Origin of the sequence: Haloferula luteola (genome assembly GCF_014201715.1) — a bacterium.
GTDB classification, from domain to species: Bacteria; Verrucomicrobiota; Verrucomicrobiia; order Verrucomicrobiales; family Akkermansiaceae; genus Haloferula; species Haloferula luteola.
Map to the genome: position 1 here is coordinate 1 of NZ_JACHFD010000001.1, position 230,686 is coordinate 230,686.

194 protein-coding genes, 2 tRNA genes and 1 pseudogene (1 of these 197 cut by a window edge) are annotated in these 230,686 nt (G+C 58.8%); 106 read left to right on the forward strand and 91 right to left on the reverse strand.

The annotated features are described in order from the left end of the window. From HNR46_RS00005 to HNR46_RS00015, 3 genes are all read left to right on the forward strand, one after another. Positions 1-389 (forward strand): hypothetical protein (locus HNR46_RS00005; RefSeq protein WP_221284937.1); only part of this gene is annotated, 389 nt, incomplete at its 5' end. 246 nt (positions 390-635) lie between these two features. Next, the gene (locus HNR46_RS00010) at positions 636-878 is read left to right on the forward strand and encodes a hypothetical protein (RefSeq protein WP_184014600.1); all 243 of its coding nucleotides are present in this window, start codon (positions 636-638) and stop codon (positions 876-878) included. Positions 879-1,256: 378 nt separating this feature from the next. Beyond that, a complete protein-coding gene (locus HNR46_RS00015) occupies positions 1,257-1,532 on the forward strand; it encodes a hypothetical protein (protein WP_184014602.1) in 276 nt (91 codons plus the stop codon). Between the two features lie 62 nt (positions 1,533-1,594). Here HNR46_RS00015 and HNR46_RS00020 read toward each other — a convergent pair. Continuing rightward, positions 1,595-1,670: transfer RNA gene (locus HNR46_RS00020), tRNA-Lys, on the reverse strand. A gap of 170 nt (positions 1,671-1,840) precedes the next feature. Here HNR46_RS00020 and gpmI point away from each other — a divergent pair. Beyond that, positions 1,841-3,385: a 2,3-bisphosphoglycerate-independent phosphoglycerate mutase gene (gpmI, locus tag HNR46_RS00025; protein WP_184014604.1), complete on the forward strand. Its 1,545-nt coding sequence runs from the start codon at positions 1,841-1,843 to the stop codon at positions 3,383-3,385. A gap of 87 nt (positions 3,386-3,472) precedes the next feature. Here gpmI and HNR46_RS00030 read toward each other — a convergent pair whose 3' ends face one another. Continuing rightward, positions 3,473-4,255, reverse strand: coding sequence for a ParA family protein (locus HNR46_RS00030; RefSeq protein WP_184014606.1), 783 nt, complete (start codon positions 4,253-4,255; stop codon positions 3,473-3,475). 134 nt (positions 4,256-4,389) lie between these two features. On the opposite strand from HNR46_RS00030, the gene HNR46_RS00035 reads away from it, so the two are divergent. After that, entirely contained in the window at positions 4,390-7,296 is a 2,907-nt protein-coding gene (locus HNR46_RS00035) for an SNF2-related protein (protein ID WP_184014608.1), read from the forward strand. A gap of 821 nt (positions 7,297-8,117) precedes the next feature. On the opposite strand, the gene HNR46_RS00040 is transcribed toward HNR46_RS00035, so the two are convergent. Beyond that, positions 8,118-8,486 (reverse strand): hypothetical protein, encoded by a 369-nt coding sequence (locus HNR46_RS00040; RefSeq protein WP_184014610.1) that lies wholly within the window; start codon positions 8,484-8,486, stop codon positions 8,118-8,120. A 204-nt stretch (positions 8,487-8,690) separates the two neighbouring features. Between HNR46_RS00040 and HNR46_RS00045 the strand changes: the two genes are divergently transcribed. Next, a complete protein-coding gene (locus HNR46_RS00045) occupies positions 8,691-9,983 on the forward strand; it encodes a dihydroorotase (RefSeq protein ID WP_246417836.1) in 1,293 nt (430 codons plus the stop codon). 57 nt (positions 9,984-10,040) lie between these two features. On the opposite strand, the gene HNR46_RS00050 is transcribed toward HNR46_RS00045, so the two are convergent. From HNR46_RS00050 to HNR46_RS00115, 14 genes are all read right to left on the reverse strand, one after another. Then, positions 10,041-10,298: a hypothetical protein gene (locus HNR46_RS00050; protein ID WP_184014612.1), complete on the reverse strand. Its 258-nt coding sequence runs from the start codon at positions 10,296-10,298 to the stop codon at positions 10,041-10,043. Between the two features lie 66 nt (positions 10,299-10,364). Further along, positions 10,365-11,000 carry a peptidylprolyl isomerase gene (locus HNR46_RS00055; RefSeq protein ID WP_184014614.1) on the reverse strand — a complete coding sequence of 212 codons (636 nt, stop codon included), beginning with the start codon at positions 10,998-11,000 and terminating at the stop codon, positions 10,365-10,367. A gap of 24 nt (positions 11,001-11,024) precedes the next feature. After that, complete coding sequence (locus HNR46_RS00060) at positions 11,025-13,463, reverse strand: BatD family protein (protein WP_184014616.1); 2,439 nt, start codon at positions 13,461-13,463, stop codon at positions 11,025-11,027. A gap of 15 nt (positions 13,464-13,478) precedes the next feature. Then, complete coding sequence (locus HNR46_RS00065) at positions 13,479-15,536, reverse strand: vWA domain-containing protein (protein ID WP_184014618.1); 2,058 nt, start codon at positions 15,534-15,536, stop codon at positions 13,479-13,481. After that, positions 15,536-16,534 (reverse strand): VWA domain-containing protein, encoded by a 999-nt coding sequence (locus HNR46_RS00070; protein WP_184014620.1) that lies wholly within the window; start codon positions 16,532-16,534, stop codon positions 15,536-15,538. The genes HNR46_RS00065 and HNR46_RS00070 overlap by 1 nt, the downstream gene beginning before the upstream one ends. Further along, the gene (locus tag HNR46_RS00075; RefSeq protein WP_184014622.1) at positions 16,531-17,031 is read right to left on the reverse strand and encodes a cytochrome c-type biogenesis protein; all 501 of its coding nucleotides are present in this window, start codon (positions 17,029-17,031) and stop codon (positions 16,531-16,533) included. The genes HNR46_RS00070 and HNR46_RS00075 overlap by 4 nt, the downstream gene beginning before the upstream one ends. A gap of 7 nt (positions 17,032-17,038) precedes the next feature. After that, on the reverse strand, positions 17,039-17,938 hold the full coding sequence (locus HNR46_RS00080; RefSeq protein WP_343076003.1) for a DUF58 domain-containing protein: 900 nt from the start codon (positions 17,936-17,938) through the stop codon (positions 17,039-17,041). A 50-nt stretch (positions 17,939-17,988) separates the two neighbouring features. Continuing rightward, entirely contained in the window at positions 17,989-18,972 is a 984-nt protein-coding gene (locus tag HNR46_RS00085; protein ID WP_184014624.1) for an AAA family ATPase, read from the reverse strand. A gap of 262 nt (positions 18,973-19,234) precedes the next feature. Next, positions 19,235-19,750, reverse strand: a complete 516-nt coding sequence (locus HNR46_RS00090) for a DUF5069 domain-containing protein (protein WP_184014626.1) — start codon at positions 19,748-19,750, stop codon at positions 19,235-19,237. 22 nt (positions 19,751-19,772) lie between these two features. Next, the gene (locus HNR46_RS00095) at positions 19,773-20,480 is read right to left on the reverse strand and encodes a carboxylesterase family protein (protein WP_184014628.1); all 708 of its coding nucleotides are present in this window, start codon (positions 20,478-20,480) and stop codon (positions 19,773-19,775) included. A gap of 10 nt (positions 20,481-20,490) precedes the next feature. Beyond that, complete coding sequence (locus HNR46_RS00100; protein ID WP_184014630.1) at positions 20,491-21,678, reverse strand: KamA family radical SAM protein; 1,188 nt, start codon at positions 21,676-21,678, stop codon at positions 20,491-20,493. 61 nt (positions 21,679-21,739) lie between these two features. Then, a complete protein-coding gene (locus tag HNR46_RS00105) occupies positions 21,740-22,969 on the reverse strand; it encodes a type II toxin-antitoxin system HipA family toxin (protein ID WP_184014631.1) in 1,230 nt (409 codons plus the stop codon). Then, positions 22,966-23,274: a helix-turn-helix domain-containing protein gene (locus HNR46_RS21305; protein ID WP_184014632.1), complete on the reverse strand. Its 309-nt coding sequence runs from the start codon at positions 23,272-23,274 to the stop codon at positions 22,966-22,968. The genes HNR46_RS00105 and HNR46_RS21305 overlap by 4 nt, the downstream gene beginning before the upstream one ends. Positions 23,275-23,419: 145 nt before the next feature. Next, positions 23,420-23,668 (reverse strand): hypothetical protein, encoded by a 249-nt coding sequence (locus HNR46_RS00115; protein WP_184014633.1) that lies wholly within the window; start codon positions 23,666-23,668, stop codon positions 23,420-23,422. 113 nt (positions 23,669-23,781) lie between these two features. Between HNR46_RS00115 and HNR46_RS00120 the strand changes: the two genes are divergently transcribed. Continuing rightward, positions 23,782-24,741, forward strand: coding sequence for a ThuA domain-containing protein (locus HNR46_RS00120; protein WP_184014634.1), 960 nt, complete (start codon positions 23,782-23,784; stop codon positions 24,739-24,741). After that, positions 24,738-25,397, forward strand: coding sequence for a spermidine synthase family protein (locus tag HNR46_RS00125; protein WP_184014635.1), 660 nt, complete (start codon positions 24,738-24,740; stop codon positions 25,395-25,397). The genes HNR46_RS00120 and HNR46_RS00125 overlap by 4 nt, the downstream gene beginning before the upstream one ends. Before the next feature lie 6 nt (positions 25,398-25,403). Here the strand turns inward: HNR46_RS00125 and HNR46_RS00130 are convergent, their stop codons facing one another. Next, positions 25,404-25,742 carry a hypothetical protein gene (locus HNR46_RS00130; RefSeq protein ID WP_184014636.1) on the reverse strand — a complete coding sequence of 113 codons (339 nt, stop codon included), beginning with the start codon at positions 25,740-25,742 and terminating at the stop codon, positions 25,404-25,406. Between the two features lie 243 nt (positions 25,743-25,985). On the opposite strand from HNR46_RS00130, the gene rlmN reads away from it, so the two are divergent. Beyond that, entirely contained in the window at positions 25,986-27,011 is a 1,026-nt protein-coding gene (gene rlmN, locus HNR46_RS00135) for a 23S rRNA (adenine(2503)-C(2))-methyltransferase RlmN (RefSeq protein ID WP_184014637.1), read from the forward strand. Positions 27,012-27,043: 32 nt separating this feature from the next. Here rlmN and HNR46_RS00140 read toward each other — a convergent pair whose 3' ends face one another. Next, positions 27,044-28,165 carry an aminotransferase class I/II-fold pyridoxal phosphate-dependent enzyme gene (locus HNR46_RS00140; RefSeq protein WP_184014638.1) on the reverse strand — a complete coding sequence of 374 codons (1,122 nt, stop codon included), beginning with the start codon at positions 28,163-28,165 and terminating at the stop codon, positions 27,044-27,046. Between the two features lie 30 nt (positions 28,166-28,195). Further along, positions 28,196-29,086: a D-alanyl-D-alanine carboxypeptidase family protein gene (locus HNR46_RS00145; RefSeq protein ID WP_246417837.1), complete on the reverse strand. Its 891-nt coding sequence runs from the start codon at positions 29,084-29,086 to the stop codon at positions 28,196-28,198. Positions 29,087-29,294: 208 nt separating this feature from the next. On the opposite strand from HNR46_RS00145, the gene clpB reads away from it, so the two are divergent. Next, entirely contained in the window at positions 29,295-31,871 is a 2,577-nt protein-coding gene (gene clpB, locus HNR46_RS00150; RefSeq protein WP_184014640.1) for an ATP-dependent chaperone ClpB, read from the forward strand. Between the two features lie 39 nt (positions 31,872-31,910). Here the strand turns inward: clpB and HNR46_RS00155 are convergent, their stop codons facing one another. From HNR46_RS00155 to HNR46_RS00170, 4 genes are read right to left on the reverse strand one after another with little or no spacing between them, the layout of a single operon-like run. Continuing rightward, the gene (locus HNR46_RS00155; protein ID WP_184014641.1) at positions 31,911-32,051 is read right to left on the reverse strand and encodes a FeoB-associated Cys-rich membrane protein; all 141 of its coding nucleotides are present in this window, start codon (positions 32,049-32,051) and stop codon (positions 31,911-31,913) included. Between the two features lie 4 nt (positions 32,052-32,055). Next, entirely contained in the window at positions 32,056-33,945 is a 1,890-nt protein-coding gene (gene feoB, locus HNR46_RS00160) for a FeoB small GTPase domain-containing protein (protein ID WP_184014642.1), read from the reverse strand. A gap of 5 nt (positions 33,946-33,950) precedes the next feature. After that, positions 33,951-34,202 (reverse strand): FeoA family protein, encoded by a 252-nt coding sequence (locus HNR46_RS00165; RefSeq protein WP_184014643.1) that lies wholly within the window; start codon positions 34,200-34,202, stop codon positions 33,951-33,953. A 57-nt stretch (positions 34,203-34,259) separates the two neighbouring features. Beyond that, positions 34,260-34,742 (reverse strand): low molecular weight protein-tyrosine-phosphatase, encoded by a 483-nt coding sequence (locus tag HNR46_RS00170; protein WP_184014644.1) that lies wholly within the window; start codon positions 34,740-34,742, stop codon positions 34,260-34,262. Positions 34,743-34,833: 91 nt separating this feature from the next. Here HNR46_RS00170 and HNR46_RS00175 point away from each other — a divergent pair, with 91 nt between their 5' ends. Further along, positions 34,834-36,192 carry a hypothetical protein gene (locus HNR46_RS00175; protein WP_184014645.1) on the forward strand — a complete coding sequence of 453 codons (1,359 nt, stop codon included), beginning with the start codon at positions 34,834-34,836 and terminating at the stop codon, positions 36,190-36,192. Between the two features lie 17 nt (positions 36,193-36,209). Here HNR46_RS00175 and HNR46_RS00180 read toward each other — a convergent pair whose 3' ends face one another. Beyond that, positions 36,210-36,863: an FHA domain-containing protein gene (locus HNR46_RS00180; RefSeq protein WP_184014647.1), complete on the reverse strand. Its 654-nt coding sequence runs from the start codon at positions 36,861-36,863 to the stop codon at positions 36,210-36,212. 132 nt (positions 36,864-36,995) lie between these two features. Here HNR46_RS00180 and HNR46_RS00185 point away from each other — a divergent pair, with 132 nt between their 5' ends. Further along, complete coding sequence (locus HNR46_RS00185; protein WP_184014649.1) at positions 36,996-37,316, forward strand: bactofilin family protein; 321 nt, start codon at positions 36,996-36,998, stop codon at positions 37,314-37,316. A 138-nt stretch (positions 37,317-37,454) separates the two neighbouring features. Here the strand turns inward: HNR46_RS00185 and HNR46_RS00190 are convergent, their stop codons facing one another. Then, on the reverse strand, positions 37,455-38,060 hold the full coding sequence (locus HNR46_RS00190; RefSeq protein WP_184014651.1) for an LON peptidase substrate-binding domain-containing protein: 606 nt from the start codon (positions 38,058-38,060) through the stop codon (positions 37,455-37,457). A 50-nt stretch (positions 38,061-38,110) separates the two neighbouring features. Next, the gene (locus HNR46_RS00195) at positions 38,111-38,503 is read right to left on the reverse strand and encodes a hypothetical protein (protein WP_184014653.1); all 393 of its coding nucleotides are present in this window, start codon (positions 38,501-38,503) and stop codon (positions 38,111-38,113) included. A 188-nt stretch (positions 38,504-38,691) separates the two neighbouring features. Between HNR46_RS00195 and HNR46_RS00200 the strand changes: the two genes are divergently transcribed. Next, complete coding sequence (locus HNR46_RS00200) at positions 38,692-39,699, forward strand: COX15/CtaA family protein (protein ID WP_184014655.1); 1,008 nt, start codon at positions 38,692-38,694, stop codon at positions 39,697-39,699. A 172-nt stretch (positions 39,700-39,871) separates the two neighbouring features. Continuing rightward, positions 39,872-40,918: a type I glyceraldehyde-3-phosphate dehydrogenase gene (gene gap, locus HNR46_RS00205; RefSeq protein WP_184014662.1), complete on the forward strand. Its 1,047-nt coding sequence runs from the start codon at positions 39,872-39,874 to the stop codon at positions 40,916-40,918. 184 nt (positions 40,919-41,102) lie between these two features. On the opposite strand, the gene HNR46_RS00210 is transcribed toward gap, so the two are convergent. The 3 genes from HNR46_RS00210 to HNR46_RS00220 all read right to left on the reverse strand — a co-directional run bounded on the left by HNR46_RS00210 (position 41,103) and on the right by HNR46_RS00220 (position 45,609). Then, entirely contained in the window at positions 41,103-43,244 is a 2,142-nt protein-coding gene (locus HNR46_RS00210) for an AMP-binding protein (protein WP_184014664.1), read from the reverse strand. Positions 43,245-43,362: 118 nt separating this feature from the next. Beyond that, a complete protein-coding gene (locus HNR46_RS00215) occupies positions 43,363-44,835 on the reverse strand; it encodes a rhamnulokinase (protein WP_184014666.1) in 1,473 nt (490 codons plus the stop codon). 21 nt (positions 44,836-44,856) lie between these two features. Further along, the gene (locus HNR46_RS00220; RefSeq protein ID WP_184014668.1) at positions 44,857-45,609 is read right to left on the reverse strand and encodes a DeoR/GlpR family DNA-binding transcription regulator; all 753 of its coding nucleotides are present in this window, start codon (positions 45,607-45,609) and stop codon (positions 44,857-44,859) included. A gap of 110 nt (positions 45,610-45,719) precedes the next feature. Between HNR46_RS00220 and HNR46_RS00225 the strand changes: the two genes are divergently transcribed. Beyond that, on the forward strand, positions 45,720-47,912 hold the full coding sequence (locus HNR46_RS00225) for a bifunctional rhamnulose-1-phosphate aldolase/short-chain dehydrogenase (RefSeq protein WP_184014669.1): 2,193 nt from the start codon (positions 45,720-45,722) through the stop codon (positions 47,910-47,912). A gap of 77 nt (positions 47,913-47,989) precedes the next feature. Here HNR46_RS00225 and HNR46_RS00230 read toward each other — a convergent pair whose 3' ends face one another. The 4 genes from HNR46_RS00230 to HNR46_RS00245 all read right to left on the reverse strand — a co-directional run bounded on the left by HNR46_RS00230 (position 47,990) and on the right by HNR46_RS00245 (position 54,299). Beyond that, complete coding sequence (locus tag HNR46_RS00230; protein WP_184014670.1) at positions 47,990-49,309, reverse strand: MFS transporter; 1,320 nt, start codon at positions 49,307-49,309, stop codon at positions 47,990-47,992. 83 nt (positions 49,310-49,392) lie between these two features. After that, the gene (locus HNR46_RS00235) at positions 49,393-50,079 is read right to left on the reverse strand and encodes a hypothetical protein (protein ID WP_184014671.1); all 687 of its coding nucleotides are present in this window, start codon (positions 50,077-50,079) and stop codon (positions 49,393-49,395) included. 77 nt (positions 50,080-50,156) lie between these two features. After that, entirely contained in the window at positions 50,157-51,455 is a 1,299-nt protein-coding gene (locus tag HNR46_RS00240; RefSeq protein ID WP_184014672.1) for an SGNH/GDSL hydrolase family protein, read from the reverse strand. An 87-nt stretch (positions 51,456-51,542) separates the two neighbouring features. Then, positions 51,543-54,299, reverse strand: coding sequence for a M12 family metallo-peptidase (locus HNR46_RS00245; RefSeq protein WP_221284938.1), 2,757 nt, complete (start codon positions 54,297-54,299; stop codon positions 51,543-51,545). Positions 54,300-54,705: 406 nt separating this feature from the next. Here HNR46_RS00245 and HNR46_RS00250 point away from each other — a divergent pair, with 406 nt between their 5' ends. Beyond that, positions 54,706-55,005, forward strand: a complete 300-nt coding sequence (locus tag HNR46_RS00250; RefSeq protein WP_184014674.1) for a hypothetical protein — start codon at positions 54,706-54,708, stop codon at positions 55,003-55,005. 11 nt (positions 55,006-55,016) lie between these two features. On the opposite strand, the gene HNR46_RS00255 is transcribed toward HNR46_RS00250, so the two are convergent. Then, the gene (locus HNR46_RS00255; RefSeq protein ID WP_343076004.1) at positions 55,017-56,555 is read right to left on the reverse strand and encodes a glycogen synthase; all 1,539 of its coding nucleotides are present in this window, start codon (positions 56,553-56,555) and stop codon (positions 55,017-55,019) included. A gap of 127 nt (positions 56,556-56,682) precedes the next feature. Between HNR46_RS00255 and HNR46_RS00260 the strand changes: the two genes are divergently transcribed. Continuing rightward, positions 56,683-58,053 (forward strand): dipeptidase, encoded by a 1,371-nt coding sequence (locus HNR46_RS00260; RefSeq protein ID WP_246417838.1) that lies wholly within the window; start codon positions 56,683-56,685, stop codon positions 58,051-58,053. A gap of 194 nt (positions 58,054-58,247) precedes the next feature. Next, a complete protein-coding gene (locus tag HNR46_RS00265; protein ID WP_184014678.1) occupies positions 58,248-59,927 on the forward strand; it encodes a glutamine--tRNA ligase/YqeY domain fusion protein in 1,680 nt (559 codons plus the stop codon). A 75-nt stretch (positions 59,928-60,002) separates the two neighbouring features. Here the strand turns inward: HNR46_RS00265 and HNR46_RS00270 are convergent, their stop codons facing one another. Both HNR46_RS00270 and HNR46_RS00275 read right to left on the reverse strand, forming a co-directional pair. Beyond that, entirely contained in the window at positions 60,003-63,707 is a 3,705-nt protein-coding gene (locus HNR46_RS00270) for a phosphoribosylformylglycinamidine synthase (protein WP_184014680.1), read from the reverse strand. Positions 63,708-63,820: 113 nt separating this feature from the next. Further along, positions 63,821-64,810 carry a hypothetical protein gene (locus HNR46_RS00275; RefSeq protein ID WP_184014682.1) on the reverse strand — a complete coding sequence of 330 codons (990 nt, stop codon included), beginning with the start codon at positions 64,808-64,810 and terminating at the stop codon, positions 63,821-63,823. A gap of 180 nt (positions 64,811-64,990) precedes the next feature. Between HNR46_RS00275 and HNR46_RS00280 the strand changes: the two genes are divergently transcribed. The 3 genes from HNR46_RS00280 to HNR46_RS00290 are packed head-to-tail and all read left to right on the forward strand — an operon-like array spanning position 64,991 to position 67,604. Continuing rightward, complete coding sequence (locus tag HNR46_RS00280; protein WP_184014684.1) at positions 64,991-65,602, forward strand: methyltransferase domain-containing protein; 612 nt, start codon at positions 64,991-64,993, stop codon at positions 65,600-65,602. 18 nt (positions 65,603-65,620) lie between these two features. Continuing rightward, a complete protein-coding gene (locus HNR46_RS00285; protein ID WP_184014686.1) occupies positions 65,621-66,601 on the forward strand; it encodes a S1C family serine protease in 981 nt (326 codons plus the stop codon). After that, entirely contained in the window at positions 66,552-67,604 is a 1,053-nt protein-coding gene (locus tag HNR46_RS00290) for a S1C family serine protease (RefSeq protein WP_184014688.1), read from the forward strand. Before HNR46_RS00285 ends, HNR46_RS00290 begins: the two co-directional genes overlap by 50 nt. Here HNR46_RS00290 and moeB read toward each other — a convergent pair. Next, the gene (gene moeB / locus HNR46_RS00295) at positions 67,573-68,703 is read right to left on the reverse strand and encodes a molybdopterin-synthase adenylyltransferase MoeB (RefSeq protein ID WP_184014690.1); all 1,131 of its coding nucleotides are present in this window, start codon (positions 68,701-68,703) and stop codon (positions 67,573-67,575) included. The two genes, HNR46_RS00290 and moeB, sit on opposite strands and share 32 nt — an antisense overlap. A 95-nt stretch (positions 68,704-68,798) precedes the next feature. On the opposite strand from moeB, the gene HNR46_RS00300 reads away from it, so the two are divergent. Together HNR46_RS00300 and trpD are read left to right on the forward strand one after the other, a co-directional pair. Beyond that, positions 68,799-69,380, forward strand: coding sequence for a thioredoxin family protein (locus tag HNR46_RS00300; RefSeq protein WP_184014692.1), 582 nt, complete (start codon positions 68,799-68,801; stop codon positions 69,378-69,380). 60 nt (positions 69,381-69,440) lie between these two features. Beyond that, positions 69,441-70,484, forward strand: coding sequence for an anthranilate phosphoribosyltransferase (gene trpD, locus HNR46_RS00305; RefSeq protein ID WP_184014694.1), 1,044 nt, complete (start codon positions 69,441-69,443; stop codon positions 70,482-70,484). 18 nt (positions 70,485-70,502) lie between these two features. Here the strand turns inward: trpD and HNR46_RS00310 are convergent, their stop codons facing one another. The 10 genes from HNR46_RS00310 to HNR46_RS00355 form a co-directional block, all read right to left on the reverse strand. Beyond that, complete coding sequence (locus tag HNR46_RS00310; RefSeq protein ID WP_184014695.1) at positions 70,503-71,570, reverse strand: C39 family peptidase; 1,068 nt, start codon at positions 71,568-71,570, stop codon at positions 70,503-70,505. A 243-nt stretch (positions 71,571-71,813) separates the two neighbouring features. Next, positions 71,814-73,295, reverse strand: coding sequence for an NADH-quinone oxidoreductase subunit N (locus HNR46_RS00315; RefSeq protein WP_184014697.1), 1,482 nt, complete (start codon positions 73,293-73,295; stop codon positions 71,814-71,816). A gap of 33 nt (positions 73,296-73,328) precedes the next feature. After that, entirely contained in the window at positions 73,329-74,759 is a 1,431-nt protein-coding gene (locus HNR46_RS00320; protein ID WP_184014699.1) for a complex I subunit 4 family protein, read from the reverse strand. Between the two features lie 15 nt (positions 74,760-74,774). Continuing rightward, the gene (nuoL, locus tag HNR46_RS00325) at positions 74,775-76,607 is read right to left on the reverse strand and encodes an NADH-quinone oxidoreductase subunit L (RefSeq protein WP_184014701.1); all 1,833 of its coding nucleotides are present in this window, start codon (positions 76,605-76,607) and stop codon (positions 74,775-74,777) included. 55 nt (positions 76,608-76,662) lie between these two features. Continuing rightward, on the reverse strand, positions 76,663-76,980 hold the full coding sequence (nuoK, locus tag HNR46_RS00330) for an NADH-quinone oxidoreductase subunit NuoK (RefSeq protein ID WP_184014703.1): 318 nt from the start codon (positions 76,978-76,980) through the stop codon (positions 76,663-76,665). Positions 76,981-76,983: 3 nt separating this feature from the next. Continuing rightward, positions 76,984-77,541 (reverse strand): NADH-quinone oxidoreductase subunit J family protein, encoded by a 558-nt coding sequence (locus HNR46_RS00335; RefSeq protein WP_184014705.1) that lies wholly within the window; start codon positions 77,539-77,541, stop codon positions 76,984-76,986. A 36-nt stretch (positions 77,542-77,577) separates the two neighbouring features. Further along, a complete protein-coding gene (locus tag HNR46_RS00340) occupies positions 77,578-78,144 on the reverse strand; it encodes a NuoI/complex I 23 kDa subunit family protein (RefSeq protein WP_184014707.1) in 567 nt (188 codons plus the stop codon). 15 nt (positions 78,145-78,159) lie between these two features. After that, positions 78,160-79,428 carry a complex I subunit 1/NuoH family protein gene (locus HNR46_RS00345; RefSeq protein WP_184014709.1) on the reverse strand — a complete coding sequence of 423 codons (1,269 nt, stop codon included), beginning with the start codon at positions 79,426-79,428 and terminating at the stop codon, positions 78,160-78,162. A 24-nt stretch (positions 79,429-79,452) separates the two neighbouring features. Then, positions 79,453-81,192 (reverse strand): NADH-quinone oxidoreductase subunit G, encoded by a 1,740-nt coding sequence (locus HNR46_RS00350; RefSeq protein WP_184014711.1) that lies wholly within the window; start codon positions 81,190-81,192, stop codon positions 79,453-79,455. Positions 81,193-81,370: 178 nt separating this feature from the next. Next, the gene (locus HNR46_RS00355; protein ID WP_184014713.1) at positions 81,371-81,934 is read right to left on the reverse strand and encodes an elongation factor P; all 564 of its coding nucleotides are present in this window, start codon (positions 81,932-81,934) and stop codon (positions 81,371-81,373) included. Between the two features lie 347 nt (positions 81,935-82,281). Between HNR46_RS00355 and HNR46_RS00360 the strand changes: the two genes are divergently transcribed. The 7 genes from HNR46_RS00360 to phoU all read left to right on the forward strand — a co-directional run bounded on the left by HNR46_RS00360 (position 82,282) and on the right by phoU (position 91,043). Beyond that, positions 82,282-83,586: a hypothetical protein gene (locus HNR46_RS00360; RefSeq protein ID WP_184014715.1), complete on the forward strand. Its 1,305-nt coding sequence runs from the start codon at positions 82,282-82,284 to the stop codon at positions 83,584-83,586. Between the two features lie 207 nt (positions 83,587-83,793). Then, positions 83,794-84,747, forward strand: a complete 954-nt coding sequence (locus HNR46_RS00365) for a PstS family phosphate ABC transporter substrate-binding protein (protein ID WP_184014716.1) — start codon at positions 83,794-83,796, stop codon at positions 84,745-84,747. Between the two features lie 110 nt (positions 84,748-84,857). Beyond that, positions 84,858-87,119: an ABC transporter permease subunit gene (locus tag HNR46_RS00370; protein WP_184014718.1), complete on the forward strand. Its 2,262-nt coding sequence runs from the start codon at positions 84,858-84,860 to the stop codon at positions 87,117-87,119. Between the two features lie 10 nt (positions 87,120-87,129). After that, positions 87,130-88,752 carry a phosphate ABC transporter permease PstA gene (pstA, locus tag HNR46_RS00375; protein WP_184014720.1) on the forward strand — a complete coding sequence of 541 codons (1,623 nt, stop codon included), beginning with the start codon at positions 87,130-87,132 and terminating at the stop codon, positions 88,750-88,752. Continuing rightward, positions 88,752-89,513, forward strand: coding sequence for a phosphate ABC transporter ATP-binding protein PstB (pstB, locus tag HNR46_RS00380; RefSeq protein WP_184014722.1), 762 nt, complete (start codon positions 88,752-88,754; stop codon positions 89,511-89,513). The genes pstA and pstB (HNR46_RS00380) overlap by 1 nt, the downstream gene beginning before the upstream one ends. Further along, complete coding sequence (gene pstB, locus HNR46_RS00385) at positions 89,513-90,304, forward strand: phosphate ABC transporter ATP-binding protein PstB (RefSeq protein WP_184014724.1); 792 nt, start codon at positions 89,513-89,515, stop codon at positions 90,302-90,304. Before pstB (HNR46_RS00380) ends, pstB (HNR46_RS00385) begins: the two co-directional genes overlap by 1 nt. A gap of 16 nt (positions 90,305-90,320) precedes the next feature. Further along, the gene (gene phoU / locus HNR46_RS00390; RefSeq protein WP_184014726.1) at positions 90,321-91,043 is read left to right on the forward strand and encodes a phosphate signaling complex protein PhoU; all 723 of its coding nucleotides are present in this window, start codon (positions 90,321-90,323) and stop codon (positions 91,041-91,043) included. A gap of 148 nt (positions 91,044-91,191) precedes the next feature. Here the strand turns inward: phoU and HNR46_RS00395 are convergent, their stop codons facing one another. Continuing rightward, positions 91,192-94,395 carry a hypothetical protein gene (locus HNR46_RS00395; protein WP_184014728.1) on the reverse strand — a complete coding sequence of 1,068 codons (3,204 nt, stop codon included), beginning with the start codon at positions 94,393-94,395 and terminating at the stop codon, positions 91,192-91,194. A gap of 184 nt (positions 94,396-94,579) precedes the next feature. After that, positions 94,580-95,128, reverse strand: a complete 549-nt coding sequence (locus tag HNR46_RS00400) for a rhodanese-like domain-containing protein (protein ID WP_184014730.1) — start codon at positions 95,126-95,128, stop codon at positions 94,580-94,582. 72 nt (positions 95,129-95,200) lie between these two features. Here HNR46_RS00400 and pssA point away from each other — a divergent pair, with 72 nt between their 5' ends. From pssA to HNR46_RS00415, 3 genes are all read left to right on the forward strand, one after another. Continuing rightward, positions 95,201-96,046, forward strand: coding sequence for a CDP-diacylglycerol--serine O-phosphatidyltransferase (gene pssA / locus HNR46_RS00405; protein ID WP_184014732.1), 846 nt, complete (start codon positions 95,201-95,203; stop codon positions 96,044-96,046). A 49-nt stretch (positions 96,047-96,095) separates the two neighbouring features. Then, the gene (locus HNR46_RS00410) at positions 96,096-96,701 is read left to right on the forward strand and encodes an N-acetylmuramoyl-L-alanine amidase (protein ID WP_184014734.1); all 606 of its coding nucleotides are present in this window, start codon (positions 96,096-96,098) and stop codon (positions 96,699-96,701) included. Between the two features lie 126 nt (positions 96,702-96,827). Next, positions 96,828-97,637 (forward strand): hypothetical protein, encoded by an 810-nt coding sequence (locus HNR46_RS00415; RefSeq protein WP_184014736.1) that lies wholly within the window; start codon positions 96,828-96,830, stop codon positions 97,635-97,637. A gap of 97 nt (positions 97,638-97,734) precedes the next feature. Here HNR46_RS00415 and gltB read toward each other — a convergent pair whose 3' ends face one another. Next, complete coding sequence (gene gltB / locus HNR46_RS00420; RefSeq protein ID WP_184014738.1) at positions 97,735-102,411, reverse strand: glutamate synthase large subunit; 4,677 nt, start codon at positions 102,409-102,411, stop codon at positions 97,735-97,737. Between the two features lie 164 nt (positions 102,412-102,575). Then, positions 102,576-103,421 carry an alpha/beta hydrolase gene (locus HNR46_RS00425; protein WP_184014740.1) on the reverse strand — a complete coding sequence of 282 codons (846 nt, stop codon included), beginning with the start codon at positions 103,419-103,421 and terminating at the stop codon, positions 102,576-102,578. A 58-nt stretch (positions 103,422-103,479) separates the two neighbouring features. Between HNR46_RS00425 and HNR46_RS00430 the strand changes: the two genes are divergently transcribed. From HNR46_RS00430 to HNR46_RS00490, 13 genes are all read left to right on the forward strand, one after another. Then, on the forward strand, positions 103,480-104,376 hold the full coding sequence (locus HNR46_RS00430; protein ID WP_184014742.1) for a hypothetical protein: 897 nt from the start codon (positions 103,480-103,482) through the stop codon (positions 104,374-104,376). Between the two features lie 254 nt (positions 104,377-104,630). After that, positions 104,631-105,140: a DUF2726 domain-containing protein gene (locus tag HNR46_RS00435; RefSeq protein WP_184014744.1), complete on the forward strand. Its 510-nt coding sequence runs from the start codon at positions 104,631-104,633 to the stop codon at positions 105,138-105,140. Positions 105,141-105,445: 305 nt separating this feature from the next. Next, positions 105,446-105,673, forward strand: a complete 228-nt coding sequence (locus tag HNR46_RS00440) for a hypothetical protein (protein WP_184014746.1) — start codon at positions 105,446-105,448, stop codon at positions 105,671-105,673. Then, a complete protein-coding gene (locus tag HNR46_RS00445; protein WP_221284939.1) occupies positions 105,670-105,984 on the forward strand; it encodes a hypothetical protein in 315 nt (104 codons plus the stop codon). The genes HNR46_RS00440 and HNR46_RS00445 overlap by 4 nt, the downstream gene beginning before the upstream one ends. Beyond that, a complete protein-coding gene (locus tag HNR46_RS00450; RefSeq protein ID WP_184014749.1) occupies positions 105,974-107,299 on the forward strand; it encodes a rolling circle replication-associated protein in 1,326 nt (441 codons plus the stop codon). Before HNR46_RS00445 ends, HNR46_RS00450 begins: the two co-directional genes overlap by 11 nt. Next, a complete protein-coding gene (locus HNR46_RS00455) occupies positions 107,293-107,574 on the forward strand; it encodes a hypothetical protein (protein WP_184014750.1) in 282 nt (93 codons plus the stop codon). The genes HNR46_RS00450 and HNR46_RS00455 overlap by 7 nt, the downstream gene beginning before the upstream one ends. Continuing rightward, positions 107,574-107,810, forward strand: coding sequence for a hypothetical protein (locus HNR46_RS00460; RefSeq protein WP_184014751.1), 237 nt, complete (start codon positions 107,574-107,576; stop codon positions 107,808-107,810). Before HNR46_RS00455 ends, HNR46_RS00460 begins: the two co-directional genes overlap by 1 nt. 83 nt (positions 107,811-107,893) lie before the next feature. Continuing rightward, positions 107,894-108,163, forward strand: coding sequence for a hypothetical protein (locus tag HNR46_RS00465; protein ID WP_184014752.1), 270 nt, complete (start codon positions 107,894-107,896; stop codon positions 108,161-108,163). Between the two features lie 102 nt (positions 108,164-108,265). Next, positions 108,266-108,508, forward strand: coding sequence for a major capsid protein (locus HNR46_RS00470; protein ID WP_184014753.1), 243 nt, complete (start codon positions 108,266-108,268; stop codon positions 108,506-108,508). Between the two features lie 56 nt (positions 108,509-108,564). Next, on the forward strand, positions 108,565-110,079 hold the full coding sequence (locus HNR46_RS00475; protein WP_184014754.1) for a hypothetical protein: 1,515 nt from the start codon (positions 108,565-108,567) through the stop codon (positions 110,077-110,079). A 14-nt stretch (positions 110,080-110,093) separates the two neighbouring features. Beyond that, positions 110,094-110,432 (forward strand): hypothetical protein, encoded by a 339-nt coding sequence (locus HNR46_RS00480; RefSeq protein ID WP_221284940.1) that lies wholly within the window; start codon positions 110,094-110,096, stop codon positions 110,430-110,432. Then, on the forward strand, positions 110,433-111,170 hold the full coding sequence (locus HNR46_RS00485) for a zonular occludens toxin domain-containing protein (RefSeq protein ID WP_184014757.1): 738 nt from the start codon (positions 110,433-110,435) through the stop codon (positions 111,168-111,170). Further along, positions 111,167-112,369: a type II secretion system protein GspD gene (locus HNR46_RS00490; RefSeq protein ID WP_184014759.1), complete on the forward strand. Its 1,203-nt coding sequence runs from the start codon at positions 111,167-111,169 to the stop codon at positions 112,367-112,369. Before HNR46_RS00485 ends, HNR46_RS00490 begins: the two co-directional genes overlap by 4 nt. A gap of 2,236 nt (positions 112,370-114,605) precedes the next feature. Here HNR46_RS00490 and HNR46_RS00495 read toward each other — a convergent pair. Further along, entirely contained in the window at positions 114,606-114,839 is a 234-nt protein-coding gene (locus tag HNR46_RS00495; protein ID WP_184014761.1) for a hypothetical protein, read from the reverse strand. A gap of 879 nt (positions 114,840-115,718) precedes the next feature. Between HNR46_RS00495 and HNR46_RS00500 the strand changes: the two genes are divergently transcribed. Both HNR46_RS00500 and HNR46_RS00505 read left to right on the forward strand, forming a co-directional pair. Further along, entirely contained in the window at positions 115,719-116,210 is a 492-nt protein-coding gene (locus tag HNR46_RS00500; protein WP_184014763.1) for a hypothetical protein, read from the forward strand. Positions 116,211-116,583: 373 nt separating this feature from the next. Beyond that, on the forward strand, positions 116,584-117,141 hold the full coding sequence (locus HNR46_RS00505; protein ID WP_184014765.1) for a helix-turn-helix domain-containing protein: 558 nt from the start codon (positions 116,584-116,586) through the stop codon (positions 117,139-117,141). A gap of 935 nt (positions 117,142-118,076) precedes the next feature. Here HNR46_RS00505 and HNR46_RS00510 read toward each other — a convergent pair. Then, positions 118,077-118,226: a hypothetical protein gene (locus HNR46_RS00510; protein ID WP_184014767.1), complete on the reverse strand. Its 150-nt coding sequence runs from the start codon at positions 118,224-118,226 to the stop codon at positions 118,077-118,079. Positions 118,227-118,368: 142 nt separating this feature from the next. Between HNR46_RS00510 and HNR46_RS20765 the strand changes: the two genes are divergently transcribed. From HNR46_RS20765 to HNR46_RS00545, 7 genes are all read left to right on the forward strand, one after another. Next, a complete protein-coding gene (locus tag HNR46_RS20765) occupies positions 118,369-118,848 on the forward strand; it encodes a hypothetical protein (RefSeq protein WP_246417839.1) in 480 nt (159 codons plus the stop codon). 445 nt (positions 118,849-119,293) lie between these two features. Then, the gene (locus tag HNR46_RS00520) at positions 119,294-120,679 is read left to right on the forward strand and encodes a MotA/TolQ/ExbB proton channel family protein (protein ID WP_184014770.1); all 1,386 of its coding nucleotides are present in this window, start codon (positions 119,294-119,296) and stop codon (positions 120,677-120,679) included. Between the two features lie 8 nt (positions 120,680-120,687). Then, positions 120,688-121,158 (forward strand): ExbD/TolR family protein, encoded by a 471-nt coding sequence (locus tag HNR46_RS00525; protein ID WP_184014772.1) that lies wholly within the window; start codon positions 120,688-120,690, stop codon positions 121,156-121,158. Next, positions 121,155-121,577 (forward strand): biopolymer transporter ExbD, encoded by a 423-nt coding sequence (locus HNR46_RS00530; RefSeq protein WP_184014774.1) that lies wholly within the window; start codon positions 121,155-121,157, stop codon positions 121,575-121,577. The genes HNR46_RS00525 and HNR46_RS00530 overlap by 4 nt, the downstream gene beginning before the upstream one ends. Beyond that, a complete protein-coding gene (locus tag HNR46_RS00535) occupies positions 121,555-123,060 on the forward strand; it encodes an OmpH family outer membrane protein (protein ID WP_184014776.1) in 1,506 nt (501 codons plus the stop codon). Before HNR46_RS00530 ends, HNR46_RS00535 begins: the two co-directional genes overlap by 23 nt. Before the next feature lie 75 nt (positions 123,061-123,135). Beyond that, positions 123,136-123,687 carry a hypothetical protein gene (locus HNR46_RS00540; protein WP_184014778.1) on the forward strand — a complete coding sequence of 184 codons (552 nt, stop codon included), beginning with the start codon at positions 123,136-123,138 and terminating at the stop codon, positions 123,685-123,687. Between the two features lie 26 nt (positions 123,688-123,713). Further along, positions 123,714-125,831: a 3-keto-alpha-glucoside-1,2-lyase-like domain-containing protein gene (locus HNR46_RS00545; RefSeq protein ID WP_184014780.1), complete on the forward strand. Its 2,118-nt coding sequence runs from the start codon at positions 123,714-123,716 to the stop codon at positions 125,829-125,831. 245 nt (positions 125,832-126,076) lie between these two features. Here HNR46_RS00545 and HNR46_RS00550 read toward each other — a convergent pair whose 3' ends face one another. Continuing rightward, entirely contained in the window at positions 126,077-126,409 is a 333-nt protein-coding gene (locus HNR46_RS00550; protein WP_184014782.1) for a DMT family transporter, read from the reverse strand. Between the two features lie 465 nt (positions 126,410-126,874). Between HNR46_RS00550 and HNR46_RS00555 the strand changes: the two genes are divergently transcribed. The 3 genes from HNR46_RS00555 (at position 126,875) to HNR46_RS00565 (ending at position 130,791) form a co-directional block, all read left to right on the forward strand. Continuing rightward, the gene (locus HNR46_RS00555) at positions 126,875-128,413 is read left to right on the forward strand and encodes an arylsulfatase (RefSeq protein WP_184014784.1); all 1,539 of its coding nucleotides are present in this window, start codon (positions 126,875-126,877) and stop codon (positions 128,411-128,413) included. A 728-nt stretch (positions 128,414-129,141) separates the two neighbouring features. After that, positions 129,142-129,468: a hypothetical protein gene (locus HNR46_RS00560; RefSeq protein WP_184014786.1), complete on the forward strand. Its 327-nt coding sequence runs from the start codon at positions 129,142-129,144 to the stop codon at positions 129,466-129,468. Between the two features lie 222 nt (positions 129,469-129,690). Then, positions 129,691-130,791, forward strand: coding sequence for a HupE/UreJ family protein (locus HNR46_RS00565; protein ID WP_246417858.1), 1,101 nt, complete (start codon positions 129,691-129,693; stop codon positions 130,789-130,791). Here the strand turns inward: HNR46_RS00565 and HNR46_RS00570 are convergent. From HNR46_RS00570 to HNR46_RS00595, 6 genes are all read right to left on the reverse strand, one after another. After that, positions 130,788-132,149 carry a phospholipase D-like domain-containing protein gene (locus HNR46_RS00570; RefSeq protein ID WP_184014789.1) on the reverse strand — a complete coding sequence of 454 codons (1,362 nt, stop codon included), beginning with the start codon at positions 132,147-132,149 and terminating at the stop codon, positions 130,788-130,790. The two genes, HNR46_RS00565 and HNR46_RS00570, sit on opposite strands and share 4 nt — an antisense overlap. 176 nt (positions 132,150-132,325) lie before the next feature. Next, positions 132,326-133,009 (reverse strand): DUF4397 domain-containing protein, encoded by a 684-nt coding sequence (locus HNR46_RS00575; protein WP_184014791.1) that lies wholly within the window; start codon positions 133,007-133,009, stop codon positions 132,326-132,328. After that, a complete protein-coding gene (locus HNR46_RS00580; protein WP_184014793.1) occupies positions 132,993-135,947 on the reverse strand; it encodes a hypothetical protein in 2,955 nt (984 codons plus the stop codon). Before HNR46_RS00580 ends, HNR46_RS00575 begins: the two co-directional genes overlap by 17 nt. Beyond that, entirely contained in the window at positions 135,913-136,653 is a 741-nt protein-coding gene (locus HNR46_RS00585; RefSeq protein ID WP_184014794.1) for a prepilin-type N-terminal cleavage/methylation domain-containing protein, read from the reverse strand. The genes HNR46_RS00580 and HNR46_RS00585 overlap by 35 nt, the downstream gene beginning before the upstream one ends. Continuing rightward, positions 136,650-137,144, reverse strand: coding sequence for a hypothetical protein (locus HNR46_RS00590; RefSeq protein ID WP_184014795.1), 495 nt, complete (start codon positions 137,142-137,144; stop codon positions 136,650-136,652). Before HNR46_RS00590 ends, HNR46_RS00585 begins: the two co-directional genes overlap by 4 nt. Continuing rightward, positions 137,141-137,785, reverse strand: a complete 645-nt coding sequence (locus tag HNR46_RS00595) for a GspH/FimT family pseudopilin (RefSeq protein WP_184014796.1) — start codon at positions 137,783-137,785, stop codon at positions 137,141-137,143. Before HNR46_RS00595 ends, HNR46_RS00590 begins: the two co-directional genes overlap by 4 nt. A gap of 135 nt (positions 137,786-137,920) precedes the next feature. On the opposite strand from HNR46_RS00595, the gene HNR46_RS00600 reads away from it, so the two are divergent. Continuing rightward, positions 137,921-139,645 (forward strand): hypothetical protein, encoded by a 1,725-nt coding sequence (locus tag HNR46_RS00600; RefSeq protein ID WP_184014797.1) that lies wholly within the window; start codon positions 137,921-137,923, stop codon positions 139,643-139,645. Between the two features lie 84 nt (positions 139,646-139,729). Here the strand turns inward: HNR46_RS00600 and HNR46_RS00605 are convergent, their stop codons facing one another. After that, a complete protein-coding gene (locus HNR46_RS00605; RefSeq protein ID WP_246417840.1) occupies positions 139,730-140,320 on the reverse strand; it encodes a type II secretion system protein in 591 nt (196 codons plus the stop codon). Positions 140,321-140,485: 165 nt separating this feature from the next. Between HNR46_RS00605 and HNR46_RS00610 the strand changes: the two genes are divergently transcribed. From HNR46_RS00610 to HNR46_RS00620, 3 genes are read left to right on the forward strand one after another with little or no spacing between them, the layout of a single operon-like run. Beyond that, entirely contained in the window at positions 140,486-141,001 is a 516-nt protein-coding gene (locus HNR46_RS00610; protein ID WP_184014799.1) for a YbjN domain-containing protein, read from the forward strand. Positions 141,002-141,053: 52 nt separating this feature from the next. Continuing rightward, positions 141,054-141,620, forward strand: coding sequence for an acyloxyacyl hydrolase (locus HNR46_RS00615; RefSeq protein WP_184014801.1), 567 nt, complete (start codon positions 141,054-141,056; stop codon positions 141,618-141,620). Between the two features lie 34 nt (positions 141,621-141,654). Beyond that, a complete protein-coding gene (locus tag HNR46_RS00620) occupies positions 141,655-142,731 on the forward strand; it encodes a peptidase M42 (RefSeq protein ID WP_184014803.1) in 1,077 nt (358 codons plus the stop codon). 23 nt (positions 142,732-142,754) lie between these two features. Here HNR46_RS00620 and HNR46_RS00625 read toward each other — a convergent pair whose 3' ends face one another. Continuing rightward, positions 142,755-143,702: an arabinan endo-1,5-alpha-L-arabinosidase gene (locus tag HNR46_RS00625; RefSeq protein ID WP_221284942.1), complete on the reverse strand. Its 948-nt coding sequence runs from the start codon at positions 143,700-143,702 to the stop codon at positions 142,755-142,757. 127 nt (positions 143,703-143,829) lie between these two features. Between HNR46_RS00625 and HNR46_RS00630 the strand changes: the two genes are divergently transcribed. Then, complete coding sequence (locus HNR46_RS00630; RefSeq protein WP_184014807.1) at positions 143,830-145,716, forward strand: ABC-F family ATP-binding cassette domain-containing protein; 1,887 nt, start codon at positions 143,830-143,832, stop codon at positions 145,714-145,716. Between the two features lie 4 nt (positions 145,717-145,720). On the opposite strand, the gene HNR46_RS00635 is transcribed toward HNR46_RS00630, so the two are convergent. Next, positions 145,721-146,125 carry a hypothetical protein gene (locus tag HNR46_RS00635; RefSeq protein ID WP_184014809.1) on the reverse strand — a complete coding sequence of 135 codons (405 nt, stop codon included), beginning with the start codon at positions 146,123-146,125 and terminating at the stop codon, positions 145,721-145,723. Between the two features lie 415 nt (positions 146,126-146,540). Between HNR46_RS00635 and HNR46_RS00640 the strand changes: the two genes are divergently transcribed. From HNR46_RS00640 to HNR46_RS00680, 9 genes are all read left to right on the forward strand, one after another. Next, positions 146,541-148,034 (forward strand): prenyltransferase/squalene oxidase repeat-containing protein, encoded by a 1,494-nt coding sequence (locus HNR46_RS00640; RefSeq protein ID WP_184014811.1) that lies wholly within the window; start codon positions 146,541-146,543, stop codon positions 148,032-148,034. 162 nt (positions 148,035-148,196) lie between these two features. Then, entirely contained in the window at positions 148,197-149,156 is a 960-nt protein-coding gene (gene tal, locus HNR46_RS00645; RefSeq protein WP_184015289.1) for a transaldolase, read from the forward strand. A 92-nt stretch (positions 149,157-149,248) separates the two neighbouring features. After that, a complete protein-coding gene (locus tag HNR46_RS00650) occupies positions 149,249-149,725 on the forward strand; it encodes a ubiquitin family protein (protein WP_184014812.1) in 477 nt (158 codons plus the stop codon). 10 nt (positions 149,726-149,735) lie between these two features. Next, positions 149,736-150,761 carry a M23 family metallopeptidase gene (locus HNR46_RS00655; RefSeq protein WP_184014814.1) on the forward strand — a complete coding sequence of 342 codons (1,026 nt, stop codon included), beginning with the start codon at positions 149,736-149,738 and terminating at the stop codon, positions 150,759-150,761. 72 nt (positions 150,762-150,833) lie between these two features. Beyond that, entirely contained in the window at positions 150,834-151,292 is a 459-nt protein-coding gene (locus tag HNR46_RS00660; protein WP_184014816.1) for a RidA family protein, read from the forward strand. Positions 151,293-151,320: 28 nt separating this feature from the next. After that, on the forward strand, positions 151,321-152,100 hold the full coding sequence (locus HNR46_RS00665) for a TatD family hydrolase (protein WP_184014818.1): 780 nt from the start codon (positions 151,321-151,323) through the stop codon (positions 152,098-152,100). 167 nt (positions 152,101-152,267) lie between these two features. Then, a complete protein-coding gene (locus HNR46_RS00670) occupies positions 152,268-153,467 on the forward strand; it encodes a RimK family alpha-L-glutamate ligase (protein WP_184014820.1) in 1,200 nt (399 codons plus the stop codon). After that, positions 153,464-154,564: a succinylglutamate desuccinylase/aspartoacylase family protein gene (locus HNR46_RS00675; protein WP_184014822.1), complete on the forward strand. Its 1,101-nt coding sequence runs from the start codon at positions 153,464-153,466 to the stop codon at positions 154,562-154,564. Before HNR46_RS00670 ends, HNR46_RS00675 begins: the two co-directional genes overlap by 4 nt. Next, complete coding sequence (locus HNR46_RS00680; protein ID WP_184014824.1) at positions 154,561-154,995, forward strand: ATP-dependent zinc protease family protein; 435 nt, start codon at positions 154,561-154,563, stop codon at positions 154,993-154,995. Before HNR46_RS00675 ends, HNR46_RS00680 begins: the two co-directional genes overlap by 4 nt. A 21-nt stretch (positions 154,996-155,016) precedes the next feature. Here the strand turns inward: HNR46_RS00680 and HNR46_RS00685 are convergent, their stop codons facing one another. Next, positions 155,017-156,078, reverse strand: a complete 1,062-nt coding sequence (locus tag HNR46_RS00685; protein ID WP_184014826.1) for a peroxiredoxin family protein — start codon at positions 156,076-156,078, stop codon at positions 155,017-155,019. A 99-nt stretch (positions 156,079-156,177) separates the two neighbouring features. On the opposite strand from HNR46_RS00685, the gene gatC reads away from it, so the two are divergent. Genes gatC through HNR46_RS00700 form a run of 3 tightly spaced genes read left to right on the forward strand, consistent with a single transcriptional unit; the run spans position 156,178 to position 158,821 of the window. Beyond that, on the forward strand, positions 156,178-156,471 hold the full coding sequence (gene gatC, locus HNR46_RS00690) for an Asp-tRNA(Asn)/Glu-tRNA(Gln) amidotransferase subunit GatC (RefSeq protein WP_184014828.1): 294 nt from the start codon (positions 156,178-156,180) through the stop codon (positions 156,469-156,471). A 29-nt stretch (positions 156,472-156,500) separates the two neighbouring features. Continuing rightward, entirely contained in the window at positions 156,501-157,919 is a 1,419-nt protein-coding gene (gatA, locus tag HNR46_RS00695; protein ID WP_184014830.1) for an Asp-tRNA(Asn)/Glu-tRNA(Gln) amidotransferase subunit GatA, read from the forward strand. A 14-nt stretch (positions 157,920-157,933) separates the two neighbouring features. Continuing rightward, a complete protein-coding gene (locus HNR46_RS00700; protein ID WP_184014832.1) occupies positions 157,934-158,821 on the forward strand; it encodes a helix-turn-helix transcriptional regulator in 888 nt (295 codons plus the stop codon). Here the strand turns inward: HNR46_RS00700 and HNR46_RS00705 are convergent. From HNR46_RS00705 to HNR46_RS00715, 3 genes are read right to left on the reverse strand one after another with little or no spacing between them, the layout of a single operon-like run. Next, a complete protein-coding gene (locus tag HNR46_RS00705) occupies positions 158,811-160,508 on the reverse strand; it encodes an ABC transporter permease (RefSeq protein WP_246417843.1) in 1,698 nt (565 codons plus the stop codon). The two genes, HNR46_RS00700 and HNR46_RS00705, sit on opposite strands and share 11 nt — an antisense overlap. Continuing rightward, positions 160,505-161,965: an ABC transporter substrate-binding protein gene (locus HNR46_RS00710; RefSeq protein WP_184014835.1), complete on the reverse strand. Its 1,461-nt coding sequence runs from the start codon at positions 161,963-161,965 to the stop codon at positions 160,505-160,507. Before HNR46_RS00710 ends, HNR46_RS00705 begins: the two co-directional genes overlap by 4 nt. Next, on the reverse strand, positions 161,962-163,035 hold the full coding sequence (locus HNR46_RS00715; protein ID WP_184014836.1) for an ABC transporter ATP-binding protein: 1,074 nt from the start codon (positions 163,033-163,035) through the stop codon (positions 161,962-161,964). Before HNR46_RS00715 ends, HNR46_RS00710 begins: the two co-directional genes overlap by 4 nt. Positions 163,036-163,173: 138 nt before the next feature. Between HNR46_RS00715 and HNR46_RS00720 the strand changes: the two genes are divergently transcribed. Further along, a tRNA-Leu gene (locus HNR46_RS00720) sits at positions 163,174-163,258 on the forward strand. Between the two features lie 406 nt (positions 163,259-163,664). Here the strand turns inward: HNR46_RS00720 and HNR46_RS00725 are convergent. Further along, the gene (locus HNR46_RS00725; RefSeq protein ID WP_184014837.1) at positions 163,665-164,528 is read right to left on the reverse strand and encodes an AraC family transcriptional regulator; all 864 of its coding nucleotides are present in this window, start codon (positions 164,526-164,528) and stop codon (positions 163,665-163,667) included. Between the two features lie 137 nt (positions 164,529-164,665). Between HNR46_RS00725 and HNR46_RS00730 the strand changes: the two genes are divergently transcribed. From HNR46_RS00730 to HNR46_RS00765, 8 genes are all read left to right on the forward strand, one after another. Next, positions 164,666-165,595 carry an aldo/keto reductase gene (locus HNR46_RS00730; protein ID WP_221284943.1) on the forward strand — a complete coding sequence of 310 codons (930 nt, stop codon included), beginning with the start codon at positions 164,666-164,668 and terminating at the stop codon, positions 165,593-165,595. A gap of 13 nt (positions 165,596-165,608) precedes the next feature. Further along, positions 165,609-166,259: a cyclase family protein gene (locus HNR46_RS00735; protein WP_184014839.1), complete on the forward strand. Its 651-nt coding sequence runs from the start codon at positions 165,609-165,611 to the stop codon at positions 166,257-166,259. Between the two features lie 10 nt (positions 166,260-166,269). After that, complete coding sequence (locus HNR46_RS00740) at positions 166,270-167,289, forward strand: zinc-binding alcohol dehydrogenase family protein (RefSeq protein WP_184014840.1); 1,020 nt, start codon at positions 166,270-166,272, stop codon at positions 167,287-167,289. Between the two features lie 20 nt (positions 167,290-167,309). Beyond that, the gene (gene fucP, locus HNR46_RS00745; protein ID WP_184014841.1) at positions 167,310-168,707 is read left to right on the forward strand and encodes an L-fucose:H+ symporter permease; all 1,398 of its coding nucleotides are present in this window, start codon (positions 167,310-167,312) and stop codon (positions 168,705-168,707) included. Positions 168,708-168,723: 16 nt separating this feature from the next. Beyond that, positions 168,724-169,161: an L-fucose mutarotase gene (fucU, locus tag HNR46_RS00750; RefSeq protein WP_184014843.1), complete on the forward strand. Its 438-nt coding sequence runs from the start codon at positions 168,724-168,726 to the stop codon at positions 169,159-169,161. Positions 169,162-169,167: 6 nt separating this feature from the next. Next, positions 169,168-170,955: an L-fucose isomerase gene (locus tag HNR46_RS00755; protein WP_184014845.1), complete on the forward strand. Its 1,788-nt coding sequence runs from the start codon at positions 169,168-169,170 to the stop codon at positions 170,953-170,955. A gap of 5 nt (positions 170,956-170,960) precedes the next feature. Then, a complete protein-coding gene (locus tag HNR46_RS00760; protein WP_221284944.1) occupies positions 170,961-171,713 on the forward strand; it encodes a class II aldolase/adducin family protein in 753 nt (250 codons plus the stop codon). Positions 171,714-171,790: 77 nt separating this feature from the next. Beyond that, positions 171,791-173,038, forward strand: a complete 1,248-nt coding sequence (locus HNR46_RS00765) for a tagaturonate epimerase family protein (protein WP_184014847.1) — start codon at positions 171,791-171,793, stop codon at positions 173,036-173,038. 132 nt (positions 173,039-173,170) lie between these two features. Here HNR46_RS00765 and HNR46_RS00770 read toward each other — a convergent pair whose 3' ends face one another. Further along, entirely contained in the window at positions 173,171-173,500 is a 330-nt protein-coding gene (locus tag HNR46_RS00770) for a beta-xylosidase family glycoside hydrolase (protein WP_184014849.1), read from the reverse strand. Positions 173,501-173,863: 363 nt separating this feature from the next. Here HNR46_RS00770 and HNR46_RS00775 point away from each other — a divergent pair, with 363 nt between their 5' ends. The 8 genes from HNR46_RS00775 to HNR46_RS00810 all read left to right on the forward strand — a co-directional run bounded on the left by HNR46_RS00775 (position 173,864) and on the right by HNR46_RS00810 (position 188,414). Then, positions 173,864-174,451 carry an ECF-type sigma factor gene (locus HNR46_RS00775; protein WP_184014851.1) on the forward strand — a complete coding sequence of 196 codons (588 nt, stop codon included), beginning with the start codon at positions 173,864-173,866 and terminating at the stop codon, positions 174,449-174,451. A gap of 6 nt (positions 174,452-174,457) precedes the next feature. Continuing rightward, on the forward strand, positions 174,458-176,695 hold the full coding sequence (locus HNR46_RS00780) for a protein kinase domain-containing protein (protein ID WP_184014853.1): 2,238 nt from the start codon (positions 174,458-174,460) through the stop codon (positions 176,693-176,695). A 271-nt stretch (positions 176,696-176,966) separates the two neighbouring features. Continuing rightward, on the forward strand, positions 176,967-177,752 hold the full coding sequence (locus tag HNR46_RS00785) for a PEP-CTERM sorting domain-containing protein (RefSeq protein ID WP_184014855.1): 786 nt from the start codon (positions 176,967-176,969) through the stop codon (positions 177,750-177,752). A gap of 87 nt (positions 177,753-177,839) precedes the next feature. After that, the gene (locus HNR46_RS00790) at positions 177,840-181,388 is read left to right on the forward strand and encodes an alpha-L-fucosidase (protein ID WP_184014857.1); all 3,549 of its coding nucleotides are present in this window, start codon (positions 177,840-177,842) and stop codon (positions 181,386-181,388) included. Beyond that, positions 181,385-183,145 (forward strand): alpha-L-fucosidase, encoded by a 1,761-nt coding sequence (locus tag HNR46_RS00795; protein ID WP_184014858.1) that lies wholly within the window; start codon positions 181,385-181,387, stop codon positions 183,143-183,145. The genes HNR46_RS00790 and HNR46_RS00795 overlap by 4 nt, the downstream gene beginning before the upstream one ends. A gap of 45 nt (positions 183,146-183,190) precedes the next feature. Then, positions 183,191-184,840: an alpha-L-fucosidase gene (locus tag HNR46_RS00800; RefSeq protein ID WP_184014859.1), complete on the forward strand. Its 1,650-nt coding sequence runs from the start codon at positions 183,191-183,193 to the stop codon at positions 184,838-184,840. A 95-nt stretch (positions 184,841-184,935) separates the two neighbouring features. After that, positions 184,936-186,333, forward strand: a complete 1,398-nt coding sequence (locus HNR46_RS00805; protein ID WP_184014860.1) for a family 43 glycosylhydrolase — start codon at positions 184,936-184,938, stop codon at positions 186,331-186,333. Positions 186,334-186,344: 11 nt separating this feature from the next. After that, the gene (locus HNR46_RS00810) at positions 186,345-188,414 is read left to right on the forward strand and encodes a glycoside hydrolase family 97 protein (protein ID WP_184014861.1); all 2,070 of its coding nucleotides are present in this window, start codon (positions 186,345-186,347) and stop codon (positions 188,412-188,414) included. Between the two features lie 120 nt (positions 188,415-188,534). Here the strand turns inward: HNR46_RS00810 and HNR46_RS00815 are convergent, their stop codons facing one another. The 5 genes from HNR46_RS00815 to HNR46_RS00835 form a co-directional block, all read right to left on the reverse strand. Continuing rightward, the gene (locus tag HNR46_RS00815) at positions 188,535-189,362 is read right to left on the reverse strand and encodes a PEP-CTERM sorting domain-containing protein (protein WP_184014862.1); all 828 of its coding nucleotides are present in this window, start codon (positions 189,360-189,362) and stop codon (positions 188,535-188,537) included. Positions 189,363-189,914: 552 nt separating this feature from the next. Next, positions 189,915-191,534, reverse strand: a complete 1,620-nt coding sequence (locus HNR46_RS00820) for a tetratricopeptide repeat protein (protein ID WP_184014863.1) — start codon at positions 191,532-191,534, stop codon at positions 189,915-189,917. After that, positions 191,531-192,388: a hypothetical protein gene (locus tag HNR46_RS00825; RefSeq protein ID WP_184014865.1), complete on the reverse strand. Its 858-nt coding sequence runs from the start codon at positions 192,386-192,388 to the stop codon at positions 191,531-191,533. The genes HNR46_RS00820 and HNR46_RS00825 overlap by 4 nt, the downstream gene beginning before the upstream one ends. A 16-nt stretch (positions 192,389-192,404) precedes the next feature. Further along, positions 192,405-193,166 carry a PEP-CTERM sorting domain-containing protein gene (locus tag HNR46_RS00830; protein ID WP_221284945.1) on the reverse strand — a complete coding sequence of 254 codons (762 nt, stop codon included), beginning with the start codon at positions 193,164-193,166 and terminating at the stop codon, positions 192,405-192,407. Between the two features lie 287 nt (positions 193,167-193,453). Then, positions 193,454-194,329, reverse strand: a complete 876-nt coding sequence (locus HNR46_RS00835) for a helix-turn-helix transcriptional regulator (RefSeq protein WP_184014869.1) — start codon at positions 194,327-194,329, stop codon at positions 193,454-193,456. 227 nt (positions 194,330-194,556) lie between these two features. Here HNR46_RS00835 and HNR46_RS00840 point away from each other — a divergent pair, with 227 nt between their 5' ends. Together HNR46_RS00840 and HNR46_RS00845 are read left to right on the forward strand one after the other, a co-directional pair. Further along, the gene (locus tag HNR46_RS00840) at positions 194,557-195,216 is read left to right on the forward strand and encodes a hypothetical protein (protein ID WP_184014871.1); all 660 of its coding nucleotides are present in this window, start codon (positions 194,557-194,559) and stop codon (positions 195,214-195,216) included. After that, positions 195,213-196,427: a CobW family GTP-binding protein gene (locus HNR46_RS00845; protein WP_184014873.1), complete on the forward strand. Its 1,215-nt coding sequence runs from the start codon at positions 195,213-195,215 to the stop codon at positions 196,425-196,427. The genes HNR46_RS00840 and HNR46_RS00845 overlap by 4 nt, the downstream gene beginning before the upstream one ends. A 92-nt stretch (positions 196,428-196,519) precedes the next feature. Here the strand turns inward: HNR46_RS00845 and HNR46_RS00850 are convergent, their stop codons facing one another. The 11 genes and pseudogenes from HNR46_RS00850 to HNR46_RS00895 all read right to left on the reverse strand — a co-directional run bounded on the left by HNR46_RS00850 (position 196,520) and on the right by HNR46_RS00895 (position 209,042). Beyond that, positions 196,520-197,344 (reverse strand): hypothetical protein, encoded by an 825-nt coding sequence (locus HNR46_RS00850; RefSeq protein ID WP_184014875.1) that lies wholly within the window; start codon positions 197,342-197,344, stop codon positions 196,520-196,522. After that, entirely contained in the window at positions 197,341-199,320 is a 1,980-nt protein-coding gene (locus tag HNR46_RS00855) for an RNA polymerase sigma factor (RefSeq protein ID WP_184014877.1), read from the reverse strand. The genes HNR46_RS00850 and HNR46_RS00855 overlap by 4 nt, the downstream gene beginning before the upstream one ends. Before the next feature lie 248 nt (positions 199,321-199,568). Next, positions 199,569-201,857 (reverse strand): HsdR family type I site-specific deoxyribonuclease, encoded by a 2,289-nt coding sequence (locus HNR46_RS21470; RefSeq protein WP_425491670.1) that lies wholly within the window; start codon positions 201,855-201,857, stop codon positions 199,569-199,571. A 75-nt stretch (positions 201,858-201,932) separates the two neighbouring features. After that, positions 201,933-203,276 (reverse strand): annotated as a pseudogene (locus HNR46_RS21475) (type I restriction endonuclease subunit R); the annotation flags it as partial. A 96-nt stretch (positions 203,277-203,372) separates the two neighbouring features. Then, positions 203,373-204,782 (reverse strand): ATP-binding protein, encoded by a 1,410-nt coding sequence (locus tag HNR46_RS00865; protein ID WP_184014881.1) that lies wholly within the window; start codon positions 204,780-204,782, stop codon positions 203,373-203,375. 3 nt (positions 204,783-204,785) lie between these two features. After that, a complete protein-coding gene (locus HNR46_RS00870) occupies positions 204,786-205,097 on the reverse strand; it encodes a type I restriction endonuclease (RefSeq protein WP_184014883.1) in 312 nt (103 codons plus the stop codon). Between the two features lie 32 nt (positions 205,098-205,129). Continuing rightward, entirely contained in the window at positions 205,130-205,681 is a 552-nt protein-coding gene (locus HNR46_RS00875; protein ID WP_184014885.1) for a TIR domain-containing protein, read from the reverse strand. A 1-nt stretch (position 205,682) separates the two neighbouring features. Next, positions 205,683-206,540, reverse strand: coding sequence for a macro domain-containing protein (locus tag HNR46_RS00880; protein WP_221284946.1), 858 nt, complete (start codon positions 206,538-206,540; stop codon positions 205,683-205,685). A gap of 20 nt (positions 206,541-206,560) precedes the next feature. Next, the gene (locus HNR46_RS00885) at positions 206,561-206,881 is read right to left on the reverse strand and encodes a hypothetical protein (protein WP_184014887.1); all 321 of its coding nucleotides are present in this window, start codon (positions 206,879-206,881) and stop codon (positions 206,561-206,563) included. Continuing rightward, positions 206,878-207,834 carry a hypothetical protein gene (locus HNR46_RS00890; RefSeq protein WP_184014889.1) on the reverse strand — a complete coding sequence of 319 codons (957 nt, stop codon included), beginning with the start codon at positions 207,832-207,834 and terminating at the stop codon, positions 206,878-206,880. The genes HNR46_RS00885 and HNR46_RS00890 overlap by 4 nt, the downstream gene beginning before the upstream one ends. Continuing rightward, positions 207,831-209,042: a restriction endonuclease subunit S gene (locus HNR46_RS00895; RefSeq protein ID WP_184014891.1), complete on the reverse strand. Its 1,212-nt coding sequence runs from the start codon at positions 209,040-209,042 to the stop codon at positions 207,831-207,833. The genes HNR46_RS00890 and HNR46_RS00895 overlap by 4 nt, the downstream gene beginning before the upstream one ends. Positions 209,043-209,253: 211 nt before the next feature. Here HNR46_RS00895 and HNR46_RS00900 point away from each other — a divergent pair, with 211 nt between their 5' ends. Beyond that, the gene (locus HNR46_RS00900) at positions 209,254-209,496 is read left to right on the forward strand and encodes a hypothetical protein (RefSeq protein WP_184014893.1); all 243 of its coding nucleotides are present in this window, start codon (positions 209,254-209,256) and stop codon (positions 209,494-209,496) included. Here the strand turns inward: HNR46_RS00900 and HNR46_RS00905 are convergent. Continuing rightward, positions 209,472-210,158 (reverse strand): Abi family protein, encoded by a 687-nt coding sequence (locus HNR46_RS00905; protein WP_184014895.1) that lies wholly within the window; start codon positions 210,156-210,158, stop codon positions 209,472-209,474. The genes HNR46_RS00900 and HNR46_RS00905 overlap by 25 nt on opposite strands. Before the next feature lie 150 nt (positions 210,159-210,308). After that, positions 210,309-212,087, reverse strand: coding sequence for an HsdM family class I SAM-dependent methyltransferase (locus tag HNR46_RS20585; RefSeq protein WP_221284947.1), 1,779 nt, complete (start codon positions 212,085-212,087; stop codon positions 210,309-210,311). Between the two features lie 649 nt (positions 212,088-212,736). On the opposite strand from HNR46_RS20585, the gene HNR46_RS00920 reads away from it, so the two are divergent. From HNR46_RS00920 to HNR46_RS00970, 11 genes are all read left to right on the forward strand, one after another. Beyond that, positions 212,737-213,426: a hypothetical protein gene (locus HNR46_RS00920; protein ID WP_184014897.1), complete on the forward strand. Its 690-nt coding sequence runs from the start codon at positions 212,737-212,739 to the stop codon at positions 213,424-213,426. Between the two features lie 616 nt (positions 213,427-214,042). Further along, positions 214,043-215,866 (forward strand): family 43 glycosylhydrolase, encoded by a 1,824-nt coding sequence (locus HNR46_RS00925; RefSeq protein WP_184014899.1) that lies wholly within the window; start codon positions 214,043-214,045, stop codon positions 215,864-215,866. 13 nt (positions 215,867-215,879) lie between these two features. Continuing rightward, positions 215,880-217,424: a hypothetical protein gene (locus tag HNR46_RS00930; RefSeq protein ID WP_184014901.1), complete on the forward strand. Its 1,545-nt coding sequence runs from the start codon at positions 215,880-215,882 to the stop codon at positions 217,422-217,424. Positions 217,425-217,508: 84 nt separating this feature from the next. Continuing rightward, positions 217,509-220,577, forward strand: coding sequence for a beta-L-arabinofuranosidase domain-containing protein (locus tag HNR46_RS00935; protein WP_184014903.1), 3,069 nt, complete (start codon positions 217,509-217,511; stop codon positions 220,575-220,577). 308 nt (positions 220,578-220,885) lie between these two features. After that, positions 220,886-221,167: a hypothetical protein gene (locus tag HNR46_RS00940; RefSeq protein ID WP_184014904.1), complete on the forward strand. Its 282-nt coding sequence runs from the start codon at positions 220,886-220,888 to the stop codon at positions 221,165-221,167. 93 nt (positions 221,168-221,260) lie between these two features. Then, complete coding sequence (locus tag HNR46_RS00945; protein ID WP_184014906.1) at positions 221,261-222,652, forward strand: efflux RND transporter periplasmic adaptor subunit; 1,392 nt, start codon at positions 221,261-221,263, stop codon at positions 222,650-222,652. Then, positions 222,649-223,344 carry an ABC transporter ATP-binding protein gene (locus HNR46_RS00950; RefSeq protein WP_184014908.1) on the forward strand — a complete coding sequence of 232 codons (696 nt, stop codon included), beginning with the start codon at positions 222,649-222,651 and terminating at the stop codon, positions 223,342-223,344. The genes HNR46_RS00945 and HNR46_RS00950 overlap by 4 nt, the downstream gene beginning before the upstream one ends. Beyond that, positions 223,329-224,477, forward strand: coding sequence for an ABC transporter permease (locus HNR46_RS00955; protein WP_184014910.1), 1,149 nt, complete (start codon positions 223,329-223,331; stop codon positions 224,475-224,477). The genes HNR46_RS00950 and HNR46_RS00955 overlap by 16 nt, the downstream gene beginning before the upstream one ends. A 3-nt stretch (positions 224,478-224,480) precedes the next feature. Next, on the forward strand, positions 224,481-225,632 hold the full coding sequence (locus HNR46_RS00960; RefSeq protein ID WP_184014912.1) for an ABC transporter permease: 1,152 nt from the start codon (positions 224,481-224,483) through the stop codon (positions 225,630-225,632). A gap of 24 nt (positions 225,633-225,656) precedes the next feature. After that, positions 225,657-226,202 carry a hypothetical protein gene (locus HNR46_RS00965; protein ID WP_184014914.1) on the forward strand — a complete coding sequence of 182 codons (546 nt, stop codon included), beginning with the start codon at positions 225,657-225,659 and terminating at the stop codon, positions 226,200-226,202. Positions 226,203-226,359: 157 nt separating this feature from the next. Continuing rightward, complete coding sequence (locus HNR46_RS00970) at positions 226,360-227,331, forward strand: alpha/beta hydrolase family protein (protein WP_184014916.1); 972 nt, start codon at positions 226,360-226,362, stop codon at positions 227,329-227,331. Between the two features lie 171 nt (positions 227,332-227,502). Here HNR46_RS00970 and HNR46_RS00975 read toward each other — a convergent pair whose 3' ends face one another. From HNR46_RS00975 to HNR46_RS00985, 3 genes are all read right to left on the reverse strand, one after another. After that, positions 227,503-229,644 carry a polyribonucleotide nucleotidyltransferase gene (locus HNR46_RS00975; RefSeq protein ID WP_184014918.1) on the reverse strand — a complete coding sequence of 714 codons (2,142 nt, stop codon included), beginning with the start codon at positions 229,642-229,644 and terminating at the stop codon, positions 227,503-227,505. 230 nt (positions 229,645-229,874) lie between these two features. Further along, positions 229,875-230,132, reverse strand: coding sequence for a 30S ribosomal protein S15 (rpsO, locus tag HNR46_RS00980; protein ID WP_184014920.1), 258 nt, complete (start codon positions 230,130-230,132; stop codon positions 229,875-229,877). Positions 230,133-230,273: 141 nt separating this feature from the next. Then, a protein-coding gene (locus HNR46_RS00985) for a lysophospholipid acyltransferase family protein (protein ID WP_184014922.1) crosses the window boundary here: on the reverse strand, positions 230,274-230,686 show its final stretch. Its footprint extends 814 nt past the window's final position; 413 of the gene's 1,227 nt are visible here — the last part of the coding sequence; its start codon lies off the right edge, out of view — the gene reads right to left on this strand; it ends in the stop codon at positions 230,274-230,276.

The window sequence follows — 230,686 nt, forward strand, 5'->3', positions numbered from 1 at the left end:
ATAGCCCACGATTTGAACCAGACACGACACCACTTTCCCAACCCTCAACCTACTCCAACGGTGCCCGACTGCTTCAAGTCGCAGCCATAGGGTCTCGCAATAAAATGATGCCCGATTGCACTGCCTTCATTGAATCCTCACTTCTCGGTGCACTGGTGGCACTCAAGCCAATGAGCTATGTGATCCGGCTCGGGTTCGCTGTGTTAGCGTTTGGCGCAGCGATGAACGTCGATAAGACTGTGGCGCGCGTGATCGGCTTCGTCTGGCTGCTTCTCACAGGAGCGGGCTTGCTGTTGGTAGGCATCCAGAATGGAACCATCGTAGACATCGTGCTTGGGGTAGCCGCACTCGGTGCGGCCGGCTACTCTTGGTGGTATACCCGCTCGTAGAGAACACCACCGATGAGCGACGACGACCAGATCGACACCGAGAGAGTCAAGCAGCGGTTCCGTGACGCCGGGTGACGTGTCACTGATTTCAGCGACGGATACTTCGAGGTGATTCGGCAGCCATTCCCGGCAGCTTCCTTGGTTCGTGCCAATCCCTATTTCGTCGAGTTCAACACACTGGTGTGGGCGAGGCCCTCCGGGTTTCTCGGAAGGACAATATCACGGAGAGACCGCCTCTTGAACCGGATGAACCATGTAACTAAGATTGCGAAAGTCACTTGCGATCAATCGACCATCGACGCCGAAGAAGGCGGGTGGAGGGTTCAGGCGATGGCGAGATTTGTCACGGGTCGTATCGAATCGGAATACGAGACCGAGGCCATCGACCACTGGGTGAATCTCTGGCTCCAGGACATTGCCAACTTGATTCTCGAGGATACAGGGTTTGAGATCGTCGCGATGCTGAAGGACCAGCCCGAAGAACAATAAGAATCGCAGCATCAAGGGTGAAGTGCAACCTCATGGGTATTCAGGATGAATCGGTTGCGTTCATCGAGAGGGATTCCGTTTCGACACGAAACCCTAGATGCTAACGCCTTGGGGATTGCGTCGAGGCGGAATCCCTCGTTGGCCTAATGCTCCCGCGGTGTTGCACTTGCCTCCTGAATCCAAGGAAGCCGAACAAGAATCGATGAGAAGGCCGCAGGGCCGTGACTGGCCCAGGTGGGGCAATCTCCTTGCTGCGATGAAAATCAACTCATCGACCCCAACCGTCGGACTTGCCTCGGCGACCGGAAGCTTGCTGTCTGCGTGCGCGGAGCCGGCGGGGAGATCAGCAAAGAAAGAAGCCTCCCCAACATCCGCCCCTTGCTCGACAAGCTCAGCGAACCATACCCCGGCGCGTTGATCGTGTTCGAGGTGGGCATGCACCGCCCGTGGACAAGCCACCACTTCGAGGCGCTCGGCCACCGGGTGCTGGTCGCCAACCCGCGCAAGGTCCGCGCCATCTGGCAGAACGACCGCAAGTGCGACGGCCGCGGTTCGGTTGCTCCAACCCGAATCCTCTCATTTCCCGCGGCCTCAGAAGAGGGGAAGTCTCCAGTCGGATTTGTTCCCACTTTCGCTCCCGATTCGGGGATTTGACGCCTGTGGGTTGCCCCTGAAAAAGGCGAAGGCCATTGAGCGTTCCTGCTCAATGGCCTCCATGGTACCCCGTCTAGGACTCGAACCTAGGACCAAAAGATTAAGAGTCTTCTGCTCTACCAACTGAGCTAACGAGGCATTTCCACCACCGCTGTTGCGGGTCGGGGCGCGGAAGAAACCTCGATCTGCGCCTCGCGTCAATCATGAAATGGATCTTTCTTCATTCCTGGAGTGCGGAAGGCGATGCCACGGTTTCCTCACGGATGCGGCTGGACTGAAACCTTCGCCAGCGTTAAACGCGCGCCGTCATGGCCAAGCAACCAGTGGTTCTTATCATTCGCGACGGCTGGGGTGAAAACCCCGGAGGGCAAAAGACGGCAAAGAAGGACGGAAACGCGACCTTGCTCGCGGAGACGCCCTTTCATGACGAGGTGCTCTCCGGTTGCCCGAAAGCGTTCTTGAGCGCTTCCGGCATGGATGTGGGCCTCCCTGAGGGGCAAATGGGAAATTCCGAGGTGGGCCACCTCAATCTGGGTGCGGGGCGCATCGTCTATCAGGACCTGACTCGCATCAACAAGGCGATTGCCGATGGTGAGATGGAAGAGAACGCGACCTTCAAAGAGGCGATTCAAGCCGCCTCGGGGAAGGGGAAGCGACTTCATTTCGTGGGTTTGGTCTCTGACGGGGGCGTGCACAGTCATTTGGATCACCTGTGCTCCATGGTCGCCATGGCGAAAAAGGGAGGAGCCCACGAGATCATGGTGCATGCCATCACGGATGGCCGCGACACCTCTCCAACGGCAGGTGCTGGATATCTCTCGACCGTCGAAGATCGCATCGCGGAGCAGGGTGCCCGAATCGCGACGGTGGTGGGTCGCTATTACGCGATGGACCGCGATAAGCGATGGGAGCGGGTCAAGCTTGCATGGGATGCGATTGTCCACGGCAAGGGTGCGGAAAAAGACATTCTGGCATCGGAGGCAGTGGCCGAGATGTATCAGAACGAGAAGACTGACGAATTCCTGCTGCCGATGGTGTTTTGCGAGGCCAACAAGCAGCGCATTCGCAGTGGCGATGTGGTGATTTTCTTTAATTTCCGGGCAGATCGTGCTCGTCAGTTGTCCGAAGTTTTTCTTCACGAGGGCACCTGGAAGCCGTTCAAGGCAGGACGTCGTCCAAAGGTCCACTATGTGACGCTGACCGAATACGATGCGGACTACGACTGTGATGTGATTTTCCCGCCGGAGCGATTGGAAATGGTGCTGGGTGAGGTGGTTGCCAATGCCGGCAGAAACCAACTCAGGATCGCGGAGACGGAGAAGTATCCGCACGTGACCTATTTCTTCAATGGTGGGGAGGAAAAGTGCTTCAACGGTGAGGATCGGAAGATCATCCCTTCGCCTAAGGATGTGGCGACCTATGATCTGAAGCCTGAAATGAGTTCTGCTGAAGTGACGGACACGGTCGTTTCGAAGCTGAAGGACTACGATCTCGTGATCATCAATTTTGCCAATCCCGACATGGTGGGACACACCGGAGTGGTGGAGGCGGCAATCAAGGCATGTGAGCGGATCGATGCATCGGTGAAAGAGGTCGTCGAAGAGACGTTGAGGTTGGGAGGTCAGTTGTTGATCACTGCCGACCACGGGAACTGTGAGTTTATGATCAATGCCGACGGTTCGCCTCACACCGCGCACACCACCAACCTGGTTCGTCTCTTTTATGTCGCGAACGAAACGGCTGGGGTGCAGCTCGCGGATGGGATTCTTGCGGACGTGGCTCCTACGTTGTTGGCAATGTTGGGCCTTCCGCAGCCGAGCCAGATGACGGGCAAGTCGTTGCTGTCGAAGTGACGCATTGTGCGTCAAACGTTTTGATAGAAATCAACAGAACGGGAAGAAGGTGCGCTTCTTCCCGTTTTTGGTGAGCTCGGACGGCGCTCAAACGGGCATTGCCATTCCATGCCGGGCGAGAAATTCTTCGGCGAGGGCAAGGTAGCTGTTGGCTCCGATTCCCGTGGGATCATGCTCCAAGATCGTTTTGGCGTGGCTCGGGGCCTCGCTGATTCGAACGGTCCGAGGAATGACCGTCTTGTAGAGTTCGTCAGGGAAGTAGTTTTTCACCTCATCGATCACTTGCCGGGAGAGGTTGGTCCGATTGTCGAACATGGTCATGACAATGCCCTCGATTCGGAGATCGGGGCTGGCTCCGCTGGCACGAATTTCGTCGATGACGCGCACGATTTTAGCGAGACCTTCGAGGCCGTACCACTCGCATTGCAAAGGCACCATCACTTCATCGGCTGCCGCCAGCGCAGAGGTCATCAAGACTCCCAGGGACGGGGGCGTATCGAGGATGCAAAGATCGAAGAGATCGTTGGGTTTCAGGCCCTGGAGGATACCACGAAGCCGTGTGAGGTGATCATCGCTGCGGGCAAGTTCGATTTCGACGCCCGCCAGATCCATGTGGGCAGGGATCAGGGAGAGGCGTTCGCGACCGGTTTCGCGGATGTTGTTGCGAACGTCGTGATCGGAAATCAGTGATGGATACACCGTATCTTCTCCTTCGCATTCGACTCCCAGGCCACTGGTGGTGTTGGCTTGGGGATCGAGGTCGATAAGAAGCACCCGTTGTCCGCGGGCGGCGAGCGCGGCGGAAAGGTTGAGGGCGGTGGTGGTCTTGCCGACTCCGCCTTTCTGGTTTCCTACTGCAACAACCTTCATTTTTTGAGTGGCACGAAGCATTCCGGTCTGGGGCCGGGGTGGCAAACAAAACCGGGGAGGAATTGAAATTGAGTGAAGATCCTCTTCTGAGGTTTTGCTGGCCAGCCCATCCCCTCCAAGGCGAAACAGCGGCCGTGCAGGAATGGACGAAAGAGCGGATCCGCAAGGAAACGAGTTGGGAAGCATTCAAGCGAGGGGAAGCTCTCGTCGCCGCCGGAAAGATCCCCGAGATGACTGAACGCCAGGGGATTTTGGTGGGGCTCTTCATCGAGGGTCGGACCAAGATTCGGACCACGGTGAAAACCCGCGGTGTTCTGGAAGTGGTCTGTTCTTGCAGGGAGAATCGCACCACAGGAGGCGTCTGTGCCCATGCGGTGGCGATGTTGCTCTCACGGCTCGCAGAGAAATCGCCCGCAGCCCGAGTTCAACCCAAGACCGAGCCTCGTCGCGCGCCGGCCAAGCTCCGTGCGGTAGCCGTGCAGTTTTTGCCGCGCTGGCAACGAGCGCTCACGGCAGGGGCCCTTTCAGTTCAAATCCAATGGGACGAGGCCATGCCCGAGGAGGGGGAATCGGCCCTGACCCGATGGTGGGACCAATGGGGTTCGGGGGCTCCCAGTGCCCACCCTCTGCATCTCAAAGGGGAAGTCCTGGGCGCGTTTCTGCGAGCTTTGCGGACCCATCCTCGAGTTCTCTCTGCGGAGGGACCCTTGGAATCAGGAGGAGTGGAGCCTCTGCATTTGTTGGACTCCCAGTGGACGGACCAGGGCTTGCAATTGCGGGGCGAACCCGTGGCGAGACATCTGGTCCAAGTCCCGGGATGGATGGGCTGGATTGAGGGGCTGTCATGGGGAGGACTCGATGAGGAAAACTTTGATGCGTCGACGGTGGATCGTCTTCGTGGACTTTTGGAATCGGGCAGGGCTCTGGTTCCGAGGGCTCGCATCCAACAAGAATTGCAAGCTTGGTTGGACCTGAGTTCGGAGCCCCGTCCGGGATGGTTGGGAAGTCTCCGTTTGGAGACCGCTCCTCCCCGTGTCGAAATCCACATCGAAGGTTCTTTGAATGCACTCGATGCGCGGATTCTGGTCGAGCCACCCGAGGCCTCTTCTCCGGAGTCGGGGCGCTGGATCACCGAGGAACCAGGGCATCGCGAGAATCTCTTGGAGGCGTTGAGGGGCCAAGGATTTGCTCCGAGGGAATCGGACCTCTGGGTGATCCGGGAGCCTGAGGAAGCGGTTTCGTTTTTAGCCAATGAGCTGGACCGGTGGAAATCTCGCTGGGATTTGCGGATCGGCTCGAAGTTGAGCCACGTTCTGCAATCGCTGCATGTCATTCGACCCGTAGTGGCTCCGGTGGAGGGTGGTCGCCTTTCGGTAGACATTTCATTCCAAACGGGCGGAGGCAAAACGATTCCTCGCGCCAAGGTACTTGAGCTGATTCGATCGGGGCGAGTTTCCAATCGAACTTCATCGGGAGCGCAAGTCGTGGTCGCACGCGAGGTCTTTGAGGATTTCGAGCCTTTGGCTGCAGAGTTGGGAATTGCCGGGCCGGAAGGGCGGGTGGCGCTCAGTCCTGCCCAATTCATCGGACTTCAAAGTCGCCAAGGAACTTCATCTGGCCAGCCCTGGAGGGCGCCTCAGTATCCGGCGCTCCATGAACTCAACGGGGTGAGCTTGCGGGACTACCAAACGGAAGGCGTGGCATGGTTGGCGGATCGGCTTGAGGCTTTAGGTGGGGCTTTGCTTGGAGATGAAATGGGCCTCGGAAAGACTCTCCAGACTATCGGGGTCATGAAGTTGCTAAGGAGTAAGAAGGCTGGCTGGAAGGCTCTCGTTGTCGTTCCGAGTTCCCTGCTGGCCAACTGGGAGGAGGAGGTGGCGCGCTTCGCACCGGGATTGAGAGTGGTGCGTCTCCATGGTGCGGATCGGGACGAACGGCGGAATCAACCCGCGGATGTGTTTCTCACCAGTTATGCCACGTTGGTCCGAGATCTCGCATTCCATCGCCAAGCCGACTACGATCTGATGGTCCTCGATGAGGCTGGAGCGATTCGCAATCCGACCAGCGAGACGGCCAAAACGGTGGTGAAGATTCCCGCCCACTATCGATTGGCTTTGAGCGGAACGCCTGTCGAGAACCGGCTTCTGGATTTGTGGTCGATCTTCCGATTTGTATCGCCCGGCTATCTTGGTTCACGGGAGGATTTCAGTGGGCGTTACGATGGTCAGGGTGGGTCGTCGAAGCGACTCGCTTCTCGCATTGCTCCGTTTTTCCTCCGGCGCACGAAGGCTCAAGTTGCCGCCGATCTTCCTGGAAAGAGTTTCGCGGACGTCGTTCTCGAACTGGCACCCAAGGACCGCGCAATCTATCAGGAAATCGCTCAGGCGGGACTCTCCAAGATGGAGGAGATGAAGGAAGAAGGCGCTGCGAGGATGCATCTTCTGACGGTGCTCCTCCGCCTCCGGCAGTTTTGCCTTTCACCGGAGTTGCTCCAACCTGATTGGGCGGTGGGGGAAAAGGTCCATTGGTTGAAGGAGTTTTTGGAGGCCCGAGCGGATCAGGGAAAAAAGACACTCGTGTTCAGCCAGTTCTCACAATTTCTAAAAAAGATCCAACCTCGATTGTCAGAGGACTCCGGGCGTATTTTTCATTTGGATGGGAGCACGACTCAACGCGGGGAGGTGGTCAAAGCCTTCCAAAATCACGGTGGGCCGGCGGTTTTCCTGATCAGCCTCAAGGCGGGGGGCTATGGTCTGAATCTCACCGCGGCGGATGCGGTGGTTCATATGGATCCCTGGTGGAACCCTGCGGCCGAAAGCCAAGCCAATGACCGAGCCCATCGGATCGGCCAAACGCTACCCGTTTCGATCTATCGGCTCCTGATGCGCGACTCTGTTGAAGAACGAGTCCGGCGGTTGCAGAACTCCAAACAAAGTTTGATAGAGGGTGTGAATGGCGGCGAACAAGGCACCGGTTGGTCTGCAGAGGACCTGCGTGGGCTGCTTCTGGGGAGCGACACCATGGGGCCTGGGCGAGGTTGAAACCTTCGGTCTTTGGCTCGAGACGGCATTCGAGCCTAGAGGGTGGGTTCGTCAAGCGATCGAACGGGCTTGGAGGCCAGTTTATGAGACTTGAGGCTTTTCGAGAATCAAGCGAGACTGGCGCAAGATGACCCGTGGGGTGGATGATAACCGGCGATCACGGCGGGGAGCCCGTTTTCAATGGATGCGGATGCCCATCACTTGGCTGGTGCTGGTGTTCGTCGTTTTTTTCGGTTGGGCTTGGTGGGATAGCTCGGTTCACCAGTCGGTTCTCTTCTTTCGTGGCTTCCCTGCAGGATCCTCTCATCGGTCATCCTACGGAATTGTCATTTCCGGCATGGGCCGAGTCGGGATGGGAATCCAAGAAGGCAGCCGTAAGGGCAAGGTGGTTGATGTTATTCGATGGGAAGATGAGAGGGCACACGCTTACCGGTCAGTGCGTCAAAATCTGCGTAACACCTCATCTTCCTACCTGGAAATCCCGATTTCGTGCTTGTTTGGTGGATCAGTTTTCTTCGGTGGCTGGGTCGTTCTGTGGAGGTGCCGGGCGCTCCGGCGATGGCAGAATCAAAGCAGATCCGCGTTTCCTTCGAGTTGAAAGGGAACGGAGCTGGGGAGCTCTTGGGTCGCTAAATCTGTGTCGATCCCGCTGAAAAGAGAACGGCGGGGCGATCTCCCCAAAGCGTCGTCGAAGGGGCCCAAGGCTTTCGCCAGTTCGGGCGATCGGTTGGATCCTCAAGGCTCGAACCGGCTTCTCGATATGCCGAGGCCGAAGCCGGAAGGGCCTGCGCAGTGAAAAGATTGGGTCTTGGTGGACTGGTTCAGGAGAAGTCCTCCTGCAGACGGTCCGAGATGGGACCCTCCACTCGCATGAGGGCAAGAGAATCCAATACGGCAAATAGGAGCCCTGCCCAAAGCACCGAAATCCCCAGCAATTTGCCTCCATCTCGGATACCAAAGGCGAATGCGGCGAAGAGGAGAATGGGACCCGCAAAAGCCCGGATCGCTTTGATCCTCAATCGGTCCAGTTGGCATGCAAGGAAGGTGGATACGGCAGAGGATACGAGGACGGCGGCGATCCCAGGTCCCCAAGTCCCAAGACGAGAAGCCATGGGGTGCAGGAGGAAGGCGATTCCACTACCGGAGAGAGCACTGGCGGTGAAGATAAGGAATCCGAAGTGCAGTTTCATAGGCAATGGGCAGGGTGGCGTCTTTGAGTCGGGGCCTCAAGTTCAATCGGGAGGCGATGGCTGGGTTACGGTGGGAGGCCTCTGAGATGGCGTGCACGGCCCAGAGGGTGTTTGCAGATTTCGGCGGGCTCTTGCCCGGGCGTGACCTGGATACGGGCGGAATCGATGCTTTTCCAGGCCGGGTTCGGCTGGCATGGAAGGCGCATGCCCGAGACGCCGATGTTGTTTTTCAAGAACGTAAGGATGGTGGATGAAGACTGCGGTGACGCGGTGGATGTCGACGTACTGGTGGCCGATGGGCATTATCGGAAGATCGCTCCCGGACAGCAGGCCCCTGCAGAGGCCCGAGTGATCGAGGGAAAGGGCCGTTTGCTGATGCCTGCCATGTTTGATGCCCATGTGCACTTTCGGGAGCCGGGAGGAGAGGCCAAGGAGGATATCGAGAGTGGGAGTGCGGCGGCTGTGAACGGCGGGGTGACGGGAGTGGTGATGATGCCCAACACGACCCCGTCCATCGATTGCGGAGCGGTCGTCAAAACGGTTCTCGATAAAGCCGCCGCGGTGTCGCCGATCCAGGTGCTGACCTCAGGCTGCGTGACTTTAGGGCGGCATGGGAAGGAGCTGGCTGCCTTTGATGCCATGCGAAACTTGGGAGTGAAGATGCTGACCGACGACGGCGATTCGACGGGGGATCCGGCGGTTTTGTATCGAGCGATGCTCTACGCGAAGGAGTTCGGGATGTTTTTTGCCAGTCACTGTGAAGTCCCGGAATTGGCGGGGCCTCGAGCATTGACGGAAGGAGCCATGGCCTATCGACTCGGGATCAAAGGGAGCCCGCCCTGCGCCGAAGAAATCATCATCGACCGTGACATTCGACTGGCTCACGCGGCAGGTGCGCCTATTCACATTCAGCACGTTTCGACCCAGCTCGGGATGGAGACGATCCAATGGTGGAAGGATCGCGGTGACGTGAAGGTGACGGCGGAAGTGGCCCCTCATCACCTGATGTTCATTGACGAAGACATCGGCGACTTCGATACCCACTACAAAATGAATCCGCCCCTGCGGACGAGGAATGACAACGAGGCCCTGCTGGAAGGTTTGAAGACTGGGGTTTTCGATTTGCTGGCAACGGACCACGCCCCCCATACCCCATTTGAAAAGGCTCAGGACTTCACCTCTGCTCCGAATGGTATCACCGGATTGGAAACGGCGGTGGTTTCGATGTTTGACCGCTTCATTTCACGTGGAGAGCTGACTTGGAGCGATCTGGTGAAACGCTACTCGGCGGAGCCTCGCCGGATGATGGGGCTTGATCCGGTTCCGGTTGTCGAAGGCGGGGTGGCGGAGTTGATCCTGTTCGATGAAGGCGCTGAAACCACTTTCAGCACCGAGTTCATGAGGTCGAAGGCCCGCAACACTCCTTTTCTCAATCAGACGCTCAAGGGGCGCATCGACTTTGTGATGCGAGCCGGCGTGGTGTTGCTGGAGCGTTGAGGTGGGGGAGAACCGAGCCCTTCTGCACCGGGAGGGGCTCGGATGGAGATGAGGTTTTCAGAAGTCCGATCGGGCATCGATGCCTGAAGTGACTCGCAGTTCTGGATCCGGATCGACCACCTGAAGACCGCCGAGGTCGTAGCGTTCCATCCGTTCGTCGGAGGCGCGGCGTTGATCGAGGCCATCGATCGAAGTGGAAATGGGCATGGCTTCCGCCGCCAATTCGCCGCTATCGAGGGGATCGACGCCGTTGAGAGGCTGACAGGAAGTCCAGCTAAGGGCGGCCACCGGCAGGAAGAGGTAAAGGGATCTCATGTTGAGAGAGGTTAGAAAATAAAAGCCCTCCGGTCGAAAGACCGAAGGGCGGGGAAGATGGAGCGCTCAGGGCTTCTTCGCATCCAGAACGGCGTCCCACTTTTTCAGGTTGTCTTTTTGAGCCTCAAAGAGGGCATCCGTGGAATCGAGAATTTCGATTTTCACGATTTTGTCGCCCTTGCCGTCATATTTGACGCCCGGCTCTCCGGTATTCACTTTGCCGACGATCTTGTCCACCACGTCCTGTCCTTTCGTGACTTCGCCAAAAACGGAATGACGACCATCGAGGAAAGGGGTGGGTGCCATGGTGATGAAGAACTGGGATCCATTGGTTCCCGGACCGGCGTTTGCCATGGAAAAAATGCCAGGCTTCGAGTGCTTGAGTTTGGGGTCGAATTCGTCGGCAAATTGGTAACCGGGGCCGCCGCGACCGCTTTCTGTGGGGTCGCCACCTTGGACCATGAAGTCCTTGATGACACGGTGGAAAGCCACGCCGTCATAGTAGCCGCGTTTGGCAAGGTTCAGAAAGTTGGCGACGGTCATCGGCACCTTGGAAGCAAACATGGTCGCTTCGATCGGGCCTTGGGTCGTTTCGATTTTGACGTGGATGTCTTCGACCTTGGTGGGAGTTTCATCGGCTGCAGAGCTGAGTCCGGTGAATCCTGCCAAGCAGGCGAGAGCAATCAGGGTTCTTCTTTTCATGGGATGAGAGAATGGGGGAGGCGTTTAGGCGTTCTTGTCGCCAGGAGCTTGGAGAGACGGGCGAGAGGGGGCTTCAGGACGTTCGTCGACAACGACGGGCGAAACTTGACCTGAAGGGACCCATCCTCGGGTTTCGTTGGTAAAGGCCACGTAGCTCCAGTCACCGGTGGTATGAAGCAAGCGGCAGAGGGAGCCTGCGGGTGCTTCAATGACGAGGGGGGCATTGCGTGCAGCATCCGTTCGGACCTCGGCGCGATCGGCGATGATCACGCCTTGCTGGCGAGCTTCGGCGAAGAGGGCGTCGTCGGGATAATAGTGATTTCCGAGCCACCCCACGGTGGCCAAGAGAGGGGCGGATGCGAGGGCGATGACGCCGGCAATGCGGAGTTTGGACCCGGTTCGCGTGGCAGGGAAGATCAAGCAGCCAAGGACTCCCAACCATGCCCCGACGAAAATGGTATTTTTCCAGGCCGCTTGAGAGAGCTTGGAGAGAGAATACTGATAATCGGGGCGACGGAGGGTGATGGAGCCAAATTTCCGTTCTAGAAATCGCAGGTTTTGGCGGGCTTCGGCATGCCGATCGTCCTTGAGAAGGGCGCGTCGCCAGTAGAGTGCGGCCTCACCCGGAGATCCAAGGCGATAGGAGGCATCCCCGATGTTGTAGAGGGTGTCCGCAGAGAGTTGATCCCACGGTGCGGAGTTCAACCAGAGATCGGCAGCTTCACTGAACCGCGAATCTTGGAAAGCCTGCTCGGCGGTGGGTGAAGGGGGGGGGCTGGAAGTTTCCTCAGCACGCACATCCGATGCGGTACCCCACAGAACTCCCGCCATCAGAAGCGGCAATGCGAGTTTCCGGAGTCCGCGGAGAATCCGTTGGCGATCGCGACTGGGCAGGGACGAAGACGGCACTTCTTTGGTAAAGCAGATTTCGTCCCGCGTGACGAGCACTTCACGGGGAAGTGGATCGGGAGAATCCCCGAGCCATTTCTCCACAAAGGCTCCGGCGCGACGGTAAAACTCCCGGGGATCGCCTGGAGAAGCAGAGACTTGTCTCAAATCCTTCTGCCGGGCCTGGCGATCCGGATCGGGTTTCACTCGGGGCATCAGGTGGAGTTGGAAGATGCGGATCACGAGCCCCAGAACGAGTGCGAGGGGAATCCACTGCCAGGCCGAAGAAAGTGACTTTGGCCAGGCGGCGGGCGAAGTGCCCGTGGTTGGGAGGATACCCAGGATATCGGTCATTTCCTCCAAAGGCATGGGTTGAGCTGGAGGGACGGCCGAGCCGAGTGCAGGTGCTTGCGTCGAGGGAAACACTTCCAGCGGGATGGACTCACTGATCAAGGTTCGGAATTCCTCGGCTTCGGGGTCGAAGTAAACAAAGCGAAATGGCGGAACGCGTTCACTCATGCGCTCGGGGCGCAAGAATTGGCGGAAGATCGTGGTCCCGCTCCGTTCCCGGCGTTCGGGGGATTGAACACGGGAGGGTGGATAGACTTTCCAGCCATCGGGCTCTTGGAGAGTCGGTGGATCCAGAGAGTCGAGGTTGCCCCATCCGGAGAGGGAAAGCGACAAGGTGACGGGGTCTCCCTCCCGCACCTCGGTTTCCATGGCGGAGACATCCATCGCAAACTGCCCGACAGCATTCGTGAAACCCTCGGGAGCATCCTTCGGCAACGGCCGGGCGTTCAACTCGATCGGCGGGATGGACAAGTTGACCGGCTGATAGCGAGCTTCCGAAAAGCGATTGAGAGAGGTCTGAACGGTGATCAGCCGCAGTGTCGACGGCCCGAGGGAGACTTGTCCACCGCGGAGAGGCGAAAGCGTGCTGGGGTAGCTGATCGCGAAAAATCGCCCACCGGGGAGTTCGACCCGACTGACCTCGGGGCGGGGTTCGAAGCGCCACGCGGCAACGCCGTTGCGTTCGAATTCGGGGACCCCCCAGTCTTCGATTTGCTCCGTATCGGGGAGGTAAATCTTCAATTCCACCGGGATGACCTCATTCACATAGGGGGAGTCCTCGGTGGTGTGGAAGGCCGCCGAGTAGCGGAAGGTTCCTTGGCCGGTGTCCGCCGAATCCCAACTCAAGTCGGTTTCACGGATGACTTGGAAGGAAATTTCTTCGGTTTCAACGATGCCCTGACCGGTGTCGATGCGGGCGGGGGGGATGGTGTAATTGCCCGGTTGATAGCTGACGATCTGAAAGCGGAAGGCGTATTCGTTGGTGCGTCGGAATTCCCGATTCGGCAGGGCTGTGTAGCCGACCTGGCGAATGGTGACGCCGTCAACCGTAGGGGGTTCGATGGCAGACCGAGGATCGACTCCACGCGGGAGGGGATACTGAAGGACGGCTTGCTCCCCGCGCACCAGGAACTGGCTGCTGAGGGTGGCACGGATTGGCTCACCGAGCGCGGCAGCGAACGGGAGCATCCAAAGGAGCCAAAGGTAGGTGAGGGATCTCATCATACTCAATAAATGAAGTTACCAGTCCTTTTCCGGAGGGCGGAAGCGGGCGCGGCCGGGAGACAAGGCCCCTTTTTGGAGATCGGCGTTTTCCCGAAGAATGCGTTCGGCGGCTTGTTTGTCCGTCTCGCCCGGTTTGGGTTGATTTTTTCCGTCCTGCCCCTGGTCCGATTCGTCCTCTTGGTCGCCGCCGGGGCCTTCTTGTTCTTCGCCATCTGGCTGATCCCCTCCTTCGGCCTCCTGAGAGTCCCCGTGGCCTTCCGAATCGCCTGCCTTGCCCTTGCCTTCACCATCTTCCGAGGGCTCTCCGTCACCTTCTCCTTCCTGGCCTTCTTGGGGCTCACCCTCGCCTGGCATGGGCAGTGCCTGGATCTGCTGGGCATTGTCTTCGACTTGCTTGAGGATCTCCTCCAGTTTTTCGAGATAGGTCAGGGTGAGGTCGCGATTGTGCTCCGAATCGTCGAGTCCCGATGCGCCGTGGTGCTTCATCGAGTCGATCCAATCTGACAGCAATTCGTGGAAGAGGAGAGACCCTGCCGAAGTCTCGCCGGGTTCTGTTTCTTCTGACATCCATTCGGAGAGGCGCTCCTTGGCCATCTTTTCGAAGCCGATGAGGTCTCCCTTGGCATCGTCTTTGGGCGGGTCGATGATGGCATCTGAAAGTTTTTTGAACCCATTGGATGCTCCCGATGGATCTTCAGTATCCGATTCTTGGGGAAGTTCCGGGTAGGGGAGTCCGCCGGAAAGTCGGGCCCAGCCGATTTCAAAAAGGGTATTGCCCAAGCCGTGGTGGGCCGCGGCCCGAATTTGCGAGTCGTCGGAGCGCAGAGCCTCGCTGAAAGCGTGGCGGGCGGTGGACCAATCTCCTGAGCGATAGGCGGCGGTACCTTGGGCGAGACGGAACGAAAATGACTGGTGGGCATCCGGGTTTTCGTCGGCCAGGAGGCCAAAGGCGTCTTTCGCTTCTTCCAACCGTCCCTCTTGGAGAGCGGAGCGGGCCTGTTGGTAGCTGATGGGGGTGATCGCCTCCACTCGATGGGGTGTCCAGACAAGTGCCAAGGTCAAGAGGGCGGTCGCGTGCCCGAGCCCGCGCCAGCGAGTGCCTGAGAAAACCGCCACCATCAGGCAAAGGATGGACGGAAGAAGCGCCCATTGAAAGTAGTCAATCATCAAGCGGGTTCTCCGGCTCTTGAGTTCAACTTGGTCAAGATCCTTCACTGCCTGGGTGACCATGGAGGGAATGTCCGAGCCCGAGGTGGCCACGGCAAAGCGGCCACCCGTCACGCTGGCGACTCGCTTTAGAGGTCCGGGCTCGAGGTGACTGATGACCCGTTCGCCTTGGCGATCGCGGAACAGTCCATCGGAATGGCTATCATCGGGGACGTAGTCGCCTGCCGCGGTGCCAAAGCCAATGGTGATGATTTGAATCCCGGCAGCCTTCGCATCGGCTGCGAGGTCTCCGATGCGGCCAATGTGCTCTTCTCCGTCGGTGAGGAGAATCAACGCATTCTGTCGCGTGCCGGTCTTCTTGAGAGTGTCGATCGCCATTTCCAGTCCGCCAGCCAGATTCGATCCGCCGGTAGGGATCCAGTCGATGTCGACCTGACTGATCATTTCCCGAACCGCCGAGTGATCGACGGTAAGGGGGGCAAAAAGATAGGGGGATCCGGCGAAGCCCACGAGTCCGATGCGATCGTCGGGGAGAGCATCCAACAACTCATAGCTCAAGGCTTTCGCCTGAGTGAGTCGGTCGGGCTTGAGGTCGGGAGTTTTCATGCTCCGCGAAAGGTCGAGGGCGATCAGGATGTTGCGCCCCAACACGGCCTCGGATTGGATGCCCGCATCCGATTGGGGACGAGCGAGAGTGACGGCAAGCCCGATCAGGGAGAGCTGGGCAAAGGCCAGGCTGACCCAACGGGGCACGGGATTGCCACGCAGCAACAAACGGGATCGCAGACGGGGTGCAACGAATGCGGTCCATTGTTTCCTGCGCACCCGCGGGATCACCACTGCCAAGGTGACCAGAGCGGGCACCAGCAAGATAAGAAGCAGCCAGTAGGGTTGCGCGAAGTGCATCAGGGTGTGGGAGGTGGCTGGAGGGCCATGGAGAGAAGACCCAGTACCGTCAGGAGTGTGGCGAGCCCGACGAACCCGCCGAACAACTCGGTATCCTCGACGATGGTATGCGATTGCGCCTTTGATTTTTCAAGGCGGTCGATGGTGCGAAAGGTGTCCGTCAGCTCCGCCAAGTTTTGAGCCCAATAGAATTCTCCCCCGGTCTTGGCAGCAATTTCCTTCAAAGTGGGGAGATCGAATTCCTGGCGAGGGAAATTTTGGATCCGGCGAGAAACGCGGCCATCCTCGGTGCCAATCGCCACGGTATAAATCTTGATGCCAAGAGTCTTGGCGTGATCCGCCGCTTCGAGGGGGGAGAGCTTGCCCGAATTCGATGCTCCATCGGTAATGAGAACGATGATCTTCGACTTGGAGTCACGGGCGTCTAGCTTGGAGGCAGACGCGGCAATCGCCGATCCGATGGCGGTGCCCTGTTCTTCGAGAATGTCCAGACGGACGTCTTCGAGTTTTTGCAGAAGCCAATCGTGATCGAGAGTGATCGGCCCGGAGATATAGGGCTGTCCCGAATAGAGGACGAGACCGATGCGGTCATCGGGTCGTCCCTGAATGAAATCTTTGACGACTCCCTTGGCCGCGTCCATGCGCATCAGAGGTTGGTTCTGATACACGAAATCATCGATACTCATCGAAAGCGAAACGTCGAAGGCGACGACGATATCGATCCCGCTAGCGGATTTGGCCTGAAGGGAATTTCGCCACACGGGTCGCGCCATGCCCAACAAAGCGGGAATGAGGGCGACGAGAAACCAAGGGAGACCTGCGGAAAGAGCGGTGCGCCGGACCTTGGTGCCAAGGCTGATAAGGACTCCAAGATAGGAGAATTTCACGGCGCTGTCGGCACCGCGCCCACGCCGCAGAATGACCAACAATGCACAGGGGAGGGCGAGCCACAGCCATTGGGGCTGGGCGAAGCGAAAGTGCTGGAGAAATTCGTTCATGCCGGGCGTGCCTTGTGGATTTCGTCGAGCATGTGGCGTGCGCGGGTGGCGACCTCTGGCCCTGAGCCTTCACGTGGCCGATCATACTTCCACTGCGAAAGCTCATTCAGAAAGTCGGCGGCCCGGGTGCGCAATTCCGGTGGCAGGTCTTGGAGGGCGGTTTCTCGTGCCGAGAACTCCTCGTGAGTTTCATACCAGGCGGGATCTCCAGATGCTTCAACGAGATAAGCTCGAAGGATGGAGGAGGCGGCGATCACGGCTTCGTGAAAGTCATCCGGCAGTGCCTTGAGATCCGCCACGGCGCGTCGATAGGCGGCGTGGGACAGAGCCGCCAAGCTAGGCGGCTTGCGTGATCGGCGAACGATAGCGATTGCCAGCAAAACGAGCCCGATAAGAATCAGAGCGGCGGCCAACCATAGCCACCATGGGATGATCCATTCCGGCAGCAGCGGATCGATGGGTGCGAGGTCGCGGAGTTGGAGGGCGTCGTCTTCCATCGGGCGATCAGCGCGTGCGTTTGCGGGCGCGTTTTTTCAAAAGCTGGTGGAGGTCGCGGAGACGATCGCGATCCGTGGTCAGCACCGCGTGGTCGATGCCGTGTTTCCGACACAGTCGAGCGAGACCCTCGCGATGCCGTCGCATGAGTTTCTCGTATCCCATGCGCAGGTTGGCGTTGTTGGTGTTGATCTGGACCTGGCCGCCGGTTTCGGGGTCGTAGAGGAGAACTTTTCCGGCATGGGGAAGGGATTCCTCAAGAGGATCGAGAATCTGCAGGGCCAAGGTCTCGTGTTTGCGAGAGAGCTTTCCGAGGGGCTTGTCGAGATTGTCGGAAAAGAAGTCGGACATCAAGAAGACGACGGCCCGGCGGCGCAAGGTGCTGAGCAGGAAATCACAAGCGGAGGAGAGTGAGGTGCCTGGCCGTTCGGGATGGGCCACAAGGATTTCGCGGACCATCCGGAGTAAGTGGCGGTTGCCTTTGGCGGGGGGAATGAAGGTGAGGGGTTGGTCGGCGAAGATCAAGAGGCCGACTTTGTCGCCATTGCCAAGAGCGCTGAACCCAAGGATGGCGGCTGTTTCTGCGGCGGCTTCGCGTTTGCTGAAGTGGACGCTGCCGTAATCCGATGAGCCGGAGACGTCGACGGCCAGGACGACGGAAAGTTCCCGTTCCTCCCTGAACTTCCGAATGAAGGGCTGGTTCATCCGGGCGGTGACGTTCCAATCGATAAAGCGGATTTCGTCGCCGTGCTGGTATTCGCGAAAATCGTCGAAATCGAGTCCCTGACCTCGGAATGAGGATTGGTATTCTCCAGCGAAGGATTCTCGAACCAGGCGTCGCGCCTTGAGTTCGAGCTTTCTTACGCGCTCGAGAACTTCTTCGATTTCCTTTTCGGTGGGTGGAATCACAGGGTTTTGAATCGATGCGGTGGTGGTGTGAGTCCCGTGAAGCGGAATCTTTAGGGCACCGGGACTTTGCTCAGGATACGATCGATCAAGTGATCGGTGGTGATCTCCTCGGCTTCGGCCTCATAGCTGAGGAGAATCCGGTGCCGGAGAACATCATGGGCCATGTCCTTCACATCTTGGGGGGTGACGAAGGCCCGGCCCGCGATGAAGGCCCGGGCGCGTGAGGTCAGGGCGAGGTTGATGGTGCCCCGGGGTGAAGCTCCGGCGCGGATGAGATGTTTCAAGCCCGGATCGATTTTGCCGGGTTGGCGGGTCGCACGGATCAGATCGACGATGTATTCCCGCACTGCCGGATCCACGTAAACTTCGTTCACCAACCTTCGCGACACTGCGACCTGCTCGGGAGTGGCGACGGTTTGAGTCTGGTAGGTCGGAGCGGAGGTGGCCATGCGGTCGAGAACCGTCAATTCTTCCTCTTTGGTGGGGTAGCCGACGCTGACTTTCAGGAGGAAGCGGTCGAGCTGGGCTTCTGGAAGTTGGTAGGTGCCTTCTTGGTCGATCGGGTTTTGCGTCGCCAGCACCAAAAACGGCTGGGGCAGCCGGTGGGTGGTGTCGCCCAAAGTCACCTGCCGCTCTTGCATGGCTTCCAGCAAGGCCGACTGCACTTTGGCAGGGGCGCGGTTGATTTCATCGGCAAGGATCAGATTGTTGAAAATCGGGCCGAGCTTGGCGGAGAAGGAGACCGACTGTGGATTGTAAACCATGGTGCCGATGAGGTCGGCGGGCAGCAGGTCAGGAGTGAATTGAAAGCGTGCGAAGGAGGCGTGCAGCGATCCGGAAAGGGCTTTGACGGCCAGGGTTTTGGCAAGACCAGGAACCCCTTCGAGGAGGATGTGTCCGTTGCATAGGAGTCCGACGACCAGGCGATCGACGAGGCTTTCTTGACCGACGAGCACCTTGCCCATTTCGGTTTTCACATCCTTGATCCAGCCGCTGCTGGCGGCGATCTGCTCCTGAAGTTCTTCGGTCGTCATGATCGTTGGTTGCGGGTCAGCATGGCACGGGTTTCTGTTAGCGCCAGTGGGAATCGGGCCCGACTCGTCTTGTAGCGGCACCGCCACAGCGGACCGTCTGTCGGAATGTCATTTCTTTACTACGACGGCACGGTGCATCTTCAGTGCCGGTTTGAAAAAAACCAAGCCACCGGCCCGGTGGGTGGGTGGCTTGGGAAAGGAAAAGACGGAACTCGGCGAAAGGGAGTGCCTTGGATCTTTTTCGAGGGGGGCTCTCAGCGGCTCAGAATTTCAAGCAGCCGATCCAGTCGACGATCTTGGCATCATCATCGCCGGCCGCCCAGACGCGCCGGAGAAAATCGGCAGGGTGAATGTCGCCGTGCTCGCGGAGGAATTTGCGGTCGCCGCCACAACCATACATCAGATCAGGATCGAGTTCACCCCGGAGCTTGGCCCGGGCTTTGGCGAGGATGCGTGGCAAATACACCATGCCCGCCAATTCATCTCCAAAGGTGGGAATGTTGTCGCGGGTCACCGTGGGTTCTGCCGCCTTGCCTTCCATCACCACGTGGAAGTAATCGCGTCGCACGGCGGCAACGAGCAGAGCCGTGGTCGGGGAGGGGGTGTCTTCGTCGCAGAAATCCTCGACGAAATCGAAGAACTCGCGCGGCCGACAGCCAATGGCATCGAGGAAGGCGGAGTCTTCATCGTTGTAGTAGCCGGTAAAGTCGCGATCCCCGATGCGATAACGAGAGACGCAGCGGGAGTAGAGGTCGAGGAATTGGTCGTTCCAGTGCATGATGGATGTTTGAAGAGAGGAATCAGCGTTTTTGAGCGAACAGCCACTCCCAGAACTGAGGGTCTTCGTAGGTGCGAGTCCAGGAGTCGTGGGCGGTCTTGGGGTAAACGGTTAATTTGACGGGAGCGCCAAGGCGTTGGAGGGCCTCGAAAGCGCTGCGACTGAACTCCACATTGACGACCGGGTCGTCTTCGCCGTGGAAAATCCAGCAGGGCGTTTTGGCGATCCGTGGCAGGAGCAGAAAGCGAATGCCTGCGCCGCCGCAGATGGGGGCAATGGCGGCATAGGTTTCGGGAAATTCAGTGGCAGTGTCCCAGGTTCCAAACCCTCCCATGCTTAAACCCGTCAGGTAGATCCTGGCAGAGTCGACGGATTCTTCGGCGGCGATTTTGTCGGTGAGGGCTTTGACGAGGTGCGGGTTCCAGACGGTGCTGGGCGAGCATTGGGGGGCGACCACGATGGCGGGGATCGATTTGCCTTCAGCAAGCAACTTGGGGGGGCCGTGTCTTTCGACATCGTGGACATGGGTGCCCCGTTCTCCGGCACCATGGAGGAACATGATGAGCGGCCAGCCCGCCTCGGGTGCTTCGCCGTCAGGAATGGAAAGCAGGTATTGGCATTCCAACGGAGTGGCTTCGGAGGTGAAGGATTTCTCCTGCAATTCGGCCGCGTGGAGTTGGCAGGCGCTTCCCATGAGAGCGGCGGTTGCGAGGGAGCTGAGACGTTTCATGATCTTGATGTTAGTGGCAGCAGGATGACTTCTCTCGGAGCGATGCCAGCGCCTCAGCAGGCGCCGGAGTTGGCTCGGGATATTCGAAGGTTTCGCCCTCGTAGTTGCGGAGCAAGGTTCGACCTTCATTGCGTTCGAGAACGTAATCCGGGTTGAGAGGGATCTTTCCGCCCCCGCCTGGGCCGTCGATCACGAACTGAGGAACGGCGTAGCCGGTGGTATGCCCCCGAAGACCTTCAATGATTTCCAGACCTTTCGATACGGAGGTTCGCAGGTGGGAGGAACCGTTGATGAGGTCGCATTGGTAGAGGTAGTAGGGTCTCACCCGGCAGCGGAGAAGCTTATGGACTAAGGTCCGCTGAACCTCCACCGAGTCGTTCACGCCCTTGAGCAAAACACTTTGGTTGCCCATCGGGATTCCGGCATCCGCGAGTCGGCCGAGAGCATCATGGACCTCCGTGGTGAGCTCTTTCGGGTGATTGCAATGGATCGAAATGAACAGCGGATGGAATTTGCGCAGCATGGCGCACAGTTCCGGGGTGATGCGTTGCGGGAGGAAAATAGGAATTCTCGAGCCGATCCGCACGAATTCGATGTGCGGGATGGCGCGCAGTCGCGTGAGAATGCGCTCAAGTTTGGCATCGGAGAACAGGAGGGGATCTCCACCTGAGAGCAGCACATCGCGTACTTGAGGGGTGCGCTCAAGATACTGAAAAGCAGCCTCCCATTGGGTTTCGAGCTGCTGTTCGCCCACCCCGGAAACGACTCGCGAGCGAGTACAGTAGCGGCAGTAGGAAGCGCAGCGATCCGTCACCAGGAACAAAACCCGGTCTGGATAGCGGTGGACGAGACCCGGCACGGGCATGTGCGAGTCCTCTCCGCAAGGGTCGGCCATCTCTTCAGGAGCCGTCCAGCCTTCTTCCAATCGTGGGATCACCTGCCGACGAACCGGGCAATTCGGGTCGTTGGGGTCGATGAGATTGAAGAAGTGAGGAGTGATCGACATGGCGAGCTTTGAGCCCGCGAGAAGAACTCCTGCCCGCTCCACGTCGGTGAGCGAGATCCGGGCTTCGAGCTCGGCGAGGGTGTTGATACGATTTTTCAACTGCCACTTGGCATCATCCCAGTGTTCCATAGCGGAATCCGGCCAGTGCCCTGGCGCGTGGGATACGAAGTCGGAGTAAGGCGAGGCTGACATGAATGGTGGAGACGTTAGGGGCAGACGGGTGACTGTCAAATAGGGGGGGGCGGTGAAGGTTTTACCAGCGGCTGGCAGGCATTTCGGATCCAAGCATGGCAGCGCGATGTTCGGGTAAACCACTGGCCTCAGCGAATTCTGGCCAGCGACGGAGCGTGTCGAGGAGGTGCCCCAGCTTTTCTTCCATGCGGCGGACACCCTGATCCTTTCCGAGCTTGCGGATCTCTTTGAGGGTGAGTTGAGAGAATCGACCATCGATGCCGGCTGCGCGAAATCCGGAACCCAAGGGGTAGGAAGTGCGAGTGAGGTCGTAGGCGGGGCTCAGTCGCCAGCCATCGTCGGGATTCCAGAGGTAGGCGTGGTTCCGGGCATGGTCATCATCATTGGCGATCGCGATGTTGAAGGCGGCCCGGAGAAATCCTTCCTCGACCTCACTTTCCCGCCCGGTGAGCTCACGGGTCAGGCCGAGGAGGTCCTGATAGTCGAGTCCCTCTCGAACAGGGGTGTGGGTCAGTCCGGCAAAGGTGTGAAGGTGGCGGGGTAGGTGATGGGGCTGACGATCGAAGCGCCGGGTGAGAAAATGCACCCGACCATCTGGAGTCGGAAACAGTCGAGTTTCTGGGGTGCGAATGCCTACGGCCTCGGCCAATTGGGTGACGGCGTGCTCCTCGGCTCCCACCGGATCATCCCGATCCAGCTGGAACTTCACCAACCAAGGCACAAATCCTTCAGGGATGGGACCACCTCCCGCCACCGCCCGGCTCAGGGTGGCGTCAAAAGCGACCAAAGCTTTGGGTTGAGCGCCGCCAGGTGAGAGGCCTCCACGCACCAAGGCAGGAAGCAGTTCTGCGGGGTCGTCTTCCAACAGCTGCCGAGCCGCTGCCACCAATTCGGTCACTTCAGTGGTCAGAGTATCCCGAAAGGATGCAGGGGAGAGGTCCGGTTCGTAAGCGATGGCGCCGAGACTGTAGGCTCCTTGGCAGGCCAGCTTCTCCAGAGGGCGCACTTGATCCCAAGGCAGGTTCATGGCGGCAAAATGTCGCCGCATGATGCGCTGCCCCCACCAATCGGGCATGGAATCCTCGAAGAGCCCAAAGAGGGGGCCGAAACCCGGCGTGGGACTGCTGATCGGTCCCGGTTGGCTGAGGGGAAGGTGAAGAGGAGACAATTCGATGCCTCGAGTCCTCCATTCCGGGGCGTATTGGAAGTAGATGCGTCCGCGTGCGTCATCGGCCAAGGAGCCAATCCGGGGCGAGTCCTCGCATCCGAGGAAACGGACATCGAGCCTCATGCGTGTTTCGAGGACGGACGATGAGTGGCTTCAACCTCCTCAAGGCTCGCATACTCCGGGGTTTGAGAGAAGAGTTCACGGAGGCTACCATCGAGATCCAGAGCGACGGCGATCTTGGCGAGACGCTGAAGGGAGCCTTTGCCCTCGCGTTCGAGCAATTTCAGGGTCGAGAGCGATACCCCGGCACGCTCAGACAACTCCGCTTGAGTCCAGCCACGAGCTTTGCGATGGGCTCGAATTCGCTGGCCTACTTGGCGAATCAGCTGGTGAGGATTGCGCCACTGGAAGGGTGGTATTTTGTCCACAAGGGATATTTGAGCCTCATTTGGACAAAATACAAGCGATTCTTTAGGGGGCGAGAGGGGGCTGTGAGTCGACAAAAAACGGAAGCACCGAATCCGCCCAATGCTGGATTCGGTGCTCGAGTGGGAGGGACAGGAAAAGGGGTCTTTAGCGCACCCAGTGGCGATGGCCTTGGACGTAGTAAACCGGCCGGCCTTGATAGATGTAGACATCATGACCGCGGTGCTGGCGGCCAGCAGCAACTCCAAGGGCAGCAGCACCCACGGCAATCGCCGTGGCGGCACCGGGGTCGACGCTTTGCACCGGTCGGCCGTATGCGTCGTAGGTGGTCATGCAGGAAGCTGCGGTGAGGGACAGAAGGGCGATGCCGGTCAATTTCAAGAGGGTGGTTTTCATGATTGCTCGGATGAGATGGATTCGATTCGGGAATATTCACTCAGAATCGCGAAATGGCTAGAGGGGAAAGCGGAACTGGAAGGAATCCTGCGGGGAGGCGTATTCTCCCGCGCATGAATCGAATCGTGAGAAGCATGATGATGGCGGGAACGCTCACATTGGGAGCCATGGCTGCGGACAAGCAAATCGTTTTCATCGCCGGTGATCGGAGTCACGGCTCAGGCGAACACGAATTCAACGCGGGTTGTCTCCTTTTGGCGAAGGCGCTCAATGAGCAAAGCGGACTCGGGGTCCATGCAACGGTCGTACGCTCGGATTGGCCCACGAAAGACCGGAGCGTGCTGGAAAAGGCCGATGGAGTGGTGATCTATTGTGATGCGTCCTCTGCGATTTCGGGTGAATGGGAGTACCTTGATGGTTTGGCCCAGCAGGGCAAAGGACTGATGTTCATGCACTATGCCGTTCACCCGGCGAAGCCCGACGCCGATCGTTGGCAGCGCCATTGGGTGGGGGCGACGATGGAGGACAACTACTCCGTGAATCCGCATTGGGTGGCAAAATTGCAGGTAGATGAAGATCATCCCATCGCGCGTGGATTGCCGAAGGATTTCGAAGCCTTCGACGAGTTTTACTACAACATGCGTTTCCAGGAAGACCGTGAGAAAGTGATGGATCTCGTCACGGCGGTTCCTTCACGGGAGCGGATGCGGCGTTACATCAACATGTGGGACTGGCACGGGGCTGAGGGCATGGGAAAGGAACAGACCTTGATGTGGGGGGTGCAGCGTGATGATGGGGGCCGTGGAGTCGGATTCGTGGGTGGCCACTATCATAAGAATTGGGCTCTCGATCGCTTTCGGACCGTCGTGCTCAATGCGATCGTTTGGGTTTCCGGCATGGATGTTCCCGAGGGAGGGGTGAAATCATTGCCGGTGAGCGAGGATCAGCTGAATGAGAACCTCGACATTTATCCCGGTCAGGAGAACCCTCGCCTTTCGCTTCCGGATGTGGCGGAGGTCCTTGCTCAGGATCCCGCGCCAATTCCCACCGACCGGGAGAAGAAACCGGAATGAAAGCCACCACCGTCGTCGCCCGCTGCACCACTCCCGATGGTTTCCCCATGCTGCTTCAGGAGCATGATGGGGATTTCTTCCTCAAAGTGGATGGGGTGACGCTGATGAGCACGACGGCGACGGCGTCGGAAGCAACGCTGGCAGAGCTCGGGTGTGCTCGTGGAGCTGGCAGGGTATTGATTGGGGGCTTAGGATTCGGATTCACCCTGAAAAGAGTGCTGGAGTTGGTTCCGTCCCATGCCGAGATCGTGGTTGCGGAGCTCTTGCCGGAGATCCCGGCGTGGAATCGACAGCACCTTTCCGAAGTCAATGGCCGCTACCTCGACGATCCGCGCGTCCAATTGGTGATCGGCGACGTCGCGGATCGAATTGCTCAAGCCTCTGGGGGAGGATTTGATGCCATCCTGCTCGACGTGGACAATGGAGTCGACGCGCTGGTCGCCGGTGGCAACCAGCGGCTTTATGGTCGAGGAGGCCTGCGCCGCATCAAATCGGCCCTATCTCCCCGTGGGCGTGTCGTTTTCTGGTCAGCGCATCGCGACAAGGCATTTGAGGCGCTTCTCGAAAAGGAGTTTCGCCAGGTGGAGACGGTGGGAGCCAAGGCGTATCCTCAGGCCAAAAGGTTTTCTCATACCTTGTTCGTGGCCGACCGTTGAGGTGCGCTATTCGGGTAATGGCAGGTCCTCGACCGGCGGCGAGGCAGGATATTCTCCGGCTCCCGAGTCGGCAGCAGGTGGGGCGGGCGGAGGGACGGGGAGAGTGTCGTGGGTGAGCGGAGTTCCTTGTTGGGCAGCCGCTTCGGCGGCTTCCTTCTTCTGCTGCTCAGCGGCCTTCTTGGCTTTGCGCTTCTTCAAGGCATTTCCGGGAACATCGACGGCGGCTTTGGTGGCACGGGCGGTGCCTTCAACGACTCCTCCGACCACGTGGATGGGCATGCGAATCAATCCGCATGAGGGGAGAAGCAGGCAGAGTGTGGCGAGCGCCAACGGGAAAAGTCGCATGGAGCGAAGGCTCCCAAGTGAGAAAGGATCCGTCAATCGCACGAGTCGTTTCCAGCGAAGAGACCGAAGAAGGCCCACGGCACCGATATTTCTTTTAAGAAATCCGGGAAAAAGAACGAAAAGAACACAAGGAAAGAGAACGAAAGGAATTCTAACGGGGTCACCGATGGACGCCATTTCGCAGTTTCTTCCGATCCGGAAATCCTCCAGAGTTCAGGCATTCCTGTGATTCGCACTTCTGTCATGTCGGATGCTCTTGATGGCTTGAGACTCGAAGATCTTCGCACGCACCTCGTGGCGGAGGGGGTCAATGCAGTGCATGCAGCGCCCTTGTTTCGATGGTTGCAGACGGGGCATCGTGGGGGCTTCGAGCCTCCCTTGGAGCGCTGGCTGGAGCGCCAAGAGGACACGTTGATCACGCCTTTACGGCGAGTGCTTGAGACAACCAGTGAAGACGGCTGGACGACGAAGTTTCTCTTTGAGTTGGCCGATGGTGCCCAGATTGAGTCGGTGCTCATGGGCTTTCCGGGTCGCTTCACGGCTTGCCTGAGTACCCAAGTCGGCTGTGCGATGGGCTGCGTGTTTTGTGCGACGGGGCAGATGGGATTTCGTCGCCACCTCAAGGCTGGTGAAATCGTGGCCCAAGCGCGCGAAGTGTCACGCCTAGTGGCAGATCGATACGGTGAAAGGGTGCGCAACGTGGTGATGATGGGCATGGGCGAGCCTCTGCATAATTACGATGCCACGCTGCAAGCGTTGGCGGCGATCACCGATACTCACGGCATGGGAGTGGGCCCCAGCAGGGTGACGCTCAGCACTGTGGGGCATGTTCCCGGGATCCTGAAATTAGCAAAAGAGCCTGCGCCGTATACCTTGGCGGTGAGTCTCCACGGTGCCGACGACGAAGAACGAGGTCGTCTGATTCCAGTCAACCGGCGCTGGCCGTTGGCGGAGTTGATCGACGCGATGAGAGTCTATCAGGCCCAAAAGGGGCGCATTCTGGTGGCTTGGACGATCATTGATGGCGTCAATGATTCTCCCGAGCATGCGCGGAAGATCGTGAACCTGCTCAAAGGCTTGGATATCCATGTGAACGTGATTCCCCTGAATGCCACGGAAGGTTTTGAAGGGAGCCAACCAGAAAGCCGACGAGTGATCGATTTTCAACGAATTCTCAAAGAGGCCGGATTGCCTGCGACCGTCCGGCAACGTCGCGGGCTTGATGTTGCCGCGGGATGTGGGCAATTGGTGGTGAAATCCGAGGTCTGAGGGGTTGCGCAAGGAGCCTTAGCAGGAAGCCATCAAAGTGCCGCAGCGAGAGCCTCCAAGGCTTCAGCCGGATGGGCCGCTGAAAGGGAAATGCGCAGTCGAGCGGTGCCTCGAGGAACCGTTGGATAGCGAATTGCTGGGACTAAAAACCCGGCATCTTCCAGGGCGGCAGAGGTCGCCAAGGCAGCGGCATTTTCCCCAATGATGCGGGGCAGAATGGGGGTCCGAGAGGTGGGGGATATTCTCCGGATGTTGTCCTGGAGCCTCTGCCTCAGTTGGGCTCCTTCGGCAGATCGAATGAGCTCCAGCGCTGCCGTAGCGGCATGGGCAAGCGCCGGTGGTGGGGCTGTGGAATAGATGAACGATCGAGCCCGGTTGATCAGCCAATCGCGCCAAATCGGACGGCATACCAGATAGGCGCCAGCGAGTCCCGCAGATTTGCCTAGAGTGCCCATCTGAAAATCGACTCGATCCTGCACCCCGAGTTCCTCGGCCCACCCCATGCCTCGAGGTCCCAACACCCCGAGCCCGTGGGCTTCGTCGAGAAACAAATGGGCTCCCCAATGGTCTTTCAGTTCGAGAATCTCCGCGAGGGGACACAAGTCCCCATCCATCGAGAAAACGGACTCAGTGACGATGAGGATGCGGCCATGAGGGTCCTTGGACCGAATTCCACTTAGGAGGCGGGCAAGCTTCTCGAGATCATTGTGCGGAAAGACTCGAAGGGTGGCTCCGGAGAGACGCGCGCCGTCGATCAAGCTGGCGTGGGCCAGTTTATCGAGCAGCACATGGTCGTTCTTTCCGACCAATGCGGGAATGATGCCGACTGCGGCGGCGAATCCTGAGGAGAAGCTCAGGGCGGCACCTTGACCTTTGGCTAGGGCCAGGGATTCCTCGAGAATCGAATGGGAAGGAAGGCTGCCAGTAATCAGACGAGACGCGGCGGCACCGTGCCCCCAACGTTCCAGGCCTTCATGAAAAGCTGCACGAATCGCGGGATGTTCAGCCAGTCCCAGATAGTCGTTGGAGGCAAAATTCCAGAGCGAGCGACCTTCTCGGTGGAGACGAACTCCCGTGGGCCCATCCAATGGACGTAGATTTCGGAAAAGGCCCGCCTCCCGAAGAACTTCAAGTTCATGCTCAGGCTCATGCATGGTGGCAAACCGAGGGTCTTCGGAGGATTCTCAAGCCGTGGGCGATTCCAGGGCCCAGCGCAGAAGTTGCTCAGAATCGTCCCAGATGTGAGCGGTGTTGCTCTTGAGAACGACGACAATGGCCGCACGACCATTGAACTCCCCGGTGGCGACGAGACAGCGCCCGGCCGCGTTGGTGGTGCCGGTTTTCATGCCGTTGCAGTAAGGGACCCGTTTGAGGAGCTTGTTGGTGTTCTCCAAATATTTCGTGCGCCCGTTGGGAAACTGAAAGGTGTAGGCTTGGGTATTGACCCACGAACGGATCGTCGGACTGCGGTAGGCATGCCGGGCGGCAATCGCGATGTCTCGCGCGGTGGAATACTGGCCGACTGCGGGCAATCCGTTGGGATTGACGAAATGGGAATTCCGCATGCCTAGCGAAGCCGCTTTGCGGTTCATCATGGCCGCAAAACCTTCCTGAGAACCGCCGATGTCGCGCGCCAACGCTCGGGCCACATCATTGGCGCTTTTCACCATCAGAACCTTGAGAAGATTTCCTCGGGAAAAGGTCTGCCCGGTTTGCAAGTAGAGCTTGGTCGGTTCGCAACGGGTGTCTTCCGCCGCAATGGTGACCGGATCCTCAAGCGTGCCTTGGTCGAGCGCCACCAATGCGGTGATGATCTTTTGCGTCGATGCGACCGGACGCGGGGAGTCCGCGTTTTTTGCATAGAGAACCTTGCCGGAATGGGCATCGATCACGATGGCGCTCTCGCCGTAAACCTTCGGCGGTGCAATTCCTGGAATCGTGGTGGGAATGGCCGGAGCCACCGCCATCGCGGCCTGGGGATTCGAAAGTGCCGTCGGTTCACCTCCGCCACAGGCGCTAAGTGCTACCGAACTGGCGAGGGCGAGGAGGAATCCAAAGGTGCGTTGCCTGAGCATCGGCGCGGATGAAAACGTGAACCCGGCCAAGTGGAAAGGCCATAATCCTCTCAGGACGCGACACAGGCACTTCTTTCCTAGATGCAAAATGCGACAAATCATTTGAATAAACTCGTTGCTATGACATCGAAAGATCAGCCACGCGCGAGGACGACAGGAAAGGTCCTTGCGAGAGCCATTTCACCACACACATTCAGAATAAACTCTTATGGGACTCGATAAAATCACCACCAAGCTTCAGGAAGCGCTGCAAGCGGGCCAACGGCTCGCCTCAAAGTCGGCGAATCCCGAGCTGAAAAGCGGCCATGTGCTGCTGGCACTTCTGCAGCAAGAGGGCGGCATTGTCGTTCCTTTGCTTCAGAATGCGGGAGCGGACGTCACCCGGCTCAAGGCTGCGGTGATTTCGGCGCTCGACAAGGAACCGAAGATTCAGGGCGCGGGATCGCAGCCTCAGTTGAGCTACGAACTCCGCCAATCGCTCGATGCGGCGGACGAAGTTCGCGAGGGGATGGGCGATGAGTTTGTCTCCGTCGAACACTTCATCCTCGGGGCCATGAAAGCGGGAGCGACGGCCGGCCAATTGCTTCAAGAGGCAGGGCTGGATGACACCAAGGCGCGGGAAGCCATCGAGGGCATCCGGGGATCCCAGAAAGTCACCGACGAGAATCCGGAGGGTAAGTATCAAACCTTGGAGAAATATGGGACGGACCTCACGGCTCGGGCTCGTGAAGGCAAAATTGATCCGGTGATCGGGCGTGATACCGAAATTCGGCGTGTCCTGCAGGTGCTGTCCAGGCGAACCAAGAACAATCCGGTTCTCATCGGTGAACCAGGGGTCGGGAAAACGGCCATCGTCGAGGGCCTTGCCCGGCGAATTGTCTCGGGAGATGTGCCGGATACCATGAAGAACAAGCGGATCATTTCGATGGACCTCGGCGGGATGCTAGCAGGCGCCAAATACCGGGGTGAGTTTGAGGATCGCCTCAAAGCTTTTCTCAAAGAGGTCACGGCGTCGGATGGCGAAATCATCCTCTTCATCGACGAGTTGCACACCATTGTGGGAGCAGGGGCGAGCGAAGGGGCAGTCGATGCCTCCAACTTGCTCAAACCGCAACTGGCCCGGGGCGAACTGCGGACCGTCGGAGCCACGACGCTCGACGAGTATCGAAAGCACATCGAAAAGGATGCCGCTCTGGAGCGGCGTTTCCAACCCGTGATGGTCGGAGAGCCGTCTGTGGAAGATACCATCGCAATCCTGCGCGGCCTGAAAGAGCGCTACGAAGTGCACCACGGTGTGCGCATTCAAGACGGTGCCTTGGTGGCCGCGGCGATGCTCTCGGATCGCTACATTTCGGATCGATTCCTTCCGGATAAAGCCGTCGATTTGGTCGATGAAGCGGCTTCCCGATTGAAAATCGAACTCGATTCGATGCCTTCCGAAATCGACCAGCTCGAACGGCAGATCATGCAGCTTGAGATGGAGAAAAAGGCTATCGAGAAAGAGTCCGACAAAGCCTCAGCAGCTCGCCTCGAAAAGGTCACCGAAGAGCAGGAAAACCTGCGGGAAGAATCGGCAGCACTGGTGGCGCGTTGGCGCAACGAGAAGGAAGTCATTGAAAGAGTTCGGGAACAGCAGGCGAAGATCGAGACCCTGAAAACCGAGGCAGAACAAGCGCAACGGATTGGAGATCTATCGCGCGCCTCAGAGATCACCTATGGCACGCTCCCCGAAGCTCAACGGGCCTTGGCCGCGGCACAGACGGAATTAGAAGCCATGCAAAAAGGGGGGGCGATCCTAACCGAAGAGGTGACCGAGGAAGACATCGCCGGGGTGGTCTCCTCCTGGACCGGGATTCCTGTATCTCGCCTTCAAGAGGGCGAGAAAGAGAAATTGGTGCAGATGGAACAACGGCTGGGTGATCGGGTGATCGGCCAGAAGGAGGCGATTCGCGCTGTTTCGAATGCTGTGCGACGCGCTCGGGCCGGCTTGCAGGATGAGAATCGGCCGATTGGTTCATTCCTGTTTTTAGGACCTACTGGAGTCGGCAAAACCGAACTATCCAAAGCCTTGGCGGAGTTTCTCTTCGACGATGAAGGTGCCATGGTGCGCATCGACATGTCGGAATACATGGAGAAACACAGTGTCGCTCGCCTGATCGGTGCCCCTCCTGGCTATGTCGGATATGACGAAGGAGGGCAGCTATCCGAGCACGTACGGCGCAAACCGTATTCCGTGGTGCTGTTCGATGAAATCGAGAAGGCCCATCCGGATGTCTTCAACGTGCTTCTGCAAGTGCTCGATGACGGGCGAATCACCGATGGGCAGGGCCGCACCGTCGACTTCCGGAATACGGTCCTGATCATGACGTCCAACATTGGATCGCAATTCATTTTGAATGAAGAGAATGCTGAGCAGCGGGAAACCAAGGTGATGGAAGCATTGCGTGGGCACTTCCGCCCCGAATTCCTCAATCGGATTGATGAGACCATCTTGTTCGACCGTTTGCAGCGGGACGAACTGTCGACGATTGTGGATCTTCAGTTGGAGCGGGTTCGGCAGCGACTCGCCAAACAAGGACTCGGATTGGCACTCAGCGAAGCGGCGAAGGAGTATTTGGGCAACCAAGGATACGATCCCGTCTACGGTGCCCGGCCGTTGAAGCGGGCGATCCAGCGCCACTTGCTCGACGAATTGTCGCTGGAGATCCTCGATGGTCGCTTTGTCGAAGGCGACGTGATCCGAGGGGATGTTCAGGAAGGCAGGATCGTCTTCGAGAAAGTCTGAACTCTCGAAAGTCAGCCGGCGGAGGAAGCTTGCGAAAGCTTACTTCGCCGGTTTCTTGCCACACCCACAGTCGTTCCCGCAACCGCCTTGAGGCTTCTTGGGAGCGAAAAATCGGCGCACGAGGATCGCAAGGGTGATGCCGACAATGGCGGCCGCCGCATAGCTTTGCCAATCGTTCATGGTACTAGAATCCGAGGAGAAGCCCGATTTGGTAGACGCCTAGTGAGGCGAGACAGGCGAAGGCAGACATGAAGACAAATTGGCCAACGGCCCATTTCCACGAGCCTGCCTCACGGGCTACCACGGCGGAAGTGGGCAGGCATTGAAGGGCGTAAATATAGAAGACGAGTAGCGAGATCACACTCAACGGCGTGAACATGGGTCGCCCGTCGGGCCAAGCGGCGGCGGCCATGCGTTCGCGCAGCCGACTTTGGGTCTCAGCTTCATCGTCGCTTTCCTCGACCTGAAACAACTGGGCCATGGATCCGACGAATACTTCTCGAGCGGCAAAGGAAGTCAGGATGGCGGTGCCAGTTCGACCGTCGAAACCCATCGGTCGCACCACTGGCTCTAACACGTGGCTAAGCCGCCCCACGAGGGAATGGGAAAGCTGCTCGGACGGATCGTCGCTATCACTTTTGGGATAGGTTTCGGCGGCCCAGAGGAGAATCATCAGCCCCAGAATCACCGTGCCGGCTTTGCGCACGAAGGCCCATCCACGATCAAGGAGATGACGGAAAATGTAGGGCCATTGCGGGGCCCGATAGGGAGGGAGTTCGAGGATGAAATGGTGTTCTTGATCATCGGGTCCCAGTTTCTTGCGAAGCAACTTGGCGACAAGAAAGGCAGAGAGAGTCCCGAGAACATAGAGACCCACAAGCACGAGCGCCTGTTTCCACCCCCCTTCCCGATCTCCGAGAAGGAGGGGAATCAGCAGAAGGTAGACGGGCAAACGCGCCGTGCAGCTCATCCAAGGTGCCACAAATAGGGTGGTGAGCCGCTCCTTGGCAGAATCGATGGTGCGGGTCGCCATCACCCCAGGAATCGCGCAGGCGTAGGAGCTGAGCAAAGGAAGGAAGGCCTTTCCGCTGAGTCCGACTCGAGACATCAGGCCGTCCATCAGATAGGCCGCGCGGGCCATGTAGCCGGAGCTCTCAAGCAAACCGATGAAGAAGAACAGCATCAGAATCTGCGGCAGGAAAATGATGACCGAGCCCACTCCGCCAATCACGCCGCTGACTAACAGGTCGCGCAGATCTCCCTCTGGCATGGCTTGGGTGACGAGACCTTCGACCCAGCCTTGGAAGGACTCCACCCAGCCCATGGGGATGCCCGCCAACGAGAAAATCGCCCAAAACACCGCGAACATGATGGCCACAAAGGCGATCCAACCACCCACCGGGTGCAGCAGCACCGTGTCAAGGCGATCGGAAACAGTCAGCGTATGGGCGTCATTGCGCCGGGCCGCGGTTTCACACAGTGAAAAAAGAAACCGCCGCCGCGCTTCATCGTCCGCGAAGGCACCTCGCCAAGACTTCGCTTCAGGTGCGGCCGGGAAGGGGAGACGCAGCGCTTGTTTGAGTTCGACGAGGCCCTTCCCTGAGCGGGCTTGCATGGGCACCACCGGCACGCCGAGTTCTTCCGAAAGCTTTACGGGATCCAGCCGAACCCCTTGGTTCTCGGCGACATCCACCATATTGAGGGCGAGGACGACGGGAAGACCCTTTTCGATCACGTCGAGCGCGAGGATCAAATGGCGTTCCAAGGCAGAAGCGTCGACGACACACACGACGAGGTCGGGGTCGCCGAGTTCTGCGATTTCTCCTCCGAGGGCGCGTCGCGCAATTTCCTGATCGGGCGAACTCCCCCGAAGATCGTAGCAACCCGGAAGGTCAACCACCTGCAACTTGCGTCCGTGAGGAGTGCGGGTGTGTCCGGTTTTCACCTCGACCGTGACCCCGGCAAAGTTCCCTACCTTGGCATTCTGGCCGGTGAGGGCATTGAACAGCGTCGTTTTTCCGACATTGGGGTTGCCCACCAGCAACACCGTTTCCACTCGCTCCACTTCACTCACTTAACTCAGACGGGACAAACTTTCACTTGGTCCGCCAAATCGCGACTGAGCGCCATCCGAGTGCCGCATATCGAGCAAATCAGGTTGCGCCCATTGGCCAATTTCCGAACCTGAATGGATTCGCAAAAACCCAGCCGACGAAGTTGATCGCAGGCGGGTCCTGCCAGAAACCGAATGCGGAAATCACAGCCCACACTGGCCTGAGTCAGGCTCTGGAGGGTGTCAGTTTCAAGATCTTGCGCTTCCGCGTGCGGCATGACAGGAGGAATTTCGATCAATTGAGACGTAGTTGCAATAGGAAAAATGCGTTCACCTCAGAGTTCCTTCTCAATTTCCTCAAGCAATCCCTGGCAAGCATCTTCCACGAGATCGGCGACTCGCTCGAAACCATCTTGCCCGCCATAATAAGGATCGGGAACATGATCCGCATCGATCGACTGACAGTGATCGGTGAGGAGTCGAATTTTCGAATGATGGGTGCCGTGTCGATCCATGCGGCGGAGATCCGCAAGGTTTTCCCGGTCGGCGGCGAGAATGTGGTCGAAGATTTCCAGATCCTGGGGCGTCACTTGCCGAGCGCTTCCGAGAATCGAGTAACCTCGCGCCTTAAGAGTCGCGGCCATGCGTCGGTCGGGTGCGTGGCCTGAATGGTAGCCGATGGTGCCGGCGGAATCGATTTTGATGCGCTCCTTCCAGCCGGCCTTTTCCACCAGATCGCGGAACACGATCTCCGCAGCAGGGGAGCGGCAAATGTTTCCCATGCAGACGAAAAGAACGCGAACCGGTGGCTTGGACATGATGGAGTGGGGACGGAAGGCTGAAAAAGCAAAGAGAGGGAGACGAAGCAGCGCAACTTCGATCTTCGCCTCGGGTTTTCGCGCCATGGCCATGAATTCATCAGTCACCGTAGGTGTCGCCGCCCTCCTTTTGGGAGGGGTTGGCGGCTTCATGGCGGGAAAGTCCGGCGGCTCGGATGCCGCGGAATCGACCGCCTCGTTGGAACGTGATGCCAAGATCCGGCGTGAGACGGGATCTTCTGCATCGGAAGATCCCTCTGGTCCCCGGGCCCACAGCATTCAGGAGGCTCTTCGCGAACCGGGGCAATTGTCCCGTCTGCAGGCCTTGGCGGACCTCTATGAAAACATGAGCGTCGATGAACTCTCGGCCGCGGCCGACACTCTCGACAACCTCCCCATGGGAGATCGCATTCTTGCTTCCATCTTGCTCTTCAGCCGCTGGGGTGAACTCGACCCCCAAGGCGCTTTGGCCTACAGCCAAACCATGGGCTTCGGCGGGATGTTTGCACGGCCGACGATTCTTCGCAGCTGGGCCAGTGTGGATCCGGTGAATGCCGCACAGTATTACCTCGATAATCCCAATGAGTTCCGCCAGATGGGTGGACGCGGTGGTCCAGGCGGCGAAAGCGGTGCGGATACGATTGCTCGTGAGTGGGCCAAATTGGACCCGGAAGCAGCAATGGCTTGGGCCAATGGTCTGGAGGGCGACGAAAAGGGAAGCGCCATGGTTTCGGTGATCAGCGAGGTTGCCGCCAGCGATCCGGCCAAAGCGGCCGCGATGGCAGCCAACCTGACGGGAGATGACCAGACCCGTGCCTATGGCGAAATCGCGAAAAACTGGGCCACGACGGACATGGCTGCCGCGGAAAGCTGGGCGAATTCTTTGACCGGAGACGCCAAAGACCGGGCGATGTCGGAAGTTTTGGAAGTGCTGGCTCGCACCGATGTCGATGCCGCTGCCGCCAAACTTTCATCGGTGAGCGAAGGCGAATATCGGGACCGCCTGGTGGCCACTCTGGCTGGGAAAATGGCTCAGACCGATCCTGCCGCCGCCGCCGCATGGCTCGGAAGTCAGGACAGCGCGGACTACGGCAATGCCATGCGCGAAATCATGAACAACTGGGTCTCTCAAGACAGCGAAGGGGCCTTGTCATTCATCGAGGCTCAGCCTGTAGGTGAGGTCCGCGATTCGGCGACTCAGACGTATCTCTGGCGCAGCCAGGACACGATTGAGCCCACGGCCGCCGTCGCTTTGGCGGAAGCCATCAGTGATGAGCGCAGCCGTAGCATGACCATTGGCATGACGGTGCGCCGTTGGATGGAAACGGACGAGGACGCAGCGCGCTCCTATGTGGAATCGAGCACGACCTTGAGCGACCGAGCCAAAGAGCGCATTCTCAGCGGCCGCGGTGGTGGCCCGGGTTGGGGCCGCGGTCCGGGCGGACGCTGAGATCGTCAGGTCTTCGCTTACTCCGACTCTTCTTGCGGGGCGGGTTCGATGCTTGGAGCGTCGGCCCGCCCTTCTTCTTGAGCTGGGAGGGTTGAAACGGCTGCTTGCCCCTTGAGCAAATCCTGAGTCAGGGAGTGGCCGGGATGTTCCTTGGAGTAACGGATCCCAAGTCCGAGGTAGAGCGCGACGAGAGCCAATAGGGCGAAGAGCGGCATCGGCATCGGACGAGCAAAGGCCCCCAGTTCCTGGCGCAGGCTTTCTTTCTCAGCTTCGGAGACCAAGCCACGCTTGGGCGCGAATTCCGCCTCATCGGAGGTGTCTTCCCGGATGATCGCAGGGGTGCTTGCATCTTCTTCGGCCAAGGTCACCTGTTCTTCTTCGGTGAGGTGGAAAAGAAATTCCACGTCTCCCAGAAGAACTCGGCGGCCATCGATCAATGGGGTGATGTCGCGCGACATGCCGCTGAGCTTCGTGCCATTGGTGGAGCCCAAATCGCGGATTTGGAACCCTCCGGGGATGCGCTCCATCACGGCGTGCTTCACAGATACGGAGGTGCAGTCGATGACGATGTCATTCTCACTCCCGCGGCCCATCATGACAGACTGGCGGTCCGTGTTGAAGCGATAGGGTTGGGAGGGTTTCCCGGGAGGCGTGATCGTGACTCGTGGCATGATAAGTGAAACGGAAGAAGTTGGCGATTTCTAGCGATCGGCTTGGGGATTCGCACGGAAATTCCGGGGAAGATCCACCATTCGGGAAATCCCGGTTGCCAAGGGGCGGGTGCTTTGCTCGATTATCCGGCTATGGCGAGCGCAACGAACGTTTTGTCGAGCGGGATCGAAATCATTGGATCGATCCGGTTTTCGAACGACATGATCATCGATGGTCAAATCGAAGGGGAAATCGTGTCCGAAAAGGGCAAGGTGACGATTGGAGAAAATGCCAAGGTCAAAGGCGACATCACGGCCGGAGAGGTGAAAGTCTTCGGCAAGGTCGAAGGCAAGATCACCTCCGAGCGCTGCGAGTTGAAATCAAAGAGCCGCCTCGACGGCGACATCAAAACCAAGAATCTCTCGATGGAGGAAGGAGCTTCCCTTTCCGGTCGCACGGAGATCGGAGGGTGATTTCGCATGGCCGACCTTAAGAGTCGGCTCGATTCACGATCGGCGCTTCGATGGTTTTCGAAGCGCCTTTTTGTGTTCTGAAAGGCGAAGCTCGCACGGGGGCACAGGCGTGAGTCCCGTGAACTTTCCCGCCCCACCTCAGGGCTCAAATCGTCGACAGATCCAGGCGACGCGAGCAGGAACGGATTCCATCTCCAGCAAGGTCTGGCGGTCATCCGCGTCGTGAATGAATTGCTGGGCCATCACATCGCAGAGGATGGCCGGATCATCGAGAGGATCGCACATGGCGCGAAACGCCACCTGCACCTCGGGTGCAAAATTCGAGAGGGCCACTTCAGCCGCTTCCTTCAGAGCTTCGACCGCTGCCGGAGCCTGGGATTCCGGTTCAAAGACCGAGGGCAATGGTTCGATGCGTGCGGTTGGATACTCCGCACCCAGGATCCATTCCTTGAATCGCACACGGATCACGCCGTGCAGCAAGAGGTTCGAGGTACCATCGTCCATTTCTCGCGATGCCCGAATCAACCCAATGGTGCCGATCTCAGGGACACAATCCGTGGGGTCGGGGGATTCGTCGCCGATCAAGCGAGCGATCGCGAAGAAACAATCGCCAGCCAAGGTGTCGGCCAACATTTGTTGGTAGCGGGGTTCGAAGATGCGCAAAGGCAGGCCGCCGTGGGGGAAGACCACGCAATCGGGCAGCAGCATGGCCCCACAAATTTCAGGGATTTCCAAGGTCGGCATGTCCAGAGCACAAGACCGGGTCGCCGGCGATGGCAACCGCTTTCTGACCTTCACGGACGACGAGCCCGGGAAGTTTGGCACGGTTCGCCACAATAGGGGCAGCGATAGTGCTTGGTGAAGGTGACCCGAGTGGCAATGTAGAGCCGAGGGCTCCCTAGCAGGGTTTTGCGGTGGCGCGAGTTCATGGTCGCGCCCGTCCGGCGGAAGACTTTCACGTGGCAAAGGGGGCACCGAATATTGCCCGAGAGGCCCAGAGTAAGAAGGAACAACAAGACCAGCGCCGCGATGATGGCGAGGGAGGCCAAGAGGCTTTCCCGGTGATCAAACATGAGCCCCCTGACTAGAGTGGCGACGAGGGCGATCCAAAGAATGGGAAACAGAAGATAGAGCCCGGAAGCAGTTCGAAGAAGCTGGAGTGAACGGGCATTGGAAAAGCGATGCACGAGCGGGAATTACGAAGCTCTCCACGCAAGTTCCAGCAGGGAAGTGCAAGAAATGCATTTTCACAAAAAGGCCATGATTTTTGAAAGATGATCGAAGCCGAAATGAAGACGAGGTCGACGGGTGAATCCCTCGGAGACCGGATTTTGCGCTGGCTCATCCTCAAGATCTGCCGCTTTTTCGCCGCGCGATGAATCGGTTTCAGAAGCTCGCCTTGGCGTCCCTCGTTTCGGTCCTGGTGTTGATTTTCGTGGGGGCGGTGGTTCGCGTCACCGGTGCCGGTTTGGGCTGTCCGGACTGGCCCACATGTTGGGGGTGCTTGGTGCCTCCGTGGAAGGTCGAGCAGGTCGATTTGTCGAAAATCGACTTCGAAAAGTTCCGCGCGAAGGCGGAGCGCTTGGGGCGCGACCCGGATACGGTCACGCCCGAGCACATTCTGGAGTCTTTCAATCCCAGACATGTCTGGACCGAGTTCGTCAATCGCCTGACATCCCTTCCTGTGGGGATTTTCGCAGTGGCGACACTGGTGGCTTCGTGGGGCCGATCGCGAGCCCAGAAAGCCGTGAAATGGACGGCCATGGCGGCATTGATCGTGGTCTTGATCAACGCGGTCATGGGCGCCAAGGTGGTATATAGCGGCCTCAAACCCGGGATTCTGACGGCGCACATGGCCTTGGCGATGCTGTTGATCGTGCTTCAAGTGTTCACCTTGTGGCGTGGCACGGATCAGCCCATGCGTCTCCACACCTCGCAGCAGGGAGCTCAGCGAGGATGGATTGGGGTGGGGATTCTGTTGGGGGCAATCGTGATCGAAGGCATCATGGGTAGCCAGATTCGGGAGTTGACCGATCAGATGGCCAAAAGTCATCAGGGGCAGGACCGGGTGGAATGGATTTCTGAGTTGGAGCAGTCGTGGATCTATTTGGTCCACCGCAGTTTCTCGTGGGTCATCGTGGTCGTGACGGCCATTTCCTGGGCATGGACGCGCAAGAATGTGGTCGGCCCCATAGGCAAGGCACCCCGATGGGTCGTGGGGCTGGTGGCTTTGCAGATGCTGCTGGGCTTGGTGATGGCCCAAGTCGAGGTTCACGAAGTGGCACAGGTTCTTCACGTTGGGTTGGCGGGAATCCTGCTTGCAGCAACGGTTCATTGGTTTCTCACCTTGCTCCCTTCAAAAGCTGAAACAGCCGGACATTGACGCCTCCCGGCGTCAGTGGATAATTCCGCCGCCCCGGCGGCTGCGGGGAGTCCGGAATCTCCGGGTTCCCGACGACCTCCGGTGGCCTTGGAGGAGGTTCTTCCGGCACACGGGGGACTCTCTTTCATGACCTAACCGCCGCCGCGGGGCGGCCATCCCACAACCACATCTCATGACCAACATCGCCATTAACGGATTCGGCCGCATCGGCCGCCTGGTGTTTCGTGCCCTTGTTGAACAGGGCCACCTCGGCTCGACCTTCAACGTGGTCGCCGTCGGTGACATCGTTCCTGCCGACAACCTCGCCTACTTGCTGAAGTTCGACTCCACGCAAGGTAAGTTCAACGGCACCGTCGAATCCAAGAAGTCCTCACCGGACCTCGAAGAGGATGACGTGCTGGTGGTCAACGGCCACGAAATCAAGGTGGTCAGCGCCCGCACTCCGGACGGCCTGCCGTGGAAGGAACTCGGTGTCGAAGTCGTTATCGAATCCACCGGTCTCTTCACCGAAGCGGAGAAGGCCAAGGGTCACCTCACCGCAGGTGCCAAGAAGGTGATCATTTCCGCTCCTGCCAAGGGCGAGGACGGCACGTTCGTTCAAGGCGTGAACGACGAACTTTACGATCCTGCAGCTCACCACATCATTTCGAATGCCTCCTGCACCACGAACTGCCTTGCGCCGGTCGTCCACGTGCTTCTCAAGGAAGGTTTCGGCATCGAAGAGGGTCTGATGACCACGGTGCACTCCTACACCGCGACCCAAAAGACCGTGGACGGTCCGTCGAAGAAGGACTGGAAGGGTGGCCGCTCCGCTGCCATCAACATCATTCCGTCGACGACGGGTGCTGCCAAGGCGGTTGCCCTGGTCTGCCCGGAAGTGAAGGGCAAGTTGACCGGCATGGCTTTCCGCGTCCCGACTCCGACGGTTTCGGTGGTCGACCTCACCGTCAAGACCACGAAGGAAACTTCACTCGCCGAAATCAAGGCTGCCATGAAGACCGCTTCCGAAACCTACCTCAAGGGCATCCTCGCCTACACCGACGAGGAAGTGGTTTCGACCGACTTCATCCACGACTCGCACTCGTCGATCTTCGACGCGGGCTCGTCGATCGAACTCAATTCGACCTTCTTCAAGCTCGTTTCTTGGTATGACAACGAGTGGGGCTACTCCAACCGCGTGATCGACCTGCTGTTCGACGTGGTGAAGAAGGGCATTTGACCTTCCTGTCGCTTCATTTGGAAGCGACTGACTTCTGCCCGCTCCGGTGCTTCCGGGGCGGGCATTTTTGTGCCGCGCGCCGGGGGGCGTGATCAGCCTTGAGGTTCAGCTCTTGAGGCGATCTTTGAGAGAAAGCTTCCCTCAAAGATCGCGTGATTGAATCTCCGCAATCTGCTTCGGCTCCTCAACGCTCTGCAAGGAGTTGGCACCCCTTGAGATCGAGCTTGCCTGAGGCGAGGACGGGGATTTCGGTGACGGGAACGATCGCCCGTGGGCACCAGAGGGAGGGCACCCCAGCATCCATCAGCTTGTAGCGCAGGTCGATGCATTCTTGTTCCAAAGCCGGGCCGGCAAGAGTGGAGAGCAGGATGATGGCTTCGCCCTTCTGCTCGTCGGGAACTCCCACGATGGCGATTTTCCGCTCGGCTTCCGAATCGAGGCCCAAGGCCTTGTTGATGGCAGCCTCGACCGTTTCGTGCGGCACCATCTCTCCAGCGATTTTGGAGAATCGGGAGATGCGCCCTTCGATGCGAAGGAAGCCGTCTTCATCGACTCGTCCCACGTCGCCCGTGCGGAACCAGCCGTCCGGGTGGATCACTTCGGCCGATTTCTTGGGATTGTCCAGATAGCCTGGAAAAATGTTCACGCCCCGGAACCAGATGATCCCCTGACGGTCGATCGGGCAGGGGAGATCGGTAGCGGGATCCGTCAGTCGCACGGCGATTCCGGGCAGCATTTGCCCGACCGTGCCCTGCCGGGAAGAAGGAAGGACCACGGCATTCCCTGCGGTGGAAGGCTCGGGCAAATTGACGTTGGTGACCGGAGACGTTTCGGTGAGTCCGTAGCCTTCCAATGGGCGAATTTGGAAACGCTGATGGAAAGCATCCGCGAGGTTTTCCGGTAGTTTCTCAGCACCCGTCACAACCAACTTCACCGATTGCAATTGCTCCGGCTTCACCCGTTTCATGTAGCCGCGAAGGAAGGTGGGGGTTGCCAGCAATAGCGAAACCTTTCGCGCTTCAATGAGTTCTCCCAACCGTTTCGTCTCGAGTGGGTTCGGGTAGGTCACGAGATCAAGACCTTCAATGCACGGGAACCACAGGGTGACGGTGCTACCAAAGGAATGGAAGAGAGGGAGGCATCCAAGAATGCGGTCACCAGGGCCGACTTCCAATCGACTCCCGAACTGGCAGACATTGCCCAGCACGTTGCGATGGGACAGCACCACGCCTTTGGGATCCCCCGAGGAGCCTGAGGTGAAAAGGAGAACCGCTTCGTCATCACCCTTCCGTTTGCCCACCCCAAAAAGGGCGGCGAGAGTTGAGGCAGGAAGCAGTTTGGCCAGAATCGTCCACGCCACGATCTTCTTCTTCAGCAATGGAAGAACTCGTTCGATGTGGATGAGGTCGCGGTTGGGTGGCCACGGGAACGAGGCGACCTTGCGAACGAAGGGATCGGCCGTGATGTAACGGTCGACTCCCGATTGTTTCATGGCCGAGCGGACGGCCTCGTGACTAGCGGTGAAATTGAAGTTCACCGGGACTTTTCCAGCAAAGACAACGGCAAGATTGGCCACCATGCCGGCTTTCCCCGGCGGCAGAACGATTCCGATCCGGGGAGCATCGGTGGCTTCGCGGAGGTATTTTGAGAAAACCAGAGCGGCCGCGAGTAGCTTATCAAACGTTAGCACCGAATCGTCTGCTCCGTCGAACAGCGTGGTTTTCGAATGCTTCTTCAATCCTTGCAGGACGGCCATTGCCAACGAGCCCTTGAACAGATTGCGGGCCGAGTAGGCCTCTTGAGAGGCAACCAGCATCCCTTCGCGAATCGTGGCACCGGAGACCTTCGACTCAGAGATCAACTCTCCCAAAGCAAAAACCACCCGAGGCAAGTTCGATGACTTGTCGACGGAGAGCGTGGTATCGCGAGGCGAGTCCATGCCGACGGGCAGAGTAGGGAGACGGAATTTGCCAAGCGTCGTCAGTGTTTTTCCCGGGATATGGCAAGGGGTGTTGGCCCGCGCCACCCCAGGTCCCGGAACGAACACCAACACGCCGTTGTCTTTGAGCGCCCCCTTGAGTTGATCTCCGACAGCAGCCGGATCTTCGTCATCATCAGAAAACACGGCACCGGACCCCGACTTCCCGAGAAAGTCCCGAACTTCGGGATCCATGGGGGCATTTTCTTCGATGAGCCAGGTGATCGGCCGCCCGTGAAAAAGCTGCTGAAATGTGGCAAGGTCCGGAGCATCAAGCTTTCCCGGAACTACGAGGCAACCGGAGGCAGGGAGACGTTCGCGATGAAGAAACTGGACGGCGGAACTCATTGAAGGCGTGCTGGGCGATTAGGGCTTCTGCACGACAATGGACGCGAAAACCGGGGCGTGGCACGGATTTTTTGCCGGGAATTGCAGGAGTTTTCCTCAGGGCGAGCCGAATCTCGGCCTAAGAAGCCAAATGCTTTCGAAACCTTTCCAGTGGACCCTCCCACAGTTCCGGTCGATGAGGCTGGTAGATGGGGAAATCGAAAGACCTGCGAAGCAGCGCTCTTCCTTCTGCAAGCGATTTCAGATGCCCCGTGGCGACCATTTGAACGATCAGGTTCCCGCAAGATGTCGCTTCGACAGGGCCTGCGATGATCTCTAGCTGGCAAGCGTCGGCCGTGGCTTGCATGAGCGTTTCATTCTGGATCCCACCGCCCCCAGCATGGAGTCGGGTGAAGGATTTTCCAGTGAGTTGACGAAACCGATCGAGAACCACCCGGTATTTCAATGCCAACGACTCGGAGGCAATGCGCAATATCTGCCCTTTGTCTTCAGGAACCGGCTGTTGGCGACGTCGGCAATATTCGCGAATGCGCTCCGGCATGTTTCCGGGCGACGCGAAAATCGGATCGTCGGGGTCGATGAACGCCTGAAAGGGCTCAGCCGCATCCGCAAGCTTGGCGAGCTCAGCGTAGCTCAGCGACTCTCCTTCAAGCGCCCATTGTCGACGGCATTCCTGGATCAGCCAAAGTCCGGCGATGTTCTTCAGAAAGCGCACGGACTGGTCGACCCCTAGTTCGTTGCAACAACGCGCATCGAATGCTTCTCTCGACCGAATGGGCGCGTCCGTTTCGATGCCCATGATCGACCATGTCCCGGAGGAAAGCCACAGTCGCTCATCGTTCTCCATCGGGATGCCGGCCACGGCCGCAGCAGTGTCATGTGAGGCGGATGCCACGACCCTCACAGGCCCCAGGCCAGTGACGCGCTGCACGTCATCGCGAAGCACACCAAGGGGAGTTCCCGGGTCGACCAGATGACCAAAGATGGCCTTGGGCAAACCCATGGCATCGATCACCTCCCAAGCCCAATCGCCCGTGGCGGGATCGAGCAACTGGGAAGTCGATGCCACGGTGCGCTCGATGGCAGCACTTCCGCAGAGCCAGTAGGAAAGCAAGTCCGGTACAAATAGGAGCGCCGAAGCGCCGACAAGAGCGGGCGAAGGCTTCTGGTTTTCTGCCAGCAAATGCAAGGAGCTGTTGTAAAACTGAGTCGTGATCCCCGTGTGCTGATAGACGATCGCTTCGGGCATTCGGGCATGCATCACCTCCGCCATGCCCTCGTGGCGAGGATCACGGTATTGATGGGGCAGCCCCAGCAATCGACCTGCCTCATCAAGCAAAGCAAAGTCACAGCCCCAGGTGTCGATTCCGATCGCCACGATCTCGTCTCCATAGCGTCCAGCCGCGATTCGAAGTCCTTCCTGAATCTCTCGAAACAATCCCACCACGTTCCAAAAGGAACCTCCCGGCAGGTCAGTCCCGGGGTTTTCAAAGCGGTGCACCTCTTCCAGAGAGAGTCGTTCTTCTCGGAAAACTCCTGCAATCAGGCGTCCGGATCCGGCACCGAGGTCAATGGCAATAAAGATGGGCATGAGAGCAGGTGAGGTGGCCGACTAGAGATACAGTTGAAAGGGGAGCGCCCGGAGTTTTCCTTTGAAGAACGACTTTGCAGAAGGATCGGTGACGACCGCATCAAGGTCTTCGGGACGGGCGAAAAAGTAGTCGCTGCGCAATCCCAGCTTGGTGTGATCGAGCAGGGCACAGCACCAAGCCGCGTGGCGGAGCATCAACGACTTCAGCCTCGCTTGGTCTGGATTGGGTTCACTGACGCCGCGTTCGAGATCCATCCCACGTCCAGAAAAGAAGAAGCGATCAACCTTGATCGAAAGCACGGCACTTTCCGTAAGGATTCCCGAAAAGCGACGACCTTTGGGTTCATAGACGCCACCCAATTGAATCAGCTCAAGATCGGACCGCGGGGCGAGGCGCTCGATGACCGGCAGAGAGTAGCTGATCACACGCACACCCGCGGGCAAATGAGCGGCGAGTTCCAGTGCGGTGGAACTGGCATCCAAGAGTAGCGTTTCCCCTGCTTTGACCAGAGAGGCGGCGAGCAACGAAAGATGCCGCTTTTCCTGAAATTGGAGCGCTTCCCGTTCGTTTTGCGAGAGCTCGGGAAGTCCGGCCGAGGGGTCCAGGGCACCTCCGTGGGCCCGATGGAGGAGTCCTCGTTTGGCGAGAAGATCGAGATCGCGCCGAATGGTTTCCTCGGCCACCCCAAAATCCCTTGCAAGTTCCGTCGTGCGCACTGTGCCGGTTTCCTTGGCGCGGCTTAGGATGGCGTGATGACGTTCGGCAGGAAGCATGGTGAAGGAGAACAGGAAGGAAGTCGGGCGATGTGGGTTTTTGTGGGAAATTGCTTGCTTGAGTGGGTTTTGTCCGGCACGCAGAGCAGCGTCAATCTCAATTCGAATCCATGCCCGACTTCAAGCACGTCAATTACTCCTGGGACGAGGAACACGCCGCCAAGCTCGATGCGGTTGAGCGACTGGTTTATCGTTCGAACCTCTTGGGCGGTGATCAGCGGGTCACCAATACCGGTGGCGGCAACACGTCTTCGAAACTTACTGAAGCCGATCCGTTGACAGGGGAAGAGGTGGAGGTTCTCTGGGTCAAAGGCTCCGGTGGGGATTTGCGCACAGCCAAGCGGGAGAATTTCTCGTCCCTCTATCAGGAAAAGTTGATAGCCCTGCAGGGGGTTTATGCGGCCCGTGCTGAAACAGGACTCAAGTCACCTGCCGAAGATGAAATGGTGGGGATGTACACCCACACCACCTTCAATTTGAACCCGCGGGCATCGTCGATTGATACCCCCTTGCACAGCTTTTTGCCTGGCAAGCATGTCGATCACATGCATCCGAATGCGATCATCGCGATTGCGGCCTCAAAGCGTTGTGAGGCGCTCACGCAGGAGATCTTTGGGGGCGAAATGGCGTATGTGCCGTGGATGCGCCCGGGCTTCGAATTGGGTCTAGCGATGCAGGAGATCGCAAAACTTCATCCAGGAGTTCAGGCGATCATGATGGGGCAGCATGGGTTCATTTCCTGGGATGACGACGATCAAGTTTGCTATCGGAAAACTCTCGAGTGGATTGAAAAGGCCGCCGCCTACATCGAAGATAAGTATCAAGCTAAAGGTGGGGACGCCACGGTCTTTGGCGGGAGCAAATACCAGACACTTCCCGAAACCGAGCGGCATGCCATTCTGTCTGCGGTATTGCCATGGCTGCGAGGTCAAGTTTCCCAACAGAAGCGCTTCATTGGCACGGTCCAGGACGATGAGAAGATTCTTCGCTTCGTCAATTCTCAGGATGCCCCTCGTCTTTCCGAGTTAGGCACGAGCTGTCCGGATCACTTTTTGCGGACGAAGATCAAGCCGCTTTACGTCGATTGGAATCCACAAGCAGAGGATTTGGCGAGCCTGAAAGCCAAGCTAGCCACCGGATTGGAGCAGTATCGTGCCGACTACGCGGACTACTACCACTCCTGCAAACACCACAATTCTCCTGCCATGCGGGATCCGAATCCCACGGTGGTTCTGATTCCGGGCCTCGGAATGATTGCTTGGGGGAAAGACAAGTCGGAGTCCCGAGTGACCGCCGAATTCTACAACTGTGCGGTCGAGGTGATGCGCGGAGCAGAGGCCATTGACGAATACATTTCCTTGCCGCAGCAAGAGGCATTCGACATCGAATACTGGTTGCTGGAGGAAGCAAAACTGCAACGCATGCCCGCAGAGAAAGAATTGGCGCGTCAGGTGGTGGTGGTCATTGGAGCGGGTTCGGGAATTGGTAAGGAAACCGCTCATCGCCTGGTCAAGGATGGTGCCCATCTGGTGTGTGTCGACCTGAATGCAGAAGCAGCCCAAGCGACCGCATCGGAGATTTCCCAGCGATATGGTGTCGGAATTGGGGTCGCAGGAACGGGGGTGTCGAACTGCGGACCGGCGACGTCTTTCGCTGCGAATATCACCGACCGTGCCAGCATTCGTGCCATGCTCGATCAAGTCGCTCTCGCCTATGGAGGGTTCGATCACATCTGTGTCACGGCGGGAATCTTCGTGCCGAGCGATACGACCGGTCACATCCCAGATGAGAAATGGGCGCTGACTTTTGCGATCAACGTTACGGGAAGCTATCTCGTTGGCGACGAAGCAGGGAAGACCTGGCGAGATCAAGGCCTGCGAGGCAACCTCGTGCTCACCACTTCAGCCAATGCGGCTGTGGCAAAGAAGGGCAGCCTCGCTTACGATACCTCCAAGGCAGCCGCCAATCATTTGGTTCGCGAATTGGCCATGGAGCTATCACCCTTGGTGAGGGTCAATGGGGTGGCACCTGCCACTGTGGTCCAAGGTTCAGCAATGTTCCCTCGTGATCGCGTGATCGGCTCATTGGCGAAGTATGGGATTCCTTATCAGGATGACGAAGCCACTGAATCCCTCGTTTCCAAGCTGGCCCAGTTCTACGCAGATCGGACGTTGACCAAAAACCCGATCACGCCAGCGGATCAGGCCGAAGCCTACTTTTTGCTCGTCACCGAGCGTTTGAGTAAGACGACCGGGCAAGTGATCACAGTGGACGGTGGACTCCACGAAGCCTTCTTGCGGTGAGGGGCGAATAGAAATTTCCAGGTACGCATCTGGGCGTCGATGGCGAGAGCTGTCGGCGCCCTTTGCTTGCGGCTCTTTTAGGCCGGTTCTCCGACCGGAGCTTCCCGTTCTTCCACCGATCGAATCAGTCCGAGGTAGGCCACTGTGCCGGCAAAATACAAGGCGGCGGTGGTGAGGAAAACCATCCAGTAGGGGAAATCATGGGCTCGTAGTATTTGGAACGTTCGGGCCGCCAGCCACCATGCACCACTCCAGATGGCCCCGCTGCACGCACTGACCAATTCGCGGTTGCGTTCTCCGACGTAGCTCATCGTCAGTTCACTGATCGCCGGGCCAGCCATGCTCATCAATGGCTGTCGAAGAATGAAGCAAGCCACGGCGACAGGCAGGGCCCAGCTGGCGGCTTTCACTGTCTCCGTCAATCCCATCACCACAAGCAGCAGCACGGCGACACCTTGGACCCCGAGAATGGCACCCCGCCATCCGAGCCGACGTTTCACCTCTGGAACCATCAAGCCGGCAATCAGAACCAAGACCGAGTTGGCGGAGCCATACCATGCATAGTCTTTCGAGCCGACCCCATGGACATGGTTGAAAAAGAGATTGAGGAACTGGATGCTCAGGCCCGCTCCGGTAGCGATGCACAACGTCGGAACCAAAGCCCGGGTGAGGAGGGGCCATTCCGCTCGATCGACGTGGAACCACTGGTGACTGCGCGGCTTCTCAGGGACGGGGTCAGGCAGGAGAAACTGAAACACGGGGGCCAGAAAGGCGACCAAGGTCAGGACCAGCAAAGTGGCGTGTTCGTCGAGGGGCCAGACTGTCCCTCCGACGGTGATGGACCCGACAGCTTGCAGTCCTCCAGAAAGTAGCCCGCCGCACACACTCGCCGCCGCCCAGGTGGCGAAGAGTAAACTGAGGGCTTCGCTCGACTGATCCTCCGGGGTCAGGCGGAGTGCCATGGGGAGACTCGCCACGCTGAGCAGGAGGCTGGCAAAGCCCATGAACAAAAAACACCCGGAAGCCACCGTGAGATGACCCAGTCTGACAGCCTCCAAGGCGGCCAAAGCCGAGCAGGGAAATAAAATCGAACCAATGAACAGAGGTTTTCTCAGAGGCTTTCCTCGTAGCCAAAGACCTGCAGGAAGCGCGAGAAGAAGCGTCGCAACAAAGCGCTGAGATCCCAGAGCGGCAATGGCGGGATCTTCCAGCCCCTGGCTTTTGAGGAATAGGTTCAAAAGCAGAAACTGAGCACTGGTGATCAGATTGATGAGAAACTGTCCAGCCGCGAGATGATAGAGAGGTCGCGGTAAGGAACCATACCGAGCGAGCCAACCGGGGATTCTGCGGCGGGGCAGGCGCGGAGGTTCGGGGGCATGGGGCGTCGCGCGCGTCATCGCGGGCGACGCCTAGCGAGCGGCTGCTAGGACGGCGATCAAAATCCCACGAACGGGGGAGGGACGAGAGATTTTCACGGAAATCAGCACACTCTTCTTCGCTGCCATGCGAGAGATCCAAACGTGAGGACGCTCACCCAAGCCCAGGACGGCTCAGGTACCGTGGTGATGGAGTCGAGCTGGAACGAGGCTCCAGGTGTGATCCGATAGCCATCCAAGTCCAGCGATGAAACCTGAGAGAGATCGATCCATGAGGTGAAGAAGGAGAAGGGGATCTCAACGGAAAAGGCTCCTTCGGATTCCCAAAAGAGGGGCACCACGGAAAGCGAGCGCTGGGCCGTTCTTCCCCGTTGGTCTCCCACTTCGATCGTGAAAGGAAACGCGATCCCAGTGTTGGCGGTGACGGTGCCTGATGCAAATTGCAGCATGAAAGCGGTGGCACCATCTGCCAGAAGATCCACGGCGGTGTCGAATTGATAGCTGACGTTGAAATAGCCACGGGTATTCCCGCTGACCTCTGGGTCGGGATGGTCGATTCGATACTCCAGCAAACCTTCACTGGTGGTCTCCAAGGTCTGCGTGCGTCCATAGGTGAGCATGAATCGCCGCTCCGCCTCGAAGTCACCCGTGGGAGAGCCGAAATTCAACCACCGCCCGGGCAGGGAGCTATCCAGCGCCTGTCCCGCGAGATCAAAGGAATCAATGACCGCTGCGGGCGCGGTCAAGGTGAGGGTCGGGACAAGGATCAAAGGGTGAAGATTGGGTTTCATCAGGGAATGCCCTAATGAAACCCAAAAAGATTTACAATGTATTTCTATTGTAAATCCATCGATCGATCATCGTCCTCTCAGGGCAGAGCCTTGAGAGTGATTTGGTGTTCGACCGGCTGCATGGAGTCGGCCAGTTCGGCGACGAGCTTTTGATGAACTCGTTCGGTTAGATTCGCGACGGCCTCCATGTCGGCGTTGGCTTCTGGGCCATGAAACATGTCTTTGATCTGACGAGTCTCGTAGTTTTGTTTGCGCTCAGCCGCTGCCCAAACTTTACGGAAGGGCTCCAAAAGAGGGTGCTCCACAAACTCCGCTGCCAGGTTGATCCCCTGTTCCAGTTGTTCTGCGGAGAATTCGTGGGTTTCTTGACCCCAGGTGACGGCATAGCGCTCGGCGGTTGGGCGCTCGACTTTCAGGGTGAAGCGATTCAGTTCGGAATCGAAGGGCACCAGAGCTAGCCCGGCGCGCAGGCTATCATCGTTCCCTGGATCGCCGGGTCCTGCCGAGAAGGGAAAGCGTGAGCTGACCAGAGAGAGGGTTCCTTGGGTCATGCCTTTGACCTCGTGGCCGCCTTTAGCGGTGGCGCGATCGCCGACGACGGTGATTTCCCCAAGATTCCCGTCGAGACCGAGTCCCTTGAGGAAAGCATAAGCCATTGGAAGGTGGCCCGCCCATCCAGGATGCACGCCGTCTTTGCCGGCCACTTTGAATTCGGGTCCATGTTCTTTTTTGGCCTTCCAATCGGCAATCAACATGGGCTCGAAGACGTCGGCGAAACCGGTCTTCTCTTTGGCAGCGAGAGCGATGTCGAGGTTGCGGAATTCCGCCAGAGATTGGCTGAGATTGAGCGGGGTCGCGGCCGGATTCTGTTGCCACCCTGGAACGCCATCAATGATTCCGGGCGAGCCTACTACGACTTTTGTTCCGGCATCCTTGAAGGCCCGGACGACAGCCGTCTGATTTTTCACATACTCGTCGGCAATCCCTTGCTCGAATGGCACGTAGCGAAAGTCATTCATGCCGTAGCAGGTGGTTGCCACATCCGGCTTGAACCGGAGCACATCGTTCTCCATCCGCTGGAAGAACCCTCCCGCCGTTTCGCCACCCCAACCGAACTGGCGGCAGGTGACCTGCAATTCGGGCGTGCAGGCGGTCAGATACACTTCCATGATCAGTGAATAGCGCTTCTGCTCCGTGATCGAATCTCCGCAGATGGCCAAGCGGTCTCCCTTTTCGAGCACCAACCCCGAAGGCTCAGGCGCTGGGGCCAATTGGTAGGGTTCGAAATGCGGATCATCCGGCAGGCCGGCTTCAACGAGCGGCATCCAGCAGGCAGTCGAGATCAGTGAGGAAATCGCAAGGGTCCGTAGGGTCATGGGCGATCGATACGCACCAAAACCTCACGGCATTTCCCATGCGTGAGAAGGATGACAGAAATTTGTCGGCGATTGGCCCAGCGCCCTTCAAGGGACCCGTTCCATGCGCAGTCGGAAATAACCCGATGTGGCGGGTGGGAGAGAGAAAACAAGCACGTTGAGATCCGAGTCGGTCTCCGGAAGGATTCCCGTCCAGCCGTCACTCAGGGTTCCTTCTGAGAAGGAAAGCCATGCACCGGACAAATCGGATGATTGCTCCAACTGGTAGCGAACGTCACTCGGGAGGGGCGAGGGCAAACGAAGTCGCAAGGTGCCAGAGGAATCGGCGAGGAGCACAGGCTCGGGGAAATCCGCGACTGAGGGATCGGAACCGACCGCATGCTCATAAAGATTGTTTCTGCCGTCGCCATCGGGGTCATCGTCGTCTCCTCGTTGGTTGGGATCGGATATCGTGGCAACACTTTGCTCGAACGGAGTCGTTTCGATTCCGATGGTGGGGGCGACGACCGCCTCAAGGAGGGGAGAAATCAGGAACCGACGATCGCTGTTCCCGGTGGCGTAATTCAGGCCATGGATCGCCAGCACGTTGGTGCCGGCGACGAGCGCCCCTTCCGGAACGACGATTTCGAAGGTCGCATAGGAGAGGGCGTCCTCGTCGTTGCGATTGGTCAGCGCATGGCTGTTCCAACTCGGGGTGCCACTGGCAATGTTGTCTCGGGCGATTTCTGTGCCATTGAGGTAGGCAACAAAGCCATCGTCATACTTCATTCTCAGGGTGAGCGATAGAATCTGTGGGGAGCCTTCGATTTCGAAGGGGACGCGGAGATAGCAACTTCCCGAGCTTCCACTCATGGAGTTGGCCACATTGAAGCCGTCGCCGATTTCGGAGAGATAGATACGCCGTCGGCTCGGGTTCTCCACATCGTAGCCGACTCCTGGAAAGCCTTGGATCCAGGCACCATCGTCAAATCCGGGGAATTGCCATCCCTCAAGGGGCTCTTGGGTGCCTACCCAAGCGGTTGCCGAACTCTCGCGAGAGGCGAGTTGGAGCTCTTGGTAGCGAGCCGTGAGAGTCACTTCGTCAAAACCCACCTGCTCCCCATCGCTCACCTCAAGTCGGATCACGACGGGAGTATCCGCGGCACTGAAAGCCAGCACGGGCTCTTCAGCAGTCGGTGAGGACAGTTGCCCGGGGCCCGACACCACACTCCATTGGTAGGAAAGGGATGGGGTGTCGTCCATAACGATCGCCTCCATCGTCAGCTCAGAAGCCGACACATCAAGATCACTCCCTAACTCAACTTGGGGAACCTGATCCGCATAGGTGCCCACCGTGCTCTCGACTTCGACGAGCAATTCATCGCTGCGAACCTCCTCTGACAAGTGGGCACTGAACCGCAAACGGTACGCTCCCGGCCCCGAAAAGACCGCATCGGTCGAGGCTGCCAGCGGAGAGGAAAGCACGACATCCTGGCCAACGGGAGATTCGACGACTTCCCAGGAGACCTCTCCTGCCGTGGCGACGGCGTCGAGGTGCAAACCGGTTCCGGTGGGCAGGCTGACCTTTTCGGCCTGCGGAGAGAGAATGGTGGCAGTCCATTCCGTCGATGTCGGCACGGTTCCCGCGACGCCATATTGGCCAAGGCTTCCATAGGCGGTGAGACCTGTCGATCCTGTGCCGAGGGCGGTTCCCGTGACACGCAGATAGTAGGTCCCAGCCCCGAGATCGGACTGAAGTGAAACCGCAAGGGGAAGGGCCGAATCGTCGGTCGCAACTTCGCCGCCCGATGCATTGAGGATCGACGCCTGGAGGTGAAGGTCAGGATCGGTACTCGGACTGGTGATGTCGAAGCTCACTTGTCCCCCCGTGGTTTGGAAAACGAACAAATCGGTATCGGAGGATCTTTCGATGATTCCGGAGGCGGTGAGGAGATCGACCCCGCTGATTTCCATCGGGCTCGCGCTGGCAAAGGAGTCGGAGTGGTCGTCGGTTCGATAACCGAAGCCATTGCGGGAACTGGAGATGATCGCGAGGTCGTCCTCCGTGTTGTTGGCGTCGCTGTACTCGCCGCGGCTCCATTGACTCACCGTCGAGGAATACGCGGCTCCCATGATGGGGCCCCAAGTGGAATTGCCGCTGTAATAGCTGGCCGAGGAAGTGCCGTCGTGATGCAGGCCCATGATATGACCTGCCTCGTGAGCAGCGGCTTCTGCGGCGTAGCTTGCACTGTTGGAGAGTTGATCGGTGAAGACCCAGGCAGGGGGATCGGTGAAATTGCTCGAAAAGACGTCCACATAGGCGACGCCACCATAGTTGCCGTACCAATCAGAATCTGGAGTGAAGATCACCATGGTGCGACGTTGGATGGGGGTCGCATCGAAGACCGCTCGATCGGTGGTCACGTTGATCTGGAAAGGGGAGTAGTCTTCAGCCACTCCGCTCCAAATCGAGGTGATTTGCGCGGACGAAAAGTTCGGGCCACTGACAACGAGGTCATCGCCGCCATTGTAGGAAGTATTCCATTGGGTGCCACTGACGGTTTCCCCATCGAAGTCGAGGTAGATCACCGCCTGGGCCGTGGGAAGACTATTGAGGATCGGGGCTGCTTCCGCCAATTCAGGCAATGGGGCCGCGGCCATCTCAGAAGTCGGAGGCAGGCCTGCGGACTCCGGACCGGAGCAGATCAGCTCCGAGACGGCGACTTGCTGGAGAGTCGTGTGGCGCGCGTCTCCTGCAAGCAACCACCCAGATTGGGTGTGTCGGGGAACCAGTCGAGCTTCCCAAGCATCTCCAAGGGCGGCGAGGAATAGATTTTCGCCGTCCTCCAAAAGCAAGTTCGCCAACAGGCGACCGTCCGGAAGATTTTGCAAAAAGGTCACCACACCTTCACTGACGTTCCCAAGTGCAAAGGGAAGGTGAATCCGGTCTCCTTTTGCCCAATTTTCCCGAGTCGTTTTCTCCCAGGGAGGAGCCTCAAGAAGCGGGTGGGGCTTCGGACGGAGGGTGGGGGATTTCGAAGCGCCCCCCGTCGCTTTTGGAGCCGAACTGGGGCGTTCGCTCGCGAAAAACGCAACCAGGCAAAAAATGGCCACCCCTGTGGCCAGGACGGAAAGAGGATGGAGCAAACGACCCATGGAAACGCGATCGCCGGTTTCCCGCAAAAGGTCCTCGGAATCAAACTTCAAGTTTCCTTACCTTCCTGACAGATCTACGTAAGGAAGATGAGACTTCTGACTCGCGAAAGCATCCGTGGCACGCTATGCGGAGGCCCGGATGGCGAAGGAACCGAGTGCTTGGGAGATGGACAAAGCGGTGGCCGCGGGAATTCTCGTGGATCGGCGTCGGCGACGGAAATGGCTGGGAGGATTTGCCGCCGGAATGATCGCCATGGTGCTGTTGGGGCTCCTCGGAATTGACGATTGGCTCGAGAAATCCTTGGTGCGCTTCGCCACCTACTGGGTCGTCTGCGGAGGGTGGAGCTTGTGGGTGATGCTATTCGCCGTCTTCGACGCGCTGTCCGTGATCAAGGAAGAACGAGAGAAGTTCTAACGACGGCGCACTCAGGCTTTCCCTGCCGGGACTGCGGGGCCTGTCACTGGGCGCCCGAGCATGCGCTCATAGGTGCGGATGTATTCGGCGGCGGTGGCCATGTGATTGAAGCGGTTTTTCGCGTCCCGCATGATCCGCTGGAGTTGCGCTTCCTTCACATCGTAGGGGAGTCGATAGAAATGCATCGCCTGATCGATGGCCCATCGCAAACCATCGGCGTTGAAGACGTTGAAGAGGAATCCGTTCCCTCGGTCCTGATCGACTTGAAGAGTTTCGACAGTGTCGTGAAGGCCACCCGTGTCGTGAGCAATGGTCAGCGAACCATATTTGGGCGCGATCATCTGTGGGAGACCGCAGGGCTCGAACGATGACGGCATCAGGATGAAGTCGGAGGCGGCGAAGCCCATGCGCGACTGGCGCTCGTTGAAATCGACGACGGCCACGCGGTTGCGGATGCCGTGCATGTCGACGATGCGTTGGAAATGCGGTTGGAAGGTGCCGCTGGCGATCACCGCGATCTGCAAGCCGAGATCCTCATAATCGCAGATGGTCCGATAGAGGATATCGGTGACGAGTTGGCAGCCTTTTTGCACGGGATCAAGCCGCGACGGCCAAAGGATCAATGGGGCATCCGGATTCGGATCAAGGCCGAGCTCCTGTTGCAGCCGGATCTTATTGGTGCGCTTCCCATTCATCACCGTGTCGACCGAGTAGTGATCGTCGATGTAAGCATCCTTGAGTGGGTTGTAGGATGGGTCGGGAGCATTCAAAATTCCGGATGCACAGCCTGCGTGGCACTTTGCCCACAGCTCGTGGCGGATGTGGCCGGGAATGTGTTGGTGGAGACCGTCCACCACTTCGCTCAGGAACTTCGGACTCACGGTATTGACGTGGTCCGAGGAAAAGATGCCGGTTGTGAGCAGATCGACAATATTGCCGACGCGGCTTTCCTCGTAACTGTGGGGGGGGCGGGCAAAGAACAGATATTGCCAGAACTCGGCGGCGTCGATGCCTCGATCCTCAATGGCTTCCACTGTCGTACGCTCCGTGTGAATGTTGTGCAGAGTGAACAAGGAACGGATGCCGAATCGTTTCGCGACCGCGGGGATCAACCCGGTCATCCAATCGTTGCAGTGGATGAGGTCCGGGCGAACCTGGGGGATGATGTGGTTGATCACCTCCCGCTGGAATGCGAGGGCCAAAGTGTGGTTCTCCGTCGCGCTATAAACTCGGGAGCGGTGGTAAAAGACGCGATCTTCGGCGAGGTGGATGCGTTGTTCGGGAAGAGCACGGCTCACCTTGCCGAACTCGTAATCATGCACGCTGGCGATGTCCAAGTGGAACATCCGGCGATAGTTAGGCAGGGCGACGTGAACGTCGGCACCTTGGTCGTAAAGAGCTTTCACCAACGAAGCCGAAACGTCGGCCATTCCACCCGCTTTGGCCGACAGTCGTTGCGCCAAGTTTCCCATGCCCTCCGGCAAATAGGTGATCTCCGGGGTAACAACGAGAATCCGGGGTCGGCTGGGGTCGGAGGGGAGCGTACTCACAGGGATTGAGGAGGTTCCGAAAGTCGGTTGCCCTGAAACTAGAGGTCCTTATGGAGAGGGGCAAAGCCTAATCGTCGACATCGCGGAATTTGCAAGACATCGACTCGCCCTGACCACTGCTTTCGCCTTGTCGGACCCCCAAAGACCGGGAGAAGTGTCCTTCATGACTTCCGAGGTGGCGCAGTTGTTGGAGTTTCTCCGTTTTCCCAGTATTTCGACGGATACCCGTTTCGCCGGCGATGTCCGGGCATGTGGTGAATGGCTGGTCGAAAAGTCCCGAGAGATTGGCCTGAGTGCGGAGCTTCACGAAACGCCGCGGCATCCGGTCGTGATCGCCCGCAATGAACACCGCCCCGGTCGCAAGCATGTTCTGATCTATGGGCACTACGATGTCCAACCCGTCGACCCTCTCAACCTGTGGACCAGTGATCCTTTCCAGCCGGAGATTCGCGATGGCCGGATCTGGGCTCGTGGAGCGACCGATAACAAAGGCCAGATGTTTGCCCACTTGATGGGCGTCGCCCAAACCATGGCGACCCATGGCGACCTGCCGGTGAACCTCACGTTTTTGTTTGAGGGTGAGGAGGAAATCGGCAGCCCTCATCTAGCGGCTTTTCTGGAAAACCACCGTGAGTGGCTGGCATGTGATGTGATTGCGGTCTCCGACACCGGAATGGTGGCCCCCGGCGTGCCGACCATGGGCTATGGGCTGCGTGGCATCACCTGTGGCGAACTGGTGGTGCGAGGACCGGCGCGGGACCTTCACTCTGGGCTCTTTGGGGGAGCGGTGATGAATCCAGCAACGGCCCTGGGCCGTTTGATTGCCTCTTTGCATGACGCCGAAGGAAAGGTGCTGATTGATGGATTTTACGACGATGTTCGTCCACTCGAAGCTTGGGAGCGGGAAATGTGGGCCCAAGTGCCCGGCGTTGGTGAAGCGGATTTCCTTCAGGTCACGGGAGCTCCTGCCTTGTTTGGGGAAGCGGGCTACTCGCCGGCCGAGCAGACCTGGGCACGTCCGACCGCCGAGGTGAATGGCATGGGCGGTGGCTATCAGGGAGAAGGATCCAAAACGGTGCTGCCAGCGGAAGCGATGGCGAAGTTCTCATTCCGCCTGGTCCCCGATCAAGATCCTGCGGACATCATTGAGAAGGTTCGTCGCCATTTCGAGAAGCACTGCCCTCCGGGTGTGACGATTGAGTTTGTTCCCGGCCACGACGGCAAAGCCTATCACGCCGATCCGCATGGCGTGTTTGGCAAGGCGGCCCAACGAGCCCTTCAAAAGGCGTTTGGCAAAGAGCCGGTGCTGATCCGTGAGGGGGGGAGCATTCCGATCATCCAAAGCTTCCGCGAGATCCTCGGTGCGGATACTTTGTTGCTTGGCCTCGCCTTGGCCGATGCGCAAATCCACTCTCCGAACGAGAACTTCCCGGTCGAGAACTTCGAAGCCGGGATTCGTCTGAACCAGGCTCTGCTTGAAGAGTTGGCGGCGAGTTGAAGCGAACCGACGCATGGAGCGCATGGCCTCCCCTCGTGGGGAGGTAGGCGAGGACTCCGACCAAGGTGAGGGGTGGCGCAGCCGAGAGGGTCACCTCGCGCACCATGCGTCTCCCTGAGCCTTTGCTAGAGGTCCGGCATTGCTTTCCGGTTGCCTCCTAGGCCGACAGGCGGCATGAAAGCCCCGTTCCGAAGATGTCTGAATCCTCCAGCTCGAAATCCAATTTCATCCGTGAAATCATCGCCGCCGATTTGGCGAATGGGAAGCACGCGACCACGATCACCCGCTTTCCTCCGGAACCCAATGGATACCTGCACATCGGCCATGCCAAGGCGATCTGTCTGAATTTTGGGATCGCGCTGGAGAATGCGAGCAGCGGTGCGGAGTGTCACTTGCGTTTCGATGATACCAACCCTTCGAAGGAAGAGGTGGAGTATGTCGAAAGCATTCAATCTGACGTTTCTTGGCTCGGCTTTGACTGGGGCCAACACCTCTACTACGCCTCCAACTACTTTGAGTATTTCCACGACTGCGCGGTTGCCCTGATTGAGAAAGGCCTCGCCTACGTCGACCAACAGACGGCTGACGAAATCAAAGCCACTCGTGGCAACCTGACCGAGCCAGGAACGCCGTCTCCCTGGCGGGATCGTCCGGTAGCGGAAAACCTCGACGTGTTTGCGCGGATGCGCGCGGGTGATTTCAAAGAAGGGGAAGCCGTGCTGCGGGCAAAGATCGACATGGCAGCGCCCAATGTCGTGATGCGCGACCCGGTGATCTACCGTGTGATGCATGCGCATCACCACAACACGGGTGACGCCTGGTGCATCTATCCGATGTATGACTTCGCCCATCCTCTGGAAGATGCGAAGGAGCACATCACGCACTCGCTTTGCACGCTCGAGTTCGAGATCCACCGCCCATTTTACGACTGGGTGATTGAGCATTGCCCCGTGCCGTCGCAACCTCGTCAGATCGAGTTTGCTCGCCTGAACCTAAGCTACACGGTGATGAGCAAGCGCAAGCTACTCCAACTGGTGAAGGAAGGTCACGTCGGTGGGTGGGACGATCCGCGCATGCCCACGATCAGCGGCCTCCGTCGACGGGGCGTTCCGCCTCAGGCGATTCGGAATTTTTGCGAGCGAATCGGAATCACCAAATTCAACGGCGTCACGGATGTGGCTCTGCTTGAATTCGAGATCCGAGATTTCCTGAACAAGGAAGCCCCTCGCCGGATGGCGGTGCTCGATCCGGTCAAGCTGGTGATTACCAATTACGAGGAAGGCCGGAGTGAGGAAGTCGATGTCCCGAACAATCCCGAGAAGCCCGAGGAGGGATGTCGTCGCGTGAAACTCACCCGTGAGGTGTGGATCGAAAGGGACGATTTCATGGAGGATCCTCCGAAGAAGTTCTTCCGGTTGTTCCCTGGAGGCTATGTTCGTTTGCGCGGGGGTTACATTCTCCACTGCACCGGGTTCACCAAGGGCCCGGACGGGTTGGTGACGGAAATTCACTGCGAATATCTTCACGACACGATTGGAAAAGATGCTCCAGAAGGCGTGAAATGCAAAGCGGCGATCCACTGGGTCTCCGTGGAAGCCGGGATAAGCGCTGAAGTGCGTCTCTACGATCGCCTTTTTACCGTGCCCAATCCCGATGGAGCCGAAGGCGGATTCGTCTCGGTCCTCAATCCCGATTCACTCCACACTCTGCGAGCTTGGGTCGAACCGGCCCTGGCGGAAACCGCTCCGGAGGGAATCGTGCAGTTCGAGCGAATTGGCTACTTTGTTGCGGATCGCAAGGATCACGTGCCGGGTGCCAAGCCGGTGTTCAATCGCACCGTTGCGCTGCGGGATTCCTGGGGCAAAAAGGCCTGAGGATTTCCAGTTTCAGGCAGGCAGCCCCGGATCGGTGGTCGACCCGGGGCCAAGCTTACCTTTCATGAGTCGCCATCAGGCAAACCAGCGGACGCCTGCCTCGAAGATCGGCTGGAACTTTTCACCGGGAATGTTCTTCGCGACGTGAGTTCCTCGGCGTTCAGAGTGGCCCATTTTTCCTAGGACCCGGCCGCATGGGCTGGTGATGCCCTCGATGGCCGCCATGGATCCATTCGGGTTCACCGTGATGTCCATGGAAGGTTGACCCGAAGCATCGCAATATTGAGTGGCGATCTGGCCCTGAGCGATGAGGGAGGCGAGAACCTCGTTCGTCGCGACGAATTTACCCTCCCCGTGAGAGAGCGGAATGCGATGCAATTCACCGGGCTTGCTCAGCGCAAACCAGGGAGAGCGATGATCAACGACGCGAGTCCAAGCGTAGCAGGAAAGGTGGCGACCGATATCGTTGTGGAAGAGGGTGGGGCTTTCGACATCCGGTTCGCGGATTTCGCCATAGGGAACGAGCCCTGTTTTGATCAATGCCTGGAAGCCATTGCAAATCCCAAGGATCAACCCGTCCCGATTGCGGAGGAGGTCCATGATGGCATCGGCCACGCGGGGGCTCCGCAAGACGGTGGCGATGAACTTGGCAGAGCCATCGGGCTCATCCCCGGCACTGAAACCACCAGGGATGAACAGGATTTCACTGCTGCGGATCTGCTTGGCAAGTTCCTCGATGGATTCGTCGATGTGGCGTGCACTGAGGTTACGGAAGACTTCGATGTGCGTGGCGGCGCCTGCTTCAGCAAATGCCTTGGCCGAGTCATATTCCGAATTTGTGCCAGGAAACGCCGGGATGACGACCCGTGGCTGCGGCACAGCGTCGCTGGTGCGCTGAGGACGTGACAGCCCACTGGGGGTCAAAGGATCGACAATGCCGGTCGATGGCTCATCGGGAAGCGTAGGATAGACCGATTCCAGCTTTCCGGTCCAAGCTGCGAGCAGATCGGAAAGGGAGTGTTTTTCCGAACCAAAATCGACGATGGGTTCTTCCGTGACGACGCCGAGGGTCTGCGCTCCGAGCGAGGCATGAAGCGGATCCGCGTGTTCGAGAATGAAGGCTGCGGGGCGGCGAGTTGCGAGCTCGGTCGCTGACCACGACGAGGCACTCTTGAAGCCAAGATGATGCCCGAAACAGCAGATGGCGATTGCATGGCCGAGACCCGCTGTGCCCACGTGTTTCATCGAAAGGATGCCCCCCGACTGATGGAGACCGTGCAATTGGGTCGCCAGGCTACGAATGGCATCGTAGTCGGGAAGACCGTCGTCGGTCGGAGGAATTTCGATGAGGCTGACGGTTGTCCCGGGTTCCTTGAACTCCGGGGAAAGCGCCAGAGATGCGCCACCGGGTGCCAGGGCAAATGAAACCAGAGTTGGGGGAACATCCAGCTCGTTGAAGGAACCGGACATCGAGTCCTTTCCGCCAATCGCGGCGAGGCGCAGACCGTGTTGGGCATCGAATGCCCCCAACAGAGCAGCAAATGGCAGGCCCCATCGAGCAGGATCGCTGCCCAGTTTCGGAAAGTACTCTTGCAGGGTGAGTCGCGCATCCTGCAGGCGAGCGCCCGCCGATACCAACTTGAGCACGGATTCCGTGACCGCCCAAGCTGCACCATGAAATGGGGAGGCAGAACTCAGGCATGGATCGTAGGCCCAGCTCATGAACGAGGCCAGGTCGGTATCCCCCTCAAGCAAGGGGATTTTCGCAACCATGGCATCAGGTGGCGTCAATTGGTGCTCTCCTCCAAATGGCCACAGCACGGTAGAGGCCCCCACAGAGCCATCGAACATCTCTCCGAGACCCTTCTGGGATGCTAGAGGAAGCTCTGCCAATCGCTTCACCAAGCTCTGCTCAACAGGCTTCGGCGGGGCTGAGGGGGAAGGGACGTGGACGATCGCCGATTGCTGGACGCCATTGGTGTCCAAAAATGCTCGCGACAGATCGACGATGGTCTTGTCACGCCAAGTCATTCGCAAGCGACCGTGGTCAGCCACCTTGGCAACGAGAACGCACTCGAGGTTTTCCGCGTCCGAAGCCGCGATGAAGAAATCGACATCTGCAGGATCGACGCAGACGGCCATGCGTTCCTGTGACTCTGAGATCGCGAGTTCTGTGCCGTCGAGGCCGTCGTATTTCTTGGGAACGGCATCGAGATCGATGTCGAGAGAAGGGGCGATTTCCCCGATGGCAACCGAGACGCCGCCGGCGCCGAAGTCGTTGCAGATTTTGATGCGACGGGAGAGGTCCGGGTTTCGGAACAGGCGCTGGATTTTGCGTTCGGTGGGGGCATCGCCCTTTTGCACCTCAGCGGAGTTTTCCAAGGCGGTGTCGGTGTGCTCCTTCGATGATCCTGTGGCGCCTCCAACGCCATCGCGACCGGTGCGGCCGCCGATCAACAGAATCACATCGCCCGGCACAGGAGTTCCGCGGAAAACATTGGAGCGAGGAGCGGCCGCGACCACCGCGCCAATTTCAAGCCGTTTGGCCACGTAACCAGGGTGATACACTTCAGCGACTTGGCCTGTGGCGAGGCCAATTTGATTGCCATATGAGGAATATCCACGCGCGGCGACCTGGCAGATTTTTCGCTGAGGAAGTTTGCCCGGCAGGGTTTCGGAGATGGGCACGGTAGGATCCGCCGCGCCGGTGACTCGCATGGCCTGATAAACGTATGAGCGGCCCGAAAGGGGGTCGCGAATGCATCCGCCAAGACAGGTTGCAGCCCCCCCGAAAGGTTCGATCTCCGTGGGGTGATTGTGAGTTTCGTTTTTGAACTGGATCAGCCACTCTTCCGGTTGGACCGAGCCATCGGGTTTGGAGATCTCCGCGGTGACGATGATCGAAGCGGCGTTGACCTCCTCCGACTCCTCAAGATTGTCGAGCTCGCCTGAGGCGCGAAGTTCGCGCATTCCGATCAGAGCGATGTCCATTAGGGTGACATCGCGATCCTGGCGGCCGAGTTTTTCTCGAACGGCTAGATAATTCTCCCAGGCTCTCCTCACGGGATCCGTGCCCTCACCAAATGTGGCTTCGGCAATCCGGGTCAGGAAAGTCGTGTGGCGGCAGTGATCGGACCAGTAGGTGTCGAGCATCCGAATTTCAGTGATGCTCGGTGCTCGGCCTTCTTCGTCACGGAAGTAGTTTTGGCAGAATGCCACATCCTCCGAAGACATGGCGAGACCCAGTTCCCTGCGAAGCGCCACGGGATCGGCCTGGCAAAACCCATCAAGCACCACCACGTCACCAGGGACGCTGGGCATAGCCTGGAAAGAGGGGGCGTCGAGAGAGACCTCGTGGGAATCGACGGTGTTGATCAGGAAATTCTTGATCCGGGAGATTTCGTCGGGCTCAAGAGCTCCTCCGGGCAAAATGACCCGTGCTGAAGCGACCCGAGGGCGCTCCAATCCGGTAAGAATCTGAATGCACTGGGCTGCGGAATCGGCGCGTTGATCGAATTGCCCAGGAAGATACTCGATGACAAAAGGATGCTCGTTCTCCGCCACTCGGAGTTCGCGACTGGCGAGGTCGATTTGAGGCTCGCTGAGGATTCCACCGATGGCGTCCTCAAACTGTGCATCGTTCAGTCCATCCACATCGTATCGCTGGACCAAGCGCAGGGTTTCGAGGTGGGGAACGTCGAGGGATTCCTGGAGTTCGTGGAGGAGGTGGCGCGCTTCGTTGGAGAATGCCGGCGTTCTTTCGACGAAAAGACGGTGCATGAGTGAGTGGTTCGCGGTGCGAAACCGCGGAGGGTAGCGATGGAAGCCCCGAGGGCAAGACGGGGTTTCGACCGCAGGGTCAAAAGGCGCAGGGATCGGCTGGATCGGATCGGTCAGGCGCCGGGGAATGGCCGGGCTTTGCCTTCATCGATGCACTCGCAAAGCCAATCGATGAGGCTGGCGGTTTCTTCACTTTCCCTCCTCAGCGCTTCCATGGCGCCCCATTCGATGTGCTGACGGTGGCGGGGCGCGGCAATGCGCTCGAACTGAAGTCGTTCCAGCAAAGCCTCAGTTTCCTTCGGGTGCGCATTGAGGATATTCGCCGCCCGGGGAAGATCATCGAGAGCTTCGACATCGAGTCCGAAGGAGCTGACGCCGACACCAAAGGCGGCGTTGAGGGCGCGCAGGCCATCCGCCAAGGCCTCATCAAGAATCGGGGCGGCATAGATGAGTTCCGCACCTTGGGTCCAAGTCGAGGCGGAGAGCGCTTGGAAGAAGTCTTCGCGGAACCCATGAAGGGAGGCCTGAATGCGCAACCGTGCGCCGGTCAGGCGGAAAGGCGGGAGCCCCAGCCGCTGTTTGAGGGATAGCATGCGTGACTCCAGCACCATGGCTTCGTCGTTCTCCTCTCCGGTCTGCCAGTCGACGAGGATCATTTCCGGATACTTCCAAAGATTGCCGAGGGGTGAGCCCGCGGTGAAGACATTCCGGAATTCAAAGGGAAAGCGAGAGTTTAGCTCATTGAACCGGCGAACAATGGCGCGAAATTTTTTGACACGCTCGAGTGCATGGTCGATCGCCTTGCTGTCGCCGCCGAGGTCATCGAGGCGACCTTGGCTTAGGGAAACCAGTTCTTGAGCCCCGGAAAGGGCAGGAACCGGTGCGGTGCGTCGGTAATACCCCTGGCCTTTTTCCACCTTGGCGATCGGCGAGGCCGGATCGCAGGACATGATGGAGAAGTGATAGCGCAGGGAGGCATCCGAATAATTTCCGGTCAGCTGCAGGCGCACGAGCCGAATGAGCTCGGTGCCCTTGATCGCATCGGCGGGGTTGCTGGGGAGAAGGGTAGGAAGGAGATCCGATAGCTGATTGCGGAGGCTCATGGTCAGGAAAGGGCGCCGAGGGGGAGGCCGGGCGATATCCAAGGGGAGCGCCAGCCAGCCCGACAAGCTCCAATGGTGCCTTTTTTGCATTTTTGAAAGCAAGCCTTGGGAGATCGTGGCGAGATTTTTGAATGGGGGAATCCTGCTTGCTGTCCGGGGTCATCCAGACGAGAGGGAGGCATGAACCATTGGGAAGCTTGCTGGAGCGAGGGAAACACGCCTTGGGACCGTGGAGCAGCGGCCCCGCCCCTGATAGAATTGCTCGATTCTGAGTGGGCGGGGTTTTTGAAAGATGCCCGGGTCTTGGTTCCGGGGTGTGGGTCTGGACATGATGTTCGCGCATTGGCGGAGTTCGGAGCTTTTCCCGTCGGCTTGGATTTGGTGCCGCGAGCCCTCGAAGTTGCTCGCGAAATCCCGTCGCCCGGCAGGGTTCAATACGAGGCGGGTGATTTCCTCGACGCATCCCGCGTGGGCTTCGATGGGCTTTGGGAGCATACTTGCTTCTGCGCCATCTCCCCGGATCGCCGCGAAGACTATGTCAGGGCCGCCGCCCGGGCGGTTCGGCCGGGCGGTTACCTCTACGCGGTGTTTTTTCTGAATCCGGATCACGAAGAAGAGGGACCTCCTTTTCGATCGACTCGAGAAGAGATCCACCAATCCTTTTCTCCCCACTTTGAATTCTTAGCGAGTTGGATTCCTGAGCGCGCCTATGCGGGCCGAGAAGGTCGGGAATGGTTGGTCGTGGCACAGCGCCGGGCCGAAGAAGTTGCGTCCGAGCCCTCCGGGGGTTAAGGGATCCTCTAGGCGAGCATGTTGGCACTGCGCATTACTCTTCTTCTTTCCCTCACCACGCTGGCGTCGGTGGCGGAGCCGTTGTCGATCAATCAGAAGCGCGTTCCTGAATCCCGGGACGATTTGAAGCAGATCCAGCGGTTGATGCAGTCAGCCCTACCTGCTGCGCGTGCTGCCACCGTCTGCATCCAGTTGGGGCAGGGTTCCGGAAGCGGGGTGGTGGTCAGCGAGGATGGACTCATCATGACGGCGGCGCACGTGACGGGAGGTGTCGGCCAGGAGTTCACCGTGGTATTTGAGGATGGGCGGGAGGTGAAAGCGGAGTCGTTGGGGTTGGATTCGGAGGTCGATGCCGCGCTGGCGCGGATTGTTGAACCTGGAAAGTATCCTTTCGTCGAAATCGCGAGGGATCATCCGGCGCAGCTAGGTGATTGGGTTTTTGCCCTAGGCCACTCCGGAGGATTTGATCTGAAGCGCGGCGTGGTCTTTCGTCCCGGTCGGATCGTACGCACCACCGATACCACTCTGCAGTCGGACTGCAGCTTGATTGGTGGGGATTCGGGTGGGCCTCTTTTCGATCTTATGGGGCGGCTGATTGGGATTCATTCGCGAGTCGGCGCCAAATTGCCGGAAAACATGCACGTGCCCGTGTCGGCCTTCCTCCGGGATTGGCAGGGCCTGATGGATGCTCAATTCATCGGGGATGGGCCTTTCGCGGAGCGTCCAGAGGTAGGCAAAGCCTTTCTAGGTTTGTTGGTTGAGGCACGGAGCGAAGGCGGGGTGGTTGTCAAGCGAGTGGGCCGTGAATCTCCAGCCGAAAAAGCCGGATTGAAGGAGGGTGATATCCTTCTGAGTGTTGATGGAAAGCCACTGAATGATCGGGATGGCCTGCAGGAATGGTTGGCGTCGAAGGCTCCTTCCGATCAGGTGGCTTTCGAACTGCTTCGCGATGGAGAGTCTGAAACCCTCACTCTTCGATTGGGAGACCGTGATGCATAAGGGCACGATTCCATTTTTGGCGCTGATCCTCGCGCTGCCATCTCCGGCGGCGCGTTCTCTGGAGTCTGCCTATCGAATGGGAGGTAAGGAAATGCATCGAGCTTTCGAGCCGGTGCAAGCCTTCCTCCAGCAGGGAAGTGCGGTGATCAAGCGAGGTTTCCACGAAGTGATTTTTGGCGTGGTGGTTTCCTCAGACGGCTATCTTTTGACCAAAGCGAGCGAACTGGGGGAGGTTGGAGATTTGACCATCACCGTCGACGATCAGCGCTACGAAAAGCCGGTTCTGGCCGCGGTGGATACCGAGTGGGATGTCGCCCTATTGAAAGTTTCGGCGACGGGCTGGCATCCGGTGGATTTGTCCCGCACTGAGGATCTCGAGCGAGGCGAATGGATCGTGGCCAACGGCGCAACCACTCGCAAATATCGACGGGTTCAAATCGGAATGGTGGCCGCAAATACCCGCGAGATTCCTCCCAGTGGCGGAGCCGTTCTCGGGGTGATGCTTGAAGAGGAGGAAGAAGGGCTGAACTTGTCCTCCATCACGGAAGGCAGCGGGGCGGAAAAAGCCGGGCTGCAGAAGGGAGATCGATTGTTGGCGATCGACGGAACGGAGGTCAATCTGCGCGAAGAAGTCCTGAGTTGCTTGGATACCCGTCGAGTGGGTGAGTCCGTGAGATTGACCATTCTCCGTGGGGATGAAAAAATCGAAGTGGAAGTCGAACTCGCGGGACGTACCGATATTTTCGGTGAGTCCATGACGCGGAACGACCAGATGAGTGGCGATTTTTCAACCCGACGCACGGGATTTCCACGGATCATGCAACATGACATCATCGGCAACCGTCATTTTATGGGCGGCCCTGTTCTCGATCTCGAAGGCCGCTGCGTCGGAATGAATATCGCTCGCTTTAGCCGTTGCGAAACCTATGCCATCCCGGCTCGGGACCTCGCTGAGTTGGTCGATTCTCTGATCAAACGTTCGACGATGATTTCTGCCGATTGAGCCAGGCATCGATGCCACCCTCGATGTTGATGGCATTCCGACCTGTGGTGCGCAACATCGCGACCGCCTTGGCAGAACGCATTCCCGATTTGCAGTGAACGTAGAGAGGGGACCCATGAGGCACCTCATCGAGCCGATGTTCCAACTCGTGAAGTGGAATAAGGACACTGCCTGGAATCGAAGCGACGGCGAATTCTTCAGGTCGACGAACATCGAGTAGCGCGACGGGCCCGCCTGCCAGCAAGTTTGCCAAATTCTCCACCGACAAGCTCGGCAAGGATGGGTCTTCGACGGCGCAATGGGCCGAGGCAAGTGTTTCAGGATTGTGCAACGAAGTGACGGTAGGAGTGGTGCCGCATAGCGCGCACTGGGGATCGGCCGCCAGTCGAAGGGTGCGAAATGAGGTACGCAAAGCGTCGTAGCAAATCAGCTTCCCCAGCGGAAGCTGGCCAACTCCGAGGAGAAATTTGATCGCCTCCATGGCCTGGAGGCTGCCAACGATTCCCGGCAAAACACCAAGGACTCCGGCTTCTTCGCAACTCGGTGCCGCGCCCGACGGCGGCACACTCGGCAACATGCATCGATAGCACGGACCACCAAGATGGGGGGCGAAAACCGTCACTTGCCCTTCAAAGCGAAATATCGACCCGTAGACGCAGGGCTTCTTTTGTTGGAAACACACGTCGTTGGTCAAAAAACGCGTGGGAAAGTTGTCGGATCCATCGAGAACCAGATCATATTGGGAAACTAGGTCCGCGGCGTTGTCAGGCGTCAGCCGGCAGGCATGAGGTTCAACTTGAACGTGCGGGTTCACTTCCGCCAGGCGCTGCACTGCACTCTCGAGCTTGGGCTTTCCCACCCAGGATTCGCCGTGAAGAATCTGCCGCTGGAGGTTCGACCGAGAAACGACGTCGTCGTCCACCAACCCCATCCGACCCACCCCCGCCGCTGCCAGATAGAGGGCAGCAGGGGAGCCGAGGCCTCCCGTTCCGACCAACAGCACGGACGATTCCTTGAGGCGGGATTGGCCCTCAAGCCCGATGCCGGGGACCGTGAGGTGGCGGGCGTAACGATCGAGTTCGGCGGAGCTGAGTTCCATGGACGCCGCAACTTGGAACGGATCCCGAGGCTTGGCAACCGCGGCTGGGAGAATCGTCGCTTGACGACCCGCGACGCGCGAAGGAGGGAATGGTCATGGCCGAAACTCCCTCCACCTTTCTTCTCAAGTCCGGCGAGCCCGCACCCTGCTTTGCGCTTCCCGATGCGACGGGACGAGAGCATCGCCTGGACGAGGTGTCAGGACCTCGCGGGACGCTGGTGGTGTTTGTCTGCAACCATTGTCCCTACGTCGTTATGCTGGCGAGTGCCTTAGGATCATTGGCGGACGAATGGAAAACTCGGGGCATCGGAGTGGTGGCCATCACGTCCAATGACGTGGAGAACTACCCTCAGGACGGCCCGGAATACATGGGCGATTTCGCCAGCAAACACGGCTGGAATTTCCCCTACCTCTACGACGCCACACAAGAAGTCGCTCATGCTTACGGAGCTGCCTGCACTCCAGACTTCTTCCTATTTGACGGAGAAGGCGCGCTTTTCTACGCAGGTCAGTTCGACGACTCTCGGCCGAAGAACGAAATTCCCCCTTCCGGAAATGATCTTTCGGCGGCCGTCGATGCCCTGCTTTCCGGCGCAGAGCCACCCTCCCCGGCTCGGCCAAGCACAGGATGCAATATCAAATGGAAAAAGGGGATGGAGCCGGAATCGTTCGGCTGATTTTAGCTTCTTTCTTCTCCACGGTTGCACGTCGGGGGGGGCGGGCGCTAGTTTCTCGAAATGGACGCGATCATTCACCACCTCGAATCCGGCCAGGAGTTGAGCCGCCGCGAGATTGATGTCGCAGCACGCCTGCTGCTCGATCCGGATGGCGACGAAGGCAAGAAGCTTCAATTGCTGGAAGCTCTCTCCAAAAAAGGAGAGAGCGCAGCGGAAATCGCGGGATTCGTGGAAGAGTTTCTCGAACATGCCGTCAATCCTCATGTAGGGCTGGCCGATATAGAGGGCCCGACAATCGATGTTTGCGGAACAGGCGGGGACAAGCTCAACCTCTTCAATGTATCGACGACAACGATGTTTGTCGTGGCCGCGGCCGGAGGGGTGGTGGTAAAGCACGGCAATCGCGGAATCACTTCCAAGAGTGGTGGTGCGGATGTACTGGAAGCTCTGGGAATTCGTATCGATCTCGATCCCGAGGGTTTCCGCAGATGTTTGGAAAAGGCCGGGATCGGTTTCCTGTTCGCACCTTCCTATCACCCCGCTTTCAAGGCGGTGGTCGGAGTTCGCAAAAAACTCGCCGAAAGGGGAGTGCGGACGATTTTCAATTTGATCGGTCCGCTCCTTAATCCGGCCCGGCCGGATTGTCAGCTCGTCGGCGTGTTTGAGCGGGCTTGGTGCCCGGTTTTCGCGGAAATCCTCCAACGCTTGGGTCGCGAGAGTGCTTGGGCGGTGCATGGAACCACGGCCGATGGACGGTCCGTTGATGAAGTTAGCCTACTCGGTTCGACCCGCATTTGTAAGGCAGGGGCCTATCAGGACATGGAAGACGAGGAGGTTCGTCCACGAGATTTCGGGCTCGTGCATGCAGAGCTGGCGGACCTGCAAGGTGGAGATGCTCCGGTTAATGCCGCGATTCTTGAATCCATCCTCGCAGGCAAAGATACGGGATCGAAGGCCGATATGGTGCTTTTGAATGCAGGAACGGCCCTCGCATGCTGTGGGCTGGCCGATGATATTGGCGGCGGAATCGAACTCGCACGTGCCGTCATTCAAGATGGCAGCGCTCTGGATCGGTTGCGGGCGCTCCAGTCGGTCGCCCGCTAAGGAGTTGTCGGGGGTTGGTCAGTTCACCGTTGGAGTGATGGTGAATACTCCCGTCGTCGCACGGAATGCATCGCGAATTTTCATTTTCTTCTTCTCATGCCCAGCTCCCCAGGAGTCGGAGAAGATGACCTTTCGCTGATCGAGATTGTATCCGATGATCATACGCATGTGTCCGCCACGTGCCTGTGGGGAAATGGCTGGCTCTTCAGGAAACATCCCGAGTTGCAGACTCCACAACAAGGGAATCCCGGCATCTACATGCCTCACGATCTGCTTTTCGAAGTCTCGTTCGTCGAATTCGGTGCCGGCATCGAAACGGTCGCCCGACCGCACTTTGACGCTATAGAGTTGGCCATTGGTGAATTCGACACCCAGAACGTCAAAGCGGGTTTTGAAGCGGTAGTCGATCTTCCCAAGCAGTCCCATGATGGCGATCGATGAGGTGCCCGAATCGGCATCCGAATCGGCCATTTCTGCGATTTGATGCTGATCGCAGGGAATGCCATAGTATTCGAAGAGCCTCTGAACGGAGGCCACGACGCAATAACCCTTCGGTCCTTGGTCGACCATGGGAATCGGGTCGATCCACACATCACCGTCCTGACTGTGGACGAAGGTCGGCAGGTCTGACTTGCGAACACGGCTGCTGTTTCCAGGACGTACCGAATTGGCGATCGGTCCTGACGCCTTGGTCGGGGCGATCCGAAGGCGCAAAAATTCAAGATGGCCTTGAGAGGCTTCGGGATTGCGCTCAAGCACCGCCATGCTGTCGCGATCCGTCCAACTCCATCCTTCGGTCAGAAGGCCTTGGCTTGGATTCGGTTTGCGTGCCATCACCCGTCCGCCGATTTTCTCTCCCATCTTCTTCCCCGTGGCCTTAAAGCGCCGTTCGAACTCAGACGAGTCGACTCCTTCGCTGTCCGCTCGATTGTAGATACTAAGGCTGATTCCACTGATTCCCTCGTCGGAGAAGTCGATGGTGACCTCTTCGCAGGGAACTTCTCCCCCGAAGAGAGAGAATTCAACCTTTCTGCCCTTTTCCCAGGCGGACTTCATGAACACGGCTCGGTCGCGATCTTGCGTCATCCATGCAAACGCCTTGGTTTCTTCAGCCGCGGGCGTTTGATACAGTTTCTCAAAAGCATCTTGAGAGATCGCGAACGATTGAGGGAGCTCAAGAAGAGGGTCGAAGTTAACTTTTATTCCTTGATCATTGATCTCCACCTGAGACCAGGCCAAGGAGCTTAACCCTCCTAATATCAAAAAACTCCGTATCACGGGGAAAACGTGACACGGAGTGATGATATCTCCAAGAGCGGAGTTGTCGGTTTAACCGATCAACCAAAGAATAGGCGCCGGGAATACCCCTAGAATGAGGATGGCAAGTGTCAGAGTGATCACAACCACTCGGCTGATCCCTGGAAGTTGAACCACGGGAGCATCGGCCGAAGCTTCCACCCACCACATGGCGCGGATCAACTTGAAGTAGTAGTAAAAGCCTGCAGCAGCGCCGATGGTCGCCAGGGCAACGCACCACCAGAGTCCCTGATTCACGGCCAGGGAGAAGACGAACCATTTGCCCCAGAATCCGGCCGTCAGTGGAACACCGGCCATGGCCGCCATGATCACGGTGAGCGCGTGGGCAAGCATCGGCGAACGCTTGCCGAGACCATTGAAAGCATCAATCTCCTCCGAACCACTCTGCAGCCGCACTTGAGCAAGGATGAAGAAGGCGGCCAGGGTCATGAGCAGATAGGTCGCCAAATAGAAGCTGACGGTGGTGACCGAACCCATGGCCGTGGCGGATGAAGTCTGCCAGGAGGCCAGTGCCAGAGTGAGGAACCCCGCGTGGGAAATCGAGGAATAGGCCAGCAAGCGCTTGAAGTTGGTTTGGGCGATCGCCGCAAGGTTTCCAACCAAGAGGGTCGCACCTGCAAGGATGGCGAGCATCACCATGACGTGCTTGGCCACGGGGGAGCCCACTTGAAGCAAGGGATCAAGGAAGCGCAACAGCAGCACAAAACCTGCAGCCTTCGAACCCACGGAGAGGAAAGCAGTGGTGGGCGTCGGTGCGCCTTGATACACATCGGGGATCCAGACGTGCATCGGAACCGCGCCAATCTTGAAGGCCAGGGAAACCAGCACCAAACCTACGCCAAGCAACAAGGCGGGCGAGGCCTCCGTCGCGGTGGCCAACTTCAGACCAAGGGCCTGCAAATTCATGGTCCCGGTGCTGCCGTAAATCCAGGCGATGCCATAGACGAGGAAGCCCGTGCTCAAAGCACCGAGAATGAGGTATTTCACACCGGCCTCAAGCGATCCGAGATTGCGGCGGAGGAAGGCGACAAGAATGTAGAAGGTGATGGTAACAAGCTCCAGCGCAACAAAGGCGGAGGCCAAATCCTTAGCAGAAGCCATCCACATCATGCCTGCACAGGCGAAGACGGGCAGCGCATAGTACTCGCCTGTCGCCGCCTCGCTACCGGGATGGTCGGTGAACCTAGCGAGAATCGGGCGGTAATCCAGCGCCATGAGAATCACCAGTGCGGTGCAGGCGAGGGCAAATCCTTTGTAAAAGCGGGCGATCCCGTCGTAGCCATACAAATTCCAGAGTGGCCACCCGGCCCAAGCCGAATCGGGTCGCGCCTGATCTGGGCCGATCGCGAAAAGGTTGAAGATGAAAATCAGCCCGAGTCCGCAGGCAGCAATCAAGCCGATATGGCGCTTGGAGTGCGCAGGACCAAAGGCCTCAAGCATCAAGAGAACGATGCCGAGAGTGACCGTAAGGGCTTCGAGGTAATAGGCGGGCATGGTGGAAAAGAAAAGGGTGGGACCCGGCGGGAATTACTGGAGAAGAGAAAGAAGGAGGTTCGGGAATATGCCGACAGCCAACAACACGCCAGCCAGCAACAGCGATGGGGCTCGTTCACAGAGCGACAAGTCGGTCGCCGTTTCCGTAGACGGGCGGGTCGGGCCGTGAAAGGTCCGTCGGAACGCACGCAGGCCATAGACGGCACTGATCACGACACCCCAAATCGCGAGGACGCAGGTGATTTGGACCGGACCCATGCCTTCGGCTGGGAGGTAATTGCGGAAGGAGGAGACGAAGACCATCACTTCTCCTGCGAAGTTGGCCAAACCTGGCAAGCCGATGCTGGCCATGGTTGCCAGGCCAAAGAGAAATGCCAGACCCGGTGCTGGCTTGGCCAGGCCCCCGAGATCGGCGAAGTCGAGGGATCCGGTCTTGCGCTCGATGCGGTCGGCGAGCCCGAAGCCAAGTGCGATCGAAATGCCGTGGGCAAACATCAGAAGCACGGCAGCAGGCAGAGCGAGATCGTTCATCGGCGAAGCCGCGAGAGCCGCGATGGCCAGAAAGATGTAGCCCATGTGCATCACAGACGAGTGACCCAACACGCCATCAAGACGCCGCTGGTTCAGAGTGACAAAGCCCACCCATAGAATGTTGCCCAGCAGCAATACACACAATGGAGTCAGCCACGCGTGCATTCCGGAAGGCAGCAGCGGAATCGCAAGGCGAAGCAGCCCATAAAGACCAAATTTCTTGAGCACCCCGGCGTGAAGCATGGCGGTCGGGGCCGGTGCGCTGGCATAGGCAGGAGCCGCCCAGGAGTGGAACGGGAAGAGCGAGACCAGGATGCCAAAACCCACGATGAGGAGCGCTGCGATCCCTTTCTGAGAAGCGGCATCCACTGGGCCGCGAGCCAGCATTTCTGGGATGCTGAAAGTTCCTGCGACATGGGCGAGCCACAGCAGCCCGGCCAGCAATATCAAGGAACCGAAGCCCAGATAGAGGGTGATCTTCCAGGCAATGGCCCGGCGATCACCACGGCCAAGAATCCCAATCATCAGGAATGTCGGAATCAGGGCCAGTTCGTGGAAGGCGTAGAAGAAGAAAAGGTCCGTGGCGACGAAAGCCCCGATCGCTCCGGCTGAAATCAGCAGAGAGGAGGCATAGTAGAGCTTTTCACGACCTTCCGGAGCTTTCCCGGAAAGCACAGCCGCCAGGGTCACGATCACGGCAAGAAGCAGCATCACCACGCTCATGCCATCGTAGAGACCCAAGGCAAGGTGGATGTCGGGCCGACTCAGGACGCTGCAAGAGATCGACCAAAATGGAGCGGCCGGTTGCAACGCGGCAGCGATGCCAAGCGCGAGGTTAAGACCCGCAGCCACCAAGGCAGCCATGCGAGCTTGGGCACCGCCAAGGATGGCGAGAGCGGCGAGAATAGGGATCAGGACAAGGGCGAGGAGCATGAGAAAACCGGGCGCTTAGTTCCAGAAAGTGGTGAAGTAGATGACCAGCACGACGCCAATCCCGAGAAGGAAGGCGTAGCCCTGAAGGTTGCCCGCCTGAGCTCGGCGGAAGAGGTTGCCAAACGATTGGGAGAGGCGCGCAGAACCACCAACAAGGAGTCCATTGATCACCCAGACATCGAGGAAGTGAATCAGCGCGGCGAGACCGTCCTGAAGGAGTTTCACGACACCCTTTTCATACACCACATCGATGTAAAAACGGTTTTGGAGAAGGGGCAGATCGATGGGGTCTTTGTCCTTCCCTCGATACAGGAGAAATCCGGCAAGCAATCCGAGCACCAGTGCAGCAGCTGACAACCCGAGGATGAGAAGATGCCCTTCTGCGTGTTCCTCGGCATGATGAATCAGCCGCGGATCCACGGCACTGAGGGGTTTGGTGAGCCAGGATGAGCCGATCGCCATCAGTGCCAGCAAGCAGAGCGGAGCCAGCATCAGGGGGCCCACTTCATGGGCATGATCGGAACCGTGATCCCGCGGCTTGCCAAGGAAGGCGACCACAAATGCTCGGGTCATGTAGAAGGTCGTGAGGAAAGCCACGAAGACAGCGATTCCAAACAGAATCTTGTTCTTCGCATAAGCCGTCGCGAGGATTTCTTCCTTGGAATAGAAACCGGAAGTGACGAAAGGAACCGCGATCAGGGCAGCGGTGCCGATGGCGAAGGTCAGGGTAGTGATCGGCATCTTCTTGATCAGGCCGCCCATCTTCCAGATGTCCTGCTCGTGATGGCAGGCGTAAATCACTGCGCCAGAGCCCAAGAAGAGGAGGGCCTTGAACCAAGCGTGGGTGAAAAGGTGGAACATGCCGGCTTCCGCTCCGCCCAGACCCACAGCCATCACCATGTAGCCCAGTTGCGAGAGAGTGGAGTAAGCCAGCACGCGTTTGATGTCGTTCTGCTGAGTGGCCATCAGGGCGGCGCACAGCGACGTGAAGCCACCTACCCAGGCAATGGCGTTTCCGGCAACTCCTTCGAAGGCCTCGGCACCGAGAGAAAGTTGCACGCGGAAGAGCATGTAGACACCTGCCGCCACCATGGTCGCGGCGTGGATCAGAGCTGAAACCGGGGTTGGTCCTTCCATGGCATCGGGCAACCAAACGTGGAGGGGCATCTGAGCGGATTTGCCCACAGCACCGCAGAACACACAAAGAATGGCCGCGGCAAGGAGCCCACCGACGAGGTCGGGATGCAGGGCAGCAAAGTTGTTCAAGCCGACCTTCATGTCGTCGAACACAAAGGTTCCTGTGAGGCCAAAGGTGAGGAGAATGCCAATCAGAAATCCGAAGTCACCGACGCGATTGACCATGAAAGCCTTGTTGGCGGCGTCTGCTGCCGAGTCCTTTTCATACCAGTGACCGATCAGCAAATAGGAACTCAAACCCACCAGCTCCCAAAAAATGAAAGTCATGATGAAGTTCCCCGCCAAAACGATGCCGGTCATGGAGAACATGAAAAGCGAGAGGCAGGTAAAGAAGCGCGCCTTGGCGCCATCCTCCGCCATGTAGGCGAGGGAGAAAATATGCACCAGGGCGCCGATCCCGGTGACCACGATCATCATGCCCGTCGACAGAGCGTCGAGCTTCAGTTGAATCGGCAATTGGAAATCCCCGATCGAGATCCAGGAATAGCTGGGGCCGCCGTCTGTCTTTCCGAGGAGAAGGAAGGAAACGATCAGCGTCACCACCACCGATGCCACGGAGAGCATCGAAGCAAGAAACGCGTTCCGCTTCAGATAGAGCTGATTCACCGCTGCAGAGCAGAGGGGAAGGAGGAGAAGGAGCCAGGGCAGCATGGAAGGCGGATGTTAGGTCGAGGAAAAAGTCTCTTGGGGAAGTGGGTTCCGAGCGTCAGTCTTTCAGCGCAGTCAATTCGTCGGTGTGGATCGTCTGGCGGGCTCGATAGAGGGCGACGATGATGGCCAACCCGACGGCGACCTCGGCCGCTGCTACCGTGATCACGAAGAAGACCAGCATCTGGGCGCTGTAGTCAGGCAGCCCTCCGGTGCCGTTGAATCGCGAAAAGGCGACCAGGGTGAGGTTGGCGGCACTCAGCATCAGCTCGAGGCACATGAACACCACGATGATGTTCCGGCGCATGACCACGCCGGAAAGGCCGATGATGAACAGGAGGCCGGAAACAAAGAGGTAGGAATTCAGAGAGGCCATGGCTCAGGTCGTCTGGCGTTTGGAAAGCACCACCACTCCAACGGTGGCAACGAGGAGAAGCACGCCGACAATTTGAAGCGGCAAATTGTAGCTGGTGAAAGCGACCTGACCGACGAGGTTGACGTCTGGCAAATGCCCAGCGGCGAGTTTGGCGGAAATGCCGGGGCTGGTCTCTGCCATGGCGACTGAAGCGGCAGTGAGGTCAAGCGGTTCCGCCGCTTTGTCAGGAGTGCTTCCCAGCACACCCAGCAGCTGAATGGTGAACGCCAGCACGATCCCTAGTCCGCCGATCACAGGAACAAGCTTGGGCGTGCGCTTCTCTTCGGTCTTCAAATCAAGAAGCATAATGATGAAGAGAAACAGCACCATGATGGCACCGGCATAGACGAGGATTTGCATCACCCCGACGAAGAAGGCATTGAGGCCGACGAACAGTCCGGCGAGTCCGACAAAGGACACCACCATCGACAACGCTGAGGCCACCGGATTGGGCAGCACCACCACGGCAAGGCCGCCGAGCAACATCAGGATGGCGAAAATCCAGAACAGAAGGAGAGGCATGGCTAAAGAATGGGAAAGGAGGTCAGGGCGATACGGTCACTTCAGCTCGTTCCACTTGTTGACGAGGCCGACGCGGACTCCGCCGATTTCGTAGAGCTTCTTCTTGTCATGCACCATCTCGGCACGGCTGCCGCCGGTGATGAGGTAGTCCTTTCGCAGGAAGATGGCCTGCTCGGGGCAGACTTCCTCGCACATGCCGCAGTAGATGCAGCGGGTCATGTCGATATCGAACTCCTTGGGACGCTTTTCCACCTTGGCCCAAGCATCATCATTAGGGATTTCACCGGGCTCGATGCGAATCGCCTTGGGCGGGCAGATGAACTCACAAAGTTGGCAGGAAACGCAGCGTTCGCGACCTTGTTCGTCGGTCACCAGCGTGGGGGCTCCGCGATAGTATTCGGGCATCTGGTCGTCCCACCGCTGTTCAGGGAACTGCATCGTGGCCCCGAGTCCTGACGACTTGAGGGTATCCGCTCCACGGGTTTTCCCGCGCAGCGAATCGAAGGCGTGCTTCATCGTGATGAAGAAGCCTTTGACGATGGCTCCGAGGTAGACCTTTTCGCCGGCGGCGAGTTCGGGGCGTTTGACTTTGACGACTGGCATCGATGAGGAAGGGGTTCAGTTGGAGCCTAGCAGACCGTAATTCGGAGCGGCTTTCGGTTCGGAGGCGCGAAGCACCCACAACAGTGCGGCGGAAACGATCACGAGCAGGACAGCGCCCACGACAGTGATGACCGTGCCAAGTTGGGGAGCCGCGATGACCAGAGCGGCCAGGAAGACATTGATCAGCGCCGCTTCGAAGAAGATCACCCAACCCAAGCGCATGAGTTGGTCGTAACGGAACCGAGGCACCGTCCAACGCACCAGAATGAAGAACAGGATGAAGGCTACTAGCTTCGCCATAAAGATGGCGAGATGGATCAGTCCACCAATTTTGAATCCGCCAATCGCCAGTCCGGAGATAAAAGCATCGCTCCCGAAGCCCAGCGACCAGCCGCCGAGAAATAGCGTAATGATCATGGCAGACCCAATGACCATGGCCGCGTATTCGCCCATGAAGAACATGGCGAATTTCATGGAGGAATACTCGGTGTGGTAACCTCCGACGAGTTCGGTTTCGCACTCGGGAAGGTCAAAGGGCATCCGGTTCGTCTCCGCAAAGATCGAAACCGTGAAGATCAGGAAAGCGATGAACGCCGGAATCCAAAATAGCAGCTTCGACACCAAGGTGTGGTCGGCATCATGACCCCACAGCGGCAGCAACAGCCACCCGTGCTTGGCCTGGTGCTCGACGATGTTCGAGAGATTCAGGTCTCCATAGTAGAGGAGCACTGGAATGATCGAAAGTCCGAGGGCAATTTCGTAGGAAATCATCTGCGCCGTCGAACGCACGCCGCCCACGAAGGGGTATTTGGAATTCGAAGACCAGCCGGCCAAGGTGATGCCATACACCGACAGCGATGCGATGGCGAAAACGAAGAGTGGGCCCACGTCGAGGTCAGCGATGACCAGTTTGACCTCCTCGCCCGTGAATCCGATCGAGGAACCAAACGGCACGACACAAACGGTGATCAAAGACGGCACAATCACCAGCGCCGGAGCCAACCAGAAATAGGCCTTACGGACGTGAACCGGGGTGAAGTCCTCCTTGAGAAACAACTTGAGGCCGTCCGCCATCGGTTGGACCAAACCAAAGAAGGAGATGTCCTTCTTTCCCCCTAGGAGGGTGAGTGGAATGCCGACTCGGTTCGGACCGACCCGGTCTTGGATGATCGCTGAAAATCGGCGTTCAAAATACACCGAGATCGGCACCAGTGGCAACACGATCAGGAACGTGAGGCCGATGACCTTGGCTGCAATGATCGCGAGTTGGATGAGAAGCTCCATGGATTCAGGAAGGGAAGGGAAGGGTCAGCCGACGATCTCACCCGAAGCCTTGCGGGCGCGCTCGTTTTCAAGAAGGGGAATGGTCACGCCAGTTTCGGTCACCACGACTCCGAGGTCGCCGATTTTCGAGAGGGAGAGGTCGGCAAACTCCGAGACGGATCCGGCCATGTCTTTGAAGACATCTTCGATCAGATAGGGGCCTACAGAACCAGCCAGATCACGGAGGATTTCCCAATCGTCACGAGCCTCTTCAGGGGGCTCCACGGCTCGATTGAGGCGTTGCAAGCGCCCGGTGACATTGACCATCGAACCTCGCTTTTCAGCGAAGGCGGCACCCGGGAGAACCACATGGCTGGCTTCGGCGGTGGGCCCGGCAAGCAGTTGAACCGAAGCCATGAACTCGGGCTTGCTGAGGTCTTCTTGAGTGAAGCCCGCCTCGGCGGTAAGATCCTCTCCGAATACGAGCAGCGCCTTGATTTCACCGCTACGAACGCCATCGAGAATGGCCGAAAGTCGGAATGCGGGATCTTCTCGTTTCCAAACCAAGCGAGTTCCCGTGGTGTTCGGATTGCGGTCGGCAGAGATCAGTTTCCCGTCGCTCTCGCCGATGCGCGGCACGGTCGAAATCTGATCAATGCCGTGGCCTTCAGCAAGTTTGCGCACCATGTGAAGCTCCTCATTGGTCATTCGTGAGGAGGCGATGATGGCGATTTGCTGTGCTGGGTAGTTGGTCAGAGCCTCCCGCACCAAGCGGATGGACTGATCCCATGTGGCGGGCTGATGCACGCCATCGAGCTTCACCATCGGCTCAGTGAGTCGCTCAGGGCCATCGATATAGTGAAAATTGAGGCGATGCGAATCGGGCATCCAGCAGGAATTCACTTCGTCATTTTGACGAGGAGTGATCCGGTAGACGCGATTGCCACGGGTCCAAACGATGATGTTGGCTCCGGTCCCGCAGTTGACGTCGATGGTTTTGGTTTCCTTGAGGAACCAAACACGCATTTCGAAGCGGAAATCGTTGCTGGTGAGGGCACCCACCGGGCAGATGTCGGCGGTGTTCAGCGAGTAGTTGGAATCGAGCTTGCGGCCCGGGTGGACGGTGAGGGTGGTGTAGGTGCCGCGCTGAGTAAATCCAAGCACCGGATCATCAGCCACTTCCGCCATGAAACGAATGCAACGGCTGCACATGATGCAGCGCTCGTCATCGAGTCGAATGCGTGGTCCGATGTCGACGTTCTTCGGCTTCTTCACCTTCATGTCGATGAAGCGCGAAACGCCCCGGCCGTAACCCACCGAGTGCTCTTGAAGTCGGCACTCGCCTGCTTGGTCGCAGATGGGGCAATCCAGCGGGTGATTGATCAGGAGGAACTCCATGACCCCTTGGCGCACCTTGTCGACCAGATCGCCCGTGGTACGGATGCCCATGTTCTCCGTCACCGTATTGGCGCAGGCAATCACTGGGCGGGGCATCCAGCCGATATCGAGGTAGCCCTCGTCATTGTAGCTGGGTTCCTGACCCGGAGCCGGGCGTGGTGGCATGCCCATTTGAACCAGGCACATGCGGCAGTTGCCCGGAGAAGACAGCTTCGGATGGTAGCAGTAGTGGGGGACGTCGACGCCGAACATCCGACAGGCCTCGATCATGCGGGTGCCTTTCGGAACCTGGCACCAAACGCCATTGATCTGCACGTTGACCATGCCTTTTTCGGCGGCAAGATCCTTGGGAAGGCGGGCTTCTGTGGTCGATGCGGAGTCGCTCATGTCGATGCGAGGAAACGTGCGTTCGGCACGGTCGGGAAACGGCGCGGCGGGAATATGAAAACCACCCCAGCCAGCGGCAAGCGCACTTTGTGAAAAATTTCACAAACTCAGGCCGGCGGCGAGGAAAGAAAGGCCGGAAATGCACCCAAGCTGGGCAAATCCGGCCTCTTGAGGCTCTTTAGGCGCGGCTGATGTAGGATCCGTCCTCGGTTTTGATCAGCAACTTTTCACCGGGATTGATGAAAAGAGGAGCCTGCACGACCAAGCCGGTCTCCATCACCACGGTCTTGTTCGCGTTGTTGGCGGAGTCGCCCTTGATGCCCTCGGGGGCTTCGGCAACGGTCATGACCATCGACGGCGGAAGCTCGATGTCAGCCACCACACCGTCTGCGAAGAGCAAGGTGTAGATTTGAGCCTCGATCAGGTAGTCCCTCACGATCTCGATGATCTCCTCAGGAACCACGACGTCGTCGTAGGTCTCATTGTGGAGGAAGTGGTGACCGGCAGAGTCCTTGTAGGAGTATTCGTGGGGGATGCGCTCCAGCATCACGCCTTCCATCGAATCGTTCGAGGTGAGGCGAAGGTTCGACACCTTCTTGGTCGCCACGCTGCGGATCGACATCTGAACGTAGGACGCCATTCGAGGAGGCGTTTTGAGCTCGTGGGAGATCACGACGCAAACGTCGCCATTATGACGAACCGCGTGTCCGCGGCGGAGGTTGATGACAGGAGTGCTAGCCATGTTGCGGGGCGAAATAGGTGCCCACCCGCCCGATGGCAAGGATGGAGTCGTGCGAAGGGCTTGGGAGAGAAGGGGCTGGCTTGATATGCGGCGCTGTCTCGATCTCCCTCGGGAAACTCGAGAAGGGCGATTTCACAATGGAAGCTCGCCATGTGACAGAAGGTTCACGCAAACTGGAGCATTCCATCCAGGCAAAGAACCTACAACCCGCTTCCAGTAAAGGAAAAGGGCAGGTTTTTCGCCTCGCCCGCTCGGCGTGACAAAAGCGTCACACAACATCACTCCCGGGTGACGGGGTTGTCACCCTAGGAAGCGCCCGGTCAAAATCCATGACTTCCCACGCAACCATGAAATCGTTCGAAATTGCCCTCGCTCAAGGGCTTCGCATGGCCCTCCTCGGGCTCGGTGTCTCCACCGCCCTCGCGGGTGAACCCCAAGAACTCATCGCCCCTCCCACAGGGACGGCAACTGGGGCAGGGGACTGGTGCGAGTGGCTCTCCAACAAGCCTGGCACTCTCTACAAAGGGGAGAATCCGTTCATTCAGGAAATCGGCATCTTCGGACGCTTCCAATGGCAAGCGGCTTACGTCGCCGGGCAGGATGTCAATGGCTACGAATTCAGCGATGACTACACCGAACTGCGACGGTTTCGACTCGGCGCTCAGGTCAAGTTCCTGAACTACTTTGCGGCGAAGGCAAACGTGAACCTGGTTGATGACGCGCGGCATGCGACCAGCCGCTTTCCCGGGGATGATCAGCTCGGATGGGGCTACGAGGATTTCGATGAAGCCCTGCTTTTCTTCGATGCCAAGAAGGCTTTCGGCATCGAGGCTCTGGATGCCCTTGAGGTGGCTTATGGCCGGCATAAATTCACGCTCGGATCGGAAGCGAGGGAGTCATCGAAGAAGCTTCTCACCGTGGAGCGCTCAGCCATTTCCAACAAAGTTTACGACAGCCTCCGCCCCACAGGCGTGACCATCTCCGCCGAAAAAGGACCATGGTCTGCCATGGTGGGAGTCTTCAGTACCGACACCAATGAAGATGGGGACAATGTCGACTTCATCGGTGGCTGGCACGATGGTCTGGCCTATACAGTGGGCCTTGGCTATGCGGCGAGCGAGCAGTGGTCGTTTTACTGGGATTTCGTCCAAAACGATGCCGACGCGACCCAAGGAGAGGACAGCCTCTGGAACTACGCTTGGGCCACCAGCTTCACCGCTGAGTACGATGCGGAAACCTGGGGGGTCATCGGGGACCTTTACTACGGCGATAACGGAAGTGCCGGCAACGGAGTCGGCCGGCGCAGTCGCCAGGGCGAATTTTGGGCCTTGGTGGTGATGCCCCATGTCTGGCTGGTAAAGGACAAGCTTGAGGGCGTCGTTCGCTACCAATATGCCGGGTCATCTGAGGACCAAGGCATTCGAGCCAATAGCCGCTACGTGCGTCGCGACCACGGGCCTGTCGTGAACGTCAATTCCGGGCGAGGCAATGAACACCAATCCATTTACGCAGGCCTCAACTATTACCTTTGTGGCCATAACCTCAAAGTTCAAGGCGGCGTCGAATACGAATGGATGAACACGCCCGGCGTGGGAAGCCAAGGAGACTACGATGCGGTCACTACCTGGTTCGGCTTCCGCAGCTTCTTCTGATGGAAAACGCTCTCCGTCACCCGAGGGTCCGAGGTGTCTGCCGAGGAGGGTCGGGTGACGGCTTTGACATGCCTTTCGAAAGCCCAGCGTGACAACTCCGTCACCATAGATCCACTGGCAAAAGCCTCAACATTTCCGATGTCTCTGCCGCGCCTACCAAGCGCTTCTGTTCTGTTAACACCTGATCCACGCCAAACCACTTTTCCCATGAAAGCAATCCTGACTGGTATCCTCGCCGCCGGCATGGCCACCGCCATGGCCGCTGAATCTCACCTCGATGAAAACCTGCCTGCCTACGAGTCGGTTTCCGGAGTTTCGGGCAGCCTGAGCTCGGTGGGATCGGATACGCTCAATAACCTCATGACCCTTTGGGCAGAAGGCTTCAAAAAGGCCTACCCGAATGTGACCATCTCGATCGAGGGCAAAGGGTCATCCACCGCTCCGCCAGCGCTGATCGAAGGCACGTCCCAACTCGGGCCCATGAGCCGTCCGATGAAGGCTGAAGAAATGGACGCCTTCGAAAAGAAATTCGGCTACAAGCCGACGGAGGTGAAAGTCGCGATTGATGCGCTTGCGGTCTTCGCCCACAAGGACAACCCCTTGAAGGGACTGTCTTTGGCCCAAGTCGACGGGATCTTTTCCAGCACTCGCAAGAGCGGGAGCCAGGACCTCACGGAGTGGGGGCAACTGGGCCTCGATGCCTGGAAGGGCCGTCCGATCTCCCTTTACGGCCGCAACTCCGCCTCCGGCACCTATGGCTTCTTCCAAGAACACGTGCTGGGCAAGGGTGACTACAAGCCAACGGTGAAGGAACAGCCCGGCTCTTCGGCCGTCGTGCAGGGGGTGGGAGGAGATCTCTACGCTCTCGGCTACTCGGGGATCGGATACAAAACTTCGGGAGTCCGCGCGCTACCACTTTCCAGCGATGGCGGTGAGTTCTTTGAAGCGACCTACGACAACGCCCTCTCGGGTGACTATCCCCTGGCTCGTTTCCTTCTGATTTACGTCAACAAGAAGCCCGGTGAACCCCTCGCAAAGACTTCTCTCGAGTTCATGAAATTCGTGCTCTCGAAAGACGGTCAGGAAGTCGTGGAAAAAGATGGCTACTTCCCCCTTCCTGCGGAACTGGCCACTGAGGTGTTGGAATCGCTCTCGAAGTGATCTGACGCATTGACCCCAAGCCCGTCTGGGACCAGCAATATCCGCGTCCAAGTTGTCACTTGGGTGGAGTTGTCCCCTGACGGGCCTCTCTCTTGATTCAGCGCTCCCGAATGAGTTCCGCCAAGCCTCCAGCTCCCGATCCCAAGAGGTTCGAGGTCTCCAAGCGCACCCTGATGCTCGATCGCGCGATGACCCAGCTCATCCGCATCGGAGGTCTGGCGGTCATCATTGCCGTCTTCGGGATCTTCTTTTTCATTGTTCGGGAAATCCTGCCCTTGTTTTCGGGTGCCCAAGTGGAAGCCGAAGAGGTGGTTTCCACTCCGGGGGGAGACGTCCAGATCCTCGGCGTCGATGAATGGGGTGAGCATCCTTTCCTCTATCGCGGCGGCGATGAGGTGGTGTTCATCGATATGGTGAGCGGAGAGCGCTCAGTTCTCGACGTCCCCTCATTGAAGGATGTTGAAGTCACGGCGAGCTCCTTCGATCCCGTGCATCGGAGAGTCGCGGTCGGCTTAGCCGATGGACGTGTCGGATCCTTCCTCGTCGTCTATCAGACAGAATTTTCCGAGGACGGGACGCGGACGATCGTTCCCACCATCGAAACGGAACCTTGGTTCACGGTCTCGACTGGAGAAGGGAAAGTGACCGCCTTGTCGTACGGCGATGGCGGCGACAAACGCCTGTTGATGGTCGCCCGTGATCAAGGCCTTGCCGCGCTGCGACTGGGGAAAAAGCGCGCTCTGATCGGGAAACCCAAACTCACTCTCCAAGGCACCGTCGACCTGACGGAAAGCATGACTTCCGGGGTGGTCTCGGTGACCGCCTCACAAAACGGACAGGCGGGGCTGGTTTCCGGTGCTGATGGCCAAGTACGTTACTTCCAGGAGTCGGGAGGCGAGGTGACGCTGGTTCAAACCTTTGAGCCCTTCCACGGCGCACCACCGGTGCGCATGGACTATCTTTTCGGAGGGGTCTCCGTGGCTCTCACGGATGCCGCAGGGGATCAAAAAGTGTTCAGCTTGTTCCGCCCTGAAGGTTCGAACCAGCGGCTTTTCGGAGAAACCAAAGAGTTTCCCGGAATTGGCACGGGTGCTCCGGTTTTTGCCCCCAGCTTACGCAACAAAAGCTTCCTCACCGGCGCTGGGGGACAACTTTCCGTGCGCCATCTCACCTCAGGGGCGGTGCGCTGGGAGGGGTTCGCCGAATTTGAACCGGTCGCCGCCACCATTGATGGCAAAACCGAACATTTCTTCATCGTGGGCCACGAAGGCCAGGTCCAACGATTCTCCCTGAAGGACCCTCATCCAGAAGCGGGATGGCGGGCGTTTTTCGGAAAGGTATGGTATGAAGGAGGCTCAGAGCCGGTATTCCAATGGCAATCGACCGGAGGTTCGGATGATTTTGAGCCCAAGCTCTCTCTGATTCCTCTGATCGTGGGGTCCCTGAAGGGCACGTTTTACGCCCTCTTGTTTTCCCTCCCGATCGCTCTCTTGGCGGCAGTGTTCTCGGCGGCTTTCCTGCCGCACGACATGAAACGGGTGGTCAAACCTGCCATGGAGATCATGGCGTCGCTGCCCTCCGTGGTGCTGGGGTTCCTTGCGGGGATCTGGTTGGCACCGATCATTGAAGACAAAGTTCCATCGATTTTGTTGGTCTGCCTCTCCCTGCCATTGTCAGCGATGCTTGTGGGAGTGATCTGGAGCCGCCAACCGATCCAAGTTCGGGGTCGCTTTGAAGGGGGCCGGGAGTGGATGGTGATGGTTCCGGTCGTTCTCTTGATCGGCTGGCTTGCTTGGATGGCGGGCCCGCTGTTGGAGAAAGCAGTTTTTATCTACAAAGAACCGGAGAGCGGGCGAGAGATCGCAGATTTCAGACTCTGGTGGCCTCAGGCAACTGGCTTGTCGTTTGACCAACGGAACTCGTTGGTGGTCGGATTCATGATGGGTTTCGCGGTCATTCCGGTGATTTTCACCATTGCCGAAGATGCTCTTTCGAACGTTCCCAAAACCCTCACCGCAGCCTCCGCCGCACTCGGCGCCAGCCGCTGGCAGGTCGTGAGAACGGTGATCATTCCCGTGGCCTCCCCCGGGATCTTCTCAGCGCTGATGATCGGCTTTGGACGAGCCGTAGGCGAAACGATGATCGTCGTCATGGCCACCGGCAACACCCCGGTGACCGAATGGAACATCTTCAGCGGGATGCGCACGCTTTCCGCAAATATCGCCGTCGAGCTGCCAGAAGCCGCCCCGGGTTCGACTCATTATCGAACCCTGTTCCTCGGCGCTCTCGTGCTGTTCATGCTGACCTTCATCCTCAACAGCGTGGCGGAGGTGATGCGCCAACGCCTGAGGGAGAAAAACAAGCTCGTCTGATTTTCGTTTCATGCCTGCCAAGCCTTCCAATTTTGCCAGCACCGGACGATCGCGTCGCGGCGAGCCCTTTGTGTGGCTCACGGCCGCCGGCCTCGCCATTGGCGTGCTCTTGACCGTCGGACTGCTCGGTCTGGTCGTGACAAAGGGACTTGAGTCCTTTTGGCCAGGTCGCATCGAAGTTTGGAAAGTCGACCGCGAAGGAACCCTCGAGACGGTCGCTGGGTATGTGGTGCAGGAACGCAGTCGCCGCGCCATGGACGGCAGCGCTCACGAGGAGATCCAAATCTTTCGCGGCAATGGAGAACTCTACGGAGAAAAGTTCCTCTACGTCGATCAGGCGCAAATCCAAGAAACCCAGCAACCCGAAGATTTGGCGCTCATTGAGCGACTCGAAGGTGGCTTAGTGATCGGGCGCATCCAATCGATCCAGCTTCATGATGGCGCGACGGTGGAAGGAACCTCCTCGGATTTCCGAAAGCAACTCACTCAGCGCATCCGAGAAGCTTCTGACCGTCGGGATCAATTGGAAGACATCGAAAAAGACCGTATCGGCCGCAACGCCAAGGAGGTCAAAGAACTCCGCCTGAAGGAGAAGTTGTCGGGAACCTCTCCTGAGATCACGGCTCGATTGGAAGCCCTGCAAACGGAATTTGCTCAACTCGATGAACAGCGCACCGAAATTCGCCAGGAACTGGAGGCCGATCATCTGGTGGTCGAATCCATCGATGGCCGCCCGCTGTCGCTTCCAGTGGGAGAATTGCTCCACGTATTCCGTCCCAATGAAGTCGGGTTCTTCGGAAGAATCGGTGAGATGCTGCGTCGCATTGGCAGCTTCCTCATTAGCGATCCCCGTGAAGCCAATACGGAAGGTGGAGTCTATCCTGCGATCTTCGGAACGGTGGTGATGACCCTGGTGATGAGCCTGTTCGTGACTCCATTTGGCGTCATCGCGGCCATCTACCTGCGCGAGTATGCGAAACAGGGACCACTAGTGAGAGCCGTTCGCATCTCTGTCAACAACCTCGCTGGGGTTCCATCGATCGTCTTCGGCGTCTTTGGCCTCGCCTTCTTCATCTATTTTGTCGGCGGCGTGGTGGACGATTGGTTCTTCCCGACCAGTGAAGAGCCAGTGTTCAAGAGCGGGGGGATTTTGTGGGCTTCGTTGACGTTGGCTCTGTTGACCGTTCCCGTGGTGATTGTGGCCACGGAAGAAGCATTGGCCGCGGTGCCTCGCGGCGTCCGTGAGGCCGCCCTCGCGTGCGGAGCCTCAAAGTGGCAGGCGATCCAGCGGGTCGTTCTCCCCGCTTCTCTTCCAGGCATTCTCACGGGGGTCATTCTCGCCATGGCCCGCGGAGCCGGGGAGGTGGCACCGCTGATGCTCGTAGGCGTCGTGAAGAGCGCTCCAGATCTTCCCATCGATGGCACCGCTCCCTTCATCCATGCAGAGCGGCAATTCATGCACCTCGGTTTCCATATCTACGACCTCGGTTTCCAATCGCCTGACTCGGAAGCGGCAAAGCCTATGGTCTTTGCGACCACGCTGCTGCTGATCACGATCGTGGTCGTGATGAATCTGTCCGCGATCATCATTCGTAACCGTCTCCGGAAGAAGTACGCCACCAGCAGTTTCTGATGCCCCGCGAAGATTTTATCGCCGTCGACCACTTCAGTTTCTTCTACGGACCGAAGCAGGCTCTGTATGGCATCGACATGAGAATACCGGAGCGCCAGGTCACAGCCCTGATTGGGCCGTCTGGTTGTGGTAAGTCGACGCTGTTAAGAAACATGAATCGGATGAACGACCTCATCGATGGGGTGCGACATCAAGGTGACATCCGCTTGAATGGCAACAGCCTGTATGACCCCAAGGTCGAAGTGATTTCCCTGCGAAAGCGCGTGGGAATGGTTTTCCAGAAATACAATCCATTCGCCAAATCGATCTACGAAAACGTCGTTTTCAGTCTCCGGGTCGCAGGACGCAATCGAAAGAAGGAACTCGACGAAGTCGTGGAGCGTTCTTTGCGCTCCGCAGCGCTCTGGGATGAAGTGAAGGACCGCCTGCACGATAGCGCCTTCGGCCTTTCGGGGGGGCAGCAACAGCGGCTTTGCATCGCCCGAGCCATCGCCAATCAGCCGGAGATCTTGCTGATGGATGAACCTTGCGCGGCGCTGGATCCCACCGCCACTCTCAAGATTGAGGCTCTGATTCGCGAGTTGAAGGAGCAATTCACGATCGTGATCGTCACTCACAATATGGAACAGGCCACCCGTTGTTCGGATCGTACGGCGTTTCTCTACATGGGTCGACTCATCGAGTATGGTCCTACCTTGGAGGTCTTCGAAAACCCCAAGCAAGAGGAAACGGAAGCCTACATCTCCGGTCGCTTCAGCTGATGAATGCTTCATCTTCCAACGATTCGAACTCGCGTCCGTCTGCCATTTCGGTCGAAAACGTGGATTTTTGTTACGGCAAATCCCGTGCGTTGAAAGGGATCTCTCTTGAGGTCACCCGCAATGAGATCGTCGCATTTATCGGCCCCTCAGGCTGCGGGAAATCGACTTTGTTGCGCTGCTTCAACCGCATGAACGACCTCGTTCCTGGGGCTCGGGTGACCCAGGGCACGATCCACATCGAAGGGGTCGAGATCCATAGCCCTGAAGTCGATCCGGTTGAACTCCGTCGACGAGTGGGGATGGTCTTTCAGAAGAGCAACCCTTTCCCTAGGTCGATTTATGAAAATGTCGCCTATGGACCTCGCCTGGCGGGCACTTCAGAAAAGGGCGCGCTCGATAGTATCGTCGAAAAAGCGCTGCGGGGGGCTGCCCTTTGGGATGAGGTGAAAGACCGCCTCGGAGAAAGCGCCTTCGGGCTCTCCGGAGGACAGCAGCAGCGACTCTGCATTGCCCGGACAATCGCGGTGAAGCCTGAGATTGTCCTGATGGACGAACCTTGCTCAGCGCTCGATCCCGTGGCTACAGCGAAGGTCGAGGAGCTGATTCTCGAACTAAAAAGGGAATTCACCATCGTGATCGTGACCCATAATATGCAGCAAGCGACACGGATTTCTGATCGGACTGCATTCTTTTATCTCGGGGAATTGGTGGAATTCGACGAAACTGGGCGGATCTTTTCCAATCCCCGCCGCCAGGAAACTGAAGACTACGTTACTGGCCGCTTCGGCTAATCTCCCTCCTACTGCCATGCCACCAAATCATCCGCACATCATCCGCGATTTCGACGAATCGATCCGCAAGCTTTCGGAAAGTGTCATTTCGATGGGAAATCAAAGCCGGTTGAACCTGCAGCGCGCTGTCGAAGCGTTGATCCAGCGGGACATCGATCGCTGCAAGGCTGTGATTGCTGATGATAGCGAGATCGACGAAGCCGAGCGATCGGTCGACGCCATGGGCATGGATATTCTTCTGCGATTCCATCCGGTGGCTCGAGATCTCCGCCTGGTGATCAGTTCGATGAAAGCCGTCGCCAGCCTCGAGCGCATCTCCGACCACGCCGTCAACATCGCCAAACGCGCGAAAAAGATGTTGAGCCGAGAAGAAATTCGCGAGGTGAGGTTGATCGAACCGATTTACCTCATGGCAGACGAGTTGCTTCGAGACGCCTTGGCTTCCTTTGCTGACCGAGATTCAACGACGGGGCGGAATCTGGCCGTTCGGGATAAGGAGCTCGATCGCGCTCACAAACGGGTCGTCGCGACTCTCAGCCAACTTCTGGAAGAAGGAGGTGCCAATTCCGAAAGCTACCTCCATTTGATCCTTATCGTTCGTTCTTTGGAGCGGGTAGGGGACCTCGCCGTCAATGTGGGCGAAGACGCGGTCTTCCTCGATGCAGCTGAGGACATCCGCTATGCGCAGCGCCGCTATGCGAGGGAAAGCGACGATCCGGACACGGATCCCGCGCCCTGACCCGTATCCGGAGACGGGGAAAGGGAGATCCTCCGCCCTTCACCCTTCTTCTCCTTGCTGAGAAAATCAACAGCCCGGAACCCATCGAGGGTCCGGGCTGTGGAGAATGGGAAGGGGCCTCTTGGACGGGAAACCGTCCGTCTTTGAATCAATCGGGCAGGGAGTATCGAGTACCGTCGATAACCAGGTCTTCAGCACCCAAATGGACGTCACCACGGAGGATTCCGGTATTTCCACCGGTGAGATCCGAGTCCATGGCAGTCCCCATGAGGGAATAGGGTGCTTCGCCCGTCGATTGTGCCAGCTCGACGTGCAGTCCAAGATCGTCCAGATCGAGCATTCCATAGGAATTCTGGCCCGCGAAAGCGAATGCCAGCGCAGGGGCCTTGCCCTTGGAGACCTGAATTCCAAAGCTCTGATCGATGGTGAACGAGTCTCCAGCAACGTGTGCTTCATCAACGTCCACATCGAGATGGATGTTCTTCTTGTAGGTCAGCGGTTTGATCTTCTTAGAAACGTCCAGCTCGACTCCACCCGCACGGATGAGCCAGCGGGACTTCTTGCCGTCAGCCGTGACCTGATACCAAAGCTGGCCGTTGCTTATTGGTGATTTCGCCACGGTGCTGATCCACTCGCACAATTGCGCCGTGTCGACGGGGACATCCTGGCGGGTCCCTTCGCTGTCAGCGTAACGGAGACCGAGGTCAAAATCGAGTTGGCGTTCGATGACCACCGTCTTGCCACTTGGCAGGGCCGTCTCTGCGCCGAGATCCACATTCCCGTAGAGGATTCCCATTTCGGTTCCCGTAAGAGCAGGATCGAGGAGAGAACCCATCAGGGTGTAGGGCATTTCCGTCGAGGTCGCTCCAGCAAGGTCGACGGGCAATCCAGTCGTTGACTCGGTAGCGCGCTGGAAGGTGCTGGTCCCATTGAAAATCAAGGTCAATGCGGGTTGCGTCTTCGCTCCCGTCACCACGAGTCCAAAGATTTCGTCGGCATCAAAGCTGGCGCCATCGACGTGAGGATCCACCACTTCAGTGTTCAAGGTGGCAGGTTTGGACCCCTTGAGAACGCCCATATACTTCGTCACATCCAACACGGCGGACTCTTGGCGCAACAGCCACAGCTGGCTGGTTCCGTCGAGGGATGTGCGCATCCAAAGCGTCGCATCGGTCATGGGCTGACCTGCCACAGTGCTCACCCATTGGGCAAACTGAGCGGTATCGATTGCCAAATCTTGTGCGGAACCCGTCGCATCAAGCGTCCGAAGGGTTAGGTCCAAAGTGACTTCCCGTTCGATGTAGGCATTGGGAGCCGATTTTTTGTTCTTCGGATCGGTACCAAGGGCGATTTCCTGGGCATCCGTGAAGCCGTCCTTGTCGGTGTCGGCCATATCGGGGCGCGTTCCGTAGATTTTGACTTCGTCGCTATCGGAAATGCCATCGCCATCGGTATCTGGGTTGTAGGGATCGGCCTTATACTTCCGTTCCTCACTGTCGAGCAATCCGTCTTCATCGCTGTCACCATCCAGAGTCATCTTGAAGGTGAGGTTCTTGGTCGCCACTTCGGCGGTGATCTCGGCACCGGAGGTCAGCGCATTCAGTTCGGCCGACAAGGTATGGGTGGTATTGGATTTCACCCACAAGACCTCCTTCGCTTTGCCTTTGGTCAGCGTCACCTCAACGGGGGAACCGTCGAAATTCAAAATCGCCGTGTCCGAGTCCGCCGTGATGCCCTTGGCAAGGGCGAGATTGACGGTGATCGAGACCGGCTTGCTCAGTTTATCCAAAGGATCCGTGCCGGCTTCAATTTCAGCACCATCGGCGGCTTTATCCCCGTCGGTGTCCTTCTTTTTAGGATGGGTGAAGTAGACCCGAACTTCTTCATAGTCGGTCAACCCGTCCTTGTCCGTATCTGCCTTGTCCGCACGAGTTCCCAAGGCAACTTCCTCACTGTCGAGCAGCCCGTCCCCATCGGTATCGCCATCGAGTGCGAAGGTATAGGAGACAGGACCGTCAACCGTGAGCATCTCCGTGCGCTGCCCGTCCCAGGTGTCGAGCGATGCCGTGATCGCATACGTGGCACCCTTGAGAAGATACATGGTGCGAGCCGTCGCTCCGCTGATCAAATTCACCACCATGCCGGTCGGTGCTTCGTCGCCCTCTGCCAGGACCTGCGCTAAAGGATCTTTTTTCCCGAGCTTCAATCCGCTCTCCAATTCGACCCGCACAATCACCGGCACGGGGTAACGCACTTCCGTCGGGGTCTCTCCAGCCAACAGGCTTTTGATTCCGCTGACCACCCACCCGCGGCTCACACCGGCGCCATCGATGCTTTGACCGACGATGGTATCGCCATCGTCCGAAATGCCCGTAGCCTCATAGAAGAACCAACTCGGAAGGGTCATCCCAGCACCTTCGAGAAGCGTGCGAAGGGATTGCAGTCCGTGCGTTTCATCCCATACGGCAGCCTCCCGGCCGTTCGCCGAGACGCCGTATCCCACGGCGATTGTGCCATCGGCATTGACGTCGTTGAGGGAGCTGTTGGTGCTTCCCCCAGCGAGGTCTCCTATCGAGACCGGACCCTCATCGGTGAAAATGAGACCTACGGTTCCGGCAGAGGTTGTTCCAAGCCCCACAATGGTGCTGCCATCGGCAGAAATGGCGTTGGCGGAGGAACCCATGCCGCCACCATCAACGTCACCCAAAGCCACCATTCCACCCGCAGACGTCCATTTGAAGGCAAGGGTCCCATTCTGAGAACTGGTGTTACCGACAACAATTGATCCATCACCCGAAACTCCCGTCGCCACGGATGAGAGATTTGCCGTGTCAATGGACAGAGCACCCAAGTTCACCATGCCAGTCGCACTGGTCCAGCGGAAGGCTCGCGTGCCATTGGAAGAAGAGGACACGCCCACCACCACCGAACCATCACTTGAAATCGCTCGACCGGTGGACGCGGTGATCGAAGTCGTCGAAATCAGGCCCAGATTGGTAAAAGTGCCGCTATCGGACCAGAGCACAGCCCGTGTCCCCGCGTTCGGAGTGCCTGAGCCCGTCCCTTTGCTGCCATCCGAAGACAACGCATAGAGAGATGAATCAACTGGCGATCCCGAGAGATCTCCCAATTGAGCAAATCCTTCAGACAATTTCCATCGAAATGCTTCTTCGCCACTTTGCGTCGGGGCCGTTCCACAAATCCATTGTCCATCCCCCGAGACCCCAAAAACCGTCGAGCCCTTCGCTGTGTCGGCGGGACCCGTGATGACATTGAGAATCAGCGGACTGGGATCGGCCATCGCCGGAAAAACCACACCCGCTGCAAGGCAGGCCGTCAGGGAAAACTTCATATCAAAAACGTTCAGGGTTTGGGGAGAATGAGAGAAAAGCGAAGAGGAAATTCATTCATGAAATGACTTTCTTCCACCCGTTTCATGAGAGAGAAGATGGGGGAGAATCGAGAAAAAAGTACCCCCGGACGAGGCAAAAAACCGCCACGGAAACCCACCTCAAGGCTGAAAGTCGCGGGTCGGATCAATCCAATTCGAGGCGATATCGACGCACCGAGGGGTCGACCTTCTGGGACCACGCATCAATGCCACCGGCCATCGCGAACGTCTTTTTCAGACCATGCCCGCGAAACCAGGAACAATGATCCAGAACGTGCCGTCCGAGGTGATCATAGAGCACGATGCTTTTCTCTGGATCACCGGCAAACAAAGCCTGCTGCAATTCCTGGGTCATGAACTCCGCCTCCTCAATCCGCACCGCTTCGAATTCCTCTCGAGTGCGTGTATCAATCACCAAGACGGACTCTCCTGCGTCCAATTGGGCACGGACCTCCTCTGGAGAAATTTGCATGGCCTGGTCATGCAAATCGGCCGCGAGCAACTGGGCCAACATTTCCGCGGGATCCATCCCTCCGGACCGCGCTGCCAATTCCGCTAAAGTCTCCGAATCCGAGAATCCACAGCTTTGGCATCCACCGAGGTGGTAGTGGGAAAACAAGGCACGGCGGGCTCCGGGAAGCTTCTCCATGATGGCAGACATCGGAGATTCGGGGCTCAAGTCAGTCGGATTCATGCCGCAAGCTAATCACCTCATCCGGAAATTTCCACTGTCACCCCACCCGACCTTGAGGCAGGCTGCAGGCAGATGTCGACATCCCGGGACGAGCCGAAAATCTACCTTCTTCCGAATCTGATGACTGCAGGCAACCTCGCCTGCGGTTTCTTTGCGGTCCTCTCCATCTTCCAAGGAATTCTGGTCGCTACCAGCAAAGAGTCGGGTTACGACTTCTCACTTGCCCAGCCATTTTACGAACGGGCCATCATGCTGATCTTCGGATCGTGCATCTTCGACCTACTCGATGGACGTCTCGCTCGCCTTGGAGGGCAAGAATCTCCGTTCGGACGTGAGTTCGACTCTCTGGCCGACGTCATCAGCTTTGGCATGGCTCCCTCGCTGCTCATGGCCAAAGCCGTGCTTTTCCCTCTCGATCGAATCATCGATGGCCTCGGGTGGGTGCTCGCTTGCATCTACGTCCTCTGCGGTGCCGTCCGCTTGGCACGGTTCAATTGCATCGCGGCTTCGACTCACCACAATCCGTCGGACACAGACTTTCGCGGAATTCCGATTCCCATGGCCGCGGGATTCATTTCCTCTCTGACCTTCCTCATCATCTACCTCAACGAGACCGATCGAGACCTCGGAACTTGGAAGTTCGTCCTTGCCGGAACCATGCTCGGACTCTCGATCTTGATGATCAGCAACGTCCGCTACCCGAGCTTCAAGAAGTTGGACTGGAGGACGCGGGGCACTCCCATGGTGATCGTCGGAGCAGCGATCCTTTTGGTGATCACGGTGCGATATCGCTACGTGATGCCTGTCATCCTCTTCAGCCTCTACCTCATCTATGGTTTGGCGATTCGACCATTTCTCCCTCGGAGGGTGGTCAGTGAGATCGAGGACGAGCAGGAGCCCGATGACGACCTCGACTAATTTCAAAAAGTTTTTGCTTAATATTTGCTAAGCATTTAAAACGGACTCCGTGAAGAGCCCGTCCTTCTTCCTGCGAATCCTTCTCTTCGTCGGCCTATGGCTGACATTGACGTCATTCTCCACCGCCGCTCGATTCTCGACGGTGGTCATCGATGCCGGGCATGGAGGCAAGGACAAGGGAGCCCTGTGGGGCGGCATCCGGGAGTCCACTCTCAATCTGAAGGTGGCCAAGGAGCTCGAAGGTCGCCTTAAAAAGCGGGGGATTCGTACCGTGATGACCCGACGCTCGGATGTTTTCATCTCGCTGAGGAGTCGAGCGAATGTGGCCAATCGCTATCGTGATGCAGTCTTCGTAAGCATCCATTTCAATGCCTCCCACAACCGCGGGATCAAAGGCACGGAAACCTACTATTGGGGCAATCAGGGACGCATCCTCGCCGGAGCCATTCAAAGACGCCTCCCGGCCCGCCTCAAGACATCAAACCGCGGGATCCACCGTCGCGGCCTCGCTGTTTTGCTTCACACTCGATGCCCGGCAGTTCTTGTCGAATGTGGTTTCATGAGCAACTCCCGGGAACGAGGTCGCTGCGCCACCGCCTGGTACCAACAAACGGCTGCAGGCGCGATTTATGATGCGCTGATGGCCTATCGTTGAGATCCCTCCCTCAAATGCGACGGGGTTCTGGAGAGATTTGCCCTAGACGCCGACTCGCTACTTGTCAGGAGCGACGGTGGGGCCGATGGGAGGGGGGTGAATGAGGACCGCTCGACCCAGCACTGGATGCCAATCGCCCTCGTGGGATTCCCATTGGGGCTGGTGATTTTCACAGGCCTTGCCTGGTGGAAATGGCATGCCCGTGGCCCTGAGGTTGAGGAACTCCATGCTTTCACGCTTCCCATCACTCTTGAGGGGCTCGCGGCGGATCGACGAAAGATCGAAGAATTCGCCGCTCCTCGATATGCCGGAGATGTGCAAGCCGAGCAGGGGCTCAAAAGCATGGCGGCGATGATTGACGGCACTTTGGGGCCGGAAAATGCAGGATACCGCATGGAACTCCTTCCCGGACCTGGGAATTCTGGGGAGAATTGGCCGATCATTATTGCTCACGCCGAAGCTCAGGATGGCTCGAAGCCGCCTCTCTGGATCGTCACTCCCTACGACACCGACCCCTCACGCCCGGACCACTCCGCAGTGGAAACAACCTTAGCGGTGGCGGGAGGCATGGCCGGACAGCAGTTCAAACGCTCGCTTTCATTCGCGTTCCTTCCCCATGGCCAGCAGCTCGGGCCTCAGGCCGAAGAAACTCGGACGAAGTTGCAAAAGCGCATCGGTGAGAACGCCCGCGTGATGTGGATCGAAGCGGTGTCTTGGCCGAGCCTGCTGGAAGGGTCCCGCCACAATCCCTCATTGAGTCAATGGCTCTCCAAAGAAGTGGGCCTGGTGGCCGGCGAAGCCACCGACTCGAGCTCATCATCCTCATGGATCGACTTCAAATTGACCCGGGGCTCGCAGGATGAAGACACCCCTGAAAACCGTTATCGGGCAGCTCTCACCGTGGCGGATTTGATCCGATTTCTCGCCACGCAATAAAGCAAGGCGACGGAAAAAAGCTCCCGCCGCCGTTGAGCGATCGGGAGCTTGTGAAGAAAGTGGGCAGGTTCAACTCACCTCGCCCTAAAAGAAGCGCCTATCGGCTGGCAGTCGGTTCCGCTGCTGCCTCGTGTTGCTCTTCTGCGGCTTCCAGGGCTGCCCGCTCTTTGGGAATCACTCGCACAAACTTGCGTCCGTGCTCTTCCCAATTGGCGAGAATGGCCTTGCCATGAGGACTTCCGGTAGCGGCCACGTGTGCTTCAATCAATGCCTTCAGGGTGACCACATCTGCTTCACGCTTGGTGGGCAGGGCAACGACCATTTCGTTGTTCACTCGGGAATAGAAACGTCCATCAACATCGTAAACGAAAGCGGTTCCTCCCGACATCCCGGCGCCGAAGTTCTTCCCGGTGCGACCCAGAATCACGATCGTGCCATTGGTCATGTATTCGCATCCGTGATCGCCCACGCCTTCGACCACCGCCACTGAGCCCGAATTTCGCACGGCGAAACGCTCTCCGGCTCGACCATTGAGGAACAATCGTCCGCCCGTGGCACCATAAAGACAGGTATTCCCGGCGATCGAATTCTGGTGGAACTCAAAGCGCGCGTCGGACGGCGGGTGGACGATGATTTCGCCTCCGGCCATGCCCTTGCCGACATAGTCATTGGCTTCACCAGTCAACTCAATCCGCATACCCGAAACCATAAAGCAGCCCAACGATTGTCCGGCCGTGCCCGAAAGTCGCAGGGTCACGGCGGTCTGATCCGAGAATCCATGATTCCCGTGAACCTCTGCAATCCGCCCGGCCAAACGCGTGCCGATGTTGCGATCGGTGTTCACCACATCGTAGGAGAGAGTCACCGGCTCGCGATCAGGCAACAGCGCAATGGCTTCCAACGTGCTTTCCTCAACCGATCCGACTCCGTAGTGGATGGCAGCGGGTTCTGCGCTGCCTCCCATGCCCAACTCGCGCTTGAGATCGGCGAGAATCTGCAAATCCAGGGCGGGCTTGGAAATCCCGTCGTTGCGCTCTTGGGTGCGCACTCGTGCGAGCGTGTTCGGTTCGACGCCTCGCTGCGCGGCAAGACTCGGCACGACGTCCTTCAGCACAGGACCAAGATCCAGAGTGTTGGCCTTCGGGTGCCCTGGGACCTCACGTTGACGCAAGAATTCGGGCCGACCAATCAGCTCATCCAAACTCCGGACTCCCAAACTGGCCATGATTTCACGGGCTTCTTGCGACACTCCATCGAGGAAATGAATCACCATCTCCGGCGTCCCCTTGAACTTGGCGCGCCACTTCGGATCGGTCGTCGCCACTCCTACCGGGCAGTTGTTCAAGTGGCACTTGCGCACGTAAACGCATCCCATCGCAATCATGGCGATGGTGCCGAAGTTGTATTCCTCAGCACCCAAGATCGCAGCAATCACAATGTCCCGACCGTTGCGCAGACCGCCATCAGTACGGAGCACCACGCGGTTGCGAAGATTGTTGATCATCAGTGTTTGCTGGGCCTCAGAAAGTCCCAACTCCCAGGGCGAACCCGCGTGCTTGGTCGACGAAAGAGGCGATGCCGCCGTGCCGCCATCGTGACCTGAGATCAAAATGTTATCGGCGCTAGCCTTTGCCACCCCTGCGGCCACCGTGCCGACGCCGGTTTCTGCCACCAACTTCACCGTCACCCGAGCCCGCGGATTGACCTCTTTCAGGTCGTGAATCAACTGCGCCAGGTCCTCGATACTGTAAATATCGTGGTGGGGCGGGGGAGAGATCAGTTGCACGCCGGGCTGAGTGTTACGCAGCTTTGCGATCAAACCGTTGACCTTGTGACCCGGAAGCTGCCCACCCTCACCAGGCTTGGCTCCTTGGGCCATCTTGATCTCCAACTCGTCGGCGTTGACCAGGTAATGTGCGGAAACACCAAACCGCCCGGAGGCAATCTGCTTGATATACGAACGGGCCAAATCGCCATTGGGATAAGGCCGGAATCGCTTCGTGTCCTCTCCACCTTCACCGGAATCCGACTTCGCACCAATGCGGTTCATCGCAATCGCCAAGGTCTCGTGAGCCTCCGGAGACAGCGCACCCAAAGACATGGCAGCCGTCGTGAAGCGCCGACGAATGGATTCGATCGGCTCGACCTCATCGATCGGCACCGGACCCGCAGAAGAAGGAACGAACTCAAACAAGTCCTTAATGGCCATGGGCTGGTTCTCTAGCGAAGCCTTCACGTAGCCCTCATAATCTTCAGCCTTTCCGCTTTTGACGTAGGTGTGGAAATTCTTGATCACCTCGGTCGTCAACGCGTGACGCTCACCGCTCTTACGGAATCGGTTGTACCCCGGATCCCCAAGATCCAGAGATGTGCCCTCCGCCACCTCGGTGGTGTAGGCTGCGCGGTGCCGAATCAGAGACTCCTCTGCAATTTCCGCAAATCCAATGCCGCCAATCTTGGACTGCATCCCGGCAAACGAAGCGCTGATGACTTCCTTGCCGATTCCGATCGCCTCCAGAATCTGAGCACCTTGATAGGAATTGAGCACGGAGATGCCCATCTTCGACATGATCTTCAGCAAGCCTTTCTCCAAGGCCTTGCGATAGTTCTCCATCGCCTTCTCGGCCGTCATCTCGTCACCCAACTTGGATCGATCCTGCGTGACCAACTGACGCACCGTCGCAAAGCCGAGATAAGGACACACCACCGTGGCTCCCACGCTGAACACGCAGGCCACTTGATGAGTGTCGCGCACTTCGCCGGACTCCAAAACCAAGGAACACCGCAACCGCTTGCGCACCCGGATCAAATGGTGGTGGACCGTTCCCGTTGCCAACATGGACGGAATCGGCACCCGGTCCTTGGAAATCCCCCGGTCAGAGAGAATCAAAATATTCGCGCCGCCATCAATGGCAGCCTCGGCCTCACGGCACAACGCGTCGAGCCGTGCCTTCATGCCCTCAGGGCCAGAAGATACGTCCCAGGTCATGTCCAAAACACCGGCCGGAAAACCCTCCGATGCCAGCTCCTTGATCCGCTCGACCTGATGCTCGAACAGGATTGCGGCATCCACATTCACGATCTTGCAATGTTCCGGCGTCTCCGCCAGCCAGTTGCGCTCTTGCCCCAAGCCAGCCGAAACCGTCATCACCGCCCACTCTCGAATCGGATCGATCGGGGGATTGGTGACCTGAGCAAAGCGCTGCTTGAAGTAGGTGTAAAGCAACCGAGGATAGCTCGAAAGGACGGCCAACGGAATGTCATCACCCATCGAGAAAACCGCTTCCTGGGCACCCTTGATCATCGGCGGAAACACCATGTCGAGTTCCTCCAACGAAATAGCGTGGGCCACCTGCTGTCGCGACAACTCCGTCGCTCCGAAATCATCTTCGGGAGCATGCGCTTCCGGCGAAACGAATCGACGCAGCTCCAAGCGATTCTCGTCGATCCACTGCCGATAGGGCTTTTGCTTGGCCAAGGCCTCTTTGATCTCTCGGTCGTTCTTGAACTCGCCAGTCAGCGTATTGGCAGAAAGCATTTGCCCCGGACCCAGCCGTCCCTTGCGCACCACTGTGCAATCATCAATCACCACCGCACCGGCTTCTGAGCCAATGTAGAGCAGCCCGTCCTCAGTGAGCTTGAATCGAGAAGGGCGGAGACCATTCCGGTCCAGCGAAGCACACAACTTCACGCCATCCGTATACACCAAACCTGCGGGACCATCCCACGGCTCGGAGAACGAGCGGATGTATTGATAGAAAGCCCGCAGGTCGTCTGAAATGTCTTCGTCATTCCGATACGCCGGTGGCACGAGCATGCACATCGAATGCTCGAGGGATCGGCCCGAGAGCACCAAAACCTCCAAGGCATGATCAAGGGAAGAAGAGTCGGACTCGCCTTCGCGAATCAAGTTCTTGAGCAACTCGATATCGTCGCCCCAAACCTCCGATTCGAAGTAATCCTCGCGGCTGGAGAGCCAGTTTCGATTTCCCTCCACCGTGTTGATTTCGCCATTATGGGCGAGCATGCGGAAAGGCTGACCCAACGGCCACGCCGGGAAAGTGTTGGTCGAAAAGCGCTGGTGGTAGAGAACAATCGCCGTTTCGAAATCCGGATCCTGCAAATCACAGTAAAATCCCTTCAAGGCTTCCGGCATCGCCAGCGCCTTGTAGGAAATCAGACGACCCGAAAAACTGGGAATGTAGAAATCCCGAACCTCACGCGTCTGCAATTCAATCCGGCGGCGGCACAAGAACAACTGTCGTTCGAAAGCATCGCCATCGACCTCCTCCGGGCGACGCATCAAAAGATGCTCGATCTGAGGTTGGGTGGCCTTGGCCAAAACGCCGAGAGCCTCGGGATCCACGGGGACCACCCGCCATCCAATGATCTCAATTCCGCGTTCGGCCACTGCCGCCTCGGCCTTCGCACGGATATCCGAAATCACGGCTTCGTTCCCGACCGGGAAGAAGAACACCCCAACGGCAATCGACTCTCCAGGGAGTTCGACCCCCAAATCCTTCGCGGCCTTCTCAAAAATCGGGTGGGGGATCTGCGAGAGAACTCCTGAACCGTCACCCGTCTTCATGTCCGCATCCACTGCACCCCGGTGGGTCATGCAACTCACGGATCGGAGCGCGTATTCCAGAACCTTGTGGCTGCGTTCACCGTTCAGGTTCGCAATCGCTCCCATACCGCAGTTGTCGTGTTCTTCACGCAGGGTATGGAGGGAACCGGGAACGGAAGGGGTGGAAGAGTGATAGAAGCGGTTCATTTCAAAAATAGCGGGATGGGCCCACATTCATGAGCTCCGGTGCTGGAAGGAAAACCACGGGTCTCCCTTTTCCGGAGCGGGGCAGGGAATAAACGGCAGGCGACGAAGACTGCCAAGCAGGAATTGTGCCCCGGGATCAGGCGGTTGGAGGGATTCTTCCGCCCCTAAACCACATCATCAAAGGGATTCGGCTCCAAGAGCCCTAGATCGACCAAAAAATGATCCGCAGCCTTGGTCGTCAGCTCGAAATAAAATTCCGAAACATTGAAATTGAAGAACGAGTGCTCAGCTTTTTCGTAGTCCACGATCTCCACCTGATTCTTCCGCCACTTCATCTTCCTCGCGAACTTCGCCAGAGCCGGGAAGGGGGTCAATCGGTCACGCCGACCATGGAAAAAAATCATCGGGGGAGCGTGTCTCCGAGGTCGCCGCAACGGGTTGAACTTCTTGGCAAGACCGTCCTGAGGAAATCGAGCTGCGATCTCCGGTGCCGTCGTGTTCACCAAAGCACTGTAGAGAATCAACGCCTTTGCCGGAGGATTCTCCACCGAACTCGTCTTGTCCTTGCCCGGGACTCTCAGCGCCTGATCAAGAGCCAAAAAGGCACCACCTGCCGTTCCTCCTAATACCAACCGGTCCAGCTTCAAGCGCACCTCCTCCGACTTTTCCCTGAGCCAGGCAAAGAACGCGTCCACATCCTCAATGGCTTCCATCGGGCCCGTTCCATGGACTCCTTGCAAGCGGGTCTCAATCACCCCAGCAATGGCACCCCGCGAAGCGAAATGCAGGCACTGCGGGACAAACTGAGTGATCATTGGTGAATCCCAGAAGCCCCCATGGAAAAACAACACCAGAGTGCGCTCATCGCCCTCCTGATGTCCTTCAGGGAGAAAGAAATGGCCACTGAGCGGCCCTTGCTCCGTTTCCTTGTAGGCGAATGAAATCGCCGATTTCATCATTTCCTTCTGGCGGGCCTGGCCGATGGGAGGAACTCGGAATAGAACGCTCATGCGGGTGCGGAAAAAGGAGTGTTGTGTCCCGAGGCGGCTTATCCAACTCTTTTTGGCAATGAATCCATGCAAATCTCTCGCAATCGCCCTGACGACCTTGATTGCGACCTCTGCTGCGGATGCCCAAGATGTTCGACCTGAACTCGGCAAGACTCTCTCAAGCACCTACAATGCCTGGCGCAACGCTCTTGTGCAGAAAGATTTTCGAGTCTGGCAAGCGCTCACCGCGCCTCACCGCCAAATGGAGGTCAAAAACCGCATCCTATCAGAAAAACGCCCATTTCCTGGTGCCGTCTTTCAGGTGCCGGTGCCGCCGCCTGGATTGGATGGCTTGAAGCTCGTCCGACTCTCTCAGGTAGGTGCCACTGCCAAAGGCGTGTGGTTCGGACCGGTTGATTTCGGAGTGGATGGGGAACCCACTGACAACTTGCTGGCTCTGTCCTTCGTCCAACAAGGTGGACGTTGGCTCTACGATCGTGCGGATTTCGTCAACCTTTCCGAACTCCCGGCCGCCCGCAAGGAAATGGCGGAAGGCGACTTCCACTACGTAGACGAAATTCCAGAAGCGAAAGCCAGTGGACAAATCCCTCCTGTGCCCATGGAAGTGAACCGGGCAAAATACATCGCCAAGGTGTACGCATTTTGTCCGGGCCGGGAAGTCAATGTGCAGGTCAATCGCATCAGCCGTCATCGTTTTGCCAATACACGAGAGGCCGAAATCATCATGGGTGGAGCCGTCGATGGTCGCAACGAGATCACGTATTCGGTAAAACCCATGGAAGGCTCGACCGGAAAAGAGGCGTTCGCATTGAGAGTTTACCTGATGTCAGAAATCGAAGGCACCAAACCGGTGATCGCTTTCGAGCGCCTCGCTCAAGAAGGCGAACCCGTCAAAGGCTTCGAAACTCAGACCTTCAATTTGGATCCCGAAACCGCAAAGAAGCTGGTTCCGTAATCGATTGAGGAGGAGAAAGACGTGATCAATGGCCTCCATATTACTTGTGACAATGTATGTAATGCGGAATTGACTTCCGACATTTTTCTTGCTAGCCGCCGGGTGGTTTGTAGGCTCCGCGTCGTTATTTGGATGCGCGCAAGCGTCTCTGCACTGCTCGAAGGACTGCTACCCTGAGAGCGAAATAATCTCGGGTGCTAAGCATCTGCGATCGCCCCGGCGGGATTGCTACCCCGTCGGGGCATTTTTTGTCCATGGATTCGAATCAGATTTTTCTACTCGGCGTGATGGTGGTGCTCCTGGTCATCGCCAAAAAACTTGGAGCTTCTGGCGGATCAGGTAGACGAGCTCGGATCGATTACGTTCACAAGCCGCTCCTCACACCGGCGGAACGCTCGTTTTTCGGGGTTCTTCAATCCGTGGTTCCTCCTGGCTACTTCGTCGCCATCAAGCCACGGATGGCCGATGTCCTGGACCCTTCGCCGAAACTTCGCGGCCGGGTCAGACACGCGACTTTCTTTAGAATTTCGTCCAAACATTTCGATTTTGTGGTCTGTGAAACCGGCGGTTTCGAGCCTGTCGTCGTCATCGAATTGGACGATTCCTCACACAATAAATCCCGTGCAAAAGCCACGGATTTCTTTAAGGATCAAAGCCTAGCCTCTGCAAAGCTACCAATCCTGCGAGTGAAGGCCGCCCGCTCCTATGTCGCTGCGGACCTTGCGGCTTCTCTCAATCAAAAGGTCTCGGAGAGATTTTCTTGACGTCTCTAGTTAGGTCGTTCTAAGCGTCGAATACGTTCCGCGGTGCGGTTCGTCCGGTGTAGCAGCCGGAGGGTGTAGCAGCCCATTCACCATCCAAATAACAACCTAGCATCAGAGACCAACAATGCGCCCCGCATGCGTACCCGTGTGTGTGCCTACCCTTTCCGGGGTGTGGCGTTTGATCTATTCCCGCCTCTGCTGCGTAACACGCGGCCGACGTGCAGGCTAAGGCAGCAAATCTGTTAGGATCGGGGGCAACCCCTACAGAACTGCCCGCCCTTCGATGCCGAGAGGCTTGCTCGGATATGGCCGACTCGTCGCCGGGCGCTCTCGGGAAGTCTTCTCAGGGTGTCCGGCGGCAGGCCCATCCGTTCTTCACGGATCGCCGCAAATGGCGGAATCACCGTTGCCCTCTGGTGACGGATGCCTGGGCAACGGGATCGGGCGATGCCGTCGAACTTCTCACCGGTCAACTGGCCTTCCCCTTTTTCGGGCAGGATCACTTGCCCCTCTCGAAAGGAGGTCGCCGATGATCTGCCACGCGACGCTCAATGTAGCATCCGTGCACCTTTCGGCCCCCACCCGTGGAGAACGTGAGCAATGGGTCAAACTCGCTGTGGCCACCTGGTGCCGTTCGAGTGCCTTTGCCGAGTGCTTCTCGGAATATTGGGGCACCGTTCCGGGCGTTGAGTTCACTCTCTCAGGTGCCCATTGCCATCTCACGCTTCTGGTCCGGAAGCGTCTGACCTCCTCTCAGCTCGAACTTTTGAAAAGCGCATGGGGGCTTGGTCACATTGGCCTCCAATACCCCACCACCAAGAAAGGAGGTCGCCGTGCCAGCTGAGCGATTGAATCGGTTAGAAGCGGGTCGACCATCGCTCGAAAACGGTGCTCTGCGTCTTCGTCCGGTGCGAGCCGACGAGATCGAGGACGCTCGCAAGCGCTACGCCGAAGCCTGCGCCCGTTTTGGCTTCGATTCCTGTTTCCCAACTTTCTGCCGGGAAGTTCGCGGATGGTCCTGGGACGATCTTTTCGGCTGGATGGCTGAGCCCTCGCGCACAGCCTCGCCGATTTCGCCGGACGGCCGGCGCATGTATACCCTTACCCGGTCGGCTCAGCCCGACTCCCCTGGGAGGGAGCGGCCAGAAAGGTCGAGGGGGGCCGGCCGGGTTCTCCGTCAATCGGCCCCTGCCCCTGGCGGTTTCCTCCCCGGGTCGGCGCTCCACGTGCGCCAGCAATTTCCCCCATCCTGGTTCACCCCTGCGGGAGTAGCCAAAAAGCGCCGGCTTTTGGAGGCGAAAGGCCTTCCGTCGTTCAAGGGCTGGCGCTTCATCACTCTCACCCTGGCCCGCGACAACTTCGGCGGCTGCCCACTGACCGGCTTCCTTGAAGGCCGCGAAAAACTCCGGCGCTTCATGGAGTCGGCCCGCCGCCTCGGTCTCTGGAAGCGTGGGGTGAAGTGGGCATGGAAGCTCGAATTTCAGCGCGACGGCTGGGCCCACTGGCATCTCCTCATCGATCGCAAGGCGAAGTTCTCGATTGCCGAGATGGAAACCGTGGATCGGATTTGGGGGCTCGGCCGCACCAATTGTCGCCGCATCTCCAAGAGCGAGTTCGGGTATCAATTCAAATACGCCTTCAAGGGCGTCTACCAGGACGACGGATCGGGCCTCGCTGTCCCGCAATGGTTCCTCAGTTACTACGAAGCATCTAGTAAAGGGAAACGTCCCCTGGCCTTTTCGCGCTGCCGCTTCTGGCAGACATCCAAAGATTTTTACACTGGAGCGCGAGCAAAGGTGGATGAACGGAAAGCGAAAAATTCGTCCCTGGTCCCCCGCCCTCTTTCCGAGGTGCTCGAAGATCAGGGGCGAAGTGTCGTCATCTGCGCTCGCGATCATTCGGGCCGATACGTCGAGGGCAAGACCCTCCGTCTGGCCGTCGATTTCAAGGACTTCCTCCGACTGTTCCTCTGGGACGTGGAGAACCGGGCCGGGGTGGTGCTCTCCGTCCGGTCGTTCGTCGTAGCACCCGACACATTGGATCGAACCATCAACCAACACGAAAAATGGCAACTGCAACCCCTACACCAACGAAACCGGCTGACACTTCGAACGGCCAACCGAATCCGCCACGAGCGGCGCAACCTGGAAACATGCTGACGCGGGCTGACTATGGTTTGGCGATTACGGGCCGGGTCGATGCCATTGAGCCGTTGCGGCATCGCCAGGGCGTCGGCAAAGGCAGCGGGCAGCCCTACAGCTTCTGGCAACAATCGGCCTCGATCGCGATCGGCGGCGAGATGTTCGAGGTGAATTTCCGTGCTGATACCGACCCCGGCGGCGACCTGGTTCCCTTCGAGCTCGATGAAGTCGTGCGGATCCGCGTGGGCGCTCCTCGCGTCTACAACGGGAAAACCTCTTTCGACGCGGCGTAATGGATTCCGTCGTTGCGCAGAAAGCGGAGGCGTCGGCCTTTGATGAATGGTGGGCCAGCGAGGCTCCTGACTTCACGGACCCTGAGCGGGCGGCTCGGCTCGCCTGGGATGCTGCGTTGTGTGCGGCTGGCTCGGCATGCCTGCAACCCGCCGAGGCGGGCCCCCTGCCTCCGAAGAACGGCAACGAGATCCATTCGGCTGTCACTCGCCTGCATTCCTGGAACTCACGGCAGTAAAACCCCGGGTGGTTGCCCCGCGCCAGCGGGGCAGCCCCCGGGGTTTCCTTTCCTCGTTTAACAAAAACATAACTGACAAACACATGCCCTTCCTCCCCTGCGCCCGGTGCGGCGATCAAATCGAATGCGATCAAGAGGATTACGATTTGGCGAATGATCCTGAAGCCTTCCTTGGTGGGTGCGGGACCATCTGTGCGTCCTGCGCTGAAGAGCGGGATGCCGACGTTTGTACGACATGTGCCGTAGAGCGCGAGGAGTGCAGCGAGTGCGGGGAAATGTTCGTTCCTGGTCAGCTGTGGAACGGGCAATTCAGGGACAAGTGCAACGACTGCATCGAGGCGGAATACAACTGAGCCCGATAGGCACACGCCAAAGATTTTCACCCTTTCCCCACTGAGTTCTTGGAGCCGCGGCCCTGGGTTCCATGGGAAAACCAAGACGCAAAACAACATGGATTGGATCGCATTTTCCGCTGCCGCTGGGGCGATGGTCACCGCGTCGGCCATCATCATCGTTCAGTCAACGGTGAGGCGGGCAATCGATTCAATCTGATCCACTACAAAGCAATGGACGAAGCCATCACCACCGCCATCACTTCCCTTACCGGCACTGTGACCGGGATCGGAACGGCAGCCATGGCCCTTGTCGTCGCGTTCGCCATCTGGCGCAACGTCCGCAAGGCCGGTAACAAGGTGTAAACCGTTGGCCCCTCTTCGGGAGACCGGAGAGGGGCTTTTGTAGTCATCCCCTCCCCATGCATGGATCCTCAACAATTCGCGGAAATCGTAGCGCACTTGGAAGCGCTGCAGGAAATCGGATCGATCACGGCCGGACTCATGGTCGGCGGGTTCTTGGGTATTTTGCTCTCGCGTTGGGTTGGCTGAACTTCGCCCAATCTGCCGAGTTCAATCACTCGGCGCCGCACGCGACGATCAACGCCACAGTTGGGCGCAGTGTGGTCACCACAGGGAGCGGGACCTTTGAATATAGTTTCAACGGTTCGACCTGGGTCACAAAGACGGCGGGTGCGTTCATCGGTGAGGAGTTCAAGAGCAGTGGCTACACCTATTGGTACGGCACCTTCAAGGAGACGCAGGAGATTCCGATGAACACTGTTAGTCCGATGTATTCCTCCATTTGGACGGTTTGGGTTCGTCGGTCTTCCGGCCACGATTCCGTGGTCTTTGACGTTACATTGGACGATTCCACCGTGAACTATAAGGGCGGCTCAAGTGGTGGTAGCGCTCCTCACTTTGTTTTAGATCCGGTCACGATTGACCTGGGCGCGGATGCGTCGGCTCCAATCACGGTTGATGATCCGTATTTTCAGGAGCCCGAGCCGAGTCCCTGGGAGAAGTTTTGGGGCAAGGACATCACTGTCCCCATCGTCTCTGAGCCTGGGCAAGATTACGTTGAAATTGAGATCGGCGGGAAAACCTACCAATTCCCGGTCGAGCCATCCGGGAGCGATGAGTATGGATCGCTCGCCTACGTGACGCTCCCGATCCCTGAAGGCTGGGACGGCACTGCGACGATTGACGGGGTCACGGGGCAATTTGCCCCGAACATCATTTCCACGGGCAATGAGACCATGCCCTACATCCTCAATCCCTACGCCGGATCTAGTAGCAGCCTCCCAACAGGCATGTCTTGGGGTGTGGTCGATCTCCCTGAGGGAATGACGCGGGGCGGCGTGGTCCCCCTCCCCGATGGCATGACTCGAGTTGATTTTGGGGCATCCACTGGCGGTTGGCTCCCGGTGATCCTGGGCAACTCGAACGGCTCCACGACGGTGCACAATCAATCCATGGATCAGATTGTTTCCTCCTCGGTGTCTGGAACAGTGACCAGCTCAGGAGGCTCGACAAGTGGCGGCAGTGTTTCCAATTCAGGTTCGAACTCGTCAGCTTCGACGGGCTCCACCGGTCTTGAAGATTTGGAAGAACAGGCGATCGATGCAGGCTCAGCGGCAGGCTTTAATGGCGGCGGAGATGAGGAAGGCCCGAACGAATCGCTCCAAGGCATCGCCGGTCAGTGGGAGACGATCAAGTCTCAGATTCAAGGCAAGTTTGGCGGGTTTGCTCCATTGGCAACTGGAGGCCTTCCGACTCAATCGAATCTCACTTTGAATCTCGACTTCGGCCGTTTCGGCTCTCGGCAACTGGTGATCGATCTGACCGCAACCCCCTTCCCCACCATTCGCTCCCTCTCCCTGGTCATCCTCACCTTTCACGCTGCCTGGTTCTTCATCCGATGGATTAAGGTCTAATTGCACCTCTTCTAATGGCGTCTCCTACTATTTTTTGGCTCAATAACACCGCAAAGGTGCTTGGGAAGATGGTCCCTCTTATCGGGACCATTTTCGGTTGGTTTGTGTGGGTCAATGACCTGGGCGAGAGAATCATCGCTGGCGGTCTGAATTTCATCATCGATCGCTTGGACGCGATCGACACAACAGCCTTTTCTAATGCCTCCTTCGCCTCTGTGGCAGGGATCGGCATTGCCAATGCGGTCTTCCCCCTGAGCGAAGCCATCACGATGTGGAGTGCTCTCTTTACGGCGATGCTGGCAATCATCGTCATTCGCTGGGTCAAATCCTTCATTCCGACCGTCTCCAACTGAATGATCCAGTTCGTTACAGGAACTCTTGGAGCCGGGAAAACTTTCCATTCCATGCGTCTCCTCATGGAGGGCTTGGCCGGGGGGAAAACGGTCGTTACCAATATCGACGTTGACCGGGAGAAGGTCTTTCGGCGTGTCGCGATCCATCACCGGCGGAAGCTTGAGGAAGACCAACTGCGCGTCATCGACGTAGAAGAGACTCCGGATTGGGAATCAGAAATTCCCTATGGCGAAGCCGAGGGAACCGTCTTGGTCGTGATGGACGAGGCACACCTCTTCTACAACTCTCGCGACTGGGCCGAGACGGCTTCGAAGCACAAGCGGCTTTTGTCCTTTCTCACGCAGTCCCGGAAAGCCGGCGTCGATGTGATTTGGATCACTCAGAGCGGCGGGAACGTGGACAAGCAATTCCGCGAGCTGGCTGAGTGGCAATTGGCAATCGTCAACGCGAGGCACCTTCCCTTGGGCTGGCTCGGCGCGGTTCCGTGGCAAGCCTACATCGTCAAGCGGATCTCCGTTTCCGGCGGCTACGTCGTGAAGAAGTCTTGGCACTCCTATGATTCCTGGATCAAGGGCACCTACCGGACGCAAGCGCTTCTAGACTCGACAATGCGCGGCCTTGCCGAGCGAGCCGAATGGCTCGGCTTAAGAAAGCTCTCCAAAGTGGGACTCTTGGAGCAAGCCCGGCTTCGTTGGCTCGATTGGTGGCCGCAAATTCGAACCAAGTTTGCCAAATGAGGTTCTTTCTTATCCTGATTGGGCTCGGGCTGGCGGGTTGGTATGGCTGGCGGTCGGTGAAGTCGGCGTTGTCGTTCGAGTCGGCAAAGGAGGTCATCCAGAAGGTGGAGGATCAAACTCAGCCGCAAAAGAAGCCCCGCAAGCCGATCGAGAACGGAATAGCCTCAGGGATCCGGCAGAGCCTGGGCACGGACAAGGAACAAGCCCCCTTTTACGCTCGAACGGTTCGCTTTGAGAATCGGCCGGCACCTGCCGTCGAGATGCTCTCTCAGCTGGCAACCGTTGGCGTCAATGCATTCGCTGACTCGGTCACGCGCTCGATCGTGCTCACCGGCCCGGGCGACCGGGTCGAGGCCATCGCTCTTGCCCTGGAGAGCGGCGATTGGGTTCCCGGTTCCTGCGGGTGCCAAGCATTTGCGGTGTACGTCTCCAGGAAGGCCGAGAAGGGTTTCGATCTAGTGGCTGCACTTTCGGCCGTGGGAGGTCACAAGACGACGGCATCCATCGGCGGCGGCGATGTGGTGGTCACGCTGGGGCTGGATGAAGTGGTGGCCGCTCTCCAGGTCATTGCCGATGGCGAGGCGGTCGACGTGATCCAGCGGCCCCACGTGCGGCTTCTGGACGGAGTTCCGGCGCGTGTTGAAGCGATTGAGGAAGTTCCGGTTCCTTCGACCGTCGTCTCTCAGGGCATCGCGCAAACCTCCATCGAGTTCCGCAAGGTTGGCCTGCAGCTGACGGTGGAACCCGTGTTCCTGGGCGGCGATCGCGTGCGCCTGTCGATCCGACAGGAAAACGGGCTTCTTGGCTCGCCGGTCGAGATCGAGGGCAATGATATCCCCGTGATTCAGACTCAGGCAGTGGAATCCGGAGTTGAGCTCACCGTTGGCCAGTCGGTTGTCCTGGGAGGAATGAGGACTTACCGGAAGACGCTTTCGCGTGGCCTTCTGCGCAACGTGGAGAGCGTTGAAGAGGGAGCCTTGTATGTGATTCTCTCGACGTTCTCAGACGCTCCACGGGCGACGCTGCCGGTTCCTGACGCCTCCGGCCCGCTCGAAGGTCCAGAATGGTTTGAAGACGACTCCAGCGGCCCCCTTCCCTCCCCTGCGGATTGGATCGATGGGGAGCTGTTGCCCCGAAAGGGTTGGGAAGAAGAAGAGCGTGAGTTGATTCGCTCGAAGCTTGGCCATCCTGCAAAGTGAGGAAAATTCTCTGCACCTGTCGGCTTCCTCGATCAAAGTGGCCTGACCCATGGCCTGATGGGATGCTTTGCCGGAAGTGTCGGGGAAATCGTGGTGTTGCGAAGCCCTGGGAATTATCAGCGGCTCGGTCGCTTGTGCGCTCGGTAATGGCTGCTCGTGCTCGTATCTTGGTGGACAGAATGAAAAAAAGCTAAAAATCAATTGATTTGAATAACCTGAACTCAATGCCACCCTTCGCACCGCAACGGCACAGAACGCCCTCACCCCCCTGATCTTTAGTTGCTTGTCACCAGAAACAAAATCAGCATGAACTTTGACGTGGTTTCGATTTTTGATCCACAATGGCCCACCGTAAATTTACTGATTATTTTTATAGGAGTTGTCATTATTTCATATTGGATTGCGTCAGAAATTAGGCACTGGCGATCCCGAAGAAAGAAATGAATTGAAAATCAGATCGTTATGCGATTGGCATGATGAAAATTATTCAGAAATAGGGATTTTCCACACGCGTCTTCGCGTTATTTCTCAGAGAATTCGCGTAAATCGGGCGATTAATATTGCTCGGAAGTCGGGCGTTATATTTTATCCGGCCGCCTCCTAGCAGGCTACATACATCGTTCCCCCGAGCTGCATGTAAACCAGCGGCTCCTGCTCTCGACGCTCGAACACCCCCAAAGGTTCACTAGCAACGGGAGCAGGAGCCTTTTTCGTCTTTTTGGCTTCTCATTGATGCCCAATGTGGTCTCCTGAAATCGCTTACAGTTTAAGGGAAGGCCACAACGATTATTTGTGACTTGCCAAGCTAAGATCTCCACCAACTTCACCAAAAAACCCTTCAAAATTGGCGAGTTGGTGGGGATCGATCTCTTCAAATATTTTACATGGCTGCGGGAGGCCGACTTGTCACTTCTTCGGAAGATAGGTGAACTGAGTATTAGGCATTGAGAGCTTACGACTGCCCGCGTAGAAGGCGTTACCTCCCTAGTCCACCGATATTCGGGTACAGGAAATTGGTGACTAACCTGGGATGGTGTGTGTAGGGGTGTGGCGAAAGAGACTTCGTCACACCCCGATCACGAAAGAAAAAATGCGAGGTCCCCTTCCAGGCCTCCCTCCACCAATGAATCCACCCGAGCTACTTCAGGTCATAGGGATCTGATTTTTAAGCGTTTACCGCTAATTCGGAGGAGATGAAATCTTGTTCATCAACTTGATTTGCACGGTGAGCTTTTAAAATCACCCATGTTCAAAATCAGAAAACCTTGAACAATCGGCCCGTTATGGTCGATTGTTCAGACAATGCAGATTGCGAAGTGGAGCCGAGAGTCCCTGGGGGGGGATTCCGTCTCAAGCGCCAATGTTTGCGCCGCTGTAACTCTGCAGGACTCCACATGCATTGACGTCGGGGGACGTCAGACACTGTGGGCGGGCTCGGCGTCTCTTAGACGTCGGGCCCGTTAAATTTGCGGATTTCCCCCCAATTGAGGGGGTTGGCCTTTGTTGTTCGTTGGATGACAGTGATATCCATGGGAGGCCAGTCGTCTCGACGTTGGTCTGCTTCGGCCGCTCAGGAGCGAAGCAGCCCCCCTAATCTTCGGGTGAGAAGTCCGGGGGCTCCCATCAGCCAATCCCACTACGATAAGTTGCAGTTAACATGAAATCTCTAGATCTTGATTGGGACCATGTATCGTCCTTTAATGTGATAGTAACAATAAGAAGTGGCCTTGGGAATCATTCCGTTGAATCGACTCACTTTTTTTCGGAAAAAGACGTGCTTCCTCTGAGAATAAAATGCTTAAATTCACGCTGCGAGGATGGCGGCTTCGATCCTAAGGAACTAATTCAAGGAGCTCTAGTAGCTAACAATGGAAAGATTGACATCAATCAATCGATTGATTGCGGAGGGATAATTCAGATTCTCAGCAAGGAATCTAAGTCATGCGGTTGCAAGTGTATTGTTGTCGGAAGGATCGTCACCAAGGGGTGAGAGACCCCTTATATCCTGGTTAGTTCATTCGGGCGAAGCCTCGGATCAAGTGACTTTTGGGCCGTGAAACCAACGATCGGGGCTGGCCCATTCAAAGTGGGGGTTTGGGGGAGAGCATTTCCCCCAGCCGCCGGAGGCTGAATGCTTGGGGGGTCTAGGGGGTTCTCCCCCATGCGGGGGAGTTTGAGGGGGCGGGCCCCCTCGAGGGTTTGCGGGCCCGATCTGGCGACCGGACCCGTATTACGGTTAGAGTTGGAAGTGATGCACCTCCCCTTGGGCTTCGAACAAGTGCCCCTGCTCGATGGATTTGAGGACTTTCACTGCCCCAAACGCTCTAACGGGGAAAGCCCTGCAGGCGTCGACGACGGTGTAATCGGCCCAAAGATAGTGCTCATTTTCGACGACGGCTTTCAGTTCGATGGCTGAGGCGTCGGTGTAGATGTTGGCGAGGGCGGCTTGAATTCGGTCTACGAGGTTCATAGTATTAAACGGTGCGAATGCGCACGCTACGCGCGCGCAATTCTTGGGAGCCGATCCGCCCAGGTGGGGTCCCAGCGCAGTCACCGAGTGCAACGAGGGGAACCCCCGTTCGAGCATGGCACGCAGGTGCTTAGGGACTCGTTCCCTTAGCACGCTGCCGCCACGCGGAGATAAGCGGGGTTGACGGCGCGGGGTGCCTGGGGCGGGGTCCGGTCTTCCGGACGGGGTGCGGAGCTGCGGAGGGTCGGCGACGGTTCCTCAATGCCCCCTTCCCTGCCCTCTTTTTATCCATCCCTTGCTCAATAGACTTGCTAACAAGTAAACCTAACTTAATATTTTCCCGCCTTCCTGAAGGCGTTAAATATCAAGTAAAATTTGGGTTTTTGACGATGGGCACAGTTTCACGAAAAGAGGCGCTCCGGGTGAGAGCCTGGGAGAAGTTTTGCGAGAAGGAATGTGGGGTCTACCCACCCAAGCTTGCAGCGGCGGAATTGGGCATGACCACTCAGGGGGTCCGATCTGCCTCAGATGCCGGTTGGATCAGTTACTTCCTGGTGGGAAGAGAACGCTTTTATTCCCGCCGGGACGTGTCACGCTACCGGCACAATCCGAGGCGGCCGGGGTGCCCAAATACCCTCCCTCCCCCTCATCTTGGGACCGCAAATAAGACGCGGGAGATGATTGATTCACTGTAAGTCGTTGATATAGTGTATGTAATGCGGAATCAACTCAAGGGACTGTAGAAAAGAATCGAAACAGCTTGGGGAATCAGGTGCGAAGGTGCATTATTGGGTGTTGAGACTCATTTCAGGGTGAACCACATACTCTAGAGATTCGTTTTGGCGATGTTCCGCAATTCTAAGATCTCTAATCACTGAAATGAAATCACATTATCTTCACTTTCTCCTAATATCCCTAATTTCAAGTCAATTGTTGGCGTGCGCATTTACACCAAGTGAACTTCACTACAACGCACCCAAAGACATTGTTCAATTTGGAGTTTTTCAAAAGGATGCATTTATTCCAGACGAAAAGCCACTCTCACAAAACATATCTCACGATTTAAGGGAGATTGCTCTGAGTCTGCCGATCTGGGATGGCGGATGGATAAATTCAGAGCAATGGATATACAAAAACTCTAGTAGTGGCATTGACTCTCAAGAATGGGCAATCCCGGCGGATGGCGCCCAAATTTCATATAATTTGAGGCGGCTTCATTCTTCTGAAGATGGAGCGATACGAGTTGAATTACGACGCCCCTCTTCAAAATTATTCACTCCTAGCGGAGGTAGATATCTACCATGGACTGCTATCATTAGACGAACCAGCAATGGATGGATTATCGAATCCAACTCAAAGACAATTATTTAGAGCTGACTTAATGACCCAATCTCCGTCATCGCCTTTTCTTCCTTTGATCTCTCATTCGGTCATATTGCCTTCTCCATTTCGGCTTAAACAAATCTCTAAGGCATCGTTTGATCTTCTGGGAGAACTTGAAAAAATTCATATGGGACTTTAAGTTTTTGGTTTTCTTGGTGTTGGAATGCCTCCGGAATCCCAGCAAACTCAATGAGATGCCCAAAAACTTTTGCTTCCTCGAATAGGTATTGGCTTAATCTTAAGGGGTGCGTCTACCAGTTTCACCCGTTCGAAGGCCATTCCCTTCGCTTAGCCATGGCAATGGTGTTTGCATTTCTTGGGGAATGTCGAACACCAATTGCATGTTTTTGATTTCTCAAAAATGAATGAAATCTTCAATCCCCCTAAGCTGTTGATGGTAGGCATGTTAAATTTCACATCTCGACATTATTGTTTGGAGGCTTACCTTCGAACGATGGCATCAACAGGAAGCAGGCTCAGCAAAGCTCGGGAATCTCAAGGCCTCACGGTTTTTCAGGCCTCCTCAAAAACAGGGCTCTCCGCTCAACAAATCGAGGATTTTGAGAGCGATACGATTCACCCAACTCCGCTTGAAATTCGAGGGATTTTAGCTGGGCTCGGATACTCAAGGGATGAGGCTGTTCAGTTTCTGAAGGGGGCGACTGGGACCACAATTGGGGAATTCCAAAGACGGAAGGCGAGTTTACCCCCTGCCCCACCATTTGTGACTTTCTCAAAGGGAAGAATATCACTTCATGACCGGGGTTCGAAACGAAATGACTACTGTATAGAAGGAACCCAGGTCGATTCAGCCGACAAAATCCTATCTCTTATTGATCATTTGTCTCGAAAGGAATGGATCACCAAAAAGCATCTAAGAGATTTTGTTCGATTCTCTTCCCAACTTCTTGACGACTGATCCTAAGAACAGCGGGACAAACTCCAGGCCTCTGCTTTGTTGCCAGCCATGAATTTGCGTGAACCTCCGCTTACCATCTTGCTAACAAGTAAACTAAACTTAAGGAGTTCCCGCTTTCCCTGACGCATTAAATATCAATTAAAATTTGAGTTTTTGACGATAGTCACGGTTTCACGGAAAGAGGTGCTTGAGGTGAAAGCTTTGGAGAAGTTTCTTGAGCAGGTATGCGGGGTGTACCCACCCAAGCTTGCTTCGGCTGAATTGGGTGTGACCACTCAGGTGTCCGATTTGCCTCAGACGCCGGTTGGATCAGTGACTTCCTTATTGGAAGAGATCGCTTTTATTCCCCCCCGAGACGTGTCACGCTACCCGCACAATCCGAGGCTGCTGAGGTCTTCAGATCTCTTTCCTCCCCTCCATCTCGGTACCAAAATCAGACGCGGAAGATGCTTGAAACGCTGTAAGTCGTTGATATAGTGTATGTAATGCGGAGTCGTCTTTTCCCAAGAACGTCTCCTAGCCGTTCAGCTGTTTCATTGTCGGTGGCAACCCGCTGCCCTTCCGTGCCGCGGAGATGACACCGTGACGAGGACCCGTCTCTCACCGGATCCGAATGATGTTCCAGATAGCGAGTGCCACCACTCCGACATTCGTCGGTATCTGCTGGATCCCCGTCAAGGGAGGGAGATGGAGAGCATCCCCCAGAGAAATCATGCACCAAGATTTCCAACCACTGAGCCTTCCAACCGTGGGCGGAAACGGCGGACATCGCCGAACACCCCTTCCCGGAGTCTTCTGGGCAACGCAGAGAGCCGTTGAAGACGATGGGATTCTCTTGACGGACTTCAGACGTTCCAATGAGCGAGGCTTCTGATTCCTGATCCATCGGCTCCCCCTTCAGCGGCCAGAATGATTTGGCCGTGTGGACAAATGGGTCACGCAGCCAATCCATTGAGGCAGCGAGGAATACGCAGGAAAGCGTCGATCTCGGCGATCCGGTCGTAGCGAGTGCCGATTCGACGGAAGCACTTGATACTCCCGAAGAAGTTCTCAACCACGTAGCGGCGTTTGCCGACATCCTTCACTTACAAGTGCTGAGACTCCGGTTCTTGCGGCAGGGAATGTTGGCAACGCCTTCCAATGCACAGGATCGATGGTCGGATCGTGTCGCTGTCGTAGCCCATGTCGGCCATTACCACGAGTCCGGCCATTTCCCCGAGTACTTCAATGGCGCTGCTCCAAGTCCGACTCGCTGCTTGGCACAAGCTTGAGGTTGATCAGCTTGCCTCTGCTTTTGGTAACCGCGTTGAGCCTGGAGTTTCGTCCGCCTTTGGTCTTGCCGAAGCCTTGTTGCTCCGGGGTTCTGGAGAAGTGGCTAGCGCCCTGATGGACCTACGCGTAGGTGGCGTCGATGATCTTCAACTCATCGACCGCTGCCGACGCACGTGCCGTTTCCTCGACCATCCGTTTGAACAAGCCGCGTTTGGTCCATCGGTTGTGGAAGCGGTAGACGCTCTTCCTTTGGCGATCCTTCGCGGGGAGTGGGTTCCACTGGCAACCCGATACGAGGATCCACCCGATGTCGCCAAACGTTTTGAAAAGATCGGCCAGAAGGCGGCCTTCAATCTAAATGCAGGTCAGCACGACCTATCGTTAGGGCAATCTTTAACTTGCTCGAGAATCACGTCCGATATCTCTGTCACATAATCACTCAAAGCACCAATGGAGCCCAGAAATCCTTTGATCTCTCAAGCACTTCAATTTGTCCACACGGACTTAGCGTGACGACTGAAACCATCCGCTGGCGACTGAAGCAGATCTATGGCAAACTGGATGTTCACGGTCGCATTGAGGCCGCTCTGTGAAGTCCATCAGCCTGAAAGAAAATACAGGAGCCTGGATTACGTCTTTCCTTATGAGGGCATCACCATGAAGGCACGTTCGAAGCAAACTACCCGCTTGGGGGGGGCGCTTACGTCTGACGCCACTGGACTTGCAGGCAGTTTTCATGTTCGACTCCGACTCCTCGGCAAGCCTCTCCTTGCTCCGATGTTACAGCAGCTCTCGTGTCGTAGCAGGCCGATTCACACATGCTCGAAGGGGCCCTGCCCGTTCCTCCTCGTAATTCCAGCTGAATTTCAAATCCAAATCCATGATTTATTCTTTGGCAAGAACCGGCCTAGTGGCCTTGGCATCCATGCTCATTTTCACCTCGATGAGTGCCCATGGACAAGGCCCCGAAGGTCATGGATACCTAGACATTCTCGATGAAAATCTCGTGGAGGGTGCCAACTGGAGCGTCGATCCCAATGGTCGCAAGGAGCTGCGTGAAGGGGGATTCAATAGCAGCACTTATCTATACATGACCGGTCAGGACAGCCCGATTTCGATCCGCGGACTCAACATTCCAATCCGCGAAAACCCGGGACCCGGCGAATTCCGCTTCCTTTCCTTCGCCTGGCGGAAATGGGGAAGCGGTCCCATCGCCATCAAATTCGAACTCAGCAACCCAGAGAACCAGGAAGGCAGCTTGGGAGCAAAGGATGACTACACACTCTACGCTGGCGAGCGGCCTCCCAAGAAGGGGAAAGGGCTTCAATTGACCGATCAACTCGGCGGCGGCTGGCAGGACATGCCGCTCGATCTCTGGCAGACGTTCGGCGAGTTCACCGTCACCGGACTCACCTTCATCGTCGAGTCCCGCGATGCTGGCTTCGATGCCGTGGCTTTCGCCGCAACCCTGGACGGATTCTCCTCCTCCGCCCCGCTGGTCCAGCCGAAGATCGCGGATTCCGTGGAAACCGGAGAGTCGGCTCCCAGCAGCAACTCCGAAGCCGTGAGGGAGGACGGTACGACTGACGAGGTGAAGATCGACTGGGCGGGCCAGATCAAAGCCGGCGGCATCTGGATGTATCCGCTCTATGTTTGCGCGATTGCCGCGATGGTCATCTCCGTCCAGCGCCTCCTGACGATCCGGGAGTCTCGCCTTGCTCCGCCCGCCCTTTGCCAGGCTCTTGGCCACGGAGCGGCGAAGGGCAACTTCGAGTCTGTCATCAAAGCCTGCGATGCAAATCCATCCACCTTGGCCAACGTCGTCCGTTTTATTCTCGAACACCCCCACGCCGGCATCGATGTCGTCAATCAGACTGCCGGCGACATCGCTTCACGCGATATTCGAGGTCACCTTGCACGGATCTATCCGCTGTCGTTGATTTCGTCCATTTCCCCTCTACTCGGTCTGCTGGGCACGATTATCGGGATGGTCGAGGCATTCGGCATCGTCGCGCTTTACGGCGATGAGGGTGGCGCAAGCATCCTGTCGGATTCGATTTCCAAGGCCCTGATCACCACCGCTGCGGGCCTCATTGTGGCGATCCCGTGCATCGCGGTCTACTTCACCCTGAAAAACCGCATCATGACGTTCGCCACGCTCATCGAAGTCGAAGTCGAGCAACTCATCACGCACCTCTACTTGCGTCCTGGCTCGAACGCCGGTTCCGGTGTGATGGCCAACGAAACCCACCTCGGAAATAGCTGACCTACGTTATGCGAATCGACTTGGAAGAGGACAACGAGATCGGCGTCGACATGGCACCGCTCATCGACTGCGTGTTCCTGCTGCTGATCTTTTTCCTCGTGACCACGATGATGAAGAAGTGGGAAACCCAGATTCCGCTAACTCTGCCCGAGAGCACCTCAAGTCTTTCGACGAGCAAGACCAACGAGAGTTCTGAAGTGATCGCTTTGGGCATCGACAAGACGCTCTATACCGTCGCCGGGCGCAACACTTACACGGGCGAGACGACCTACAAGCCGATCGACGACCTTGAGCGTCATCTCTCGGACCTCAAGGCAGCCCGCGGCAGCGATATCCCACTGGAAATCGCTGCCGACCGAAGCATCCCCGTCAAGCGGGTGATCGAGATCTTCGACATCTGCCAGCTCAGCGGCTTCAAGCAGACCCGGGTACGACTTGGCAGTCGACCGAACATGGAACCGGAGGTGGAAGCCCCGTGAAGATCAATCTCCATGACAACGAGCAGCCCGAGGTGTCGATGTCGCCGCTCATCGACTGTGTCTTCCTGCTGCTGATCTTCTTCCTAGTCGCCAGCATGGCAAAGGTGAAGAACAAGGACATTTCGGTGGATCTCCCCGAGTCCGAAGCCGCGATCCAGCTCCGTCCCCACGACAACCAGGTGGTCATCGGCATCGACCCGGACAGCCAACTCTACTGGGAAGGCTCACCCTGCACGACGAACTTCCTGCTCGAGCAACTTCGCGACCTCTGCATTGAGGACCCGGAGCGACAGATCCGCGTCGACATGGATAAAGAGGCTCCGTTCGGCCGCTTTGTTGAAGTGATGGACGCTTGCCAGTTCTACGACTTGAAAAACGTGGGAATCCGCACCTTCGATGAGAGCTACAATCGAGACTGACCGGCGGGCAAAGCTCGTGTCTTGGTCAATCGCGGCAGTCGTCGCGATTGTCGGTGCACTCGTGATCGTGCTGACGCCCAAGCCAGACAACAGCAAGGTGCGCCTACCCGAGCTGCAGGTGCCCAAGCTTCAAAAGCCGGACAACTCCAAGAAGAACAAGAAACCGCTGCCCGAGGAACTTGTGGAGGCGCGTCTCGAATCGTCCGAGATGATTGTCAGAAAAGAACTCCGCAAGCGGCTCGATCTCTTTGAGGAAATCAACCGGGAGGTAGCCTCCGAGCTGGTAAGCCATCTCGAAGCCGTCGCGAGCCGCCCGCTCCACGAGGGAATCACGGCTGATCCCAATGACGTTTCGTCGGCCCGTGAGATCATCGATTCGCGACCCCCGACTCTGGGCGACGGCCCCACTGTGGAGGATTTCTACAACCAACTGGCGGCCTATGAGGATCGCATCCTTAACAGCCATCTGGCCAATCTTGCCGCTGCCAAGGCACTTAAGGAAGGAACCTCGTTCCCGGGTGTCCTCGAATCGATGCAGCAAATCGCCACCCGCATGCCGGACTACGGGTCGCTGGTGGATGAGGTGAAGAAACAGCATGGGATCGATGGCAAATGGTTGCCTCCCAAAGGCCACCGAAGCACCGACGACATCAACCGTTACCGTGAGCTTCTCGGCCAGACCTCCCGACAATCCGGGCTTGCCGAAAGCCGCTTGCTCGGGCTCGTCAGCAAAGTGGGTCGCAAGCCACCACCGCCAGTCCAGGCAAGGAGTAAGGGCCCGAACGGTGACGGCGACGGCGGAATGAAGGTCGAGAGCGCCGAGATCAAGAAGGCGCTCTACAACCTCCACGAACCGAAATTCGAGAGTGAGGAACTGGTCGCCGCCCAGGCGCTTCCCGGCCGCCGCTTCTCCCGCAACTCCGAGCGCCGCGGATGGCTCTACGTCAACACTTGGTACATGATCGGCCCCTGGGACTCCCGCGGACGCAATGATTTCTCCCTGAGCCACCCCCCCGAACAGGGTGTGGATCTCGATGCCGTTTACCACGACGGCCAGGTCGGCCCTGGAGTGGCCGAGACCGACTCCCACTGGCTCAACGTCGTGGGTGACGAAGTCGAACTTGATGGCACCCTGCGCTGGAAGTTCATGCAGAGCGAGGCGATGCACAATGTGATGCCGGTCACCACCGACCGCTCGACCTGCTACGCGTACACCGAACTCTATTTCGACGAAGCAGAAACCATGCTGGTGGCCATCGGAACCGATGACAGCGGCAAACTGTGGATCAACGGTCGCGAGATTTGGAACGACGCTGGCGCGAGCTGGTATCACATCGACGAGCACCTTGAGCCGATCGCTTTCCTGCAAGGCTGGAACCGGGTCCTCATTCGAATCGACAACAACGGTGGCTCCGCCAGTGGCTTCAGTTTCCTAATCTGCCCGCCCGATGCCCCGGTTCGCGACGGCGCTAGGGCCCGCTAGAGCCTGACACAGCTTGCAGCCGCCCAACCCGCTTTTCGCACCACGACTCCCTAAATCTCCTTTAAGCCAAAACCCATGACCCAACACCTTATTTTGGCGCTCGCTCTGGCTTCATTGGCTTCAGCCAAGAACTTCGACTGGGAGGAAGCCGACGTCCTCCGCGTCCATACGGAAGCACCCCGGGCCACCACCATGGCCTTCCCTGACAAAGACTCCGCGCAGACCCTGCTACGACTGGAGTCCACCTGGTGCCACATGCTCAACGGATCCTGGAAGTTCCACCACGTCGGCAACCCTGCCAACAACCCGCATGGATTCGAGATGCCCGGTTTCGACGACTCGACGTGGGATGGAATTCCCGGTCCGTCGAACTGGCAGCTCCATGGGTATGGCATCCCATCTCCCTCGATACCCACATCACCTATCGCCAAGATTGCCGCGAACTTCCGGGGCGTCGGTGACAAGGGCGCGAGCTGCGCCACTATCCGCTCGGATGCGTTCGACGCTCTTTGGGAGGCCATGCGGCGTGGCAACCCGTTGGCCCATCCCGAATGTGTCGACGCTTTCGACATTCACTCCTGCCGCATGGTCGAAGGGATGGTCAATTACCCCCTGCTCTCTGAATGACAAACTCTCGCTTATACCTTCCGACGATGCGTGCTCGTCACCACTCGGTTGCTGCACTTCTACTGGCGGCCCTGACGACGGGCGAGGTTCGAGCGGAAACGAAGCCACAAGTCGTGATCCTCCGGGGTGATGCTCCCAGCAAACTTTTCGAAGGCATCGGCATGGTCAACGGTGGCGGGGCAACCTCGGTCCTGCTCAAGGACTACCCGGAGCCCCAGCGCAGCCAAATCCTCGACATGGTTTACAGGCCGAAGTTCGGCGCCTCGGTGAGCGCGCTGATGGTCGAGATTCCCGGCGACGGCAACTCGACCCAAGGGTCGATGCCCAGCCACATGCATACCCGCGACGACCTCGACTACACCCGCGGATACACTTGGTGGATCCTTCGCGAGGTCAAACAACGCAACCCGCAAATCACCCTTGATGGCGCAGCGTGGAGCGCGCCCGGGTGGATCGGCAACGGTGAGTTTTGGTCGCAGGACGCCGCCGATTACTACGTCCAATGGCTTGAAGGTCTGCGTGACGTGCACGGCATCGAGCTCGATGCCATCGGTTGCCGCAACGAAAAGGGCGTGAGCTACGAGTTCGCGAAGAAGCTGAGGGCAACTCTCGATGCCAAAGGATTCGACAAGGTACGACTGCACGCCTTCGACAACTGGCCCGACAACAAGTTCGACTTCGTGAACGACATGCTAAAGGACGAGGATTTGCGCGATGCGATCAACATCCTCGGCGCTCACGTTCTGTTCGCCAACAAGCACGCCTCCGAGGAAGTGCAACGGACGGCGGCGAAAATGAACAAGCCAATCTGGAACACCGAGGACCACGTTTACCTGAAAGGCTTCGATTGCGCGATCACGCTGGTGAAATGCTTCAACGAGAATTTCATCCGCAGTGGTGCCACCCGCATCGTGAACTGGTACGACATCGGCGGGGTGTATCCGATCGAGCCCTACTCCGAAGATCCGCCGGTGATCCTCGCGCACTCGCCATGGAGTGGACACTACGAGGTGCGCGAAGCGCTGTGGGGCTACGCTCACTACGGCCAGTTCACCGAGGCCGGCTGGGATTACCTCAAGGACTCCTGTGGCGACCTCCACGGCGGCGGCACTTTCGTGACGCTGAAGTCCCCGCAAAAGGACTACAGCGTGATTCTCGAAACCAAGGATGCCGAACGACCACAGCAGCTCCGCTTCGAGGTCGGAGGCGGCTTGTCCGGAAAAGAGCTGTGCGTCTGGCGAAGCAATGAGGCGGACCAGTTCGTCCAACAGGAATCCATCAAACCGAAAGGCGGCGAGTTCACGCTTACCCTCGAGCCGGATTCCATCTACTCGCTGTCCACCACCACCGGCCAGCAGAAGGGCGGCTTTGACGATATTCCGGCCGCCAAATCCTTCCCCTTCCCCTACTACGAAACCTTCGAAAGTTACGAATCGCCCGAGGCTCACGGCGGGCTGCCGCGCTACACGGCGGACATATCCGGCGCTTTTGAGATCACCGACCGCCCCGGCGGGAGCGGAAAATGCATGCGCCAGGCGGCGCCGATTCCCACCCTCTCGTGGGCCCCGGATTGGCAGCCCTACACGATCATCGGGGACGACAAGTGGACCGACTACGAGGTGTCCGCCGACGTCCGACTGGACCCCGGTGATTCCGCTGCGGTGATGGGCCGCGTGAACCACGTGGGCACTGGCTGGGGTTTCATTCCGAAAGGGTATTTCCTGGAACTTGGTGCCGACGGCCAGTGCCGCCTCGTCGTGATCCGTGGCAAAACGGACAAGAAAACGCTTGTCGGCGATGCCGAGCAGCAGGCCGCCATCGCTGCTGCGAAGGACGACAGCGAAGGGGGCGAAAAGGAACTCGGAAAAGCCACGGTCCCGGGTGTTCAGCCCGGCGGATGGCACCAACTCATGCTGCGCTTCGAGGATTCCACCATCACCGCCCTGGTCGATGGCAAACCCGTGATCAGCGCCACCGATGACCTCTATGAGCACGGCATGGCAGGTCTGCTGGCCGGTGCCCGGAAAAAAACCCTAAGCATGCCGTATTTCGACAACCTGCAGATTAAGGCAGTCGGCACTCCCACGCCGGATCCATCAACAGCCCTGCCCGGCCAGTCGCCGATCTACGATATTTCCCGTTAGTCCAGCTCGCCTCCAGCCCAAGACCTCTGCCATCCTTCGCCTACACGCCCTCTCCGCATCGCTCGCCGGACTCGGGATTCTTCTGCAAACCGCCAACGCCTTTTGCTCCTCGGTTTTGGTGCTCCCCGTGTTTGCAGGGCCGATGCGATTCGAGGAAGTCGCGGTGAAGTCCCCTTTCGACATGCCGGCCCTCAAGGTCCCGGTGTTTCCGGAGTGGGATTTTGCCATCAGTGGCGCTGGCGTGCTCAATGCCGGATGGTCTTGCTGAAAAGGTTGAGGATGAGAACTCCCACGACAATGAATGCCATTCCGATGGCGGCCGCGAAGTCGAGTTTTTGGCCAAAGCGCAACCATCCCACCACCGCGACGAGAACCACACCGAGCCCGGCCCAAATGGCATCGGCAATTCCTACTGGAATGGCTTTGAGCGAGAGGGAGAGGAAATAGAAGGTGATCGCGTAGCCCATGACGGCCAATGTCGAAGGGGTGAGTTTGGTGAACCCTTGGCTGGAGGCCAAAGAAGCGGTGGCAAAGACCTCGGTAGCGATGGCGATGGTGAGAAATATCCAGTTTTTCATCAGATCGAATGGTGATCGCCAGAGACATCGTGAGGCGCTCTTCGCCGGGAAAGTGTCAATGGGTTTCTCGTCATCCATTGAGCAAGCCGTTTGGAAACCACTTCAAAGCGGACTCTAAGGCGACTGGCTCGTTCGATGGAGCCTCTGGTGCATGGGCGAATCGGCAATAAAGTTGGGGAATTTCGGCCACAACCGGATGCCTATTGAATCACGAGTCATGGTTGAAGACCCATTTGGCCCTTCAGTGAAGACATTCAGGCTCTCCCCTGCATAGGATCTGAACATGATGGCTTACTTGACTGAATTTTCTTGTGATTCCTAAGATCTTGTCTATTCATCTTCACGATTGGCCCTTATGACATTGAAATGAGAGCATCCGCAAACACGGGTCACCACCTCACAAAGAAGACTGACCTTGAATCCTTTATGGATCATGCGATTTGAGACCCATAGCCCTATTTCATCATGAAACCTACCCTGTTTGGCACGATTTTTGGATTCATTATCGCCATTTCCCATGCTGCCGACAGGCCGAACATTCTCATTATCTTTCCGGACGATGTGGGTTGGGAGAACATCAGCGCCTACAGCCATGGAACGATGGGCTACCGCACTCCGCACATCGACCGAATTGCCAAAGAAGGCGCAATGTTCACCGATCATTACGCCCAGCCTTCTTGCACTGCGGGCAGAGCCGCATTGATATCCGGTCAGTATCCGATCCGCAGCGGCATGACCACGGTTGGCCGACCTGGTGCGGCACTCGGACTCAAGCCTGAGACCCCGACCCTGGCGGAGGTACTCAAGCCGCTCGGTTACGCCACCGGGCAGTTCGGCAAGAATCACCTTGGAGATCGCAACGAACATCTTCCGACCGTGCATGGCTTCGATGAGTTTTTCGGCAACCTCTATCACTTGAACACGCAAGAGGAATTCGAGCAGCGCGACTACCCGAAGGACCCGGAATACTTCAAAAAGTTTGGGACGCGCGGGGTCCTTCATTCATGGGCAACCGACACCGACGACCCAACCGTCGATCCTCGCTTTGGCAAGGTCGGCAAACAGAAGATCGAGGACACCGGGCAACTGGGAAGAAAAAGGATGGAGACCATGGATGGTGAGTTCATCAACGCCAGTCTCGACTTCATGAAACGCGCCCAGGAAGCGGAGAAACCATTCTTCGTCTGGTTCAACCCATGCCGGATGCACATGTACACCCGGCTCAGCGACGAGCACAAATACCTCGCCGCCGATATCACCACTGAGCACGATGCCTATGGCAGTGGTATGATCGAGCATGACATGCAGGTTGGAGAGTTGTTGGACGGCCTCGAGAAGCTCGGCGTCTTGGATGACACGATCATCATCTACTCGACCGACAACGGTCCCGAGCACAGTGCCAAGCTCCACGGCGGCACCACTCCCTTCCGGGGTGAAAAGATGACGACCTACGAGGGCGGTGTTCGAGTCCCAATGATGGTTCGCTGGCCGGGTCACATTCCAGCAGGCAGGGAACTCAATGGGATTCAATCCCACATGGACATCTTCACGACACTCGCCGCTGCAGCCGGAGAGCCCAACGTGGCAGAGAAGATGAAGACCGAGCGCAAGCAGTACATCGACGGGGTCAATAACCTCGATTACTGGACAGGGAAGAGCGAAGAAAGTGCGCGCGACAACTTCATTTATTACCACGAATCGACGGTCCGCGCCGTTCGCTACAAGCAGTGGAAGCTCCACTTCGAAACCAGCGAGAATTACTACGCTCCTTACTTGAAGCACAAGTTTCCAGTGATGTTCAACATCCGCTTGGATCCCTTCGAGTCCTTCGACGAGATCGGTGACCGCTCCCAGGTTCTTCAAGCCAAGCAGTGGATCAATGAACCGATCCAGCATCTGCTCGGAGAGCATGTTCAGTCTTTGATGGACTACCCTCCTGTGCAGAAAGCCTCCACCTTCGATTTCAGCGCGATCATGGAGCAGTTGATGTCCGGCAAGCAATAGGCGGGTGGAATACTGCACCCTTTACTTTCCCCGGGAGTCCAGCCCATTGGCCATCAAGGAAGCAATTTGAGAGCCGCGGGTCTCGCCGGGGAACCCTGCCCCCCCTGCCCTACTTCAGGGATGGTGAAGACCGAGATGGGTCATCGCATGGTTCGGATTTTGGACCTCCGGCGGCGTGAAGAAGACTTCTTTGCCCTTTCGAGTCCCCCTTTCGGAGTGGCTGATTCCATGCAGATGGAGCACGCCCATGGTGCGCGATTTCGCGCAGGCAATGGAGTTCACCGTGCCGATCCAATGTCACCACGATCGTTCACAACTTAGTCACTTGAGTGCCCTTGCGAGACCGGGAGTTTGGTTTTCAATCTCTCAGTCAACGGAACCGAGGATAACCGTCCAAAATCGCCGCCGCACCGACCAAGTTGAATGATGAGAGAATTGTCGCCAGTTCTAGCATGGTTTCTGATCGCCACCTGCGTCGATTCAGCTGAAGTGAAGAACGAGTCGGATTTAATCCGCCAGCTTATCTCGCTTCTGTGCGGGGGACGCCCTGAGGCTCCGTCACCTTTGATTCCGAAAGGCTCACAGTTGAGATTCGGTGCCGGTGGTGAATCTCACCCAAGCTGCCGGACTGATCTGAACTGAGTCCATTTTAAAATGACCATCCTGAGCTTTCCAAATCCGCCGTCGTCTCGTCAGACACCCGATGGGTTTTGAAGTTCGAAAAAACTATGAGCACTCGCATTCAAGAATTTGCAGACCGGCGCTGGACCCTGGCGATGCGCACTTTCGTGGGGGTGGTTGGCCTAGCCATCACTGCTGCGTCTTGGTTCACGATCATGATCTTGTTGTCGTTCTGGAGGGAATCCTCGGATTTTCCGAATCCCTTTGTGTCGTTCGCAGGCACATGGGGCCTCGTCCTTCTGGCCATGGGTGTCTCCATCTACTGGATTGTTCGTTGCGTGACGGGGGCTCGTTGGCGACCAGGAGATGGGTTGCTGCTCGTTTTGCCCGCTTCGTGTCTGGTTTTATACCTCGTCCTCCAAGGATTCATCTAAAGCGCTACCCGAATCGGGATATCCGGAGGAATCATCCATGCTGGATTTTCAGGTCGGACTCGCGGCGCCAGGAATGCGGTAGTCCGCCTCTCTCGTCGTTGAAGAGCACTTCAAGGCTATCGACGGAGGATCGATTTTCGACCCTTGAGGTTGCTGTCGAGTTGTCACGGATTTCCGGTCGCCTCCTGGGCGCGAGATGGCTAGGGATTTCCCGTGATTCGGATGTTTGCGGCCATACTTCTGGGGGTTTTTCTCAGCCTTCCTTGCCAGAGCCATCAGATTGACGAGATCAGTGGTAGCCTTGAGACGTCCGAAAGTTCTTTGCAGATCCGTCTGCTTGTCGACGCAGCCTATGCCCTCCCAGAATCCCGAGGGGACGAGAATCCAGAGGTCCCCGACCTCGCTTGGCTTCGGTCCCAAACCCCCGAGGCCTGGGAACGGATTCGAGATGAGGCGACTCATTATCTTCAGGAATGCCTAAGGGGAGATGCCGATGGAAAGCCGATCCAATGGGAAGTCACCTTCCCCGATTTCGCGACCGATCCCCCTCGGTTTGTTTCTGAGGGGGATCCCGAAATGCCCCCCATGTTGGAGGTCGTGGCAGAAACTCCACTGCCTCAAGAAAGGTTGGTCTTGAGTTGGACCGAGCCACTGGGAGTCGTGCTGATTTTGACAACTTCCGATGAGATTCTGCCTGTGGTCAGTGGGGATCGGATCACGATCTTTGAGCATGAAGGGGGTAGGCCATCGAAGCTTCATCGACCTGGCTTCATCCGGTGGCTCCAGATCGGCTGGGAACATATTCTTCCTCATGGGACCGATCACATTTTGTTCATCCTCGGAGTGTACCTCTTACTCCCGCAGTGGAAATCATTGTTGAAGCAGAGTCTGACATTCACCCTGGCACACTCAGCGACTTTGATTTTCGCGGCTCTAGGGTGGGTCAACCTTCCCACGACCCCCATTGAGGTTTTGATCGCTCTCAGTATTTCATGGATGGCTTGGGAGAATCTTAGGAGGACTCCGCTGGATGCACGGCGGTATGCCACGATTGCCGGCTTTGGCCTGATCCACGGCCTTGGCTTTGCGAAGATGTTGCAGCCGCTATTGCCGCCGGGCCGGCCCGATCAATGGGCCATCGGGATCGTTGGATTCAATTTGGGTGTGGAGGCAGGACAGATCGCCGTGCTGGTGGTGGCCTGGAGTTTGAGTTCCTGGTGGCAGCCTGCCGCATTTCAAAAATTGCGTTTCACCGGGTCTCTCATGATTGCCGCGGTGGGATTGTATTGGGCGTTCGAACGGGGAATTTCCGCGTTCCTCTAGAGTTGATCCGCCACGGTTTCGGCGATTCGCGAGAGCACTTCGTCGACCTGAGTGGGGTCCAAGGGGTCACTGTTTCGGAAATCCACCCGAAAAACCCGCCGAGCCAAAGCTTCGACAAAGTCAGGTTGCGCGGTCGCCAAGTTAAGCTCCCGATTGATTGCCATACTCAAGGTATCGTAGTTCGCCGATCCCACCATCGCCCAATCATCGCAGACCAAGGCTTTCAGGTGGGTCATGCCACGATAGGTCATGACATGCCCTCCTGCTTCGATGATATCGGCCGCCGCGGCCGCATTGGCCATTTTCATGAGCTGAGAATCGGAGGTTCCTGGAAAGATTACCTGAACGTCCACGCCGCGTTTCGCAGCGGCGATGAGTTCTCTTTCGATGGTATCGCTGGAAAAATAGGGGGTTTCCATCCAGACCCGTTTCTGCGCCGAGCGAATCGCAGCGATCGCCGTCGAAAGGATCTCAAAGCGAGCATCCACCACATCGGTGCGAAGGACGCGAATTCCGTGCAGAGGATTTTTTGAAGTAGGAGGCATGGGATCGAGCCGATCCGCCCCTGGAATTCGTCCAGGGAAACGGCAGGACTGCCAACGGCGGTCAAAATCACGCGAGACAACTCCCGTGACGGGACCCGTCATGCGCACCATCATGTCGTGCCACTCGGTCCGGTATTCCCGGCCGATATTCATTCCACCGACATAGGCGACTCGTTGATCGAATACGAAGAGTTTGGAGTGATCCGCAACCAACCATGGATTTAGAGTTCGCCGCATGGGGACCGGGTAGGGCTCTTTCTTCAAGAGTTTGGCGATATTCGATGGGGACTTGAATCCTTCCGGTGCTGGGGTCTCCGGGGGGACGGTGGAGGACAGCGCTGTGCCGAGGTCGTCGAAGAGCACTCGCACTTTGAGATCGGTCGAACGGCGCTTCAACTCTTCGGCGAATCCCACGGCAAAGTCGTCGTTGTCGAAAATGAAGACCTGCACATCGATGGATGATTGAGCGCGCGCCATTTCCTGCTCCACCGAGGAAAAGAACTCCTCCCCCCCGACCTTCAATTCGAGCTGCCCATCGACCGGCTCTGGAATCCCCTTCCCTGTGAGCCAAGCTTCGAACTCAAGAGTTCCGGGTGCTGCTGGTGGAGTCTCACCAAAAACTGCGTCGGGGGGTAAGTTTCCGGCAAGCAGTTCGGTCGGCCGACGGAGAGCCATCGCCACACCAGTGACGGCGTAGTTCACGGGAGACCGCAATGCTGAACTGACGTAGGCGCGACCGACGGTGGTCGCCAGTTGTCCATACCCTTGAACTGGATGGCTCGCGGCTTCTCCTGCCTCTTGCAAACCTGCCATCCGCAAGGAGGCACCGCAAGAGCTGAGCAGGATTGCCGGCCCTAACCAGCCTCCCCTTTTGATTCCCCGACGCAGTGCTTTTCGACTCACCCTGTGAGGCTACTACGATAGTAGGTGAGCGCGAGTCCGCATTTTGTCGGTCGCTCACGCGTTTCAGAGTCGAAGAATGGCGCGGGTCAACCGGCGATTACAAACTTGGGGTCGTAGAACGTGAGCGCTTTCACTTTCCCATCCGGATCGTCGTAAAAAACGGCGACGTAGTTGCCCGCTTGGTCAGGTGACATCTTGCAAATCGGATTCTTCTCTCCGCGCAATCGAACGACGACATCGCCACGCGAGCTTCCGAGGTCAACGGTCTGAGTATTGAAGCGTTTGACCGAGCGTTCTTCGTAGGCTTTGCGCGCTTCCGTCGCGACATTGAAGTTCACGTTTGGCAATGCGCACACGCTGACCACCGTCAACCGATAGCCTCTCTCTGGATCGGATTGCTTGAGTCGGAGAACCTTCGATTTCCAGATGATGGGCTGCTCTGGATCATCGGTCTCCTCTTTCTCTGCAAAGGCAATCAAGGTGGTGGTCGCTCCCGCAACGACATTGACCGTAGTGCTGCCCTCTTCCACGCCATCTTTCCGGACGGTGACGCGACGACTTCCCGGAGGAAGCCCAATTCCACCGGTGCGCTGACCGAGTTTGTAGCCTTTCGGATAAAGCACCTCTCCATCCACCAGAATTTGCGTGTTCCCCTCTCCTGGAGCGACGGCATTGACGATTCGAATGAAACCGACTTTGGGCGCCGACTCCTGAGCCTGGAGGATGGACAGGGTGAAGAGGGCTGCGAGCAGCTTAAAAATCGTTCTCATAGATCACTCGGGGACGGTATTCAGCAGGATCGATGGCTCCAGAGGATGTGCGATCTCCTGGGTCGGCGAAAATTGTAAACACCTTGCGTGATTCCGCCAGTACAACGGGTGCTGCAGTGGAGGTCGACTCACGGGGTGCCAAAGCCTGGCCTACCACCCAAACGCGGAAGTTTCGCGATCGTGGGGTCGTGGCGTTGTAGACTCTTTCGAAAATTTCCTCCGCGGCCGAATCGTCCCATTCGATCATGTCGCCAGCCTCCATCAACTTGGGATTCCCAAAAACGAGATCCTCATCTGCATCCTCGACGGAAGCGAGATCGGCGGCACAGGTGATCGGTCGACTGCGAATGATGGCATCGGCAATGATATCGGCCGGTTCGGATTTGCGCGGGGCTCCTTGATCGACCAGGCGAGTGGGTGGGGCCATGAGGGTGGTCGCCTGATGCGATCGCGTGATCTGCTCGGCAAGGGCTGGGTCCTGCTTGAGATTTCCGACGACCAACGCACGCAAGACATCGCGGGGAGCCGTATTGACGTTGACCTTCCCGTCGATTCTCACGAGAGACCCGGTCCAGTCCTCTTCGTCTCCATCCATTCCTGCATGGAAGAGATCCAGCAAATGGGCGGCATGCTTTCCGGGAACCTGAAATCGGGGATGTTCTGGCCGACCAATCCGCAAGGTGTTGCCACCTCCGTATTGGTCGCTGGACGGGGAGGCATCGAGAACCAATGGCCAAATGTATTGGCCCGATGGCAGACTTCCGCCCCGAATGGCGCTGGTCTCTGCCGCTTTCTCATAGGTCGGCATCCACATGATGGGATCGTAAACCCGTCCGAGTTCCGACTCGGAAAAGAAGCGGCCTTGATTTGAAAGTCGAGTGGGCGCCTTGTCTTCTTCCGGAGAGGGCCATCCTTTCATGAACTGCTCCGCATCGGGGTCGATGCGTTCATCCCCCTTGGCGCTTCCGCGGCCGGCAGCGACCCCGGCAGGAATCGATCCAAACGAGCTGTTATGGCCACCATCGGGCCACTCTGATGGCATCACTCGGCCGTACACTTTCGGTTTTGTCGCTCCATCCCCTTGATAGATGTTTCCCCATCGAATGTTTCTACGGCCCGGGCTGTAGTTGTCAGGATAGTCATTCGGATCCTGATTGATGGTAATGTAGTAGGCCATCCGCGGATCACCCATGTTGTTGACGTAGTCGAAGGAGACTTCCGAATAGCTGTGCCCGGAGACAGTGGCCCAAACGCCTTGGCGAGGCATCGCCATGGTGTCGAAGGGGTAATTCAAGGTCATGTCCGGGTGCTTCACGTTGCCGCGGGACTGATCAACGATCACGCCGTTCCAGCGCATGCGGTAGCCCACTTCGCCCTGATCCTCCCCCATCAACGTCATCGGACTGGTGACCCAAGCCGACGCAGGGCCTGCATCGATTTTGTAAAAAACCTCTCCACAGGAGATCACCCGGTATTCGTTGGGGCGCATCGTGATATTCTGACTCGGAAACCAGTAGTAGCCGTCGTTTTTGTCGAGCTGAGGAGTCGCGACATCCGGGTCCCCAAGCAAGTCGTCTCCGCCAAGGTTGAGATCGGGGATCACTCCCAACGAGAAGGTATAGTTGGTCTCGTAACTGAGTTGAAACTCTCCCGTCACCTCCTGGTTGGTCATGTTCCAGAGTTCGACGAAGACTTCACCCGAAAGGCTGACATACTTTCGGCCGTCGACAATTTTCACGTCCTCCCACCGAAATTTCACGAGGTGCTCACTCACCATCGGGAATCCATCGATTCCGCGATACTGATCGGCTTTCACTCTCGGCTCGTTGTCCTCATCGGCGTAGTCAAACGCGTTGGCAGCGAGGGTTTCCAGATAGTTGTCGGGAAAGCCCCCCTTACGATCAACAAACTCTGGCAAGGCACGGTCCACCCAGTCGGCAAATTGAGTGACCGCAGCAGAGTCGGAGCCACTCCGCAGGAGTTGATTGAGGTTGAGCTTCGGCTGACCGGCGACTTGCTCGGAAATCCCCGCAGCAAAAGGAACCGTTGGACGCTCGTCGTATGGCTGCACCCCGGCGACCGCATTCTGTTCGATGGAGGAGGCCAGGTCGTCATCGAGTTTGCCCTCTTCGTTTCGAGTCAATGGAGGGGTTACCCCCACCGCAGCGAGCACCGACCCCGGTGAAATCAAGAGATCGCGTGATTCCTCCAAGCGATCATCCACCCTGCTTGAATCATCATCTTCCGTGTTGTCGGGATCCAAGGCATAGAAAGCGGCCTCGGTTCCCTCTCGGCGCGAAGTGTCTGAATTCCACGCCAAACCCGGTGCCGTGGCGGGATACTCCACCCGCTCTTGCTCGGTGTTGACTTGGGTCGCGTCGAGCTTGCCCTGCAAATCCTCCACCCAAAAGGCATAGCGACCCACCACTTGGTCATCGTCATCTGTCACATCGATCCAACGTGCCCGCGCATCCTCTTTCCAGGGGAGGGTCGTGAATGAAGTGGTGTCCTCGCCCAAATATGAGGAAACGGGCGAAATGTCGGTGAGATCCGATGCTGAGAACTCCTCAGTCTGACCGGAAAACAGGGGCGTCACTTCAAAGTCCACTTCCTCTCCCCCACCCTTTCCCCGGGCAAGGAACAAGTAATCGAGCCCGTCTTTGAGGGCTTCGGTGTTGGCTTCGTCGGTCTTCGAGAAAACCAGGTAATCATCATTATCGGTAAGTTCGCGCAGTCGCGTCCGAACATCCTCCATGCCCGATTCCGCCATCCACTCGGCGCGCTTCACGTCGACGTAGGAACGAGCGGTCTTTCGTTCGATTCCCACCAAGGCCAGCAAGCCGACGGTAAGCAGCAAGATCGCCGCCATCACCACCAGAACCGCGGCGAGTGTGAACCCGCGCCTATGAGGGGTGCGCGAAGTTTTGGATGACTTCATAGAATTCCACTTGGTTGGATTCCTCCACATGTTCGGAATCGGGGATCAATCGACTTTGTTCCCAATCTTCTGAACGCATCAGTTTCGCGGCCAACTCGCGCCGGGCGAGCAAAAGTTTCAATCGAAAGGCTTCCGGTTGAGTGGTGCCGGAACTCATTTCCCCCTCCTCCATGTCGTGCCACTCCCCACTCTCCATCCGCCTCAGTGGCGTGACTCCGAAGGACAAAACTCCAAAGGCAACCGGTTCGTCCGCATCCGTTTTGCCAAATAGAGATGCCACATTGCCTTCTTTCACGGCTTCGAATGTCGCTTGGCTATTGCGAAACCCTCGCATCAGGCAACGAACCATGCGCCCCCCGGTATCGAGATCGGCCACGTAATAGACCGTGGCACAGAGATCTCCGATGCGCTCGTCGTCACTTTGGGCGTCGTCCGGCTGCAGCATCAAGAAGCCGAGTTGATCGAGCGCCCGGTCTTCCCCTTCGTGTTTCACCAAGGTGTCACGGTGCCACACGGCCCGCGAAAGGTCTTCGCCGATCTGGGTGAGGGACGCGCGGGCTTCGCGCTCCGAGGTGATGCCATCCGTATTGCGACCGTAGCCTTTGCCCGCAGAATCGAGACTCGAAACCGCCAATAAAAGCACGACCATGCCGATGCCCATGGCGACCAACAATTCGATCAACGTGAAACCTCGGGCTCTCGTCACGGCAGCAATGTGTGGAAACTGACCTCCTTGCGTTTCTTCGCGGCACGGATTGCCGGGTGCGCAATCTTCACCGTCACCAAGGTTCCCCGCTCCGTCGTGCGGGTGGTTGCCAAGGCGACAAAATACACCTCCTCCTGACCTGCGGTCGGCCTGACGCCGTTTTCATACTCATCGTCTCCTAAGGGGCCGATCAGCGACCCATCGCGGGAAAACCCCAAGGGTTTGGCACCGGAACCTTCAGAAAGAACCGGGAACTCGTCCAATTTTCCATAAACGGCAGACGTCCCACTACGGGCCTGCTCCAACTCCATTTTGACGTATTCGGCAATCGCGGGAGCACGGGTCTCGGCTCTCGCCACGCGCGTTTCATCGCCAGCTTTGGTCATGGCCGCCAAAGACAGGGGAATGGCCACGGCCAGCACGGCCACCGCCACCACCGTCTCGACTAATGAAACCCCAGCAGGGGTTTTGCTACGAAATCCGTTCCTCATTGGCTCAATATCCATGGCCTCGCAACCACCCTCCCAATCCGAATCACCGTCCTTCCCTCTCGATGAATGAATTCTCCGTGCTGGTGCACACCCGATGCAAGAATGACCACCATGGGTTTCGAGCCCTTCGGAGATAGCATGCCGCCGCGAGCAGAAAATACCACCATGGGAAGTTCCGCCTGAAGATCTCCATTTCTCCAGGTCAACGAGGTGCGCTCCGAATCGACGACATTTTCCAGCGAATCGAACTCCCCGGCCTGAAATCCCACCCCTCCCGGAAGCCCCTGCCAGCGCTGAATCTGAGTTCCCGTGACGGGCTCTCCCGACACCCAATCATCCAATTCGAAGAGGCCCAACCGGCACACCTCGTCACCCATTCCCGCCTCCCCAGGAGACACCAAAACCAAGGCCACCGGCTTACGGCGAGTGATGGCGGTGGTCCGTGCCTGCTCCACCATGGCCGCAAACTTCTCAGTGCCGGTTTTGACGGCCTCCGCTGAGGTCCGTCGAAACAGGCTCGCACCGACGGCTAGCAAGGTCGCGGTGATGCCCACCACCACGAGCAATTCGATCAGGGTAAAGCCCACGGGTCTCCGGGTCCGGAGACGCGCCGGACCTTGGGTCTCATGAAGGAGGCTCATTCCCATGGGTTACTAGAAAAAATCACGCTTTTGATCGTTCGCCAAGCCTCGCGATGCGAATCGCAGGATGTGACGATCCTGCCAACTTCGACCGCTTTGCAAGGGTCCCGATCTTGAACCACATAGGCAGTTTCCATGCCGCCCAGCCTGAGACTCATTGATGCCATCGGGCCTTTCTTCCGAGGATACGAAAAATCCCGGATCAACTGGTCCAAAATCCCTTTCGAACACCTCCAGACTTTCGGTCCCGATCGCGAGGCTCAGTGGACGCGTATTCGGGCGGATCTGACACACTTTTGCCACGAAGTGCGTCGCATCGGCTACACCGCCATCACCCTCGACGATTTGAGCCACCTCGCTCGCCATCCTCTGCATGAGGACGATGTGGCGGCGCGCATTGATGCCTTCCGGGAAGAATTCTCGCGACTCTTCGATTTGGTGCGCGCATCCGGCCTTGGGATCTACCTCACTTCGGACATCCTACCTCTGACTCCACGGCTAGAGGTGAGCCTCGGCCGGGACCGGGCGGCTCTCGACGCCTATTACGCCGAACTGGTCGAGCAGATCTTTTCGGATTTCCCTCAGGTGGACGGATTGATCCTCCGCATGGGGGAAAGCGATGGCAATGATGTGCGCGACCCGATCCGCACCCGTCTCCACCTCACCACGCCGGATCATACCAATCGCCTTTTGCGGGCACTGGTTCCGCTCGCCGAAAAGTATCAACGGCGTTTGATCCTAAGGACTTGGACGGTGGGCGCCTATCGTGTGGGGGACCTCATTTGGCACCGGCGGACGCTTGCTCGGACGCTAGAGGGGCTCGATTCCCCCCATTTCATCGTCTCCATGAAATACGGCGAGAGCGATTTCTTCCGTTATCTCCCGCTCAATCGTGCTTTCTTCAGAATTCCTCACCCCAAGATCATCGAGTTCCAAGCCAGGAGGGAGTACGAAGGGGCTGGCGAGTTCCCTTGTCCCATAGGCACGGACTGCGAACGTTTCGCCGCCGAGCTGAAGCAAGCCGAGAACCTTGTTGGCTTCTCCACCTGGTGCCAAACCGGTGGTTGGCATCGCTTCCGACGTCTCGCCTTCCTTCCCGAGGCGGGAGACGACACGTGGATTCGGCTCAATACCCATCTGATCCATGGCATTCTTGGTGAAGGCCAAACTACGGACGAAGTGATTCGCCATCACTTCGGCGTCGAGCGGGCTGCGGAGGTGATTGAGCTGGTCCGACATGCCGAAACCGTGGTTCGCGATTTGATGTATGTGCGGGAGTTCGCTTCCCAGAAGCTCTTCTTCCGCAGGGTCCGCATCCCTCCTCTCATTCATCTCTACTGGGACTGCTTGTTCATCAATCATCCCGTACGCAAGATCCTCCGCCATCTGGTCCGAGATCCCGAGCGAGCGCTGCGCGAAGGAGAAGCGGCCTTTGCTCTCTTTCCCCGAATGGTCGAACTCGCCCGCCGCGCGGACTTACCGGTCGACGATCTCGAGCATTGGCGAGACCTGTGCGGACTCCTCTGCCTCGCTCGCCGTTACTATTTTCTTCCCTTTGAGGAAGAGATCGTCAGCGAACTCCGCGTGGCCAAGTCCGCCTACAAGAAGCGCTGGCCAAAGACCGTGCGGCAGCGCTATCGCATCAAGCTCTCCTTCCAGCCGTTCCGAGTGAAACGTCGCACTCTCGGATGGATGACCGGGTTGCTCCTGCGAAAGAAGAGAGGCTACCGCATCATCGACCACGTCTTCACCCTTCACCTCCTCGGGTTCATTTACCGTGCCTTCAAACCACGCCGGAAGCAGGACGTGCCGAAGTTTCTGCGGAAATCGGCCATGGGTATCGACTCGCTCTTCCATTGATCGGTGGCACAAAAAACCCCGGCGGGCGCACCCACCGGGGATCGAAAGTCATAGGCCGTGATTGCTTCTAGAGCAATCCGCTGATCAGTTTTGCTTGGTGAAGGTCACCACGTCATCGGAGGTGCCTTCTTCGCCATCCGCACCAGGCGAATAGACGGCGACTTGCTTGCCCCGCAGACGGTATTGCTTGCCGCCCATGGAGAAGCGCAGTTCGTCCTCATAGTCGAGGTTCAGCACCACCGTGAATGGGTTGCCAAAAGCATCAAAGAGGGCTTTCGGACCACGATCTCCGGTCTTGCTGCGAATGACGCCTCCCTTGTTGCCTTTGCCTTCTTGCGGGTCGAAATAGCGGTTCTTACGGCTGTTATCGAGGTCACGTTGGCCGTCCTCTTCCGCCATGAGAATTTTCAAAAGGTCTTCACCTTGCGAAGTATCGGTCTTGATCTCGTCTTGGGTGAAGTCAGGCAGCCGGTTGTAATCGTTGTAGAAATCATTCACCGCCTTCTCAAGTCCCGTGGCGAGGGTTTGGGACTGGACCGTGCGCGTCTTTTTCATCGCTGCCGTCACACCGGCAAAGCTCATCGCAGCCAGAACGGCCACAATCGAGATCACCACGAGAAGTTCGATCAGGGTGAAACCGCGTCGTAGGGACGGGTGGGATTTTTGGGTCATCATCGCAGGTTTTTTGGGATTCGTCGTCGCCCACTCGATTCACGAGCGGCTTGAGATAGGCGCAAGCTAGACCTGCTCGCTGGGGATCGCAAGCCCTCAGGCGATTGCTTCCTTCTTCGTTCACGATTTGCGGTTTCCTTGGCGAATTCCTTTCCCCAAGCTTCCGCCATGCGACCACCTTCCCTGCAGATTCTTTCCGTCGAAGACGCCTTCGGACGCCAAGGCTGGCACTGTGAACCCGTCGAAGGCAAAGATGTCCTCCGTGCTGTTTTTTCCGGTCACCATACCCGGATCGAGCTCATCGCCCAAGCCTACGCCCCGATGAATGCTCTTGCGATCATAGGAGAAGCCTCCCTGCCGGTGCAAGAAAGCCACCAAGCGGCCATTCTCGAACTCCTCGCCCGCGCCAACAAATCCCTCAATTTGGGAGGCTTCGAATTCGACCTCGATCGCAACCGATTGGTCTTTCGAATCACCAACCTCTTCGACCGCGAGAAGTATGACGCCGACATCATCACTTCCATGGTCCACTGCACCGTCGCTGAACTCGATCGCCTCTCCCCCTACGCCGTGACCGTCGTGCGCACGCCGGAGGACCTTCTCGACGATCTCGACCTCCAGCGTCTCCTGCAGCGCGAGGACCTGATTCCTCCGGTTCCCGGCGACGAAGATGATCTTCCTTGAGCTGCGGGCCACTCCCCCCATTTTATTCGTCACTCGATCCCGCCCTCTCTCAATGAAACTTCTGTCGCTCCTTCTGATTTTTCCCATCGCCGCCTTCGCGGATCATCCTTCGGATACTTGGGAAATCACGACCGAAACCGGATACCTCTGGAACATCGGTCACAACACTTCGATCGACTACGAGATCGTCCCCACTCAGCTCACCTTCCGGACTCCGGCCCAGCTTTTCTGGTGGGAAGGGGAGGATGGGGCACGCCTCATTGTCCGTGGACGCTACTCATTGATGATGGAATACTTCACCGTCGGGCCGGAAACCGGCTATCTGGGAATATCAGGTGCGCCTTCGGTTGAATATTGGTTTCCCGGCTCCACCACCTCTGCGTTTTTCTCAATCGGTGGCGGGCTGGGCCTCACCGATTCGACTCGCGTTCCCGGCGGGCAGGGTCAGGATTTCACCTTGAATTGGTTCGCTAACCTTGGATTGCGCCAAGAACTCACCGAATGCCTATCGCTCCTCGGTGGGGCCTATTTTGTCCACCATTCCAACGGAGGGCAAACCTCACCCAATCCCGGGATCGATGCCCTCGGTTTCACCGTCGGTCTCGGCTACCGATTCTAGCCAAGCGCCGAAGTGCCGGCGCGCCTGATTTCCCATGAGCAGCTCCGCCGATCCGATCGACCTCCCTGGATTTCTAGAGACGCTCCGTCATCTGGTTCGCGAACCCTCGGTGGTGGGCACAGAGGACTCGTTCTTCCGGGTCCTGCGGCGGGAATTGGAGGAACTCGACATTCGCGTCGAACGTCACTTGGGCATCCTGGTCGCCCAAGGCAGCGAGCCCGATTCGTTGATCCTCTCCGCCCACGTCGACCGTCATGGGCTCCTCTGCACGGGGCCCAATGAGTTTCAATACGCGGCCTTCATCGCGGGCAACCGCGGAGAACTGTCTGGCGACTCAGTTTCGGAGCAAATGATGGCTTCCATCGCCGGGCGCTTTGACGGCCAGCGGGTCCAAGCTCACATGCCCTACACCGGCACCTACCTGGGCCAAGGAGTCATCTCCAACAGCTTCCATTGCCCCAAGCGCCACAACCTCATTTTCGAGATCAACGGACTTGAGTTCCTTCAACCCGGCTCTCCTGTATCCTTTCTCGATCGACTTCAAACGACCGACACTCACCTTTCGGCCCAGCTCGACAACGTGCTAAGCGTGGCCCTCATTCTCCATCTCTTCCGGCTGGGATTCCAAGGCACGGCTCTCTTCACGGCCCAGGAAGAAGCCGCGCGCAGCTGGCGCTATGCCCTCGCCTGGTTTCAGCGGCAGTCGATTTCGACGCGCCGTCTGCTGGTTCTCGATACGAGCCCCTACCCCACCCCCGAGGCGGCCTCGGAACAAGAGATCGTCCTCCGCTGGAAGGACGCCACCGCCTCCTTCGATCCCGGCTTTACTGAAGAAATCGCCCGCATCGCCCACCGGCTCACCATTTCCACATCCTTCAAGGACACGTGGATCGAGAACCAGAACTTGGAACGTTCCAAACCCCTTTCCTTGGGCAGAACCGAGTTGGGCCGACTCGTCGCCGCCACTGGCGGATGCATCACTGGAACCACTCTCCAGATCCCCACCACGGGCTATCATACCACCCGAGAAACCGCCTCATTCGCCTCCATTCGGGCCGCCATTCAGCTCCTTTCCACCTACCTCAACGCGCCTTCGCGGGCGTGGGACTGAAGTGGAAACGGTGAGTCCCCCTCTCAAGCATCTTCCACCACTGGCCAACCCTCTTTCCAAACCAGTGGAAGCAACCGTAGCTTGGAACGACCTCGGTCCTCACCATCGTAGTAGTGGTGGACCAACCACTGCCGACGGCTTTTCTCCAAAATGGAGGCGTGTCCCGGCCCGATGTACCGGCCGCGAGTCCCGAGCACCAAACTTCCCCCTCCTTGGGTCATCGGCGTGCCGTCCTGATCCAGATAGGGCCCGGTGATCTTCTTGCTTCGACCCACTCGGATTTCATAGGTGCTATCCACCCCGCGACAGCATTTTCCCCAGTTCACAAACAAATAGTACCAACCCGATTCTTCATGGATGAATGGGGCCTCGATCTCCGGCGCATTTGCCAGGGAATAGGAGGGGCGATCGGGGTGCTTTCTCAACCCAGTTTCCCTATCCAATTCAACCAACTGAATTCCGTCCCAAAAACTCCCGAAGCTCATCCAGAGTTCATTCCCCGTTTCAATCACCGCGGGATCGATGGCATTGAACCGATCTCCCGAGCCTGAAGTGATCACCACGCCTTCGTCTTTCCAAGGCTCTTCGTCGGTTCCTGCACCGAGGTGGCGACGGCTCGCCAGCCCAATCGCCGACTGGTTTTTCCCAAAGGTCGATACCGAATAATACAACCACCACCCGTGTTTCGATTCGATCACATCGGGAGCCCATAGGTGCCCTTCATTTCCCGGAACCAATTCCCGATGCCAGGCAGGCATTTCGTCCTGCGGAAAAACGGTCCCAGCGAAACTCCACTCTTTTCCGTCCTGCTTCAACACACCAATGCCATTGCCGGTCGTAAAGCACCAGGCATCACCACGCTCCCGAACCACCGTCGATGGATCATGAACCCGCGGTACTCGCTGCCACGAATTTTGAGCCTGAACTCCATTCAGACTCAAAACTCCCATCAGGAAAGCGCACTTCATCATCCCCGCACCAAACGTTCGCCGAACAGGAAAGGTTTCATGAAATCCCCACCAGGAAATCAGCTTCCCGGCCCCGCCACCACTAAACCATTGCCAAGCGACCTCTCTCCCCTCCTCATCACGCCGATCCATGTCGCTTCTCTCCGCCAACGAAATCCGCCTCGCCTACGGTTACCAGACACTTCTCGATGGGGTGACGCTCGCCGTCGAGGCGGGCGAAAAAGTCGGTCTCGTCGGTCGCAATGGGTGCGGCAAGACCTCCCTCCTCAAAATCCTGGCGGGCCAAAATGCGGCCGACTCCGGCGACATCGCCCTGCAACGCCAACTCCGCGTCGGCTATCTTCCTCAAGAGTTCGAACTGGATCCGGAGAAATCGGTTCACGAAAACATCTCGGCGGGAGCCCAAGACCTCGTCGATGCGATCCGACGCTATGAAACGGGCGACGGCTCCGAAGCCGAGCTTGCCAACCTGCTCCATCTCATCGATCACGCCGATGGTTGGAACCTCGACGCTCGGATCCAATCGCTTGCCAACGCCCTTGGCACCCCTCCATTGGAAGCCGAAACTGGGCCTCTTTCGGGAGGAGAAAAACGTCGGGTCGCGCTCTGCCGTGCCCTCGCTTCCCAACCCGACCTGCTCCTGCTGGATGAGCCCACCAACCACCTCGATGCCGATTCGATCCGCTGGCTCGAAGACTTCCTAAAGACCTATTCCGGAGCCGTCATCTTCGTCACTCACGATCGCTATTTCCTCGATGTCATCGCCACCCGCATCATCGAAATCGACCTTGGAAAAGCCTACTCCCATCCCGGCAACTACACGGCTTTCCTTGAGTCCAAGGCGATCCGGCAACAAATCGCCGAGCAAACCGAACGCCGCCGTCAACGTTTCCTGAGAGAAGAGCTCGAATGGGTCCGAGCCGGTGTCAAAGCCCGCACCACCAAGTCCCGCCATCGGCTCGACAAGTTCTACGAGATCGAAGGCATTGAAGCTCCACCGGAGGAACGCGAAATGGACTTGCTCATTCCTCCGCCTCCCCGACTGGGTGACAAAGTCATTGAGCTGGAGGATGCGGGCATCAATGTCGGAACCGCGACATCCCCTCGCTGGCTCTTCCGGCACCTGACCCTCTCACTCCGAGCGGGCGAATGCACCGGCATTGTCGGGCGAAATGGAGTCGGCAAAACCACCCTTCTCAAACTCTGCCTAGGACAGATCGAACCCACCGAAGGCCAGGCCGAGGTGGGCAAGCGAGTGAAAGTCAATTACATCGACCAATCCCGCATGATCCTCAATGGCGCAGGATCGCTTCTCGATGAAGTATCGGAAGGCAACGAGAAGCTCCACTTTGGCGATCAGCTCATCGGCGCTCGCGGCTACTTGCGTCGATTCCTGTTTTCCGACGATCGCATCAACGAACGGGTCGACCTGCTTTCTGGTGGCGAGCGCGCTCGGCTGATGCTCGCCAAGGTCCTCAAAACCGGCGGCAACCTGCTGGTTCTCGACGAACCCACCAACGATCTCGATTTGCCCTCCTTGCGCATGTTGGAGGAGGCCATCGCCGACTTCGAAGGCACCACTCTTGTCGTCTCCCACGATCGCTATTTCCTCGATCGGGTGTGTGATCGCATCCTCGCCTTTGAAGATGACGGTCTCCATGTCACTCCGGGAAACTACTCTTACTATCTAGAGAAACGTCAGCAGCGCGAAGCCATCCATCGCGCCCAAGCCCAAGCGGCGGCACGGGAAGCCGAAGCTCGCCGCAAAGCTGCCGATCAACCTTCTGCCAAGCCGCGGAAACTGACCATGGCCGAACGAATGGAGCTCGACGGCATCGAAGACATCATCCTTCAGGCCGAAGAAACCGCCGCAGGTTTTGAAGCTCAACTGAATGATCCTGCCTTTCAGGCGGAGCACTACGACCAACTCCCCGCCATCTCCGCCAAGTTGGAGCAAGCCCAAGCTGAGGTTGCCCGGCTCTATCAGCGATGGGAAGACCTGGAGGCCCGGGCCTAACCGGTCAGGGCTGGAACAGACGGCCCAACAGGGCCACTTTGCCTGATGCGTCGATGATCCTCCAGTCCCCCCTCTCCAAGACTTCCAGGTGGACGTCTTGGTCCGAGGATGGGTAAGCGAGGTAAAGCGTCCGGGTTCCATCGCTGAAGTCCATGGGAACCACTCCAAAGGGTGCCGGACTTCGTCGCCGGTAGAGATCTGTCAGGCGGGCTTGAATCAACGACCACGTTAGTGGCCGCCGTTTGGGAGGATGGATTTCCAGGTAACTCTTCACCGCCCGAAGCTCAACGTTACTCAATTGATCGGCCCCGCGGAGCGGCGGCATCGGTTCCCAAACGACCCAGCCCGCCAGAGTCACGAAGATCGCCACCGTTCCCCATCCCAGAATTTGAGCCGTTCTTTTCCTCATCCCTCGGTTTGAAGTCTCTGCAAGATCCAGAACCAAGGAGCGCATGTCGATGTACGAAACTCTTCACCCCTCCCCTCGACGGCGCCCTCTTTCCTCTTTCGCACCGAAAACCACGGACTTCGCGCCCCGTCAGGTTCCCCACCCATGGAACCCTTTGGAAATCGCCATGATTTCTGCCGCCCCCCCCCCTTCGGCCGCGCGGAGGTCTTTGCTCGCGAATTCCGCAGGAGGTTCCCTCCCTCTCCTGTCCCATGGTTTCTCCTTCCTCACGACCGGAAATCCCCATCATTTCTGGCTTTTTGACCCCTGAAGTGCCACTTTTTGGACTGGTCATCCCACTCTGGACCACTAATTTTCTCATTGCCGATTGGCACCGTGGCGCCGTCACGGAAATGTCCTTCCTGCTTTTGCATCCATGAGTCTCCATGCCCAATTGAGTCCCGAAGCCCAGGCGCGGCTTCAGGCCCAACGTCGCAATTCCACGATTTCCTCCATCATCATCTCGGTGCTGGTGTTGGTTCTAGTGGGCTTGGTTCTTGCCTTCATCCTTCTTCCTCCGCTGCTCAAGGAGTCTCAGGTGATTGTCAGCTATCAGAGCAATGCCAATACCGAGGAAAAAGTGGAGTCCAAGAAGCTGACCAACAGCGTCGAACGCAAACCTTCGGCACCCTCCTCCGCGATGTCTCGCGTCATTGCCGCGAACACCACCTCCCCCACGGCGGTGCCCGTTCCGGAAATCGATATCCCCGAGCCATCCCTTGATTTTGGCAATGGCGATGACTTCGGCGATGGTTGGGGTAGCGGTGGCGATGGAGGCGGTGGTGGCTTCGGTGCCATTCCAGCCACCATGGCCAAGCGTTGCTCCCCGGAAGACCGGATGCAGCGTCTTACCGAGAGCGGTGGCACTCCCCAGTGCGAAGATGCCGTCGTCAAAGGTCTCGATTGGCTGAAGAACACCCAACACGCCGATGGCTCCTGGGGTGGAAAATACAAGTCCTCCGACACCGGCTTCGCGATCCTCGCCTTCCTCGGGCACTGCGAAACGCCCCTCTCAGAGAAATACGGCGACACCGTGCTCAAGGGCATTACCTGGTTGGTCGACCTCGGCATGAAGCAAAATGGTCGCCTTAACATTTCGGGCGAAGTCAATCCACAGCCCTACGAACACGCCATCGCCACCTATGCCATCGGCGAATCCGCGACCTTCTGCAGCCAACTGGGCATCAATGTTCCGAATCTTTCCGAAATCGCCCAGAAAGCCGGTCAATTCATCATCGACCACCAGCACGAGCGCTCGGGCGGATGGGATTACGGCTACAACATCGATAATGACCGAGGCGGCGACCTCTCGGTTTCCGCTTGGCAAATTCAAGCCCTCAAGGCCTGCAAGCACACCGGCATCGACTTCAAAAACATGGACCGCGCCATGCGCAAGGCCCTCGATTACGTCGCCAGCTGCCAGATCAAAGGCGAGGGAGGCTTTGGCTATCGTCCGAGCGAAGCCCATCGCACTCCTTCGGGCTACGCCACCCTCACCGGAGCCGGCATGCTGGCCTTCCAAATGTGGGGCAAGCCTTCCGTGTCGGAGGTGCGCAATGGCGCCAAATACATCCGCCAGAACTCCAAGTTCGATTACAACGGCGTGCGCGCCGACCTTTACGCTCACTATTACGAAAGCCAGGCAATGATTGCCCGTGGCGGCGAAGACTGGAAGGCCTACAATGCCATGTTCCGTGACCAGGTCCTCGGCGGACAGGAACAGGATGGCTCCTGGAAAGTTCCTGGCGGTGGCAAGAACGATGCCCACGCGGCCGATTCCTACGGGGATCGCCACTACCGCACCTGCCTCTGCGTGCTGATGCTGGAATCCTATTATCGGTTCCTTCCCGCCACGGGAGAAGGCCACTGATCTCCAGCGTCTCGGCTCAAACCGCGTCTTTCTCGGCCCTGCCTTCCGGCAGGGCCGATTTTTTGCACCACGAAACCTTTCATGGAGTTCATCGATCGATTTCATCGATTGTCAGGATTTCCCCTCGCCACCCCGTCCAATCCAGCCTACGTCCTGCCGGACATGAGCCAGAGCCAACTCGACCAACTGAAGCAATTTACCACCGTGGTCGCCGATACCGGGGACTTTGAGTCCATGAAGGCCTACCAGCCTCAGGACGCGACCACCAATCCGTCGCTCATCCTCCAAGCTGCTGCGAAGGAAGAATATCGCCACCTCGTCGAAAAAGCCGTTTCCGAAACAAAAGACTCCGGTCTTTCAGGCGACGCCCTATTGGAGGCCATCCTTGACCGCATCCTGATTCTCTTCGGCCTGGAAATCCTCAAGATTGTTCCCGGTCGCGTCTCGACGGAAGTTGACGCCCGCCTTTCCTTCGATACCGATGCCACCATCGCGAAGGCCCGCGAACTCATCGCCGCCTACGAAAAAGAAGGCATTTCCCGCGACCGTGTGCTCATCAAGATCGCCTCCACTTGGGAAGGCATCTGCGCCGCCGAGGTTCTCGAAAAGGACGGCATCCACTGCAATCTCACCCTCTTGTTCTCCTTCTGCCAGGCAGTCGCCTGCGCCGAAGCAGGAGTCCAACTCATCTCACCCTTCGTGGGTCGCATCCTCGACTGGTACAAAGCCTCGACCGGCAAAGACTACCAAGGTGACGAAGATCCAGGGGTGCAATCAGTTCGCCAGATCTACACCTACTACAAAAAATTCGGCTACAAGACCGAAGTCATGGGCGCGTCTTTCCGCAACACCAGCGAAATCACCTGCTTGGCTGGTTGCGATTTGCTGACCATCAGCCCTGGGTTGCTGAAGACCCTCAGCGAAACCGTCGAACCCCTCGAGCGGGCACTCTCTCCCGAAGCTTCCGCCGATGCGGACCTCGACAAGGTCACCTTCGACGAAAAGACCTTCCGCTTCGCCCTGAACGAAGATGCCATGGCCACCGAGAAACTCGCCCAGGGCATCCGCGCCTTCGCCGCAGACATCGTCAAGCTAGAGGACTTGGTGAAGTCCATGCTCTGATCGTTCGATATCCATCGGATTTCCCTGAGCCGCCGCGAGATCGCGGCGGCTTTTTCATTTCCTTCCGACTCAATCCCGGCACAGTCGCGGGCATGCGAACGCTCCTGCTGATGCTTCCGCTGCTTCTTGGACTGGTCCTGCCGTGTTCTGCGGGCGGCAAGCGCGACCAAAAAAGCAACATCGTCTTCCACATGGAGACCAATCCTGGGGAGAATCCGAAGATGGCCTTCACTCAATTCGTCGGCGGCGAGAAACGCACCTTCAGCCGAGTGCCTGACATCAGCACCCGCGATATTGCCGCCTTCAATCCTTTCCCCTCCCAGGACGGAGCCGGCTATGGTGTGCTGATCCGACTCAAACCCGGATCCAAAACCCGCCTCACGGCCATCACTGCGGCCAATCAGGGCCGCTGGATGCTCGCCCGCGTCAATGGACGCGTCGTCGATGGCGTCATGATCGATCGCCAAATCGACGACGGTGAACTCGTCATCTGGAAGGGCCTCTCCTCAGCTGAGATCAAGATGCTCGACGAGGAGTTCCCTCGCATTTCTCAGAAAAAGAAACCCTGAGGTCTCGGTCATGCTTCGATTGCTCTTCGTCCTCCTTGGACTCGCTATCGCCGCCCCGGCGGTCACCTACAGCCTTCCCACCGAAAATGACCACTTGTTCCGCAATGAGCCGGACAAGTTCTACATGTGGGTCGATCGCACCTTCGAGGGTGAAACCACGCGCCCCTGGGAAGGTGGCGGATGGGGCCTCGTTCGCACCCCGGTAAGGGTGGACGGCAAAGTCTTCATGCTCCGGTTTCACGAAGGCATCGACATCGCTCCCGTGAAACGGGACAAGGCGGGCAATCCGCTCGACCTCGTCATGTCCGTCGCCGACGGCACGGTCGTCCACGTCAGCGACGTTCCCGGCCGTTCCAACTACGGACGCTACATCGTCGTCAGCCATCCGATCTCCCCTCAGGGGCACGCCGTCTTCAGCCTCTACGCTCACCTTGCCAAAGCCACCGTCCAACCGGGAGACCCTGTGAAAATGGGCAGTGTGCTGGGCCAAATGGGTTACACCGGAGTCGGCATCAACCGCACCCGCGCCCACGTCCACCTCGAGATGGGGCTCCTGATGAGCGATCATTTCGATGGTTGGTTCAAGCGCTACTGCGGTGGAACCAACTACCATGGCAACTACAACGGCATGAACCTCATCGGGATGGATGTGGCCAAATTCCTGCTCGCCCACCACGCCAACCCGACCCTCACCATTCCTGCTTTCGTCCGTTCGGAACCGGCCTATTTCAAAGTCACCGTTCCGCGCAAAGGCACCCTTGAGTTTGCCGAACGCCACCCCTGGCTGGCCTACGGTGACCTCACCGCTCCAAGCCCGTCTTGGGAAATCTCCTTCACCTCCACCGGCCTGCCCACCGGCATCGCCACCTGCCAACGGGAGGTGTCCCGTCCCATCGTCTCCGCCGTCCGGGATTCAGGAGATCCTCACCGCTATCCCACCCGCGGACTTCTCACCGGAAAAGGCAGCTCCGCGCAACTCACTGACTCCGGCCTCAAATTTGTCTCCCTCGTGACCGGCAGCTTTGCCCAACCCTGAGGATGTTTGCAGAGCGCTCCGCCTCTCGCCCCCCATTGCTCACTTTCAAATTCCATCTCATTCTACGCACCCATGGACCAGACCCTCTCCCACCTCGAATCTCTCGGCTACCAATTGCCCCAAGTTCCCGCCCCTGTCGCCGCCTATGTCAATTGCGTGCGCAGCGGCAATCTCCTCTTCCTTTCCGGAGGCCTCCCCATCGATGGCGACCGTAAAATCATCGGCAAAGTCCCCACTGACGTGAGCCCCGAGGAGGCCGCCGAGGGTGCCCGTATCATCATGCTCAACCGTCTCGCCGTGATCCGTGACGAGATCGGTTCTCTCGATCAAGTCGTGCGCATCGTCGCCCTCAACGGCTTCGTCAATTCCGAGCCCGACTTCTTTGGCCATCCCCAAGTCGTCAATGGCGCGTCCGAATTCCTCCTCGAAGTTTTTGGTGAGCGCGGCAAGCACAGTCGTACCGCCCTCGGAGCCGCTGCCCTTCCGCTCAACGTCGCGGTCGAAATCAACATGATTGTCGAAGTCGAATAACCCGCGCTCCCCATCCCCGACCGGCTCATTGATCGACGTCCACAACCATCTCCAACAATTCGATCGGCCTGACCTCGTCGTCGAGACCATGAAACGAGCCGGCATCACCGGCTGCGTGGTCAACGGCACCACCGAAGCCGACTGGGAGACGGTTTCCTCCCTCGCGCAGCGCCATCCTGGTTTCATCCGACCCGCATTCGGTCTCCACCCATGGTATCTGAGCCAGCGAACTCCAGGCTGGCTCGACTCCCTCCGTCGATTTCTCGATCTCCATCCTGAGGCTTCGGTGGGAGAGTGCGGTGTCGATGGATGGATGGATGGGGTCACATGGGATGAGCAAATCGACATCCTGCTTCCTCACCTGGCCATTGCCCGCGAACGCGAGCTTCCCATCACTCTCCATGCCCTCAAGGCCTGGCCCGCCCTTGAACAAGCCCTCCAAGCGGAGGCACCCCCTTCGTCGGGATTTCTCCTCCATTCCTTTGGAGGATCTCCTCAGCAAGCGCGGCAATGGGCCAAAATGGGCGCCTTCTTCTCCTTCTCCGGGTATTTCCTTCACGCACGCAAAGCCAAAGTCCTGGAGTCCTATCGGCACATTCCCACCGACCGCCTGCTTCTCGAAACTGATGCACCCTCGATGACACCGCCCACCGAGTGGATCACTCATCCCTTACCCGAGTCCCGCAACCATCCGGCGAACCTTCCCGCCGTCGCCTCCGGCCTTGCCCGATGCCTCGATCTTCCTTGCTCCGATCTTATCGCTCTCTGCGACCGGAATGCCACCCGCTTCTTCGGCACCATCGGATGACAGAGGTTTCGCAAATGCCCGAAAACCGAACCATGGAAGCAAGTAGAAACAGCAGTCATCGACGGGGCACCTTTCCCATTGACCGAGCCCGGAGCCAGTGGTGATTGAAGCCCGGCGGTGTTGAACCGCATGACGACCCAAACCCAACCATTCTCCCTCCTGCGAACATGCGCATCGCCATCCTCTCCCGCGCCTCCCAATGCTACTCCACCCAACGCCTCGTCGAAGCGGCGGAATCCCGGGGGCATGAAGTGGAAATCCTCGATCCGACCCGCCTGGTGATCGACCTGAACCACGGCGAGCCCGACCTGATCCATCACGGCGAACCCGTCTCCATTCCCGATGCCATCCTCCCGCGCATCGGCTCATCGATCACTCGCTACGGCACCTCCGTGGTCCGGCAGTTCGAGCAGATGGATGTCTTCACTCCCAACACCGCAGCTGGCATTGGCAACTCCCGCGATAAGCTGCGCAGCCTGCAAATCCTCTCCCGACACGATGTCGGCATTCCGACTACCGCCTATGTTTACGACAAACGGGATGTTCAGGACGCGCTCGAGCGCGTGGGCGGCGCTCCGGTGATCATCAAACTCATCGAAGGCACTCAGGGCGTCGGAGTGATCCTTGCCGACAAAATCGAAATCGCCAAAGCCATCATCGAGACCCTGCACTCCACTCAACAAAACGTTCTCCTGCAGAAATTTGTCGCCGAGAGCAAAGGCAAAGACGTGAGGGCCTTTGTCATCGGGGATCGAGTAGTCGCCGCCATCCGGCGCACGGCACAAGGCCAGGAATTTCGCAGCAATGTCCACCGTGGTGGCGTGGCCGAAAGCATCAAGCTCGATCCTGCCTATGAACAAGCTGCGGTCCGCGCTGCTCAAATTCTGGGATTGCATGTGTGTGGCGTCGACATGCTCGAAGGCACCAACGGCCCGCAAATCATGGAAGTGAACTCCTCGCCCGGGCTCGAGGGCATTGAGGGTGCCACCGGACTCGACATTGCCGGAGCCGTCATCGATTACATTGCCGATCAATTGAAATTTCCGGAAATCGACATTCGCCAACGCCTCACCGTCAGTCGCGGTTATGGCGTCGCCGACATCCACATCCCCGAAGGCAGCCAGTTTGTCGGCAAAACCATCGACGAGACCGGCCTCCGCGATCAGGACGTGGTCGTTCTCACCTTGCGTCGCGAAGGTTCCGTGATTTCCAATCCCAAAGGCAAACGGGTGCTTCAGGCCGATGACATTCTCCTCTGCTACGGCAGATCCAGTGTCATGAAGGAATTGATCGGTGAACGCCCAAAACGCCAACGCCGGATCAAGCCGCTGCCAACCACCCCGACCACCGAAGGCACCACCCTATGACCCGCCCCTCGCCGCCCAAGCTGGACCGCAAGTCGATCGCCATCTGGGGCGATCGCACCATCGAGCCCGGCGATCGGCGGCAGCTCCGGCTCGAGGCCGGCGAAAGCTTCAGCGGAACTCAAATGAAGCTGCCCGTCATGGTTTGGCGAGGCCCTGAACCCGGACCAGTTCTCGGCATCACCGCCGCCGTCCACGGGGATGAAATCAATGGCACCGGAGCCGTCCTGCGATTGATGCAGGATCGCGCCTTCGCCCCTCGCCGCGGCGCACTGCTTCTCGTCCCGGTCGTCAACATTCTCGGTTACGAACGCCACAGCCGTTACACCCCCGATCGCAGAGATCTCAATCGGGCTTTTCCTGGCACCGCCGCCGGCTCCCTTTCCGCTCGCCAGGCTCGGCTGATCTTCGACGAGATTCTCGCCCGCTGCGATTACCTCGTCGATCTCCATACCGCTGCAGTGCGGAGGACCAATTTCCCCAACGTTCGTGCCGATATTTCCCGCCCGGAGGTCGAGCGACTTGCCCGCGCCTTCGGATGCGAAGTCGTGGTCAACGGCACCGGTCCGGAAGGGTCCCTGCGCCGGGTGGCCTGCGAAGCCGGCGTCCCAACCATCGTGCTCGAAGCCGGCGAACCGTGGAAAGCCGAGCCTTCCGTGCAGGAACTCACCCTACGCGGCCTCGCCAATGTGTTGTCCGAACTCGGCATGACCGATCAGCCGGCCCTCCCCCCGCCCCATCAGGTCGTCGTCGAGGAAACCCATTGGGTGAGGGCAGGCTTTGGCGGTTTTCTGCAATTTCATGTCAAACCCGGCGACACCGTCACTGCCGGTCAGGCTCTGGCCACCAATACCGGACTTCTGAACCGACCCCTGGAGGTCATACAGAGCCCGCATGACGGCTTGGTACTCAGCATGACTACCATGCCAGCAGTGGTTCCGGGCGATCCTGTTGCCCACATCGCCTTGCCCTCCACCGGACGTCAGTTCAAGCACGTCGAGAAAAGCATCACCGCCCTCGACGGAGCCGCCATCGAAGCTCAGGTCCGCGAGCACCTTGCGACGAGCTTCACCGTTGTTCACTTCGAGGAAGAATCATGAAAGCGCCGACCGTTATCGGATGGAGAGAATGGGTCGAACTCCCGGAATGGGGGCTGGTCCTGCGTGCCAAAGCCGACACCGGCGCGAAGTCCAGCGCCATCGATTGTGCATCGATCGAACGCATCGACGACGATCACGTCCGCTTCGTCCTCCGCCTCGATCGCAAGGGCAAGAAGATGCTCACCCTGGATGGCCGGATCGCCGCCACCAAAGTCGTCCGCAGCAGCACCGGGATCGGCCAAGAGCGCCATTTCGTGGAAACCACCATGGTGCTGGCAGGTCGCAGAAAGACCATTCAAGTCAGCCTGGTGTGCCGCAAACGGATGATCCACCGCATGCTGCTGGGGCGCACCGCATTGGGGCCGGAATTCCTTGTCGACAGCTCAGTCGACCACTGGGCGACTCCACGCAAAGCGAAGTCATCCCGATGACCCGCGCCCTGCGCCTCACCGTCACTCGCTCAGCACCGCCACCGCCGTGACTTCGGCAAACGTACCGACGGCTCCGAAATAGTGGATCTTACGATCGGGGCCGAGCACATAAGCCAGCGGCCAGGAGCCCACGCGATACACCTGACCCAACTCATTCAGAGGATCCGAAAAATTGGGCCAATCCACCAACTGGTTGGACTGCATATCCCGCAGCTTCTCCCTTGGATCGCTGTTCACGCCCACCACCTCGAAGGCTTTTCCCTTGAATCGCTCATCCCGACGCAGGGCAGACACCCAACGCAGCAGAGAATCCTCTCCGCCCTGCTTGGAGTTCCAGAAAACCAGCATCACCACCTTGTCACCGAAGTCGGAAAGCTTCATCGATCGCCCCCCGGAATCCGTACCTTCCAAGTCGGGAGCCACATTGCCCTTGCTGAGGTGACGGATGATGTAGAGCTCCTCCTTCGCCAAGTCCGCCACAGTGGTTCGGTCGATCTTGACGTCCGCAGCATCAATGATCGCCATGCGGAGCATCGTCAGCCGCTCCCGCATCACATGGCCTTCGTCCCCCAGTCCCTTCGCCATCATGGCGATGCCGAGTGCCGCCACTCCAGCCACTTTCTTGTCAGGGTTCTCTTTCTGAATCTTCCGCAACATCCCCAATGCCTGCTGGTCACCAGCGGCCACCAAAGCCATGCACATCGGAGTCAAATCCGGACTCTGCAAATGATGACTCGCTACGGCTTGCTCCACTTTGGCAATTTCGGGGCGGTAAAGGGGGCGCACCGTCCCGGCTTCATCCATTTCTTTCAGCGGCGCCGCCAAGCGCACGAACCAAGCCGCGGGCTCGATCGCCCACTTCTGAGCCAAATCCCCCTGAATCACGCTCCACATCCGATCCGCGGCCACTTTCGGCGAGGGCCGCTCCAATGCGCCGCGTTCCGCATCAGTCTTGGCCAATTGCATCTTCAATGCCCAGGCCTCAAGAGACGTCTCATACGCGGTGCGCACGCTCGCAGCTTGCTGGGGTGTTCCGCCGCAGGCGATCGAAGTCAAAAAACTCAGGAAAAGGAGAGCGCGCATCCGCATGGGCCCAGAACTTATCCACCAGAGCCCCGGTGACAAGCCCCGGACCTCCGCGGGCTTGCCGCGGGCGTTCCCACGCCTTTTACTCCCCGCCCGATGGCTACTGACCATATCGACGTCCGCTACGTCGCCGGGCTTGCCCGGCTGCATCTCACCGACGAGGAGTGCGAGGTATTCCAACCTCAGCTCGACGCAATCCTCAACCATGCCAAAAGTCTTTTAGAGCTGGATGTGAACGACATCGAGCCCACGGCCCATGCCGTGCCTGTCGACGATGTGATGCGTGATGACGTGCCCGGCATCAGTCTACCGGTCGAAAGCGTGCTCGCCAATGCCCCTGAGCAAGCCCAGCAGCAGATCCGGGTGCCCAAAGTGATCGCCGACGCCTGACCTTCCATTTTCCGCTGAATTCCTCCACCATGCCTCTTTCTCAAGAATCCATCTCCGGGCTCCGCCAGCGCCTCACTGCCGGGGAAATCACGGCGGTCGATCTCGTCGACCAACTCGCAGCCTCCATTGAGGCCCGCAACCCGGAACTCGGAGCCTACTTGTCCCTCGACCTCGCCGCCGCACGCGAGTGCGCCTCTCAAGCCGACCTATCCCTTCCTCTCGGCGGAATTCCCATTGGCATCAAGGACAACATCAACGTCCTGGGGCAACCCTGCACCTGCGGCTCGAAGTTTCTCCAAAACGGCTACACCTCGCCCTACGACGCCACCGTCATCTCCCGCCTCCGGGCTCAGGGGGCCATTCCCATGGGACGCCTCAACATGGATGAATTCGCCATGGGCTCCTCGACGGAAAACTCAGCCCTCGGACGAACCGTCAACCCCCATGCCCCCGACCGCATTCCCGGCGGCTCTTCCGGTGGCTCCGCCGCTGCCGTTGCCGCCGGCCTCGCCATCGCCACCCTTGGGTCCGACACGGGCGGCTCGATCCGTCAGCCCGCCTCGCACTGTGGAGTCGTCGGCTTGAAACCTTCCTACGGACGCGTTTCCCGCTACGGACTCGTCGCCTTCGCCTCCTCTCTCGATCAAATTGGCCCGATCACACGCAGCGTCGAAGACGCCGCACGCGTTCTCCAAGCCATCGCCGGCCACGACCCGCGCGATTCAACTTCTCTCGATGCGCCCGTCCCCGACTACCTCGCCACCCTCGAAAACGGAGTGGCTGGGCTGAAGCTCGGCCTGCCGAAAGAATACTTCGGAGAAGGCATCGATGAAGACGTCCGCACCCAAGTCATGGCCAAGGTGGACCAACTCGAAAAGGCGGGCGCGGAAATCGTCGAGATTTCCCTCCCCCACACCGAACACGCCGTCGCCACCTACTACATCATCGCTCCCGCAGAGGCGTCATCGAACCTATCCCGTTTCGATGGAATCCGCTATGGAGTCCGCAAAGGCGATGGGGACCTCCTGGAAGTCTATCGAGATTCCCGGGAACACGGCTTTGGGGCAGAAGTCAAACGCCGCATCCTGCTCGGAACCTATGTGCTGTCTTCCGGCTACTACGACGCCTACTACAACCGAGCTCAAAAGGTCCGGACGCTAATTCGCCGCGACTTCGAGGAAGCCTTTGGAGAAGTCGATGCCATCCTGTCCCCGGTCGTGCCTACCGCCGCCCGCAGGATTGGAGAAAATAGCGACAATCCGCTTCAAGAGTATCTCTCTGACATCTTTACCCTCGCCGCCAACCTCGCCGGCATCTGTGGGATCTCAGTGCCTGCCGGCTGCGTTTCACAAGGCGGCCAAGAGCTTCCTGTCGGCCTCCAAATCCTCGGCAAGCATCTCGGGGAGGAAACCCTTCTCCGCGTGGCCCGCGCCGCCGAGACCGTCTAAACCTCCTCTATCTCATGGCAGAGCCGCGATCGAGCAACGACATTGAAGTCTTCGGAGCGGCTCCGCGTTTTCATGTCGTCCGGGCCGACGACCGCGACCTGCGTCCCTGGATGATGGAAGGCAAGCTCTGCCCTCTCCTCGCCCAGCACAAAATCGCCCACGTCGGCATCATGGAGGCTGGTCGCCCCTTCGAAATCATTCGCAACAACCAAGGCGGCACCTTCATGCTCGCCTGCTTTTCCGGCGAGGGCCTGGTCCTTTCCGAAGGCCGTTGGACCCGGATTCGCAGTGGAGAGGCCTGCTTGCAGCCGCCCTTTGTCGCCAATGCCATCAAAGTCGATGGCCCAGACATCTGGAAATTCGCCTGGGTGCGCTATCACGAAGACCGCGAACAGCTCCCCATCCTCTCCTCGAACTCGCCCGTGAGCGGCAAATTCCACGCGGAACCCCTCCGCTCCGCCATCATCGGCCTCCACGAAGAAGCCTCAGCCGGTGCGTCCCCCTCCGCCATGCACCACTGGACGGAGTTGATCCACCACTACGTCGTCAGCTTTGCACAGCCTCACCGCGGCGATTCCCGATTGTGGCGCGTGTGGCAAGCCGTCGAGGCCGATCTTAAGCACCCATGGACGCTCCACGAACTCGCTGGAATCGCCTGCGTCAGTGAGGAGCACCTGCGACGCATCTCCAAAAAAGAACTCGGCCGCAGCCCCATGAAACATCTCACCTACCTGCGCTTTCAGCGCGCCATGCGGCTCCTTTCCGATACCGACGATAAAATCGAGGTCATCGCCCATGAGGTCGGATTTGAGAACCCCTTCACCTTCTCCAACACCTTCAAACAGTGGTTCGGTTGGCGACCTTCGGAACACCGAGGTCGCAAACCCTCGGCTACATCTTGAACAGCCCGCCCTTCTTGCCAGCCAGGCGGGTTGCCCCGATGATCGCCACTGCAAGAAACACCATCGACCACGTCCCTAGAGCAGCCGCCAGTTCCTGCCCATTCCCAAGGTTCGACAACAGCGTGTAGATCGCCTTGGTGATCGGATAATGTTTCACCTGCTCGGCCAGGATCAAACTGTCGCTGACCTCCAGCATCGCAAACGCAAAGGCCAGAATCGCTCCGGCCGCCACATTGGCTCCAATCAGGGGGATCGAAATGCGTCGCAAGGTCCGCCATGGATTGGCCCCCAGCGAACGCGCCGCTTCTTCCATCGCCGGATTGCTCTGCTGCAGGCCCGCTACCGCTGCCCGCACCACGTAAGGCAAGCGCCGGATCGCATACGCGGCAATCAGCAACAAGGCCGGGCCATCCGCCAGTTTCACCAGGAAATGCAGCGGCTTTCCTTCCTGTGACAATGCCAGATATCCGAAGGCAAGCACCAAGCCGGGCACAGCCAAGGGCAGCATCACCAAAGCATCGAGGATCAATCGCCCGCGCAAATTGCTGCGCACGACCACCCAGGCAATCGCCAATCCCAAAACGGCCGCCACCAGCGTCGCGACCGAAGCGTACACCAGACTGTTCTCAATCGATGGCACCACCAATGGGTCCCCCAACGCCTCTTTGAAATGCTCCAAGGTCCACGCCAGCGGAGCCACCGAATCATACCAGTCTTCCGACAATGCCAAGGCCACCACCCCGGCGTGCGGAACCGACGCCAGGAAGAACACCCCGAAAAACAACAACGCCACCGCCAACGACGCCAATGGCCGCAGTTTGACCTCATTTCCACGACCCTTCGGACGCGGCTGTGAGCCACTCGTCGATCCGCCAAAGAACCACTTCGTCAATCCAAACGCCGTCGCTGAAACCAACAACATCACCGCCACGAGCGCATACGGCGCCGGATTGCCACTGAGATCCTTGATCCCTTGAAACACCTGAACCGGAGCCACCCGCGTGTAGTTGAAAACCAAAGGCACACCAAGTTCCGTGAACGCCCAAATGAACACAATCGAGCCTCCCGCGAAAATCCCCGGCATCGCCAGCGGCAAAGTGATCCGCATCAAACGCCGCCACGGAGGACAACCTAGGTTCTGTGCGGCCTGCTCCATCGCTGGATCCAGATTCGCCAACGCAGCCGAAATGTTCATGTAGAGGATCGGATACAAATGCAGTGCATTCATCACCACGATCCCCCAAAACCGTCCCTCCGCCAGCCAGTCAAAGCGATGGTTCGGATCCATCAGGCCCCAATCAATCAACAGCGCGTTCAACGAACCCGTCACACTCAACACCCGAGTCATGCCCACTGCGCCGACGAATGGAGGCAAAACCAAAGGAATTAGAATCAAGACACTGAGCGCCTTTTTTCCGAAAAAATCGTAGCGGTGAGAAAGCAGCGAAAGGGGGAATGCGATGACAAACGATGCCAGCGTACTCACCACACCGAGAAGCAACGCATTCCACAGCCCCTCGACGTACACCGGGTCACGAAACACCTCGGTCACGAAACGGGTGGTGAATCCCCCACCGGGATCGCGAAACGCCTCCGAGAGCACCGACACCGAAGGGTAGATGAAAAATACCAAAAAGATCAGGCTTACGCCCATCAACACCGCCAGAGCATGGGATCGTTTCATCATGGCCTCACCTCCTTTCCCGCGGCAATCGCCTCATACTGCTCCTTGAAATGGCGCGACAAATCGGTCGTCTTGCGACTGATCGCAATCTTGTCGCCGCCCTTCACCAACGGCACCCATTCCTTCATGACCGTTTCGTAGCGGATTTCCCCCAGCACAAAGAGCGATGCAGGCTCCTCTCCGCCTTTCACCACGCGGGCTTCCCAAGCCCGTTTCAACTCCTCGTGGGGAGCAATGCACATCGACTTGATGATGATGCGGAGGGCATTGAACGCCGCCCCTGTGAGCTCCGGCTGATAGACGAACTCTCCCGCCCTCTCGAATGGCATGGCATCGGGGTCGCTGAATCGTTGCAGCCGATCCGGAGTGTAAAGATCCCGGCGTACCGGCAATCTTCGCAGCGCCTGTGCTTGCGGTCCCCCAGGCGACCCAGCGCGTTGGTTCCACAACACCTGCCCGGCCTCGCTCAGGCAGAACTCGACAAATTCCTGCGCCACCTCTCCGTGCGGAGCGCCACGAAACACCCCCACCGGATCCACACTCACCGGAGTTCCTCCCGAGGGGGCAATCCACTTCAAACGGCTGTGCCCATCGTGGGCCACGATCTCCTCCATCGTGCGACCGTAGAAATCGATCGTGGTTCCCGCCGCGGCATCGCCCAAGGCGACGTCATGAGGAATCTTGCTCGATGAGTCCGAAAAATACCGTGCATTCGCCCCCATGTTGAGAATCAGCATCATCCCGTTCTCCCACCCTTTTTGTCGCGCCTCCGGGCTGTCACCCTGCTCACGAAGCACCTTCTGCATCTGCTCCTGAATCATCATCTCGAACGACTGCATCACCGAGCTGCTCATCGTCGGGTCCGCCAAAGCCAATCGCCCGAAATAGGCGGGGTCGCGCAAATCATCCCAACGCGTAGGGGGCGCCACATCGATCCAAGCCAGTGCATCGGTATTGTAGAGAATGCCGAACTGCGAAACGCAGACCCCCACCCATCGATGATCGGCGTCGTAGAAGGTCTGCCCCGTGAACTCTGCAGGCACCGCCGTGTCCGCAAACCACTCCGGATGGCGGGAAAACACCTCCAACTTCGCGAGCCGACCCAAATCTGCCTGCTTGCGGAAATCCTTCTCTCCACCACCAAAGAAAATATCATACTCCGTTCCCTCTTTACCCAGGTCCTTCGCCGCGGAGAAAGCCGCGTCCAACACCCGCAAAATCTCTCCCCCTCCCGCAGGCGAGCGCCAATCGATAAACAATGGGCGCCCGGTCTTCGCCTTCCAGTGTGCCGCAAAAGCCTCACCGAACTCACGTCGGATCGATTCATTGTGCGGTGTCACCACCACCAAACGATCTGCGCCCTCCTCGCTCAGTGCCACCTCCGTGTCGCGACGCAGCAGCAGCGGGGCCGCCACGATCACCGCCAAGAGGACAAGAATCGGTAGAATGCGACGAATCATGGCTTCATCACCACCACATCGGCGGGGCGAGCTGAGAGTTTCACCGTCGCCTCCGCGGGAGTGCGCAGCGTTTCAGGATTCAATTCCACCACCTGTTGACGCCCTGCGGCAGTCTCCATCGTGTAACGGATCATCCGACCCAAATAACTGCGATCCACCACTCGTCCCGTCACGCTGGATTCCCCGGGCGCATCCAAGGCCCACGCCTCAGGCCGGACCGAAAGCACCACTTTGGCTCCGCCCGACGGTGGTCCATCGCCTTCGTCCCAACCGGATAGCCGACCTACCACCTCCCCTGCCGCGGTTTGCACCCGGGCAAACCCGTCCCTGACATCAAGAACCTCGCCTTCCAGCAAATTCGTCTCACCAATGAATCCTGCGACGAAAGGGGTTCGCGGCGAACGATAAACCTCCTCCGGAGTTCCCAACTGCTCGATTCTCCCTTGGTTGAGAACCGCCATCCGATCCGCCATCTCCAAGGCCTCCTCTTGATCGTGCGTCACGTAAATCGCCGTGAGTCCTCCCTCCTTCACAATGCGGCGAATCTCACGCCGCATCTCGATCCTCAATTTCGCATCCAAATTCGAGAGGGGCTCATCCAACAATAGACATCGCGGCCGCACCACCAGCGCCCGGGCCAGAGCCACCCGCTGTTGCTGACCACCGGAAAGCTGATCCACCCCCCGATCCACCATCGCCCCCAGATGCACCAACTCCAGCGCCTGCTTCACGCGCTCGTCGATCTCCTTCTTCGCCACCTTCCGTTCCTCCAGACCGAAGGCAACATTTCGCCCCACCGTGAGGTGGGGCCAAAGCGCGTAACTTTGAAACACCATCGCCGCCTCCCGCTTGTGGGGTGGCAACTGGGTCACATTCTTCTCTCCGAAATGGATACTCCCCGAGGTGGGAGTCTCCAGCCCTGCGATCGATCGCAACAGCGTGGTCTTCCCACAGCCGGACGATCCCAGGAGGAAGAACAGCTCTCCTGCCCCGATCTCGAGCGACACCCCATCGAGGGCGGTGACCGGCCCGAATTGCTTCACGATCTTGTCTGCGCGAATCGATTCCATGCTCCCCTGCAATGCTTACTCTCACGCCTGATCTGGCAAGCCTTGAGCCAATCGTGTCGAAAAGTTCATTTTCGATAAAAGATTCTCTTGCGTTCACCCGGCGCCCCCCGTAAATCCGCGCCGCACCAACCACTCAGTGCTCGGGTGGCGGAATTGGTAGACGCGCTAGACTAAGGATCTAGTGGAGTAATCCGTGGGGGTTCGAGTCCCCCCTCGAGCACCACTCTAATTTTTTGGGGGTTACGGGACACCGTAACCCCCTTTTGTTTGGCTCCCCTCGGCTTCGATGGGCAGAAGATGGGCAGATTCCTTGGGCCGGCTCTGGCTCGATTTTGCTAGTGGATGGTTCTGAAAAACCCGTCTCGCATCCGCCAAACAGACCGCACTCCACGTGGTTTCTAGCACCGGTCGAGCTGACCGCTCCTACGATACCCAACGAACGGATGAAGTCTGCCAGTGAAAACCGGCTCGCGATCTTTGAGCCGCTTTTGCGAGGTACAATGGTTGGTGACCGAGGCCCTCGTGAGAAGAACGTCAGGAACATTCAGCATCTCTACGACGCGTCTTCGTACCGCCTGATTCCTGACGACAGCAGGCAACCTCGCTGAAGATTGCTGCGTGCGGCCGGATCACCGACGACGGATTCGTCCAGGTGAAACCCCATGGACCCGCTTGAATGCTCTCGAGAAATGATATGGGTCTGGGAAACCCACCGCTTCCGCTGCCGCCTTCACGCTGTGGCCACGTCTCACCATGAGGTCCGCCGCATGTTGAGTTTTCAATCGGGTCAGCAACTGCAGCGGCCGCTCGGCAGAGTATCGCTTAAAAAGTCGGGCCAGATAGGCCGGATCGAGATGACACCGCGCGGCCACCTGCGCCACCGTGTGCACTTCCAGGTAATGGTCATGCATGAATGCCTTGCACCGGGCGAAGGTTTCCAGCCCTCCGGTACGGCTGCGATCCTCCCGCCAAACATCGCTGTCGATTCGCAGGAACATGAGTTCGACAATCTGATCGCCCATCTGCTGCGCCTTGCCAGGATCCAGGCGATCACACTCAATCAGTTGGTCCCATAGTTCATGGATCCACCGGGGCTCACGGGCCTGCAGCACCTCGCACTCCGCGAGTCCGCACGATCGGATTCGCGCCTTGGCGACATCACCGGTAAGATTGACGAAGTATTTGATCAGCCCACTGCCCTGCTCCGGCCTCAGGGAATAAGCCGTGCCAGGACCGTAGGCAAAGAGTGCGCCCGGCCGGAGGCTTCGTTCGATGCCCTCATGCTCCAACTTCCACCTGCCACCCACCACGAACTCGATGGTGTAGTAGTCGAACCCGGCCCGATCGATGCCATAAGATGGAGAGCAAACTTCGCGACCCGCTCCGACTAACTTGAGCCCAGGAGCGCCGGACGGATGCAGGTCGAGAAAGAGATATTTCCCCTCGATGACATCTGTCGAAATGAAGGCTGGTCGGGACGACTCAAAACTCATGCAGAAAGGTCTGAAATATCCATCGATCCGTCAATTCCCTCCATTCCCGGGATCGCCCCAGACGCTAAGTTCATCGTTCATGCGCCGGAAAGCGGCGCCCGAAACCCATGGAATATCGCAGTCTTGGAAACACCGGTATGGAGGTCTCCTCCCTCAGCTTCGGCGCGTCGTCACTCGGTGCTGTTTTCCACAACGTCTCGCTCGACGATTGCATCGAAACCGTCCACGCGGCCCTTGAGGGCGGGATCAACTTCATAGATGTCTCACCCGCCTACGGCGGCACGCTCGCGGAGCTCCGTCTCGGCCGCGCGCTCGAAGGCGTGCCGCGCGATTCCTACTACCTCGCTTCCAAGATCGGCAGCTACAGTGAGGCTCGTGGCGACTATGATTTCTCCCGCGCCAGCACCGAGCGCAGCGTCGAGCACAGCTTGGCACGGCTCGGCGTCGATCACCTCGATCTCATCCAGTGTCACGACATCGAGTTCGCTGACCACGCCCAAATCGTGAACGAAACGCTGCCGGCCTTGCAGCGTCTCAAGGCGCAGGGACTCGTCCGCCACATCGGTATCACCGGACTGCCGCTCAAAGTTTTCCCAAGCATCCTCGACCGGGTCGAGCCCGGCCTCGTCGAGACCATCCTCTCGTTCTGCCACTACGAATTGAACGACACTTCGCTCGCCGATCTGATCCCCTTCTTCCAAGAAAAAGGGGTCGGCATCATCAACGCTTCGCCGACCGGGATGGGGCTGCTCACCGAGCGCGGGGCACCCGGCTGGCACCCGGCCAGTCCAGTCATCCAGGAGGGTTGCCGGAAGGCGGTCGAACATTGCAAGGCGAAGGGCGTCGATATCGTCAAGCTCGCCGTCCAGTTCTGCCTCAAGAACGCCGGGATCGCCACCACTCTGGTCGGTACGGCCCGTCCCTCAAACATCCGGGCCAATATCTCCTACGCCAACGAACCGTTGGATGAAGAACTTCTGCGCGAGGTGCTCGAGCTTCTCGCCCCCATCCACAACCACAATTTCACCCGGGGATTGCCGGAGCACCGCGACCCCATCATCGACTGACCATTTTCGAGTCATGCGCATCTTCGACCTCTCCCAACCCGTGACCCACCGCGGCCCGAACTGCCCGGTTCACCCACCCATCGAACTTCCCCGCATCGCCGACCACCCGACGGATGGCTGGCGCATGGAGGTGCTTCACTTTGCTTCCCACACTGGCACCCACCTCGACGCCCCGCTGCACAAGCTCGCAAACGGTGCGAGCATCGACGCTTTCCCACTCGAAGCCTTCGCCGGACGGGCTGTCGTCGCGGACCTCGATGGCATCGAAGCCGGGCACCCGATCGGACCCGAGGACCTCGAAACCACCCTGACTTCCGACCTTGAGGATTCCATCGTCCTCCTCAACACCGGCTGGGGCCACCGTCGGGAAAAATCCGAAGAATGGCATTACCGCAGCCCCTACCTTTCTCCCGCTGGCGCGGAATGGCTCGTCGCTAAAAAGATCCGCGCGGTCGGCATCGATCATTACTCCATCGGTGGTAGCTGCGATCCCGACAACACCCGCACCCATGAGATCATCCTCGGTGCCGGTATCTGGGTCGTCGAAGACCTCTGTTTCCGCGATGGCTGGCGCGAGGCCGCCAGCGGCACCTTCCAAGCGCTTCCCCTGAGTTTCCCCGGCTTCTCCGGCACACCCTGCCGGGCGGTTTTCATCAACGATTAATCCCCTTGCCATGCACACTCTCACTCTTGAAGGGCCTGGCATCCTAAAGTCGGTCGAGGCCGCGGAACCCGGCGCACCCGCCCCGGGGGAAGCCCTCGTCCGGGTCCACCGCATCGGCGTCTGCGGCACCGACATCCATGCCTATGGCGGCAAGCAACCGTTCTTCACCTACCCGCGCATTCTTGGCCACGAACTCGGTGTCGAGGTCGTGGCGACCGGCGATGGTGTCACGAACGTAAAGCCCGGCGACCGCTGCTCGCTCGAGCCCTATGTGAACTGCCAGAAGTGCATCGCCTGCCGCCGGGGCCATGGCAATTGCTGCACCTCCATGCAGGTCATCGGGGTGCATACCGATGGCGGGATGCGCGAGAGATTCGTCGTCCCCGCCCACAAGCTCCACCCCAGTGCCGAGCTCAGCTACGAACAACTTGCCCTGGTCGAACCGCTTGGCATCGGAGCGCACGCAGTCGAACGTGTGAACCTCGAATCCGACGAATTCGCGCTGGTCATCGGTGCCGGGCCCATCGGCCTCGCCACCATGCAGTTCGCCTTGGAAAAAGGCGCGCAAGTCATCGTCCTCGACATCAACGACGGTCGCCTTGCCTTCTGCCAGAAGCAGCTTGGGGTGCCCCACGCCATCAACGGCCTCCATGAAAACGTCCTTGAGCGCCTCGCCGAAATCACCGGCGGCGACATGCCCACCGCGGTTTTCGACGCCACCGGAAGCCCGCGCTCGATGATGGCCTCTTTCGACTACCCCGCCCATGGGGGGCGTCTCGTCTTCGTCGGTCTCTTCCAAGGTGAAGTCACCTTCAACGACCCGAACTTCCACAAACGTGAACTCACCCTGATGGCCAGTCGCAACGCGCACCCGGCCGATTTCCCGCGAATCATCGACCTGATCGAGTCCGGCCGCCTCGATACCAACCCATGGATCACCCACCGTGGCGGATTTAACGACGTACCCCAACTCTTCCCCACATGGACGAACCCTGAGACGGGCGTCATCAAAGCCATGATCGAACTCTGAAATCCAAACATTCAAAACCCATGAGCAAATACCCGAGTGACCAGGACTCCCGTGTCGTGCCCGCCAAGTTCATCTACCCCTTCATCTTTGTTACCAGCCTGTTCGCGCTATGGGGATTCGCGAACGACATCACCAACCCTCTAGTGCGCGCGTTCAAGGAAATCTTCCTGATCAGTAACGCGCAGAGCAGCCTCGTCCAGTGGGCCTTCTACGGCGGCTACGCGACGATGGCAATCCCCGCCGCCTTGGTCATCCGCAAGCTTTCCTACAAATGGGGCATCCTCATCGGTCTCGGCCTTTACGCCACCGGCGCGCTGCTAACCATCCCGGCGAGCATGCAGATGAACTTCAACATCTTCCTCGTCGGCTTTTACGTACTGACCTTTGGCCTGGCCTTCCTCGAAACCAGCGCCAATCCCTACATCCTCTCAATGGGTTCCCCGGAAACCGCCACCCAGCGGCTCAACCTTGCCCAGGCCTTCAACCCGATGGGCTCGCTGACCGGCATGCTCGTCGCCAGTCTGTTCATTCTTCCCAACCTCAAGGTAGCCGAGTTCCGCAGCGCTGAAATCAACGCTCACCCCGAATACAAGGAGATGCTCCCGAGCCAGGTCGACGGACTCATCTCCAAATCACTGGAAGACTTCGCGAGCGCCAACCCGGCCCCGCATCTTGAAATGGTGAAGCACGATCTGAACGTCGTGATGATCCCCTACGCCACGATCGCAATCGTCGTGCTGCTCGTGCTGGTGCTCTTCAGCTTCTCGAAAATGCCCAACACCGGCCACGAAGAGGACCCGATCCGCCTCAGCCACCTGCTCAAGCGGTTGTGGAACTTCCACTACGTTGGGGGGGTCATCGCCCAGACCTTCTACGTCGGCGCCCAGATCATGTGCTGGACCTTCATCATCCACTACGGGATGACCCTCGTCGGGCTGTCCGCAGCCCAGGCGCAGAACTACAACATCGCCGCGATGGTGATCTTCCTCACCAGCCGCTTCATCTGCACCTTTCTGCTGAAATACCTGAATCCCGGCGTGCTGCTCGGCATGCTCGCCATCGGCGGCGTCACCCTTACCCTCGGTGCAGTTCTGATCCATGGCATGCCCGGCCTCTACTGCCTCATCGGCGTGTCGGCCTGCATGTCGCTGATGTTTCCCACCATCTACAGCATCGCCTTGGACGGCCTGTCCTCGAACCACGCCAAGCTCGGCTCGGCCGGCCTGATCTTCGCCATCGTCGGTGGCGCTTTCATGCCCCGCATGCAGGGAGCGATGATCGACGGTGAGGGAATGGAGTTCCTCGGCCGCTCGCTCGAGTCCATCCGCGTCTCCTTCTTCCTTCCCGCCATCTGCTTTGTCGTCATCGCCTGCTACGGGTTCCTTTGCAACCGCATCGAACGCGTGGCCCACCATTGATCTTCCATCTAAAACCATGCTCAAAGGCATCTCACCGCTCCTTTCCCCGGAACTCCTCGCCACGCTCCACCGCATGGGACACGGCGACGAGATCGTCCTCGCCGACGCCCATTTCCCGGGGGAAACGTTCAGCACCCATACGCTTCGTGCCGATGGCCTTGGCATCGCGCCTCTCCTCGATGCAATTCTTCCGTTGCTGGAACTCGACGCCTATGTCCCCCAGCCTCTTCTCATGATGGCGGCGGTCGAGGGCGACACGCTCGATCCTGAAGTCGAGAAGCGCTACCGCGAATCGATCGATCGCCACGCGCCTGACGCACCTTCCATCGCCCGCCTGGAACGCTTCGCCTTCTACGACCGCGCCAGGAAAGCCTTCGCCGTGGTCATGACCGGCGAACTCGCAAAATATGGCAACATCATCCTCAAGAAGGGCGTCACGCCCGCAACCTCCTGAACCGACATGCCGCCCACCGTTTTCACTTCGTTCCCCAAAATCGGCATCCGCCCGACCATCGATGGTCGCCTTGGCGGCGTGCGCGAAACGCTCGATGAGCGCACGATGCAACAGGCCAAATCTGTCACCGAACTCTTCGCCAAGGAACTCCGTTACCCCGATGGCTCACCGGTCGAATGCGTGATCGCCGACACCTGCATTGGAGGCGTGAAAGAAGCCGCCGCCTGTGCCGACAAGTTCCGTAGGCACAACGTCGGCGTCTCGCTCACCGTCACGCCGTGCTGGTGCTACGGCTCGGAGACCATGGACATGGATCCACACACACCGAAGGCTGTGTGGGGCTTCAATGGCACCGAACGGCCCGGCGCGGTGTACCTCGCCGCGGTCCTCGCCGGTCACACTCAAAAGGGCCTGCCGGCCTTCGGCATCTACGGTCAGGATGTCCAGGCGGCGAGCGACACCGAGATTCCCAGCGACGTCCGCGGAAAACTCCTCAGCTTCGCGCAGTGCGGCCTCGCCGTCGCGATCATGCGCGGCAAGTCGTACCTCTCGATGGGTGGCACCTCGATGGGCATCGCCGGCTCGGTGGTCGATCCCTCCCTGTGGGAGAAATGGTTCGGCATGCGGGTTGAAGCAATCGACATGACCGAAATTGCCGGCCGCATGCTCAAGGGACAGTTCGATCCCGCTGAATACGAGAAGGCGCTCGCCTGGGTGAAGGCGAACTGCGCCGAGGGTAAGGACTACAACTCGCCAGAATCCCGCCGCTCACGAGAACAGATCGATGCCGAGTGGGAGGACAGCGTGAAGATGACCCTCATCGCCCGCGACCTGATGGTCGGCAATCCCATTCTCGCCGAAAGGGGCTTCGGCGAGCAGGCTCTCGGACACAACGCCATTGTCGCGGGCTTCCAAGGCCAACGCCAGTGGACCGACCATTTCCCGAATGGTGACTTCATGGAGGCGATCCTCAATTCCTCCTTCGATTGGAACGGCAAGCGCGCACCCTACATGGTTGCCACCGAAAACGACGCCCTCAACGGCGCCGGCATGCTCTTCGGCTGGCTCCTCACCAACTCCGCCCAGATCTTCGCCGACCTCCGAACCTATTGGAGCTGCAGTGCGATCGAACAGGCCAGTGGTAAGAAGATCGACCACCCTCTTGTGGCCGATGGAATCCTCCACCTGATCAACTCCGGCCCCGCCGCGCTCGACGGCACCGGAGAGCAGACCGACTCCAACGGAAGTCCGGTGATGAAGCCGTTCTGGGACATTGCCGACGCCGAAGTCGACAAGTGCCTCCGTGCCACCACTTGGCATCCGTCGATCACCGAATATTTTCCCGGGGGAGGATGGAGCACCCGCTACCGCACAAAGGGCGGCATGCCAGCCACGATGATCCGCCTCAACCTCGTCGACGGACTCGGCCCCGCGCTCCAGATTGCCGAAGGCCATACCATCGACCTGCCCAACGACATTCACGACGCACTCGACCAGCGCACCAACCCGAGCTGGCCGACCACATGGTTCGCGCCGGTCATCACAGGCGAAGGTGCCTTCCGTAGTACTTACGAAGTCATGAACCACTGGGGTGCCAATCACTGTGTGATGACCTGCGGCCACGTCGGCCACCTCTACCTCACGCTCGCGTCAATGCTGCGCATCCCGGTTTCCATGCACAACGTCTCCGAGAACCGTGTCTTCCGCCCGAGCGCGTGGCGTGCTTTCGGCACGGCCGACCTCGAAGGCGCCGACTTCCGAGCCTGTGCCAACTACGGCCCGCTCTACTCCTGATCTCCATGAATGACACCAAAGAGGCTCTCATCGAGCTCTCCCACGACTTGGGTGCCGAACACCGGCAACTCGCAATCCTCGGCGAAGGCAACACCTCCGCGAGACTCGGCGAAGAAACCTTTCTCGTGAAAGCCAGCGGCAGCAGCCTTGGTACGCTTGGCGCGGGCGACCTCGTCGAGTGCCGCTTCTCCCCCTTGCTGGCCATGCTCGACAGCTCCCATCTGACGGATCAGGAAATCGAAGATCAACTCTTCGGCAGCCGCGTCGATACCGAGGCGAGAAAGCCATCCGTCGAAGCCCTCTTCCACGCCTACTTGCTGTCGCTGCCCGGGGTCAACTTCGTCGCCCACACGCACTCCATCGCCGTCAATCAGATCCTCTGCTCGCCCCGCGCGACGGAGTTTGCCGGGAGGCGGCTGTTTCCGGATGAAATCGTCTGCTGCGGAAACGCCAGCGTCTTCATCCCCTATACCGATCCCGGCCTGAAACTCTCGCAGGTCCTCCGCGATGGCTGCACCGCCTTCACCGAAAGCCACGGCGTCCCGCCCCGCGTGATTCTGTTGGAGAACCATGGACTCATCACGCTCGGAGCGACTCCCTCCGCCGTGAAAGCCGCGATGTTCATGGCCGACAAGGCCGCGCGGATTTTCACCGGGGCAGCCATGCTAGGAGGCCCCGTTTTCCTGTCGCCAGAGCAAGTCAATCGCATCGCCAACCGAATCGACGAGCACTACCGGCAGCGAGCCCTCAATCTTTGAACGATTCGCCGTTCGGCAACCTGACTTCTCGTCCCAAATCCTGAGCTTCCTTCCGCTTAACGCTCTCCTACTACCCCATGAAATCCTGTCCAAAATTCACCTTCGGTGTCGGCGACCGTTTTGCCCATGGCGCCGTCGCCCAACTCCAGGCCTTCATCGCCGCTCGCGACCTCGGAGTGACCATCACCCCGGTTTGGAACAAGTCGAATCGCGAGCACACGATCATCGGCTCTGAACCCCGTGACACCCGCACCGCAGCCGACGCCGCCGTTCGCGAACTCGGCTGGGACGGCGAGTATCTGCTGGACGCTGATCACATCAACCTCTCGACCGTCGACCGTTTCATCGAGCCCTGCGATTTCTTCACCCTCGATGTCGCCGAAGACATCGGCAAGCTGGCCGCTCCTGCCGATATCGCGTCCTTCATCACCCGCCATCCAGAACTCATCGGCTCGCTCGCGATCGATGGGATCGACCGCCCTCTAGAGATCACTCGCTCAGACGTGGAGCAGGCGGCCGGCAAGTTTCTCAAGGCCACCCAACAGGCGAAACTGATCTACGAGCATATCGTTGCAGCCAAGGGACCGAATTTCGTTACCGAAGTCTCGATGGACGAAACCGACCGTCCGCAGACACCGGTCGAATTGCTCATCATCCTCGCCGCTCTCTCCGATCAGGGAGTCCCTGTCCAGACAATCGCCCCGAAATTCACCGGTCGATTCAACAAGGGGGTCGATTATGTCGGTGACCTCGCATGCTTCGAACGGGAATTCAACGACGACCTCGCGGTGATCGCCCACGCGGTGAAAACTTACGGCCTCCCGGGGGAGCTGAAGCTTTCCGTCCATTCGGGATCCGACAAATTCTCCCTCTATCCGGTGATCCGCCGCGCCCTGAACCGGACCGGCGCCGGGTTGCACATCAAGACCGCCGGCACCAACTGGCTCGAAGAAGTGATCGGCTTGGCCGAATCGGGCGACGAAGCACTCGAACTCGCCAAGAGCATCTACTACGGCGCCCTGAAAAAGAAGGAGATGCTCTGCGAACCCTACGCCACGGTGATCGACATCGATTTCAGACAGCTCCCGGGCGTGGAGGAGGTCGCTGGCTGGAGCGGCAAACGCTTCGCATCGGCCGTGCGCCACGAACCCACACATCCTGACTACAACCCCAACGTCCGCCAACTGCTCCACGTTGGTTTCAAGATCGCCGCCCAATATGGCGACACCTACCTGGACGCCCTCAGGGCGAACCGCGACACCATTGGCAGGTGCGTGACCAACAATCTGTTCGAGCGGCACATGAAGCCTTTGTTCGTTGGCTGACCGCCAGCCGTCCATGGTCAAATTCCGCCAAAGTCCTTTCGTGGTAGCCGGCACCCCGTCTCTTGGAGAAGATGTCCTGGCGCGGGTTGAAGTGAAGCCACAAGGCGATGTCGACCCATGCTTTCCGGGCGGTCATTGGAACCGCTCCAGCGTGGAGAAACCGAAGTCCGCGGTCTTGCCGTCGCTGGAGAAATCCTGCGCAGCGAGGCGAACCTTCGCGCCGGCGCATCCAGCGACGCCGTTGTCGGAGAGCTTCGTAACATCAATTACCAGGCCGAAATCCTGCCACTCCACTCCATCCAGTGAGGTGGCGAATTGCAGCATTTCGATCTCCGCCCTCGGCCGCGTCCACGGCCTGTGCCTCGAGCGACCGGGCGAGTCAGGGGCAAACCTGCCACGAAACCACCAACCGATGATTCCAAACGAACCTGCTGCCATCCGTTCCAACGATCTGAAGGACATCCTCGGATCGCACCGCTTCACCCGGGCCAGGACCAGCCAAGGGCCGCCACTTCATCCATCACGAGCTATCCTCTTTCTGGCCCCGCATCACCGCTTTGATCCAACGCAGCGAGGGCCATTCCTTTGCGGCATTTCCCAACAGTCCCTGCCTGGTGAAACGTCAAAAATATCCATGTCTCCAACCACCCCATCCATTCCCTTCGATGGATGAAACTGCTGAACCGAAAGCGATTTCTCCTTGCTCCGCGGCGATGACCTCGACATCTTTTAGGTCAATAGAAGAAAGCTTTCTTGTCAGGGCGTCGTAGAATCTGGCACCACCCACCGGTTCTGTGGCCCGTCCCTTCCCTTCGTTTGAAAACCATGCCCGCCCAGCATCCAGGATCCCCCTCCCTCGACGAAAACTCCGAGGAGACCTTGCAGGATCGCTTTCGAAACGAAGCCTCTTCCGCCGATCTTCTCGCGCAGGTTTACGACGAACTGCGCGGCCTCGCCGCGGCAAAGATGGCCCGGGAGTCTGCCGGACACACCCTCCAAGCGACCGCACTTGTGCACGAGGCCTGGCTGCAATTGGTCGGCACCGGAAATCGAAACTGGGAGAACCGTTCCCACTTTTTTGGCGCAGCCGCACTGGCCATGAGGCAGATCCTTGTCGATGTCGCCCGTCGCAAATCCCGCTTCAAACGCGGCGGTGATTGGGAACGAGTTCACATGGACTCCGTCGACGTATCGCAGGAATTCCATTCCGATGATCTTCTGGTCATCCATGAGGCCATCGAACGCCTCGAACAGGAGGACCCGGAGCAAGCCCACATCGTGGTGCTCAAATTCTTCGGCGGTATGACCAATGAAGAAGTCGCCCTCGCCCTAGGCATGGGGGAGCGAACCGTCTACCGCCACTGGGTCTGCGCCAAGGCACGGCTCGGAAGATCCATTCAAAAACGCGACTAGCTTGTCGTGAGTGAGCGAAAACGACTCGAAGACGCTCTGTTCTTCGCCGCCTTGCATCTCCCCGACCCTGCCGAACGGGACGCCTTCCTCGATGCCTGCTGTCGAGAGGATCCTCTCCTCCGCGAGAGCATTGAAGAAATGATCGCCGCCAGTGAAGGCGCCGATGACATGGTCGACCGCGGATTCTCCGCGATTGCCGAGAGCCGCTCGGCGTTGCGAGAGTTGCCCGAAGCGGAAACGCTGACCCCAAACGATGAGCGAATCGGAACCCTGATCGGCCGATATCGACTTCTCCGAAGCCTCGGCAAAGGTGGCTGCGGCGATGTTTACCTAGCCGAGCAAGAAGAGCCGGTCCGTCGGGAGGTGGCGCTCAAAGTCATCAAGCTCGGCATGGATACCCGCAGCGTGATTGCACGTTTCGACGCCGAGCGGCAGGCACTCGCCATGATGGACCACCCGAACATCGCTCGGGTTCTTGATGCCGGAGCCACCACGCTGGGCAGGCCCTATTTCGTCCTCGAACTGGTCCGCGGCACGCGCATCACCGACTACTGTCAACAGCAGCGCTGCCACCTACGGCAACGCGTCGAATTGATCATCTGCGTCTGCCGAGCCATCCAGCATGCCCACCAAAAAGGCATCATCCATCGCGACATCAAACCATCGAATGTCCTCATCGCCGAGCAGGATGGCGTCCCTGTGCCCAAGGTCATCGACTTCGGCATCGCCAAGGCCATCGACGACCGACTCTCCGACGACACCCATCCTACCTTCCACGAACAACTCCTCGGCACCCCTGCCTACATGAGCCCGGAGCAGGCCGGAATTGGCAAGGATGATGTCGATACCCGAAGTGACATCTACAGCCTCGGCGCCTTGCTCTACGAACTCGTAACCGGTCACCCACCGCTCGGCGACTTGGTACAAGCTCGTCATGATCCCAGCGAAGTCCGCCGCATCCTTCTCCACCGCGAACCTCAGCGCCCCTCCGATCGACTCCTGCAAATCGCCGCCCAGAGTGCGAGAACTTCGGAGACGCCTCCGATCTCCGACCCTTTGAAACTCGCCTCCAAGGTCAAAGGAGAACTCGATTGGATCATCATGCGGGCTCTCGAGAAGGACCGGACAAGACGCTACGACACCGCCTTCGGCCTCGCCATCGATCTGCAGCGGTTCCTCAACCACGAGCCCATTGCTGCACGGCCGCCAAGCCGCCTCTACATCCTTCGCAAACTCATCCGGCGCAACCGTGCTGTCTTTGCTTCGACGTCCTTGATCCTGATGGCCTTGATCGCCGGTCTTTCGACCTCCACCACTCTGTATTTCAAGGCACGCAGCGCCGAGCTGAGACAGTCGGAACTCCGCGCAACTGCCGAGTGGGCACTCCAGAAAGAAGCCAAGCTCCGCCGTGATGCGGAGACCCGCGAGAAACTCACGGAAGCAGTCGCCTTGACCCGACAGGATCACTTTTCCGAAGCCGCTCGCATCCTGAGCAGCATCCATTCCCCACCCGTCCTCCCAAGCTTGGACGCCATCACCGCCCTCCGCGATGTCGGCCAATGGTTGGGTGGCGAACAACGTTGGCAGGAAGCCGAACGATGCTTTGAGTGGCTCTTCGAAATCGACAAGCTCGACCCGTGGCAGACCGTCAGTCTCAACTGCCAGGCTTACGGCGTTTTGCTCGTCGAGACGGACAAACAAGCTCTCTACCGTCACTTCTGCGATGTCATTGGTTCCTCCCACCAGCAGATCACCGATCCCGACGAAGCGACCCGCCTTCTCAAGTCCTGCCTCCTCCGCCCGCTTGAGCCCGAGTTGAGGTCTCAACTCCATTCCCTGGCCATCACCTCCGAAGCCTGGAGCTCGAGCTTGCCAGTCGATGCCAGCGGCTGGCCGTCGATCGCCCCCTGCCTTTGGAAATATCGCATCGGTGACTTCGAAGCCGCCATTTCCATCGGCCTGCAGTCCCAGCCAAGTTCCGACGAAACCATGGCACACCGGCCAACGCGCGACGCCATCATGGCCATGGCTTATCACGCCTCGGGAAACACCGAGGCGGCCGCCCATCACCTCAGCCTCGCCCAGCACGCAGTGAACCTGCGCTTTCAGTCCCCCCTCTCTGACGGGTCGGGATATACCGGACTATGGTACGATTGGCTTTTTGCCAAAATCCTCGTCGACGAAGCCACCCACATGCTCGCGGAGCCAGCCAGATCGGACTCGCACAACTTCGAAGCGCACTGATGCGCGCTTCGCTTCGCAGCGGAAGCAAGCCCCTTTGGGACTCAATTTCCCCTGGGCGACTCCTGAGATCCGACACTGATGATCCACCACTTAGGCGGATTCACTGACGCCGACGCCCATTCCGGAAAAAATAATTGGCAGGTTTGAAGGACGCATCGGCGCGTTGCGATCGGAACCCGACTCGGAAGGTCCTTCCCGATACGCCAGCCCTTCACCCGATTCCATCCTGCTCCCTTCAAGTTCGGGTTCCCCACATCATCAAAAAACCCGTATGCATCACTCACTCACTTCCAGAAATCTCGGCCGACGCGCCGGACTCGCCGCCCTGCTCGTCACCCTGACGACCGCTCATGGGGCCACCATCACCTTCACCTCGGCAGCGTCGTTCGACACCGCCGATGTCCTCGATGCTCCCTACACGGCAGGCTACCAATTCGTCGCCGCCATGAACATTGGCGACAATGCCAAGACCTTCGACACCCCCGGTGGCAACAGCATCACGTTTGCCACTGGATACGGAGTTGCCGACCTCGGTGATCTCGACATGCCGGAGCCTGAAAGCACCACCACGGGATACTACAATGGCAATCCTCAGTGGGGAACCGTCCTCTTTGCGGGAGGAACAGGATCCATCGATTTTGATGACATCCTCCGTGGAAACGCATGGCACACCAATGGATCCGATTCGGCACAACCGCTCACCCTGCGCCTGACCGATCTCACCATCGGTACCACCTACGCCGTCTACCTCTACTCCGTCGATCAGAGAAGCAGCTCGGCCGACCGCTCACAGGCGTATTGGGATTCCTTCAGCGGCGGAACATTCAGCGGAGGCACATCGGGTCTTGTCGATCAAACCAGCCCACAAGTGGTCATGGGAACCTTCGTCGCAGATGCTTCCTATCAGGACATCTTCATCCAGGAAGCCGATGGCATCGACAACGATGACACCCATCTTTCTGCCTTCACCCTCTATACTGTCCCCGAGCCGACCACCAGCCTCCTCGTTGCAGGAAGCCTGTCGCTCCTTGGCATTCGGCGGCGCCGCGCCCGTTGAAGTCCGCGCACCTCGATCTCCTGCTGCCTCACTTCTACGGGAGGCACAGGAGAACCCCGCCCCGCTCCCCACTTCTCCGCCATCCTCATGTACCGATTTCTCTTTCTCGCCACCGCCGCCGTTTGCTCGATCCCCACGCTGACCAGAGCCTACGAACTGCCCACACTCCCCCCCATCCCGGACATTCCTGCCCCCCAGCCTGCAGGCTCCGTGGCGATGGGCGACCCCGCCACCTTCCCAGAGGTTCAAATGGATTTCTCCATTCAGGAAGGCACCTTCGAGCCCACCTGGAACTCGATCGCCTCCCATCTGCCCATGGATGCCGCCATGCTCCGTGAAAAGAAATTTGGCATCTGGGTTCACTACGGCCCTCAGGCAGCAGGAGAAAGTGGCGACTGGTATGCCCAGCACATGTACCAGCAAGGATCGACCCCTTACAACAACCACCTCGCCGAATACGGCCACCCGACTGAGCAGGGCTACAAGGACTTCCTCAACGATTGGGACCCCTCGGCCCTCGACCCCGAGGCGCTGACCCAAATCTACTACGACGCTGGCGCTCGCTTCCTCCTCGTCCAAGGCGTCCACCACGACAACTTCGACAACTGGGATTCCCAATACAATCCGTGGAATGCCGTCCACCTTGGCCCGCGACGCGACACCATGGCCGAATGGCGAGATGCCTGCCGCAACCGAGACATGGGGTATGGAGTCACCTTCCACCACGAATACGCCTGGTGGTTCTTCCAGCCAGCCTTTCTCTCCGACACTTCCGGCGACCTCGCAGGGGTCCCCTATGATGCCGTCACCTCCACGGATGGAACCGGCACCTGGTGGGAAAACTGGGACCCGCGCCTCCTCTACAACATCGACCTCCACGAATACGCCGGCATCTCCACTCCAAATCAAGGATACTGGAATCCCGGTCAGGGCATCTTCACCAACCACCTCGACTACGCCCACTGGTACGCCACCTGGTGGGCCCTGCGGATGATCGACGTCATCGAGAAATACGACCCCGACTTCATCTACACCGACGGCACCTCAAGCCAGCCCTTCAATGGCTACGGGACCGGGACCGGCTACAAGTGCGATGCCATGCAACGGGTCATCGCCCACTTGGAGAACCGCGCCATCGAACGCCACGGCGAACCGAATCGATTCGCCATGGTCAAGTTCCACTCCGGTGACCGCATCACCACCACCTTCGAAGGCGGATTCGCCGAAGGCATCAAACGCGATCAACCTTGGATCGGTGAAATCCCCGTCGGCGATTGGTTCTACGCTCCCGGATTCACCTACGACCCCTCCATGGTCATCCGTTACGTTCTCGAGTGCGTCTCGCGCGATGGCGCCGCCGCCGTCTGCATCTCTCAACTCCCCAATGGCGGGCTCGATTCCGGAAGCCAAGACATGTTGGCAGCGGTCGGCGATTGGATGGATATCAACGGAGCTGGCATCTATGGTAGCCGCGCCTGGGATATTTATCGGGAGGGCGATCTCACACTCCCCGGAGGACGCCTCGGCGCCACTCAGGCCAACTATGCCTTCACCAGCTCGGACTTCCGCTACACCGTCGGTGAAGATGGCTACCTCTACGCCTATTGCATGACCGTTCCCGAACCGGGCGAAACCCTCTTTCTGCCGTCGCTCGGCTCTGAGGATGGCAACCTCGCCTCGCCCATCACCACAGTCGAATTGTTGGGCAGTGACTCGCCGGTCACGTGGACTCAAACCGCCACCGACCTCAAGATTTCCTGCCCCGCTGCCATGCCCTATCAGTCATCGGTCGCCTTCAAAATTGGTCCTCCGGCCATCATCAAGACCACCGCACCGACTCAACTTACCTCGAGCGAGACGCCCTCAGGAATTCTCCTCGAATGGTATTCCGCTGAGTCGGACGTCACCTTCTCCGTCAAGCGAGCAAGCTCGTCTCAGGGGCCCTACACGGAACTCGTCAGTGGTCTCACCGAAGCATCCTACGTTGACACGACGCTTCCTGCGAACACTCCCGCCTACTACGTCGTCACCGCCACCAAGGACGACAATACCTCTCAGGATTCCGACCCCACCATCGCTCTCCTCTCGGAGTCCAGCACTTGGGTTTCCGAAGACATCGGCACTGTCGGCGCCCTCGGAAGCCACGCCGAGTCAACCGACTATCTCCTCGTCAAAGGTGCGGGAACCGACATCTGGTATGCCGCCGATGGATTCCACTACGTCCACCAACCACTTGTCGGCAATGGCAGCATCACCGCCAAAGTCGAAAGCATGGATAACACCGGCGGCTGGGCCAAGGCGGGCCTGATGATCCGGGAAACATCGGACGCCTCCTCGAAGTACGCCATCGCCTTCATTTCACCCTCCAACGGAACCGCTCTCCAAATGCGCTCCACCACCGGTGGCGGGGCCACGGGTGTGGCCAACACCACCGGCCTCGAAGCGCCGGTTTGGCTCCGCCTCACTCGCATCGGTTCCATCATCAATGCCGAGCAATCCAGCGATGGCACGACGTGGAGTTTGCTGGGAACCACCACCGTCTCCATGACCGAAGAGGTCTCGATCGGCTTGACCGTCTGCAGCACCTCCAGCGGCACCCTCAACGAAGTCCTCTTCAGCCAAGTCTCCATCTCGGAAGTCGACGCCTCCGCGGGCATCACCTGGCAATCACCCGTCACCGTCACCTCCGATTCGGTGATCGACCTGACAGGGACCCTCGTGCATGCAGGCAACTTCCGCGAATCGGGCGATGTCACCGTCGATCTGGGTTCGGAATCGATCAACTTCCAGAACCGCGGAGCCAGCAATGCCTTCACCGCCCTCCTCACTGGGGAAGAAGCCAAAGTCGTCTCCGGAGCTGGTGGTAAGCAAACCAACACCAGCCTGTTCGATGCCACTGGCACCACGGTTTCCGCTGAGTTCGAATCCGTGCTGGATGGATCCGCATGGGAAAACAGCGACCCCGGTCCCTTTCCGGGAGCTACCGACATGGACCTCCGTCTCACCGGAGCTGGCGGAGCACCTCTCACTGAAGGCACCCTCTATCAAATTCAACTCTTCTACTCCGACGACCGCAGTAGCAGCGCGACCCGTGGCGAACTTTTCCACGATGGTCTGGGACACCAGAGCGAAGCCTTCCTCGCAAGTGCCAGCGCCTCCGTCATCGGCACTTTCACTGCCGACGCCTCAGGCTATCAGGACGTCTTCGCACAGAACACCACAGGCGAAGGCAACTACCCCGTGGGATTCAATGCCTACGTCCTCCGCGAAGTCGGCGTCGCAGATTCCGATGACGACGGCATCGACGATGCCTGGGAGATCTCCCACTTCGGCAACCTCGACTCCTCTGGCGAAGACGACAACGATCACGACGGAACCGACAACCTCACCGAATTCCGACTGGGGCTCGATCCCAATGACGCTCACTCCCGATTTGCCGCCATCGTTGCAGCGGACTCCACCCTCGAATGGCCCAGCACCACCGGCGTCACCTTCACCGTCCAACGCAGCACCACGCTCGAAGGTGGGTCTTGGACCGACATCGCCACCATTTCCGGAGCTGCCAGTACCACTCGCTTCACGGACCCCAACCCGCCTGCTGCTTCGGCATTCTATCGCATTCGCCTCGATCCATGAGTCCCATGACCCCGTTCCGTCTCATCCCATCAAGCCTCCTTCTGGCGATCTCTCTCTCACCCCTCCACGCCGCTTACGAACTCCCGCCGATTCCGGACATTCCCGCGAAACAGGAGCTCAACAGCGTGCCCATGGGCGACCCAGGATCGTTTGAGGAGGTCCAACTCGACTTCCCCATCGCAGACGGGCCTTTCCAACCTAACTGGGATTCCATCGAAAGCCACTACCCCGGCAGCCCCGACTGGCTCCGCGAAGCCAAGTTCGGCATCTGGGTTCACTTCGGACCCCAATCCGCTGGCATGAGCGGAGATTGGTATGCTCGGAAAATGTACATCCCCGGCACCCCTGCCTACGAGAACCACCTCAAAAACTACGGGCATCCCTCCGAAGTCGGCTACAAAGAAGTTCTCAGAGACTGGAACCCCAAGAAGCTCGATCCCGCCAAGCTCACCGCCATCTATCAGGACGCGGGCGCGCGATTCCTCATGATCCAAGGCGTCCACCACGATCAATTCGACCTCTGGAACTCCCACTACCAACCTTGGAACTCCACCCGCATGGGGCCCAAAAGAGACCTCATCGGAGAATGGTCCAAGGCTGTCAAAAAAGCCGGCATGCACTTCGGCATCACTTTCCACCATGAATACTCATGGTGGTGGTGGCAGTCTGCCTTCGGTGCCGACACCAGCGGCCCCAAAGCCGGTGTCCCCTACGATGGCAACCTCACCCTCGCCGATGGCAAAGGCCAATGGTGGGAAGGACTCGATCCCCGCATGCTCTACAACGTCGACCTTAGGGAATACCAATCGGTCGACGCCGCCGCTCACAGTCCTTGGAGCCCGCCCACGGCCGGCATCTTCGACCGGCATCTCGACTACGCCCACTGGTATGCCACTTGGTGGGCTCTCCGCATGACCGATGCCATCGACCAGTATGACCCCGATTTCATCTACACTGATGGCACCGGGCAACAACCCTTCGAAGGCTGGAACACCGGCACTGGATACCGCTCCAACGCCATGCAACGGGTCATCGCCCACTTCTACAACCAGGCCCTCCAACGCCGCGGCCAAGTCGACACCTTCAGTGTCGTCAAATTCCGCAAGCCCACCAACGGCACCGTGACCACTGAAGAGTTCGGTATCCCTCGCGACATCCACACTCTCCAACCCTGGATCGCTGAAGCGCCCGTCGGCGATTGGTTCTACACCCCTGATGTCACCTATGACTCCGGCATGATGATTCGCTACATTCTGGAAGCTGTCGCTAGAGATGGAAATGCCTGCATCGCCATCTCACCCCTGCCCGATGGCTCCCTCGAACCCCCGTGCGTCGCCATGCTCAAAGAAGTTGGCCAGTGGATGAAAACCAACGGCAGCGGCATCTACGGCAGCAAAGCGTGGACTCGCCTTGGAGAAGGTGACCTCGACGGCGATCACCTCCGGCAAATCCCCGGCGGACCCCTCCGCCAAAACCACGCCGACTTCCGTTTCAGTGAACGGGACTTCCGCTACACCATCGGCAAGGATGGTGACCTCTATGCCTGGTGCATGACGGTCCCCAAACCCCGCACCTCACTTCGTCTCACCGCTCTTGGGACCTCCGCCAACTCCCTTCCCGGACCCATCCGGAAAATCGAACTCCTAGGCGGCACCGGCTTCGTTCACTGGAAACAAAATGACGATGCCCTTGTCATTGAGACTCCCGACACTCGCAACCTTTCCACCGCCATCGGCTTCCGCATCTCCACCCACTAACCGGCACCTCCGCCGTCATCATCCTTCCCATTCCCAATGATATCGATGCCTACCTCTTCCATCTCTCGGCCACTCGGCTCCGTGCTGCTTCTCGCTGCCCTCACCCCGACACTTTCTCTCGCCGCCGGGCCCATCCCCATCGATGCGACCCCGACCGTACTCGTCGACACCTCGAAAGAACCCGTCGCCGAAGGGAAATTCCAACCCACCTGGAAATCCCTTGAGCAGTACGAAGTTCCCGAATGGTTCCGGGATGCCAAATTCGGCATCTGGGCCCATTGGGGACCCCAATGCGAACCCGAATCCGGAGATTGGTATGCCCGCAACATGTACCTCCCCGGAGAATGGCAGCACCAGGCCCACCTCGATCGCTACGGCGATCCCGCCCAGTTTGGCTTCAAAGACGTCATCCACCAATGGAAGGCCAACCATTGGGACCCCGAGCGCTTGGTGAAACTCTACAAAGACTGCGGAGCCCAGTACTTCTTCGCCATGGCCAACCACCACGACAATCTCGACCTGTGGAACAGCCGCTACCAACCCTGGAACTCCACCACCGTCGGCCCCAAAAAGGACATCATCGGCGGCTGGGCCAAAGCCGCCAAAGCCCAAGGACTCCCCTTTGGCGTCAGCGTCCACGCGGCCCACGCCTGGTCCTGGTATGAACCCGCCCAGTCTGCCGACGCAAAACTCACCCTCGCCGACGGCAAAGGCCAGTGGTGGGAAGGCCTCGATCCTCAGGACCTCTACGCCCAAAACCACACCCCCAGCCCCGACTACATGAACTCCGGTGGCATCCATGCCCGATGGAATTGGGGCGGAGGCGTCTCCCAACCGGATCAGGACTATTGCGACAAATTCTACAACCGCACTGCCGACCTCATCCACCGCTACCAACCCGACCTCCTCTACTTCGACGACACCGCCCTGCCCCTCTGGCCCGTCAGCGACGCCGGCCTTCAAATCGCTGCCGATTTCTACAACTCCAACCTCAAGAACTCGTCCGGAAAACGCAACGGCGTCCTCTTCGGAAAAATCCTCAACGACGACCAACTCAAATGCCTCACCTGGGACATCGAACGGGGCGTCCCCAATCGCATCTTCCCCTACCCCTGGCAGACCGATACCTGCATCGGCGCCTGGCACTATGATCGTGGTATCTACGACCGAGGCCACTACAAAAGCCCCCAAACTGTCATCCAGATGCTGGCCGACATCGTCAGCAAAAATGGCAACCTCCTCCTCAACATCCCGGTCCGTGGCGATGGCTCCATCGACGACAAAGAAGAGCAAGTCCTCAAGGGCATTGCAGCCTGGATGAAGGTCAACAGCGAAGCCATCCACAGCACCCGCCCATGGCGCAGCTTTGGAGAAGGTCCCGCTAGCGAAGGTGCCGAACTCTCCGCTCAAGGCTTCAACGAAGGCCGTGGCAAACCCTTCACCGCCGAGGACGTTCGCTACACCCAATCGAAGGACTCGAAGACCCTCTATGTCATTGTCATGGGCGTGCCGCAGCAAGCCCTGCGCCTCACCCACCTTGGCAAGGATGCCGGCCCTGAAACCGTGCGCTCCATCACCCTCCTCGGGGCCAAAGGCTCCGTGAAATACCAGCAGGACTCCGATGCCCTAGTCATCGAGCCTCCTCGCAAAGCCCCTGCTCACGCCGAGGCGATCGTCTATAAAATATCTCTCTAACATAGGCCATAGGGAGCCACCGCGATGGCATGGAGCTTGTGGACTCCATGCCATCGTGGGTGCGCTCCCTTTTCTTTTTCCCTTTCCGGCGCCTCATGCATGCGGTCTCTCGAATCCTCTTCGCCCTCCCTGTCATCCTCCCGCTGATCTCAGCGGAAGCCGCTTCCCCTGTCTTGCTGCCAGGGCAAGTTCCCGAATCGGGCAACCCGATCCTGCCCGGCTACTTTGCCGACCCATCCATCGTACAGATCGACGGCAAAAACTTCATCTATGCCACCCTCGACCCCTGGGGGGGCCAGACGCTCGGTTGCTGGGAATCCCCAGACTTCAAAAACTGGACCTACCGTCAACTCAACTGGCCCACCCAACAGGCCTGCCATAGCCCCACTTCAGGCAATGCCGGCGTCTGGGCACCCTCCGTGATTCTCGCGCCCGACGGTCGCTACCACATGGCCGTCTCCGTCGGCAGTGAAGTCTGGATTGGCGTGGCAGATTCCCCGCTGGGTCCATGGCAAAATAGCCTCGGCGATCGCCCCCTGATTCCTGCCGACTTCAAACCCGGCTACCACATGATCGACGCCGAATGGTTCGTCGATGAAGATCAACAGGTCTACCTCTACTGGGGCTCCGGACATGGCTGGACCAACGGCCGATGCTTCGTTGCCAAAATGAATTCAGACCTCACGGCCTTTGCTGGGGAAATTCAGGACGTCACCCCTTCCCACTACTTTGAAGCCCCTTTCATGGTGAAACGCCAGGGCCGCTACTTCCTCATGTATTCCGATGGTGTCACCGTCAAAGACACCTATCAGGTCCACTACGCCGTTGGGAATTCCCCTTTCGGTCCCTTTGAAGAAGGCCCGACCAGCCCCATTCTCGTCACCGACGCCACCCAACACATCGTCAGTCCCGGCCATCACTCCGTCTTTCAACGACAAGGTCGCGACTACATCCTCTACCACCGCCATCGTATCCCCTTCGAACCAGAGTCTGTCGCCCGACAAACCTGCGTCGACGAACTCCACTTCCTTCCCGATGGCACCCTCCAAAAAGTCACCCCCACCCACCATGGACCTGACTTCATCCAAAACCGCGACGAAACCCTCCATCGCATCCCCGGAGCCGCCGCCAGCGCCTCCAGCACCGCCACGCCTCTCACCTCCCCAGCATTCGTTCTCGATTCCAACTACGCCACCCGTTGGACAGCCGCTCCCGACGCCCATGGTGCCTGGTTGATGATCGACCTTGGAGAACTCAAATCCATTCAGCACCAGCTCATCCGTCCCGAGTTTTGCTGGAAACCATTTCCCTTTGCGATGGAGACCTCCGCCGATGGAGAACACTGGAATCGCCAAGCCGATTTCCTGCAAAGCCCCTCGCTCGGATCTCCCATTCTCATCGAGAAATCCTTTGTCGCTCGCTTCGTCCGTCTCGTCTTCCCTGACACCCTCCAGGGTTCCGAGATCTCCATCTTTGAGTGGTCTCTCCACTGATCCTCTCCACCATGTCACTCCGCCACTCGTTTTTCGCGATCGCTTCCCTTCTTGGCGCCCTCTCCCTGACAACCTCGCTCACAGCCACCGAGTGCACCGTCACCTCCCCGGACGGTCAACTCGAGCTCCTCATCAGCGACGAAGGTGGACTCCACTTTCGTCTCCAACAGGCCGGAGAGCTTCTCCTTACCGACTCGCCCCTTGGCCTCGATTTCGCCCACCAAATCTCTGTCGGACCGTCCGCTCGCATCGCCGAAACCACCCGCCGTCAGCACGACGGCTCCTGGACCCAGAACTTTGGCATCCGGAGGCACATCGTCGATCGGTGGAACGAACTCCACATCCACCTCAAAAACGACCTCCCCGACAGCGCGATGACTCCGCCTACTGTAGGCCTCATCGCCAGGGCCTATGACGATGGTGTCGCCATCCGTTACACCGTCAGCCCGCCGGCCGGGAGTCACGAATTCACCCTCGAAAGCGAGCGAACCGAGATCCATTTTCCAGACGATTTCCGCTGCTGGCTCGGTGGAGAATCCACCTGCGCTGAAGTCACCTACCCGGCCACGACCCTCAGTGCCATTCCTGTCCTTAGCGGGGATACCCGCTGGCAGGGGAAACCCTATCGCGGCGTCCAACCCCTTCTCGTCGAAACCGCGAAAGGCTACCTCCTGATCGCCGAAACCGACCTCTCCGATTGGGCCGGCATGTTTCTTTCCGGAACCGGCAAACCCGCTGTCACTCTCACCCTTGCAGAACGCCATGACGGTGCCGCCGCCGTCATCGGAAAGGGTGCACGCTTGAGCCCATGGCGCGCTCTGCAGGTCGCCCATAGCGCCGCGGATCTCGTCTCTTCCGATTTCCTCACCAACCTTGCCGCCCCCAGCAAAATCCGCGACACCCGCTGGATCCAACCTGGCATCTCCGCCTGGGACGCATGGTGGACCGGAGAAAATCCCTCGCTTCCCCAGTTCACCGGACTCGATGCGCGCGGCGACACTCGCTCCCACAAAGAATACATCGACTTCGCCGCCTCCATGGGCTGGCCCTACCAACTCGTCGATTGGTTCTGGTATGAAAACATGAGCTCCTACACCAGGAACCTCCTCTCCCCCCTCTCCTCCCCCTCCGGCGATCTCCAACGCAGTGTGCCCACCATCGACCTCCGCGCTCTCCTTGCCCACGCAAAGCGAAAAAAAGTCCGCCTGTGGATCTGGGCTCATTCCCATGACATTCGCTCCTTTGGCATCGAAAAAACCATGGCTCACTTCGAGCAACTCGGCTTTGCCGGCATCAAGGTCGACTTCATCGACAGCGAATCCCAAGAGGCCGTCCAATGGTGCGAAGAACTCCTCGCCTCCGCCGCTCGGCATCACCTCATGGTCGACCTTCACGGCATCTTCCAACCGGTAGGCTGGGCACGCACCTGGCCCCATTTTCTTACCCAAGAAGGAGTCCTCGGGAATGAATACAGCAAACTTCCCGGAAATCGCTGTGACGCGCAGCACACCATCACTCTCCCTTTCACTCGTGGCATCCTCGGTCCCATGGATTTCACCCCGGGCGGATTCATCAATCGCACCGCCGAGGAGTTCCAAGTCACCCATCCTGCTCAAGTCATCGGCACTCGCGCCAGGCAACTCGCCATGACCGTCATCAACTCCAGCCCTCTTCTCGTTCTTTGCGACAGTCCGCGGAACTATCGGGATCAACCAGGAATCGAATTCTTCCGCGATCTTCCCACCGTCTGGGACGAAACAGTCGTCCTCGAAGCCGAAGTCGGTCAACATCTCGTCCTCGCACGGCGCTCAGGGAAGCGTTGGTGGCTCGCCGCCATGAATGGAGAACAGGGCTCCTCATTCCAGCTCCACCTCGATCGGCTCGATCCCCAGGTCCAGAACTGGAGCCTCAAAGAATTTGCAGACGCCGTGCCTCCTTCCCCATCTGCCGCTCCGTCTTCCGAATCCCCATCATCCCCTCAGGAGATCATCGAAACCACCCGCACCTGGAACTCCGCTCAGCCGCTCCCCATCCATCTGAGCCCCGCCGGTGGATACACAGCCATCCTTTCCGCACGCTGATCATCCCCCCGCTATTCGGCCCTTCCTTCCCCCTGAATTCGAGCAAACGAAACCGCCCCTCGACCCACCTCACCCGAGGCAGGCCGACGTGCGATCCTTAGACCAGCCCGGAAACAAAACTCACCGGACGTCACGGCGTCGCCGGAATCCGAAACCGACCATCCCGCCAAGCAACAGAAGCGCGGATGTCGGCTCAGGAACCAGGGTCACGGCTGTCGTCTCGAACTGATCAAGAGCCGCACCATCATAAAGGCCGAAGTAGAGATGAACGCTATCATCCGCCGCCAGAGCTGGATTCAATGTCGTGCCGGTGATCGTCCCAAGCGTACTCACCACCGATCCATCGCTCGAAGCTTGGCTCAGAGTGGCCGTGATTTGATAGCTGTCGCCCCCAAGGTAATTGACCCCAAGATCATACCGGTACCAAGCATCGGTCTCCGGCAGGTCAATGTTCGTCTCCACCACGTGGTCATCGGTTGAGGAAAGGCCAGAATGATATCCGATGAACCCGACTGAACCCCCGTCGGCATTCCCCGAGCCCAAGTAAATGAAAGGCAGAAACGTCGTTCCTCCATCCTGCGACATGAACGACCCACTTTCACCCGGTGCCGCATCGGTCGTGAAGCCAAATTGATAAAAGGCATTGGCATCTCCGTGATAATAGACACTCGCCGTCCAACTGGAGAGGCTGCCCGAGAACGAAGTGTTGAGGGTGTAGAAATTGATCACCGTCCCGCCCAAGCCTGAAAGATCCACCGATCCGCTGCCATTCAATCCACCACTGGCCGATTCGACGATTGCCGGAGTTTGTGCCGTGCTGAAGTTCGAACTGAAATCTCCCGGCGTGTTGAAGTCGAGCGACAAAGCGGCATTCACCTGGGTCGTGGCTGCCAGAGCGCTCAACAGCGCCAACGAATGGAGTTCGAAAGAGAACTTGCGTGGAATCATAAAAGGGACGGATGGGTTGATGGGCGATGAAAAACCACTCAGAGATGAGTGCCGGAGAATTAGAGACCCAACTCTTCACAAGTCAATTTGCATTCTTTGTCATTTTTGAACTCCTAAAGAATCCCCCGAACCCTTATCTCAAAAGCACGAAGAGGTGAACGATGGCACCCGCCAACTCCGCGAATCGCCGGAAGCTACGAACCCTGCATTCCCGCCGGCTGACCAACCCTCGGATGGGGTGAAAACCCAGCGAAAATCCGCTCGACCTTCCAGCACCATGGGGCTCGCCGGAGCGGCCGCCCGGCTTGAGACGACCACCGATTCCAGCGAGTCGGCGCAATCCACCCGCCCCCGTGACCCTCCCACTCTGCGTCGAACCGTTCACCCCCCTCGATTCCTACCAGCCTCACGGACCGGCTCGTTCACAAGCCCCCTTCTCCTGCTGGGCCGATCCAAAGATACCGCGAGATCGCCTCCAGTCCTTTCCCTCCCTCAGAATCCGATACCAGCGCCTCATCATCTCCCATCGAGAAGTCACCTCACTCACAGACCCTAGCTCCATGTCCTCCGCAGCACGCTGGCGTCTGCAAACTCCCCCATATTCTCCAGAAGATGGATCAAAATTCGGAGCGTGTCCGGATCTCGCGGGGTGAGGTGCAAAGCTCGAAGCAGCGCCTCTTTGGCCTCCTCTCTGCGACCTAGCTTCGCCAATGAAGATCCGAGAACGGTGTAGGCAAACGGGAGGTCGACACGCAGATTCACGGCCATGGCCGCACGTTCGGCGGCCTTCTCGTCATCGCCTTCCGCAGCAAGACCCACGGCAAGCCCCAGTTGCACCCAAGCGGAATGAGACATCGCGGGCTCCAAACTGCGTGCAAGCTTCGATAGCCGCGCCCAATCTTTCACCCGATAGAGCAGCATCCCTAGCTCCGAGGCCACCTCCGGCGAGAGAACTTCCCCCTGAAGAATCCCATCGATGATCGCCACGGCCTCTGTAGTACGTGATTCAAGGAATCGGCACCACGCCTCCAACAATTCAAGAGCGCCCCTTGGATGCCGATAGTGAATGAGGACGTCCAAAACCTGTCTTGCAGACTCTAACCGACCCAACTCCAATAGACATTTTGCACAAACTCGCCCCCTCTCCGAGTTTTCCGGATGGAGGCGAAACACGCTCAAAAAAGACGGGGAAGCTTCCCTCTTCTTCCCGGCATCATCGAGACTCAGGGCGCGGTTCCAGATCGCCTCAAGGTTCTCAGGTGCCTCTTCAAGGTCAGCGGGGGGCGAAAAGCTTGTTGGACACGACATCACCGGTTGGCCTTCGGGAAACGCAAGCCATACCCCCATGGCCACTCCTTCCAAATGCTCCGGAGACTGCCAGCCACGGCATGCCAACACCGTCGGCCCGATGTCCAGTAGCGATGCCGTTCCGCGAGCTGGAGAGCCCGCGGCGAGAAGATCACCTCCAAGGATGGCCCGAGACCACGCCTCTCGCGGATACACCCCGGAAGTCGCCTCCTCTTGGAAACCGATCACCATCATCATCGACTCCCTCCCCACCAATTCTGCCACTCGATTGACGAGCATCGCTGCCAGCGAACCACCCCCATCCTCGGCCACTTGGAAGTGCCTCCTCAACCCGGCATGAAATCGGTATCTCACCGTCGCAACCGACACGTGAGAAGATGCAATTTCCTCGGTGAACCTCGCATGCACGGTGAAGGCCTCGGCCATCATTTCTCGCGCTATGGTCAGAGCAGCGGGTTCGGCAGAGGCCAGCACCTCAGGTGACAGAACCTCCCTCAAGACCGAGACATCGATTTCCTCCGGCATCACCCTCAGTTCTCCCGATCTTGAGCTCTCCCCCCGGCGATCCCCGAGGAAAGGCATCCATCCCATGGAGACCACTCGCTCTCCCTCCTGTCGTTCCAGCAGCTCGAGAAATGTCGGAAACGCACCCCACGGGGAGCAATCCGTCAGATATCCATGCTGATTCGATCTTACCCCGGTGAGCAGGGTCGCCCCGATCGTCCCGGAAGATCGGGGCGGTGGGATGGACAATGACCCATCGACCACCTGCCGATGAGTTTCCACCATCCCCTGATGGATCCGGTCCATCGCAAGGCGTCCGATGCCTTCGAAAACCATCATGACAACCGGCAGCGTCCTCATCGGCTTCCCGGAAGAGATAGAGTTCGACGCCACACCGCAGCCTCTGGCAATTCCTCGCCACCCAGCTTCTTCGCCAGATGGATCGTTTCTCGATGAAGTTCAGGTCTGGCTTCGAAATCGCAGAAGCGGATTCCCTTCGGAAGCCGACTTTCGATCTCTCGAATCAGGATCAGATTTCCGAGCCAGCGGCCTCCGGGGAAATCCTTCGCCACCGCGCGCAAGAGAAAGGCCACCTTCTCCGGGCCGTTGCGATGGACCACTCCCGCCGCTACAATTCGGCCCTCATGGATCAGCGCTAGCGAAAGATCACGATCGGGTTCAACCGCCCTGATCTCCCCCACCAGATCGCAGGACTCGAGAAATCCCTGCAGCCGATTCGCCTCCAAGTCGCGGACGGGCTTCCATCGGAAACTCGATGGCTGCGGAAGAAACCGCCGCGAGGCGAGCCGACGCAGCCGCTGCCGAATGCTCTCAATTTGAATGCGGTAGCGTCGGTGCGAATCACGCGCCTCGAATCCTGCATTTTTGAGTGCCTCCGCTGTGGGATGCCCAGCAGGAAACGCACGTCGAGATTGCAGAACCCGGCACCCCTCCTTTCCTTGGTAATCCAAAAAAGAGTGCATGAAAAAGCCCGCCTCAGATTCTCCCAGTGCAGGGCTGAGGAAGATGTCGAACGCAAGGAGTTCGCGATCGCCGTTGGCAGGCCACCAGCAGGCCGCGACGCAGTGACGGATTCCATGGGTCTCCAGAAATCCACACCAGCACCCAGTGGGTCCGCTCAACCCAGGGCCGAGCTCCCGACAACGTCGAAGCTCCCACGCATCAGCCGGAACTCCGACGGAAATCGACTCCATGGATCGCCTCCAACGGTCAGTGAACGTTGCCGCTACGACGTCGCCGCAGAGTCGCCAAGCCCCCCGCACCGAGAGCGAGCAGAGCCACAGAAGACGGTTCGGGAACGAGCTCGCCCGGTGTGGTGATGGCCACTCCCGGCTCAGTTTCGTAGGCCCACCGATGCACGGTCATCGACTCATCGTTCGTATTGAGTGTCAACTCCGCCCAACCATACCGAACGACTCCATTCCCAAGGCCGTTCACGACACCATCGTCCTCTCCGATGCTAAAGCCGTAGAAGCCTTGGATAGTCCCCCCATTCGCGCTGGCCTCTATTTCCCAATCGGTGTCGAACGAGCTACCTCCGGAATAAATACCTGCCGAACTCCCTAAGAATGAGCTTAAAGGACCAATGACTTGGTTCACACCCAGTCGATCAGGCGCGATGACATTCGTCTCACCCTTCACGCCGAAACCCAGACGATCACCCAAATTCACATCGGTATCGGGGTCGACATGAGTTCCGCTCTCGATGCTGAGCGTGATGTTGCCGCCACTAGAGTAGGAGTAGAAAGCGAAATCGTAGGGGCCCAGAGCATATGATGCATCGCCGGGATTGGTGTGACTCACCAGACCGTCTTCGATATCAATGAAATAGAACTGTTCTCCCGATGAAAAGTCGATGGTCACATCCTCCGGATCGTGAATGACCACAGCACCCGATACAGGAGAGATCGCCGCAGCCGCCAGCCCCCCCGTTGCCAGCAAGCGCTTCGGACTATGATTGCAATTCATCATTTTCATCGAGCCAAGGGCGATGACATATCAGATATCTGAGAGCAAGAAAAATAGCTCATTCTGGAATCGTTCACTTTCTCCAAAGCCATCTCACAAGTGCATGGGGTAGGATCCATAGGCAGAGCACCCGCATGACCTGCATTCGTATCGAATGCCCCCCTCGCGAGATGGGAAATCGCCAAGCGAAGATCCGCTCGACCTTCCCCACCGAGCAGAGACCTCCACCGATTCCAGCGGTTCGACACGATCCTCTCATCGGCGGGGAAGTCCGGCCCCGCTCAGCGGCATCAGGAAAGATCCCGAAAGGATCGCGGGCTGTGGCCAAAGCTCCTCTTGAAAGCATGCGAAAAGGCATTCGCATCCGAATACCCCACCGTCACGGCGACTTCGTCGATGGTCAGCCGCGCTTCCGCTAACAACCGCTTCGCCTCCCGCATGCGCAAGCGACTGAGATGCTGGATCGGAGCCATCTGAAACTCGCGCTGACAGATCAGCCGAAACCGCTCGATCGAATATCCATGAGCCCCCGCCAGGCTCGAAAGCGTCCATGGCAGATGCAGGCGGGAACCAATGCGCTCCCATCCCGCATGAAACCTCTCCAACTCCGGATCCAGATTCGCCCGCAAGCGCACCAGCCCCATCAGCGCTTCCAGCAGCTTGCCCGCCATTCCCACCTCCTGATAACTCTCCCAGCACCGCACCAGGGCCTCCACCATCTTGTGAAACACCACCGGCTCGTGCCGAAACCAGCGGCCATCGCAGCCAATGCTGAACGGCGCGAGTTCGTCGAAACAGATCCACGCAAAACACCACAGCCCATCCCCCTCCACCGAATACGACTGCGGCCGTCCTTTCGGCGTCAGGGCTCCCTCGCCACTCTCCAGCAACAGAATCGTCTCCGATACCCGCAACCACCCAGCCCCGTACACGCTCGCGATCAGCAACGGACAGGCGGGGTTGGTGCGCTCGAAGCGATACCCTGCCGTAGCGTGCACGATCCCCAGATGGCGGATCCCAAAATCATCCAGCAAAGGACACACCGGCAGAGCCTCCAGCCAAGGCTCCCGGGAAGGTCCGGTCTTCGGTGAGCGGAGACCATCGTGCTTCGTCGAGACTCCGAGGTGCGTGCAGTCCGTGAAAGGTTCCAAGGGATGATGGGCCATGATCGGGGAAAATGCGTTGCGATGCCTCAAGAATCGGGCGCCCATGGCTCTGGGTTCCGCCGCGATGAGGCTCCGGTGCCCACGCGCTTTTTTCCCTGTCGTTCCTGCCAGGAAATTTCCCGATTCTCCCCCTCCACCCTCTCACCCCTACCCGCTGCCAGCCGCCCTCATTCACACTCTTTTGCATTTTGTTTGCGTTTGCACTCAGGCTGCCCTTGCTTCCGGGCATGCCCCTGACCGATGCCCCGCCCGCCTTGCCGGATTCCCGCACCGCCGGTCTGCTGCGCGATCTCTCCGCTGGTCTTCGCCAGCAGATGTATTTTTGGGGTCGTGATGTCGTCCATCCTGTCGGCAATCTCCTCGTCCACGCCGGACTTTCCCGCAGCCCTTCGCCCGGACTCCAAGGGACCAGCTGCTACACCCGCCCCTGGCAAAAGGGCTCTATCCAACTTCACGGGGCGTGCGCCGGGTGGTATGGCGAGCAGGGCGGAGTCGTGTTCATCCGCCCGCTCGGTCACTGCGTCGGCTGGCGCATGTCCACCCCGCCCACACCCGGTGAGTGGTCCCGCGAACATTTCGAATCCCTGTCCCCCGACTCACTGCGCCATCGTATCCAACCCTTCCTCGAATGGTGGATCGCCTACGAAGAAACGCTCCTTTCTCTGCGCCCTCTCCATTCCACCCACCCCTCTTCCAGCCTCCTCGGGGCTGGCTACCGTGACCGCTGCTTCCGCGCGTTCCGCCAACTTCCCCGCTCACGCTCCTGGCTGCCACCCCGCGACGCCCTCCCTTGGCTCCGCCACTTCCGCGATCGCACCCCCGGCCTGCCGCGCGCCAAGCGCTTCTCCGCCGGCATCGCGGGCTCCTTCCCGCGCCCCTTCGCATGAATCGCCCCGCCATCGACGCCCCCGTTCCCATCACCCTCCTCACCGGCTTCCTCGGCTCCGGGAAAACCACCCTGCTGCGGCGCTGGCGACGCGAAGACTCCCTGCGCAACGCAGCGCTGATCATCCATGATCTCAGCGATTTCGGCGTCGATGCCGAACTGCTCTCCGCCGAAGGCGCTCCCACCACCCCCGGCCACCTCCACGATCGGGTCGCCGCCCTTCACGGCTCTCATGCCCGCGAAAACCTTCACCCCACCCTGGGGCGGATTCTCGGCGCCATGGCCGCCCTCCGTCCCGCCCCACCGCTCGTCCTCTGCGAAAGCACCGGCGCCGCCCGCCCTTGGCCGCTCATTGCCGCTCTCACCCAGCACCCCCGATTCTTCCTCCGCCATTTCATCGTCACCGTCGATGCCCTCAACCTCCACCGCGACTTTGCCGATGGCCACCACCTCTCCCGCCAAACTTCCGCCCTCCCCGATCCCGCCCTGCGCCATGCCGCCGACCTGCTCACCGAGCAACTCGCCTTCGCCAGCGTGATCCTCCTCACCAAGATCGACACCCTCCCGCCCGGTGTGGCCGACCGCCAAGTCGCCGTGCTGCGGAAACTTCAACCCCGCGCCGCCATCGGCCTCTCTGCCCAAGCTGGGCTGCTCCTCTCCCAGCTCGATGCCACCCCCGCGCCCCCGCTCTCGGTTCTCCGATCCCGGGCCCGCCAACTTGGACTCCTGCCCACCGGCTCCGCCACGGCAATCACCGCTGAACAGATCGATGCCAGCGTCTTCCGCGACCCTCGCCCTTTCCATCCCGAGCGTTTGTACGATGCCTGCCGTCGTCATCTTGGCACCGGCCTCTACCGCACCAAAGGCTTCCTTTGGCTCGCCTCGCGCCCCGGCCATGTGCTCCTCTGGCAACAATCCGGCAGCCACATCTCACTCGAACTCACCGGCCTGTGGCGCGCCGAACTCGCGCGCAATCTCGACGGCAAACTGCTCCCCGAGGAAATCGCCCACCTGCGATCTCGCCTCACCACTCAGCATCCCGTATTTGGCGATCGCCACAATGAGCTCACCCTCATCGGTCTCCCCGCCGCCCGCGCCGCCTTCACCCGCGCCCTCGAAGCCGCCCTCTGCACCGACCCAGAAATCTCTGCCTGGCAGCGCGGCGAAGCCTTCCCCGACCCCTGGCCCCACGACTTGCGGAAAGTCAGCTGAAACCCCCGCATTCGCCCCTCCCGGCCCAAGCTCCGTCCGCTTCCCTCTCCCTCCTCGTCGCTCCCGATAACCGACCCCGGCCCTGGCTCCGGTCACTCAGGGCGCGGCGTCGATGCCATCGCCTCGTCAAAGGCCAGCTTCACCCTCCCGCGGGGAAGACGGTCCACAAATGTCACCAACGCAGCGAGATCCCGTTGCGACCACGACTCGACGATCTTTCGAGCATACTCCACCTCATTGAAATCCATGTGTCCGAAGTCATCCATGTTTCGTAGATAGATCAGATCGCTGAACGACTCGGCGGCCTCGTCCGGCTTGGTTCTCGCCCAATAGTCGCTGAACCGAAGCGAGGCGTCCTGTTGCGCACCACCTCGCTTCATGCCCTTCAGTCGATTCATCACCGCCGGTGCATCCTGATCCGTCCACGTTTGCAGCAAGGTATCGAGAAAGGCGTAGAGCTTTTCCATCGTGTTGAGACGGAAGAGCCCTTTCTCAAATGCCGTGAAGGTTCCCTGAGGGTCCTCCTGAGTGAGCCGTCGTGCCGCTTCCCGGATCTCCGGGAGGGTGTCGATGTCCCCGTCCATCATCTCCATCACCAACTGATCGTGGTCCATGAACGCGATCTTGCTGCGCAGAAATGCCCGAGTGCGCAGCGGGCTCCTCTTTTCATCGGCGAGTTGTTGAGCCGCGATCTTCATCGAGATGCCTTCGTCCATGCTGGGCGACTGATCACGGAGCAAACGGCGGAACGCGGCGACCGGCGATGAACTGCGTGAGCCCGGATCCTGACCCCGGACGTCCTCGATCCGCTCCGTCGGCATCGCGGACCTCAGCGCCGACCAGGGTCGCAACCATGCCCCTCCCACGAGAACACCGAGTCCCGCACTCGCGGCAAAAATCCAGCGACGGGCACTCATCGGGCGGCCCTCCCGGATTGAGCTTCCCGCATCACCTGAATGTTCGGAGTGTTGGGTTGCTCGGCCAACCACCTCCCTGCGGAAGACGCATCCATTTCGCTCCAGCGCAGCATGAAGGCCCGCAAAGTTTCCCGACCCATTTGCGTGCTTCCGAAATCGGCCGGGAGCTGCGCGATCGAATCCTTGGCGGCCGCCGGATTGCTCCACGCGGATCCCTTGACGGACCCTTCATACACCAGCGCCCGTTGATCCTCCCCCTCGGCCAGCTCCAGCAGCTTGGGAAGATCCTTGGAAAAATTGATCATGAACGATTTCGAGAACGTCACGATATTTTCAGCCGTCCAATCTTCCGGGAAACCCGTCGAAAGATTTCGCACCGGACGGCTGTCGGGAGAGATCGAGTAGCCCCCGCTGGTCGTTCCCCACCAATAGATGGCATCATTCCTCGCCAGGGCCCGTTCGTGGGCATCTTCTATATGGTTCGCCACCTCCAGCCCCTCAAACCCTCGGACTTTCGCCACATCGACCGCCATCGATCGAAGCAGTGGATTCTTCACCTTTTCATCCGGATAGCTCGCCACCCAATTGCCCGCTTCGAGCGGTTCAGATCGGGCCCACAGCCGAGCCACTTGCTCGAAAAGCGGACGGTCCGCTTCCGGCCAATCTTCCGCAATCTGATCGACCATCCGCGCGGCATCCCGGGGATGGCGCTCACATTGATACTCGAGGAACTCCCGGAGAATCTTCAGATCGGCTTCCTCCTTCCTCGCCGAAACATACTCGAGCGCCGAATCCCCGTGCATGTTCAGCCAGGTGATCAGAACCGCTCGATAGCCCTCCGCAGCGAATTCAGGAACCGCGTCGAGCCGGGCCAAGGCCTCCTCGGGATTCTCCTCCGCCCACCGGGCAAACAGCGCCGCGGCGATCGGTTGATAGCGCGCCCGATCCTTGGCGGAAGCGATCAGATCCAGCAGTTCCTCGAAATGCTCCGGCGGCGCCAGGAACATCAAACTTCGCAGATGGCTTTCCAGGCGCGAATCCCGTCCCTCACTTTCCTCATACTCGCTCATCAACTGCCGGACCCACTCGAGCGAGAAGGCCGTCGGGCGCACCCCGGTGCGGGCGAATCGAGGAGAGCTTGGGACCGAGATTCCCGGCGAAACATCGCCGGAGGAGAATCCGGCCCGAGCGACGAGCGGCGGCACAATGAACTTCCAGCCGCAAACGGCGAGAGTTCCCATCGCGAAACTGAGGGCGATACCGGCTTTCATTGAGGTCATCAGGAGTGAAGTGATCCCGTTGCCCGCCGACGGGCGCGTGACCGCATCGCGGCCATAGGGAAGCAGAGAGGACATCGTCGGCGTGCTGGCCGCAGCCTCGGCGCGCGATGCGGCAAGGAAGGAGGTCAGTGCCGCGATCGACACCGGCACCCCCTGATGCCGCAGCCGTTTCGAAAGCGCCTCCAGTGCGCGAATGCTGCGCTTTTGCCAGGCCCCGGCGGTTCCGCCGAGCTGACTCGCGATGCACTTGAACGAGCGACCTTCGAGATAGTGCAGCGTCAGAACCACCCGATCGCTGCCGCGGAGCGAATTCAGGGCCTCATCCAGTACCGGTCGGAGTTCCGCGATCGGATCCCTCCCTTCCCGCGCCATCTCCTGGTGTTTTTGCGCCAGCCGCTCCCGGTCTTTCCGGAAGTGCTGCTTCTTCCGGATCTTGACGGCTTCGTGAACCACCACCCGATGCAGCCAGGCGCCCAGGCTTTGGATCTCCGCTCCCTGCCGTACTTTGCGGGAAAGCGTGGTGAAGCCATGCTGCACCGCCTCCTCGGCATCCATGGCATTCCCGCAGATCCGATAGGCCGTGGCAAACGCGAGCCCCCGATGCCGCGATACCAGCATCGCGAAGGCATCTTCATCGCGCCGGGTCGCGAAATCGCGCAGCAGTTCCTGATCGGACTTGGCCAAGGATTCGGGCATTCAAAACATCAGAGCCCTTGGCCCGCCAGAATCGGACAAAAAAATCTCCGCGATCTCTGCGTGATCGAAAAAGTCCGCCGGGCCTCACCTCTCGCAACTCGCGCAATTCCGTGCCACCACCGAACCGCGCAGCCCCCCCGCTGGAACCCAACCCCACGAGGGTGCAGAAGAGTGAGCGGAGAAACGGTCGAACACCGACCCAACTCAGGCTTCCGTGCCCGAATCTGGGAGCTCCCTCTGGTCCCCCATCACGCCCACTCTGCACACAGCAACTCCGCCTGCTTGAGCACCGTCTTGACTGCCTCCGCTTGGAGGTCCGGCGGGTAGCCATATCGGTTCAGAATCCGCTTCACGATCACCCGGATCTTCGCCCGCGCGCTCTCGCGCAGGGTCCAATCGATGGTCACGCTCTTCCGCACCATCGTGATCAGCTCGGCGGCAATCACCTTCAACTTGTCATCGCCCAGCGCCCGCACCGCGCTCTCATTCGCGGCGAGGGCGTCGTAGAAAGCCACCTCGTCGTCGGTCAGCCCCAGGTCCTCGCCGCGCTTGGTGGCGGCGTCCATCTCCTTCGCCAGCTTGATCAGCTCCTCGATCACCTCCAGCGTGGAGATTGCCCGGTTGTGGTAGGCATTGAGCGTCTTCTTCAGCTTGTCGGAGAAGAGCTGGCTCTGCACCAGGTTCCGCTTCGAGCGCACCTTGATCTCGTCCTTGAGCAGCTTCTCCAGCAACTCCGCCGCCACGTTCTTGTGCTTCAGCCCGCGAACCTCGGCGAGGAAGCCGTCGCTGAGGATGGAAATGTCCGGCTTCTGGAGGCCCGCCGCGGTGAAGACGTCGATGACCTCGCCCTCGGTGGTGATCGCCTTGCTCACCAGTTGCCGGATCGCCGCGTCGATCTGTGCCGGGCTCTTGCGGTTCTCGCCGCTCTGCTTGTTCAGCGCCGCCTGGATCGCTTGGAAAAACGATACGTCGTCGCGGATCGCCACCGCCTCGTCGCTCGCGGCACACAGGGCGAAGGCGCGGGAAAGCTCGGTCACCACCTGCACCCAGCGCTGCTTGCCGTCCTCCTGTTCGAGGATGTGCTCCTGCCCGGCGGGGATCAGCTTCAGCCGCTCGGTCGGCGTGCCGGTCGTCCACTTGCTCCAGTCGAAGCCGTGCATCATGTCGCAGGCCACATGATGCTTCTCCAACATCACGGCAATGGCCTGCGCGGTGTCGAAAGTCGGATCGCCCTTGCCGCCGCTCTCGGTGTAGGTCGCCAGCGCGTGCTTCAGTTGATCGGCCAGCCCGAGGTAGTCCACCACCAGTCCGCCCGGCTTGTCCTTGAACACACGGTTCACTCGCGCGATCGCCTGCATCAGATTGTGGCCGCTCATCGGCTTGTCCGCATACATCGTGTGCAGGCACGGCGCGTCGAAACCCGTCAGCCACATGTCCCGCACGATCACCAGCTTGAACGGATCCGACGAATTCTTGAAGCGGTTCGCCAGATCGCGGCGCTGCTTCTTCGTCGTCAGGTGCTTCTGCCACTCCGGCCCGTCCGCCGCGCTGCCGGTCATCACCACCTTGAGCGCATCTTCCGCCCACTCCGGTCGCAGCTGGATCAGGGCATCGTAAAGATCGACGCAAATGCGGCGGCTCATGCAGACGATCATCGCCTTGCCTTCCATCGCCTCCACCCGCTTCTCGAAATGCGCCACCAGATCAGCAGCGATGAGTCCGATCCGCTTCGGGTCGCCCACCAGCGCCTCCAGCGCGGCCCACTTGGTCTTGAGCTTTTCCTTCTTGGAAAACTCCTCGCCCTCGGTGATCTCATCGAACTCGGAATCAATCTTCGGCAGCTCGCTGGCATTGAGGGCCAGCTTGGCGATCCGGCTTTCGTAATAGATCGGCACCGTCGCCTTGTCCGCCACCGCCCGCTGGATGTCGTAGATCGAAATGTAGTCGCCGAAGACCGCCCGCGTATTCGCGTCCGTCTTCTCGACCGGCGTGCCGGTGAAGCCGATGAACGAGGCGTTCGGCAGGGCATCCCGCAGGTTGCTGGCGAAGCCGTAAGTCATCCGCCCCTCGGCGTTCACCTTGCCGCCGAAGCCGTATTGGCTGCGGTGCGCCTCGTCGGCGATGACTACAATGTTGCGACGATCCGACAGGCATTCCATGCGGTTCTCTCGCGCAACATTGCCCTCACCCCCGGCCCCTCTCCCAGAGGTAGAGGGGAGATGTTCTGCAATCTTGCGCAGCACCTGCTCAGGATTGGAAAGAACCTCGGAATTCTCGAAGCGGAGGACCGTCAGGCCTTGTGACTTCAGGTAGGCATCGCGCTGGCGGTCGAGTTTCTGGCGCTCGGGCGTGTTGTGGGATTCTCCGTCGCATTCCACGACGAGCTTCGCCTCGTTGCAGAAGAAGTCGGTGATATATTCGCCGAATTGGTGCTGACGACGGAACTTGGCTTCCGACAATTGCCGGTCCCTCACCAGCGACCAAAGCAACTCCTCCGCCGTCGTGGCGTCCGCCCGCATCTCACGGGCGCGTTTCACCAGTCCTGCGAAATCAAAGCCGCCGCGATAGTGTTTCCTCCCCTCGCCCTTTGGGAGAGGGGCCGGGGGTGAGGGTTCAAGCGGAGCGAACTTATGGATCGTGGTAAAAATCACCCCGCCGCTCGCCCGATTCAAAAGCTCCCGTAAGTGCCCGCGGTCCTCCGCTTGAATAGGCTTCTGTCCGAGCAAATCCTCACACCTCTGGAACTGCCCGAAAAGCTGGTCGTCCAGGTCGTTGCGGTCGGTCAGCACCACCAGCGTCGGGTTCCGCATCGCCGGATGCCGGATCACCCGCGCCGCGTAGAAGAGCATGGAGAAACTCTTGCCACTGCCCTGCGTGTGCCACACCACCCCGGCCCGACGGTCGCCCGGTCGACCGCCTTTCATCGATCCCGTCCAGTAGCATCCCACCTCATCCCCCAGGCCGGTTCTGGTGTCCGGTTCATTCATCCCGCTGGCCCGAACCGTCTCCTCCACCGCCGCGTTCACCGCGTGGAACTGGTGGTAGCCCGCCAGGATCTTGTGCACCGCGCCGTTGTCCGGGTCTTCCTCGAAAACAACAAAGTGCTGCAGCAAGTCGAGAAAGCGCCGCCGCTCGAACACCCCGCGCACCAGCACCTCCAGCTCTAAACTCAGCTTCGCTTTCGCTCCCTCACCCCGCCTCCGGCTCCCCTCTCCCAGTGGGAGAAGGGTTGGGGGTGAGGGTGGAGTGAAATCGGCATCGATTTCCCTCCATACCTTGAACCACTCCTCGCTCGCCGTCAGCGATCCCATCCGCGCCTGCAAGCCGTCGCTTACCACCAGCGCCGCGTTGTAGCGGAGCAAGGTCGGGATCTCTGCCTTGTAGGTCTGGAGCTGCTTGTAGGCGGAAAGAATCGTCGCGTCCTCCTTGATCGCGCTCTTCAGCTCGATCAATCCCAGCGGCAGCCCGTTGACGAACACCACTATATCGGGTCTGCGATGCGCCCCAATACCCTCACCCCCGCCTCTCCCAGAGGGAGAGGAGCCTCCACCCTCGATCACCGTGAACTGGTTCACCGCCAGCCAATCGTTCGCCCGTATGTGGGAGAAATCCACCAGCCAGACTTGGTCGTGCTTCGTGCTGCCGTCGGGGCGCTTGTAGCTCACCTCCGCTCCGTCGCGCAGCAGCTTGTGAAAGGCCCGGTTCGTCCGGACCAGCGTGCCATCCGCCACCCGCAGCACCCTGCGCAGGACTTCCTCCCGCGCCTCATCCGGCACCTCCGGGTTCAAGCGCCGCAGCGCCTCGCGCAAGCGACCTTCCAGCACGACGTCCCCGATATTCTCCCGCTCCTCCGCCGCTTCTCCCGGAGCCATTTCCGGCCCATGGCCGATGGCATAGCCCAGTTCCCCCAACCATTCGAGGGCCGCTTCTTCGACGGTGGATTCGGTGAGGTTCACGGACGGAAGGTTTTGCGATTAAACAAGCGGATCATTGTTTTTCAGTGCCTTGGGAATCCGGAGGCTTGCGTTCGCGGGTTGCATTTAAAGAAGAAATCAGGCCCAGAACGGGACATAGTTCCGGTAGCGGGTGGACGTTTGCGTGGGGTCGGCGACCTTGATCTTATCCGCGTCCACGGTGGCGGCGATGATCTGGGAAACCGTGGCCACCTTGCTCTCGGGAAGCTTGAAGCGTTCCCGCAGGCTCTGGTTCGTCATTTTCTGGTTCATCACATACCGCAGACAGCAATGCTGGTAGCAGGCGCGGATCCGGTCATTCCGATCCATCTCCTCGATTCCCAAATGCCCGAAGAGCACCACCGAGGTTCTCTTCTCGCCGACCCGGAAGTCCGGGGCGGGAAGCTGGAAAAACTCGGCCGCTTGGATCACCTTATCCACCCCGCTGCCCTTCTCCTCGCAAACCCCGAGACGCCGCATCAGATCCGCCAGTCGTTCGTTGCGGGATTGGTATTCGTCAATGAACCGGTCCGGCGAAATGAACGGTTTGCCCGGATTCGAAATCTCCATCCGGTCGTCGTAGATCTCGACCATCACCGACGTTCCCGATTCGGTGAAGTCCTGATGAATCAGAGCGTTCGCCACCAACTCGCGCACGGCGATCTCCGGGAACATCTTCACTTCCTTGCGTAGCGCCTGCTCGATCACCTCGTTCGAGGGCACCAGTCCGTTGATGAACTCCACCAAGCCCTGGAAGCCGACCGCGTAGCCCTTGCTTCCCGGCTTATCGAGCTTGGTCTTCAGCTTGTTCGTGCCCTCGTAAACGATCACCCGCGGTGCCTTGCGGGCCAGCCGATCGAACTGCTCCAGTTTCTTCGCGAAAAGCAGGCCGCCGAGATTCGTGATCGTCCAGCCGCCACCGTCGCGCTGGATCAGCTTCTCGCTTTCGAACCTTTCCAACACCCCCGCCCGGTTCACCGGATAGGGCAGGTGCAGCAGGTCGAAGTAGCTCTGCGTGTCGAGCAGTTGCACCACCTTGTCGTCGTCACACTCGGTCAGCGCGGGCTGCGACAGCCAGTCCGGCTGGCCCTCGGCGAAGATCGCTCGCAGGCGGTCCTCGCTCATCGGCACCAGCTCCTCGCCGGCCCGCATCAGGTAGGAGCCCTCGAAATCATACACCGTGCCAAGCGGACGTCCCGGAATGTGGAAAACCAGCACCCGCCCGTCGGGGTGCATCACCTCCTCGATCTCCACCCGGAAACCCAGCGCTTGGAACATCTTCGCCGCCATCGCCACCGGGTCGTTGAACGCCGCCGTGCCAACGACCTTGCGCGGAGGTTCATCCTCGATTCCCAGCAGCAGGTGCCCGCCGCCCTCATTGGCCAGCGCGACGCAGTATTTGTAGAGCTTCCGGTTGTCGAACTGCGTCTTCGCCTCCTTGAACTCCAGCCGCTGGTGCTCGGAACGAGCCGAGCGCCAGGTATCAATCTGTTGGATCGTCGTCGCCATGAGTCAGCCAGCAGTTTCAGGAAAATGAAAAAAGCCCACCATACCAAACTCTCCGTTCACCGGCTTCCGCACCAGCGTGCCATCCGCCACCCGCAGCACCCGGCGCAGGACTTCCTCCAGCGCCTCTTCCGGAACCTCCGGGTTCAAACGCCGCAGCGCCTCGCGCAAGCGAACTTCCAGCACCACAACCGCGAACGACTCCCGCTCCGCCGCCGCTTCGCCTGGTGCCATCTCCGGCCCGTGGCCGATGGCATAGCCCAGCTCCCCGAACCATTCGAGGGCAGCTTCTTCGACGGTCGATTCGGAAAATGGCACTGCTCTTGGTTTCTGATTCGCGCTCCAATCAGCTAGTCGATGCCCCACATTTTGTAGGTGGCCTCAGAATAGAACCAAAGCCCATGCGGCGGCATGTTATTGTGAGTGTATTGGTCAATGGCATCGGCCAAAGGGGCCTTTTTAAATGGTATATGCATCACCTTTGCAGTCCCGTTTGCAATCCGGTCGGCAAGAGCTTTCGGCCAGTAATCGGATAGGTATTCAGGAGACAAAATTCGCCGCTCCCAAACAGAGTAAGCCGCGATAATCGGAATCTTGTAAACATCCACAGCCTGTTGGATCTCAAACGGAACCCAGTCGGTGTCAAAGCGCGTAGTCTCCCCAACAATCAGGACCATATTCTTCGAATTTCGTAACCGCAGCTGGAGCGAGGCCATCAAGGTGCTTCGCTTGCTGGAATCGCGAACTGAGGCCGCCTTGTCGTGGCTATTCACCATGGTAAAGTCGTCGTCGCTCTTTCCCGTCCATGCCTTCATCAAATTGTAATACTTGATGTCGGAATTGATGGGCACATTCGTTCCATTCGCATGAAACGCTACGTAGGTTCCATTTCTGTAGGCCATATCAACGCTCCTCCCAATGCTTCTTCACGGTTCGAAGATCCAAATCCTCGTAGACATCCATGCCCAGAACGATCCGAATCACTTGCGTAATCTGTTTCTCCTTCGTCTCCGTAATCAACGACAGGATTAGAAGATTTAGGAGGTCACGCGGCGGCAACCCGATGTTCGACAACCCTGCACCGACCAACGGCAGGGCTAGCGGATGCCCTCCGCAAACGATCCTCGCCTGCTTCCACAGGCCGTGCAGTGCCACCCACATCATCGTAACACTTGAGTCTGCCTTGCAGGTTTTTGGGTCTGCTTTTGACAGTGCGAAAAGAATGAAGCGGTCGGAGCCTACCGCGACCAGTGCCGACGTCCCTATTGGGTAGCTCACCGATTTCCCCTTGGCCTTTCCAGTTTGCGTCCCTGCCGCCTCTGCCAATTGCTGTTGGAGTTGTTCTTCAAGCGAGGTGACGCCACCGCCGAAGTACTTCTTGATGAACGCCCCGTGAACGCTGCGTTCGGAAACAGGCTCGCCAATCTCCGTGTCAAAAAACTCCGTGACCGCAATTGCTCGAACTCCTTCCTGAGCGAAAAGGTCTCCGAAGCTGATCTCGATCTTTGAATTCGTGTCGGCAATTTTGATTGTTACTTTCGTGGGCTTCCAGACGAGCCAAAACCCGTAGGCAACACTGGCAGCGATAAATGCGGCTAGGACCCACACCCCTCTGATCTTGTCCGTCTCGGCCAAATAGCTAACGGCTTCAGTGAGCGTCCAAAGGACACTAAACGCGGCAAACGAACTAATCGCAGTCCGCCACGGATGCAGCCGCAGCCCACGGCACAGATCGAAGAATCTTCGCTTAATCGCGTTCATATTGTGTGGGATTCATCGGATTACTCATTTCTCCAAAAACGTCCCGACGAGTAAATCGGTCCGTTGGGATGATCCCTCCGAACAAATGGGGGCTCAGGACAACGCAAGAACGCCGAAGCACTGGCGTCATCGGCGTAGCGTCGAAACCCGTTGCGTTGCAAAGCCAGCGTCGCCTCCTCCGGCGAGGGGAATCGCAGCTGGTCAAAGACTCCACCTGTGTCGCCAAAGAAGTAAACGACGACGCCTTCCGGCTCAGGATCAAATAGCGCCCAATTCTGTTGGAGCATTTCAATGACCTTAAACCAGTAATCACGGGACTGAATTTCGACCGGCTCGTTCATTTCTTTACCTCCAATAACGTGAACAGCTTTCCTCCCAGCACTTTGAGGGCTGCCGAAAGGTCTCGGACTTCAGTGGCATCAATTGAAACCTTTCGACCAAACATGGATGGTGCCACTCCAGTTGCCGTGAGGTAATTCTCATCAATCACTCCCATCCTATGCGCCAGCAAATGCCGCTTCTGGAAGGCATTCTGGATTTGCTTCCACTCGTCAGGCGGAACCGTTGCGGCAAAATCGACTCCGAATTGCTCCCGCACTTTATCGCGAGCGCCCCCTATGTTCTGAAACCGAATCTCAGCAGCCTTGGAAGGCTTGACCGCCTTCGCTGCGAATGCCCGGCAAGTCTCTCGACCGAAGCCATCGAAGGCCGAAACGCAATCTTCCAACGCATTCTCGATCAAGTGCTGTGCAACTTGCGATTCCTGCGTCTCTGCGACCTCCAAAAGCTTTCGGACCAGTTCGAGGTTCTTGTTCAGAATCTGCGACGAGTTGTGCACGCCACAATCAGGACAGAAGCCGAACACGCCGTAGATGGTGTATCTCAAGGTGCACCTATCGCACACTACTTCAGTTTCAAGCCTGGATTCGCGGTAGTGGCGAATTGCCGACGGCTTGCCGGTTACCTTCATGCTGATGCCAATCCCGAATGCCCCTTTTGGGCGGTGATTGAACTCCAGGGATTTCAAGTCCTTCAGCAGGGCTCCCGTAACCTCGCGCATCACGACGGACTTCGCATATTCGACCTGTGCTTTGGTGAGAAAATTGTTCGAATCCGTGCCCTGCCCGCAATACGGGCAATGGCAAGGGAGGTTCTCGCCTTTTAACCCGGTTCCCGGCTGAACCTTGAAGTATCCCTCACATTCGGCCACAGGACACTCCCGCCCGATGAAACCTTCCTCGTCGGGCGGCAACGAGATGCTGAACTGAGAACCTAGATTGCGCAGGTGCCTCATATCGAGACCTCCTTCCCTATGTTTGGCACGCTCAAATCCCCACTGAGCAGCTTCGGAAGCAGCGTGTCGCGGAGATTGGCGAGGATGCGGGATTGGTGGAGGTTGGCGCGGATCTGGGAAAGAAGCGGTGCTGCAGATCGGTCGAAGGCGTGAGTCAACTCAGGCGCAGGGAAAGCACAGTTTAGCGTTTCGAAGGTCTGGCGAGTGATCGTGTCAAAGACGGTTCCATGGGTCCGCTGCTGGAGTTCCCCTACCGCATCTTGAAGCACGAAGTAGGTGAAAAAGTCGGAGCAGCCCTTCGCCCCACGTACGCCGTAGCAGGACTGGTTCATCGCCATCGGTGTTCCAATGAGAGCAAGTTTACCGACAGTTCCACGCGCGCTGATGATGGTCGTTCCTTCCGGCAGAATCTGAGCGGCGCTGTTTTCGATCCCCTGCCTGGTGACGTGCTTCTCGGTCTCAATGACCCAAACGTCGGTTTCGGAAGGAGCGTCCTTCACGGAATACCACGGGATGTCGCCGTCCCAGTAGTCAGGCTCGGAAGTCTTCGGTGTGCCACCGCTCAAGAGTTCAATCTTCTCGGAAAGAGGACAAACTTCCCACCCCTTCGGAATATGCCCGAGTTCGGAGTCTTGGAAGGAGTCGGGGAAGAGGGCGGCGGTGGCGGGGTCCAGTGCGAAGCACCCCTCATCCCCAGCCCTTCTCCCAGTGGGAGAAGGGAGTTTTGCTTGATCGAGGTCTTTGCTCCCTCTCCCGGTGGGAGAGGGCTGGGGTGAGGGTTGATTTCGATCCAGGTTCGCTCGAACCGGATCGAAATCAATAAACCAGCTCTGGAACAGCGCCCGCGCCATCGCCTCCAGCGTCGCGTTCATCCGCCGGTTCAACTCGATCTTGTCGTCCAGCGCCCCCAGCACCGCCGCGATGGTTTTTTGCATCTGCAGCGGCGGCAAAAGCACAGGGAGAGCGCGGATTGTGGGCAAATTTAACCGCTCAGCCACTGATCCATCGCGGTAACCATGGATGTGAACGGCCATGATTGACGAATTCAGCCAGTAGCGAAGGAAGCTGAAATCGAGAACTTCTGGCTTCGGACGAATGAGAACCATCCGTTGGCCCAGGCACACGCGGGTGTTCTCGGGTACCTCAGCTGCGATCCCGAAGTAAGTTCCTTCGCGGCTGTAGAGCAGATCACCACGGCTCGGCGTCACCCGAGCGATCCGTTCGGCATAGGTCTCGTCTGAAACACGCGCTGCTTGCTCGGCGCGAAAGACCCCGGTGATAATGTCCTGGGTTCGGACGACATATGGACCGCTCTCAGTGAGTTTCGGCGTAGAATGGGGGCAATCGAAAACACCTTCGCTGACCTCATCGAGGCGCGCCCACGTCCAACCGTGCGGCGGCTCTCCATAGGCTGCCGGGATGTGGATTGATTTGGACTCCTCGACATTGCTACTCGCCATACCCCATCCCCCTCATGTTTGCTTTGATGGCCTCCACCTTCGCCAAGGCTACGGCGGACAGGTGCTCCAGTTTCGCGGACTCGACGAACCCGCCTGCGCCAAGGCTCCGGCGGACATGCTGGACGTTCTGTTCAGTGACGAGGCGCGGCATCTTTTCCGGCTGTATTACGGTCGCGCTCATGGTTGGGGCCAGTTGTTTTGAAGTTCAGCGATCCACGGATTCAACCCGCCGTTTCGAATCGAAACGAAGCGGTCGAGCGGTTTTGCAAGATCGTGCAACTCCGGAGACATCCACGCGATGATCTCGAGAATCGCCTGATGCCGCACATCCAGATCCCGCCAGTGCAGGATGCGTTCGTGGTGGAAGACCCGGTTGCGGAGGTCGCGGATGTCCTGCCAGCGGCGGTCGAGTCGAGATTGGTATTGCTCCGCGGCGGGAGCGTGGGGAAACGCACTTCGGGAAAGAAATGAGCCGATGCCGGTGCGGGCGTGGGCGTTATTGAAGAACCCCGTCCAGAAGCCGAAGGTGAGCTCGGCGATGATGCGGCCCGACGTGAGCCGCTTCCGGTTTCGTCTGAGAGTGGCCTTGGCCTCCGTCACTTTGTCTTGCTGCCAAAGAGTGAGCCGTGCCCGCGGCGAGTCATACCAGGCATGGGTGCCGCATCGGGCGGCGAGTTCCCGGTGGACTGCGTTTCGGAGTGCAATCTCGGCGAACTGAAGTGTCGGATAAAGCGACTCGCTCAAGGCCATGTTCAGCATGTAGCGGGCGAGCGTGAGCTTCGGATCCGCTCCATCCTGCCGATACGCGTCGACGCGCTCGGTGTGGAGGATGTTTTCGATTTGCTGGAAGAACGCGGGATTCATCGAATCAACAGGCGCCTCGCCAGCCTGTAGGAGTGCAGGATTGCAGCGTTGACATATGAACGTCGTTGGGCGAGATTCTGCCCGTTGACCCCGGGATCCCTTCCTTGACCGCTTGCGGTTGAGAGGCCCCGGGGTTTCTTTTGGGCGAATTCAGAGCGCATAGCCGAGACCGTTCAGGTTCGCTTTAATCGCCTCTTCCAGTTTCGCGGACTCGGCGAATTGGGCGTTCAGCTCCGCGACGAGGCGCGGCATCTTTTCCTCGAAGGGTTCGCCGTCGTCCTCGGCTGCCTCAGCACCGACGTAGCGGCCGGGGGTGAGGACGAAGCCGTGTTTCCCGATTTCCTCGGTGGTGGCGGATTTGCAAAATCCCGCTACGTCAACATAGCCGGGATTACCCTCACCCCCGGCCCCTCTCCCAAAGGTAGAGGGGTGCCCCTGCCAGGCGTGGTATGTGTCCGCGATCTTGGCGATATCCTCGCCGGTCAATTCGCGATTCACGCGGCTGACCATGCTGCCCATTTTTCTCGCATCGATGAACAGAGTTTGCCTGCGACGGTCGATGCCTTTACCCCCTTCTCCCCGTGGGAGAAGGGCCGGGGATGAGGGTGGTCGCCCCGATTTATCGCGCCGGAGGAACCACAAACACACCGGAATCTGAGTTGAATAGAACAACTGGCCGGGCAGGGCGACCATGCAATCGACGAGGTCGGCCTCGATGATGGCCTTGCGGATCTCGCCCTCGCCGGACTGGTTCGAGCTCATGCTGCCATTGGCGAGGACGAAGCCGGCCATGCCGTGCGGGGCGAGGTGGTGGATGAAGTGCTGGACCCAGGCGAAGTTGGCGTTGCCCTTGGGCGGGACGCCGAACCGCCAGCGCACGTCGTCGTCCTTGCGGTGCCAGTCGCTGTCGTTGAAGGGCGGGTTGGCCAGCACGTAGTCGGCGCGGAGGTCGGGGTGCTGGACGGCGCGGAAGGTGTCGGCGTGTTCCTTGCCGAAGTCCGCCTCGATGCCGCGCAGGGCGAGGTTCATGATGGCGAGGCGGCGGGTGGTCGGGTTGCTCTCCTGGCCGTAGATGCTGATGTCCCCGAGCTTACCGCCGTGGGATTCGACGAACTTTTCCGACTGGACGAACATGCCGCCGGAGCCGCAGGCGGGGTCGTAGATGCGGCCCCTGTAGGGGGCCAGCATTTCCACCAGCAGGCGGACGATGCAGGAGGGGGTGTAGAACTGCCCGCCGTTCTTGCCCTCGGCGCTGGCGAACATTGTCAGGAAATACTCGAAGACCCTTCCGAGGATGTCGAAGTCGTGGGATCTGGGAGCACTTCCTGGTGAGTCAGACTCCTGAAAACCCTCACCCCCGGCCCCTCTCCCAGAGGTAGAGGGGTGTTCCTCCTCCGCAGGATCTTTGCTCCCTCTCCCCTTGGGAGAGGGCTGGGGTGAGGGTGGGCGGGCCACCCCAAGCTCAATCGAACCAATCAGATCAATCAGCTCCCCCAACCGGTGCTTATCCAAATCCGCCCGCCCATAGTTCTTGTTGAGCGCGCCCTTGAGCCGCGGGTTGTCGCGCTCGATGGCGTCCATGGCGTCGTCCACGTCCTTGCCGATGGTGGGCAGCTTGGCGCGGCCCTGGAGATGGGACCAGCGGGCCTCCTGCGGCACCCAGAAGATGTTCTCCGCTTTGTATTCGTCCGGATCTTCGGGATCAGCCCCGGCGTAATCGCCCTCCCCGGCAAGAAGCTTGGCATGGTGCGCCTCAAAAGCGTCGGAGATGTATTTGAGGAAGATGAGGCCGAGAACGACGTGCTTGTATTCCGCCGCGTCCATATTGTTGCGGAGCTTGTCAGCGGCGAGCCACAGCTTCGCCTCGAAGCCGAGGTGGGCGGTGGAGTCTTTCTTGGCCGACTTGGCGGCGCGTTTGCGGGCTGGCACGAGGGGGATGTTAGGAAGTCTCCGCCTTGGGTGACAAGGAGAAGGTGGGTGATGTCACTCTCCCGCGCGCTGGGAGAGATGCATGAGAGATCAGGAAGGATTCCAGAGGCAAGATGTCGTGACATCCCTATCCTTGGATTGACGCCCTTCATCCGATGGTGTTGTCTGCTGATGATCAGCGGCTCTCGCGGAATGCACCAGCCACTCTCTCCTCCCCCCAAGATGAATCTCTCCCTCCCCGTGAAGTCGGTTGCACTGTGGCTGCGTCCTCGCAGCCGTATGGGTTTGCCCCCGCAGCCGCACGGGTTTGCCCCCGCAACCGCACGGGTTTGCCCTCGCAGCCGCACGGGTTTGCCCTCGCAACCGCACGGGTTTGCCCCCGCAGCCGCACGGGTTTGCCCCCGCAACCGCACGGGTTTGCCCCCGCAACCGCACGGGTTTGCCCCCGCAACCGCACGGGTTTGCGCTCGCAGCCGCACGGGTTTGCCCCCGCAACCGCACGGGTTTGCCCTCGCAACCGCACGGGTTTTCTTCATCTCCCCCTGGTTTTGCCCTTTCACCCTTCATCCCCTCTCCCTGGCTCACGGTCGTTGCAGCCTTTCTGCGGACGGATTCCGCAGGAAATTGAAAGCACCCAAAATACAAGACTATGGCCAAATCGGACTATATCGAACAAGGAAACCCTTCGTTCTCCACGCAACTCCTCACGTTCAAAAATGCTCTCGGCAGTTATGGCGTCACGCTCGGACTGTCGGAGGCGGACATGACGCAACATGGCGCCGACGCCGACTATTTGGCGTATCTGCTGGAGCGCGATGAGGTGCTCAAGAATGCCTCGCGGCAGTCGTCTGCCTGGACGCGCTTGATCCGCCAGGGCGGAACGCCGACGAGCGGTGCACCGGTGGCCCCGGTGTTGCCGGTGGAGGTGCCTGCGGTAGGACCCGGAATCGAGGAACGTTTCCGCGCCCTGGTGCGGCGGATCAAGGCTCATCCGGCCTACAGTGAAGCGATCGGGCTGGCGCTCGGCATCGAGGGCTCTCAAACCACCGGCCCTGAGCTTGCCACGCTGGCACCAGTGCTGAAGTTGACGGTGGCCGGCGGCAAGGTGGAGATCGCCTGGGGATGGCAAGGGTACGGGTCGCATCTCGATATGATCGAGATTCTGGTCGATCGCGGTTCCGGCTTCGGTCCGCTGACTTTCGACACGACGCCGGGATACACGGACACGGCAAGTTTCCCGGCGACGCCGACACGATGGGCTTACAAGGCGATTTATCATCAGGGCGACAGCCCGGTCGGCCAATGGAGTTCCGAGGTGTCGGTGATCGTGGGAGGTTAAGCGCGACGCTGGAAGCGGCGCCGCGATGGCGAAGCGGCGCGGCACGCAAGGAAGGTCGTGGAGGGCGGGCATGAGCCTGGGTTCCCTCCCGATCTTCCCGATCTTCCCGATCTTCCCGATCTTCCCGATTTGCGGATCTCCCCAGGTCGGTGAGACGGGTGCGGTGAGGGTGGGAAGGGACGCGTCGTCGATTTGACGACGGCACCGGGACCGTGAGTCGAGGGGACCCGCGAGGAGCAGGAAAAAAGCGATTCCAGGACCGGGTCTGGGAGGCGGGATGGGACCGGGTGGCCTGAGGGGTTCGGCGACAATTGTCTCCCCGTGAGACAATCCAAAATCGCGACGACGGCTTTCCTCGGACAGCGAGAGCCGCTTTACAAGGGGCTGACTTTCCCGAATCGGCCCAGCATTCGATGTTCACCCGACGATACCCCACGTCCCTGACCGCGACCCGCCGCCCCGCGAAGCGCCTCAAGCGCGCTTTGCCCGGATTTCACCGGCGGGTCGCGGGAAGCCCGTTTGGCGGGGAGGGTTCCCCTGCCCTGAATCGCCGCGCCGAGGGGATGTTTTCGTTTCCAGCCTTTTGTCCCGCTTCCTGTCTGCACTCATGAAACCCATGGCCTGTCCTTTGCTCTTTCGACGATTTCCATTCTCTCCACGCGCTCTCCGGTTGGGGGAGAGTGGTTCCCGCACTTCACGCGAATGGCGCACGGCTGCGTTGGGTGGATCGGCCCCTGCAAGGGGGCTTGGCGGGCTGATCGCATCGATCGCGACGGTCGCTTCGCTGGCCGCGGCTCCGCAGTCGTTCCATTCGGAGGGAAATCCGATTTTGGGGGATGGCAGTTATTATTCGGCGGATGCCGCACCGCTCTCGGTGGACGGGAAGCTGTACATTTATGCGGGCCACGATGAGCCGCCTGAGGAGGTCGGCGGCTTCGTGATGCATGACTACGGAGTTTTCGTGACGGACGATCCGGATTCGGGGGATTGGACGCTGCATGCGGACAATCTCGATCCGGCCAAGGTGTTCCGCTGGGCGACAGGCAACAATGCCTACGCGGGCCAGGTGGCGCGGGGTGCGGATGGGAAGTTCTATTGGTATGCGCCAGTGGAGTCGCAGGCGACTGATGTGGCGAATCGGATGGCGATCGGGGTGGCGGTGGCCGACGAGCCGCTGGGGCCGTGGAAGGATGCGATCGGCAAGCCGCTGGTGACTTGGAAGGAGGTGTTCGGTGAGGCGACGGTGGGCCAGGAGGTGATCGATCCGCATGTGTTCACAGATGACGACGGGAAGGTGTATCTTTACTGGGGTTCCTGGGGTGTGGCGCGGGTGGTGAAGCTCGAGCCTTCGATGATCGCGATGGATGGGGAGATCTCGGTGATGTCCGGTCTGGATGCGTTCTACGAGGCTCCCTGGATTTTCCGGCGGGAAGGCACTTACTACTGTGTGTACGATTGGAAGCTCGGGGGATCGAAGTTCACGCCGTCGAATTATCAGGCGGCGATCGGTTATGCGACCTCGTCTTCGCCGACCGGGCCGTGGAAGTTTCAGGACGTGATTTTGTGGGGGACTTCGTCGACGACGGTGCACCCATCGATCATCGAGCACGGCGGAAAGTGGTGGATCACGTATCACACGAAGGATGCGAAGAAGGGCGGGCATTTCCGCCGCTCGGTGGCGATCGATGAGGTGGAGTGGAAGGGCAAGACGATCCTGCCGGTGGTGCAGACCTGGGGGCTGCCGCCGGTGATGGAGTTGACGAAGAATGTGGCGCGCGAGGCGGAGCTGACGGCATCGTTTTCGGAGGAGCCGCCGATGAGTTTGGCGGCCTTGCACGACGGTCGTCCTCCGGTGGTGCGCCTGCCCCCGGACATGTGGAGCACGTATCGCGGAAATGAATCGAAGGTGGAGTCGGACTGGGCGCAGTATGTCTGGGAGACGCCGCTGCCGATCGACCGTGTGGGTATCATGTTTCATCAGGACCCGAATTGGCACCGCCCGCCGGCGGAGTGGAAGCTGGAGTATCTGGACAGCAAGGACGCGTGGCAGGAAGTCCGAGGAGCGCAGTACCCGACCGATGCCGACACTTGGCTGACGGTGGATTTCGAACCGGTGGTGACGAAGTCGCTGCGGGCGACGTTCAAGGGTCAACCGGAGGGGGCGTATTTCCACTCGATGATGGTTTCGGAATGGGAGGTGGATTCGCTTGCGGCCGATCAGTTGCCAGCGGGGCATTTGTCGACGCGGGTGGGCCAGGCTCCGAAGTTGCCGGAGACGGTGAAGCTGAGCTTCGGGAAGCTGGGCACGCTGCCGATCCCCATTCATTGGAAAAAGATCGATCCCCAGCAGTACGCGAAGCCCGGCAGTTTCAAGGTGGAAGGCAAGGCGGCCGGGCAGGATGCCGGCTATGTGACGCTCGACATCAAGGTGACCCGATAATTTCCGCAAATTCATGAAGATTCTCACTCTCGCCCTGCTCGCCTCCGTGGTGGGCACCCATGGATCGCAGGCCCAGACGCGACCGGTTTCCGATCCGATCACGTGGCCAACTTACAGCCCGAAGCTCGAATACGATTTCTCCAAGGAGACCGCGAAGATCCCGCCGCCGACGAAGGTGCTGGATGACGGGGTGGAGCATGTGGAGGAGACGGTGGTCCGTGGATGGTGGTGCTTCCGCTACGGTCCGGACAAGAATCCGAAGGTGACGGAGGACGCATGGATCCCGATGCTGGATCGTCTGAACGAGGATGCGGCCTACATCCGCCAGGAGTTTGGCTGGCCCCCCGACAAGCGTGCGAAGAAGGGCTACTACAGCACGGTGTATTTGTTCGGCTCGGGGATGTCGACGGACAACGCGAACAACGAAGCTCTGGGCGGCTGGATGGGCAGCGTGCACCACAAGGGCCAGGACTGGCCGATGGTGCTGCTGTCTTATTATCCGGTGTGGTGTTTTGACCCAGCCTATCCGAACCAGGATGCGGGGTATCAGACCGGGGCGGTGGTTCACGAGTATGTGCACGCGATTCAGGCGGACATGCCGGGCTGCAAGCAAGCGGCCTGGTTTCACGAAGGCGGCAATAACTGGGTGCTGGGGATGATGGCGGCCAAGCGCGGCGGTCCTCGGGACAGCATGGGCTGGCTGAGCGCCGGGTCGATGATCGCGCCGTTCCTGCCGATCGAGTGTTATAGCGGCTGGCTGCAGGATGGCAGCTTTGGCGGTCCGTCCGCCGAAGGGGTCCATCAGGGCCAGGACTCGCAGGGGCGCAACTACGCCACTTGGCGGAAGTTGCTGGGCGGGGTGGCCTACAGCGAGGCATTCCCGTATTTTCTGGGCGAGTTTGTGTCGGAGAAGAGCATCGCCTGGATTTGGCAGAATTGTGAGGGCCGGGTGCTCGAAGGGATTGCCAAGTCCAAGGGCGGCCTGGGCGATGAGCAGACCCGCCGGTTGATTCAGGAATACCGGGGTCGCGCTGCGATGTGCGATTTCGGGGGCTGGTCGGCTGCCTACCAGAAATTGCTCACCGATGTGTGGGGTACGGAGATCGTCGCAGAAGGTGAGCCGATCTGGAAAGAATGCGAACCTTGGAAGGCAACTTGCTACGCGAAGACCACCGTCGAAGACGGACTGCTCGTGCCCGAAACCCGGACGCTTCCGGGATGGACCGGCGCGAATCAGATCCCGCTGACTGTCAGTGGAAAGAAGGGCGACGTGGTCGGCCTGTATTTCCAGCCCGAGGACGAAAACATGAGCTGCCAGCTGGTTTATCGCGCCGAGGACGGCAGCGTGGTCTACAGTCGGCCCGTCGCGAACGGACCCTGCGCCCTGAAACTCGAGAAACCTGTGAAGAACAATGTCGTGATCGCCGTGGTCTGCAATACGGACTACGTTTACCAAGGCGAAGAGACTCGAACCCGGAAGTACGACTATCGCCTGAAGTTGGCGAAGGGTCTGTCGGGAGCGGCGGATGTGGATCAGCAGTGGTTCAAGGCCGATTGATCGAAGTTCTCCCCTAGCCTGCCACGCGTTTCTTTTTGTTGGCCGCCGATGGGCGGCTTGGCCCTGCACTCTCTCATTCTCATCATGCCCACTGCTCGACCTCTGGCGATCGTCGCCACGCTTTTCATGACCTCTGGATGGATTCATCAGGCTTCGGCCGAAGATGGCGACCAGTTCCTCGATGGAATTGGCGAAACGGCGCTGATTTCCCGCTATCGGTTCGCAGGCGATCTGAAGGATGGATCGCGCAACGGCCTGACGGCGCAGGAGAAGGATCAGGGTCTCCAGTTTGTGGATGACGAGACTTTCGGCAAGGTGCTGCAACTGCCGGGCGGCGAGGACGGGGCGTATGTGCAGATCCCGGTGGACGCGATCGGTGATGCGGTGAGTTTCAGTGTGACCGGCTGGGTGAAGGTGGATTCCGAAACGGCGGGTCAGGTGTTTTTTGATTTCGGCAAGGATGCGGAGCATCACTTGACGTTGGTCCCGATGGGCGAAGGTCGGGAGAACGGCTGCTCGCTGGCGATCGAGGCGGGAGAGTCGCTGCCGCTGCAGGGGCCGAAGAGTTTCCGGGTTCGTCCGCAGACCTGGGTGCACCTCGGTGCGGTGCTCGATGCGGCGAAGTCGTCGTTGAGCCTGTATGTGGATGGTGCCCGGGTGGGTCGCCAGGAGGGCGTGAAGGCTTCGGTGGAGTCGTTGTTCGATGCGGACGCGCCGCGGGCAACGCAGATTTTTCTGGGTCGTTCGCTCGACGACGCGGCGCCGCGATTGGCAGGCCAGTTGTTTGATGTGCGTTTTTATCGCAGCGCGCTGAGTGATTCGCAAATTTCGGTGATTCACCACAATGCGATCTCCGACGAGAAGATCACTGCGGTGGAGGGCGACGGTCGGATGGAGAGTTATCGGGAGGACCGCCCCCGCCTGCTCCAGGAGGGCCTGGAAGGGGTTCCGGACATCACGGTTACGACTGCGGTGGGGACGCTTCCGCATCTCCCTGCGTGGGTTCCCGGGACGTATGCGGGAGGAGTAGAAGGTCCTGCGGTGCGGGTGATTTGGCCGTCACCCGTGGACAATGAAGCGGTGGCGAAAGCGGGGAAATACACGGTGACGGGCAAGGTTCCCGGCACGGATTTCGCGCCCAAGGCGGAGGTCGTCATCGAAATGACGACGACACCGGAAGATCAGCCGAAAGCGACTCTGCAACCCTTTCCACTCGGCCAGGTGGTGCTCTCCCCCGCTCCGGATGGCAGCCCGACGCCTTTCATGAGCCATCGGGATAAGTTCCTGCGCGGCCTGGCGGCGACCGATCCGGATCGGTTTCTCTATGTGTTCCGGGATGCGTTTGGTCAGCCGCAGCCTGCCGGGATCGAGGCGCTGGGGGTGTGGGATAGCCAGACGACGCGACTGCGCGGGCATGCGACGGGTCACTATTTGACGGCACTGGCGCAGGCGTGCGCGAGCACTTCTTACGATGCGGAGCTCCACGCGGCATTTGCGGCGAAGATGGATCACATGATCGAGGTGCTTTACGAGCTTTCCCAGATGTCGGGCAAGCCAGCCACGGCCGGGGGAGCCGCTGTGAGCGATCCCACGCAGGTGCCTCCCGGTCCGGGCAAGGAGGGTTTTGACTCGGATCTGAGCGAGGAAGGAATCCGGACGGATTACTGGAATTGGGGTACGGGTTTCATCAGCGGCTATCCGCCGGATCAATTCATCATGCTGGAACACGGCGCCAATTATGGCACGGGCAATGATCAGGTGTGGGCGCCGTATTACACGCTGCACAAGATCCTGGCAGGGTTGGTCGACGTTTATGAGGTGGGAGGCAACGCCAAGGCGCTGGAGATCGCCAAGGGGATGGGCCACTGGGTCGATCAGCGTTTGCGTGCGCTGCCGCAGGAAACCCGGATCAAGATGTGGAATAGCTACATCGCGGGCGAATACGGCGGGATGAATGAGATCATGGCGCGCCTGGGACGAATCACGGGGGAGCCGCGCTTCTTCGAAACGGCCAAGTTGTTCGACAACACGCGTTTCTTCTTTGGCGATGCGGAGCATCACCACGGGCTAGCGAAGAATGTGGATACGATTCGCGGACGCCACGCCAACCAGCACATCCCGCAGGTGATTGGTGCCCTCGAGACCTATCGCGGCACTCACGAGCGGCCGTATTTGGACGTGGCGGAGAACTTCTGGGATCTCTGCGAGCATGGCTACATGTATTCGATCGGCGGCGTGGCCGGGGCCCGCAATCCGAACAATGCCGAGTGCTTCACAGCCGAGCCGAATCAGCTGTTCCACGAGGGGCTTTCCGAAGGGGGGCAGAATGAGACGTGTGCGACCTACAATTTGCTCAAGCTGGGACGCGAGTTGTTCCAATTCGACCGCGACGCGAAGTACATGGATTACTACGAGCGGGCGATGTACAACCACATTCTCGCCTCCGTCGATGAAGACAATCCGGGGAACACTTACCACGTCCCGCTCAATCCCGGGGCCCGCAAGTCGTTCAGCAACGCCCACATGGATGGCTTCACCTGCTGCAATGGCACGGCTCTGGAAAGTGGTACGAAGCTCCAGGATTCGATCTACTTCCACGGTTCTGAGACTCCGGGGCTCTACGTGAACCTGTTCGTGCCGTCGAAGCTCGACTGGAAGGACCAGGGCATCACGCTCACCCAGGAAACCGGTTTCCCGTTTGCGAAGACTTCGACGCTGACGCTCGGAGGAAGTGGCGAGTTCCCGATCTTCATCCGGGTTCCGGAGTGGACGACGGACGCTTTCACGGTGCGCATCAATGGCGAGAAATCATCGGTGCCGATCCATCCCGGAAGTTACCTGAAGCTCGAACGCTCCTGGCAGGACGGCGATGTGATTGCACTGGAGATTCCGATGGGCTTTCACCTGCGCCCACTGATGGATCAGCCGAACATCGCCAGCCTGTTCTATGGCCCGGTGTTGCTGGCGGCGGAGGAGGCGGAGGCGCGCAGCACCTGGAGGAGCGTGACGCTGGACCTGGACGACCTTGGAAAGAACATCAGCGGCGATCCGGCGAGTTTGCATTTTCAGATCGGCGAGACCCAGCTGAAGCCATTCTTCGAGTTCTACAACGGTTTCCACTCGGTGTATCTCGACATCGTTCCCGCACCCTGAAACGACTGACAGGCGATCCGCTCCCCGCGGTGCACGGTCGCCCGACGCTTTCAAACAGCCCCAGGACCCGAGCGGTCTCTGGGGCTTTGTGATGGGGGGATGGAGGCACGGAGTGCTTGAGGGGTCCCCTGCCCTGCCCGGCGTGAGTCACGGCGATCCCTGCGGCGGGAATCCATCCTTGACGGACAAGCCCCGGAGGTGGAGGAAACAAGGTCGTGCGTCCAGCCATTGCATTGCTCCTTCTTGTTCTGCTGGGGATTTCGTCCCCTGCAGTGGGAGGATCGGTACGCATCTGTTTCTCCGATCTCATGCCGAGTTCGGCGGAGAAATCGGATTGCTGCGATGGCTGCGATGAAGCCCAGCAGAAGCATGCGCCTTGCTGCATGAAGCTGGAGAAACTCCCGGATGCCCAATCCCCTGCACCGATGCCGATCGTGCCGATGGCTCCCATGGTGGACCTCGGCTGGCAGGGGATTCTGTGGTTACCGGAAGCGATCCAACCGGTGACTTTGTCCGCCGCGGCCGCATCGATCCGTGGACCCACGCCGAGACCGTATCGGCGTGCGATGCTGGCGATCTGGAGACTTTGAAGCCGGGCGATTTCCGCCCCGCTTTGTCGTGCCCATCGGGTGCGGCACCGTGCCCCGTTGTTGGGGTGCCCTGTTTCCATTTGGCCGACTGCCATGAATCCATCTCTCGACTCTCTTCATCGATCTTCCGATGTTTCCACCCGACGATTTCGCCTCCCGGCGTGGTCAATTCCCCTGCTGATCGTCAGCGGGTTCGCCCTGCTATTTTTCGCACTCTTTCGCGACCGCATCCTGCCCGCGCAGGAAGTGGAGGTGGCCATGGTCTTAGCGACCCCAAGTGAGAGCGCGGCAAGCGCTTCGGGAACTCCCGTGCAGGAGCCGCCCACGGACGGGCCGATGGCTTTCCAGGCCAGTGGCTGGATCGAGCCCGATCCGCTCCCCATGAAAGCGACCGCACTGGTCGATGGGGTGATCGATACGGTGCATGTGCTGGAGGGCCAAAGTGTGGAACAGGGCCAGCTACTCGCGACCCTGATCGACGCAGACTTCCAGCTTGCGCTGCGCTCGGCACAGCAATCCCTCAGAATGCGCGAGGCCGAGTTGTCCGCCCACCATGAATCGATTCAGGCAGCAGGTTTGGACATCACTGCGGCAAAGGCCGAGCGAGAAGCCGCGGAAGCCTTGGTGGATGAGATGCGAGATCGGTTCGAGCGCTACGAGCGGCTCTCACCTGGAGCGATTGCCGAAGCCGAGATCGTCGCGGCAAAGAGTGCTTTCCTGAGGGCCGAAGCTACCGCAGGAGCTGCGTCGGCCGCCGTTGGGCAGGCGGAGTCAGAGGTGAAACGGCTGGAGGCACGGGTGCCTGTTTTCGAGAGCGCGGTGGAAGCCGCCAAGGTGGAGCTGGAGATGGCGGATCTGGCGCTTGCCCGCACCCGGATTCTCGCGCCCTCCGCCGGCAGAGTGCTGCGCCTGATCGCGGCACCGGGACAAAAGAAGCGGTTGGCCATGGATGATGCGGACAGTGCAACCGTAGCCGTCCTTTTTGATCCCCACCATCTTCAGGTGCGGGTGGATGTCCCGCTGGCCGATGCCGCCGGTCTGCAAATCGGCCAACAGGTTCGCATCCGCTGCAGTCTGGCGCCCGACACGATTCTCCATGGCGAGGTCACCCGCATCACCGGTGAAGCGGATGTCCAGCGCAACACCCTCCAGGCAAAGGTGAGCATTGATGATCCCAGCGACCAACTGCGTCCTGAAATGCTCTGCCGTGTGGAGTTTCTTGAGGCCATCCGCCGTGGGGAAGCCACGACCACGACTGGTTCGCTGAGTGCGTGGGTGCCCGAAGGAGCGCTGGTCGGCGACTCTGTGTGGGTTTGCGATCCTGAGTCCCGGCGGGTGAGGTCGCGAACTGTGCGATCCGGCAAGGAGACCCGGGACGGATATGTGCGCATTCAGGAGGGGATCCGACCCGGCGAGTGGGTCGTCTTGGCGCCCCACCAATTGAATCCCGAGCAACGAGTTCAACCAACTTTGATCCAACCATGAGCGAATGGATGATCCAATGCCGAGGGCTTTCGAAGAGTTACCGCAAGGGAGCGACCGTGGTGACGCCTTTGGAGGCTCTCGATCTTAAGGTGCCCAAGGGCGAGTTTCTTGCTCTGATGGGACCATCCGGATCGGGGAAGACCACGCTTCTCAATCTTCTATCGGGGATCGACTCCCCGACCCAAGGTTCCCTGGTGATCGCCGGGCAGGAGATCGCAGAGCTGTCGCGGCGCCAGTTGACGGCGTGGAGGGCGCGACACGTTGGCTACATTTTTCAGCTCTACCACTTGGTTCCGGTTCTCACTGCCTTCGAGAACGTCGAGCTTCCATTGCTGCTCTCGGAGATGTCGAAAAAGGAGCGACATGACCGGGTCGCGACGGCACTCGAGTTGGTCGGTCTGGGCGACCGCATCCATCACACCCCGACCGAACTCTCAGGAGGGCAGGAACAACGGGTCGCCATTGCCCGGGCGATCGTCGCCGATCCACCGCTGCTGGTGGCGGACGAGCCCACAGGCGATCTCGACCGTGATTCCGCCACCCGCATCCTCGACCTGCTTCGCGGTCTGACGCGCGACTATGGCAAGACGATCGTGATGGTCACCCACGATGCCAAGGCCGCCGCCGCCGCAGACCGAACGCTGCACCTGGAAAAGGGACAACTCCTCGAAAACCCATGCGCCGATTTCTAAATCTCCTGCGTCTTTCCTGGATCCAGCTCACCCGACACCGGGTGCGCTCGCTGCTGACGATTCTAGGCGTGGCATCGGGGATGTTCCTTTTCACTGCGGTGGAGACCCTCCAACGCTCTCTGACGCGGGCAACCAAGGCAACGGCGGCAGATACTACGTTGGTGGTGTATCGTGAGAATCGCTTCTGCCCATCGACCAGCCGTCTGCCCGAGCACTACGCCGACGAGATCCGCCGGATCGACGGGGTGCGGGAAGTGATCCCTGTGCAAGTGGTGGTGAACCACTGCGGGGCATCGTTGGATGTCGTGACTTTTCGCGGCGTGCCGCCAGAGCAGCTCAAGCGATTCGCACCCGAAATTGAGATCATGGAAGGGAGCGAGGAGGCATGGTTGGAGCGCGACGACGGGGCTTTGCTGGGGGAGGTCTTCGCCCAACGACGCGGACTTTCCCCCGGTGATCGCTTTGATGCAGCAGGTGTGACCGTCACGGTTTCCGGGGTCCTCCGCTCACCTCACGTCCAGGACAACAACGTGGCCTATGTGAAGTTGCCGTTTCTTCAACAAGCATCCCGCGCGGGGCTGGGCGTCGTTACCCAATTCAACGTGAGGGTGGAATCCGGCGATGATCTCAAGCGCGTATCGGAGCGCATCGACGAGCAATTCGACTCCGGTCAGGAGCCGACGGACACACGACCGGAAAAGGCATTCTTTGCTGAGACCGCGAAGGAGCTGGTCGAGCTGATCGGCTTCACCCGCTGGCTCGGGGTGGGAGCCGTGGTGGCGGTTGCCGCGCTGGTGGCCAATGCGCTGCTGCTCGTGGTCCGCGGCCGGGTCAAAGAAAACGCCGTCCTGCGCACCCTCGGATTCCCTAGCCGAGCGATCGCGACCTTGGTGGTGAGTGAAGGAGGCATGCTCGGCTTGGCCGGCGGCGGTGCGGGAGTAGGACTGGCCGCGGCATTTCTGCAATGGCAGAGTTTCACGATGGGCAATGAGGGGCAGACCCTCGCCGTTCGGCCTGACGGATGGGTCGTGATCGTTGGCATCGGCTCCGGTCTGTTGCTGGGGGTTTTCTCTTCATTGTGGCCCGCCTATCAAGCGATCCGCCAACCGATTGTTCATAGCCTGCGACACTGAGTCATGCTGCCCTTTAGCTACGCCACGCGGAATCTGTTCCGCTCAAAGACCCGGCTGCTGCAGACGATTGGCGGCAGCACGCTGGTGGTGCTCCTCGTAATGGCCGCGGTGGCGATCAACCAAGGCATGAATCACGTGCTCTCGGCTTCCGGCTCGCCGCGCAATGTGATCCTCGTGGGGTCCGGTTCCGAGGAAAGCGTGCAACGCAGTGAGGTGCCTGAAAGAGCCGCAGGAATCGCCGCAGCGAGTGTCCCCGGAGTTTCCGAAGCCCTCGGCGTGAGAGCGGTGTCCGGTGAGATCCACTACATGAACTACCTCGACTTTCCCGGACATGTGCGCACTCAGGCGTTGATCCGGGGGGTCACCCCCGAAGCCTTGCGGGTGCATCCGGAGGTGCGGTTGACAGAGGGGCATTTCCCACGAGCCGGAGAAGTCATGATCGGTCGACTGGCATGGCGGAAACTCGACGTCCCAGAAGACAGCCTGCCCATCGGAAGTCGCTTGCAGCTCAGCGATCAGGAACTGACGGTGGCGGGAAAATTCGCCGCGCCGGGGACCGTTCTCGAGTCGGAGGTATGGGCGACCCTCGGAGACATCCGCGTGCTGGCCCAGCGCGATACCCTCTCGTGCGTGGTGCTACGCCTCGACGATCCCGCGGATTTCCCCGAAGCGGATCTTTTCGCCAAACAACGGCTCGACCTCGAACTCACGGCGATGCGCGAGAGCGACTACTATGGCCGCTTGAGTCGCTTCTTCGGCCCGCTGCGTGCGATGATCTGGATCACCGCGGGACTGATCGGCGCGGGAGCGGTGTTGGGCGGAGTGAACACGCTCTACGCGGCATTCGCTTCGCGCGTGCGAGAGATGGCGACGCTTCAGGCGATTGGCTTCAGCCGTGGGACGCTACTGCTGAGCCTCATCCAGGAAAGTTTGCTAGCCTGTCTGACTGGCACGTTGATCGCCTCAGGGATCGCCATGGTGTTTCTGGATGGCCGCACCGTCCCGTTTTCGATCGGTGCCTTCACCGTCGAAATCGACCCCGGCGTGGCCCTGACCGGCGTGGTCACCGGGATTCTCCTCGGCCTGCTTGGAGCGATTCCCCCCGCGATCCGCTGTTTGAAACCTGCGCTGCCGACGGCGCTTCGAATGTCCTGATTCTTCCTAACTGAAATGATGACGATGAAACTGAAATCCACCCTCCTTTTCGCGGCGTCGGCCCTGCTGTTCGCCGCCTGCCAGAAGAACGACCCTACTGCCAGCCCAGGGGTGACGAAGACGGACTCCAGTCCGAGTCCCGCGCTGTCCGCCATTCTCGATGCCTCGGTCACAGGAGATGCGGTACCGATTCACATTTTGCGTGAAACCGCCCAGCCGGGCGACACCGTGACGGTCAGGGGCCGCGTGATGGGCAACGCCAGCCCTTTTGTGGAAGGCCGTGCCGCTTTCATCATCGGCGATCCGGAAGTCCTGACCGCGTGCAGCGACAACGAGGGCGACGAATGCGAGACCCCATGGGACAATTGTTGCGACACTCCTGAAGACAAGAAGAGGGGCACGGCGACGGTTCAAATCGTCGGGGCCGATGGTCGGGTGTTGAAGGAAGGTGTCGAGGGCGTGGGAGGCGTCGGCAAGCTGGTGACTCTCACCGTGTCGGGCACCGTCGCGGAGGGGTCGTCACCCGAGCTTCTGGTGATTGATGCACGCGCGATTGACGTGGTTCGATGAGGCTTGGGTGAGGTGCAACGAAGACCCATCCCATGGACATTTCTTCTTGATGATCATACCCTTGAAGACATAAATGGCGATCCTGCCATGAGCTGGGCATTTCCAAGGACTTGGCCAGGAGCACGAATCGCAGGTTTCCCGACACCCCCAGAAAACCATGAGCCGCATCTCTCAAGCCCGTCTCGATCGAGCCTTCGAGCAACTCCAGACCATCTCACCCGAAGACCACGCCAAGGTCATCGCCCTTGCGAATCTCGTCCGATCTCCACGCAGTTTCATTTTTAAGACTCCGGATGATCATGGGATGACGGACTGGCACGATCTCGTGATCCCGTCGGACGACCAAGTTCCCCTGGAAGCCTGGTACATCCCGGCCCAAGGGGGTGAGAGCGACAAGCTGGTGATTTTCAACCATGCGCTGCCGATGTGTCGTTCCGGATTTCCCGGGCATTTTGGGCTGCCGTGGAGTGGCTTCGATGAGGCCGAGATCGACTTTGTCCTCCAATACAAGCACCTCACAGAAGCGGGCTACAATGTCCTGACTTACGACATCCGCAACCACGGCAACAGTGGCGCGGCCAACCACGGAATCTGTGGCATCGGTCAGTGGGAGTGGCGCGATTGTGTGGGGGTGAAGAAATTCGTCGATGCTCACCCGCGGCTTTCCCAAATGAAGGTGGCTCTCTTCAGCCAGTGCATGGGAGGAATTTCGCAGTATGCCGCGATCACCAAACATCCCGAATTGTTCGAGAATGTGCTCTGCATGTGCAGCCCCCTCGTCCCCAACATGACGGCGATCTTCGATGCCTTCTCCAGTCTGCAGGGCATCAGCCAGTATCAGGAGTTGATCGATCTGGAACTCCTCAAGATGGGCGCTTTCCCCGCCAGTGCTATGGGCGGCGAAATATGGGCAGAGGCCGTCACCATGCCGGTCCTCATGTGGCAGGTCCGCGATGATGCCTGGACGAGAAATCCTGAGGACGCCCAGAAGACTTTCGATCGGCTCGGAAGCACGGAGAAAGAGATGATCTGGATCGAAGGGACAACCCGGCGATTCCGGGACGGATACAATTACTTCGGCCGCGAACCCGAGAAGGTGCTGTCGTTCCTGGCAAAACACATGGCTTGAACGCGCGAGCCGGAGCCCACTCTCGACGGAGAGCATCGGGAGTTTGCGGAACGGCAGGTGTGCGAGGCGCCCCGTTCTGCCCTCTCCCGCAGCGAGGGGTCTTCCACCATGAAAAAAGCCGCCATCCCGTGAAGGATGACGGCTTATGGCTTTTTGGGAGAATCCCGATGATCAGGCTTCAGCAGGAGCCTCGGTGGACTCGTCGGCTTTCTGATCGCGGAGATAAGCACGGCGGCTCATCTTCACGCGGCCTTTCTCGTCGACACCGATGCACTTGGCGGTGACGACATCGCCCTTCTTGACGACGTCTTCGACCTTCTCGGTGCGGCCTTCCTGGAGTTCGGACACGTGAATGAGTCCGTCCTTACCTGGCAGGACTTCCATGAAGGCACCGAAGTTGGTGACCGAAACGACCGGACCGGTGTAGGACTTGCCGACTTCGATTTCGGCGAAGATGCGCTCGATGAGCGACTTCGCACGGTTGAGGCCTTCTTCCTTGGAGGCGTAGATGTGAACGGTGCCGTCATCCTCGATGTTGATGTCGGCGCCGGACTCGGCCTGGATGCCCTTGATGTTCTTCCCGCCAGGCCCGATGAGTTCGCCGATGCGATCCGCAGGGATCTTGACGGAGACGATGCGGGGAGCGTGCGGGCTGAGGTCCTGAGGCGTTGCCACGGCTTCGGTCATCTTGGCGATGACGGTGGTGCGGCCGACCTTGGCGAGCTTGATGGCTTCTTCCAGGATGGACAGGGGAAGCCCGGGCAACTTGAGGTCGAGCTGGAAGCCGGTGACACCGTCATCGGTGCCGCAAAGCTTGAAGTCCATGTCGCCGTAGAAGTCCTCGGAACCGATGATGTCGAGGAGCACCTTGTGCTCTTTCATGGTGCCGTCTTCGTTCCAATCGGTCACCAGACCGCAGGAAATGCCGCCCACGGGAGCCTTCAGCGGCACGCCTGCGCAGAGCAGCGACATGGTGCCGGCACACACGGTAGCCATGGAGGTGGAACCATTCGATTCGGTCACCTCGGAGGAAACGCGCATGGCATAGGGGAAGACATCCTCATCGGGGATCACCGGAGCGATCGAGCGCTCGGCAAGGGCACCGTGACCGATTTCACGACGGTTGAGACCGCCCATGCGACCGGTTTCACCGACCGAGAAGGGAGGGAAGTTGTAGTGAAGGATGAAACGCTTGTTGTCCTCACCACCGGCGTAGTTGTCGAAGTATTGCTTCTCATCGGCCGGAGCGAGGGTGCAGATGCCGAGGGCTTGCGTTTCGCCACGGGCGAAGATGGCGGAACCGTGGACACGTGGCAGCGAATTGGCTTCGGCGAACAAGGGGCGGAGCTCCTGGATCTGGCGACCATCGGCGCGCACGCCCTTCTCCATGATGGAGAGGCGGAATGCCTTCTTCTGGATGTATTCGAAAACCTGTTCGATCTCGAACTCGGTGGTCTCCGGGTAGCGGGCCATGATGGCGGCTTCGACTTCGTCGCGCAGGGCGCCGACTTTCTTGCCACGCTCGACCTTGGAAGCGGCGTAGATGGCGTCCTCAATGCGGTCGCCAGCGATTTCGTAACCGACTTCCAGGAGTTCGTCCTTGGCCACGGTCACGGTGTATTCGCGCTTCGGCTTGCCGCAGAGGCGCACGAGTTCTTCCTGAGCTTCGACCAGCTGCTGGACGGCGGCTTGGGCGAAATGGAGGGCCTTCACGAATTCTTCTTCCGGAAGCTGATCGGCAGCTCCTTCGATCATGATGACATCGGTCTTGTTGCCGACGTAGATCAGGTCGAGATCGCTGTCTTCGCGCTCTTCGAAAGTGGGGTTGATGACGAATTCACCGTCGATGCGGCCGACGCGCACGGCACCGATCGGGCCGGCGAAGGGGACATCGGAGATGGCGAGAGCGGCGGAAGCGCCGTTCATCGAAAGGATGTCGGAGTCGTTGATCTGATCGGCCGAGAGAAGCAGGGCGATGATCTGGGTGTCGTAGAGGTAACCCTTCGGGAAGAGCGGCCGCAGGGGGCGGTCGGTCATGCGGGAGGTGAGGATTTCCTTCTCAGTCGGACGGCCTTCGCGCTTGAAGTAGCCACCGGGGAACTGGCCGGCTGCGGATGCCTTTTCCTTGTACTCGACGGAGAGCGGGAACCAGGTTTGGCCCGCCTTGATCTTGGTTTGCGACACGGCGGTCACCAGAACGGTGGTTTCGCCGCAGGAAACGACCACGGCACCGTCGGCGAGCTTTGCGAGCTTGCCGGTTTCGATGGTGATCGGGTTCGAGCCGACCTGGCTCGTGACTTTGTGGATGTTCATTCGATGTATGCTTACTGACGTGAACCCGCCTTTCGGTGGCGGGCGGGAGGCCGAAATCCGATTTCGATCTCCCTCTGGAGCCCGTCCACTCGGACGGGGGCGTGGTTTCGAAGTTTCCCGGGTTTGAAGGTTGTTGGGAGAACTCCACGCCGGGGGGCCAATCCATGCCACCCAGCGCAAAACGAAACGGCCACGGATGCACCGTGGCCGTCTCGGAAAAGGATGGTCGATTAGCGGCGAAGGCCGAGACCCTTGATCAACTTCTGGTAGCGTTCCTCGTCGATCGCCTTGAGGTAGTCGAGCAGCTTGCGGCGCTGGGCCACGAGCTTGAGCAAACCGCGGCGGGACGAGGTGTCCTTCTTGTGAATGCCGAGGTGCTCGGTGAGGTGCTTGATGCGAACGGTCAGGTTGGCGACTTGATAGTCAGCGCTGCCGGTGTCGGTGTCGTGGACTTTGTAGTCCGCGGGATTGATGGTGCTTTCGCTCATGGAATAGACTTGGTTCGATCCAGCCACCTTGGCCGGTCCGCCCTAGGTCGGGACCGCGGAGGAAAGCGGAAATTCCTACGATTGCAAGGATAGATTCACGCCAAGGAGGTCATCTGGAAGCCCTTCGGCCCGAAGGCTCCGCTATTCCGGCTGGCTCGCCGACGCCGCATCCTTGGGCACTGGCAAGAGTTGGGTCAAGCGGCTCTCGAGGAGCGAGGTCAAAGGCCCGGCACCGCCCTTTTGGGGAAGATCCCCGCTTTCCAGTAGATCGCTGACCGCAATCGGAGCATCGGCCACCACTCGCGCGTCGCGTGGGCACGGATAGGTCGGAAAGCCGAAGAGATCCTCCTCCAGTTTCATCAGGGTCTCTGCCCGTCGATTCAAGCTGGGGTGGGAAAGTAGGTAATCGCCAATGTAGCTGTGGGCCTGCAGCGCGGTGAACACCGCATCGAGGTCGTCGAGCATGCGGCGCTTTTCCTCCGCCGATGGTGGACGGTCGGAGTTCAGCAACTGCCGGCGAATGCGGTAGCGCAACGAACGGACCCGCTCGGGAG

What these genes read in the sequence shown, in the direction of transcription:
- HNR46_RS00270 (WP_184014680.1), bottom strand. Translation starts at nt 63,707, where the DNA reads ATGCACCGTCTTTTCGTCGAAAGAACGCCGGCATTCTCCAACGAAGCG.
- HNR46_RS00875 (WP_184014885.1), bottom strand. Translation starts at nt 205,681, where the DNA reads ATGGCCTACAGAAATGGAACCTACGTAGCGTTTCATGCGAATGGAACG.
- HNR46_RS00975 (WP_184014918.1), bottom strand. Translation starts at nt 229,644, where the DNA reads ATGAACATCCACAAAGTCACGAGCCAGGTCGGCTCGAACCCGATCACC.
- HNR46_RS00315 (WP_184014697.1), bottom strand. Translation starts at nt 73,295, where the DNA reads ATGCCCGCCTATTACCTCGAAGCCCTTACGGTCACTCTCGGCATCGTT.
- HNR46_RS00545 (WP_184014780.1), top strand. Translation starts at nt 123,714, where the DNA reads ATGCGTGCTCGTCACCACTCGGTTGCTGCACTTCTACTGGCGGCCCTG.
- phoU (WP_184014726.1), top strand. Translation starts at nt 90,321, where the DNA reads ATGCCACCAAATCATCCGCACATCATCCGCGATTTCGACGAATCGATC.
- HNR46_RS00185 (WP_184014649.1), top strand. Translation starts at nt 36,996, where the DNA reads ATGGCGAGCGCAACGAACGTTTTGTCGAGCGGGATCGAAATCATTGGA.
- HNR46_RS00565 (WP_246417858.1), top strand. Translation starts at nt 129,691, where the DNA reads ATGTTTGCGGCCATACTTCTGGGGGTTTTTCTCAGCCTTCCTTGCCAG.
- HNR46_RS00700 (WP_184014832.1), top strand. Translation starts at nt 157,934, where the DNA reads ATGGCAGAGCCGCGATCGAGCAACGACATTGAAGTCTTCGGAGCGGCT.
- HNR46_RS00140 (WP_184014638.1), bottom strand. Translation starts at nt 28,165, where the DNA reads ATGCATGAGCCTGAGCATGAACTTGAAGTTCTTCGGGAGGCGGGCCTT.
- HNR46_RS00705 (WP_246417843.1), bottom strand. Translation starts at nt 160,508, where the DNA reads ATGATGAAACGATCCCATGCTCTGGCGGTGTTGATGGGCGTAAGCCTG.
- HNR46_RS00640 (WP_184014811.1), top strand. Translation starts at nt 146,541, where the DNA reads ATGAGTCTCCATGCCCAATTGAGTCCCGAAGCCCAGGCGCGGCTTCAG.
- HNR46_RS00415 (WP_184014736.1), top strand. Translation starts at nt 96,828, where the DNA reads ATGCCAATCGCCCTCGTGGGATTCCCATTGGGGCTGGTGATTTTCACA.
- HNR46_RS00220 (WP_184014668.1), bottom strand. Translation starts at nt 45,609, where the DNA reads ATGCTTCCTGCCGAACGTCATCACGCCATCCTAAGCCGCGCCAAGGAA.
- HNR46_RS00165 (WP_184014643.1), bottom strand. Translation starts at nt 34,202, where the DNA reads ATGCCGCACGCGGAAGCGCAAGATCTTGAAACTGACACCCTCCAGAGC.
- HNR46_RS00810 (WP_184014861.1), top strand. Translation starts at nt 186,345, where the DNA reads ATGTCACTCCGCCACTCGTTTTTCGCGATCGCTTCCCTTCTTGGCGCC.
- HNR46_RS00580 (WP_184014793.1), bottom strand. Translation starts at nt 135,947, where the DNA reads ATGAAGTCATCCAAAACTTCGCGCACCCCTCATAGGCGCGGGTTCACA.
- HNR46_RS00465 (WP_184014752.1), top strand. Translation starts at nt 107,894, where the DNA reads ATGCCCTTCCTCCCCTGCGCCCGGTGCGGCGATCAAATCGAATGCGAT.
- HNR46_RS00130 (WP_184014636.1), bottom strand. Translation starts at nt 25,742, where the DNA reads ATGCGACTTTTCCCGTTGGCGCTCGCCACACTCTGCCTGCTTCTCCCC.
- pstB (WP_184014722.1), top strand. Translation starts at nt 88,752, where the DNA reads ATGCCCCGCGAAGATTTTATCGCCGTCGACCACTTCAGTTTCTTCTAC.
- HNR46_RS00795 (WP_184014858.1), top strand. Translation starts at nt 181,385, where the DNA reads ATGAGTCCCATGACCCCGTTCCGTCTCATCCCATCAAGCCTCCTTCTG.
- HNR46_RS00855 (WP_184014877.1), bottom strand. Translation starts at nt 199,320, where the DNA reads ATGCCCGAATCCTTGGCCAAGTCCGATCAGGAACTGCTGCGCGATTTC.
- HNR46_RS00280 (WP_184014684.1), top strand. Translation starts at nt 64,991, where the DNA reads ATGAACCATTGGGAAGCTTGCTGGAGCGAGGGAAACACGCCTTGGGAC.
- HNR46_RS00490 (WP_184014759.1), top strand. Translation starts at nt 111,167, where the DNA reads ATGAGGTTCTTTCTTATCCTGATTGGGCTCGGGCTGGCGGGTTGGTAT.
- HNR46_RS00345 (WP_184014709.1), bottom strand. Translation starts at nt 79,428, where the DNA reads ATGGAGCTTCTCATCCAACTCGCGATCATTGCAGCCAAGGTCATCGGC.
- HNR46_RS00945 (WP_184014906.1), top strand. Translation starts at nt 221,261, where the DNA reads ATGAATCCATCTCTCGACTCTCTTCATCGATCTTCCGATGTTTCCACC.
- gap (WP_184014662.1), top strand. Translation starts at nt 39,872, where the DNA reads ATGACCAACATCGCCATTAACGGATTCGGCCGCATCGGCCGCCTGGTG.
- HNR46_RS00925 (WP_184014899.1), top strand. Translation starts at nt 214,043, where the DNA reads ATGGCCTGTCCTTTGCTCTTTCGACGATTTCCATTCTCTCCACGCGCT.
- HNR46_RS00820 (WP_184014863.1), bottom strand. Translation starts at nt 191,534, where the DNA reads ATGAGGACGCTGCCGGTTGTCATGATGGTTTTCGAAGGCATCGGACGC.
- HNR46_RS00835 (WP_184014869.1), bottom strand. Translation starts at nt 194,329, where the DNA reads ATGGCCCATCATCCCTTGGAACCTTTCACGGACTGCACGCACCTCGGA.
- HNR46_RS00815 (WP_184014862.1), bottom strand. Translation starts at nt 189,362, where the DNA reads ATGATTCCACGCAAGTTCTCTTTCGAACTCCATTCGTTGGCGCTGTTG.
- HNR46_RS00155 (WP_184014641.1), bottom strand. Translation starts at nt 32,051, where the DNA reads ATGAACGATTGGCAAAGCTATGCGGCGGCCGCCATTGTCGGCATCACC.
- HNR46_RS00970 (WP_184014916.1), top strand. Translation starts at nt 226,360, where the DNA reads ATGAGCCGCATCTCTCAAGCCCGTCTCGATCGAGCCTTCGAGCAACTC.
- HNR46_RS00210 (WP_184014664.1), bottom strand. Translation starts at nt 43,244, where the DNA reads ATGAGTTCCGCCGTCCAGTTTCTTCATCGCGAACGTCTCCCTGCCTCC.
- HNR46_RS00400 (WP_184014730.1), bottom strand. Translation starts at nt 95,128, where the DNA reads ATGAATCCGACTGACTTGAGCCCCGAATCTCCGATGTCTGCCATCATG.
- HNR46_RS00900 (WP_184014893.1), top strand. Translation starts at nt 209,254, where the DNA reads ATGTGGATTGATTTGGACTCCTCGACATTGCTACTCGCCATACCCCAT.
- HNR46_RS00010 (WP_184014600.1), top strand. Translation starts at nt 636, where the DNA reads ATGAACCATGTAACTAAGATTGCGAAAGTCACTTGCGATCAATCGACC.
- HNR46_RS00555 (WP_184014784.1), top strand. Translation starts at nt 126,875, where the DNA reads ATGAAACCTACCCTGTTTGGCACGATTTTTGGATTCATTATCGCCATT.
- HNR46_RS00240 (WP_184014672.1), bottom strand. Translation starts at nt 51,455, where the DNA reads ATGACCCTACGGACCCTTGCGATTTCCTCACTGATCTCGACTGCCTGC.
- HNR46_RS00600 (WP_184014797.1), top strand. Translation starts at nt 137,921, where the DNA reads ATGCCGCCCAGCCTGAGACTCATTGATGCCATCGGGCCTTTCTTCCGA.
- HNR46_RS00560 (WP_184014786.1), top strand. Translation starts at nt 129,142, where the DNA reads ATGAGCACTCGCATTCAAGAATTTGCAGACCGGCGCTGGACCCTGGCG.
- gatC (WP_184014828.1), top strand. Translation starts at nt 156,178, where the DNA reads ATGGCTACTGACCATATCGACGTCCGCTACGTCGCCGGGCTTGCCCGG.
- HNR46_RS00070 (WP_184014620.1), bottom strand. Translation starts at nt 16,534, where the DNA reads ATGAACGAATTTCTCCAGCACTTTCGCTTCGCCCAGCCCCAATGGCTG.
- HNR46_RS00540 (WP_184014778.1), top strand. Translation starts at nt 123,136, where the DNA reads ATGACCCAACACCTTATTTTGGCGCTCGCTCTGGCTTCATTGGCTTCA.
- HNR46_RS00050 (WP_184014612.1), bottom strand. Translation starts at nt 10,298, where the DNA reads ATGAGATCCCTTTACCTCTTCCTGCCGGTGGCCGCCCTTAGCTGGACT.
- HNR46_RS00075 (WP_184014622.1), bottom strand. Translation starts at nt 17,031, where the DNA reads ATGGAAGACGACGCCCTCCAACTCCGCGACCTCGCACCCATCGATCCG.
- HNR46_RS00880 (WP_221284946.1), bottom strand. Translation starts at nt 206,540, where the DNA reads ATGAACGCGATTAAGCGAAGATTCTTCGATCTGTGCCGTGGGCTGCGG.
- HNR46_RS00575 (WP_184014791.1), bottom strand. Translation starts at nt 133,009, where the DNA reads ATGAGAACGATTTTTAAGCTGCTCGCAGCCCTCTTCACCCTGTCCATC.
- HNR46_RS00825 (WP_184014865.1), bottom strand. Translation starts at nt 192,388, where the DNA reads ATGGAGTCGATTTCCGTCGGAGTTCCGGCTGATGCGTGGGAGCTTCGA.
- HNR46_RS00055 (WP_184014614.1), bottom strand. Translation starts at nt 11,000, where the DNA reads ATGAAAAGAAGAACCCTGATTGCTCTCGCCTGCTTGGCAGGATTCACC.
- nuoL (WP_184014701.1), bottom strand. Translation starts at nt 76,607, where the DNA reads ATGCTGCCCTGGCTCCTTCTCCTCCTTCCCCTCTGCTCTGCAGCGGTG.
- HNR46_RS00670 (WP_184014820.1), top strand. Translation starts at nt 152,268, where the DNA reads ATGCGCATCGCCATCCTCTCCCGCGCCTCCCAATGCTACTCCACCCAA.
- HNR46_RS00060 (WP_184014616.1), bottom strand. Translation starts at nt 13,463, where the DNA reads ATGATGAGATCCCTCACCTACCTTTGGCTCCTTTGGATGCTCCCGTTC.
- HNR46_RS00595 (WP_184014796.1), bottom strand. Translation starts at nt 137,785, where the DNA reads ATGAGCCTCCTTCATGAGACCCAAGGTCCGGCGCGTCTCCGGACCCGG.
- fucU (WP_184014843.1), top strand. Translation starts at nt 168,724, where the DNA reads ATGCTCAAAGGCATCTCACCGCTCCTTTCCCCGGAACTCCTCGCCACG.
- pstA (WP_184014720.1), top strand. Translation starts at nt 87,130, where the DNA reads ATGCCTGCCAAGCCTTCCAATTTTGCCAGCACCGGACGATCGCGTCGC.
- HNR46_RS00335 (WP_184014705.1), bottom strand. Translation starts at nt 77,541, where the DNA reads ATGCCTCTCCTTCTGTTCTGGATTTTCGCCATCCTGATGTTGCTCGGC.
- HNR46_RS00230 (WP_184014670.1), bottom strand. Translation starts at nt 49,309, where the DNA reads ATGACGCGCGCGACGCCCCATGCCCCCGAACCTCCGCGCCTGCCCCGC.
- moeB (WP_184014690.1), bottom strand. Translation starts at nt 68,703, where the DNA reads ATGGAACTCAGCTCCGCCGAACTCGATCGTTACGCCCGCCACCTCACG.
- trpD (WP_184014694.1), top strand. Translation starts at nt 69,441, where the DNA reads ATGGACGCGATCATTCACCACCTCGAATCCGGCCAGGAGTTGAGCCGC.
- HNR46_RS00485 (WP_184014757.1), top strand. Translation starts at nt 110,433, where the DNA reads ATGATCCAGTTCGTTACAGGAACTCTTGGAGCCGGGAAAACTTTCCAT.
- HNR46_RS00755 (WP_184014845.1), top strand. Translation starts at nt 169,168, where the DNA reads ATGCCGCCCACCGTTTTCACTTCGTTCCCCAAAATCGGCATCCGCCCG.
- HNR46_RS00085 (WP_184014624.1), bottom strand. Translation starts at nt 18,972, where the DNA reads ATGACGACCGAAGAACTTCAGGAGCAGATCGCCGCCAGCAGCGGCTGG.
- HNR46_RS00310 (WP_184014695.1), bottom strand. Translation starts at nt 71,570, where the DNA reads ATGACGCAAGATCGCGACCGAGCCGTGTTCATGAAGTCCGCCTGGGAA.
- HNR46_RS00590 (WP_184014795.1), bottom strand. Translation starts at nt 137,144, where the DNA reads ATGAGGAACGGATTTCGTAGCAAAACCCCTGCTGGGGTTTCATTAGTC.
- HNR46_RS00430 (WP_184014742.1), top strand. Translation starts at nt 103,480, where the DNA reads ATGAATCCATGCAAATCTCTCGCAATCGCCCTGACGACCTTGATTGCG.
- HNR46_RS00830 (WP_221284945.1), bottom strand. Translation starts at nt 193,166, where the DNA reads ATGATGAATTGCAATCATAGTCCGAAGCGCTTGCTGGCAACGGGGGGG.
- HNR46_RS00505 (WP_184014765.1), top strand. Translation starts at nt 116,584, where the DNA reads ATGAATGAAATCTTCAATCCCCCTAAGCTGTTGATGGTAGGCATGTTA.
- HNR46_RS00190 (WP_184014651.1), bottom strand. Translation starts at nt 38,060, where the DNA reads ATGCCGACCTTGGAAATCCCTGAAATTTGTGGGGCCATGCTGCTGCCC.
- HNR46_RS00425 (WP_184014740.1), bottom strand. Translation starts at nt 103,421, where the DNA reads ATGAGCGTTCTATTCCGAGTTCCTCCCATCGGCCAGGCCCGCCAGAAG.
- HNR46_RS00785 (WP_184014855.1), top strand. Translation starts at nt 176,967, where the DNA reads ATGCATCACTCACTCACTTCCAGAAATCTCGGCCGACGCGCCGGACTC.
- HNR46_RS00930 (WP_184014901.1), top strand. Translation starts at nt 215,880, where the DNA reads ATGAAGATTCTCACTCTCGCCCTGCTCGCCTCCGTGGTGGGCACCCAT.
- HNR46_RS00300 (WP_184014692.1), top strand. Translation starts at nt 68,799, where the DNA reads ATGGCCGAAACTCCCTCCACCTTTCTTCTCAAGTCCGGCGAGCCCGCA.
- HNR46_RS00495 (WP_184014761.1), bottom strand. Translation starts at nt 114,839, where the DNA reads ATGAACCTCGTAGACCGAATTCAAGCCGCCCTCGCCAACATCTACACC.
- HNR46_RS00480 (WP_221284940.1), top strand. Translation starts at nt 110,094, where the DNA reads ATGGCGTCTCCTACTATTTTTTGGCTCAATAACACCGCAAAGGTGCTT.
- HNR46_RS00730 (WP_221284943.1), top strand. Translation starts at nt 164,666, where the DNA reads ATGGAGGTCTCCTCCCTCAGCTTCGGCGCGTCGTCACTCGGTGCTGTT.
- HNR46_RS00265 (WP_184014678.1), top strand. Translation starts at nt 58,248, where the DNA reads ATGTCTGAATCCTCCAGCTCGAAATCCAATTTCATCCGTGAAATCATC.
- HNR46_RS00455 (WP_184014750.1), top strand. Translation starts at nt 107,293, where the DNA reads ATGCTGACGCGGGCTGACTATGGTTTGGCGATTACGGGCCGGGTCGAT.
- HNR46_RS00360 (WP_184014715.1), top strand. Translation starts at nt 82,282, where the DNA reads ATGAAATCGTTCGAAATTGCCCTCGCTCAAGGGCTTCGCATGGCCCTC.
- HNR46_RS00520 (WP_184014770.1), top strand. Translation starts at nt 119,294, where the DNA reads ATGATTTATTCTTTGGCAAGAACCGGCCTAGTGGCCTTGGCATCCATG.
- rpsO (WP_184014920.1), bottom strand. Translation starts at nt 230,132, where the DNA reads ATGAGCGAAAGCACCATCAATCCCGCGGACTACAAAGTCCACGACACC.
- HNR46_RS00625 (WP_221284942.1), bottom strand. Translation starts at nt 143,702, where the DNA reads ATGATGAAGTGCGCTTTCCTGATGGGAGTTTTGAGTCTGAATGGAGTT.
- HNR46_RS00355 (WP_184014713.1), bottom strand. Translation starts at nt 81,934, where the DNA reads ATGGCTAGCACTCCTGTCATCAACCTCCGCCGCGGACACGCGGTTCGT.
- HNR46_RS00790 (WP_184014857.1), top strand. Translation starts at nt 177,840, where the DNA reads ATGTACCGATTTCTCTTTCTCGCCACCGCCGCCGTTTGCTCGATCCCC.
- HNR46_RS00935 (WP_184014903.1), top strand. Translation starts at nt 217,509, where the DNA reads ATGCCCACTGCTCGACCTCTGGCGATCGTCGCCACGCTTTTCATGACC.
- HNR46_RS00125 (WP_184014635.1), top strand. Translation starts at nt 24,738, where the DNA reads ATGAAAGCCACCACCGTCGTCGCCCGCTGCACCACTCCCGATGGTTTC.
- nuoK (WP_184014703.1), bottom strand. Translation starts at nt 76,980, where the DNA reads ATGGCCTCTCTGAATTCCTACCTCTTTGTTTCCGGCCTCCTGTTCATC.
- HNR46_RS00235 (WP_184014671.1), bottom strand. Translation starts at nt 50,079, where the DNA reads ATGAAACCCAATCTTCACCCTTTGATCCTTGTCCCGACCCTCACCTTG.
- HNR46_RS00340 (WP_184014707.1), bottom strand. Translation starts at nt 78,144, where the DNA reads ATGCCAGTCGTCAAAGTCAAACGCCCCGAACTCGCCGCCGGCGAAAAG.
- HNR46_RS00100 (WP_184014630.1), bottom strand. Translation starts at nt 21,678, where the DNA reads ATGTCAGCCTCGCCTTACTCCGACTTCGTATCCCACGCGCCAGGGCAC.
- HNR46_RS00655 (WP_184014814.1), top strand. Translation starts at nt 149,736, where the DNA reads ATGCTTCGATTGCTCTTCGTCCTCCTTGGACTCGCTATCGCCGCCCCG.
- HNR46_RS00285 (WP_184014686.1), top strand. Translation starts at nt 65,621, where the DNA reads ATGTTGGCACTGCGCATTACTCTTCTTCTTTCCCTCACCACGCTGGCG.
- HNR46_RS00800 (WP_184014859.1), top strand. Translation starts at nt 183,191, where the DNA reads ATGCCTACCTCTTCCATCTCTCGGCCACTCGGCTCCGTGCTGCTTCTC.
- HNR46_RS00120 (WP_184014634.1), top strand. Translation starts at nt 23,782, where the DNA reads ATGAATCGAATCGTGAGAAGCATGATGATGGCGGGAACGCTCACATTG.
- HNR46_RS00660 (WP_184014816.1), top strand. Translation starts at nt 150,834, where the DNA reads ATGGACCAGACCCTCTCCCACCTCGAATCTCTCGGCTACCAATTGCCC.
- HNR46_RS00225 (WP_184014669.1), top strand. Translation starts at nt 45,720, where the DNA reads ATGCCCGACTTCAAGCACGTCAATTACTCCTGGGACGAGGAACACGCC.
- HNR46_RS00170 (WP_184014644.1), bottom strand. Translation starts at nt 34,742, where the DNA reads ATGTCCAAGCCACCGGTTCGCGTTCTTTTCGTCTGCATGGGAAACATT.
- HNR46_RS00500 (WP_184014763.1), top strand. Translation starts at nt 115,719, where the DNA reads ATGAAATCACATTATCTTCACTTTCTCCTAATATCCCTAATTTCAAGT.
- HNR46_RS00460 (WP_184014751.1), top strand. Translation starts at nt 107,574, where the DNA reads ATGGATTCCGTCGTTGCGCAGAAAGCGGAGGCGTCGGCCTTTGATGAA.
- HNR46_RS00550 (WP_184014782.1), bottom strand. Translation starts at nt 126,409, where the DNA reads ATGAAAAACTGGATATTTCTCACCATCGCCATCGCTACCGAGGTCTTT.
- HNR46_RS00710 (WP_184014835.1), bottom strand. Translation starts at nt 161,965, where the DNA reads ATGATTCGTCGCATTCTACCGATTCTTGTCCTCTTGGCGGTGATCGTG.
- clpB (WP_184014640.1), top strand. Translation starts at nt 29,295, where the DNA reads ATGGGACTCGATAAAATCACCACCAAGCTTCAGGAAGCGCTGCAAGCG.
- HNR46_RS00765 (WP_184014847.1), top strand. Translation starts at nt 171,791, where the DNA reads ATGAAATCCTGTCCAAAATTCACCTTCGGTGTCGGCGACCGTTTTGCC.
- HNR46_RS00940 (WP_184014904.1), top strand. Translation starts at nt 220,886, where the DNA reads ATGCCGAGTTCGGCGGAGAAATCGGATTGCTGCGATGGCTGCGATGAA.
- HNR46_RS00715 (WP_184014836.1), bottom strand. Translation starts at nt 163,035, where the DNA reads ATGGAATCGATTCGCGCAGACAAGATCGTGAAGCAATTCGGGCCGGTC.
- HNR46_RS00845 (WP_184014873.1), top strand. Translation starts at nt 195,213, where the DNA reads ATGAATCGCCCCGCCATCGACGCCCCCGTTCCCATCACCCTCCTCACC.
- HNR46_RS00675 (WP_184014822.1), top strand. Translation starts at nt 153,464, where the DNA reads ATGACCCGCCCCTCGCCGCCCAAGCTGGACCGCAAGTCGATCGCCATC.
- HNR46_RS00435 (WP_184014744.1), top strand. Translation starts at nt 104,631, where the DNA reads ATGGATTCGAATCAGATTTTTCTACTCGGCGTGATGGTGGTGCTCCTG.
- HNR46_RS00620 (WP_184014803.1), top strand. Translation starts at nt 141,655, where the DNA reads ATGAGCAGCTCCGCCGATCCGATCGACCTCCCTGGATTTCTAGAGACG.
- HNR46_RS00030 (WP_184014606.1), bottom strand. Translation starts at nt 4,255, where the DNA reads ATGAAGGTTGTTGCAGTAGGAAACCAGAAAGGCGGAGTCGGCAAGACC.
- HNR46_RS00735 (WP_184014839.1), top strand. Translation starts at nt 165,609, where the DNA reads ATGCGCATCTTCGACCTCTCCCAACCCGTGACCCACCGCGGCCCGAAC.
- HNR46_RS00215 (WP_184014666.1), bottom strand. Translation starts at nt 44,835, where the DNA reads ATGCCCATCTTTATTGCCATTGACCTCGGTGCCGGATCCGGACGCCTG.
- gpmI (WP_184014604.1), top strand. Translation starts at nt 1,841, where the DNA reads ATGGCCAAGCAACCAGTGGTTCTTATCATTCGCGACGGCTGGGGTGAA.
- HNR46_RS00680 (WP_184014824.1), top strand. Translation starts at nt 154,561, where the DNA reads ATGAAAGCGCCGACCGTTATCGGATGGAGAGAATGGGTCGAACTCCCG.
- HNR46_RS00090 (WP_184014626.1), bottom strand. Translation starts at nt 19,750, where the DNA reads ATGCACTGGAACGACCAATTCCTCGACCTCTACTCCCGCTGCGTCTCT.
- HNR46_RS00865 (WP_184014881.1), bottom strand. Translation starts at nt 204,782, where the DNA reads ATGGCGACGACGATCCAACAGATTGATACCTGGCGCTCGGCTCGTTCC.
- rlmN (WP_184014637.1), top strand. Translation starts at nt 25,986, where the DNA reads ATGTCGGATGCTCTTGATGGCTTGAGACTCGAAGATCTTCGCACGCAC.
- HNR46_RS00370 (WP_184014718.1), top strand. Translation starts at nt 84,858, where the DNA reads ATGAGTTCCGCCAAGCCTCCAGCTCCCGATCCCAAGAGGTTCGAGGTC.
- HNR46_RS00965 (WP_184014914.1), top strand. Translation starts at nt 225,657, where the DNA reads ATGAAACTGAAATCCACCCTCCTTTTCGCGGCGTCGGCCCTGCTGTTC.
- HNR46_RS00275 (WP_184014682.1), bottom strand. Translation starts at nt 64,810, where the DNA reads ATGAGCCTCCGCAATCAGCTATCGGATCTCCTTCCTACCCTTCTCCCC.
- HNR46_RS00630 (WP_184014807.1), top strand. Translation starts at nt 143,830, where the DNA reads ATGTCGCTTCTCTCCGCCAACGAAATCCGCCTCGCCTACGGTTACCAG.
- HNR46_RS00535 (WP_184014776.1), top strand. Translation starts at nt 121,555, where the DNA reads ATGAGAGCTACAATCGAGACTGACCGGCGGGCAAAGCTCGTGTCTTGG.
- gatA (WP_184014830.1), top strand. Translation starts at nt 156,501, where the DNA reads ATGCCTCTTTCTCAAGAATCCATCTCCGGGCTCCGCCAGCGCCTCACT.
- HNR46_RS00200 (WP_184014655.1), top strand. Translation starts at nt 38,692, where the DNA reads ATGAATCGGTTTCAGAAGCTCGCCTTGGCGTCCCTCGTTTCGGTCCTG.
- HNR46_RS20765 (WP_246417839.1), top strand. Translation starts at nt 118,369, where the DNA reads ATGGCGCTGCTCCAAGTCCGACTCGCTGCTTGGCACAAGCTTGAGGTT.
- HNR46_RS00570 (WP_184014789.1), bottom strand. Translation starts at nt 132,149, where the DNA reads ATGGCAGGTTTGCAAGAGGCAGGAGAAGCCGCGAGCCATCCAGTTCAA.
- tal (WP_184015289.1), top strand. Translation starts at nt 148,197, where the DNA reads ATGAGCCAGAGCCAACTCGACCAACTGAAGCAATTTACCACCGTGGTC.
- HNR46_RS00290 (WP_184014688.1), top strand. Translation starts at nt 66,552, where the DNA reads ATGGAGAGTCTGAAACCCTCACTCTTCGATTGGGAGACCGTGATGCAT.
- HNR46_RS00740 (WP_184014840.1), top strand. Translation starts at nt 166,270, where the DNA reads ATGCACACTCTCACTCTTGAAGGGCCTGGCATCCTAAAGTCGGTCGAG.
- pssA (WP_184014732.1), top strand. Translation starts at nt 95,201, where the DNA reads ATGTCGACATCCCGGGACGAGCCGAAAATCTACCTTCTTCCGAATCTG.
- HNR46_RS00105 (WP_184014631.1), bottom strand. Translation starts at nt 22,969, where the DNA reads ATGAGGCTCGATGTCCGTTTCCTCGGATGCGAGGACTCGCCCCGGATT.
- HNR46_RS00065 (WP_184014618.1), bottom strand. Translation starts at nt 15,536, where the DNA reads ATGCACTTCGCGCAACCCTACTGGCTGCTTCTTATCTTGCTGGTGCCC.
- HNR46_RS00685 (WP_184014826.1), bottom strand. Translation starts at nt 156,078, where the DNA reads ATGCGCGCTCTCCTTTTCCTGAGTTTTTTGACTTCGATCGCCTGCGGC.
- HNR46_RS00635 (WP_184014809.1), bottom strand. Translation starts at nt 146,125, where the DNA reads ATGAGGAAAAGAACGGCTCAAATTCTGGGATGGGGAACGGTGGCGATC.
- HNR46_RS00840 (WP_184014871.1), top strand. Translation starts at nt 194,557, where the DNA reads ATGCCCCTGACCGATGCCCCGCCCGCCTTGCCGGATTCCCGCACCGCC.
- HNR46_RS00115 (WP_184014633.1), bottom strand. Translation starts at nt 23,668, where the DNA reads ATGAAAACCACCCTCTTGAAATTGACCGGCATCGCCCTTCTGTCCCTC.
- HNR46_RS00650 (WP_184014812.1), top strand. Translation starts at nt 149,249, where the DNA reads ATGCGAACGCTCCTGCTGATGCTTCCGCTGCTTCTTGGACTGGTCCTG.
- HNR46_RS00725 (WP_184014837.1), bottom strand. Translation starts at nt 164,528, where the DNA reads ATGAGTTTTGAGTCGTCCCGACCAGCCTTCATTTCGACAGATGTCATC.
- HNR46_RS00885 (WP_184014887.1), bottom strand. Translation starts at nt 206,881, where the DNA reads ATGAACGAGCCGGTCGAAATTCAGTCCCGTGATTACTGGTTTAAGGTC.
- HNR46_RS00955 (WP_184014910.1), top strand. Translation starts at nt 223,329, where the DNA reads ATGCGCCGATTTCTAAATCTCCTGCGTCTTTCCTGGATCCAGCTCACC.
- HNR46_RS00950 (WP_184014908.1), top strand. Translation starts at nt 222,649, where the DNA reads ATGAGCGAATGGATGATCCAATGCCGAGGGCTTTCGAAGAGTTACCGC.
- fucP (WP_184014841.1), top strand. Translation starts at nt 167,310, where the DNA reads ATGAGCAAATACCCGAGTGACCAGGACTCCCGTGTCGTGCCCGCCAAG.
- HNR46_RS00905 (WP_184014895.1), bottom strand. Translation starts at nt 210,158, where the DNA reads ATGAATCCCGCGTTCTTCCAGCAAATCGAAAACATCCTCCACACCGAG.
- HNR46_RS00395 (WP_184014728.1), bottom strand. Translation starts at nt 94,395, where the DNA reads ATGAAGTTTTCCCTGACGGCCTGCCTTGCAGCGGGTGTGGTTTTTCCG.
- HNR46_RS00145 (WP_246417837.1), bottom strand. Translation starts at nt 29,086, where the DNA reads ATGCTCAGGCAACGCACCTTTGGATTCCTCCTCGCCCTCGCCAGTTCG.
- pstB (WP_184014724.1), top strand. Translation starts at nt 89,513, where the DNA reads ATGAATGCTTCATCTTCCAACGATTCGAACTCGCGTCCGTCTGCCATT.
- HNR46_RS00760 (WP_221284944.1), top strand. Translation starts at nt 170,961, where the DNA reads ATGAATGACACCAAAGAGGCTCTCATCGAGCTCTCCCACGACTTGGGT.
- HNR46_RS00605 (WP_246417840.1), bottom strand. Translation starts at nt 140,320, where the DNA reads ATGATGACCCAAAAATCCCACCCGTCCCTACGACGCGGTTTCACCCTG.
- HNR46_RS00040 (WP_184014610.1), bottom strand. Translation starts at nt 8,486, where the DNA reads ATGAAACTGCACTTCGGATTCCTTATCTTCACCGCCAGTGCTCTCTCC.
- HNR46_RS00850 (WP_184014875.1), bottom strand. Translation starts at nt 197,344, where the DNA reads ATGAGTGCCCGTCGCTGGATTTTTGCCGCGAGTGCGGGACTCGGTGTT.
- HNR46_RS00890 (WP_184014889.1), bottom strand. Translation starts at nt 207,834, where the DNA reads ATGAGGCACCTGCGCAATCTAGGTTCTCAGTTCAGCATCTCGTTGCCG.
- HNR46_RS00095 (WP_184014628.1), bottom strand. Translation starts at nt 20,480, where the DNA reads ATGAAACGTCTCAGCTCCCTCGCAACCGCCGCTCTCATGGGAAGCGCC.
- HNR46_RS00365 (WP_184014716.1), top strand. Translation starts at nt 83,794, where the DNA reads ATGAAAGCAATCCTGACTGGTATCCTCGCCGCCGGCATGGCCACCGCC.
- HNR46_RS00805 (WP_184014860.1), top strand. Translation starts at nt 184,936, where the DNA reads ATGCATGCGGTCTCTCGAATCCTCTTCGCCCTCCCTGTCATCCTCCCG.
- HNR46_RS00440 (WP_184014746.1), top strand. Translation starts at nt 105,446, where the DNA reads ATGGCCGACTCGTCGCCGGGCGCTCTCGGGAAGTCTTCTCAGGGTGTC.
- HNR46_RS00175 (WP_184014645.1), top strand. Translation starts at nt 34,834, where the DNA reads ATGAATTCATCAGTCACCGTAGGTGTCGCCGCCCTCCTTTTGGGAGGG.
- gltB (WP_184014738.1), bottom strand. Translation starts at nt 102,411, where the DNA reads ATGAACCGCTTCTATCACTCTTCCACCCCTTCCGTTCCCGGTTCCCTC.
- HNR46_RS00775 (WP_184014851.1), top strand. Translation starts at nt 173,864, where the DNA reads ATGCCCGCCCAGCATCCAGGATCCCCCTCCCTCGACGAAAACTCCGAG.
- HNR46_RS00180 (WP_184014647.1), bottom strand. Translation starts at nt 36,863, where the DNA reads ATGCCACGAGTCACGATCACGCCTCCCGGGAAACCCTCCCAACCCTAT.
- HNR46_RS00920 (WP_184014897.1), top strand. Translation starts at nt 212,737, where the DNA reads ATGGCCAAATCGGACTATATCGAACAAGGAAACCCTTCGTTCTCCACG.
- HNR46_RS00770 (WP_184014849.1), bottom strand. Translation starts at nt 173,500, where the DNA reads ATGTCCTTCAGATCGTTGGAACGGATGGCAGCAGGTTCGTTTGGAATC.
- HNR46_RS00615 (WP_184014801.1), top strand. Translation starts at nt 141,054, where the DNA reads ATGAAACTTCTGTCGCTCCTTCTGATTTTTCCCATCGCCGCCTTCGCG.
- HNR46_RS00525 (WP_184014772.1), top strand. Translation starts at nt 120,688, where the DNA reads ATGCGAATCGACTTGGAAGAGGACAACGAGATCGGCGTCGACATGGCA.
- HNR46_RS00320 (WP_184014699.1), bottom strand. Translation starts at nt 74,759, where the DNA reads ATGCTCCTCGCCCTTGTCCTGATCCCTATTCTCGCCGCTCTCGCCATC.
- HNR46_RS00350 (WP_184014711.1), bottom strand. Translation starts at nt 81,192, where the DNA reads ATGAGCGACTCCGCATCGACCACAGAAGCCCGCCTTCCCAAGGATCTT.
- HNR46_RS00610 (WP_184014799.1), top strand. Translation starts at nt 140,486, where the DNA reads ATGCGACCACCTTCCCTGCAGATTCTTTCCGTCGAAGACGCCTTCGGA.
- HNR46_RS00045 (WP_246417836.1), top strand. Translation starts at nt 8,691, where the DNA reads ATGCCCGAGACGCCGATGTTGTTTTTCAAGAACGTAAGGATGGTGGAT.
- HNR46_RS00445 (WP_221284939.1), top strand. Translation starts at nt 105,670, where the DNA reads ATGATCTGCCACGCGACGCTCAATGTAGCATCCGTGCACCTTTCGGCC.
- HNR46_RS00475 (WP_184014754.1), top strand. Translation starts at nt 108,565, where the DNA reads ATGCATGGATCCTCAACAATTCGCGGAAATCGTAGCGCACTTGGAAGC.
- HNR46_RS00960 (WP_184014912.1), top strand. Translation starts at nt 224,481, where the DNA reads ATGCTGCCCTTTAGCTACGCCACGCGGAATCTGTTCCGCTCAAAGACC.